Source organism: Cerasicoccus sp. TK19100, from assembly GCF_027257155.1.
GTDB classification, from domain to species: Bacteria; Verrucomicrobiota; Verrucomicrobiia; order Opitutales; family Cerasicoccaceae; genus Cerasicoccus; species Cerasicoccus fimbriatus.
This window is the reverse complement of record NZ_JAPWDU010000006.1, coordinates 344,798-547,430: the sequence shown is the minus strand read 5'-3', so window position 1 is coordinate 547,430 and position 202,633 is coordinate 344,798. Positions and strand designations below refer to the sequence as shown.

The 202,633-nt window shown below is 56.5% G+C and carries 180 protein-coding genes and 9 tRNA genes (1 of these 189 only partly in view); 92 read left to right on the top strand and 97 right to left on the bottom strand.

The window, feature by feature from the left end; translation table 11 throughout:
• The first annotated feature begins 885 nt into the window (after positions 1–885).
• Entirely contained in the window at positions 886–1,344 is a 459-nt protein-coding gene (locus O3S85_RS17385; RefSeq protein WP_269542093.1) for a DUF6985 domain-containing protein, read from the top strand.
• Positions 1,345–1,490: 146 nt separating this feature from the next.
• Positions 1,491–1,964, top strand: a complete 474-nt coding sequence (locus tag O3S85_RS17380) for a hypothetical protein (protein WP_269542092.1) — start codon at positions 1,491–1,493, stop codon at positions 1,962–1,964.
• A gap of 75 nt (positions 1,965–2,039) precedes the next feature.
• Here the strand turns inward: O3S85_RS17380 and O3S85_RS17375 are convergent, their stop codons facing one another.
• Entirely contained in the window at positions 2,040–2,207 is a 168-nt protein-coding gene (locus O3S85_RS17375) for a hypothetical protein (RefSeq protein ID WP_269542091.1), read from the bottom strand.
• Between the two features lie 16 nt (positions 2,208–2,223).
• Between O3S85_RS17375 and O3S85_RS17370 the strand changes: the two genes are divergently transcribed.
• Entirely contained in the window at positions 2,224–2,457 is a 234-nt protein-coding gene (locus O3S85_RS17370; protein WP_269542090.1) for a hypothetical protein, read from the top strand.
• A 21-nt stretch (positions 2,458–2,478) separates the two neighbouring features.
• Here O3S85_RS17370 and O3S85_RS17365 read toward each other — a convergent pair whose 3' ends face one another.
• Both O3S85_RS17365 and O3S85_RS17360 read right to left on the bottom strand, forming a co-directional pair.
• Complete coding sequence (locus O3S85_RS17365; protein WP_269542089.1) at positions 2,479–3,525, bottom strand: LacI family DNA-binding transcriptional regulator; 1,047 nt, start codon at positions 3,523–3,525, stop codon at positions 2,479–2,481.
• A gap of 108 nt (positions 3,526–3,633) precedes the next feature.
• Complete coding sequence (locus O3S85_RS17360) at positions 3,634–4,983, bottom strand: sulfatase family protein (protein WP_269542088.1); 1,350 nt, start codon at positions 4,981–4,983, stop codon at positions 3,634–3,636.
• Positions 4,984–5,093: 110 nt separating this feature from the next.
• Here O3S85_RS17360 and O3S85_RS17355 point away from each other — a divergent pair, with 110 nt between their 5' ends.
• Positions 5,094–6,464, top strand: coding sequence for a GH1 family beta-glucosidase (locus O3S85_RS17355; RefSeq protein WP_269542087.1), 1,371 nt, complete (start codon positions 5,094–5,096; stop codon positions 6,462–6,464).
• Between the two features lie 21 nt (positions 6,465–6,485).
• On the opposite strand, the gene O3S85_RS17350 is transcribed toward O3S85_RS17355, so the two are convergent.
• Entirely contained in the window at positions 6,486–7,103 is a 618-nt protein-coding gene (locus tag O3S85_RS17350; RefSeq protein ID WP_269542086.1) for a PEP-CTERM sorting domain-containing protein, read from the bottom strand.
• A 109-nt stretch (positions 7,104–7,212) separates the two neighbouring features.
• Between O3S85_RS17350 and O3S85_RS17345 the strand changes: the two genes are divergently transcribed.
• A complete protein-coding gene (locus O3S85_RS17345) occupies positions 7,213–8,670 on the top strand; it encodes a sulfatase-like hydrolase/transferase (protein ID WP_269542084.1) in 1,458 nt (485 codons plus the stop codon).
• Between the two features lie 3 nt (positions 8,671–8,673).
• Here O3S85_RS17345 and O3S85_RS17340 read toward each other — a convergent pair whose 3' ends face one another.
• From O3S85_RS17340 to O3S85_RS17280, 13 genes are all read right to left on the bottom strand, one after another.
• On the bottom strand, positions 8,674–9,855 hold the full coding sequence (locus tag O3S85_RS17340; RefSeq protein ID WP_269542082.1) for an aldo/keto reductase: 1,182 nt from the start codon (positions 9,853–9,855) through the stop codon (positions 8,674–8,676).
• Between the two features lie 383 nt (positions 9,856–10,238).
• Positions 10,239–10,544, bottom strand: a complete 306-nt coding sequence (locus O3S85_RS17335) for an HNH endonuclease (protein ID WP_269542080.1) — start codon at positions 10,542–10,544, stop codon at positions 10,239–10,241.
• A gap of 106 nt (positions 10,545–10,650) precedes the next feature.
• Positions 10,651–12,168 (bottom strand): slipin family protein, encoded by a 1,518-nt coding sequence (locus tag O3S85_RS17330; RefSeq protein WP_269542078.1) that lies wholly within the window; start codon positions 12,166–12,168, stop codon positions 10,651–10,653.
• Between the two features lie 504 nt (positions 12,169–12,672).
• A tRNA-Thr gene (locus O3S85_RS17325) sits at positions 12,673–12,750 on the bottom strand.
• A gap of 3 nt (positions 12,751–12,753) precedes the next feature.
• Positions 12,754–12,824: transfer RNA gene (locus O3S85_RS17320), tRNA-Phe, on the bottom strand.
• Between the two features lie 3 nt (positions 12,825–12,827).
• Positions 12,828–12,901 (bottom strand) — tRNA-Asp (locus O3S85_RS17315).
• Between the two features lie 522 nt (positions 12,902–13,423).
• Positions 13,424–13,499 (bottom strand) — tRNA-Cys (locus O3S85_RS17310).
• Positions 13,500–13,542: 43 nt separating this feature from the next.
• Positions 13,543–13,617 (bottom strand) — tRNA-Gln (locus O3S85_RS17305).
• An 86-nt stretch (positions 13,618–13,703) separates the two neighbouring features.
• Positions 13,704–13,781, bottom strand: a tRNA-Glu gene (locus O3S85_RS17300).
• A 195-nt stretch (positions 13,782–13,976) separates the two neighbouring features.
• Positions 13,977–14,065, bottom strand: a tRNA-Tyr gene (locus O3S85_RS17295).
• A gap of 4 nt (positions 14,066–14,069) precedes the next feature.
• A tRNA-Phe gene (locus O3S85_RS17290) sits at positions 14,070–14,144 on the bottom strand.
• Positions 14,145–14,203: 59 nt separating this feature from the next.
• Positions 14,204–14,277: transfer RNA gene (locus tag O3S85_RS17285), tRNA-Trp, on the bottom strand.
• 1,271 nt (positions 14,278–15,548) lie between these two features.
• Positions 15,549–15,698 carry a hypothetical protein gene (locus tag O3S85_RS17280; RefSeq protein WP_269542077.1) on the bottom strand — a complete coding sequence of 50 codons (150 nt, stop codon included), beginning with the start codon at positions 15,696–15,698 and terminating at the stop codon, positions 15,549–15,551.
• Between the two features lie 150 nt (positions 15,699–15,848).
• Here O3S85_RS17280 and O3S85_RS17275 point away from each other — a divergent pair, with 150 nt between their 5' ends.
• The 4 genes from O3S85_RS17275 to folB are packed head-to-tail and all read left to right on the top strand — an operon-like array spanning position 15,849 to position 18,555.
• Positions 15,849–16,619, top strand: coding sequence for an ABC transporter ATP-binding protein (locus O3S85_RS17275; RefSeq protein ID WP_269542076.1), 771 nt, complete (start codon positions 15,849–15,851; stop codon positions 16,617–16,619).
• On the top strand, positions 16,616–17,386 hold the full coding sequence (locus O3S85_RS17270; protein ID WP_269542075.1) for an ABC transporter permease: 771 nt from the start codon (positions 16,616–16,618) through the stop codon (positions 17,384–17,386). Before O3S85_RS17275 ends, O3S85_RS17270 begins: the two co-directional genes overlap by 4 nt.
• The gene (folP, locus tag O3S85_RS17265; protein WP_269542074.1) at positions 17,373–18,203 is read left to right on the top strand and encodes a dihydropteroate synthase; all 831 of its coding nucleotides are present in this window, start codon (positions 17,373–17,375) and stop codon (positions 18,201–18,203) included. Before O3S85_RS17270 ends, folP begins: the two co-directional genes overlap by 14 nt.
• Positions 18,196–18,555, top strand: a complete 360-nt coding sequence (gene folB, locus O3S85_RS17260; protein WP_269542073.1) for a dihydroneopterin aldolase — start codon at positions 18,196–18,198, stop codon at positions 18,553–18,555. Before folP ends, folB begins: the two co-directional genes overlap by 8 nt.
• A gap of 3 nt (positions 18,556–18,558) precedes the next feature.
• On the opposite strand, the gene O3S85_RS17255 is transcribed toward folB, so the two are convergent.
• The 6 genes from O3S85_RS17255 to O3S85_RS17230 are packed head-to-tail and all read right to left on the bottom strand — an operon-like array spanning position 18,559 to position 23,661.
• Positions 18,559–19,896, bottom strand: a complete 1,338-nt coding sequence (locus O3S85_RS17255; RefSeq protein ID WP_269542071.1) for a tetratricopeptide repeat protein — start codon at positions 19,894–19,896, stop codon at positions 18,559–18,561.
• Positions 19,896–20,546, bottom strand: a complete 651-nt coding sequence (locus tag O3S85_RS17250) for an energy transducer TonB (RefSeq protein ID WP_269542068.1) — start codon at positions 20,544–20,546, stop codon at positions 19,896–19,898. Before O3S85_RS17250 ends, O3S85_RS17255 begins: the two co-directional genes overlap by 1 nt.
• A complete protein-coding gene (locus O3S85_RS17245) occupies positions 20,546–20,965 on the bottom strand; it encodes an ExbD/TolR family protein (RefSeq protein WP_269542067.1) in 420 nt (139 codons plus the stop codon). Before O3S85_RS17245 ends, O3S85_RS17250 begins: the two co-directional genes overlap by 1 nt.
• Positions 20,962–21,549 (bottom strand): MotA/TolQ/ExbB proton channel family protein, encoded by a 588-nt coding sequence (locus O3S85_RS17240; protein ID WP_269542066.1) that lies wholly within the window; start codon positions 21,547–21,549, stop codon positions 20,962–20,964. The genes O3S85_RS17245 and O3S85_RS17240 overlap by 4 nt, the downstream gene beginning before the upstream one ends.
• Positions 21,542–22,906: a MotA/TolQ/ExbB proton channel family protein gene (locus O3S85_RS17235; RefSeq protein WP_269542063.1), complete on the bottom strand. Its 1,365-nt coding sequence runs from the start codon at positions 22,904–22,906 to the stop codon at positions 21,542–21,544. Before O3S85_RS17235 ends, O3S85_RS17240 begins: the two co-directional genes overlap by 8 nt.
• A gap of 5 nt (positions 22,907–22,911) precedes the next feature.
• Complete coding sequence (locus tag O3S85_RS17230; protein WP_269542061.1) at positions 22,912–23,661, bottom strand: DUF3450 family protein; 750 nt, start codon at positions 23,659–23,661, stop codon at positions 22,912–22,914.
• A gap of 120 nt (positions 23,662–23,781) precedes the next feature.
• Here O3S85_RS17230 and O3S85_RS17225 point away from each other — a divergent pair, with 120 nt between their 5' ends.
• The gene (locus O3S85_RS17225; RefSeq protein WP_269542058.1) at positions 23,782–24,270 is read left to right on the top strand and encodes a hypothetical protein; all 489 of its coding nucleotides are present in this window, start codon (positions 23,782–23,784) and stop codon (positions 24,268–24,270) included.
• Positions 24,251–25,132 carry a DNA-3-methyladenine glycosylase family protein gene (locus O3S85_RS17220; protein WP_269542056.1) on the top strand — a complete coding sequence of 294 codons (882 nt, stop codon included), beginning with the start codon at positions 24,251–24,253 and terminating at the stop codon, positions 25,130–25,132. The genes O3S85_RS17225 and O3S85_RS17220 overlap by 20 nt, the downstream gene beginning before the upstream one ends.
• Positions 25,133–25,135: 3 nt before the next feature.
• Here the strand turns inward: O3S85_RS17220 and O3S85_RS17215 are convergent, their stop codons facing one another.
• The 7 genes from O3S85_RS17215 to O3S85_RS17185 all read right to left on the bottom strand — a co-directional run bounded on the left by O3S85_RS17215 (position 25,136) and on the right by O3S85_RS17185 (position 31,547).
• Positions 25,136–25,513: a type II toxin-antitoxin system death-on-curing family toxin gene (locus O3S85_RS17215; protein WP_269542053.1), complete on the bottom strand. Its 378-nt coding sequence runs from the start codon at positions 25,511–25,513 to the stop codon at positions 25,136–25,138.
• Positions 25,513–25,698: a hypothetical protein gene (locus O3S85_RS17210; RefSeq protein WP_269542052.1), complete on the bottom strand. Its 186-nt coding sequence runs from the start codon at positions 25,696–25,698 to the stop codon at positions 25,513–25,515. Before O3S85_RS17210 ends, O3S85_RS17215 begins: the two co-directional genes overlap by 1 nt.
• A 114-nt stretch (positions 25,699–25,812) precedes the next feature.
• Positions 25,813–26,244: an ExbD/TolR family protein gene (locus O3S85_RS17205; RefSeq protein WP_269542051.1), complete on the bottom strand. Its 432-nt coding sequence runs from the start codon at positions 26,242–26,244 to the stop codon at positions 25,813–25,815.
• Positions 26,244–26,648, bottom strand: coding sequence for an ExbD/TolR family protein (locus tag O3S85_RS17200; protein WP_269542049.1), 405 nt, complete (start codon positions 26,646–26,648; stop codon positions 26,244–26,246). The genes O3S85_RS17205 and O3S85_RS17200 overlap by 1 nt, the downstream gene beginning before the upstream one ends.
• Positions 26,649–26,669: 21 nt before the next feature.
• A complete protein-coding gene (locus O3S85_RS17195) occupies positions 26,670–27,440 on the bottom strand; it encodes a MotA/TolQ/ExbB proton channel family protein (protein ID WP_269542047.1) in 771 nt (256 codons plus the stop codon).
• 57 nt (positions 27,441–27,497) lie between these two features.
• Complete coding sequence (locus O3S85_RS17190; protein WP_269542045.1) at positions 27,498–28,610, bottom strand: tetratricopeptide repeat protein; 1,113 nt, start codon at positions 28,608–28,610, stop codon at positions 27,498–27,500.
• Complete coding sequence (locus O3S85_RS17185) at positions 28,611–31,547, bottom strand: tetratricopeptide repeat protein (RefSeq protein ID WP_269542043.1); 2,937 nt, start codon at positions 31,545–31,547, stop codon at positions 28,611–28,613. It abuts the gene before it with no gap.
• Positions 31,548–31,880: 333 nt separating this feature from the next.
• On the opposite strand from O3S85_RS17185, the gene thiD reads away from it, so the two are divergent.
• Together thiD and O3S85_RS17175 are read left to right on the top strand one after the other, a co-directional pair.
• Positions 31,881–32,660, top strand: coding sequence for a bifunctional hydroxymethylpyrimidine kinase/phosphomethylpyrimidine kinase (thiD, locus tag O3S85_RS17180; protein WP_269542042.1), 780 nt, complete (start codon positions 31,881–31,883; stop codon positions 32,658–32,660).
• 134 nt (positions 32,661–32,794) lie between these two features.
• Complete coding sequence (locus tag O3S85_RS17175; RefSeq protein ID WP_269542041.1) at positions 32,795–33,268, top strand: prepilin-type N-terminal cleavage/methylation domain-containing protein; 474 nt, start codon at positions 32,795–32,797, stop codon at positions 33,266–33,268.
• Between the two features lie 87 nt (positions 33,269–33,355).
• Here O3S85_RS17175 and O3S85_RS17170 read toward each other — a convergent pair whose 3' ends face one another.
• The 3 genes from O3S85_RS17170 to proS all read right to left on the bottom strand — a co-directional run bounded on the left by O3S85_RS17170 (position 33,356) and on the right by proS (position 36,552).
• Positions 33,356–34,270 carry a LamG-like jellyroll fold domain-containing protein gene (locus tag O3S85_RS17170; protein ID WP_269542040.1) on the bottom strand — a complete coding sequence of 305 codons (915 nt, stop codon included), beginning with the start codon at positions 34,268–34,270 and terminating at the stop codon, positions 33,356–33,358.
• 102 nt (positions 34,271–34,372) lie between these two features.
• Positions 34,373–35,029: a phytanoyl-CoA dioxygenase family protein gene (locus O3S85_RS17165; protein ID WP_269542038.1), complete on the bottom strand. Its 657-nt coding sequence runs from the start codon at positions 35,027–35,029 to the stop codon at positions 34,373–34,375.
• Between the two features lie 11 nt (positions 35,030–35,040).
• Positions 35,041–36,552, bottom strand: coding sequence for a proline--tRNA ligase (gene proS, locus O3S85_RS17160; protein WP_269542037.1), 1,512 nt, complete (start codon positions 36,550–36,552; stop codon positions 35,041–35,043).
• 598 nt (positions 36,553–37,150) lie between these two features.
• Between proS and O3S85_RS17155 the strand changes: the two genes are divergently transcribed.
• The 3 genes from O3S85_RS17155 (at position 37,151) to O3S85_RS17145 (ending at position 38,764) form a co-directional block, all read left to right on the top strand.
• Entirely contained in the window at positions 37,151–37,369 is a 219-nt protein-coding gene (locus tag O3S85_RS17155; RefSeq protein WP_269542036.1) for a hypothetical protein, read from the top strand.
• An 89-nt stretch (positions 37,370–37,458) separates the two neighbouring features.
• Complete coding sequence (locus tag O3S85_RS17150; protein WP_269542034.1) at positions 37,459–37,938, top strand: EVE domain-containing protein; 480 nt, start codon at positions 37,459–37,461, stop codon at positions 37,936–37,938.
• Positions 37,939–38,149: 211 nt separating this feature from the next.
• Positions 38,150–38,764 (top strand): immunity protein Imm33 domain-containing protein, encoded by a 615-nt coding sequence (locus O3S85_RS17145; protein WP_269542033.1) that lies wholly within the window; start codon positions 38,150–38,152, stop codon positions 38,762–38,764.
• Between the two features lie 801 nt (positions 38,765–39,565).
• Here the strand turns inward: O3S85_RS17145 and nadA are convergent.
• Complete coding sequence (gene nadA, locus O3S85_RS17140) at positions 39,566–40,549, bottom strand: quinolinate synthase NadA (protein ID WP_343218964.1); 984 nt, start codon at positions 40,547–40,549, stop codon at positions 39,566–39,568.
• 344 nt (positions 40,550–40,893) lie between these two features.
• On the opposite strand from nadA, the gene O3S85_RS17135 reads away from it, so the two are divergent.
• Positions 40,894–42,267, top strand: a complete 1,374-nt coding sequence (locus O3S85_RS17135) for a class II fumarate hydratase (protein ID WP_269542031.1) — start codon at positions 40,894–40,896, stop codon at positions 42,265–42,267.
• Positions 42,268–42,321: 54 nt separating this feature from the next.
• Here the strand turns inward: O3S85_RS17135 and O3S85_RS17130 are convergent, their stop codons facing one another.
• Both O3S85_RS17130 and O3S85_RS17125 read right to left on the bottom strand, forming a co-directional pair.
• Positions 42,322–43,641, bottom strand: a complete 1,320-nt coding sequence (locus tag O3S85_RS17130; protein WP_269542030.1) for a hypothetical protein — start codon at positions 43,639–43,641, stop codon at positions 42,322–42,324.
• Between the two features lie 38 nt (positions 43,642–43,679).
• Positions 43,680–44,189 carry a DUF4112 domain-containing protein gene (locus O3S85_RS17125; RefSeq protein WP_269542029.1) on the bottom strand — a complete coding sequence of 170 codons (510 nt, stop codon included), beginning with the start codon at positions 44,187–44,189 and terminating at the stop codon, positions 43,680–43,682.
• Positions 44,190–44,430: 241 nt separating this feature from the next.
• On the opposite strand from O3S85_RS17125, the gene rpsA reads away from it, so the two are divergent.
• From rpsA to O3S85_RS17090, 7 genes are all read left to right on the top strand, one after another.
• Positions 44,431–46,092 (top strand): 30S ribosomal protein S1, encoded by a 1,662-nt coding sequence (gene rpsA / locus O3S85_RS17120; protein WP_269542028.1) that lies wholly within the window; start codon positions 44,431–44,433, stop codon positions 46,090–46,092.
• A gap of 567 nt (positions 46,093–46,659) precedes the next feature.
• A complete protein-coding gene (locus tag O3S85_RS17115; protein WP_269542027.1) occupies positions 46,660–47,070 on the top strand; it encodes a hypothetical protein in 411 nt (136 codons plus the stop codon).
• Positions 47,040–52,967 carry an FG-GAP repeat protein gene (locus O3S85_RS17110; RefSeq protein WP_269542026.1) on the top strand — a complete coding sequence of 1,976 codons (5,928 nt, stop codon included), beginning with the start codon at positions 47,040–47,042 and terminating at the stop codon, positions 52,965–52,967. The genes O3S85_RS17115 and O3S85_RS17110 overlap by 31 nt, the downstream gene beginning before the upstream one ends.
• 371 nt (positions 52,968–53,338) lie before the next feature.
• Complete coding sequence (locus O3S85_RS17105) at positions 53,339–54,268, top strand: transporter (RefSeq protein ID WP_269542025.1); 930 nt, start codon at positions 53,339–53,341, stop codon at positions 54,266–54,268.
• Between the two features lie 130 nt (positions 54,269–54,398).
• Entirely contained in the window at positions 54,399–55,193 is a 795-nt protein-coding gene (locus O3S85_RS17100) for a PEP-CTERM sorting domain-containing protein (RefSeq protein WP_269542024.1), read from the top strand.
• A 682-nt stretch (positions 55,194–55,875) separates the two neighbouring features.
• Positions 55,876–58,758 (top strand): InlB B-repeat-containing protein, encoded by a 2,883-nt coding sequence (locus tag O3S85_RS17095; RefSeq protein WP_269542023.1) that lies wholly within the window; start codon positions 55,876–55,878, stop codon positions 58,756–58,758.
• Positions 58,759–58,881: 123 nt separating this feature from the next.
• Positions 58,882–59,862 (top strand): DUF4159 domain-containing protein, encoded by a 981-nt coding sequence (locus O3S85_RS17090; protein WP_269542022.1) that lies wholly within the window; start codon positions 58,882–58,884, stop codon positions 59,860–59,862.
• 87 nt (positions 59,863–59,949) lie between these two features.
• Here the strand turns inward: O3S85_RS17090 and O3S85_RS17085 are convergent, their stop codons facing one another.
• A complete protein-coding gene (locus O3S85_RS17085) occupies positions 59,950–60,468 on the bottom strand; it encodes a YHS domain-containing (seleno)protein (RefSeq protein ID WP_269542021.1) in 519 nt (172 codons plus the stop codon).
• Positions 60,469–60,570: 102 nt separating this feature from the next.
• On the opposite strand from O3S85_RS17085, the gene O3S85_RS17080 reads away from it, so the two are divergent.
• The 10 genes from O3S85_RS17080 to O3S85_RS17035 all read left to right on the top strand — a co-directional run bounded on the left by O3S85_RS17080 (position 60,571) and on the right by O3S85_RS17035 (position 67,234).
• Positions 60,571–60,996 (top strand): hypothetical protein, encoded by a 426-nt coding sequence (locus O3S85_RS17080; protein WP_269542020.1) that lies wholly within the window; start codon positions 60,571–60,573, stop codon positions 60,994–60,996.
• 56 nt (positions 60,997–61,052) lie between these two features.
• Entirely contained in the window at positions 61,053–62,021 is a 969-nt protein-coding gene (locus tag O3S85_RS17075) for a hypothetical protein (RefSeq protein ID WP_269542019.1), read from the top strand.
• Positions 62,022–62,069: 48 nt separating this feature from the next.
• Positions 62,070–62,852 carry a dienelactone hydrolase family protein gene (locus O3S85_RS17070; protein ID WP_269542018.1) on the top strand — a complete coding sequence of 261 codons (783 nt, stop codon included), beginning with the start codon at positions 62,070–62,072 and terminating at the stop codon, positions 62,850–62,852.
• A 284-nt stretch (positions 62,853–63,136) separates the two neighbouring features.
• A complete protein-coding gene (gene ispD, locus O3S85_RS17065; RefSeq protein ID WP_269542017.1) occupies positions 63,137–63,850 on the top strand; it encodes a 2-C-methyl-D-erythritol 4-phosphate cytidylyltransferase in 714 nt (237 codons plus the stop codon).
• The gene (gene ispF, locus O3S85_RS17060) at positions 63,847–64,335 is read left to right on the top strand and encodes a 2-C-methyl-D-erythritol 2,4-cyclodiphosphate synthase (protein WP_269542016.1); all 489 of its coding nucleotides are present in this window, start codon (positions 63,847–63,849) and stop codon (positions 64,333–64,335) included. Before ispD ends, ispF begins: the two co-directional genes overlap by 4 nt.
• Before the next feature lie 7 nt (positions 64,336–64,342).
• Positions 64,343–64,519: a hypothetical protein gene (locus O3S85_RS17055; protein WP_269542015.1), complete on the top strand. Its 177-nt coding sequence runs from the start codon at positions 64,343–64,345 to the stop codon at positions 64,517–64,519.
• A 185-nt stretch (positions 64,520–64,704) separates the two neighbouring features.
• Positions 64,705–65,112, top strand: a complete 408-nt coding sequence (locus O3S85_RS17050) for a DUF2721 domain-containing protein (RefSeq protein ID WP_269542014.1) — start codon at positions 64,705–64,707, stop codon at positions 65,110–65,112.
• A 606-nt stretch (positions 65,113–65,718) separates the two neighbouring features.
• Positions 65,719–66,711 carry a hypothetical protein gene (locus O3S85_RS17045; RefSeq protein WP_269542012.1) on the top strand — a complete coding sequence of 331 codons (993 nt, stop codon included), beginning with the start codon at positions 65,719–65,721 and terminating at the stop codon, positions 66,709–66,711.
• Positions 66,712–66,821: 110 nt separating this feature from the next.
• The gene (locus O3S85_RS17040) at positions 66,822–67,022 is read left to right on the top strand and encodes a type II toxin-antitoxin system HicB family antitoxin (RefSeq protein ID WP_269542011.1); all 201 of its coding nucleotides are present in this window, start codon (positions 66,822–66,824) and stop codon (positions 67,020–67,022) included.
• Positions 67,019–67,234, top strand: a complete 216-nt coding sequence (locus O3S85_RS17035; protein WP_269542010.1) for a type II toxin-antitoxin system HicA family toxin — start codon at positions 67,019–67,021, stop codon at positions 67,232–67,234. Before O3S85_RS17040 ends, O3S85_RS17035 begins: the two co-directional genes overlap by 4 nt.
• Before the next feature lie 34 nt (positions 67,235–67,268).
• Here the strand turns inward: O3S85_RS17035 and O3S85_RS17030 are convergent, their stop codons facing one another.
• The 4 genes from O3S85_RS17030 to O3S85_RS17015 all read right to left on the bottom strand — a co-directional run bounded on the left by O3S85_RS17030 (position 67,269) and on the right by O3S85_RS17015 (position 71,130).
• Positions 67,269–69,170, bottom strand: a complete 1,902-nt coding sequence (locus tag O3S85_RS17030; RefSeq protein ID WP_269542009.1) for a sodium:solute symporter family protein — start codon at positions 69,168–69,170, stop codon at positions 67,269–67,271.
• Positions 69,167–69,475 carry a DUF4212 domain-containing protein gene (locus tag O3S85_RS17025; protein WP_269542008.1) on the bottom strand — a complete coding sequence of 103 codons (309 nt, stop codon included), beginning with the start codon at positions 69,473–69,475 and terminating at the stop codon, positions 69,167–69,169. Before O3S85_RS17025 ends, O3S85_RS17030 begins: the two co-directional genes overlap by 4 nt.
• Positions 69,476–69,552: 77 nt before the next feature.
• Complete coding sequence (locus O3S85_RS17020; RefSeq protein WP_269542007.1) at positions 69,553–70,809, bottom strand: glycosyltransferase; 1,257 nt, start codon at positions 70,807–70,809, stop codon at positions 69,553–69,555.
• Between the two features lie 9 nt (positions 70,810–70,818).
• Positions 70,819–71,130, bottom strand: coding sequence for a tetratricopeptide repeat protein (locus tag O3S85_RS17015; RefSeq protein WP_269542006.1), 312 nt, complete (start codon positions 71,128–71,130; stop codon positions 70,819–70,821).
• A 107-nt stretch (positions 71,131–71,237) separates the two neighbouring features.
• Here O3S85_RS17015 and O3S85_RS17010 point away from each other — a divergent pair, with 107 nt between their 5' ends.
• Both O3S85_RS17010 and O3S85_RS17005 read left to right on the top strand, forming a co-directional pair.
• Positions 71,238–73,160: a SulP family inorganic anion transporter gene (locus O3S85_RS17010; protein WP_269542005.1), complete on the top strand. Its 1,923-nt coding sequence runs from the start codon at positions 71,238–71,240 to the stop codon at positions 73,158–73,160.
• 96 nt (positions 73,161–73,256) lie between these two features.
• Positions 73,257–74,078 (top strand): Fpg/Nei family DNA glycosylase, encoded by an 822-nt coding sequence (locus O3S85_RS17005; RefSeq protein WP_269542004.1) that lies wholly within the window; start codon positions 73,257–73,259, stop codon positions 74,076–74,078.
• A gap of 190 nt (positions 74,079–74,268) precedes the next feature.
• Here O3S85_RS17005 and O3S85_RS17000 read toward each other — a convergent pair whose 3' ends face one another.
• On the bottom strand, positions 74,269–75,588 hold the full coding sequence (locus O3S85_RS17000) for a sulfatase family protein (RefSeq protein WP_269542003.1): 1,320 nt from the start codon (positions 75,586–75,588) through the stop codon (positions 74,269–74,271).
• Between the two features lie 111 nt (positions 75,589–75,699).
• On the opposite strand from O3S85_RS17000, the gene purD reads away from it, so the two are divergent.
• The 10 genes from purD to O3S85_RS16950 all read left to right on the top strand — a co-directional run bounded on the left by purD (position 75,700) and on the right by O3S85_RS16950 (position 85,075).
• Positions 75,700–76,977 (top strand): phosphoribosylamine--glycine ligase, encoded by a 1,278-nt coding sequence (gene purD / locus O3S85_RS16995; protein WP_269542002.1) that lies wholly within the window; start codon positions 75,700–75,702, stop codon positions 76,975–76,977.
• Positions 76,978–77,105: 128 nt separating this feature from the next.
• Entirely contained in the window at positions 77,106–77,906 is an 801-nt protein-coding gene (locus O3S85_RS16990) for a PEP-CTERM sorting domain-containing protein (RefSeq protein ID WP_269542001.1), read from the top strand.
• An 80-nt stretch (positions 77,907–77,986) separates the two neighbouring features.
• A complete protein-coding gene (locus O3S85_RS16985) occupies positions 77,987–78,481 on the top strand; it encodes an arsenate reductase/protein-tyrosine-phosphatase family protein (protein ID WP_269542000.1) in 495 nt (164 codons plus the stop codon).
• 2 nt (positions 78,482–78,483) lie between these two features.
• Positions 78,484–78,930 carry a ribose 5-phosphate isomerase B gene (gene rpiB, locus O3S85_RS16980; protein WP_269541999.1) on the top strand — a complete coding sequence of 149 codons (447 nt, stop codon included), beginning with the start codon at positions 78,484–78,486 and terminating at the stop codon, positions 78,928–78,930.
• 35 nt (positions 78,931–78,965) lie between these two features.
• Complete coding sequence (locus tag O3S85_RS16975; RefSeq protein ID WP_269541998.1) at positions 78,966–80,069, top strand: hypothetical protein; 1,104 nt, start codon at positions 78,966–78,968, stop codon at positions 80,067–80,069.
• Positions 80,070–80,133: 64 nt separating this feature from the next.
• Positions 80,134–80,676, top strand: coding sequence for a hypothetical protein (locus O3S85_RS16970; RefSeq protein ID WP_269541997.1), 543 nt, complete (start codon positions 80,134–80,136; stop codon positions 80,674–80,676).
• 87 nt (positions 80,677–80,763) lie between these two features.
• A complete protein-coding gene (gene glyA, locus O3S85_RS16965; RefSeq protein WP_269541996.1) occupies positions 80,764–82,035 on the top strand; it encodes a serine hydroxymethyltransferase in 1,272 nt (423 codons plus the stop codon).
• 154 nt (positions 82,036–82,189) lie between these two features.
• A complete protein-coding gene (locus O3S85_RS16960) occupies positions 82,190–82,942 on the top strand; it encodes a type II secretion system protein (RefSeq protein ID WP_269541995.1) in 753 nt (250 codons plus the stop codon).
• Between the two features lie 204 nt (positions 82,943–83,146).
• Positions 83,147–84,820, top strand: coding sequence for a putative manganese-dependent inorganic diphosphatase (locus O3S85_RS16955; RefSeq protein WP_269541994.1), 1,674 nt, complete (start codon positions 83,147–83,149; stop codon positions 84,818–84,820).
• 36 nt (positions 84,821–84,856) lie between these two features.
• Positions 84,857–85,075, top strand: a complete 219-nt coding sequence (locus O3S85_RS16950) for a histidine kinase dimerization/phospho-acceptor domain-containing protein (protein WP_269541993.1) — start codon at positions 84,857–84,859, stop codon at positions 85,073–85,075.
• Between the two features lie 203 nt (positions 85,076–85,278).
• On the opposite strand, the gene O3S85_RS16945 is transcribed toward O3S85_RS16950, so the two are convergent.
• The gene (locus O3S85_RS16945; RefSeq protein WP_269541992.1) at positions 85,279–85,965 is read right to left on the bottom strand and encodes a YggS family pyridoxal phosphate-dependent enzyme; all 687 of its coding nucleotides are present in this window, start codon (positions 85,963–85,965) and stop codon (positions 85,279–85,281) included.
• 72 nt (positions 85,966–86,037) lie between these two features.
• Here O3S85_RS16945 and O3S85_RS16940 point away from each other — a divergent pair, with 72 nt between their 5' ends.
• Positions 86,038–86,940 (top strand): LysR family transcriptional regulator, encoded by a 903-nt coding sequence (locus O3S85_RS16940; RefSeq protein WP_269541991.1) that lies wholly within the window; start codon positions 86,038–86,040, stop codon positions 86,938–86,940.
• On the opposite strand, the gene O3S85_RS16935 is transcribed toward O3S85_RS16940, so the two are convergent.
• From O3S85_RS16935 to O3S85_RS16880, 12 genes are all read right to left on the bottom strand, one after another.
• Positions 86,937–87,386 carry a phage holin family protein gene (locus tag O3S85_RS16935; RefSeq protein WP_269541990.1) on the bottom strand — a complete coding sequence of 150 codons (450 nt, stop codon included), beginning with the start codon at positions 87,384–87,386 and terminating at the stop codon, positions 86,937–86,939. The two genes, O3S85_RS16940 and O3S85_RS16935, sit on opposite strands and share 4 nt — an antisense overlap.
• A gap of 3 nt (positions 87,387–87,389) precedes the next feature.
• Positions 87,390–87,932 carry a hypothetical protein gene (locus tag O3S85_RS16930; protein ID WP_269541989.1) on the bottom strand — a complete coding sequence of 181 codons (543 nt, stop codon included), beginning with the start codon at positions 87,930–87,932 and terminating at the stop codon, positions 87,390–87,392.
• An 81-nt stretch (positions 87,933–88,013) separates the two neighbouring features.
• Positions 88,014–89,276 carry a replication-associated recombination protein A gene (locus O3S85_RS16925; protein ID WP_269541987.1) on the bottom strand — a complete coding sequence of 421 codons (1,263 nt, stop codon included), beginning with the start codon at positions 89,274–89,276 and terminating at the stop codon, positions 88,014–88,016.
• 222 nt (positions 89,277–89,498) lie between these two features.
• Positions 89,499–92,102 (bottom strand): PQQ-dependent sugar dehydrogenase, encoded by a 2,604-nt coding sequence (locus tag O3S85_RS16920; RefSeq protein WP_269541985.1) that lies wholly within the window; start codon positions 92,100–92,102, stop codon positions 89,499–89,501.
• A 415-nt stretch (positions 92,103–92,517) separates the two neighbouring features.
• Entirely contained in the window at positions 92,518–92,727 is a 210-nt protein-coding gene (locus O3S85_RS16915; protein ID WP_269541984.1) for a hypothetical protein, read from the bottom strand.
• 14 nt (positions 92,728–92,741) lie between these two features.
• The gene (locus O3S85_RS16910) at positions 92,742–92,900 is read right to left on the bottom strand and encodes a hypothetical protein (protein WP_269541983.1); all 159 of its coding nucleotides are present in this window, start codon (positions 92,898–92,900) and stop codon (positions 92,742–92,744) included.
• Positions 92,882–96,079: a cytochrome c biogenesis protein gene (locus tag O3S85_RS16905; protein WP_269541982.1), complete on the bottom strand. Its 3,198-nt coding sequence runs from the start codon at positions 96,077–96,079 to the stop codon at positions 92,882–92,884. Before O3S85_RS16905 ends, O3S85_RS16910 begins: the two co-directional genes overlap by 19 nt.
• Positions 96,079–96,762: a hypothetical protein gene (locus O3S85_RS16900; RefSeq protein ID WP_269541981.1), complete on the bottom strand. Its 684-nt coding sequence runs from the start codon at positions 96,760–96,762 to the stop codon at positions 96,079–96,081. Before O3S85_RS16900 ends, O3S85_RS16905 begins: the two co-directional genes overlap by 1 nt.
• A gap of 146 nt (positions 96,763–96,908) precedes the next feature.
• Complete coding sequence (locus O3S85_RS16895) at positions 96,909–97,586, bottom strand: HAD family hydrolase (RefSeq protein ID WP_269541980.1); 678 nt, start codon at positions 97,584–97,586, stop codon at positions 96,909–96,911.
• A gap of 62 nt (positions 97,587–97,648) precedes the next feature.
• Entirely contained in the window at positions 97,649–98,452 is an 804-nt protein-coding gene (locus O3S85_RS16890) for a fumarylacetoacetate hydrolase family protein (RefSeq protein WP_269541979.1), read from the bottom strand.
• 286 nt (positions 98,453–98,738) lie between these two features.
• A complete protein-coding gene (locus O3S85_RS16885; RefSeq protein ID WP_269541977.1) occupies positions 98,739–99,332 on the bottom strand; it encodes an HNH endonuclease in 594 nt (197 codons plus the stop codon).
• Between the two features lie 104 nt (positions 99,333–99,436).
• Positions 99,437–99,817 carry a hypothetical protein gene (locus tag O3S85_RS16880; protein ID WP_269541976.1) on the bottom strand — a complete coding sequence of 127 codons (381 nt, stop codon included), beginning with the start codon at positions 99,815–99,817 and terminating at the stop codon, positions 99,437–99,439.
• Positions 99,818–99,899: 82 nt separating this feature from the next.
• On the opposite strand from O3S85_RS16880, the gene O3S85_RS16875 reads away from it, so the two are divergent.
• On the top strand, positions 99,900–101,051 hold the full coding sequence (locus O3S85_RS16875) for a serine hydrolase domain-containing protein (protein WP_269541975.1): 1,152 nt from the start codon (positions 99,900–99,902) through the stop codon (positions 101,049–101,051).
• Positions 101,052–101,267: 216 nt separating this feature from the next.
• On the opposite strand, the gene O3S85_RS16870 is transcribed toward O3S85_RS16875, so the two are convergent.
• The 3 genes from O3S85_RS16870 to O3S85_RS16860 form a co-directional block, all read right to left on the bottom strand.
• Positions 101,268–103,184, bottom strand: coding sequence for an amidophosphoribosyltransferase (locus O3S85_RS16870; protein ID WP_269541974.1), 1,917 nt, complete (start codon positions 103,182–103,184; stop codon positions 101,268–101,270).
• Between the two features lie 163 nt (positions 103,185–103,347).
• The gene (locus tag O3S85_RS16865; RefSeq protein ID WP_269541973.1) at positions 103,348–103,644 is read right to left on the bottom strand and encodes a hypothetical protein; all 297 of its coding nucleotides are present in this window, start codon (positions 103,642–103,644) and stop codon (positions 103,348–103,350) included.
• A 233-nt stretch (positions 103,645–103,877) separates the two neighbouring features.
• Entirely contained in the window at positions 103,878–104,423 is a 546-nt protein-coding gene (locus O3S85_RS16860; protein ID WP_269541970.1) for a hypothetical protein, read from the bottom strand.
• 114 nt (positions 104,424–104,537) lie between these two features.
• Here O3S85_RS16860 and glgB point away from each other — a divergent pair, with 114 nt between their 5' ends.
• Both glgB and O3S85_RS16850 read left to right on the top strand, forming a co-directional pair.
• The gene (glgB, locus tag O3S85_RS16855; RefSeq protein ID WP_269541969.1) at positions 104,538–106,751 is read left to right on the top strand and encodes a 1,4-alpha-glucan branching protein GlgB; all 2,214 of its coding nucleotides are present in this window, start codon (positions 104,538–104,540) and stop codon (positions 106,749–106,751) included.
• Positions 106,748–107,494 carry a hypothetical protein gene (locus tag O3S85_RS16850; protein WP_269541968.1) on the top strand — a complete coding sequence of 249 codons (747 nt, stop codon included), beginning with the start codon at positions 106,748–106,750 and terminating at the stop codon, positions 107,492–107,494. The genes glgB and O3S85_RS16850 overlap by 4 nt, the downstream gene beginning before the upstream one ends.
• Positions 107,495–107,722: 228 nt before the next feature.
• Here the strand turns inward: O3S85_RS16850 and O3S85_RS16845 are convergent, their stop codons facing one another.
• Together O3S85_RS16845 and O3S85_RS16840 are read right to left on the bottom strand one after the other, a co-directional pair.
• Complete coding sequence (locus O3S85_RS16845) at positions 107,723–108,292, bottom strand: PEP-CTERM sorting domain-containing protein (RefSeq protein ID WP_269541967.1); 570 nt, start codon at positions 108,290–108,292, stop codon at positions 107,723–107,725.
• Positions 108,293–108,469: 177 nt separating this feature from the next.
• A complete protein-coding gene (locus tag O3S85_RS16840) occupies positions 108,470–109,483 on the bottom strand; it encodes a DUF6625 family protein (protein WP_269541966.1) in 1,014 nt (337 codons plus the stop codon).
• A 181-nt stretch (positions 109,484–109,664) separates the two neighbouring features.
• Here O3S85_RS16840 and O3S85_RS16835 point away from each other — a divergent pair, with 181 nt between their 5' ends.
• The 5 genes from O3S85_RS16835 (at position 109,665) to O3S85_RS16815 (ending at position 114,923) form a co-directional block, all read left to right on the top strand.
• The gene (locus O3S85_RS16835) at positions 109,665–110,513 is read left to right on the top strand and encodes a hypothetical protein (RefSeq protein ID WP_269541965.1); all 849 of its coding nucleotides are present in this window, start codon (positions 109,665–109,667) and stop codon (positions 110,511–110,513) included.
• A 7-nt stretch (positions 110,514–110,520) separates the two neighbouring features.
• Positions 110,521–111,699, top strand: a complete 1,179-nt coding sequence (locus tag O3S85_RS16830; protein ID WP_269541964.1) for a hypothetical protein — start codon at positions 110,521–110,523, stop codon at positions 111,697–111,699.
• 165 nt (positions 111,700–111,864) lie between these two features.
• Positions 111,865–113,109, top strand: a complete 1,245-nt coding sequence (locus O3S85_RS16825; RefSeq protein ID WP_269541962.1) for a beta-ketoacyl-[acyl-carrier-protein] synthase family protein — start codon at positions 111,865–111,867, stop codon at positions 113,107–113,109.
• Positions 113,110–113,139: 30 nt separating this feature from the next.
• Entirely contained in the window at positions 113,140–113,400 is a 261-nt protein-coding gene (locus O3S85_RS16820) for an acyl carrier protein (RefSeq protein ID WP_269541961.1), read from the top strand.
• Positions 113,401–113,441: 41 nt separating this feature from the next.
• On the top strand, positions 113,442–114,923 hold the full coding sequence (locus O3S85_RS16815) for a phytoene desaturase family protein (RefSeq protein ID WP_269541960.1): 1,482 nt from the start codon (positions 113,442–113,444) through the stop codon (positions 114,921–114,923).
• Here the strand turns inward: O3S85_RS16815 and O3S85_RS16810 are convergent.
• Positions 114,920–115,402, bottom strand: coding sequence for a hypothetical protein (locus tag O3S85_RS16810; RefSeq protein ID WP_269541959.1), 483 nt, complete (start codon positions 115,400–115,402; stop codon positions 114,920–114,922). The two genes, O3S85_RS16815 and O3S85_RS16810, sit on opposite strands and share 4 nt — an antisense overlap.
• 257 nt (positions 115,403–115,659) lie before the next feature.
• On the opposite strand from O3S85_RS16810, the gene smc reads away from it, so the two are divergent.
• The 5 genes from smc (at position 115,660) to O3S85_RS16785 (ending at position 122,511) form a co-directional block, all read left to right on the top strand.
• Positions 115,660–119,409, top strand: coding sequence for a chromosome segregation protein SMC (gene smc / locus O3S85_RS16805; RefSeq protein WP_269541958.1), 3,750 nt, complete (start codon positions 115,660–115,662; stop codon positions 119,407–119,409).
• A 49-nt stretch (positions 119,410–119,458) separates the two neighbouring features.
• The gene (locus tag O3S85_RS16800; protein ID WP_269541957.1) at positions 119,459–120,199 is read left to right on the top strand and encodes a class I SAM-dependent methyltransferase; all 741 of its coding nucleotides are present in this window, start codon (positions 119,459–119,461) and stop codon (positions 120,197–120,199) included.
• Positions 120,200–120,894: 695 nt separating this feature from the next.
• On the top strand, positions 120,895–121,224 hold the full coding sequence (locus O3S85_RS16795) for a hypothetical protein (RefSeq protein ID WP_269541956.1): 330 nt from the start codon (positions 120,895–120,897) through the stop codon (positions 121,222–121,224).
• Between the two features lie 5 nt (positions 121,225–121,229).
• Entirely contained in the window at positions 121,230–121,994 is a 765-nt protein-coding gene (locus O3S85_RS16790; protein ID WP_269541954.1) for a LexA family protein, read from the top strand.
• A 19-nt stretch (positions 121,995–122,013) separates the two neighbouring features.
• Complete coding sequence (locus tag O3S85_RS16785) at positions 122,014–122,511, top strand: DUF6933 domain-containing protein (RefSeq protein ID WP_269541952.1); 498 nt, start codon at positions 122,014–122,016, stop codon at positions 122,509–122,511.
• Positions 122,512–122,536: 25 nt separating this feature from the next.
• On the opposite strand, the gene O3S85_RS16780 is transcribed toward O3S85_RS16785, so the two are convergent.
• Positions 122,537–128,350, bottom strand: coding sequence for an Ig-like domain-containing protein (locus O3S85_RS16780; RefSeq protein WP_269541951.1), 5,814 nt, complete (start codon positions 128,348–128,350; stop codon positions 122,537–122,539).
• Between the two features lie 78 nt (positions 128,351–128,428).
• Between O3S85_RS16780 and O3S85_RS16775 the strand changes: the two genes are divergently transcribed.
• Positions 128,429–129,160, top strand: a complete 732-nt coding sequence (locus O3S85_RS16775) for an RNA polymerase sigma factor (protein WP_269541948.1) — start codon at positions 128,429–128,431, stop codon at positions 129,158–129,160.
• Between the two features lie 10 nt (positions 129,161–129,170).
• Positions 129,171–130,778 carry a serine/threonine-protein kinase gene (locus O3S85_RS16770; RefSeq protein ID WP_269541946.1) on the top strand — a complete coding sequence of 536 codons (1,608 nt, stop codon included), beginning with the start codon at positions 129,171–129,173 and terminating at the stop codon, positions 130,776–130,778.
• Between the two features lie 84 nt (positions 130,779–130,862).
• Here O3S85_RS16770 and O3S85_RS16765 read toward each other — a convergent pair whose 3' ends face one another.
• Entirely contained in the window at positions 130,863–131,966 is a 1,104-nt protein-coding gene (locus O3S85_RS16765; protein WP_269541944.1) for a M20/M25/M40 family metallo-hydrolase, read from the bottom strand.
• 75 nt (positions 131,967–132,041) lie between these two features.
• Entirely contained in the window at positions 132,042–132,302 is a 261-nt protein-coding gene (locus tag O3S85_RS16760; RefSeq protein WP_269541943.1) for a hypothetical protein, read from the bottom strand.
• A gap of 25 nt (positions 132,303–132,327) precedes the next feature.
• Between O3S85_RS16760 and hisA the strand changes: the two genes are divergently transcribed.
• The gene (hisA, locus tag O3S85_RS16755; protein WP_269541942.1) at positions 132,328–133,068 is read left to right on the top strand and encodes a 1-(5-phosphoribosyl)-5-[(5-phosphoribosylamino)methylideneamino]imidazole-4-carboxamide isomerase; all 741 of its coding nucleotides are present in this window, start codon (positions 132,328–132,330) and stop codon (positions 133,066–133,068) included.
• Between the two features lie 96 nt (positions 133,069–133,164).
• On the opposite strand, the gene O3S85_RS16750 is transcribed toward hisA, so the two are convergent.
• The 3 genes from O3S85_RS16750 to O3S85_RS16740 form a co-directional block, all read right to left on the bottom strand.
• Positions 133,165–133,449 (bottom strand): helix-hairpin-helix domain-containing protein, encoded by a 285-nt coding sequence (locus tag O3S85_RS16750; RefSeq protein WP_269541940.1) that lies wholly within the window; start codon positions 133,447–133,449, stop codon positions 133,165–133,167.
• Positions 133,450–133,453: 4 nt separating this feature from the next.
• The gene (locus O3S85_RS16745) at positions 133,454–134,305 is read right to left on the bottom strand and encodes a glycosyltransferase family 25 protein (RefSeq protein WP_269541938.1); all 852 of its coding nucleotides are present in this window, start codon (positions 134,303–134,305) and stop codon (positions 133,454–133,456) included.
• Between the two features lie 196 nt (positions 134,306–134,501).
• Entirely contained in the window at positions 134,502–135,941 is a 1,440-nt protein-coding gene (locus O3S85_RS16740; RefSeq protein WP_269541936.1) for a hypothetical protein, read from the bottom strand.
• Between the two features lie 229 nt (positions 135,942–136,170).
• Here O3S85_RS16740 and dnaK point away from each other — a divergent pair, with 229 nt between their 5' ends.
• The 10 genes from dnaK to O3S85_RS16695 all read left to right on the top strand — a co-directional run bounded on the left by dnaK (position 136,171) and on the right by O3S85_RS16695 (position 146,519).
• Positions 136,171–138,135 (top strand): molecular chaperone DnaK, encoded by a 1,965-nt coding sequence (gene dnaK / locus O3S85_RS16735; protein WP_269541933.1) that lies wholly within the window; start codon positions 136,171–136,173, stop codon positions 138,133–138,135.
• Positions 138,136–138,236: 101 nt separating this feature from the next.
• A complete protein-coding gene (locus O3S85_RS16730; protein ID WP_269541932.1) occupies positions 138,237–138,542 on the top strand; it encodes a hypothetical protein in 306 nt (101 codons plus the stop codon).
• A 22-nt stretch (positions 138,543–138,564) separates the two neighbouring features.
• Positions 138,565–138,876, top strand: a complete 312-nt coding sequence (locus O3S85_RS16725) for a co-chaperone GroES (RefSeq protein ID WP_269541931.1) — start codon at positions 138,565–138,567, stop codon at positions 138,874–138,876.
• 79 nt (positions 138,877–138,955) lie between these two features.
• Positions 138,956–140,605, top strand: a complete 1,650-nt coding sequence (gene groL, locus O3S85_RS16720; protein ID WP_269541929.1) for a chaperonin GroEL — start codon at positions 138,956–138,958, stop codon at positions 140,603–140,605.
• A 395-nt stretch (positions 140,606–141,000) separates the two neighbouring features.
• Positions 141,001–141,189, top strand: coding sequence for a YjzC family protein (locus O3S85_RS21205; RefSeq protein ID WP_343218956.1), 189 nt, complete (start codon positions 141,001–141,003; stop codon positions 141,187–141,189).
• Between the two features lie 527 nt (positions 141,190–141,716).
• Positions 141,717–143,273, top strand: coding sequence for an OpgD/OpgG family glucan biosynthesis protein (locus O3S85_RS16715; RefSeq protein ID WP_269541927.1), 1,557 nt, complete (start codon positions 141,717–141,719; stop codon positions 143,271–143,273).
• Positions 143,230–143,763, top strand: coding sequence for a hypothetical protein (locus O3S85_RS16710; protein ID WP_269541925.1), 534 nt, complete (start codon positions 143,230–143,232; stop codon positions 143,761–143,763). The genes O3S85_RS16715 and O3S85_RS16710 overlap by 44 nt, the downstream gene beginning before the upstream one ends.
• 1 nt (position 143,764) lies before the next feature.
• On the top strand, positions 143,765–145,900 hold the full coding sequence (gene mdoH / locus O3S85_RS16705) for a glucans biosynthesis glucosyltransferase MdoH (RefSeq protein ID WP_269541923.1): 2,136 nt from the start codon (positions 143,765–143,767) through the stop codon (positions 145,898–145,900).
• Between the two features lie 95 nt (positions 145,901–145,995).
• On the top strand, positions 145,996–146,253 hold the full coding sequence (locus O3S85_RS16700) for a type II toxin-antitoxin system RelB/DinJ family antitoxin (RefSeq protein ID WP_269541921.1): 258 nt from the start codon (positions 145,996–145,998) through the stop codon (positions 146,251–146,253).
• Positions 146,253–146,519 carry a type II toxin-antitoxin system YafQ family toxin gene (locus tag O3S85_RS16695; RefSeq protein WP_269541919.1) on the top strand — a complete coding sequence of 89 codons (267 nt, stop codon included), beginning with the start codon at positions 146,253–146,255 and terminating at the stop codon, positions 146,517–146,519. Before O3S85_RS16700 ends, O3S85_RS16695 begins: the two co-directional genes overlap by 1 nt.
• A gap of 75 nt (positions 146,520–146,594) precedes the next feature.
• On the opposite strand, the gene O3S85_RS16690 is transcribed toward O3S85_RS16695, so the two are convergent.
• The 4 genes from O3S85_RS16690 to O3S85_RS16675 form a co-directional block, all read right to left on the bottom strand.
• The gene (locus tag O3S85_RS16690) at positions 146,595–147,134 is read right to left on the bottom strand and encodes a PEP-CTERM sorting domain-containing protein (protein ID WP_269541917.1); all 540 of its coding nucleotides are present in this window, start codon (positions 147,132–147,134) and stop codon (positions 146,595–146,597) included.
• Positions 147,135–147,215: 81 nt separating this feature from the next.
• A complete protein-coding gene (locus O3S85_RS16685) occupies positions 147,216–151,325 on the bottom strand; it encodes a choice-of-anchor I family protein (RefSeq protein ID WP_269541916.1) in 4,110 nt (1,369 codons plus the stop codon).
• Positions 151,326–151,527: 202 nt separating this feature from the next.
• Entirely contained in the window at positions 151,528–152,574 is a 1,047-nt protein-coding gene (locus O3S85_RS16680; RefSeq protein ID WP_269541914.1) for a leucine-rich repeat domain-containing protein, read from the bottom strand.
• A 94-nt stretch (positions 152,575–152,668) separates the two neighbouring features.
• Positions 152,669–154,195 carry an SLC13 family permease gene (locus O3S85_RS16675; RefSeq protein WP_269541912.1) on the bottom strand — a complete coding sequence of 509 codons (1,527 nt, stop codon included), beginning with the start codon at positions 154,193–154,195 and terminating at the stop codon, positions 152,669–152,671.
• A 168-nt stretch (positions 154,196–154,363) separates the two neighbouring features.
• Between O3S85_RS16675 and O3S85_RS16670 the strand changes: the two genes are divergently transcribed.
• Positions 154,364–155,773, top strand: a complete 1,410-nt coding sequence (locus tag O3S85_RS16670) for an SGNH/GDSL hydrolase family protein (protein ID WP_269541910.1) — start codon at positions 154,364–154,366, stop codon at positions 155,771–155,773.
• A 213-nt stretch (positions 155,774–155,986) separates the two neighbouring features.
• Here O3S85_RS16670 and kdsB read toward each other — a convergent pair whose 3' ends face one another.
• On the bottom strand, positions 155,987–156,733 hold the full coding sequence (gene kdsB / locus O3S85_RS16665; RefSeq protein WP_269541908.1) for a 3-deoxy-manno-octulosonate cytidylyltransferase: 747 nt from the start codon (positions 156,731–156,733) through the stop codon (positions 155,987–155,989).
• A 126-nt stretch (positions 156,734–156,859) separates the two neighbouring features.
• Here kdsB and O3S85_RS16660 point away from each other — a divergent pair, with 126 nt between their 5' ends.
• Positions 156,860–157,102 (top strand): hypothetical protein, encoded by a 243-nt coding sequence (locus tag O3S85_RS16660; protein ID WP_269541906.1) that lies wholly within the window; start codon positions 156,860–156,862, stop codon positions 157,100–157,102.
• Here O3S85_RS16660 and O3S85_RS16655 read toward each other — a convergent pair.
• Positions 157,078–158,373 (bottom strand): AMP-binding protein, encoded by a 1,296-nt coding sequence (locus O3S85_RS16655; protein ID WP_269541904.1) that lies wholly within the window; start codon positions 158,371–158,373, stop codon positions 157,078–157,080. The genes O3S85_RS16660 and O3S85_RS16655 overlap by 25 nt on opposite strands.
• The gene (menC, locus tag O3S85_RS16650; RefSeq protein WP_269541901.1) at positions 158,358–159,398 is read right to left on the bottom strand and encodes an o-succinylbenzoate synthase; all 1,041 of its coding nucleotides are present in this window, start codon (positions 159,396–159,398) and stop codon (positions 158,358–158,360) included. Before menC ends, O3S85_RS16655 begins: the two co-directional genes overlap by 16 nt.
• A gap of 73 nt (positions 159,399–159,471) precedes the next feature.
• Here menC and guaB point away from each other — a divergent pair, with 73 nt between their 5' ends.
• The 5 genes from guaB (at position 159,472) to O3S85_RS16630 (ending at position 164,452) form a co-directional block, all read left to right on the top strand.
• The gene (gene guaB / locus O3S85_RS16645) at positions 159,472–161,028 is read left to right on the top strand and encodes an IMP dehydrogenase (protein ID WP_269541900.1); all 1,557 of its coding nucleotides are present in this window, start codon (positions 159,472–159,474) and stop codon (positions 161,026–161,028) included.
• A 153-nt stretch (positions 161,029–161,181) separates the two neighbouring features.
• A complete protein-coding gene (locus O3S85_RS16640; protein ID WP_269541899.1) occupies positions 161,182–161,535 on the top strand; it encodes an arsenate reductase family protein in 354 nt (117 codons plus the stop codon).
• 40 nt (positions 161,536–161,575) lie between these two features.
• Complete coding sequence (locus O3S85_RS21295) at positions 161,576–161,785, top strand: DUF6980 family protein (RefSeq protein WP_425499857.1); 210 nt, start codon at positions 161,576–161,578, stop codon at positions 161,783–161,785.
• 209 nt (positions 161,786–161,994) lie between these two features.
• Positions 161,995–163,353, top strand: a complete 1,359-nt coding sequence (locus O3S85_RS16635) for a DEAD/DEAH box helicase (RefSeq protein ID WP_269541898.1) — start codon at positions 161,995–161,997, stop codon at positions 163,351–163,353.
• A 172-nt stretch (positions 163,354–163,525) separates the two neighbouring features.
• Positions 163,526–164,452 carry a phytoene/squalene synthase family protein gene (locus tag O3S85_RS16630; protein WP_269541897.1) on the top strand — a complete coding sequence of 309 codons (927 nt, stop codon included), beginning with the start codon at positions 163,526–163,528 and terminating at the stop codon, positions 164,450–164,452.
• 181 nt (positions 164,453–164,633) lie between these two features.
• Here the strand turns inward: O3S85_RS16630 and O3S85_RS16625 are convergent, their stop codons facing one another.
• The 5 genes from O3S85_RS16625 to O3S85_RS16605 all read right to left on the bottom strand — a co-directional run bounded on the left by O3S85_RS16625 (position 164,634) and on the right by O3S85_RS16605 (position 169,824).
• Positions 164,634–165,002, bottom strand: a complete 369-nt coding sequence (locus O3S85_RS16625; RefSeq protein WP_269541896.1) for a YdbL family probable chaperone protein — start codon at positions 165,000–165,002, stop codon at positions 164,634–164,636.
• A 19-nt stretch (positions 165,003–165,021) separates the two neighbouring features.
• Positions 165,022–165,243 (bottom strand): hypothetical protein, encoded by a 222-nt coding sequence (locus O3S85_RS16620; RefSeq protein ID WP_269541894.1) that lies wholly within the window; start codon positions 165,241–165,243, stop codon positions 165,022–165,024.
• Between the two features lie 51 nt (positions 165,244–165,294).
• Entirely contained in the window at positions 165,295–166,932 is a 1,638-nt protein-coding gene (locus O3S85_RS16615; protein ID WP_269541892.1) for a translocation/assembly module TamB domain-containing protein, read from the bottom strand.
• Positions 166,933–167,067: 135 nt separating this feature from the next.
• Complete coding sequence (locus tag O3S85_RS16610) at positions 167,068–167,673, bottom strand: DUF3592 domain-containing protein (RefSeq protein WP_269541890.1); 606 nt, start codon at positions 167,671–167,673, stop codon at positions 167,068–167,070.
• A 15-nt stretch (positions 167,674–167,688) separates the two neighbouring features.
• A complete protein-coding gene (locus O3S85_RS16605; protein ID WP_269541888.1) occupies positions 167,689–169,824 on the bottom strand; it encodes an ABC transporter substrate-binding protein in 2,136 nt (711 codons plus the stop codon).
• A gap of 211 nt (positions 169,825–170,035) precedes the next feature.
• Here O3S85_RS16605 and O3S85_RS16600 point away from each other — a divergent pair, with 211 nt between their 5' ends.
• The 3 genes from O3S85_RS16600 (at position 170,036) to O3S85_RS16590 (ending at position 174,595) form a co-directional block, all read left to right on the top strand.
• The gene (locus O3S85_RS16600; protein WP_269541886.1) at positions 170,036–172,543 is read left to right on the top strand and encodes a ribonuclease R family protein; all 2,508 of its coding nucleotides are present in this window, start codon (positions 170,036–170,038) and stop codon (positions 172,541–172,543) included.
• A gap of 620 nt (positions 172,544–173,163) precedes the next feature.
• On the top strand, positions 173,164–173,601 hold the full coding sequence (locus O3S85_RS16595) for a hypothetical protein (protein WP_269541884.1): 438 nt from the start codon (positions 173,164–173,166) through the stop codon (positions 173,599–173,601).
• A 76-nt stretch (positions 173,602–173,677) separates the two neighbouring features.
• Positions 173,678–174,595, top strand: coding sequence for a hypothetical protein (locus tag O3S85_RS16590; protein WP_269541882.1), 918 nt, complete (start codon positions 173,678–173,680; stop codon positions 174,593–174,595).
• A 57-nt stretch (positions 174,596–174,652) separates the two neighbouring features.
• Here the strand turns inward: O3S85_RS16590 and O3S85_RS16585 are convergent, their stop codons facing one another.
• On the bottom strand, positions 174,653–175,840 hold the full coding sequence (locus O3S85_RS16585; protein WP_269541881.1) for a glycoside hydrolase family 16 protein: 1,188 nt from the start codon (positions 175,838–175,840) through the stop codon (positions 174,653–174,655).
• Positions 175,841–176,135: 295 nt separating this feature from the next.
• Here O3S85_RS16585 and O3S85_RS16580 point away from each other — a divergent pair, with 295 nt between their 5' ends.
• Positions 176,136–176,810: a hypothetical protein gene (locus O3S85_RS16580; RefSeq protein ID WP_269541880.1), complete on the top strand. Its 675-nt coding sequence runs from the start codon at positions 176,136–176,138 to the stop codon at positions 176,808–176,810.
• Positions 176,811–176,816: 6 nt separating this feature from the next.
• Here O3S85_RS16580 and O3S85_RS16575 read toward each other — a convergent pair whose 3' ends face one another.
• The 4 genes from O3S85_RS16575 to O3S85_RS16560 all read right to left on the bottom strand — a co-directional run bounded on the left by O3S85_RS16575 (position 176,817) and on the right by O3S85_RS16560 (position 183,852).
• On the bottom strand, positions 176,817–177,671 hold the full coding sequence (locus O3S85_RS16575) for a DUF3313 domain-containing protein (protein ID WP_269541878.1): 855 nt from the start codon (positions 177,669–177,671) through the stop codon (positions 176,817–176,819).
• A 459-nt stretch (positions 177,672–178,130) separates the two neighbouring features.
• Entirely contained in the window at positions 178,131–180,995 is a 2,865-nt protein-coding gene (locus O3S85_RS16570; RefSeq protein ID WP_269541877.1) for a YfbK domain-containing protein, read from the bottom strand.
• 27 nt (positions 180,996–181,022) lie between these two features.
• A complete protein-coding gene (locus tag O3S85_RS16565) occupies positions 181,023–181,562 on the bottom strand; it encodes an RNA polymerase sigma factor (protein WP_269541875.1) in 540 nt (179 codons plus the stop codon).
• Positions 181,563–181,806: 244 nt separating this feature from the next.
• Positions 181,807–183,852 carry a sulfatase gene (locus O3S85_RS16560; protein WP_269541873.1) on the bottom strand — a complete coding sequence of 682 codons (2,046 nt, stop codon included), beginning with the start codon at positions 183,850–183,852 and terminating at the stop codon, positions 181,807–181,809.
• A gap of 154 nt (positions 183,853–184,006) precedes the next feature.
• Here O3S85_RS16560 and O3S85_RS16555 point away from each other — a divergent pair, with 154 nt between their 5' ends.
• The 3 genes from O3S85_RS16555 (at position 184,007) to O3S85_RS16545 (ending at position 186,694) form a co-directional block, all read left to right on the top strand.
• Complete coding sequence (locus O3S85_RS16555; protein ID WP_269541871.1) at positions 184,007–184,549, top strand: DUF5069 domain-containing protein; 543 nt, start codon at positions 184,007–184,009, stop codon at positions 184,547–184,549.
• A 100-nt stretch (positions 184,550–184,649) separates the two neighbouring features.
• Positions 184,650–185,177 (top strand): DUF5069 domain-containing protein, encoded by a 528-nt coding sequence (locus tag O3S85_RS16550; RefSeq protein WP_269541869.1) that lies wholly within the window; start codon positions 184,650–184,652, stop codon positions 185,175–185,177.
• A gap of 107 nt (positions 185,178–185,284) precedes the next feature.
• Positions 185,285–186,694 carry a peptidylprolyl isomerase gene (locus O3S85_RS16545; protein ID WP_269541867.1) on the top strand — a complete coding sequence of 470 codons (1,410 nt, stop codon included), beginning with the start codon at positions 185,285–185,287 and terminating at the stop codon, positions 186,692–186,694.
• Here the strand turns inward: O3S85_RS16545 and O3S85_RS16540 are convergent.
• The 4 genes from O3S85_RS16540 to O3S85_RS16525 form a co-directional block, all read right to left on the bottom strand.
• Positions 186,691–188,859, bottom strand: coding sequence for a DNA polymerase domain-containing protein (locus tag O3S85_RS16540; protein WP_269541865.1), 2,169 nt, complete (start codon positions 188,857–188,859; stop codon positions 186,691–186,693). The two genes, O3S85_RS16545 and O3S85_RS16540, sit on opposite strands and share 4 nt — an antisense overlap.
• 161 nt (positions 188,860–189,020) lie before the next feature.
• On the bottom strand, positions 189,021–189,599 hold the full coding sequence (locus O3S85_RS16535; protein WP_269541863.1) for a hypothetical protein: 579 nt from the start codon (positions 189,597–189,599) through the stop codon (positions 189,021–189,023).
• A gap of 28 nt (positions 189,600–189,627) precedes the next feature.
• A complete protein-coding gene (locus tag O3S85_RS16530) occupies positions 189,628–190,308 on the bottom strand; it encodes a hypothetical protein (protein ID WP_269541862.1) in 681 nt (226 codons plus the stop codon).
• A gap of 73 nt (positions 190,309–190,381) precedes the next feature.
• On the bottom strand, positions 190,382–190,831 hold the full coding sequence (locus O3S85_RS16525) for an SMI1/KNR4 family protein (protein WP_269541860.1): 450 nt from the start codon (positions 190,829–190,831) through the stop codon (positions 190,382–190,384).
• Between the two features lie 605 nt (positions 190,832–191,436).
• Between O3S85_RS16525 and dapF the strand changes: the two genes are divergently transcribed.
• The 4 genes from dapF to trxA all read left to right on the top strand — a co-directional run bounded on the left by dapF (position 191,437) and on the right by trxA (position 194,034).
• Complete coding sequence (gene dapF / locus O3S85_RS16520) at positions 191,437–192,288, top strand: diaminopimelate epimerase (RefSeq protein WP_269541859.1); 852 nt, start codon at positions 191,437–191,439, stop codon at positions 192,286–192,288.
• 50 nt (positions 192,289–192,338) lie between these two features.
• A complete protein-coding gene (locus O3S85_RS16515) occupies positions 192,339–192,587 on the top strand; it encodes a hypothetical protein (protein WP_269541857.1) in 249 nt (82 codons plus the stop codon).
• Positions 192,588–192,707: 120 nt separating this feature from the next.
• Positions 192,708–193,670 carry a hypothetical protein gene (locus O3S85_RS16510; RefSeq protein ID WP_269541856.1) on the top strand — a complete coding sequence of 321 codons (963 nt, stop codon included), beginning with the start codon at positions 192,708–192,710 and terminating at the stop codon, positions 193,668–193,670.
• 31 nt (positions 193,671–193,701) lie between these two features.
• Positions 193,702–194,034 (top strand): thioredoxin, encoded by a 333-nt coding sequence (trxA, locus tag O3S85_RS16505; RefSeq protein WP_269541854.1) that lies wholly within the window; start codon positions 193,702–193,704, stop codon positions 194,032–194,034.
• Positions 194,035–194,229: 195 nt separating this feature from the next.
• On the opposite strand, the gene O3S85_RS16500 is transcribed toward trxA, so the two are convergent.
• The 7 genes from O3S85_RS16500 to ilvE form a co-directional block, all read right to left on the bottom strand.
• Positions 194,230–195,102, bottom strand: a complete 873-nt coding sequence (locus O3S85_RS16500) for a 1,4-dihydroxy-2-naphthoate polyprenyltransferase (RefSeq protein ID WP_269541852.1) — start codon at positions 195,100–195,102, stop codon at positions 194,230–194,232.
• Between the two features lie 17 nt (positions 195,103–195,119).
• Positions 195,120–196,142 carry a prepilin-type N-terminal cleavage/methylation domain-containing protein gene (locus O3S85_RS16495; RefSeq protein WP_269541850.1) on the bottom strand — a complete coding sequence of 341 codons (1,023 nt, stop codon included), beginning with the start codon at positions 196,140–196,142 and terminating at the stop codon, positions 195,120–195,122.
• 2 nt (positions 196,143–196,144) lie between these two features.
• Complete coding sequence (locus O3S85_RS16490) at positions 196,145–196,819, bottom strand: hypothetical protein (RefSeq protein ID WP_269541848.1); 675 nt, start codon at positions 196,817–196,819, stop codon at positions 196,145–196,147.
• A 16-nt stretch (positions 196,820–196,835) separates the two neighbouring features.
• Positions 196,836–197,576: a type II secretion system protein gene (locus O3S85_RS16485; RefSeq protein ID WP_269541846.1), complete on the bottom strand. Its 741-nt coding sequence runs from the start codon at positions 197,574–197,576 to the stop codon at positions 196,836–196,838.
• Position 197,577: 1 nt separating this feature from the next.
• The gene (locus tag O3S85_RS16480) at positions 197,578–198,174 is read right to left on the bottom strand and encodes a type II secretion system protein (RefSeq protein ID WP_269541844.1); all 597 of its coding nucleotides are present in this window, start codon (positions 198,172–198,174) and stop codon (positions 197,578–197,580) included.
• A gap of 4 nt (positions 198,175–198,178) precedes the next feature.
• Positions 198,179–198,793, bottom strand: coding sequence for a prepilin-type N-terminal cleavage/methylation domain-containing protein (locus tag O3S85_RS16475; protein ID WP_269541841.1), 615 nt, complete (start codon positions 198,791–198,793; stop codon positions 198,179–198,181).
• Between the two features lie 115 nt (positions 198,794–198,908).
• Complete coding sequence (ilvE, locus tag O3S85_RS16470; RefSeq protein ID WP_269541839.1) at positions 198,909–199,775, bottom strand: branched-chain-amino-acid transaminase; 867 nt, start codon at positions 199,773–199,775, stop codon at positions 198,909–198,911.
• Positions 199,776–199,913: 138 nt separating this feature from the next.
• Between ilvE and O3S85_RS16465 the strand changes: the two genes are divergently transcribed.
• Complete coding sequence (locus tag O3S85_RS16465; RefSeq protein WP_269541836.1) at positions 199,914–200,363, top strand: hypothetical protein; 450 nt, start codon at positions 199,914–199,916, stop codon at positions 200,361–200,363.
• 81 nt (positions 200,364–200,444) lie between these two features.
• Here O3S85_RS16465 and O3S85_RS16460 read toward each other — a convergent pair whose 3' ends face one another.
• Both O3S85_RS16460 and O3S85_RS16455 read right to left on the bottom strand, forming a co-directional pair.
• Positions 200,445–202,061, bottom strand: a complete 1,617-nt coding sequence (locus O3S85_RS16460; protein ID WP_269541834.1) for a response regulator — start codon at positions 202,059–202,061, stop codon at positions 200,445–200,447.
• 162 nt (positions 202,062–202,223) lie between these two features.
• Positions 202,224–202,633, bottom strand: partial view of an STAS domain-containing protein gene (locus O3S85_RS16455; RefSeq protein WP_269541833.1) — the 3' portion only. 103 nt of this gene lie beyond the right edge of the window; the window shows 410 of its 513 coding nt (coding positions 104–513); its start codon lies beyond the right edge, outside the window — the gene reads right to left on this strand; the stop codon is at positions 202,224–202,226.

Here is a 202,633-nt window from a genome sequence, read left to right as displayed (position 1 = left end):
TTTTCCCATTCAACCAGTATGAATAAGGACAAAAATTGTACAAGCAATTTATGACGAAAACTTCGCTGACAATACACTAGGTCTTGTGTGCAACCTATCAGACTGAGCCCTGAAGGGGCGGCAGCAACCAAGTTGATGAAGCCGTGCTTTCAGCACTCCAATGATGTGTGGATCTTTATTCCTAGGGCTGCGCTTCGTCACTTTGCTCCTCGCTGACCCTAGGCTAATATGAGCCCGCGCCCTTGGCGCTCAGAATGAATGTCAGTTGGCCCTAGCTAACTACCGGCCACCGTTTCCCCAACGCTCTTCGACGATTCCGCCCGGCCCGCATGCCCGACGGAAGCTTCTCCATGCGGCAAGCACGCCAACCGAAGCAACTGGGCCAAAATAGCGTTTCCCTACGCTATGTTTTGCAAAAGCCCTATGCTTCTTTTCCGAAAAGCCTACTGGGTCTTTTTCAAAAAGCCCTATGCTATGTTTTCAAAAAGCAGCATGCTGTGTTTTGAAAAAGCCACTACTGTTGTTTCTACAACACAGCCACTGTTGTTGAGGCAACATAGCCACTGTTGTCGTACCAACAACAGTAGTGGCTTTTTTGAATCTCCCCACCGAGCTTTTCGAAGACCACCGAAACCACCTGCTCAGCCAATCAACACAAACAGAGCTTCGACACAAACTGCGTTGATTGAACAGCACTCTCGTCACCCCCAATCATTGGCAATCCGCCATGAGCACAACCATTAGTCACAGCCAAAATCAGCTGTTCCATAACATGCTGAAATCTTGACGCACGGTGGCATATACCATGAACTTCTCGGGCAAATTGACGAAAGACCAAAAAGCTAACCTCACACACGACACCACCATCTACCTGCTACTAAAACCATGAAGAAAGAACAGTTCACACGTGATGGAAGTTACGGCTTTCAAGTCTATTCGTGGGAAGAAAACATCAAGACCGACATTGGAGAGTTCGGGGTTGAAATCCAGATAATGGATGGGAGTTCGTTGGATCAGCAATTGCTCGATATGATATCCACTCTGATTGAGACTGGAAAAACGAAAACCCTAGCCATTCGAGACCATATTTACGCAAGCTATAAAGCGTTTGCCGATGAACAACCTGAATACCTGGAAGATCTCGATATACCTACAGATCTTACCAAGAATCAAGTCATGGAGCATGTTGACTCGATGAATTTTGTTGTCCTCAAAGATCCTGAAGCGGAAAGAACACTTGATAGCTTCATCCACGTCAGACCGATATGGGATGAAGAGCACACTCTGTATATTCGCTGTGAGATCAATTCACTCACCGTGTTTGACCCGATGTCAGGTGAGTGACCTCAAAGAGCTTAGCATCCAACCCTCACTGACCTGCTGATTTATCACAATTCGCAATATTCTACGCCTTCCCGCCTCATCCCTAGCACCCAGCAAAACCCCAACGCGAAATAACGCTATTTTTCTAAAAGCTAAAGCAAGCATGTATGGAGATTAAACCCAAGTTCTTGCATCGACTTATGTTTGGTGAGTCGTCCCGAAGGAATTATCGTATAGACGAGGATCAAGAGGTATTCGAAGTATTTGAGATAACTTCAAATACGAATCAACTATTGAAAACATTGAGATTTCGCGAGTTGTCTCACCTAGAATACTATGAAGATACAAATGGAAACAGCCGCATTGAATTAGCAACCAATTCTGGCGAAACATTCCTGTTGAGTTTATTCCTTAGAGGTGAAGAAGACGACGGACCAGGAGTCGGCAATAACTGCTTCAAAATCTCAAGCGTCAACGATGAAAACCCTGTTGAGATTGTGGAGATGTTAACCAAGAAGCTTCGGATAAGACTTGGGAAAACAGCGATTGAAATGAAGAACCCAGTTCAATGCACTGCGTGCGGCCAAAAGATTCCCGAAGGTGTCGATAAGTGTATTTATTGCGGTAAGCGATTTGACTGAAACCTTTCGAATCAAACCAAGACAGTTAAGGACTTTCGATGAATTACTTCCCCAGCCTATCGCATCAAATCACCCCTAGCACAGAAACAGCTCTGTAAAAATGCCGACTCCTCCCCCACTTCCCAGCAAAAGCGGGCCGCCACCACTTCCTTCCACACGCGTGCCGCCACCTCTGCCGACAGGGTTGGGGCGCAAGGCGGAGACATGCCGCTCAAATGCGATCACCGTGTCGGTCTTAGGCACCCTGTTATTCTCAGCCGTGGCACTGGTCATTGCCCTGGATGGTAGCAAAACGTGGGATCTGAAACTCTTTGCAGCTTGCATCGCGCTGTTTAGTTGGATCGGGTTGATCGGCCTGATCCTCAGAACGAGACAGTATGCCTGGGCAGCTTATGTAACGTTCGGCGTCATGCTGCTGGGCTTTCCTATCGGCACCATCCTCGGTGTCTACGGAATGAAGTGGATGCAGAACATCTACCCCAAACCCAAGTAACCGCGCAAGACTGGCTTGCGCCTAGCCTTTCGTCATATCTGTCGAGCCACGGATGACGAGCTCGTGCTTGAAGCGCTGGGTCTTGGCTTCGGGGAGCTCGCCTTCTTCGCGGTATTCGAAGAGATAACGGCAGGCTGCGGTGACCATCTCTTCGATCGGGATGCTCATCGTGGTCAAGTCGGCGTGGCTGGAGTAAGGGTCGTTGTCATAACCGGTGACCATGACATCATCCGGCGTGTGCAGGCCAGCGCGATGCAGAAGCGTCATCAAGCGGTTAGCGGAAGAGTCCGACCAGCAGAAGACGACCGGCTTTTGGCCAAGCTTCTTGGACTCCTGAAGGAAGTCGAAGAGCTTGGTCTTCTCCTCGGAATTCTCACCAAAGTCCGATTCCGGAATCAGCAGTGAGTCCTTCTCGGGCAAGTTTTCCGACACAAATTTGGAAAAGGCGCGCTCACGACCGCCCGAGACCTTGGAGCGCTTGACGCTGGAGACCATCGCCATGCGACGGCAGCCGACCTCATCGAACAGGTGCTTGATGATGATCTTCATCGAGGCCTCATCGTTGTCCACGGCTTGGAAGAGCCCGGACATTTTCGGCATCTTGCGGCGGATCAGGCCGACGGCCACGCCGTTCTTGAGCAGTTGCTCAATGTAGTCCTTGTATTGGTTCGGGCAGAAAACGACCAAGCCCTTGCAGCCCAGCGAGTAAACCCCACCGCTGTTGCTCGGATCGATGCGGCGCAAAATGTCCTCCTCGGCAAAGAGCTTGCAGTCGTAGTCGCGGTTGGACGCGATAGCGCGGAAGGTCGAAACAGCGCGGTTGTAGAAGCCGTCGTGCATGCAGCCGGCCTCAGGCAGTACGATGCCGATGGAGCGCGTGGTCATGCGGCGGGCGGCAGAGACGTTGCCGAGCAAGTCGTAGTTTAGCTCGCGTGCAACCTGACGAACTTTCTCACTGGTGGACTCGGAGATATCGCCTTTGTTGTTGAGCACGGAAGATACCGTGTAAATGGAATAACCGGATGCCTGGGCGACGTCGCGGATGGTGGCTCTACGTTTTGTTTTCATGCGCTTGTTAGGTCTAACTAACAGCATAGATTGCCCTAACGAAACAACCGAAAACTTCGTCGATACACCATAAATTCACACACCAAACGCCATCAAGGGCGTGATGTCTCACGGCGCGGTAGACGTTGTTCCCGTCTCATCGATGACGTGCCCCCATTTGGCGCACAAGTCCGGGCCGTATTCAAAGGCATCCCCCTGGCGCACCAGCTCGGCGTGAAGCTGGCGGGCCAACTGCTCGCGAACAGCCGCGTAGGTGTCGTCGTCGATGCGGTTGATTAATTGATACGGGTCCAACTCGTTATCGTAAAGCAACCAGGGACCCTCACGCGTCTCGGCATAAGTATAGCGCTGGGAGCGAAGCCCGCGGTATTCGCGACCGCCCCTGGCGCGCTGAAACTCTCCCGATGGATGGTAGCAGGCCAGCAGCGCAGCATAGTCGGGGTCGACAGGGCCACCTCGCGCGGCCTCGGCAAAGCTTCGGCCCTCCAGTGCGTCATCGAGCGGTAGCCCACAGAGGTCGAGCAGCGTCGGCTGGTGGTCGAGCACATCGATCAACGCATCGGATACGCGGCCTTCGCGCCCCAAGCCGACAGGCCAGCGCATGAGGAAAGGTATCCGCATCGACTCCTCCCAAGGTTTCTGCTTTCGCTCCTGCCCCTGAGAGTGCAACATGTCACCGTGGTCAGCCGTGAAGACGAGGATCGTATTTTCCTCCAACCCGGTCTCTGCCAGCGTCTGCCGCAAGCGGGCAAACTGGTCGTCCAGCGCGGTACAGTGCGCGTAGTAGCCGGCCAAATCCATACGCGCTCTTTCAGCACGATCAGCAGGGATGTTAGGCGGCAAAATAATGTCCTCCGGCCGATACATTCTTCGGTATTTTTCGGGTGCCGAACCGTAGGGGTCATGCGGCGGCCCCCAGGAAAGCATCATCAGGAAGGGCTTGTCGCCGGGCTTTCTTTGGCGCAGGTAGTCGCAGGCCTCGGTGGTTTGGGCTATGGCGTCGTAGCCGTCCCAGAGTTTGCGCTCATCTGAGGCACCCTCGTAGTAGGGTGAGTGGTTATAGTTGTGGGTACATTCTAGCACTTTCCAGTGGTCGAAGCCGCGCTGACGCTCCGGCGGAATGAAGGCTTCGCGACCATGCCCTTCGATGTGCCATTTCCCGATGTAAGATCTGTCATATTCTGACTCGGCAAAACGCTGCGCAATCGACTTACGATCGTGCGGCAGGCAAACGTCGTTCAAAAACACGCCATGGCTGAGCGGCCGTTGGCCACTAATAAGCGTCGCCCGGGCGGGGCAGCAAACGGGCACGCCGGACACCGCCTTACGGAAGTTAACCGCCTCACTGGCAAAGAGATCGAGATGCGGTGTTTTGACATTGGGGTCACCGGCGTAGCCCATTGCTTGGGCGCGCCACTGGTCCGCAAACACGTAGAGCACATTGGGGGGAGTTGGCATATTTTCATTACGTGATAGGTTGCGGCAAAGCACAACCCGAATTTGCGGCTCCATATCCAAAGCGCGCATTGGTCTTGAATTCTCGAAGGAGGTCCCCATTACCTAGCGCCATGAGTTTTAAACCCGACATGGTCTGGGGTGCCGCCACGGCGTCCTATCAAATTGAAGGTGGCTGGGATGCAGACGGCAAGGGCCCGTCCGTCTGGGACCGCATGGCGCGCTGGCCGGGCAAGGTCAAGTTTGGCGACACCGGTAACGTCTCCAGTGATCACTACCATCGCTACCCGGAAGACGTCGCGATCATGAAGGAGATCGGCCTGCAGGCCTACCGCTTTTCGCTCAGCTGGCCGCGCATCATGCCCGAGGGCAAAGGGGCCGTCAATCAGGCTGGGCTGGACTTCTACAGCCGCCTCGTCGACTCCCTGCTGGAGACCGGCATCACGCCTTGGGTAACGCTCTTTCACTGGGACTACCCGCTGCACCTCTTTTATGAAGGCGGCTGGATGAACTCCGCCAGCCCCCAGTGGTTCGAGGACTACACCGAAGTCGTCGTCAAGGCCCTCGGTGACCGGGTGAAGCATTGGATCACCCACAACGAGCCACAGATGTTTATCGGCCTGGGTCACGAAGTCGGCGAACACGCGCCCGGCATGAAGCACCCCCGCTCCGACTTGGCGCGCATGATCCACCACACGCTGCTCGCGCACGGCAAGTCCTGCCGGAAAATCCGCGAGCACGTCGACGGCGCGCAGATCGGCTGGGCAACCGCCAACGGTGCCTTCCAAGTAGCCGACCCGAGCGATGAAGGCGTGGTCGCGCAAGCCAAGGCAGACCTGTTCGACTACACCGAAACCGGCGTCATGGCCTTCCAACCTGCCGTGTGGAATGACCCGGCGTTCTTCGGCAAGTATCCCGAGAACTTCTTGCGCCTCCATGGCCAATCCCTGCCCAAGGGCTGGGAGGAAGACATGGCCGCGATCCAGCACCCGCTCGACTTCTCCGGCTTCAACACCTACAACGCCGCGCGCCACTACTTCCGCAACGAGCAGGGCGAAGTTGCCTTCGAAGAGCCCTGGCACTTCGGCAACGGCTTCCCCCGCACGCACTTCCAATGGGCCATCACGCCCGAGTGCCTTTACTGGACAGCTGTCGCCTTCTACGAGCGCTACCAGGCACCGATCGCAATTCTGGAAAACGGCCTCAGCGGCGCGGACTGGGTCCATACCGACGGCAAGTGCCACGACTACCACCGCATCGACTTCCTGACGCGCTACTTGAGCAACCTGCGCCGTGCCGCCAAGGACGGCGTCGACGTCGCCGCTTATTTCCAGTGGTCCCTGCTCGACAACTTCGAATGGGCCGAGGGATACAATCACCGCTTCGGCCTCGTCCACGTGGACTATGAGACCCTCAAGCGCACGCCCAAGGACTCCGCCTACTGGTACTCTGAAGTGATCAAAAGCAACGGGACGAATTTTTAACGTCCCGTTGCCAGGTTCCAATTACTTACGGCGGCGATAGGCCACTAGGCCAAGAACAGCGGCACCCGCGATCAGCGCGTAGGTTCCGGGCTCCGGCACTGGCGTCACATTAACGCTCATCAGAATCTCGTAAGCGTCCGTGCCGTTAGCGGGATTCATGGTGAGCGTCATGCCGTCAAACGCGTTCAGCTCGCTCACAGTCCACCATGAGCTCATGTTGATCGCTCGTTTATCGGTAAGATCGAAAAACACGAGACTCGAGGTATCCGCGCTCGGCAATGAGGGCTCATTGTCGAAAATATAGGCCAGCATGAAACCACCAGTCGCGCTGGGGCCAATACGCCCCTCGGAAGCAAAGTAGGCAACATCGCCATCGATGGTCGCATCGATCAAACTGGTCTGGTGAAAATCAGTGGGCAGGCCAAAAGATGAGTCCGAGGAAAAGGACCAGTAGGATGAACTCGCGTCGCCCACCGCGGTAATTGTCGCGCCCTCGATAATCTCAGCTGCCTCCAAAGAAGTCTCCACACGATGAATAGGCCCGGTAAGAGTGAGCGTCGTTTGGACAATCGCGTTAACAGATAGAGTCGAAGCGCCAATTGCTGCGCCGACCAATAGTACATATTTGGTAGATGCCATAGGTTATTGTTTTGGTTAAGCGCTATTCCCTATGCAATTAAAATGCCGGTTTGTAATAAATTTGCGCTAGCCACCAAATTTTGTGTGGTTAGCGTAAATATATCTCGTTATGACCCGCATCCAAGACCAGGAGATTAAAAACGTTCTCTTCATCTTCACCGATCAGCAGCGCATGGACCAATGCGGCTGCTACGGCAACCCGCTGACGCGCACGCCGACGTTTGACGCCCTGGCCGAGAGCGGCGTGCGGTTCACCCATGCGATGTCGCCCTCCCCCGTTTGCACGCCGGCGCGGGGGTCGATCCAGACCGGGCGGCTGCCGCACAACCACGGGCAAATCTTCAACCCGGAGTTTAAGCGCAACGGCGGCGAGCGGCACATCTCGGAAGACAACCCGTTCTTTGCGCGTATCTTGAAAGACCGCGGCTACCGTTGCGGGCATGTCGGCAAGTGGCACGTGGGCGGCGACATCGACCCAAACCCGAACCACCCGTGGAACTACGGCTACGACACCGACACGCCTTACTTCTGGGGCTACGGATTTCCGATGCAGAACGAGCATTACCTGGCCTACCTGAAGGAGCTCGGCGTCGACGGCTGGCAGCTCGACCACCAGATCGTCAATCGCCATGGACGCCCGTTTGCCTCGATTCAAAAAGGCCCCAAGGAGGCGGCCATTCCGTTTTACCTCGCCCACGAGACGAAGAAGAAAGTCGACCAATATTGCGCAGGCGATGACCCATTTTTCCTGAGCATTAATTTCTGGGGACCACACGCGCCCTACCATCTGCCCGAGGAAATTTACTACAGTTACAAGGATGTCCACTTTGAACCGGACGATAGCTGGGATCACGGTTTCGAAGGCAAGCCGCACATCCTGGAGCAGCTCAGCCGGCAGTGGGGCTTGGACGCGATCGACCGCGAAATAATGTCCACCCTGCTCGGTCTCGACGCAGCCTACACGACCGCCATTGACGAGGCCTGCGGACACGTGATCGACCGCCTGCGCGAGCACGGCAAGCTGGAGGAAACGCTGATCGTCTTTACCTCTGATCACGGCTCCTACAACGGCACGCACCGCGGGTGGGACAAGGGCATCGGCATGTATGACTGCCTGACGCGCATTCCGATGATCATCTCCAACCCCGCGATCAAGCCCGGCGTTAGCGACCCGTTCGTCAACCTCGTCGACCTGACCGCGACCTTCCTCGACGTGGCGGGCGTCGACGCGAGTGAACACGGTATGGATGGCCAGTCACTGCTGCCGCTCGTGGACCCCGGCGAACATCGCCCGGCCTTCGACGACAAGGAATACTTCATCGCTGCGCACCCCGGTCACATGGTCGACTGGCACCAGCGCATGGTCCGCTCGAAGCGCCATAAATACATTTTCAACTTCGGCGCGAAAGAGGAATTTTACGACCTCGCGAACGACCCACTGGAACTGCACAACCGCATTGACGAGCCGCAGTTTCAAAACGAGATCGACCACATGCGTAATAGCCTGCGGGAGTGGGTGGAGGATAACAACGACACCTACGCTCAGCGCCTGTTTATGAAGCATTAGCGACTAAGCGCTCGACTTCGGCTTGCGCTCTTCGCCCTTAAACATCTCGTGCGCCTCGCGCAGGATGTCGGGGATTTTCTTGGCGAACGGATGGCCATTGAGCGCCTTGATCATCGCTTCGTCCTCAAAACCATCGGCCTTTTGCCCGGCCATCCAATGCCCGCCGTTGCCGATCATGCCGTAGCGGTATTTGCCGTAGCCATCCATATCGAGGCCCTTGGCCAGCGTCCACAAACGCAAGATGTATTGCACATTAACTTCGCCCGGAACTTCCAGATAAGTCGGCAAACCTTCCGTGTAATGTGGCCACCAATCATCACCCAGCTCGGCCTTAATCGCAGCGTCGATACGTGCCTCGATTGGCGAGATGACGGCATCGATGTTATCGTAATGCTCCAGAGCATCGATTTGCGGATCATATTGGTCCGGCTGCGCAACGCCCACGCTGAGCGTGTGGACCTCGGGGCGGCGCAAGCAAAACAGTGAGTTGAAGCCCATCGGCGTCAGCGGCGCACATAGATCGACCAGCTTTTGCGGTGGGTTAAAGAGCTGCCCGCCCTTATCATTGGGGCTAATGATGAACACGCCCATGTCGTGCCTGGTCGCGGCTTCGACAGCGCGCCAGTTCGTCTGGTTAATGAAATACCAGTGTAGGTTCACGTAGTCGAACTCGTCGGTTTCGATGGCCTTGATAATGGTGTCGCACGGCGCGTGGGTAGAGAATCCAATGTGCTTGATGCGGCCTTCCTTTTGCCAGCGACGCGCAACCTCCATGCAGCCACCCGGGCGCACGGTCCAGTCGATGAGGTGCTCCAGGTTAATGCCATGAAAACCAAACAGATCCAGGTAATCGCAGCCTAGGCGGTCGAAGGTGTCGTTGAGGATTTTCTCGAATTCCTTCGGGTCCTCCTGCGGCGCCACCTTGCTCTGCAAAATGTATTTCTCGCGCGGAATGTCTTTCAACAACCACCCCAACTGACGCTCCGAGCTGCCGTAGCCGCGAGCGGTCTCGATGTGGTTGATGCCGAGATCCAACGCGCGGTGGATGCAGCTCGTGATTCGCTCCTGCTCCTCCTTCTTGATTTCGTCACCGGGCACATCATCCCAGCTTTGCTGATAGCGCATGCCACCAGCGGTGATGACGGGCATTTGAAGTTCGGTTCGGCCAAATCGACGGTAGTGCATAACAAGATAAGTTCGGGATAACCCATGACACAGAAGCCCGTGCCGACGCAAAGGTATAATCCCATGGCGCCACTTTTCAACCGCCCCATCGCATTCGCAGTGCTTCAAAGAATCACAACAGTCGAACGGCGCGTGGTGCGGAGAGGATGCGTCACATAAAAATTGATGGGCGACCCGGCCGACCAAAAAGGCCGGGCCACCCTTTTCCCCTTTTCACTATGCCTATTTGGCGAAAGTCAAAACAGCAAACGTGCGTTCTGATACAAATGTCAGTTACGTCGTCATGTAGGGCTCGCGCTTGCGCGACGCCGCCATTGCCTCAGCACCAGCAGGATGCGGCATCGCGCAAGCGCGAGCCCTACAAGATAAGGACGGCGCGCCTCTTACTTATCCGGCTTACGGCCCTTCGGCGATTTCATCGAAAACGTAAAGCCGTCCTGCTTGCGGACCCAGCGGATCCACTTCTCCATGCCCGGTGCGGTCCAGAGTTTTTCCAGCGTGTTGTATTCGTCACGGAGCTCGAGATTCGAAAACAACTTATGGACCTGGTCGCCGCAGTTTCGGCAAACGTCGATCGTATCCACCCCACCCTTGGAGCGCGGCACGAGGTGATGCTTCTCGGCATGCTTGGCCGGAGTCAGTCGTCCGCAGAGAGAGCAGATGATGTCTTCCTTGATTTTCTTCGACATGGCGCGTCGGTTACTTTGTCCGACAAAGTTAATTTTCGTAGCGTACATTTCAAGCATGGCGGTTATTAAAAAAAAGCCCCGGAGTCGTTGGGCCTCCGGGGCCGGATTAGACTAGTTTGACGATGCTCTTGGTGAGCCCCTGCCCATCCCCAACGAAGATTTGCAGGTTCGTCTTTTCAGCGATCTTTTCGACCGTCTCGAGCTCGCGCAGGCGCAGGAGCATCGGGTTGTCTTCGATCATTTTCGCCGTGTTGAGCTGGCTGCGCATGGCGGCCGTTTCCTCACGACGCTTGATGACGTTGGCCTGAGCGGCCTTTTCGGCTTCGATGACCTGGTTCAGGAGTTCCTTCATGTCACCCGGCAGGATGACATCGCGGATCCCCAGCCCCTTGACTTCGAGCCCGTAGCCCGCCGCCTTCTCCTGGATGGACTTCAGCGCGTCGTGCGCGACTGCAGTCTTGTCCGAGAGAAGTTCGTCAAGCGTGCGTCCGCCCACTTCCGCGCGGATGATCAGCTGTAGCTCGCGGTAGAGCGCCTGTTCGGCGTCCTTCACGGTTTCAGCCGCCTTGCGGACATCAACGATGCGGTAGGTCAGCACGGCGTTCAGACGAAGGGTGACCTTGTCTGCCGTCATGATTTCCTGACCGCTCACATCGAGCACTTGCTCACGCAAGTCGTATTGGCGGACACGGACGTTGCCCACATCCTTCCAGAACGCGTAGCGGCCCGGAGAGAGAAGTTCAGAGAACTTCCCGTCCTGGTAAAGCACGCCCTGCTCGGTGTCTGCGATGTCGTAGACCGCGAGCTGGCGAAGCGCCTCCGCGTGCTTGAAGATGACGTCGAGCTCATCGTAGATGAACTGCGGCATCGTCGCATCGACCAGGTTGACGCGGGCCTCGCTGCCTTCCTTCAGGTAAGCGTAGAGGCCCGGGCCAAGGATGCAATGGAAGCGACCGCTGAACCACACCAGCGCACGCTGGGTGTCCTGCACGTCGACGAAGGATGCGACCGCGTCAAGCTGCCCGCCTTCGCGGAGCTTTTCGAGTTCGCTGTCCTGCATCGGCAGCCACGGGAGGGCGAAGGTTTCGCGGCGAACGGTCAAGCCGTTCTTCCAGTAGCCAATCGTTCCCGGGCCGAACACGGTGTGGAAACGGCCATCCACGTAAACGACGCTCCCGAGGTTTTCGGGCGTTTCGTATACGTCAAGGAATCGCTTCGCAACGGACGTCTTCAGGATGACATCGGCTTCGTCGTGGCGGAACAGGATGTTGCGCACATCCATGACTTCCACGCGGACATCGACGATGGTCTTCCAGTAGGCGTAGAGCCCCGGCTCGAGGATACCGTGGAAACGGCCGTCCAACCAAACCAAAGCACGCTGCGTGTCCTTCAGGTCGACGAACACTGCGTGCTCCTGGATGGCGGGAGATTCGCGGAGCTGACGCAGCTGCGTCGCCGGCATTTCGATCCACGGCTTGCCCTGCCAGAGCTTACCGATCGTGACTCGCCAGAGTGGATCGAAGTACCAGGTGCGACCCGGCTTCAGCAGCTTCACGAAACGTCCGTCACGATAGACGAGACCGAAGTGCTCGTACGGAATAGTAACATATTTGATCGGAATCATTTTCGTGTTGGGTTGAGGTTTTGGTTGATGGCGAATTGAGAATGACGAATGACGAAAATTCATTCGCCATCCGCCATTAGCTATTCGCCATTAAATTAAAAGTGGGCCCGCGGAGAGTCGGGCAAAACGATCAGCCACGCGGCGAACTCGCGGGTCCGCGCTTAAGGAAGCCGGTTGGATGGGTTCAACATTGGCGTCTACTTTGCGACGCAGAGTATTTCCGCGAAAGGAGCACCCTCAGGCGCGCCCCAATCGCATCCATACCCGTCGCCGCGCCATAGACGCCGCGGTCTCCCCCAACCAAGCAGCAACCGGTATCCGCGCAAACGCTAGCGGCCGCGGCGCTGGCGACAGAGAGATTATTGCTAATCAATCCGCCGCCGGTCTTTCACGTAATACCCGGGTCTCCCCTTGGGCTTCTTTTGGGCATGCGTTCCTCTCGTACTTGCATTGCTAGCTCCTTAGGCTAGTGGCTTTTTTAGAGTCTTAACCGTGACTTCCTTTTGGAGGATAAGGAGGGATTCGAACCCTCGACCTCTGGTTTACGAGACCAGTGTGCTAACCTGACTGCACTACTTTTCCGATTGCTGTTCGGGAATCGAACCCGAGACAGATGGATTTTCGATCCACTGCTCTACCAACTGAGCTAACAGTTCTCTTGGCGAAGATAAGCGGAATCGAACCGCCGCGCACTCGCTGACTGCGAGCTGCTCTACCACTGAGCTATACCTTCCGTTGCCTATGGTTTTTCTCACATCGTTTAGAATGCCTGAACGGAACGGCGAATCGACAAGCCCGACTCCGGACGCGAAACGCCGCCGTCGACCAATGTGGAAAGTGTTTTATTTCGTGCACTGAGCACGCAGAAATTCATGTGGTCTTTGAATGACCGGGGCTAAGCATAGCCGGCGTTGAATGACACTACGAGATGGGTTTTATAGAGATGGACTGGTCCCGATTCTGATCATGTCTGAGCCCGCTGAAGACGAATCATATCTCGTTTCTTATTCAATGTTCGGCTATGCGATTATTGTGTGAATTAGCTTATCACCTATGCCCGGACAACTTCACGATGAGCGACCGCTCTTTCGCGAAATAACCCGAAACCGGGGATGAGTTTAAGTGCAGTTTATACATCATGGTGGTTTTCATATTTAGCAGTTCAGTATGCTTCATAACCTCAGTATATTCAGTATGAAGCAGGTGGTGAATTACACAATCGCCGCTAGATTATCATGCGGTATGAATCTTGAAGTGGAGGCGCCGCCGGGATTCGAACTCGGTAGAGCGGACTTTGCAGGCCCGCGCCCTCGCCATTGGGGATCAGCGCCGAAATATTGCGGAATTCGGATTGCGGAATTCGGAATTAAATAGTGGCTACGGGAGAAGGGCTTGAACCTCCGATAGCAGATTCAAAATCTGCGGTGTTGCCAGCTACACTATCCCGTAAAAAATGGCGGGCACAGCCGGAATCGAACCGGCGTTTTCGCATAGACAATGCGTTGTCCTAACCACTGGACGATGCAGCCGAAACATGGAAGCGCAGACGGGACTCGAACCCGCATTCAACGATTTGAAAAACCGCTGGCTTTAACCAATTTGCCTACTGCGCCATAAAAATTTGCGCCGCCGTCTGGTTATCTCCGCACCCTGGCAGAGGGCCATTTCCTGGTTTTCCAACACAGACGGCGGCAGGCTAGCTGATAAGCTACTTGCGTTAGTTCCTTGCGATAAGTCTATCGCAGCAGGTCATTTAGGTGAATTACAGAAATGCCCGACGTTTATCATACGCCGAGCCTCTTCAAATATGGTGGACAGGGCTGGACTCGAACCAGCAAGGGTCGGTGACCAACGGGTTTACAGTCCGCCGCCGCTACCAATTACGGGCTACCGGTCCAGATTGGTGGGTTGGCGCGGAATCGAACCACGGCCTCCTAGGCTTCAACCAGGCGTGCAGACCACCTATACCACCGCCCCACTAATTCAGTTCAATACGTGAGAAACGCAGTTTCTCGGTTCCAAGGCACGCCTTGGTTGGCAGGAAGAGAAGGAGTCGAACCTCCGGCTCAAGTTTTGGAGACTCACGTGTTGCCGCTACACCATCTTCCCACTTGGATAAGTGATATATCATGTAAAATTTGACTAATGAAAACATGGGGATTTCTAACATTTAGCCTAACTATGCTAATGTGCGCATTCGTGTACGGCGCTCACTTAAAAAATAAGGCGAATAGCCACCGACCAGCCGATTTAATATTCACGGGCGGCGAATACATTCCGGTCGAATTGCCAAACATTCCAAAAGAACCCTGCCATTGGGATACACCATTATCACAACCAAGCTCGAATCTACTGTTCGATGTTTTCACACCCCCCACAATATGGTGGGACAATAAGAGATTCTCATTTATAACTTTAGGGGGATGCTGTGGTTTTTCCATTCAACAGCTTCCAATTCGAGAACACGCCCATTCACATTAGTAAATTCCTCTCATCTGAATAAGCCGCGCACGCCATTACCAGACGTGCGCGGTCTTAATATTACATATATAAAGCACTGCATGTTTCGCCCCTCTCGCGGTTTCCGGGAATGGCCGGTTGCGCGGTTTGGACGCCTTTTACGAGACGTTTCACCTGACATTGGGCGGCCAGGGCGCCGTTCAACTGTTGCTTTAAAGACAAAAAATGCCCGAGTGCTTTTGGTGGGACGACTCGGGCTTCACTGGTAAAAAGATAACTCATTTCAGTTATTCCTTCATAAACCGTTGGCTGCGTAATTGCAGCCTGGGTGAAGCACCACCCCTCGCCGATTGGCGAATACCTGCCCAAGCTGACTTCGGCTCGCTGGCGATTAAATCGCCGGAGTCTCCGAATCGCTCGAAACAGGATGGTATGTGGTTAAAATATTGCATGACGTAGTTGGCTGGAATGCTCGGAATAAAATCTGAGCGAAAATCATCTGTCAAATAAAAATATTAAAATTTTTTATTTTATATTATTTTAAATCACTAAACAAAGCTCCGCCTGGGCGGCCAAATTGCAGTTTTTGCAAGTCAGCGCCGTCAGTAGCGCACAAAAAAACCCGGGAGCATTGGGTGCTATCCGGGCCAGTCGAAAGTGTGTGTTTTATTGCTTCTATCGCTTATTGCGTAGTCGTAATGTTGATTGCAGCACACGCTGGCCCCGTCCCATCAGGCTATAGCCGACCCATTGCGGATTCTGGATAAAATCCTGATGGGATCCCTCTAAGCAGGATGAAACTGTGAGTCGCGTGATCATTGTTCGTGAAAGATTCTGATAAAAATCCATTAACGCGCTGCGTCAACGGCGAAAATTTATCTTTCCTCCAAGCCTGATTAAAGCCTGATCGGCAATGCTACCTAGTGCTCACCGAGGTTAATTACCGCAACGCCGATCGCCCAGCACAGCACGCCCAAACGACGTGATACCTGCCAAAGAACACTGGCGCAGCGCTTAAGAGCGCCGGAGTGAGCGGCTGGAGTGGTGGATGTATTTATTGCGGTTTTCATAAAAGGATGATGCAGAGAAGCCATTTATTACGTTAACTCAAGTGATTTTTTAATCTTCACCTAAGCGTTGCATAAGGAACGACACATGCTAGGTTTCGCTCGTTACGCCTTGCCGACTGCTAATCAGAACTTTATGCATCCTGTTCGCGAATGACGACTGAGCCACAACTGCGGATTGAAAACGTTAGCAAACGCTATGCCAACGGGAATGCAGTCCTGGAAAATTTCTCCATCGATATCGACAATGAGGATTTCATTGCCTTTATCGGCCCTCGCGGCTGCGGGAAATCCACGATTCTCCGACTGATAGCGGGGCTAACTCCGCTCACCGCTGGCAAAATTTCGTTTGCCGGGGGCGAAAAAGACCCACACCGGGCGTCTTTTATCTTCCAGGAACCAGCGCTGCTGCCCTGGCGATCCGTGGGGAGCAACGTCGGCCTGCCACTCCGGCTCAAGGGCGTCAGCCCGGATTTGGTTCAAGAACGCGTCAAGGACGTCCTCAAGGTGTGGGAAATCAACCACGTTTCCGAACGCTTTCCGCTACAGTTGAGCGCGGGTATGAAAATACGCACCGCCCTGGCCCGAGGACTCGTCACCCAGCCGCGCTGCCTTTTGCTCGATGAGCCCTTTGCCGCGGTCGACGCCATCACCCGCAACAAACTCTCGGTCGACCTCATGAAGGTTCGGCAAAAGCACCACTTTTCCGCGTGCCTGGTCACCCACTCAACGGCAGAGGCAGTCTTCCTGGCAAACCGCGTAGTCGTGCTCGCCGCCAACCCCGGACGCATTGCGGAGGTTATCGACGTCCCCGAACTTTACCCGCGTAAACTGGCCTGGCGTGAAACCGACGCTTTTCAAGAATCCGTGAATCAGGTGCGCAATGCCCTCAACCGCGTGCAGGAGGACGCCAAAAAGGCATGAGCTTAAAATTTATTTTGCCCATTATCGTCGCCGCCCTGGCACTCATCGTATGGACACTGCTCGCGCTGATCGACACCGAGCTGAACTCCTTTCCCGGCCCGCTGGCCACCTTTAACGCGTTGTGGGCCGACCGTGGCGCGTTGTTCGCCGCGCTGGGGGTTGACACCGCAGCGATGGTGCTTGGTTTCCTGCTCGCCGTTACTTTCGGGGTGCTCACCGCGATCGCGCTCATGACCTATCAGGGCCTGCGCCTCGCCTTAGCTCCGTGGATGACGATTGGCCGCATGGCCCCGGTTTTCGCGCTGGCCCCCTTGGTAATCATAAGCCCGCTGCCAAGCTTTCTCGTGTTACTGATCGTGACCACTATTGCGTGCTTTTTCCCCGTCGTGTCGGTCGCGACCCCTGCCCTGCTCGCCACGGACAAGTCGTTACTGGATCTATTTAAGACCTACCGCGCCAGTTACTGGCAGGAGATCACCATGCTGCGCCTGCCGCACGCCTTGCCCCAACTGATGACTGCATTTAAACGTGCGGCGATTTACGCGCCAATGGCCGCGATCACCACGGATTACCTGCAAGGCCTGCTGGCGAGCAAGCCCGGCCTCGGCCGCTTGTTGGGTGAATATTATGTCGCGCAAAACTACGCCGGTGCCACCGCACTTTGCCTACTGGCCGCGGCGCTCGGCGTCGTCATGGCCGGCGCGGTGCATGCCATTTCCGCGTGGACCCTAATGCACTGGCACGACAACGAACATGGGCACGCCTGATCTAAGCACCCGCCGCTGGGCTCCACCCGTGTGGGGTGCGCGCACCTACCTGATGGGCATTCTCAACGTGACGCCCGATTCCTTTTCCGACGGCGGGCAGTATCTCTCGCCAATCGACGCCTTGGCCCAGGCGCAAGCGATGGTCCGTGAAGGCGCAGACATGATCGATGTCGGGGCAGAATCCACCCGACCGGGTGCGGACACTATCCCGGCAAAAGAGGAAATCGCGCGTCTGCTGCCCGTGCTATCGGCGCTAACGGAGACACTGGAAGTCCCCATTTCGGTCGATACCTACAAGGCAGCCGTCGCCCGCAAAGCGCTGGAAGCGGGTGCCCATGTGGTCAACGATATCTGGGGGTTCCAACACGATCCAGCCATGGCCGAAACCGTGGCGGAGTTTGGCGCCGGTGCTGTTCTCATGCACAACGGACGCGGCGCGGAATACACCGGCGACATCGTTAGCGAGGTAAAGCGCTTCCTCGAACAGTCCGTGAATATCGCGACCGGGGCCGGCGTCGATGCCGCCCTCATCGTGCTCGATCCCGGTATCGGCTTTGGTAAAAGCGTTGCCCAAAACCTCGAGCTGATGCGCCGACTCGGCGAACTTCGTTCACTCGGCTTCCCACTACTCCTCGGAGCCTCGCGCAAATCCGTGATCGGCAAAACGCTCGACCTCGACGTGGATCAACGCCTGGAAGGCACGCTTGCGACCAGCGTGGCTGGCGTGCAACAAGGCGCGGACATCATCCGCGTTCACGACCTGCAAGCCAACCAGCGCGCCGTCCGCATGGCTGATGCCATTTACCGCCATGGATAGAATACACCTGCGCGACATGGCCTTTCATGGCTACCACGGCTGCCTGGACCACGAACAGCGCGACGGCCAAACCTTTCGCGTCGACCTCACGCTGCATCTTGACTTACGCCCAGCCGGCCAAAGCGACGCGCTCGAGGACACTGTCAACTACGCCGAAGTCTTCGCCACCGTGCGCGGCATTGTGGAAGACGAACGCTACGACCTTATCGAACGCGTTGCCGAACGTATAGCGCAAGAGGTGTTGACCAGCTATCCATTGGTTCAGGCAATCGACGTCACTGCGCGCAAACCGAACGCCCCGATTATGGGCGATTTTCGCGAAGTCGCAGTCGAGATCAGTCGCGCGCGATAAGTCTCACTCTTGCCCCGCCAGGCGCTGGACATCCTGCAGGTAGCGGGCAACACGCTCTTCGGGGCGCAAAGACTGCGCTCGGCGCAATGCATCGGCGGCAGCGCGCCACTGCGATTGCTTTACGTGAACCCGCGCCAGTTCCAGCCAGGCATCAGCGGCGACTTCGTCAATTTTCACTGCGCGCTCGAGTGTCACTTGCGCCTCAGCAAAATGCCCCAGTTGCAGTTGGGCATCGCCAAGCAGCAGCATCGTTTGCCCGCTCAACGGGTCACGAGCCGCCGCCTCGGAAAGCAGACGCTCGGCTGCTGCAGGCTCGCCGTTGAGCAGCTTTAGCCGCCCTTGCAAACGGAGCAGTTGATTCATACCTTCGCCTGAAAGCCCCTCGCCATACTGCTGATAAACCACCGCCAGCAACGACTCAGATTCTTTAACTGCGCCCTGCTGCGCGAGCAACTCGGCAGCCGACAGCATCTGCGTAAGCGTTGGCTTTTGTTGCTGATTCAGCGAAGCTAAAAATGCCTGAGTCGCACGATGCGGCAAACCAAGCGCCAGGTAAGCGCGCCCCAGTTGAAGGAGCGCCTGTGCATTGGCCAGCTCGTGCAAACGCAGCATCTCCAGATGCACAGCCGTGTTCTCCCAATCTTCGAGCGCAATACTGGCGTTGACCGCAATCCGGCGCGCCTCGGGGTGCTTCGGGTGATCGCGCAAATATTGCTCAGCAACCAGCAAGGCCTCTTTCGCACGATCGAGCTCAATCAGGCATTGCGCCCGCCCCAGTTGCCAGTTCGCGCTTTGCGCAGAGAGAAACGCGGCCCGCTCATAGCCCGGCAAAGCCGTGGCGTAGTCGCCCTCTTGGAAATGACAAAACGCCAACGCACCGATGCACTCGGCGGAATGATCGCCGCGCTCGATCGCCGCGCTCAGCGCCGGGATGGCCTCACGCGTTTGCCCATCTTGGGCCAACATGAGCCCCAAATTTCGCCACGCCCGCACGAAGCCCGGCTGTTTACGCAGGGCCTCGCGGTAAGCATTTTCGGCGGCAGCGAAGTTGCCCGTTTGCAGGTAAAGATTGCCCAGCGTGTAATCAAACGCGGCGCTGGAGTCCGGCGTCATGGCATCGCGTAAACGGCGGGCAGCCTCCGTGAGTTGGCCCGATTCGATCAATGGCAAAATGGATTTAAGCACCTCCTGCTCGGCCGAGGTCACGCTGGGCTCACGCGGGCCGTCGAAGCCATAGCTGCCCAGAAAGCGCGCCTGCATCAGCGGGTCTGACCAGGAAATTTGCAATTGCGCACTCGCTGCCTGCGCCAACAGCACGAAGATGAAAATCGTAAAACGCATTAGAAATGAAGTGGAAATAGATAACTGGCCGTAACCGGCTGATTGTTGTGCATGGGCGGCTCAAAGACGCATTTTTCCGCGAAACGCTTCGCGTATTTTACCAAACGCTGGTCATCAGCATCTTTCACTTCGATGACGCTCACGTGGCCCTTGGGACTGATCAGCACGCTCAGCACTACCCGACCGGACACATTCGCGCGCTGTAATTCATAAGGTTTGGTATTGGGCGGACTTTGCAGAAGCTGTGGCGTGCGGTCGAGGTCAACGACCTCAAAGATAGGCATCTCATTGAGGCCGGACATTTCAACAGGAAAATTCTCAACGTCGGCCAGGCCAGTCACCACACCTCTGATCGCTGGCGAATTCGTTGGCAACCCTTCAAGCTCGATTGGTGCGCCCAGTGGACGCGGAGCAGCGGCCACGGCCTCAGCCGCGTTTTGCATCGCTACGGTCGGCGGCTCGGGGGGTGGCGGCTCGGGCGGCGGCAGGTTAACGGTTCGCACCTGGGCGGGCTCGGGTGACTCCGGTTCTTCAGCCAGCCAATGGCTAAGCGGCACCACCAGGGTAAACAAAGCCCCCGTGGTCAGCACCGCCCCAAAAAAGGAGAATACTTTGCGACGCAAAGTAATCAAGTCGATGGCTTGGCTCATCAAGGCCCCTCCTGCCTGGCGGCGATACTGACTGATGGCGCACCGGCAATGGTCGCTTCATCAATCACGTTTACAAGCACATCAGTTGTCACGGTTTTGTCGGCGATCAGCACGACCGGGCGTGGCGCACGCTGGCTATACCGGCGCACGATCATGCCCACTTCACTCAGTGAGACCGGACGCTCATCGTGAAATATCTGCCCGTGTTCATCAATCGCGATCAGGATGTTTTCCGGGTCCACTTCGCTCGCGGCATTCGCCGTTGGGCGGTCCACTTTCACACCGGTCTCCTTCACAAAGACCGTCGTGACCACGAAGAAGATCAACAGGATAAAAACCATGTCGATCAAGGGCGACAGGTTGATATCCGTCAGTGTCGGCGGCTTAATGCGCGACTGTCGGCGTGCACGCAGACTCATGCGGCCTCCTTTCGCATCGGGCGCAGGCCAATGCTTTCGACGTGCGTGATTGCCGCCGCCCATTCATCCCGACGACGACGGAGCGCGTATAACGCCATGTAGGCAGGGATCGCGATGATGAGCCCCGTTTGGGTGCTGATTAGCGCCTCGTAAAGTCCCGATGCCGCACCCTCAGCGATACCGCCGCTGGATAATGCCAGTTGGCGAAACGTCGCCAGCAGTCCCGTCACCGTACCCAGCAAACCGGCCAATGGCGCGGCGCTGGTGAGAATCGCCAGAAAGGCCATCCGGCGATCCAGGCGCTGCAAAATATGGCGACGCAACGAGTCAAAACCTCGCGCGCTATCAGCAGGTGTTGGCGCGGACAACGGCCGGCTCAGCTCGGGAGGTAGCTTGTCAGCGGTTAAATCATTTTCCGACAGCTTCAGCAAACGCGCCAAAGGCCAGCGGCTCGCATCGCGCCAAAGCTCGAACGCGGTATAATAAATGACCAGCGCGAGCAGCGCCAGAAACGGCATTAGCCAGCCGCCCTTTTCCCATACCGGCCATACTTCCTGCAAAAACCACTGCGACAGATCAGCCATCAGCGCTTTCCTTTTTCGGCTCACCCGGCAGGGCATCAATGAAACGCGTCGCCACACCCTCGAGGTCAGAGGTCAGGCTCTGCGCGCGGCGTGATAAAATCGCGTGGGCGATTAGCGCAGGAATCGCGACGAGCAAACCAAGCTCAGTCGTAACCAGCGCCTCGGAAATGCCGCCAGCCATGGGCCGCGCCTCACCACTGCCGTAAACGCCAATCATTCGAAAAGTCGAAATCATCCCTGTCACCGTGCCCAACAGCCCCAACAACGGTGACACCGCTGCAGTTACCGCGAGCATCGCCAGCCCGCGCTCCCAGCGCATTTGCCAGCGGATGACATGCTCAAGCAACACGTCTTCCAAGACTTCACGTGGCTGCCCCAAGCGATCCAGCGCCGAGCTAAGCAAGGATTTCGCGGGGTCCCTCATCTTGTTGATCTGCTCCTTGGCTTCATCGAGTTTGTTCGCGGCCAGATCACTCAGCACATTTTCAAACTCAGCGTCTCCAGGCAGGCGAACGATACCGATTTCGCCGATTTTATAAAACATAACGAGCAGCGCCAATCCCGCCAGGGTCAAAATGGGCCACACCCAAACGCCTCCCGAGGCCAAGTGGTCGGCGATATCTTCCGACTCCTGCACCAAGAGTAAGGCGCGGCCATTACTAGCATCTAGCGGTAGGCTCGTCGGCTCGCCGGCCATGGCTTTGCTAAGTGAAGTGATGTGGGCTGGGTTATTGAATGCGGCAACTTGCGGCGTCAGCCCCTCTTCATGCATGGAAAACCCGGCGACCGATCCGTTGCTAAAATAGCTCATCGGCCCCCACAGCAAAAATTGACCGGCGGAAATTTGTCCGTTGGGTCCGGCGGCCTCCCCTTGTAATACACGGCCACCGCTTGCCTCCTGCAAACTTTGTAATCCAAAGTTAAGGTAGGCCGGGGCCTGCTTTGCTGCCTGGTCATCATCAATCGGTTCACTGCCGAGCTCTTCCATGAAGGCCTTGGCGTCAGCGGGATGCAGGTTCGTCTGAAGGTAAATGCGGTAGTCTTCCAGCGCCGTTTGCAGCGAGGCAAATTGCTGCTCCAGCTCCACCAACTCAGTGCGGCGTTGCTCGTAGTCCGCCCCCTGCTGCCCGGCAGTTAGTTTCAGCATCTCATAATTACGCCGCTGCTCACGCACCTTGGCTTCGAGCGCGTTGTATTGCTTGAGCAATGCCGCTTTCTCCACCGCGATATCCGCGCGCTGTTTGCGCAGGCGTTCGATGGCCGACTTAAGATCTGCCTGAGCGGCATCCGCAATCTCGTCCGCCCCCAAATATATCGGTGCCAACAACGCCAGTAGGAATAACAGAAAATATCGCATAGCGGCTAATCAACGGTTACCGGTGCTTCCACGTGCACAGACGGCCGACGAGAATAGGCGATGGCGATCATCTCTTCCGCCATGTCGGCCGAAACCGAGTCATGGGTGCGCTTCCAACCGTCGGCCGAGGGCGTTAAGAGACCTCCTTGCGAGCCGTCCGCAGATGTCCAGAACCCACCGGCCAAGCCATAGTATATTTCACTCACCTGCCAACTTTCGCCGCCATCCAGCTCTGCGGTATTCACGAAAACAGTGACTTCCCGATTAAACTGATCCGCCTCGCGAAACAGTTCGATCCAGCGTTGCGCACGCCCAAGCCAAGCCGAGTCATTGGTTACTTTGCGCTGCAAAGTTGGGTAGTTTTTGAACTGAATCTTCAGTGGGTCGGGCCAACTCGCGACCATGGCCTGCGCTTGAGTTTCCCAAGTCGTCATTACCTGCGACAGCTCCTTCAGGTCGTTGCGCAGCGCCTGCTCACGCCGGGCCAATGCCTCGGTCTTAGCCGTTGAGTCGGCGATGGTTGCTTCGACAGCGGCCATCTGCTCGGCCATTTGCGCAGACTCCATTTCCAGCACCGTAATCATATCCTCAAGCACTGCCTGCTCCGCCTGCCAATCGGCGGCTTCGTCACTGATCGACTTTTCCGTGCGCACCCATTCCCGCAACGCCGCATGAGTGCTGCTTTGGGTGTTTTGCGCCCAAGCCGATCCGGCGGCGCTGAGAATGAATCCGCCAATAATGAGCGAACGAGGCATCAAAAGCATCCCCGAAATAAAGGCACCCGCCCCCTCCGGCGCAACGACGAAATAACATTGCTAAGGACCCGTAGAACGGCAGCATGACGAACTATGCGGAGACTGTTCATCGCCCTCACCATGCTTTGCGCCCCCTTGCTTTCGGCGCAGGAAATGCCCGAAGTCGAGATCGACAGCGTGGTCTGGTACTACAAGCCGGAGCATGTTTTTAAGCGTATTGGCGAGTATTTCGACGGCGAAGAACGCTTCGGCCGCAAGATCGTGCTGCGTTCGCAGGAAGGCGAGCGCGAGGGTCTGTATTTCATCGTGCGCATCACAGAATTTGCCGATTCCCTGCCCGATGGGTGTTCGTTTGAGGTCGATATGATTCGCCCGGATAAGCGCGACCCGGTCACGGTGAAGTTCCCCCTGCCCAACAATCGCAAGTCCCATCGCGAGGTGTGGTTAGGCTTTATCGGCGATGACCAACCTGCGGAAAAGGAAGCCCCAGTCGCCTGGCGCATAGCCTTGATTGATCCGCAAGGCAATGTCGTCGCCACTAAGGAAAGCTTCCTCTGGAGCAAGCCGCCGGCCGAGTCACAAGCAGACGTTGCCCAAGCCGCCGAATAAGGTGAACCGCTGGACCGAGTGGCAGCCCGTTCAACCGGCGGTGACCTGCACGCCTGAGGTTTTAGGTGAACTCATAGACGGTGGGCAGGCCTTTCGTTGGAATTTAGTCGAGGGCGTATGGCGCGGAGTGTGGGCAAATTGCCTGGTAGAGCTGATGGTTGTCGATGATCTCGTTCAATGGCGAGCCCCCGAGAGAATTGCCGAGCGTGTCGGCCAGCAGATTCCGAAATACCTCGGCGCGGATGCGACATACGCACCGATCTGGGACGCCTTGCCGCATCGCAGCGACCCGGCATTGGCCAGTGCGATGAAGCGCTGGCCGGGCCTGAGAATTTTGCGCCAGCCATTCGGCGAAACCGTGCTTTGCTTTCTGTGCAGCTCAATGAAGCAGATTCCGAGCATCAAGCTGATCTGCGCCACGCTTGCAGAACGTTTCGGGCGGGAAATCGTCCCCGGCATACACGCCCTGCCCGACTGGGCGACGCTCCATCATGTGAGCGAGACTGAGCTCCGCTCAGCAGGCCTGGGTTATCGTGCCCGGCACATCCATGCGGCCAGCCACTTTCTGGCCGGACAGCCCGGCTGGCTCGAGGTCGTGGAAGCCTTGCCCTACCCGGAGGCCAAGGAGCGCCTGATGCAACTGCCTGGTGTGGGTGCAAAAATCGCCGACTGCGCGTTGCTCTTTGGTGCGGGTCGCCTGGAGGCATTTCCCGTCGATACGTGGATCAACCGCATCATGGCTGAACACTACGGTCTCGATGGCTGGAAAATTGAGCAAGTCGCCCACTTTGGCCGCATCCATTTCGGCGAGTATGCCGGCCTCGCCCAACAGTTTCTTTTTTCAAATGCACGGCGAGGGTGAGCCTTAGCCCAGTAATTCTCTCAGTAAATCAGCCAATTCCTGGCGCGATAATTGCCGATTCGCAATGGCGATCATTGCATCATAAAGTCGATCCGAAATATCTCGATCGGTTTCAATTCCATTCAGATTAAGAAACGTCAAACCTGCCGCAACTGCAGTCCGTTTATTGCCATCAACAAACGCCTGAGCCTGAGCAAGATGAAAGCAATATGCCGCGGCAATTCCGAACACATCTGCTTCCTCATAGACAAAGACCTGCTGCGCCTGGGCAACCGAACCTTCAAATAAAGGACGATCGCGCAGGCCATCCTGGCCTCCATACAGATCTAAAGATCGACGATGCAACCGCTCTACTTGCTCGGTTGTAAGAAAAACCGGCATTACTGAGAAAGCTTACGGAAAAGCTCCGGATGCTGGCTGAAAACTTTCTCACTGATGGCCTGCACCTGGTTGTCCGATGCAAATGCAATCTCTCCGCCATCCTGCTGGCGGATGAAATCCACGACTTTCGCCTGCTCCTCTCGTGGCAAATGTTTGAAATGCTCAATTACCTCAGCCGCATTCATTACAACCATGAAAGCATCGAATTAGTCATTACGCAAGGTTTTGCCCAAAGGCAGTATAAAACAAAAAAAGCACCCCGAAGGGTGCTTTTCGTAAAAGATTTCGTTCGTAAGGTGCTACTCCTGGGAGAACATCACGAATTTCACCTTGGCGGCGGCGCAGGCGTTAAGGACGGCGATCGAGCGCTGGTGGAGCGAATCCGGGTCGGCAACGATGGTGACTGCAGTGCGTTGGCCCACTTGGTCAGCCGCGCCCTTGAGGCGGGACAATGTCGAAACCAACTGCGGCATTTCGATACTCACAGGATTGTCCATCGGTGTGCCATTGAGGCTGACTTCACCACTGGGGGCGATTTCCACAATGTGCTCATCCGGCGGCGTCGCATTCGGATCCGGTTCAGCGATCGCGGGCAGTGTGATGCCCAGATCGGCCTCCTGCGTAAGGTCGGTGGTGACCATGAAGAACGCCAGCAGCAGGAAGACCACGTCAATCATCGGCGTGAGGTCGACCGTGTCCTTTGTGTCCAGGAATGGGATTTTCTTGGCCATTATTTCTGCTCAAAGGTTGCGAAAATAACGTCGAGCACCCCGTTTTCAGCGCAGGTTTTCATGACGTCATTTACGTATTTATGCGGCGTGCGTTCGTCGGCGCGGACGAAGACCTTGAAGCCGGCGATCTCGTTGTTACCGGTGCGGACTCGGTTGCCCAGTTGCTTTAAATCAACCGGCACCATGCCTACGAAGATGTCTCCGCTCTCTTGAACAGAGACTTCCATGCGTGGGCCAATCTCTTCCGGAACAACAGCCTTGTCGGCCTCGGGCAGCTCTACTTCGATCTTTTCCGTAATTTCCGCGGCGACCACCATGAAGAAGACGATGAGCAGGAACACCACGTCAATCATCGGCGTGATGTCGAAGTCCTGATCCTCCATCTGTGGGGCGTGCGTTTTCACAAGCTTATCCTGGTAATTGGATTAGGAAGAGTGACGGCGCAGGCCACGGATCATTTCGAAGAATACGTCGCCCACAAGCTTGGAAACGCTGGAGGCAATCTTACCGTATTTGTTCTTAAAGAAGAAGAAGAAGAACATGGCCGGGATGGCGACGATCAGACCCGAAGCTGTGGTGATCAGAGCCTCAGAAATGTTGTCCGCCAAACCTTGCGGGTTGCCCATACCGGCAGCAGCAATGCCACGGAAGGCCTTAACCATACCGGAAACCGTTCCGAGCAGACCCACCATCGGCGACAGCGTGGCAATCAGCGACAGGTAGTTGATCATCACAAATGGTGCGGCGAGCTCCTCAGTGGAAGATTCTTCCATGGCTTCCTTGATGATTTCCGGGTCGAAATTTTCCGGGTCCACACGGTCAAGACCGGAGTAGATGATGTTCGTCACAACCGACGGGTTTTCATCGCAAATTTGGCGTGCCTTGTCGAACTGGAGGTTGCCCATAACCGGCTTGATCTCCTCGACGAGGTCCGGACGAAGGAAGGTCTTTTCACGGATCACCAGGAAGTTGTAAATGATAAGACCGAATGCGCTAACCGACAGCAAGCCAAGCGGATACATCGCCCAGCCACCAGCCTTGAACATATCCAAGACGTTTTGGCTTTCCGGCGCGGGTGCGGTTTCTGCGGCGGCTTCTTCCGCGGCATCGGCGTCCTGAGCCTGTGCGGTGGTGACACCCGCCACGAGGGCGAAGCCCAGGGTGAGGAAGATGAGGAGTTTACGGATACTTTGCATTGCGATGTTGGTTTTAATTCAGAGTTTTAAGATTTCTGGGGGGCTGCTAAAAGTTAATTATGCGCCGCTGGGCGCTTCTTCCTTCGGGCTCGGCGGCGGCAGACGGATCAACCCCTTCTGTGATTCCTGTGCCCATTTGTTTTCCGGCCAAAAGAGGATGATCTCGTTGTAAACCTCACGGGCGGTGTCTGGGTAATCCAAATTCTCGTAACAAAGCCCTGCCACAAAGATAAGTTCCGGGGCCCATGAGTAGCCGACGTCAACGCCAACGACACCTTGAGCGGCTTCTTCCATGGCAGCTGTATAATTAAGCGAATCCAGCATGATCCGGGCCTTGACCAACTGAGCCAATGAGTAGGCACGGTCATCCGGCTTCAAGTTACCGGCCTTATCCACAAAGATTCCTGCCAACTGGGCACGGCCCAGAGCCACGTTACAATAGGCGCTCCACAAAACCGCAATCTGTGCCTGCTCGGTGCCTTTGGACTGCTGGAGTCGGTCATAAAGAAATTGGGCTTCATCCAGATTGCCCTCTTCGCGTAGCTGCCCTGCAAAGTCCATTACCAGATCCAGCATGGCTTCGTTGTCAGCCTCCATCGGGATACGATTGAGGAGATTGAGAGCTTCGTCTTGCTTACCGAGCTCCACTAGGCGGGTAACGAATTCAAGTGCCCGCACTGAGAAGATCGGCGGTGCCGTGTCCAAGGGAATGCGACGAATCAGCCCGCTGATCTCTTCGTCATGTCCGGGCGCGTTGTTCAACGCGATGAGATATTGGTTAATGATCTCGTGGACATTCATGCTTTCCGCCGGGATATCGAAATACTTGATCACTGCGTATACCGATGGGCGCAGACGAGGGATCGCTTCTTCATACTCGCCACTTTCAATGTTACGGAGCCCCAGGGCGACGTCGTCCGGGTATTGAATCTTCAATTTGAGATTCTCGCTTTTGAGCGGAATCCCGACTTCGCCCTTACGATTGGGAATGCGCAAGATAAGATCACCCCGGTCCAGACCAACCAACGTCAGCACTTCTGTGCTGCTGGGATCGGTCGTCTGGTTGATGACCTGCATCGGCTCATTGCCATATTGACGGAAATAATCTTGGGCCTGCGCAGCGGCGGCACCGAGGAAAAGGAGACAGGCAACTGAAAGTATACGCTTCATTTAGAGGGCCTTCCGTTCTTGCTGGATGGTGGTGTATTCGTCGGTGCTGCGATAGTCAGCGTTGCTGAGGAACTCATCATAGGCTGCGCGCGCTTTGTCCTTCTCACCGAGTTGCACGAGGATACGACCTGCTTTCAAGTAGGCTTTGGCGGCCCAGTCTTTGTAGGCCGGATAGCCGATATAAACTCGCTGATAGGCAGCCAGAGCATGCTTTTGGTCACCTTCCTCTTCGTAGCTCTCGCCGGTTTTGTAAAGGGCTTCAGCGTGAATGGGGCCACGCCATTCGCGGTTGGTGCTGATTTGGCGATACTTTTCACGGGCGCTGGAGTGGTCGCCAAGCTTACGGGCGATATCGCCCTGCTTCATTGCGGCAAACTTCAGGCCTTTTTGGCGTGGGAAGTCAGCCTCCGCCTTCTCGTAGAATGCCTTGGCCTGCTCAAAATTGCCGGCCTCCATTTCAAGGTCACCCAAGGCAAGCAACGCATTGAAAACCTGATCGGAATTTGCGTGGTCCTCAATGACCATCTCGAAAGCCGTGCGAGCAGAGCTTGCGTCGTATTTTTGAATCTGCTGCCCCACCCAGATCAAAGTAACCGGGCTGGCGTAGTAATAATCATCCTCGGTGAAGACGCGGCCTGGGTCGACCTTTACCCCAAGCTTGTCGAGGGAGTATTGCAGGCGCAGCGCCAAGGTTTCTTCTTTGTCTTCACGCGCCTGCTTGTAGAGGCGTGAGAAAGTCTGCTCCGGTGTTTCCTGGGGGAATTCCTGCTTGAGGTTTTCAAACTGGGCCAACCAAGGCTGGATGTCCTCCTGGGTTTGCACCAAGCGTTCGCGGAACTCCTGATCGTAAAGTGAGCGCTTGATTGGCTCAAGAACCAGCGGATTCTCACCAAGGAACACGAAAATAGCCTGACGGTCTTCGGCGATATGATTGCGGTAAGCAGCATCCTCATTCAGCTTGCGCAAGAGATTGAGGTTCTGCTCGATCAGCTCCTGGTTTTTGTAGTAATTCTGCGGATAAACGCGGAGAATTTCGTCCAGGCCGTAAGTGTAGGGATCGTCACCGAACTCACTGATGGCACCGATGTATTCCTTGAGCATCAGGTGCGGCTGCTGATTCAACTCGTAAGCGCGACCGAGCTGATAAATGGCGGCAGTGAGCTCACCTTGGTCTGCATACTTCTCAATGAACTGACGCAGCACTTCCGCCATTTGCTGGTATTCGCCATTGGCCTCCAAGAGCGCGGCCATACGGAAGTAAGAGTTTTGAATAAACTGAATATTGTCGGTATACTTCTCAACGTTGCCGTAGTGCGTCAGCGCAGATTTGATGTTACCCGTGGCTGAATCGATTTCACCGAGGAAGAACTCGACTTCGCCGCGCTGCGAAGTGTTCGGGTATTCGCGGATGTATTGGCTGAAGTCCCGACGGGCGGCATCGAACTCCTCAATGCCCATGGAGCAAATGCCACGGCGGTAGAGAGAGTCTTCCGCATAGGTGCTGCTGGGGTAGTCGAGGAGGATGTCGTTGTAATACTCGAAAGCGTCGCCGTAGTTGTTTTCCAGAATGAGCGCGAGGCCAATCCAGTATTTGAGACCAGGCGTGATCGTGGATGTGGGGTATTGCTTATCCCACTCCATGAACTGGCGCTTCATCTCGTCATATTGTTCCAGACGGGTGTAGGTATCCCCCATCAAGAAGATGACGGACTTGGCGTAGTCCTTATCCGGGCTTTCGGCAACGAATGCCTTAGAAAGGTCAAAGAAGTCCAGGTAGTCATTGTTGCGCTTGTAGTATTCCAGCAGCTTTACAATGACATCATCGCGATATTCCGTGTATTTCGGGTTCCCAAGGTAGTCTTCGCCGAGTTCAACCACTGCGTCCGGCTTGTTGATCTTGGTCGCGCCGGTAAACGCCGCGTAAATATACTGCTCAAGATTTGGATTATCCGGGTAATCTTTGATCAGGTTGCGGTAAGCGTAGAAGGACTCCCAGTCACGGTTCGTCAGCAGGTAGTTGCGGGCAATGCGCACTTTGAGATCGACCGTATAGGGCTTCAGTTTATCCAAGGCCTCGATCTGGGCTTTGGCATTGAAGATGTTCGTTTCGAGCTCAATGGCACGGTCATTATTCTTGTCCTTGACCATCATTCGGAGACGGCTGAGCTGCGCTTCCAAGTCTTCCAAACGGGCATTCTGCCAAGCCTTGATCTGATCAACCGTCAGCACCATGCGATACATGAGCATTGCCTCAGTGTAGCGCTTTTCCTTGGCCAGTTGGTCACCAGCGTCAATCAGGGCGACGTTTAACTGCAGATTGTAACGCGCGGGCGATTCGCCAACGAGGAAACGCAAATACTCCAATGCGACGTCGTAATGCTTCTCTTTAATGTTACCCTCCAGCAAAGCGGCAGCAGCTGAGGCTTGGTCATTCGGATCACGCGTTTCCTTGAGGAACATCTCGAAGTAAGGCAGACCACGCTTCCACTCACGCTTGATGTAAAGGCATTCCGACAGCTTTTCGAGCACCTCCATGCGTTGCTCGTAATTCATGCGACCTTCGAGGGGCTGGCGTAGCAGCTTCTCGTAGATTTCAGCGGCCTTGAGGAAATCCTGAAGCCCCCGGTATGCGTCGGCCTCGTAAAGGTAGCCTTTGACCGCGTTCTCACCGTTGGGAAACTCCTTCTGCATGCGCTGGAGCCACTCAATCGCCTTGGTCAACGCATCCTTACTGTTGTCCGACGAGTATTCGACCAAGTAGCTGATGCCCAGGTAGAAATAGACACCTTCGAGGTTATCCTTTTGCTCACTGCCCTGGAAGCGGTTAACCAGCTCCTCTAAGTAGGGCCTGGCCTCTATGAATTGCTGACGGCTGACCAGATTATCCGCCGCTTGCAGCAGGTTGGACAACGTCATGTTCGCCGCATCCTGCCCCATGGCTTGAGAGCCGAGGCAAATGCTAAGACAAACAATAACGAGTTGAGCAGATCGATGTAAAAATCTCCGCACGATTAATAGAAAACTGGGGTGAAAAACTTGGGTTTGGGCGCTCTATTAAAGAGCTGAAAGAATGAAGAACAAAGAGTTGATGCGTAATGACAAGCTTTTTTCAAGAATGTGCTATTACCGATCGGTTAATATATTAAACAACTTAAGCCAACCTTGGCCGCAAATTTGCGGTATTTCCGTTTTAGCTCGAAGGATTCCTGACTATCACCCTGAATTACCTCTTTGCGCCCCAAAAAATAAAATTTAATCAATTTTTTGATCATGACACAGTCAGTTGCACTTACCATCGCCACCAGCGACAGCGGCTCAGGTGCCGGTATCCAAGCCGATCTGAAGACTTTCACCGCCTGCCAGGTCTATGGCGTCACTGCATTTGCCGCGTTGACCGCGCAGAATCCTGACGGCGTCTCCGCCATCCACGAGCTCCCCGCAGATTTCCTGCGCGCACAGTTGAACCAGCTCGCCAGCTACTTCAACATTTCGGCTGCCAAAACGGGCATGCTTTTTTCCGAACCATTGATCGAAGTATCCGCGCAATTGATTGCGGAGAGAAAGATTCCCACCGTCGTCGATCCCGTCATGGTTTCAACCAGCGGTGCACGCCTCCTTAAAGAAAGTGCTATCGAAGTCCTCAAAAAAGAACTCCTTCCACGCGCAACTCTGATTACCCCCAATCTCGATGAAGCCGCCGTTCTCTTGGGCTGGCGTCCCGAAAACCCATCTCAAATGCGCGACGCCGCCCGCCAACTCAATCAACAGTTCGGCGCGGCAATCTTGCTCAAAGGGGGGCATCTTGAGGGCAATCAGTTGATCGACATCCTGCAACTTCCTGATGGCGAGTCGGTGGAGATCGCCAGCAATCGCATTCCTGGCGTCGACACCCACGGAAGTGGCTGCACGCTCTCGGCGGCCATCGCCGCCTATCTGGCTCAGGGTAAAACACTGATCGAAGCCACCCAAAAGGGACACGCCTACCTACAGCAAGGCATGGAGCGCCCTCTACAGCTTGATAACAAGTGCTTCATTCGCCATTTTCCGTGATATCAATAATCCATTATTAAACTAAAGAATATTATTTGTATCATTTTACTTTACAGCACGAACGTTCATAGCTGAGATGACCATGTCCACAAGGACGGTATATTATAAAAAACTAACAGAACAAGTAAATCGCTATGAACAATCAGCCATCCCCCAAGAACCAATACACCGGGCAAAACGCCGGTTTTACCTTGGTAGAAATCATGATCGTGGTGGTCATCATCGGCACTCTAGCTGCGATCGCCATCCCTGCATTCCAGAAGGTTCGCCAGAGTAGCCAAGGCACGACACTCGGCGAGAACCTGCAGTCATTCCGTGACGCCTTGTATCTTTATGACATGGAAGAAGGCTCTCTGCCGGCCGCCATGGATGCCGACCTCCTCACCTGGATGCCGGAAGCCTGGGGCACGAACCCTCCGATCGAGGGCAGCTATACCTATGCTGGCTCGGGTAGCAATGCCAACATCACTTTCACCGCCTCCGGCACCCTGAACGCAGACATCGCTGGTTCGATCGACTCAAAATTCGACGATGGCAACCTCGCCACAGGCCTGTTCCGTTCCACCGGCAACACCCTCACCATCCACGTCTACGATCCGGACGCATAAGCTTTTTAGCCAGTCATCCGACGCAGAAGAACCAAAAAGCTCCCCACTTATATTGTGGGGAGCTTTTTACTAAAAAATTTCGGCAAGCTAGCTACGCTTGCGGCGAACCATTCCGCGCACAATCAGCAACGCACCGATGCACCCAACGATCCAATAAGTTTGCGGCTCGGGAATCGCGATGGAGTCGTAAACCGCCTGAACTTCACCTGCAGACATCGCATTGTCATACAAGCGCAAGAGCGATATCTCGCCCTCGTAGTTGGAAAAAGTATTCTGCGAATACGGGTTGCCAGCGTCACGCTGCGCACCCCCCATTTGGTCGTAAGAAAAGCGCGCGATGCCGCCAGGATTCGATGAGACTAAGTCAATATCACCATCAAAGGTAAGCGATGCCTGCTGCCCACCATTCACATAGAGTGTACCAGTCGTTTGAATGCCGGAGCCGGGATCATTTTTATCAACGGTCAAAACGACCTGCACAAACTCGCCACTAGTCAGTAAGCTACTCACATCCGAGGTATTCAGCACAATGGTCGGCAGCGAATTCGTGCCGCCCTGCTTCAACAAAGCAAGTATGGAGCCATCGGTATCCAGCGAAAATGACATTCCAAAGAACGGATTGCCAATCTCAAGCAGCGTTTGCCGCGTGCCAATCGGTATGGCATTCGGGCGAATCCACATCTCGTAGCTCGAAGAACTACCCGCAACGGCGTTCCAGTTGGTGCCGGCACTGCCACCGGTAATCGAGCCACCGAAGGCGTAGGCCGCGCTAAAGTAGCTGCTGTTACCACTAACATCGACCGGGCTGGTCGTGCCACCGGTAAATGTCAAATTGACCGAGCCGACTTCGTCGGTCCAAGATCCGTTGCCCGGAAAGTCCAATGATGCGCTGTATTCGTGCACCAAAACCGCATTGGCAGAGCTCGACAGCAAAAAGGCAACAATCGCGCCGCCAAGAATGAATGACTTAGGGGTGAAGTAAGAGGGGGTATTTGAGTACATGCCCACATGCAAATGATTCAACTGACTTAGTCAATAAAGAAATACGCCCGTTAACAGCCTCAATAAGCACTCTTAATTACAAGTTGAGTTAGCCCAATTGCGCTACACGACTCGATGCCAACGCTCCGCCACGGGCGGTCCATCATAATAGACCAGGTGCAACACCCTGCGATGGCGCGGGCTGGTAGCGGGGGAAGACGCATGGAGCAGCAGCGGCTTCATCAGCAGTGCGACACCGGCTTTAGCGGAACACACCCGCTCACCGCAAACCGATACACTGCTCGCAATTTCCGCACCTTTCAAAATGCCTAGGCGGTGGCTTCCGGGCGCAACCCGCAGTGCCCCGTTGTCAGCGCCGCAATCATCCAGATGAACCCTCACCGCCAGCATTGATTCCAACACAGTCAAGGGTGGGCGCGCGAAATCAACACCATCTTTGACGCAGGCTTGGTCATAACCGGCTGCGGTCACCTTTTCAGCGAAAGGAAACAACACATCCTGATGCCAGGGTACTTTCCAGTTCGTCGCGGGAGTTTTATCAAAAGCGATAGCCTGGATTGCGACAGCGGCTCGCGTCAAATAACCTGCATCAGACAAAGCTTCACGCACTTGCTTGGCTGCATTGGCCACCGCCCCAACGTGCAGCAGACAGCGGGACCCCGCGCGCTCAGCGACGAAGACACCTGCGCACAGCTCATCCGTTAACGACGATGGCAATGCCAGCGAAAAACTGCCAAAGCCATCTTCGTCCAAATTCATCTCACGCGGACTTAGTAAGACTTCGCAAAGACCACGCGCTTCGGGCTCGGATTCCCCGTAAAGGGGCAAACGCCGGGCTCGCCGTCGGCCAAGGGCACACAGCGAATCGTCACCTTGTATTCCTTCGCCAGCGCATCTTCATCCTCCGCCGAGCCGCCCCAGTGCGCCATAGCAAAACCGCCATGGATCTCGGGCTTGTCCTTGTTTTCCGGCGTGAAGAACTCGATGAACTCTTCCTTGGAATTGATCTCGCGGGTGTTCTCCTCGCGATGGGCCTTGGCACGGGCCAGAAGGTTGTCCTGAATCTCGTTGAGGCGGTTAACGGCAGTCGCGCAGAATTCGTCGCGGTTGACACCAGCCTTCTCGCCGGTATCGCGGCGGAAGGCAAACACGCTGCCATTGGCCATGTCGCGCGGGCCGACCTCGAGGATGATCGGGGCACCCTTCTTGACCCACTCCCAGCGCTTGTCGCCGCCGCGTAGGTCGCGCTTGTCGATCTCCACCTGGATCGCGCGTCCGGCAAAGAGTTGGCCTTCCAGCTCCTTCTTGATGCCGTCGCAGTATTCGAGGATCGCGTTGGGGTCCTCGGCCTTGTGGAGCACGGGCAAGATGATAACCTGCTTTGGCGCAAGCTTCGGCGGAAGCACGAGGCCGTCGTCGTCGGAATGCGTCATGATCAGGCCGCCCACGAGACGCGTCGACACACCCCAAGAGGTCGTCCAGGCAAACTCTTGCTTACCCTCTTCCGAGAGAAATTGAATGCCGCAACCCTTGGCGAAGTTCTGCCCGAGGAAGTGGCTGGTGCCGGCCTGCAGCGCCTTGCGGTCCTGCATCATGGCCTCGATGGAATACGTGTGGTCGGCACCGGGGAAACGTTCGCCCTCGGTCTTCTCACCCTTGATGACCGGCATGGCCATCCAGTTTTCCGCGAAGTCCGCGTAGACGTCGAGCATCTGGCGCGTCTCAATCATCGCCTCCTCGCTGGTCGCGTGCGCGGTGTGCCCTTCCTGCCAGAGGAACTCCGCCGTGCGCAGAAAGAGTCGCGTGCGCATCTCCCAGCGAACGACGTTAGCCCACTGGTTAATCATGATGGGCAAATCGCGGTAGCTCTGGACCCACTTCGCATAGCTCGCACCGATGATCGTTTCCGATGTCGGCCGAACGATGAGCGGTTCTTCCAGCTCGCCGTCGGGCTTGAGCCCACCCTGCCCGTCATCGACCAGGCGCGAATGGGTGACCACGGCGCATTCCTTGGCGAAGCCGTCGACGTGCTTGGCCTCGCGCTCGAGGAAGCTCTTAGGGATGAACAGCGGGAAGTAGGCGTTGACGTGGCCGGTGTCCTTAAACATGCCGTCCAGCACGCGCTGGATGTTTTCCCAGAGGGTATACCCCCATGGCTTGATGACCATGCACCCGCGCACTGGCGAGTTTTCCGCCATGTCGGCGGCCTTGATCACTTGCTGATACCACTCCGGGTAGTCTTCGACCCGCGTGGGGGTAATGGCTGTCTTCGCTTTGCCCATAAGAACTCGCGAGACAAACCGAAATTTTCGCACATGCAAAGGCCAAATAATCGAAAAAAAACGGAACTTTGTCACCCACCGTGATTCTAAGATGCTAACAATCAGCCATTAACCTTCAATTTGGCATAAACTATTTTTTACGAGGAACTTTTTTAAACTAAGAGTGTCATTTCAATGAGAGTAGTGATATTCATTTGTTAGGTCCCGCAAGGGACGTTTTGGGGTAGAAACTAGCGCCGCCCATCTCATTCGAGGTGGGCGGCCGATTTTTTGTACAGGGTCGGCGTAGGTCGGTCCCATTAGGGGCCGACAAATCCAGCCCAAACAGGTAGCGCAGGCGCGTCTCGCGCCGCACCCCATTGGAGTAGCGTCGGTTCTAATGTAGGGCTCGCGCTTGCGCGACGCCGCATCCGCTCAAGCATGATCGCCGACGACCTATTGCGACATCGCGCAAGCGCGAGCCCTACATCGCATCAACTGTATTTTACCTTCAGCACGGGGTGCGGCGCGAGACGCGCCTGCGCTACCATTCGACTAAGAAAAGAAATTCCCATTCCGCCATTGGCAAAGCCCGACTGTCTGCCTTTAACTATCGGACATGGAACTACAATCCAACGCCAACCGGGGCTACCAGGGCACGCTGCAAGTCACCATCACCGCCGAGCAGTTCCCCGCCCTCACCCGCCTTTGCGCGGGCGACGCTCAATTCCCCAAGCTGATCGCCGAGAACCTCGAGCGTGTCGTCGAGGAATACCTCCACGCCGCCGAGCAACAAGTCACCGCCGCGCAGGGGCAAAATCCGGACAAGCAACCTTAGCCACTTTAACCTTTCTCAGTTGCTTCAATCGTATCCACACCTCGCCACACTTTAATTTTTAATCTTTTTCCTTTAATCTTCTCACCATCATGCCCCGCAAATACTGGCTAATCAAATCCGAGCCCGACGTCTTCTCCATCGAGGACCTCAAGAACTGCCCCAACGGCACCGAGCCCTGGGACGGCATTCGCAACTACCAGGCGCGTAACTTCATGCGCGACGAGTGGCAGGTCGGCGACCAGATCCTTTTCTACCACTCCAACACCACGCCTCCCGGTGTGGTGGGCTTGGCCGAGGTAGCGGGAGAGCCCGAGCCAGACCCCCTCGCCTGGGACAAAAAGAGCAACTACTACGACGAAAAAGCCTCGCCCGAAAACCCGCGCTGGGTCCGCGTGCCCGTCAAATACGTCGACACCTTCCCGCGCACCGTGACCCTCGATGAGCTCAAGTCCGAAGACAAGCTCGCGGAAATGCGCGTCGTCCAACGCGGCAACCGCTTGTCCATTAACCCCGTCACCAAGGCCGAGTTCGAACACATCTGCAAGCTGGCCAAGAAGAAGGCCAAGTAGTGGTAGGATAGCCATTAAAACTCAGTTTAACTACAAAGGACACGAAAAGCACAGAGCTAGAAGGCATCGGAATTCTTTCCCACAGTGACGCAGAGGCGCTGAGGCAGTTATTCCTAAAAGATCCCTGCGCCTCTGCGTCACTGCGGGAGAAATTAACGGCACTCTGGCCATCGTTCGCTTCGTGTCCTTCATGGTGAAAAATGGAACCCAAATGAAAAAACCCACTTTTTCCGCCCCTACGGCGATTAGCCAGATTGCCATGTCGCTCGCTCGTTTTATCGACACGCAGTTCGAGGCGGGGGCCAAGTTTGAGGCCGAGCAATACCTACAGTTTGGCTGGATGCAGTTTAAGATCGAAGACTTCGACGGTGAGCTGCAAATCCTCGCGCCCGCCCCTGGCAAGTCGCCCATCGAATTCCAGCCAGACTGCTCTGACGCGCTCAACCTGATCCTTCGTCAACGCTACGTGTGCGACAGCTTTGGCGTCGAGATGCTGGAGTGCCACTTGGGCTCATCGATCATCTGCATTCGCGATTTCGAGGTGCGCAACAAGCTGTTTATCGACCGCCTAGACGCCCCCAAGGAGCACGCCTCGGGGTGGTTCCTCGGCGCGCAGGACAGCGAACTCAGCCCTAACGAAGCGGAAAATCTTGAGCTGCGCAGCCTCTGGGAAATCGCCTGCCGCTACCCGGACTTCGTCGACTTCTTTCTCCTGCCGCAGCACTGGCAAGTCATCCTCGAAGACGACGGCCCTGTCGTCAGCCGCGCCTACGAAAAAGCCACCGCGAAACCGGGTTCCTACTACGCGGATAAGTATCAGCGTTGAGGCTATGCGTTGAGGCATGGTATGTTATTTAACCATAGAGGACACGGAGGTAAGGAGGCATGACTAGAGTGGATATCAGTAAACTAGAAAGAGTAGCCAAAGTTGCTTGGAAAATCATCCATGTCCTTCTCTTTCTCAGCGTTATCCTATTACTCACCATACCCGATGATTGGAGCGAAGCCATTAAGATCACGCTATGGACCATTACTTATACAACCGGTTTGCCAGTAATTCTGGGCAATGTGTTACTCTATTTAGAGAGAAGAGGTTGGTTAAAATAACGGCCTCGTCGTCTGGCGCGCCTACGAAAAAGCCATGCCAAGCCCGGCTCCTACTACGCAGATAAGTATAGGCGGTGAGGCAATTTAGTCCACCACGTATTGATGTAGGGCTCGCGCTTGCGCGATGCCGCATCCTGCTGGGCGTGAGGCAATGGCGGCATCGCGCGAGCGCGAGCCCTACATCATGACGCTGATAAACTCTGGTTCAGGAAACTGAAAAATTTCTCGAAATTCTGTATTTCTGATATTCCGTAAGAAAATAAAGAAGAGCGCCAAAGACATTCATGAAAACAATGGCCAAAAGCCATTTCTTTCGCTTATCCTCAACTGGTGTGTAACGTTTTGCATGCAAAAATGCATATCCGCAAAATCCGATGATCAATAAGGATGTGGCTAAATTACAGACTATTGCCAACAACTGAAGGTCACCCCTACCACTCATTACGAGTGCCTCTGGAATCATTCCCAGCAAGATGATCACAACGACCAATACAGCTACTGATCGCGACATCCCCACCCCCTACTTCGACCACTCCAGCATGCGCTTAATCGGAGCATAGGCGGCTTGGCGGACTTGCTCGTCCATCTTGATTTCGGGGGACATGTCGCGCAGGCAGTCGCGGAGTTTTTCCACGGTGTTCATCTTCATGTAGCGGCAGTCGTTGCACGCACACGTGTCCGTGGGGCCGGCGACGAAGGTCTTCTCCGGAATCTCGCGCTGGAGGCGGTGGATCATGCCTGTCTCGGTGACGACGATGATCGTGTCCGACGGGTGGCTCTTGCAAAAGCCGACCATCTTTTCGGTCGAGCAAACTTCGTCGGCCAGGTCGCGGACGGCCTCCACGCACTCGGGGTGCGCGACGACGGGCGCGCCGGGGAACTTGAGCTTCACCTTCTCAATGGCGCGGGTGGTGAACAGAACGTGCGCGTAACAGCTCCCGGGCCACAGACGCATCGGGCGGTCAAGCTGCTTGCTGACCCACTGGCCGAGGTTTTGGTCGGGCACGAACAGGATCTCGCGGTCGGCCGGGATGCGGTCGGCGATTTTCATGGCGTTGCCGCTGGTGCAAATGACGTCGCTCAGCGCCTTCACGCCGGCCGAGCAGTTGATGTAGGCCACGGTGTAGAGGCCGGGATTGGCGTCCTGGTAGGCCTTGAGCTTTTCCGGCGGACAGCTGTCCGAGAGCGAGCAACCTGCGTCCATCTCCGGCAGGAGCACGGTTTTGCCGGGGTTGACGATTTTCGCGGTTTCGGCCATGAAGTGCACGCCGCAAAAGACGATCACATCGGCATCAGCCTCCTCGGCCTTGTAGGACAGCCCCAGCGAATCGCCCACGTAATCGGCCACCTGCTGGATAGCGTCGATCTGGTAATTGTGCGCGAGGATGACGGCGTTGCGCTCCTGCTTCAGCTTCAGGATTTCCTCCTGAATAGCCGACAGCGGCGCATCCCCCGTGGGACGCGGTTTAAAGACCAATGGTTCGTAATCAAGGACTGCCATGATCCGGCACAGCGTTGGGATTCGCGCCGTTTTGTCAAACGCGGGGTTAGCCAGGGAGATTTTTAACAGAGGGGCAAATAACCTGAGAAGCGTGATTTTTAACCACGAAGGACGCGAAGCGCACGGAGGCCAACGAGCTGTTGTTAATTTCACGCCAAGACCCAAAGACCCCAAGTTTCTTAGCATACGAAATTATCTTGGGGTCTTTGGGTCTTGGCGTGAGTTTAAACGAGTTGCCACAACGCTTTGTGCGCTTCGTGTCCTTCGTGGTTAAAAATAGCGTTGTCCCAAAACTGTTTCCATCGCCGCGCTTGCGAATTACGGCAGAAAAGACCACATTGTATATTATGCGCATCGAAAAAGACTCAATGGGCGCCATGGAGGTGCCCGAAGACGCACTTTACGGCGCCTCGACGCAGCGCGCGGTGCTGAACTTTCCCATCAGTGGACGGTCGATGCCCGAGGGCTTTATCCGCGGGTTGGGCATCGTCAAAGCCGCCTGCGCGACGGCCAATGAACAGCTCGACCGCCTCTCCAAGGAGAAGGCCGACTACATCCGCCAAGTCTGCGCCGAGGTAGCCGAGGGCAAGCTCAGCGAGCACTTCCCGGTGGACGTTTTTCAGACCGGTAGCGGCACCTCGTCCAACATGAATCTCAACGAAGTCGTCGCCAACCGCGCAGCGCAACTGGCGGGCAAACCCATTGGCGGAAAGGACCCGGTCCATCCGAATGACGACGTCAACCTCGGCCAATCCTCCAACGACATTGTGCCGACGGTGCTCCATGTTTCGCTCGCGGTTTCGATCAAGGAAAACCTCGTGCCCGCACTTAAGCACCTACACCACGCGCTGGACGAAAAGGCCAAGGAATTTGCCGACGTCATCAAAATCGGCCGCACGCACCTGATGGACGCCACCCCTGTCTCGCTCGGGCAGGAGTTTTCCGGCTATGCCCACCAGCTGGCCAAGGCCGTCGTCCGCGCCGAAGAGTGCATCGACCGCCTGGAAGAGCTCGCCATTGGCGGCACCACCGTCGGCACGGGCCTCAATTGCCACCCTGAATTTTCGGGCAAGGTCTGCGCGATCTTGGCGGAGGAAACCGGCATCGGCTTCCGCGAGGCCGAGAACCACTTTGAGGCGCAGGCCGCGCGCGACGACTGCGTGGAAGTCGCCGGGATTTTAACCACGATCGCGGCCAGCCTGACCAAGGTTGCCAACGATATTCGCCTGCTCGGCAGCGGCCCCCGCAGCGGCCTGGGCGAAATTAGCCTGCCGCCGACGCAGCCGGGCTCCAGCATCATGCCAGGCAAGGTCAACCCCGTCATGAGCGAGATGCTCGTGCAGGTCTGCATGTATGTGATGGGCCATAGCAACACTGTCGCCATGGCCGGGCGCGACGGCCACTTCGAGCTCAACGTCACGATCCCGCTCATCGCCCATTGCCTACATGAGAGCGTGACCTGCCTCAGCAACGGCGCCCGCACCTTTGCTGACAAATGCGTGGACGACATCACGCCAAACACCAAAGTCTGCCAGGAGCTGGTCGAGCGCAGCTTGATGCTCGTCACCGCACTGAACCCCTTCATCGGCTACGACAAGGCCGCCCATGTCGCCAAGCGCGCCTTCAAGGAAGGCAAAACGCTCAAGGATATCCTCCTCGACGAGCAGCTCATGGAAGAAGCCCAAATCGATCAGGCACTCGACCCGACACGGATGATTTGAGCCAAAGTTCGTTTTTAGAAATCGAGACTTCGCCTCGTGACTGGTCCCGCAGACTTAACCGGGATTCTGAAGCGCAGCTCGCCGATGGCTCCAAACCCTGCGGTCCAGAAACCACAGAACGCCCACTGTCATGAAGGTCAGGTAAGTTGCGATAATCGCCAGTATCATTAAAATGCGGCGGAAAGCATCCTGAATCAGGCGGACGCGCACTTGCTCTACGTCCGCGATGAAATGCTTCCGTTCCGTGCTGATGACCTCCTCAAACTTGTCCACTTGCGCAATCCAGTCGTTGGTGATCGCGATGCGGGCCTTGTCCAAGCCGTTCATCACCGCAATGCGCTCGTTGGTAAATTGAGCCATGACGGCTTTGCGCTCGCTGCTCAGGCGACCAAGGGCCAGCTCGCTTGTCTCGCGAAACTCACGCAGCGCCACCTCGCGCTCCCGGGAAATCAGGCCGGGCATCTCATCCATCGTCACGCTCACCTGCTCCAACGTTTCGGTGCTGGCGTCCATGAGCCCCGGCATGCGGTCAAAGGTTTCTTGGACATGGTAGTGCTGGCCAGACTGTTCGACGAATAGCTCGGCCTCCCAGCGCATTTGGTTCGGAATCTGGTCGCTGTAGACATCCAGCTTGTGGCTAAGGTCTCCCACGGTCGTGACCATCGCGTCGACCGCGTCACTCATCGACATGCCAAGCTCCAGCGTCATTTCGGTGGACTTATTGGTGATGTTCTCGCGGGAGTCGAAGCTGCCGTTGACCGGGTGATTGTGCGCCCATTCTTCGATCAAATCGTGCGCGCGTTCGAGCTCCGTTCCGTCCGGCGAATTGGTATCGTCCACATCAGCGAAAAACTTGGCCATCCGCTCATTAATTCTCAGCGCGACATCGTAGCCCATTGGCGCGTAGGACTTAAAATCGCGCGCGCCGGGCCCGGTCTCGAAGTAGTCCATCATCTGGTAGCTCAGCGCCCAGGTATCCAGCAGCGCAATCTGAGGATATGTCTCAAACAGCGATTCGCGCAGAGCCGGCACGGTGGCAATCTTCCACTCCAGCGCCGCGCGGCGAACCTCAGGATCGTCCGACTCGGCAATAATCTGGTCCGCCGTATCGACCACCATCCCCGTCATTGGGTTCACGAGCGAGCGGACCCGCAGCCGCAGCTGATGATAAGTCACCCGCATGCCCTCGACTTTTTCATCCTTGGTCTTGCCTCCCATGAGGATGGAGTCTGCGCAGCCAGAAAACATGCCCAGCGAAACGATCAGCAGGGCGAGGACAAACGCAAGGCAGCAGCGACGGCGCGACATAACGCCAAGAAGATCAGCAATTTTCCCGCCAATGACAAGCCCAGTGACGCCTGATGCAATCTGCATTGAGCTTAACGGTCAAATACCGCATTTTGCAGCTCAATTTAGAAGCCCAGCATCGTCAGCGCGGCGTTAATCAGCTCCAGCGAAAACCAGATAATAGCTGCCAACATGGCCACCACGATGACGGCAAAACCGATCACCACGCCATAATCTATTGCCTTTGGACGGCGCTTTTGACCGATATGCTTTTGCAAAATATCATAGTTCCGGCGGTTAGATTTAAACCAAGCTGAAAAAAGGTCCCCCAACACCGGTATCGCGCCAAACACGGTATTGATGACCACATTAACGCCCATTCGCATAAGGGCGATCGTCGGCAAACCCTCTCGCAGACCGGCCCAGAGGATGACGCCCCCCGCTGCGGCACCCGCGCTGTCGCCCCACCCCGGGATGAGGCCTATGATTGGGTCGAGTCCGATACGCCAATCAGTTCCAGGAATGCGGATGCAGTCGTCCATGATGTTGGCCACGACCCGCGAGGCCCGGGACTTCGGCGAGGCCTTTTCGTTGGACTGACTGCTGCGTTGAAGAGATCGTGTCTGCTGTAACATAATGAGGAGTCGGCAAACGAAGCCCACTCAGTCCTATAATTTGCAAGTCACGTGCCAGCCGTTGGATCACACGATTTTGCGTGGCTTTTCGCGCTTGCCTTTTGCCCCGAAAACCTGTGTTTTCTTCACTTTGCGCCAAAGTGGGTTTCCCGCTCAGGCATGAAAGACCAATAAACCAACAACATAACCGTCAACCCGGGTCCAGCGCACGCGCTAGACTCGCTATCCATATACCTACCATATGAGTTCATTAATGGAAGAGCTGCTTGCAGAAAGCAGCTTCGCAAACCTCGCTCCCCACGCCATCGTTAAGGGCAGCATCACCGAAATCCGCGCCAACGAAGTTATCGTCGACATCGGCGGCAAGAGCGAAGGCTCGATCAACGCCAACGAGTTCATGGACATCGGTGAATTGTCCATCGGCGACGAGATCGAAGTCTACGTCGAAAAGGTCGAAGACAAGGAAGGCAACCCCATCCTCTCGTTCGACAAGGCCGAGCAAAAGAAGAACTGGGAAAACATCGTCAACCAGTGCGAAGAAGGCTCCATCGTTCCTGGCCGCGTGAAGGCTAAGGTCAAGGGCGGTCTGATCGTCAACATTGGCGTCGACTCCTTCCTGCCGGCATCGCAGATCGACATCCAGCCCCCGAAGAACCTGGATCAATACCTGCACCAAACCTACGACTTTAAGATCGTTAAGATCAACACCGAGCGCCGCAACATCGTCGTTTCGCGTCGCGAGCTGATCGAAGAGCAGCGCCTCGAAAAGCGCCGCACGCTCCTCGAAGAAGTGAAGCCGGGCGACGTCCGCCGTGGCGCCGTCAAGAACATCACCGACTACGGCGCGTTCATCGACCTCGACGGTCTCGACGGCCTCCTCCACATCACCGACATGAGCTGGGGTCGCATCAGCCACCCGAGCGAAATGCTCAAGGTGGGTGAAGAGATCAACGTCATGATCATCGAAGTGGACCGCGACCGCGAGCGTGTTTCCCTCGGCCTCAAGCAGACCGTTTCCAATCCTTGGGACAACATCGAGCACAAGTACCCGGTCAACGCCAAGGTTGCTGGTAAGGTCGTTAACCTCGTCCCTTACGGCGCATTCGTTGAGCTGGAAGAAGGCGTGGAAGGCCTCGTGCACGTCACCGAGCTGTCCTGGACCAAGCGCATCAACAAGCCGAGCGAAGTGCTCAAGGTGGGCGATCAGATCGAAGCCGTTGTTCTGGGCATCCAGAAGGACGAGCAGAAGATCAGCCTCGGCGTCCGCCAGCTCGAGCCGAATCCCTGGGATATGGCTCGCCACAACTACCCGGCCGGCGCCCGCGTTCGCGGCAAGGTGCGTAACCTCACCAACTACGGCGCATTCGTCGAGCTGGAAGAAGGCATCGACGGTATGGTTCACGTCTCCGACATGTCCTGGACCCGCAAGGTCAACCACCCGAGTGAAGTGGTCAAGAAGGGCGACGAGATCAACGCCATCGTCCTCGACGTCGACAGCGACAACCAGCGCATCTCCCTCGGCATGAAGCAGCTCATGGAAGACCCATGGGACAACATCGAGCAATACTTCAAGATCGGCGACATCGTGCAGGGCAAGGTTTCCAAGCTCACCGGCTACGGTGCGTTCATCGAGCTCGAGCACGGCATCGACGGCCTGGTTCACATCAGCCAGATCGCCGAAGATCACGTGGAGAAGATCAAGGACGTCCTCGACGAAGGTCAGGAAGTTTCCGCCCGCGTTATCAAGATCGACATCGAAGAGCGCCGCGTAGGCCTGTCGATCAAGGCTGCTGCCTACGACAGCGACCAGCTCGCCGCCGAAGTTGCTGCCTTCGACCGCATCCAGGACAGTGGTCAAATGACCTCCTTGGGCGACATCCTCGACGAAGCCACCAAGGGCTAAGCCCACGGTTCGCAACCATCGCATTTCAAACCCCGGTCAGCAATGGCCGGGGTTTTTCTTTGGCTGGGATACAGAGGCTCCCCCGCGTTACCGGATATTCGCCCAGATTCAGTGCCGTTTCGCCGGGAAAGCATTACTATCATTTTCAACAACACAAGGGAATGTCTTGAGGCATCACATTACCATCTGTTGGAACAACACATTAGGATCTCTTGGGGTGACACATTACCATGTGTTGCCCAAACACATTACGATCGTTTTTCGCAACAGATCATAATCGTTTTCCGAGAACGATGGTAATGCTTTTTGAAAAACGATCCCAATGCCTTTTGGACACACTCGTACGGTCGGACCCGGAACGGCTGCGGCAATTTCTCTGCGCAGGTTAGCCCTCGCGTCCAATCAGAGCCATAGGGTGATAAACCGATATCACCCGTACACCGGGAATGCCTGATCCAGGACAATAATTTTGCATAGCAGCCACCTTAATGTGACGCGGACGCATACGTATAATCGTTGACTCGCCTGCCATCGTAAAGATTCTCTAAGCAGCTTCTGATCTATTACATGAGCCACAGCCATATCTCGAACGTCCGCATTTTTTTCATCTGGCTCATGCTTTTGGTATGCGCTGCCGCCCTGCGCGCGGAAACCATCGTCTCCGAGGACTTCTCCTCAGGCTTACCAACCGAGGGCTGGGAGTATTATAAATCATCCTCAACCTACGGTCGCATCCAGGTCGCCAGCGGCCGAATGCGGATGGATGTCACTACCAACAGCAACTACTCGCTCAACGAAGCCATCCTGACAGTCAACTTGGCCGGGGCGACTGCCGCCAGCCTCAGCTTCCAGCAGATCGACACTTTGGACGAAGAACACACCCTCCCCGCTTCCTTCAGCGGGCATGACAATGGCGACGGCGTGGCCATCAGCGCCGATGGGGTAACTTGGTATACTATCTCAACGCGTCGGAGCTGAACGTTAGCAGCCTGACAACTTATAATGTCGACCTGCTCGCAAAACGCGACGCCATCCGCAGTAGCTACGATGCCACCTTTGATTTTACTACAGACTTCAAGATCAAGTTCCAGCAATACGATAACTACGCTTCTTCCACCGATGGTCGGGAATGGGACAACATCGTAATCGACGCCATACTGACCCCAGCCCTCTCCATTGTTGCCGGGACAGAATTTCTGGAAGGCGCGACAAACATCCCCGCCACGCTAAACGTCGACATTGCGCCGGATGCGGATCTAGTGGTTAGCTTGGCTGGCGATTCATTCCTTAGCTTACCTGCCAGCGTCACCATCCTATCCGGTCAGAACTCGGCGGATTTCACTTTCTCCATTGTCGACGATGGCGCTGTTCAGGGAGATCGCAGCGCGTCCATCACCGCCACGGCGACCGACCACACTAGCAGCATCCACAACCTCACCGTCCATGATGATGAGATCACCTACACCGTCACCTTTGTTTTGGGTGACAACGCCACACTGGACAGCGGCGACCTCGTGCAAACCATTACTTGGGGACAGCCGGCAGTAGAGCCGGTTATTACTGTCGATCCTGATTGGGAGTTCCTGGGCTGGGATCAATCATTGTCGCCCATTATCGCCAACACTACGATTGACGCACTTTATTTGCCAATCCACACCGTCACCTTTGAATTAGGTGAGCACGGAACGCGAATTGCTGGCGATCTAGTTCAACGCGTTCTAGCGGGAAGCGCCGTAATCCCACCAGGTGTCTCAGTAGAGAACGGCTGGGCGTTTTCTGGCTGGAATCACAGTCTCAATAATATCTCCGGAGATCTTACCATAACAGCAACCTATGTGGACGCAGCCTTGGCAGGCATACTGGAGTATAAACTAACCGCGAGTGACGCTGCTGCAACTGATTCATTTGGCAGTAGCCTAAGCATCAGCGGCGATACGGCTGTTATTGGAGCTTATCGAAACAAAGATGGGGGTTACGATTCCGGCAGCGCATATATCTTTACCAAACAAAATGGCGTATGGATTGAACAAGCCAAGCTGACGGCAAGTGATGCAGCTGGGGAGGATAATTTCGGCCAGAGTGTGAGCATCAGCGGAGATACGGTTGTCATAGGTGCGTATTACGACGATGATATGGGAAGAAATAGTGGCAGCGCCTATGTATTTATAAGAGAAAACGGCGTATGGTCCGAGCAAGCCAAGCTGACGGCCAGCGATGGCGCTCGAAGCGATTACTTCGGACACAGCGTATGCGTAAGTGGCGATACAGCAATCATCGGGGCTTACTCGGATTATCACGAAGGAATCGATGGAGGGAGCGCCTACATTTTTAATCGGCGAAATGGGGTTTGGCTGGAGCAAACAAAACTAATTGCCAGCGATGCTGCAAATGATGATCGATTCGGTTACGCAGTGAGCATCAGTAGAGATACTGCAGCTGTATCAACAGGTGGTTCAAACAATGCCTATGTCTTTAGGAGAAGCAATGATGTTTGGACGGAACAAGCCAAACTAACCGCTAGCGATAGTGCTTCTGGCGGCGGGCTAGGCGGAAGCGTGAGCATTAGCGATAATACTGTAATTGTCCGGGGACTTGGAGGCGACGGTCCAGTATCGAACAGCGGCAGCGCCTACGTGTTCCACGAGAATGATGGTGTGTGGAGTCAACAAGCCAAACTGATTGCCAGTGATGCTGCAACTGATGATCGTTTCGGATGTAGTGTGAGCATCAGCGGCGACACCGCAATCGTCGGTGCATTCACGGATGATGATGCTGGCATCTCAAGCGGCAGCGCCTATGTTTATCGAAGAAGCAATGGCGTTTGGACTGAACAAGCCAAGCTAAACGCCAGCGATGCTGCAGCGGATGATCGTTTTGGCTCCAGCGTAGGCATAAGTGGCGACGTTGCTCTCGTTGGTGCATACGCAGACGACGATGCGGGAAGCTTCAGCGGCAGCACCTATGCCATTGACATCGCGGTACCACCCGCGACGGTAATCTTTGATTTAGCTGGCAAAGGGATACGCACCGGAGGTGGAGAACTCAACCAACAAATCATCGTGCCTGGCGTCGCGGTAGAACCACTTTTCAATCCGCTTGAGGGCTGGCATTTCACCGGTTGGGATGTCGGTTTCTCGCTTATAACTGAGGACCTCACCGTCACCGCACAATATTTGCCACTACACACGGTTACTTTTGAACTAGATACCATTGGGCAGCGAATAGGTGGCGGGGGGTTGACGCAAAACATCGTCGACGGCCAAAGGGTCATTGCGCCAACAATCGAAGTCGAATCAGGCTGGATTTTTGATGGCTGGGACCATGACCTGACTTCGATCACTGAAGATACAGTCATCACCGCACAATACCTACCTGGACATACGGTAAGCTTTGACCTAGGTGAACACGGCTCCTTAGCTGCCGGCCAGTTGGTGCAGACGGTTCGCGATCTGGGCTCAGCAGTTCCTCCCGATATTTCGGTTACGGATGGCTGGGCATTTCAAGGCTGGGATCAGAGCCTGAACGAAATCAGTGGAGACATCACCATAACCGCGCAGTATTTGGACGCAGAGATTGCGGGCATACTCGAGGATAAATTAACCGCGAATGATGGCGCCAGTGATGATCGCTACGGCAGTAGTGTGTGCATCTCTGGAGACACAGCAATCATTGGGGCGATGCGTGACGACAATACAGTATCCGATAGCGGAAGCGCTTATATCTATATCAGGACTGATGGCATATGGGCTGAGCAAGCCAAACTAACCGCCAGTGATATATCAACTGCTGAGTATTTCGGCAATAGCGTTACCATCAGCGGCGATACGGCAGTCATTGGAGCATACTATCACGTAATCGGAGGATACATTAGTGGGTGCGCCTATGTCTTTACGAGAACCAATGGCGTATGGACCGAACAAGCCAAACTAACCGCCAGTGATGCTGCAGCTGATGATCTTTTCGGATGGTGTGTAAGCATTAGCGGCGACACTGCGATCATCGGAGCATACGCGGATGATGATGCTGGCGAAAACAGTGGCAGTGCTTATGTCTTTACAAGAAGTGGCGACATTTGGACTGAGCAGGCCAAGCTAACCGCCAGTGATGCCGCCACAGACCATTATTTCGGAACCAGTGTTAGCATCAGTGGCAACACGGCAATCGTAGGGGCTCCTGAAGACTTTATTGCAGGAAATGATGGGGGCCAAGCTTATGTCTATACCAAGACGAATGGTGTGTGGATCGAGCAAGCAAAACTAACTGCAAGTGACACCGCACCAGGAGATTATTTTGGGCGCAGCGTGAGCATCAGTGGCGATACCGCGATCATCGGGGCATATAGGGATGACGATGCAGGCGGCAGTAGCGGCAGCGCCTATGTTTTCAAACGCGAGAATGGTGTGTGGATCGAACAAGCCAAACTAACTGCAAGTGACGCCGCATCCATAGATTTTTTTGGTCTCAGTGTGAGCATCAGTGGCGACTCGGCAGTTGTCGGCGCATATGGAAACGCCGATGCCGGAAGCAATAGCGGCAGCGCCTATTACTACACCAGAAGCAATGGAGTGTGGACGGAGCAAGCCAAGCTCACTGCGAGCGATGCCGCTAGTACAGATTATTTCGGGTATAGCGTGGGCATCAGCGGGAATACGGCAATAATCGGAGCGGAACAGGACGATGATTTGGGACCCTCTAGCGGCAGCGCCTACATCTATGATTTGGCCGTTGAGCCAATAACGATAACTTTTGATCTCGATGGAAAAGGACAAAGAACAGGAGGTGGCGAGCTTGTTCAATTGATCTACACTGAAGGGCCAGCAGAAGAACCGATTATCGCTGCTTCTGAAGGTTGGTATTTCGTAGGATGGGACCTAGATTTCTCTTCGGTTAGCAAAAATTTATCCGTCACCGCAGAGTATATACCTATCCATGACGTGACCTTTAATCTGGGTGAACATGGCGCGCTCCTTTCTGGTCAGCTAGTTCAAACGGTGACTGATGGCCACACGGCGATTCCTCCCGAAATTTCTGTGGCCAATGGCTGGGCATTCGCTGGCTGGGATGAAAGCCTCAACGACGTAAATAGCGATAAAATCATTACCGCTACCTACCTGGAAGTAGATCGAGCCGGAACCCTCGAGACAAAATTGACTGCCTACGATGGTACAACTGGAGATTCTTTCGGCGAAAGCGTAAATATCAGTGGCGATACCGCTATAGTAGGAGCCTGGGGCGACGACGATGCAGGCAACAATTCCGGCAGCGCCTATATATTCAGCAAAACCAATGGCGCATGGACCGAGCAAGCTAAGCTCACCGCCAGTAATACATCAGCGGAAGCTTATTTCGGCAGAAGTGTTAGCATCAGTGGCGATACCGCAATAATCGGATCCGCTAAAGGCAGTGACACAAACAATAACTTCGGTTGCGCATATGTTTACACCAGAAGAAATGGTATCTGGACCGAACAAGCGAAGCTAACCGCCAGTAATGCAGAATCCGGTGATTATTTCGGTAGCAGCGTGAGCATTAGTGGCAACACAGCGATTGTTGGTGCAGACTATGGAAGTCACACGCTGTCGGATATCGGCAGTGTATACGTCTATATCAGATCCAATGAAAATTGGACTGAGCAAGCCATGCTCACCGCTAGTGACGCCGCGACATACGACGCTTTCGGTGTTAGTGTGTCCATCAGCGGTGATACGATCATAATCGGAGCATTCAATGACGATGACGCAGGCAACTCTAGTGGTAGCGCCTATATTTTTGTCCGAAACAATGGTATCTGGACCGAACAAGCGAAGCTAACCGCCAGTGATGCTGAGACTGGCGACCTTTTTGGCCGCAGCGTGAGCATCAGTGGCGATACAGTCATTATAGGGGCGGTGAATGGCAACGGCATTGTAAGCGAAAGCGGCAGCGCCTATGTCTTTACCCGAACCAATGACGTATGGACGGAGCAAGCTAAGCTAACCGCCAGTAATGCCGGGCGAGGAGACGCTTTCGGTGTTAGCGTGTCCATCAGCGGAGACAAGGCTATAGTCGGGGCGCTTACTAACGATGACGCAGGAGGCGATAGTGGTAGCAGTTATGTATTTAGCAGAAGTAATGAAGTATGGACCCAGCAAGCTAAGTTAACCGCCAGTGATGCTGAGGTGGGCGACCTTTTTGGCAACAGCGTTAGCATCAGTGGCGATACTGCGATCATTGGGGCAATCTATGGAGGAACAGCTGGCGGCAGTGCTTATATTTATGATCTGGCTGTCCCGCCCGTCGATGTCACGTTCAGCTTGGCCGACAAAGCCCTTCGCACTGGCGGCGGCGAGCTCAGCCAACTCGTCGTCGTCGGAACCGCAGCCAACGCACCTGCCCTCACCCCTAATGCCGGCTGGGTCTTCGATGGCTGGGATACCGACTTTAGCAAGGTGATAACAGATCTGTCCATCAACGGGCTCTTCAGCTATGACGCTACGGACGCCGACGGCGACAACATCCCGGATGGCTGGGAAATTGTCCACCTCGGCGCGATCAACAACACCGATGGCGCGATCGACACGGATGGCGATGGACAATCGGACTATGACGAATTCCTCGCGGGGAGTGATCCAGCAAGCCGCACTGACTACTTCAAAGTCAAGCAGCAGGAGTTTAGTGCGCAGGATCGCCGAATCACGCTGAGCTTTAATTCCAATGACGACCTGGCCAACCGCCGCTACCGCGTGCTCTACAGCCCGGACATGTCCCCCGGCTCATGGATCGAAGTGCCTGGATCAGTGACGGCGCCCAGCAGCGGGAACGAAACTCAAGTCACCTTGGATCTCCCCGGAGAAGGCGCGCTTTATTTCGTCCGTATTGACGCATTCCTTGAATAAGAGGCGTCCTCGACGAAGCCACCAAGGGCTAAGCCCACGGTTCACAACCATCGCATTTCAAACCCCGGTCAGCAATGGCCGGGGTTTTTCTGTGCCCGCTTTTTCATCCAGGACTGAATGAACCAGTCCTTTTAAGGCACATAGCCTTCCCAAGAAGCAATCAAGCCTGAAAGACCCCATTTCCTTTAGCGATCAGCCCTGTCGGCCATGGGCCACCTTTCACATTGCGCAAAAATAATATCAAAAATGCGCTATATAGGAACTAAATCCCAGTGTCCGAAAGACGATTGTTACTATGGCTTAAATAGCCCGCCTGACTACGAACCAACCCAAAACGAATAAAAGAAAACCTAACTCAAGTCTGACTAATAATGCGTAAAATAGCATACTCCAATAAAGTAGCCATGGCTGCCATCTGCGGCCTTTTTGCAACCAACATCTCCAATGCTGAAGAGGCGGCATTCGCGAACACAATTCGCCCAATTACCAACCCAGTTTACTTCGACTCCGCCCTTCCCCAAACACAGATTCACCCAATCTTCCTCTACCAAAACATGCCGAGCTCGATCAGCACCCAACTCGGCGATGTGCCCTTGGGAGGCAATTTCCAACTATACGCGGTACAGGCAGAACTCGCCCTTAACGAGCGCCTCTCACTGGTTGCTGCAAAAGATGGCTATATCGTATTCAACCCCGATAACACCCTCGTCAACGCCAGTGGTTTCGCCAACCTGGCAGCCGGTTTAAAGTACGCATTCATCTACGATCCGGCTGAAGAGTTGGTTGTCAGCGGCCAAGCAATCCTAGAGCTTCCCACTGGTAACACTGACGTGTGGCAAGGCGGCAAATACTACTCGATAACCCCATCGGTTGGCGTGCTGAAATCCTGGGACGACTTTCAGCTAAGTACCGAAACCGGCTTCATCATTTCGACAAATAGCAACGGTAGCAGCTCATTCTTCACCAGCGCACACGCCAGCTATAGCTTCTTCGACATGTTTCACCCTTTGGTCGAAGTGAATTACCTTCAAGTGATTAATCCCGGCAATGGCGCATCACGCTTCAGCCCGCAAGCTGGTGGCGCAGTCCCAGCCATCGTTAACTTCGAGGGCGGTGATCTGGTCAATTTCGGGGCGTCTAACTCCAATGTTTACAGTGCCATTGTCACCGGTGCCATTGGCTTCCGCATCACCCCGATGGAATCGATAGAGCTCGGTGCCGCTTTTGAAATTCCTCTGACCCAAACCAGCCACAACCTGATGCAAAACCGCATCACGCTGGACGCAGTTTGGAAATTCTAAGTATCTTCTTGCCAAGAACCCCGGTCAGCGCTGGCCGGGGTTTTTCATTACTGATCAGGTAAAGACCGATTGCGCAAATTTCCTTTGTCTAAAATTGACGAACCACCCGTTCGAGATCATGATGAACCCTATGAAGCTTTCGATCCCCTTGCTGACTTCAACGCTTTTGCTGGCTGCTGCCACGAGCGCCACCGCAACCGTTCTCGTATTCGACGATTTCGGGACTGACGTGACTGGTGCCCTCAACGGACGCACCCCAACAACCGGGCCCAACGACTGGGTAGGCTATTCCGGCAGCCCGGGCTACGGCTGGCAGATTACCGACGGTGCCGCCGGCTACGGCTCCTTGTCTTCCCTCAATGGCATGGCGGGCATCGAATTGGGCGCAAACTACTTTGACACCAACCCCGGCATCTACGAGCTCACCGTTCACTACACACTCAACTCTACCGTTGGCACCACTTGGATTGGTTTTGGCTTTGCGGAGAACTTTCCCACTTCCAGCAATTCCGGCCTTTACCAAACCGGCACTAGCGAAGGGCAGCCCTGGGCATTCATGCGCAACAATGGCGAGATCAATGTCCGCGCTGGCGGAGCCGCCAGTTCCGACCTCATTTCGCAAGGCGGCTTCGACGTGACAGACTTCGAGTATAAGCTCGTTCTAGACACCACCGTGGCCCAGTGGACCGTGGATGCGTTTTACAACGACACCCAGCTCGACCTCAACGGCGGTGCGATCGGCAGCACCTACACATACACCAGCGGCAACCCGACATCGATTGGCTGGGTAGGTGTCTCCGCCTCAAACAACGTCTCTGGCACGATCCAATCCATCACATTGGAACAAGTCCCCGAGCCCCAAACCTACGCACTGCTCGCCGGTTTGGGCGCGCTGACGCTCGCGGTTTATCGGCGTCGTCGGTAAAACCACGCACTCCGCAACGAACTTCTTTAGCAAACCCCGGTCAACATTGGCCGGGGTTTCTTGTGCTAAATTCGACTTTTGTCAGAGTTCACTTCAATCAACGCTCCAACTTCCCGGCCTTATGTTACTTGATAGATATTGCTCTATGTTCTAGAAGCCTAAGTGACACTGAGCAGACTCGGAATATGGTTGAATGCATTTAAGTCGTTAATTTCTGCCCTGATACAGCATCGGAAATATTGAAAAGCATTACTACACCGTCACCTCGAGCATCATCTCCACAGAGCGAGGTATCCAGAGACTCATATTCCGATCACCGAGTGATAAGTGTTTTTCAACAAGAAGTGCAACGTTTCCCAGTCAATCACCACCAAAAAATATGGGCTCATTTCACCCTGCAAACCGACGTCAAGGTGGGACCAGACATAGAAAAGATAAAATTAAACACAGCCAGTCTTTACTAGTATCGCCAGAATTTTCGATTCGAGATGGCGCAGTCGTGGCTTATCGGGGCAGCCATCAAGCGGAGTAAACACACTTGACTGACAATACTAATATGAGACGGTATGTATTCCCAGATCATCATATAATTATGCACATGCGGTTGATAATTTTTAGCTACCTCCAATTGGTATTTATTTTCGGGCTATCCATATCCGATTCCCTAGCCGAAACCATTTACGTGGAAGACTTTTCAGATGGTATCGACTATGAAAAATGGCGTCACTATGCAGATATTAATGTCGGACGCATACAAATAGTTGATGGACGATTACGCATGGATAGCTACCATACCACTGACTCTCTTAACGAATCAGTACTCACGGTTGATCTATCTAAGGTGATATCTGCCGAATTGAGTTTTCAACAGGCCAATACCGAAGATGTAGAAAACGAACTGCCTATCACCTTCTCAGGTAAATACAAGGGTGATGGTGTATCTATAAGCATAGATGGATCGACATGGTATACAATAATCAGTGGGGCAGAGCTAAAGGTTACCAGCCTCACCTCATACACAATTGATTTAACCGCTAAACGTGAAGAGATTCGCAATACTTACGATCCTAATTTTGATTTCGGAACGAACTTACAAATTAAATTCCAACAGTTTGAATCGTATGGCACTCCCGATAAAGATCGTGATTGGGACAACATTCGTATCGATGCGATCTTGGAAGACCCAATCCTCACGATCGCGATCGACGATATACTCGAAGGCCACGGCATCAACCCAGCAACTATAAGTATCGATATTACGCCACGCGACGATCTCGATGTTATCCTCTCTGCCGACCCACTGCTAAATCTCCCGGCAATGGTTACAATTCCGGCGGGCCAGAAATCGGTCGAGTTTTCTGTCAGTGTTGAAGATGATAATGTCGCGCAAGGCGCTCGAGAAGTTACGATCAGCGCAACCACTGTCGAGCATAGCACCGACACAAAAGTAATTACCATTCATGATGACGAATCACCATACTCCGTCGTCTTCGACTTAGATGATAAAAGTGTGCTGGCAGATGGCGAGTTGACACAGCAAGTAATAGGTCTTGGTAGCGCCATTGAACCTAAATTACTACCCCAAGCAGATTGGCATTTTAATGGATGGGATAAGGACTTTGATGTCGTAACGAGCGACATGACAATTACCGCCGAATATCTGGCAAAGCACAACGTAACTTTCGATCTTGGTGATTATGGGACGCTCGCTGCTGGTGATCTTACTCAAAAGATTCCAGAGGGCGGCACTGCTATTGCGCCTGCACTATCTCTCACCGGAGAAAAGCTCTTTGCCGGATGGGGCCAAGATTACAGCAACATTACAAACAATCTGAGCATCACAGCCAATTATGTGGAACCCACGATGGCAACAATCAGCGAAACGAAGGTGCCCGGTAGCAAGCGCTATATTGCTACTTCAGGTTACTCAGTAAGCATCAGTGGAAACACTTCAATTGTTGGCGCAATCAGGGATGACAATACTGTAGATGTGGTTGGCGGCAGCGTTTACGTCTACGTTAGAAATGTTGTAGACTGGGTCGAGGAAGCCAGGCTTAACGCCAGCGATACTGAAAAAGGTGACAAATTTGGCTACTCGATTGATATCAGTGGAGATACCGCAATCATTGGCGCTCCCGGGCACGATTCCACTGGCTGTGCCTACATTTTTGTGCGTAATAATGGAGTCTGGACAGAACAGGCGAAAATCACCCCCTCGGATCAGCTGGAATGGCAAACTGGCTTTGGTGATTGTGTAGGTATCAGCGGAAATACTGCCGTTATCGGAAGTCTTCTCAATGCTAGCGTATATGTGAGGGATAGCCAAGGGAAATGGACTGAGCAGGCAGTGCTAAATTCCAGTGGCTCAGCGTCATCGTCTTTTGGCCGCGCAGTGGGTATAAATGATGATACCATTATTGTAGGAGCGCCCAGTGGTAAAGGTATTGCTTACGTATTTGTTCGTAAGGATAACATCTGGACCCAGCAGGCAGAATTAATACAAAGCGATCGGGCTGAGTCTAATGGGAATCCGGTAGTCAGCTCCTTTGGCTATTCAGTGAGTATTAGCGGTGACACCGCAGTAATTAGCGCGCCTTGGAAGGATTCTGGCAGCGCCTACATTTATGTCCGTAATGCCGACACTTGGACTGAACAAGCTAAGCTAGAACCAAGCGATGGTATGCTGGATGATCGCTTCGGGCAATCGGTGAGTATCAGCGGCGACATCGTGGTCGTAGGATCGTATCAAGATGGCAATGATAGCGGTAGCGCATATATGTTCATTCGCAACAACGACATCTGGTCAGAAAAAACCAAGCTAATGGCAAGTGACGCTGCAAAGAATGATAATTTTGGTCAATCTGTTAGCATCTGCGGCGATACTACAATCATTGGCTCTCCCAATGATGATGATTACGCAATTTCGAGCGGCAGCGCTTACATCTATGACCTTGTGGTTCAACCATTATTTGTCACCTTCAATCTAAGCAATAAAGCGATTCGCACTGGTGGGGGCGAGATAAACCAGCAGGTCCAGTATGGGGCTGATGCGTACGTTCCGGTTTTTACAACAAACCCAGGCTGGGTATTTGACGGCTGGGATGCAGACTTTGAACGCCTTACATTCGATAAGATTATCAATGGCCTCTTTAGTTATCAATCCATCGATTCAGACAGCGACAACATAATGGATGGATGGGAAATTGTTCATTTAGGATCCACCTCAGTCTCCGACGGGACAACGGATAGCGATGGCGATGGAGTATTGGATTACAGTGAATACGTTGCAGGCAGCAATCCACTCGATCCTCGCAGTTACTTCATGGTCGATGATGAATATATTTCAAATACGAATGGTCAGATAAGTCTTCGCGTTAAGACTAGTCGTGACATCTCCAATCGGAAATATCGAGTGCTCTACAGCCACGATATGAAAAAAGACTCTTGGATTGAACTAACCGAGACAAACATCAGTCCAAGATCCCAAGATTACATCGATGTTAGCTTCACCCCACCTGGCAACGGAACTGAATACTTTATTCGGATTGAAGCATACCTGGAATAAGTGACGACATTCGTTTTTCCTCAGAGAGATTCGGAACTTCAATTGAGTAAATACGTCAAAAGAAAGTTTATCGAAAACAGTCGCGCTCATTCGCGAAATGCGTAGATTAACCGACGTTTGTTCATGCGCAACGCTTTCCAAATCATCGTTATCGCCACCCTGATCCTGGCTGCGCCGCTGATGGCAGTGGTCAAGACACCGAATATGTCCAGCTTTTCGGTGACTCAGCTCGTGCAGGGGCCGCTGCTTCAGCGTAATTACCCGGATGCGCTCCCCACGCTGATTGAGACCATCAACGACTCGACCACGTTCGATATCAGTCTGGACCCGGTTTTCATCGAATCTTTCGCGGACCCCAAGCTGCTACAGCACCCGATATGCTACGTCAACTTCGGCGACCGGCCCGACTGGGAGCTCACCGAGGAAGAAAAAGACAACCTCAAGGGCTTCCTCGACCGTGGCGGTTTTCTCTACATCGACGCCGGGATCAATGCCGACTTTCTTCGCGAATCCAACCCCGCCTACAGCCAGAGCCACAGCTTTGCCGAGTGGCGCGTGAGCCCCGAGATCGAGGCCGTCTTCCGCGACATTTACCCCGGCGAACGCTTTCGCGCCCTGCCCCGCGACCACTCGCTATTCCGCGCGTTTCACGCGGGCCTGCCCGATGCCGCCGTCCTGCCCGAAACCGTGCGCGATTTCGTGGTCAACGAAAAGTGGCCGCAGGGCACTTACTCCGCGATGGGGCTCGACGTCAACGGACGCCTGGCCGTGCTTTGCATGCCAATCCTCGCCATGGGCTGGGGTCAGAACGAAATGGACCAGTGGACCACCTTTATCGGCTTTCGCATTCGCGAAGGAGCCGAAGGTTTGTCCGAGCGCCTGTCCGAGGCGGCTTATACGGGCACACGTTTTGAAGCCATCCGCGAAGATGGCCGCACCGACGTCATCTACACCCAGCAGGAAGCCATGCCCGCCTGGGTGCAAGAGCCTGGCGGCGACTGGCGCGTGTTTCGCTACTATTATACGCCCGAGATCAGCGACTACGCCCACCGCTTTTACACGCAGCTTGGCGTGAATATTTTCGTCTACGCGTTTACTAGGTAATTAGCGTGCGCGGTTGGCTTCAGCCATCCGCATATTGGTTCCACATGCATGTCGGCCTCTAAAGAGACCGACTTACGTTACCGCGACTTACTTCGTCGCGCTCCGCCAATTGTCGTCCGCCGTCTCCACCAGCGCATCTTCATCGCCCTGATTCCAATCCTTGAGCGTGTTGCCCCAGAAGCCGTTGTAGTATAAAAACAACCGGCCATCGACGATCTTGTAGGTCTTGGGGTTGATCTTCACTTTGCTGCCGTCGTCGGCCATCGCCCAGGCACACCAGCCACCGAACGCCGGTTCGTATTTAGCCGGGTCGGCATCAAAGGCAGCCTTGTTTGCCGTATTGGCGAAGCGATACGTCACCCCCCGGTAGTCGGAGCTAAGCTGCTTTTTACCCTCCTTGGGCTCCCCGCTAAAGTAGGCCACCGGGTCATAACCCTCGATGCCGAGTTGCCCCGACTCCAGGTTAAACTCAGCCTGACGCTTTTGCGCGGACCAGGAACTTTGCGCTGGAGAGTTACTTTGCGTTGCAGAGTCGGACTCTGCGTGAGCCATGCTCAGGATAAAGGCCGCAGTCAGGAAAAAGAGAACCGTGCGAAATGCTTTCATGCCCTGCTTCGACGAGGCATGATACGAATCCTGACAAAATTTATTTCCACCAGCATTCATTTTTTGCTGCAAGCATTTCAGCGCTGGTGCGACAGAGACCCCATGAACGCATCCACCTCCGCCCTCTCTAAACCCGCCCTCATCATTAGCTGGATTTGCCAAGTAATTCCCGCCGCCATCCTCCTGCAAACGCTGTACTTTAAATTCACGGGTGCCGCGATTACCGTGTATATATTCGACACGGTAGGGCTAGGTGCCGTTGGGCGCTACGGTTCGGGGGTCGTAGAGCTCATTGCGGGCGTCTGCCTGCTTTGGCCGCGCTTTGCCTGGCTGGGTGCGGTGCTGGCCATTGCCACATTGACCGGGGCCATCGGCGCACACCTCGGCCCACTCGGCATCGCCTTTGACTACCCTGGCGGCCACGAGGACGGCAGCTTGTTTGCGCTTGGATGCATTGCCTGGGTTTCAAGCACCGTCGTGCTATACATCCGCCGCAAGTCGATCCCTTTTCTCGGCGAGAAGTTGTAAAAAAGCTGACGAAATGAACACTTGTCGCCGGACGCAGTCTTAATGAAGACTGACTTATGGCGAGCAATGCCCGTGTAACACTCATTTCCCGACTGGCGATTATCGCCATCCTCTTCACGCTCATGGCGATGATCCTGCGCGGCCCGCTGGACAGCTGGATCAACGACCGCGCGCTGGGGCACATGGACTACGCCAATCAGCAATACCTCGACGAGTCCTTTGACAAGGCCTCGCGCCTGTTCCTAATCCTGACCGGCGTCAAAAGTGTGCTCGCCATCATCGAAGGCAGCGAGCTCGGCGTCGGCTTTGGCCTCGAAGTGGGCGATGTCGTGCAGGGCGTTTACGACTACGTGGACTTTGCGTGGCAAATCGTTTTGTGGGCGACGATGATCATTGTCATGACGCGTATGCTGCTGGAGGTCTCGCAATACCTCGACCAATGGCTGCTGCTGCTCGCGCTCGGGTCGCTGTTGTTTTATTTCATCGCCGCGTGGTTCATGCCTAAGCGCCGCGCCATCGCCCGGGTATTGCGCGACACCGCCTTCTTCGGCGCGATCCTCGCCATCGCCGCTTACTTGATTGCCCCGCTGGCCGTGTGGGGCGGCAGTCAACTTTCCCAGCAAATCACCGAGAGCCGCCTGATCGAAGCCGAGGGCAACCTGGCTCTGGTCAACGCCGAGCTCAACCGCCGCTATGACGAAATAGAGCAAGCCGAGGGGATCATCACCAAGGCTACCAAAATAAAGCAGGCCACTGGCGTGCTGACCCAGTATTTATTGGCGCGCACCACCGAGCTTTTTTGGAACGTCATTACCGTCAGCGCCGCGTATTTGTTCGACACGATTATCTTCCCGCTGGGGCTGTTTCTGGCGATGTTTTGGCTAACGCGCCTGATCGGAAAATACGTTTTCGGCCTGCGACGCGGGCAGATTATGCGCGAGGATATGGACGCACTCATGGGCCGCTACTGGCAGAAGCGCGATCCCGAGCCGCCGCTCAAGGACGCGACCGAGCCGACCAAGTAATGCGCGCGCGGGTTTGAAATTTCCCCAATGCGCATTCAAGGTAACAGCATGAAAACACTACTCGCGCTCACCCTCGCCGCACTGCTCGTCACGCAAGTTGCCTCGGCCGAAATCATCGAAAAGAAAGTGCCCTACACGCTCGACGGCGTGCAGTTCGAGGGCGTGCTCGTTTACGATGACGACATCGATGAACCCGCGCCCGCCGTGCTGATGGTCCCCAACTGGATGGGTGTGACCGACGCCTCCATCGAGAAGGCTAAAAAACTCGCTGACGACGATTACGTCTTTTTCGTGGCCGACATGTATGGCGTCGATGTGCGTCCGCAAAATTCGTCCGAAGCCGGTAAGGCCGCTGGCACGGTCCGCGCCGACCGCGACATGATGCGGGCCCGTGCTCAGAAAGCGCTCAATGTGCTGCTCGCGCAAGAAGCGCCGATCAACAAAAGCCAGACGGCGGCCATTGGCTTTTGCTTCGGTGGCGGCACGGTGCTGGAGCTCGCCCGCAGCGGTGCCGACCTCGACGCGGTTGTCTCCTTCCACGGTGACCTCGCCTCCCCGACGCTCGCGGTCGACTCCGGCAACATCCAAGGCAGCGTACTCGTGCTCCACGGCGCGGACGATCCCTTTGTGCCGCAAAGTGACGTGCAGGCATTCGTTGCCGCGATGATGGAAACCGACGTCGACTGGCAGCTCGTGCAGTTCAGCAACACCGTTCACTCCTTCACCGACCCGCACGCTAACATGCCCGGCAAAGCCGAATACAACGCCCTCTCCGCCAAGCGCGCCTTCGCCTACATGGACGAGCTGTTCGACGAGAAGTTCAGTGATTGAAGAGCAATCCACTAAGGTAGCGGCCAGTGCCTGTCCCGCTAAGCGGTGATCCCCACCGGGCAGGATTTAGGCTGAAAGCAAATTGTTTTCAATAAGCCACCATTTGCGGATAAAGCTCAGCGCGGACCGATTCAATCTATTCGAACTCGCCTCTGGCCGGTAGGGATACCGGCCGCCACCAATACAAATAAATCACGCCTCTGCCAGACCCGCCCCTTTCTCGGTTAAAGAGTTGCCCTTGAGGTGGCCCATGGCATGCTACTGCGTTTTCCTTAAATTACATTATGGCAAACGCAGCGATATTTCTTTGCGCCGGGAGCGGCACGCGAATGCGCGGTCAGGTGTCCGACAAGGTGTTGACCCAGCTTGGTGGGCGGCCGGTCTTCTGGCATTCCATCAAGGCTTTTGCCGACAGCGGGCTCATCGACCACGCCGTCATTGTGTACCGCGACAAAGAGCAGCGCATCGCACTGGCCAAAGCCCTTGGCGAAAGCGATATCGAGCACTGGAACATTGATTGGGTTCCTGGCGGCAAAGAGCGGCAGGACTCCGTTTTCAACGGCCTGAGCGCCGTTTCCCTGCTCGTCGACTACGTGTTCATCCACGACTGCGCCCGCCCGATGATCCGCCCGGACAACATCCAGGCGCTTTACGATGCCGTCGTCCAAGACAAAGCCGCCGTGCTCGCCCACCGCGTTGCCGACACCATCAAGCGCGCCGCTGGCTCCCAGCGCAAGACGACCCGCCGCAACCTCAAAGACGTGCCGCGCTCCAACCTCTGGGCCATGGAGACGCCGCAGGTCTTTCACCGCGAGTCCATCCTTGAGGCTTATCGCCGGTTGCGGCTCGACAACGAATCCGTCACCGACGACACTGCCGCCGTCAGCCGCGAGGGCCACAAAGTCACCTTGGTCGAGAACCCACACCCGAACCCGAAGTTGACGACGCCCGCCGATCTGCCTTACCTCGAGTTCCTCCTTCAACAAAAAGATTCATGAGTTTACCATTTCGCATTGGCCTCGGCTACGACATCCACCGCTTCGCCCTCGCCCGCCGCCTCGTGCTCGGCGGCGTGGAAATTCCGCACGATAAAGGGCTCGACGGCCATTCCGACGCCGACTGCCTGACCCATGCCTTGGCCGACGCCGTGCTCGGCGCCCTCGGCCTCGCCGACATCGGCCACTTTTTCCCGAACGACGATCCGGCCTGCAAAGGCATGGACTCGCAGGACATCCTTCGCCGCGCCGTGGCCGAGGCCGACCAGCGCGGCTACCGCGTGGGCAATGTCGACATCGCCCTCATCGCCGAGGAGCCCAAGATCGCGCCGCATCTCGACAAGATGAAGGCCGTGCTCGCCGAGAGCCTGCAAATAGAGCCCACCGAAGTCGGCCTCAAGGCCACAACCAACGAAAAGATCGGTGACCTCGGTCGCTGCGCCGGCATCGCCGCGCACGCCGTGTGCATGCTGATCAAAAAGGACTAACCCTGCGATGGGCGACGCCGCTAAAATCGTGCTCAGTCTGATCGGCGCGGTGCTGTTGATCCTGCTCTGCGTGGAAATCCTCGGCCCCGACCGCACGACAGCCAGCGCAGTGTTCGCGGTGACGTTCCTCGCCCTGCTCGGCTACGCCGTGATGCGTTTTTTCAAGAAGAAGCCGAAGGCGTAGTGGCGGAAAGTGGTTCCAAAGAAGGAACGCGAACTTCCACGTTCGCTTATAATCAACGACTTTTATAAACGAAATGATAAGAGATAGATAGTATGCGAACGTGGAAGTTGCTTCGCCATCTCCGCTAACGCTCCGTCGCGATCCACTACTCCACTTCCGCCACCATCACCACCGCCGCACCACCCATGATCGAAGTCACCACACCAGCCATTCTCTTCCCGGCGGTATCGCTGCTGATGCTGGCGTACACCAACCGCTTTCTGGCGCTGGCGAAGATCGTGCGTGACCTCGCCGGGCAGCTCATCGAACACGACGACGAATCCCTGCGCCGCCAAATCGACAACCTCGAGCTGCGCCTGACACTGATCAAATGGATGCAGGCTCTGGGCATCCTCTCGCTACTGAGTTGTCTGATGTCGATCCTCGCCGTCCACACCGAGCTGCAAATGCTCGGCGAAGCGCTCTTTGGCCTGAGCATCCTCTTGCTCTTCGCCTCGCTCAGCGTCTGCCTGCGCGAGGTCCTCCTGGCCGGCAACGCCCTAAAAGTCGTCCTCGAAAAATGCCGCCCGGACGGCAAATCACGCAAGCGCTAGCGCGCCCCAGCTTGCCACCCACCACCTCCACCGCAGAGCAATCCCGCTTAGCGGGATCGCCAACCCCATGCAACCGCGAGCCAATCCCCATCGGACGCATCGCCGCGTTTTTTCTGCAATTCGGTGCCCTCTCCGCTTGCCCTGCCGACTGTTTTCTGACAGTATAATCGCAGCAACAGCGCGGTCAAACTAGCCGCCCAAGGGCACATGAAGTATCGCCCACTGCGCGACCAAGCGTCGCCGACTATCACTCGAAGTATCGCCGACAATCCCGGGAAGCGTCGCCGACGCTTCTTCCAAAGCCTACGGGGATAATGCTCTCAAACCCCATCTGTGTTGCGTCACGAAACACCGGTGCTTTGCCTCTCCTTCCACGTAAGGTTCGCGAGTCACTGCTCAGCCGAGTCATGCCGACTCCGCGTTGCGTCACCTAAGATAAAGACACGAACTGACCCATTGAAATTTGTGAATTAGAACTGGCCTGTATCACCCTACAACCTTGACGAACAAGTGGCCTTCAGCCAATTTGGATAGATGATAAGCATCGAATCTCTGCTCAGTTCGCAAGTTTTATGGTGCAACGATTAAGAATGTTGGATTAAAGAGATGAACCAATTCCTCGCGGATAACATCGATCAACTAGATCTCGCACTTGATCAGTTGGCTGTTAACGACCGAAATTTTGATCGCTTCGCTCTGATGTTAATAGACAACGTCGCAGAGCTGACACTTCACAAATACGCACAAGACAAAGCCAGCGAAAATGAGATGTGGGGGCGCATCAGTAAACCGAAGAATGATCCAAAAATATTAGAACGAGCCCTTAGCCAAAATTTCGCTTCTAAGGTCCATGCTGCCTGTAAGTTTGGCATGATTAGTCAAGAATTACACGATTCTGTATTATACCTTCATCAATTCAGGAACACCGCTTACCATAAAGGGCTACGCCACGAGGGTATTTTGCATTCGTTAGCGATTTTCTACTTTCAGTGCGTTTGCCAAGTTCTTACCTCTTTCCAGCCAACATGGTTCTCATGGAGTAGCCGCGACAATATCTCCCATCGAGCTAGAAAGTATATAGGAAAAGACGGACTTAAAAATAGCCGTGAGGTATTCTATAAGGCATACGAAAGACTCTCGTTAGTATCTGAGTCTTTAGATGGTGCGCTGATAGAGGATCTATCACTCGATATGAAATCCACTATTGATTCTACGGATCGATGCATCGATTTCCTAGCAACTGACAGTCCTGAAAAGATGAGCAGGGACGAAGTAGTCGTGAACGCGCAGGCATGGCCATTCGCGTTTTCCGAAGAGGGAAAAAAGTTCGCCATCCGAAATGGTTGTCCGGAGAAGTGTATCGGACCTTATGTTGAGTGGATTGCTCAAAACTACCCTTGGACGATCAAGTCCGATCCTATCAATTCTTGGCGCAGGCGGCACAAATCCCTTACCAAAGAATCTGTAAAACATAAGGCACTAAAGAAGTATTGCGACTTCCTAAAGCAGACCGAAAAGATTCGAGCTGAAATCGATGAATCAGCCGCGCAGTTGGATGCGCATATTCAACATCTCATCGATGTAGCACGTGGAAAATAAATCCAACACAACCAGTAGAGCCAACGTTCCCCAGCGCTCCGTGTGTGACTCGCGGCTCACTTGAAACGTTCTGAATCGACACACCGAAAATATTCCATACGTTCTCCACTATGAAGATCGAATTGGAACAGGAAGACGACGGGCGCTGGATTGCCGAAGTCATGGAGCTTCCGGGCGTAATGGCCTATGGTTCCTCGCAAGAAGAAGCGATTGGCAAGGCTGAGGCGCTCGCGCTGCGCGTCATTGCTGATCGCATCGACCACGGTGAAAAGATCCCCGAACTGGACAGCCTATTCTCGCTGGCGTCATGAGTCAGTGGGGATCGACCAAGGCAAAAAAGGTTTTCAAAGCTCTCATGAAAATCGGGTGGAAGCAGAAGCGAGAAGCTACCGGCTCGCATCGAGTTCTGGTTCGCGAAGGCTGGGAGCCCTACGTTTTTGCATTCCACGATGGCGAGGAAATAGGCCCAAGGATGTTAGCCAGAATTGCGAAACGCACCGGGCTCAAACCTTCGGACTTGTAAATCCGTCACAGGCTGAAGCCCGCCCAGCGGAGCATTAATGCTCCGGGGCGTCTTCGATATTCATGGGGGCTTCGGCGTCTTCGGGTTCGCGGACGGAGTCGATCAGGGCCTGGATTTCCGGGCCGGGCTTTTCGCAGACGAACGACAGCGCGATCGCGACGATGAAGTTGATCACCATGCCGATGGCGCCAATGGCCGCGGGTTGGATGCCGTGATCGCTCAGGCCCCAGAAGGTCCATTGCGCCATGCCGAAGTATTTCACTGCGATGATGTAGAACATCGTGAAGCCCATGCCCGCGATCATGCCGAACACGGCGGGGGTCGTGCTGACGCGCCGGTTAAAGATGCCCAGCAGGATGACCGGGAAGAAGCTCGCCGATGCCAGACCAAACGCAAAGGCGACCACCTCACCCACGAAGCCAGGCGGGTAGATGCCAAAGATGCCCGCCACCACGACGGCCAAGCCGATGAAGGCACGACCCACGGTGAGGCGTTGTTTTTCCGACGCCTTCGGGTTGATGATGCGGTAATATAAGTCGTGCGCGACAGAAGATGAAATCACGAGCAGCAGACCACTAGCCGTGGACAGCGCCGCCGCCAGACCACCGGCCGCAATGAACGCAATAATCCAGTTGGACAGTTCGGCCATTTCGGGCGTGGCGAGCACGATGATGTCCTTATCCGGCCCACTCAGGCCCATGTCGCGGAGGATGGCGCGGCCGTCCTGACCGCGGGGATCGGCGGAGTCCTTGGTGTCGAGGTAGAGCTGGTGGTTTTTGACAATGGTCATCAGCTCGCTGTCGTTAAGCGTGGGCCCTTGCCGGAAGATTTCATTGTCCTCCTTGTTGGAAAAGTGGAGTTTGCCGTCGCCGTCGTCCACCCAGAGGATCAGGCCGGTTTCCTCCCAACTGGTGAACCACTTGGGGATGTCCTGCTCGGTCGCGCCGTTGAGGGTGTTGATCATGTAGTAGCGCGCAAAGCCCGCCAGCGCCGGGGCGCTCAGGTAGAGGCCGGAAATGAACAGCAGCGCCCAGAAGCCGCTCCAGCGCGCGGCGGCGGGAGACTTCACTGTGTAGAAGCGCACGATCACGTGTGGCAGGCCGGCGGTGCCCGCCATCAGCACGAGAGCGACCATGAAGACGTTAGCCTTGTCCCACTTGCCCTGGAAGGGCTCGGTGTAACTGGAAAAGCCGAGCTCTTTGTGCAGGCCGTCAAGCTTGTCGAGCAGCATCATGCCGCCATCGACCAGCTCCGAACCGAGGCCGATCTGCGGGATCGCCTGGCCGGTCAGCTTGAGCGAGATGGCAATCGTCGGCACGAGGAAGGCCGTGATCAGCACCCAGAACTGCGCAACCTGCGTCCAGGTAATGCCCTTCATGCCGCCGAGGGTCGCGTAAACAAACACGATAACCATTCCGATCACGACGCCGATGTTGATATCGACCTCCAGGAAGCGGCTGAAGACGAGGCCCACGCCGCGCATTTGCCCGGCCACATAAGTAAAGCTCACGAACAGCGCGCAGACCACCGCCACAACACGTGCGGGGTTGGAAAGAATGCGCGCCATCATGGTGTCGGGCTTGCCCTTGGCGAAGCTGGTGCCGAAGCGGTCCCCCACGAAATCCGGCACCGTGAAGTGCCCGAACTTGCGCAAGTACGGCGCGATGAGCAGCGCCAAAAGCACGTAACCGCCGGTCCACCCCATCAGGTAAACGCCGCCGGAGTAGCCCATGGTCGAGACCAGGCCAGCCATGGAAATAAACGACGCGGCAGACATCCAGTCGGCCGCCGTCGCCATGCCGTTGGCGGCGGCGGGCACGCCCTGCCCAGCGACGTAAAAGCCCTTGGTGTCGGCCACGCGCGCCCACCAGGCAATGCCCAGATAGAGCGAGAAACTCAGGCCAACGAAAATGTAGGTCCAAACTTGAACGCTCACGCCTGGCCTCCCTTCGCCTTAAACTCGTCCATCTCGCGCTTGTGCTTACGGTCGAGCGCATTCATCGCGATCGCGTAGATGAGGATCAGGAAAACAAAGACAATGATCGAGCCCTGCTGCGCGAACCAGAACCCGAGCGGATAACCCGAGCCGAACAGATGGATGTCGTCCAGCACATCGGCAAACAAAATGCCGCAGCCGAAGCTGACAAAGGCCCAGATAAACAGCAGGCCGAGCGTGATGGTGAGGTTCGCGCGCCAATAACGATTGACGAGCGCTTCTTTGGTAGGGGCGTCTAGAGGCACGCGCGCTTTTATCGGCGCTTAATACGTTCAGCGCAAGCAATATTTATTAGGCACGGGTTTGATGCTAATCGCTGTTGCTAATCACCAGCCAGATAATCCTCAAGGATTTCCACGGCGCGCATCGGGCCGTTTTCGCGGCGAAGTTTCTCCGCCGCCTTCTGCGCATTACTGCGATAGCTGGCGGACGACTCCACCTCGGCAACCCACTCTGCGAGCTGAAACGGCCAGACTTTGCCGCGCCCGATTTTGGCCAAACCGATGCCAGCGCATTCGCGCGCCCAGAAATGCTGGTCCGCAATCTGCGGGATGATGATCTGCGGCCTCCCGGCATGGAGGGCCGATGCCGTCGTCCCCGCGCCACCGTGGTGGATGATCACCGAGGCCCGCGCAAAGAGCATGTCGTGGTTGGCCTGGCCGATGATTTTAATGTCCTGCCGCTCATGGCCCGGCGTCTGCGCAAAGCCAGCCCAGCCGCTTTGCACAATCAGCTTTTTGCCCGCAGGCCATCGCGCCAGTAACGTCTGAAATTCCTCCACCGCACTGTCCCAGGTGACGCTGCCAAAGTTGAGCACGGGCACGAGTTCCCCCTCGCAAAAGGCATCAATCTCGGCGGCCTGCGCGGCGTCGGGCTCCGTTTGATAGCGGAAGTATCCGGCAAAGACAAAGCGCGGATCGAGCGTCTCCCGCGGCGGTCCGAACAAGGCTTGGGACACCGTCACGAGCGCCAGCGGCGCGGGCTCACGAAAGAAGCTCCAGCCCGTCGGGTAGCCGCGCGCCTTGAGTAGATCACCGATCACGCCGTTGAGCGTGCGGCGGACCGAGGCGTCGGCAATGCGCCACCAAGTGTCTCGCCAAAGCCGCCCCATGGCACCCGGCAGGAAGGGAAACTCCAGCCCGGGCAGCGGCGCATTCTCAGTCGTCGGCACCGAATTATGCGCAAAGGTGGCCACGGCAAACTTCGCTCCATTTCGCTCGGCCAGCGGCTGCAGACACGGGTATAAATAAGAGGATACCAGCAGGTCCGCGCCCTTGGTTAGCTTCTCCAGCACGTTAAAATACTCCTCGTAGTGGCCGAGACCGAATTCATAAATGCGCTTCAGTTGCTTGAGCGGCTGCTTGACGCGGGCCAGTTGCTTCATCGCGTCGCGGCCATCGTCGGTGGTCCAGCTCGGCGGAGCTTCGTGGAACGGCACACCAGCGCCCTCAATCAGGCCCTGAAACAAATCCGAGGCCACGAACACCGTGTCGTGCCCGGCATCAAGCAAGGCGCGGCCCAGCGCGATCATTGGCACGATGTCGCCCGTCGAGCCGTGGCTGGTGAGGATAACGCGCATCGGGCGGCGTTAATCGAGGTCCGCCAGAATCGCGCGCAGCTCGGTGGCAGGATCCTCGTGGTTCTGGATTTCCGCCAACTTCAGCGCATCCGCAAGGATCGCCTTCGCAGCGGCGTCATCACCTTTTTCCACGAGACACTTGCCCAGGAGAATCCGTGGCATCATCCAGTCTTCCCGGCTGGCCACACAAAACTGCAGATGTTCCTCGGCCTCGTCATATTGTTTTTCATCAAAGAGCGCCTGTCCCAAACTGTAGCGGAAGAGGCTATTATTTGGGTCCTTGGCGAGTTTCTCTTTAAAAATGTCGGAGCGGTTGTTCATACGCTCAAAGCAAGGGCCTCTGCTCTAAATTCGCAACTCTCAACTGAATAAGCGATAGGAGTTAGAAAAAACTTTTCACTCGATTGATTTGCCGTTTCCATAAAGGCTTGAACCTGAACGTTGACCGAATCAAAGCGACGCTGCGCTGGCTAAAACAGGCGAACCAGTTGGACTTCTTTCCGCTGCGGCATCACCTGCGCGGCTACAACGGCGCATCTGCTGGAGGAGATTTCCGCGCCGGGCTCAACGTCGCGCTGCTCGCGTTTCCGCAAGGCATGGCCTATGCATTGATCGCCGGCCTGCCGATCTCCTACGGGATTTACGGCTCAGCGGTGGCGGCGATTGTGGCGTCGTTTTTTGCCGGCTCGCGGTTCATCACGCTAGGGCCGACTAACGCCACGGCGGTCACCTTTGCCTCGGCCATGGCGGCACTGGCGATCATCGAGCCCGAGGCCCGTGCGGCGACTCTTCCACTGCTGCTACTGATGATCGGCTTCTTCCTTGTGGTGGGTGCCTACATGCGCGTGGCCAACGTGATTCAGTATATTTCGCGAACGGTCGTCACGGGCTACATCACGGCGGCCTCGTTGCTGATCATCGTCGGCCAGGCCAAAAATGCGCTGGGGATTCAGTTCTCGCCGGAAGAAAAAGAAAGCGCCACGACCTTCTTTGAAAAGCTGATCACGACCGTCAAACACCTGCCCGAGCTGCATGTGGAATCGGCTATCCTCAGCGCGATTACGGCGGCGCTTTACCTCGGACTGCAAAAGAAATTTAAGACGCTGCCCAATGTGGCCATCACCATGATTTCCGTGTCCGCCATAGCCGTGATCGCGACCATGGTCACCGACCCGACTTACCAATTTGCCGACACCGCTCAGATTCGCCTGGAGGAAGAAATGGCGGATACCAGCCCCGTCATTGATGAGCACGACAGCGTTCTGTGGTCGGGCGAAGACATTCGCTGGCTCCAGCCGATCGACGCCAGTAACTGGCCTGTCACCGTGCCCAACCTGAACTTCGACGACATCGCGCGGCTGGCCAATGTGGCCCTGGCTATCGCCCTGCTCTGCGTGCTAGAGGGCACCAGCATCGGCAAGAGCCTCGCCGCGCGCTCCGGCGAAAAGCTGGACGGCAATCAGGAAATGTTCTCCATCGGCGCGGCCAACATTGCCTGCGGTTTCTTCGGCGGCATGCCCGCCTCCGGTTCACTGACGCGATCGCAGCTCTCGTGGAGCAGCGGCGGCAAAACCCCCGTCGCCTCCTTGATGAACGGCATCATGGTCGGCGTCGGCGCGTTTGTGCTCGGGCCGTTTATCAAATACATCCCGCAATCGGTGCTCGCGGTGTTGGTTATATTCATCGGCATTGGCCTCTTCAATCGCCACGCGATCAAGATCGTTACCAAAGCAACGCGTAGCGACGCCGCAGTATTTTACACCACCTGCATCGCGGGTCTGCTCGTGCCGCTCGATACCGCCATCTACATGGGCGCGGCACTGAGCATCATCCTCTTCCTCCGCAAGGCGGCGACGCCAGAGCTGTCTGAGTTTGGCTTCGACGACGAGGGCGGCCTCTCCCAAATGCGCGACGACAAACCCAAGAACGCAGAAGTGTCCATCGTCCACGTCGAGGGAGATTTGTTCTTCGGCGCGGCGGAAATTTTCGACGAGCAAATGCGCCGCGTCGCCGAGCGCGACAACTTGAAAATCGTTGTCCTCAAAATGCGTAACGCCCGTCACCTCGACGCCACTTCGACGATGGCCATCGAGGAGCTAGTCGGCTACATGAACGAGCGCGACCGCATCCTGATCCTGAGCGAGTGCCGCGAGGAATGCATGCGCACGCTGACCAACTCCGGCGTCCTGAAAACGCTGAACCCCAAAAATGTCTTCCCCGACAACACCACGAACCCCACCCTCTCGACCGCCATGGCCCTCGGCCGCGCGCAGGAAATTCTCGGGGACCAGGAAGTGGACATCAAAATCTACGTCAACCCGAACAAGCGCAAAAAGGTGGGCGAGGAGTAAATTCAAAATGAAAAATGCAAAATTCAAAAAGACCGAAGCAACTTAGCCGTATATTAATTTTGCATTTTGAATTTATAATTTTGCATTTACCACGACATGCCTGAACTCGCCGAAGTTGAATATTTCCGCCAACAGTGGGATCCCGGCATCGGCGGCAAAATTAAGCTGGTTGAGTGCAACCCCAAGGCGCGTATTTATCGTGAGAATTCAGCCAAGGAAATCACCGAAGCGCTGACCGGTGCCACGCTGCGTGCGTCCTTCGCGCAGGCTAAGCAGATGCTGTTTCAGTTTTCCGGCGGGCGGTGGCTGGGGCTGCATCTCGGCATGACGGGCAAGTTACTTTGCGTTGCAAAGCAACCAGAGCGTGGCAAGTGGGATCACTTCGTTTTGCGTCAGGCCTCGCGCACCTTGGTCTTTCGCGACCCGCGTCAATTTGGCCTGCTAAGGCTGCACATCGGCCAAGAGCCGCCCGCGTGGTGGACTGAGCTGCCGCCCGCGATTTTGTCCGATGCGTTTACGCCAGATGTAATGAATGCGTTTCTTCAGCGGCGAGCGAAGTCACCTCTCAAGGCAGTGCTGCTCATGCAGGAGCGTTTCCCCGGCATTGGCAACTGGATGGCGGACGAAATACTCTGGCGCGCCCAGCTCCATCCGGAGATAAAAAGCGGCAAGCTGACCTCCGAGCAAAAAGAAACTCTGTATCGCAAAGTTCGCGAGGTTTCCGCCGACGCCTTGTGCGCCATTGCGGGTGTCGGCGGCGAGCTGCCCGCGGACTTAAACGTCAACATCCCCGAAAGCTGGCTCTTCTGGCATCGCTGGCGCGACGGCGGCCACTGCCCGAAAGACGACGAAGCTTTGCAACGCAAAGCAATCGGCGGCCGCACGAGTTGCTGGTGCCCGCGGTGCCAACGACCTTAAGCAAAAGGTAGCGCAGAGCGTCTCGTTCTGCAAGGTTTGAGGCAATGAAAGGGACGGTTCGCGAAACGCGCCTTCCGCCAAACCGGCTTTAACGAACTGACATTTCAAACAGCGGTGGCTTGCGGGGCAAGAACGCTCCGTGCTACCTCAAGTCAGATGGATTTTAGCGAACGTGGAAGTTCGCGATCCGTCAGTCTTCGGGCAGCTCGAAGTCGTCGCCGGTTTTGTCGATCCAGTCCTGGAGCAGGGCTTTGAGCTCGCAGCGCTTCTGGTAGTACCACGTGTTGAAGGCCAGGTTGGTTTGCTCGTAGGGATCGTTGTTTAGATCGTACATCAGCCAATGGTTTCGACCGCGGGCGGCGGCGTATTTCCAACCGTCGCGGGTGATCACGCAACGCCAGGCATAGCCGCTTTCTCGGTCGCCGATGAGTTGTAGAAATGCGCTGTCGGGCTCTTTGTGGACACGGTCAGCGTGCTCCTTGCCGGTGCGACGGTGGGAGTAGTCGAAGCCCTCCATCCAGTCCGGCGTTTCGATGCCGCAGATACCGAGCGTCGTCGGAGCAATGTCCACGTGGTTGATCAGGCAGTCTTTCTTGCCGGCTAGGCCGTAGTAATTCATGGGCTGGCCACCGCCGATCAGAAATGGCACGCGGGCCGACTCCTCATAGGGCACGCATTTACCAAAGGCACCTTGGCTGCCCATCTGGTCTCCGTGGTCGGAGAAGAAAATGACGTGCGTGTCGTCGATCATTTCTTCCACACGAAGCGTCTCTATGATGCGGCCGACGTTGTGATCGATGTTTTCGATCTGCGCGTAGTAGCCGGATAAATCGAAGCGTGCCTTGTCTTCTTCTTTCGCGGACACATTGGGGCGCAGCTCCAATTGCTGCGCCTGGTAGCGGCGGTGCTCCGGCGGCGCGAGGCAAGGCACATGCGGTGGCTGGACCGAGACCACCATGAAAAACGGTTTGTCGGAATCCTTGCGCGCCTTGATGCGCTCCAGCGCCATATCGGTGAGGGCGTCGGTCTCGTAATCGATCAGTTTAAAGTGGGGAATTTCTTCATCTCCCTCGTGCCCGTGGAGGTAGAGGTCCCACTGGCTGTTGTTATTTTCGTAGCCGATCCAGGTGTCGAAGCGGAAGCGGTCTTCGCGCGCAACAGTGCGCAGCACAGTGCGCCCTTCACGCTCTTTCATACCCGCCAAGTGCCATTTGCCGAGGTAAATGGTCTCGTAGTCGTGCTCATTGAAAACGTCGGCAATGGTCTGATAGGAAGTCTCCAGCTTGTCCTCGTGGATCTTCACCGAGTGGTTGTGCGCGTAGCGGCCAGTGAGCATGCTTGCGCGAAACGGGCAGCACAACGGGTAGCCGGAAACCGCTTGCGGGAAGGCAGCACCGCAGATGGCCATGTTGTCGAGGTTGGGAGTAAACACGTTGGGATCACCGTTGTAGCCGGTAGCCTGGCCACGCATTTGATCACAAACAAACCATATGACGTTGGGTTTCTTCACGCGATTATTGGGAGGCACCCGGGAAAAAAGATCAAGCACTTAGCAAAAACACCCGGGCAGGATTTTGCTTTCGGGGTTGCGCGGAGGGGCGCCCGTAGTTTTCTTCGGCGCATGAAAGTATTGGTCATCGGTTCTGGCGGCCGCGAGCATTCCCTCGTCATCGCCTGCAAGAAAAGCCCCCTGGTGGACGAAATTATCGCCGCGCCCGGCAATGGCGGCATGTCGCTGGACGCTGATTGCCGCCCGGTCGACGTCAACGATGCCGAGGCCATTGTCGCCCTGGCCAAGGAAGTCGCGGCAGACTTGGTCATCGTCGGCCCCGAGGCACCGCTCGCCGCTGGCGCGGCAGACAAGCTCCGCGAGGCGGGCTTTGACGTTTATGGCCCCAATCTGGACGGTGCCCGCCTGGAGGCCAGCAAGACCTACACTAAGGAATTTTTGATCAATAACAAGATCCCCACGGCTTGGGGCGAGAAATTTAAGGACTTTTCCAAGGCGCTCACCTACCTGCGCAACGCCGAATACCCGCTCGTCATCAAGGCCGACGGCCTCGCGGCCGGCAAAGGCGTGTTGATCGTTGATAACTTCACCGACGCCGAGCAAGTTGCCCACGAAATGCTGATCAAGAACACCTTTGGCGAAGCCGGTCACGAGATCCTCGTGGAGGAGTTCATGGACGGCGAAGAGGCCTCGATCATGCTCATGGTCTCCGGCGAAGACTACGTGATGCTACCCGCCAGCCAAGACCACAAGCGCGCTGGCGAGGGCGACACCGGCCTCAACACCGGAGGCATGGGTGCCTACGCCCCGGCAGCCGTGGTTGACGACGCCGTGGAGCAAAAGGTCCGCGACGAAATCATCGTCCCTACCCTCAAGGCGCTCAAGGAAGACGGCATCGACTATCGCGGCACGCTTTACATCGGCATCATGGTGCTGCCTGATGGCCAGCCCAAGGTGGTCGAGTTCAACGTCCGCTTCGGCGACCCCGAGTGCCAAATTCTCCTACCACTGCTGGAGCAAGACCCCGTGCAGCTAATCCTCGACTGTGCGAAAGGCCAGTTGAAGCCTGAAACCGTCCGCGTGAAGGACGAGTATTCGATGATCGTCGTCATGGCGGCCGGCGGTTACCCGAACGCCTATCACAAGGGCGACGTCATTTCGCTGCCTACCGAACTGCCAGACAACGTGTCCATTGTCCACGCCGGCACCAAGAAAAACGACGCGGGTGAGATCGTTACTGCCGGTGGCCGTGTGCTCGGCGTCGTCGCCAACGCCCCCACCCTCCAACAGGCCAAGGAAGACGTTTACCAAGCGGTGGACAAGGTAACCTGGAAGGACGCCTACTACCGCAAGGACATCGCTTGGCGCCAATTGGCGCGTGAAGCATGAGCTATTCAGCCTAATGCCAATAAGCTTTTACCCTACAAACATGTACATTTTTAATTTATTCTTATATAGATTTTTCAGCCCATAAAGCTGATTGACCGCGCCAAAACAATAGAGACAATAGCCAGGGCATGCTATCACCACACCTCGCTATTCGCTGTATTACAATAAGTTCAGCGTTTTTTGCATACGCGACTGCGGCACATGCCGTTTTCCTCTACCAAGACTCGTTCTCCGGCAGCAGCGCTACGGCACTGAACACCACAGCGCCCGTTGCCAATACCGGTGTAATTCTCGGTGCCAACCACGGAACATCCAACGCCAACTGGAACGCGGACGTTAGTTGGAAAGCCGATGGCTCCAACGCGCTCACGAACGACGGTTCGGCATTTTTGCCATTCACTCCGCAAAATGGCTTCATCTACGACCTGTCATTACAGGTAGATCCAACTGCAGGCGGCAGTGACTGGATGGCTATAGCATTCACCCAGAGTGCTAATGCTTCCCAAAGAATTTTTGACTCTGGCAGCACCGCCTGGATGCTACAACGGGCGGACCGAACTGGCACCGACCCGATTCAAACCTTCACCGGACCAGGCACGGCTGGCGGTCAAAATTACAATCCCGATCCGGATCTTTTTGGCTTCGTTACGCTACACGTCCAATTAGACACCACGCAGCCAAATTGGCGGGCGACTTGGTATGTCGACGAAGTTGGGGCTATCCGCACCACACATACCTATGGGACTAACCCAACGATCAACTACATTGGGTTCGGCAAATTTAATTCTGCCATCGGAACCGTGGACAACCTCAGTTTAACCGTCACCGCCATTCCTGAGCCTAGCGAAATCGCCGCGATCGGGCTGGCCATGCTGGGCGGGTTCCTCTTCTGGCGCCGCCGCGCCAAGCGCCAAACCGTCGCGGAATAAAGGGGACCAGACACCCGGTGCAACTTCGCTAACGTTTTTTCGTGCATGGATCGCGCGGGGCGGTATAAGTTTTATGCCATATGCCCGAGCGCGACCACATCATTGTCGTTTGCACCGCCAACATCTGCCGCAGTCCGATGGGAGAGCGCCTGTTGGCGCATGCTCTGGCCGCAGAGGATGCACCGCTGAATCAGCTAAAAGTCGCCTCGGCCGGGATTTCCGCCTACGATGGCGATCCGGCTTCGCAGAACTCAGTCAAGGCGCTCAAGAGCGTGGGTCTGGACCTGCAGGACCACAGCAGCCAGCAAATCAGCCAGGAACTGCTCGATAAGGCCTTTGCCGTGTTTTGCATGACGCAGACTCACCGCGCGCTGATCGAGGTGCACTTTGAGCACGTGCCGAAGCATTTATATCTGTTTCGGGAACTCATGCCCAAGGATGCCTCCATCGAAATCCCGGACCCCTACGGCCGCAATTTGCCGGAGTATGAGCTCTGCCGCGACTCCATGGTCGAAGCCATCCCGAGCCTGCTGCAATTTCTCCGCGAGCAATATCCTCCCTACTACAATTCCTAGACATGAAAATTTCCATTGGTTCCGATCACGGCGGATTCGAGCTAAAAAGCGCGCTCATCGCCTCCCTGACTGAAGACGGCCACGAAATCGTCGACCGTGGCACGGACAGCACCGCCAGCGTTGACTACCCGGACTTCGGTGAAGCCGTCGCTAAGGACGTCGCCGGCAAGACCGTTGACTACGGTGTGCTCATCTGCACGACCGGCATTGGCATCAGCATCAGCGCGAACAAGGTTCACGGCGTGCGCGCCGCAGTCTGCCACAATGAGGACGCGGCCGAGTTCAGCCGCCGCCACAACGACGCCAACATCATTTGCTTTGGGCAAAAATACGATACGCCCTACATGGCCGCGAAAATGACGCGTATCTTCATCAACACCCCGCAAGAGCCGGGTGAACGCCACGAACGGCGCATTCAGAAGATCGCCGCCATCGAAGCCGAAGATTAATCGGCGCTCATTCTGGACCGATAGAACGAGCCACCATGTTCTTCCGCCGGAAATCCAAGCCGCCCCAAATCATCCCGTTTAACCAGCGGGTCACGGCCTTCTGGCAGTGGTATGCCGCTGAGGCGCAACGTTTCTACGACACCATCGAGGACAAGCGCTGCCCCGAGCTGGCCAAAGAAGTCAGCGCTAAGGTCAACCAGCTACTCCCGGGCATGGCGTGGGTCTTTGGCCCTGGCCCCAAGGAGCAAGGCGGGCATTCGTTTACCCTCTCACCGGAGGGCAACGCCCACAAGCGCCTGCTGAGCGATTACTGGCTGGCGCAGGCACCCAAGCTGCCCGGGTGGACCTTTTACGCCTCGCGCCAACCCTCGCATACGATCAGCGCCGAGACCGGCATTAACATCAAGGACCTCACCATCAAGGCCGGCGAAACCTGGGTTTCCGCCCACCCGCAGCGCGACAACCAGATCATCAACCTGAGCGCCTGGCATCCGTCCTTTGAAGAGCTGCCCGAAAAAGCTGCCTACCAGATCACCTTCATCATGCTCGACGAGGCCCTCGGGGAGGACGCGGTGGAAAACCACATTGGCGAGATCCACATCCGCAACGACCGCCTGGCCAACTCCGTGCCCATGCACGAGCTGCGTGATGAGGTGGAAAAAATCCGCGCAAAGTGGGAAGACGCCGCCCCACACGGCAGCTATCAGGTGTATCAACTGCCCGAGCCCAGCGACCGCTTTCTGCGGGCTGACACCATCGCCGGCAGCACACGCCACATGAAGCTGATCAACGAATACCTCGGCGAAGAAGGCCAAATGGCCGACGACCCCATTGCCGAGCTTGGCGCGGAGTTTGCCTTTGTCTGCTTCCCGAGCACCCACCTGCCCCGCGGTGAAGAGGCCACCAAGCGCGGCGAAATTGAAGATGCCTTGGAACAAGCCCTGCAGCCCGATCAGCGCGGCATCTGCCTCGGCGGCGCTACCGGCATGCTCAATACCTACGTGGACCTGCTGTTGTTCGATCCGGGCCCGGAAACCATTTCTCGCCTCCAGGCCGCTCTCGCCCCCTTCCAACTGAACGGCGACGCCGCGCTGCACCCCTTTTACGGTAATTCGCAGAAACCGCGTTGTCGGCTTTGAAGCGTTACAAACGAAGCCCTCAATTACCATAGCGTGATGGTCTAAGATCGGGGATAATCAGACCATGAAAGACCGCTATCCTGAAAACATTACCATCGAGATCGACCGCGATCGACTACGTCGGTATCTGAATAGTCTCGGGCTTAGCTTCATTTGTTGGCTATTCGTCATGTTTAGTGGCCTGATTGGCCTAAGTCGCGGTACTGAGGGAGTTCGCGACATCGTAGAACCTACCTACTGGAAAATAGCACTGCACTTAGGCGCATCCATCGCATTCTGGATAATGCTTGGGCTGGCGCTAGCCCTGGCCATTTACTTTGTTTTGATCCGCAGATCGGCGGCTCGCCGCGCAGATGAAATCGAGCTGAGCGTGGTGGGGCCATTCCTACACATCAAAGATAATCTGGGCATGCGCTTGGACCGGAAAATTCACTTCCGCGCGATTGTCGACTACTCCGTCGTCAACGGCTGGCTGATGAGGCGTCACGGCATCGACACCCTCAAGCTTACCACCACAAGCGTCAATGCCATCAGCATCCCCGGCGTAAAGAACGCAACCGAAGTCCGCGACATGTTGGCCGAGATCGATGCGGCCCGGGAATTGTGAGGCATTGGCGCAACCCGGAAAGTTATGCAGGAAACCCGGATTTTCCTTTGCGAATGGCGCAAAATGCATCAACTTAGAACTTTGACCATGATTACCGAAGCAACTTCCGCCTTAGACGCCACCCCGCTCGCGCAGCTCGATCCCGATATCTTCGCTGCCATGGAGCAAGAACGCGCCCGTCAGCAGAGCCATATCGAGCTCATCGCCTCGGAAAACTTTACCCTGCCCGCCGTCATTGAAGCCGCTGGCAGCGTGCTGACCAACAAGTACGCCGAGGGCTACCCGGGCAAGCGCTACTACGGCGGCTGCGAGTTCGTCGATGTCGTCGAGCAGATCGCGATCGACCGCGCCAAGGCCCTCTTCGGTGCCGACCACGCCAACGTGCAGCCGCACTCCGGCAGCCAGGCCAATTTCGCCGTCTATGCCGCCACGCTTCAGCCCGGCGACAAGATTTTGACGATGAACCTCTCCGACGGCGGTCACCTGACCCACGGCAACCCGGCCAACTTCTCCGGCAAGCTGTATGACGTCGTCCACTATTTCGTGAGCCCGGAAGACGGCCGCATCGACTACGATGGCCTCGCCGCCCAGGCGGAGAAGGAAAAGCCCAAAATGATCACCGTGGGCGCATCTGCCTACCCGCGCATCATCGACTTCGCGCGCATGGGTGAGATCGCCAAGAGCGTTGGCGCACTCCTGCTGGCCGACATCGCGCACATCGCCGGCCTCGTCGCCGCCGGTGAGCACCCGTCACCGGTTGGCATCGCAGACTTCGTCACCACCACCACGCACAAGACCCTGCGCGGCCCGCGTGGCGGCCTGATCATGTGCAACGAAGAGTTTGCTAAAAAAATCGACAGCGCCGTGTTCCCCGGTGGCCAGGGTGGCCCGCTGATGCACATTATCGCGGCCAAAGCCGTTTGCTTCCAGGAAGCCGCCAAACCGGCCTTCAAGGAATACGCCAAGCAAGTTAAGGCCAACGCCGCCGCGATGGCCAAAGCGTTGACGGAAAAAGGCTATAAACTTACGAGCGATGGCACCGATAATCACTTAATGCTAGTTGATCTTCGCCCATCGCATCCGGACCTGACCGGTAAGGTCGCCCAGATCGCGCTGGACAAGGCCAACATCACCACCAACCGCAACACCGTTCCCGGCGAAACGCGTAGCCCCTTCCAAACCAGTGGGTTACGACTCGGCGCACCCGCCGTCACCTCCCGTGGCATGAAGGAAGCGGAAATGGTGAAGATTGTAGAGGCGATAGACCTGGTCCTCAGCGACCCGGAAAGCGAAGAAAAAATCGCTCAAGCCAAAGCAATCGCATTGGAACTTTCCGAAAAATTTCCCCTCCCCTATTAGATCAAGAAAAGAGCTAAACCCTTGAAAATATCGCACTTTGGCGAGAAAATTTGCTTTTCAGCAGCCAGAAAGTGATATTCATATCATAACCTGAAATATATAATAGGCGCAGGTTTAATCATTTGCGTCTCAATCCTAACCCGACACCCGGAACATGACACTATCTCGTAAAGAAATCAGCCGTAAAGGCTTCACCCTTGTTGAACTCCTCACGGTTATCGCTATTATCGGCATTCTGGCCGCAATTCTGATCCCCGCAGTGGGCAGCGTTCGCACCAAGGCCGACCAAGCCAAGTCCTCCAGCAACATGCGCCAGATCGCGCTTGGCTTTAACAATTTCGCAACCAGCGGCGGTCGCACCAAGTCCATTGCCGATGGCACATTCTCACCACCAACCACCAAGAATGCAGCGAACAGCCCCAAGGCATTCGCCGAAGTTCTGGCCTACAATGTCGACCTGAGTGACGCTTCCCTGTGGTTCCTCGCTTCAGACGAAGACGTTGCCGCGATGGATACAGTTCCTGGCTTCATCGGTGTGCGCACCGACACCGGCGGCTTCACCCGTAACGAAACTTGGGGCAGCATTGGTGATAACGACCCGAGCTACTCCGTAGCAGTCGCACTGAGCCCGAATGCACCGACCTCCACCACCCCGTTGATCTGGACCAAGGGTCTGGACAGCAGCGGTAAGTGGAGCAACACCTCCCCCTGGACCGGTGAAGGTGGTCACATCGCATTCATGGACGGCCACGTGACCTTCTACACGAACATCTCCGACACGGAAAACCAACTGGTTTCCGGCTCGGCCTCCGAGACTCCCGGCACCCCCACCAGCGACATCAGCCAGGCGATCAAGACCACCTCGAACTCCAAGCCATACCCTGCTCCCGGCGGAGGAGGTAGCTAAGCCGAGAATCGAAAGATCCTATTTTTCTCAAGCCGGAGCACCACGCTCCGGCTTTTTTCATGCCCTACGTCAGTAGATTTCAGCCATGACGCGTTTGGTAGAATTCGCGCGTTTTCATTCATTTTCTTCCATTTCTGCCTTTCAGTCTCGCATTCGACAAATAGGTTGGTAATTTGCTAAGTTAACATTACCCGAACGCTTTACATGATCCCCACATACATCATTGGTCACAAAAATCCGGACGCCGACGCGATTTGCTCGGCGATTGCCTACGCCTCGTACAAGGAAGCCACTGGCGAAAAAGGCTATGTTGCGGCCCGCTGTGGCAATTCCAACGCCCGGATCGATGCCATCCTCAAGCGCTTCAACCAACCGCTTCCTCTCTTTATTGGCGATGTGACCCCCCGCGTGCATGACATCATGCGCCGCAAAATTTTCCGCATCGATGACAAGGCCACCTGTGCCGAAGCCCTCGAGATCATCGACGAACACGACATTCGCTCACTGCCGGTTATTGATGAAGCGGGCATGCTCGCCGGGCAGGTTTCCATCTTTTCACTGGGCGAATTTTTCATCCCCAAGCCCAAAGAGCCGCGCAAAATGCGCCACGTATACACCTCGATCGGAAACATCATCTGCGCGCTCAAGGCCGAGGTGCTCAACGTCGTTGACCCCGAGCAAGTCGAAGATCTCTACGTGCGCGTCGGCGCGATGGACATCCGCTCCTTCGGCGTGTTTACCGAGAGCGAAGGCGTCTCCTTCAAGGAAAGCATCGTCGTCGTAGGCGACCGTTATGATATCCAACAGAAGGCCATCCAGAGCGGCGCGCGGCTCGTCGTGATCACCGGCGGCCTCGAAGTGGACAAGGAAGTCGTGGAGTTTGCCACGGATCGCGGCGTCTCCCTGATCGTCAGCGAGGCTGACTCTGCCACCACCTCGTGGATCATTCGAACCGCCACCCTGGTGGCACCGATGATCGATCGCGAAGTGCCCACCTTTTCCGCCGATGAAAAAGTCCTCACGGTGAAGCGCAAAATTGCCACCTTGAGTGCCCCTATTTTCTGCGTTGTTGACGAGAAAAAGAAGCTCATCGGCCTCTTTTCCAAGACTGACTTGCTCAAGCCGGTGCCAACACGCCTGGTGCTGGTTGATCACAACGAGCTAGGCCAGGCCGTCAATGGCGCGGGCGATGTCAACATTGTCGAAGTCATTGACCACCACCGCCTTGCTAACCCAGCTACTGCACAGCCAATCTACTTTCGCAACGAAATCATCGGCTCGACCAGCAGCATCATTGCGAGCATGTTCCGAGCCGCAAACATCACCCCCTCGCCAGAGATCGCGGGCGTTATGATGGCTGGCCTGGTCTCCGACACGCTCAATTTGCAGAGCCCCACTTCCACGCCCAAAGATGCCGAACTGCTGCCTTGGCTGTCTGAAATTTCCGGTGTCAGCGTGGAGGAAATGTGCGACATTGTCTTCAACTCTGGCTCAATTATCCTGACTTCCTCGCCTGATCGCGTCATTGAGACCGACTGCAAGCAGTATGAGCAGGGCGGCATTAAATACTCGGTTTCACAGATTGAGGAGCTCGGCTACGAAAATTTCTGGAAGCACCATGATGCCATTCAGGCTGCCCTGGAGAGCTACCTCGAAAGCCAGGGCTTGGATTTCTCCTGCCTGCTCGTCACCGACATCAATCAGCAAAATTCCCTGCTCGTCACTGCGGGCGACAGCGAAATCATCGCGAGCATCAACTTCACGCATATCGAACATCATCGCACGATTTTCGACCTGCCGAGCATTGTATCGCGAAAGAAGCAGTTGATCCCCTACATCAGCAGCCTGCTGGACAGCATGGGTGTGGAAGCGGTTTGAGTTGCACAACGCGCAATAACACCCATCGTAACCCCCATGAATCTGTCGGATAATGAGGAAAACTCCTTCCGCTCGCTAGTGCATGACCTCAATGGTCAGATATTCCTGATCCGGGGCCACTGCGAGATCCTCAAGCGTACCCAGGACGAATCCCAGACCGAAAAAAGCATCCAGCAGATCCAACAGGGCACCGATAGGCTGGAGAGCATCGTGCGTGATCTGCGCGAGAATCTCGGTTTTCCCAAGGCACCGTAACTTTTCGCTTAAAGGCGAATCATTGGTTCCGATTATACATGTAGTCATACATGGAAACATCTACCCATCATTCGACTAAGGTCCATATCATCGGCGACAGCCCAGAGCTTAGCAAGATTGCGCCTGCAGACTCTGCCGAGGCAATGCGCCGCGTGGCCGAAAATCTCTTGGACACTGCACTGGCCGACCTATGGCGCGACAATTCAGCGCGCTCCAAAAAAAGCGCTGCCAACGCGCAGCATCGTGCTTCCTGAGGCTACAGCCGCCTCTAAGTCGCCACTCATGCCCATCGATAATTCGGGCAAGTTGACGCCGAAACGCGCCTCCAACTGATCCCGCAAATCCCGCAACCGCTCGAAGCATTTTCGGGCGACATCCGGATCATCCGACAGGGGAGCAATGGTCATCAAGCCGTCCACTTGGAGCGACTCCAGACCAAGAACAAGCTCCAGCACCGCCGGAGTTTCCTCACAGCCGAGACCGAACTTCGCCGGATCATCCCCCGCGTTCACCTGTAGCAGAATCGGCAGCACGCGCCCCTGCTCACTGGCAGCGGTGGCTAATTTCTTCGCCAGCTTAGCGCTATCGACGGACTGCACGCGGTGAAATTTCTCCGCGGCTAGTTTTGCCTTGTTGGACTGCAAGTGGCCAATGAGTTCCCACTGCACGCCAGCATCCGTCGTCATCTTGTCCACAGCCTCCTGCACCCGGTTTTCACCGACTGCGGTGTAGCCCGCCCGGCCGGCGTAGAGCGCGGCATCGATGGGGTGAGTCTTCGTCACCGGCAGCACTTTGACTGTCGCCGGGTCCCGTTCGGCACGCGCGCAAGCGGCTAAAACCCGCTCCAGCACGCGTTGATGATTTTCGTAAAACTGCTCGTAGGTAATCACTTCGAAAAGGCGATAAGTTTATCTATTTTTTAGGTTGCAATCCAATTAGCAATTGTGATATTAGGTTTTATTATGCATATTGAAAATCTGAAAATCTTTTCTGATCTCGTTGAAAGTCAGAGTTTTTCGAAGGCTGCTAAATTAAATGGCATTACCCAGTCGGCCGTCAGCCAGCAATTGCGCGCGATGGAAAAGCATTTTAATGCGCTAATCGTGGACCGCAGTCAAAAGCAATTCCATCTCACCCGCGAAGGCGCGAAGCTTTACGAATCGTCCAAGGAGCTGCTCCATCTTTATGAAAAGCTGATGAGCGAGCTGCAGGAGATGAAGAAGGTCATCAGCGGCACCATCCACATCTCCACGATTTATTCGATTGGCCTGCACGAGCTGCCCCCCTACGTGAAAGAGTTTCTGCAAGAGTTTCCCGACGTCAACGTCCGCGTGGAATACCGCCGCGCCAACCTCGTTTACGAAGACATCCTGCACAATGCGGTGGACTTCGGTCTCGTTGCTTATCCGCAAAAAATGCGCCAGCTCGAAACCATCCCCTTCCAAGAAGACCAACTCGTGGTTATTTGTTCGCCAAGCAGCCCGCTGGCCAAGCAAAAATCCGTCGACCTCAAGGAGCTCGAAAACCACAAATTTATCGGCTTCGATCAGGACATCCCAACCCGCAAGGCCACCGATCAACTCTTCCGCGACAACAAGCTCGATATCGATCCCGTCATGGAATTCGACAACATTGAGACCGTTAAGCGCGCCGTGGAAATCGATGCCGGCATCGCGCTCGTGCCCTCGACCACGGTCTTGCAAGAGGTCAAGCAAGGCCTGCTCGCCTCCGTCTCCCTACGCGGCAAGAAGGTGACACGCCCCCTGGCAATCGTCCACCGCAAAGGCCGCGTATTGACTCCGGCGATGAAGAAGTTCGTCAAGCTTCTGACGACCAAGGACCTGATCCACAAACACGTGGACTAAACGTCGATCACGTCATCATCGCGGCGATCCGGACCCTTACCGCCGGATTGGCCGCGATTTACGCGTACGCGCACATTGCGCGGTCCACCGAGCAAAGCCGTGGCCAGCCAGTTGGTGAAGCTCACGACAAATGCGCCCCACAGCGCCGAGCCAAAGCCCGCCACTTCGAAGCCGGGCACAATGCTGCTTGCGAGCCAGAACAGCAAGGCGTTGATCAGAAAGATGCCCAGCCCGAGCGTCAGCACCACAAAGGGCAACGCAAAGAGCAGCAGAATCGGCCGCAAGAAGACATTGAGCACGCTGATCAGCAACACGCCCATGACCAAGGAGCCATCGCTGCGAAAGCTAATGCCGTCACTCGTCCAAGCTGCCAGCAACACGCCTAGCGCAATGAGCACCCAGGATCGCAGCCAGGCCAGCCAATTATTCGCTTTCGGTTCGGCCATGCCTTAGTTTGCCGCTTTCTCTTCCTCGGCAGGTGTCTCCACTTCCACGCTGGTCGGAGTAACCGACGTCAGCTCCAGCTTGTCGCCGCCTAATTGATCTAAAATATGCATGCCGATAAACTCCTTCTCCTCGTAGCTATCCTTGTAGTAGGCATCAGGGTTCACGGTCTTCTTTAAAAACAGACGCACCTGATAGCGATATGGCGGCGAGATAACGCGCGGAGACGTCATCATCAGGCCGCTGGGCTCAAGGGTGATGGTCATGTTGGCGTTGGATTTCCGCACAAAATTTGAATAGTGAACGATCAGCTTATCCACCGGTGGCGGTACCAGAAGACCTTCGGCGTCCATGAAATATGCCTGGAAATTGTTATTCACGATGCGCAAGTTGAGCTGGGCGGCCCCCCACTCCTCTTCATTGATATCCAAGTATAGGCCAAGCTCCGGCTCGAGCTTTTGCCCCTCTGCCACTTGCCCATGCAGCGCTCCGGTCGCCATCAGCAACAACAGCGCCAGACCATATCGAAGGTTTTCTGCAAATTTCATGAACTAATTTCTAAGCCACTAAGGACCAATGCTCAAGCGACAAGTTCCCACACGGGTCAACAGCCCACAGTTAGAGCACTTTCACTCCTGACCTCCCTCACTGCGCTGGATCTCGGCCTTAATGGTCCGCCACTGTGCCAGCCGTTCGCCAATAGCGGTCTCGGCACCGGACTTCTTAGGCCGGTAAAAAGTTTGAGGCTCGATCATGTATTCCTGTCCGGAAACGGCTTCCGGGTAATCGTGGCTATAGCGATACCCCTCGCCCTGCCCAAGCTGCTTATTGAGCTTCGTATGGGCATCGCGGAGCCACATTGGCACGGCTTGCAGAGGCCCGTTGCGGATCGCTTGCTTGGCCGCGCTGATCGCCATCGTGGTCGAGTTGCTCTTGGGCGCGCAGGCCAAAAACACCGTCACGTGAGCAAGGTTCAGCTCACACTCAGGCATGCCGATAAACTCACAAGCCTGAAACGCCGACACCGCCAGCGGCAGCGCACGAGAGTCCGCCATGCCAATATCCTCGCTGGCCAAAATCACGAGCCGCCGGGCAATGAACCGCGGATCTTCGCCGCCGGCCAGCATCTTAGCCAACCAGTAAAGCGCCGCGTCGGGATCGCCCCCGCGCATGCTCTTGATGTAGGCAGAAATCGTGTCGTAGTGCTCGTCCTCGTTGTTGTCGTAACGAATCTGCCGTTCCCGGGCGAAGACCTTTAAATCCTCCGTGGTCGCCTTGCTCCCCATCGGCTTGCTGAGCACCAATGTCTCCAGCGCATTGAGCGCGCGACGGGTATCGCCATCACACAGGCGCGCCAGGCCGATTAACACCTCGTCCGGTGCCGTGCAATGGGTTTTGCCGAGCCCGCGCTCCTCGTCCTCCAGCGCCCGTCGCAGCACCTTGACCACCGCGTCTTCGGGCAGCGGTTCCAGCCGGAATAGATGGCTCCGCGAAAGCAAGGGCGGAATGACATAAAAGCCAGGGTTATGAGTCGTCGCCCCAATCAGGCGCACGTGTCCGGCCTCGACATCGGGCAAGAGCAGGTCTTGCTGCGCCTTGTTGAAACGGTGAATTTCGTCGATGAAAAGTATCGTTCGCTGATCGGGCTGATAGCGGGCCATCCGAAGCACGTCGCGCAGCTCGGCCACGTTCGACAGCACGGCATTTAAACGCACGCAATGGCTACCAGTTTCTTCCGCAATCACCTCGGCCATCGTCGTCTTACCACAGCCCGGGGGACCGTAAAACAGCAGACTGCCGAAGGAATCCGCCTTGATCAACCGCGGCAGCAGGCAATCCTCGCCCAACAAGTGCTCCTGCCCAATAACTTCGGATAAATTCCGCGGCCGCATCCTAACCGCCAGCGGCTGATGCGCCTTTGCTTTCGCCGGAGTCCCCCCAACCTGCGCACCCGTTTTAGGCTCGTCAGATTGAAACAGCGAAGGTTGATCATTACGCGGCATACCAACCACCAACCTGAACCGCCACCGCCCCGCATGCAACCATTCGCTGCGGAATTACTGCCCTTTTCGGGCAAGCACTAGGCCGTAAACTCTCGCGAAACGCCTGCTTTACTAGTCTTCGGTGGAATCTGGAATTCCAGGAAATACAAACCGCAAAAAAAGCGGACTCTCCAACTCGAGATCATGAACCATGGTGGCTCCGCCCTCGGTCGAAAGCAGAGACTGCGGTCCCTGCTCCCAAAGTTGCCAATCAACGAGATCATTCGAAGCTTCAATCAACAGCGGTAAGTTGCGAACAGTTTGATACTGGAGTTGCAACTGATCACCGTCCATCTGGAATGTTGGCTGCCAGGCATCCGCAAATCGGTTCGGATTCGTGCCAGCGAGATGCTCAAATTCATTCGAAAAGCCATCGCCATCAGCATCGACATCTGCAGCGGATTCAGGCGCTGTTAGGCTGAAATAATTCTCAATCCACTCATGGTAGGATTCATATCCGGCTAGCGATAAAATCCAATCACGGATCAGCGCCACGCCCTCATCATCGATTTCGAAAGTCGCCAGAGGGGGCATTCGGGTAAAGCCGTTGCAGGCACAAAGTCGCTGCAGCAGCACAGAGTGGTCGGGGTCCCCCGGAACGATAACGCGGTTGTCCGGATCGCCATTGCCTCCAGCGTCGTTGCCGGGCAAAGCGTTGATCATCCCCGTCCCTCGCAAACTGCGATGCGGGCGCAAATCAATATCCGATATCGCGGCACCACCGGGCTGGTGGCATTGTGCGCAATTGACCGCCAAGTAGCTTCTCGCTCGAAATTCCAAACTCTGCGATTCGTCTGTTTTGGTCGCAAAAGCTGGGATGTATTTGACCTCCTCGCTGTCTGGCCCTCCAGCCAAATACCCCATGGCAGTCAGCCCAGCCAACACGTTTTGGTACTGCCCCGCAAACTCATCGGAGCGGTTTAGCTGCCGTGCATTAAAGCTCAGCGCAAAACCGGATACCGCACTGTGGCACTGCATGCACTCAGACCGGCTGGGAATGCGCCACGTTTGCGTTTTTTCAAACCCGTGCTCATCAACGATATCCAAGGCAATATCCACGCCATCGGCACTCGCTAGGGTGGCTTCGGTTCCCGCCTCGTTCCACTGGTAAGATACACCATAAGCGCCGGCTTCGGTTTTTACCAGAAAGCGCGTTTCGATGCGTTTTCGCGAGTCTGGATTACCCCGCTCCAGTTCCAGTTCGAAGTGCTTGGCCCAAATCGCGCCAGTGGGTGCCGTCCAGCCCTCATCGAGCGAATAGTCAAAGGGCTCCTCACCACTCAACGCAAACCAACGCTGTTTGATGGCATGGTCGGACCAAAAGCTGACATTCGGCTCATACGGGATAACTCCGGCAGCGGGCGTCATATCCTGCAGTGAGGTAAAAGCACCTGTTTCCGAGAGCGTCTCCGGTAAGGCTGCTAACTCATCATTGCGGACCAATTTCATAATCTCGCCACTATCACGAATGCTGACTAAGATCTCACCTGTTTGTGGATGCAGATCAAATTCAGTCAGCGAAGTTTGTTGCGTAAGCAGCTCACGGGAAACCGATTCTCCATTGTAACGCAGCGCCCAAATACGCCCTGAAACGTAGTCCCCAAACACGTAGGCACCCGCTAGTTCAGGATAAAAATCTTCGCGGTAAACCAGCCCACCTATAATCGCACGACCCTCATTGCGTGGATAAACATGGATGGGAGGTGTTTCGACGAAGCCCTCGGGCTGTTGATCGCTCTTAAACCCATCAATCAGGCCTTCCCGGTAGGCCCAGCCGAAATTTTCGCCGCCCCGCGAAATATCAACCTCTTCTTGGGCGTATTGCCCGACATCGCCAATCCATATATTCCCCGAAGTGTCATCGATCCAAAATCGAAACGGATTGCGCAGACCTATTGCGAAATACTCCATGATCACCTCTTCGGCATTCACCGGACTGCCATTAAAGCTGGTGGCACCAACCCAGGGATTGTCCGCCGGAATAGCATAATTGGCTTTCCCAGTCTCAGGATTTAGCACCACGCTCGGGTGACTGTTGGGCTCCAGGTTTCCGGGCAGCCGGTCAACATCAATGCGAAACAAGCCGGCGAAATAGTCCAAATCAAGCCGCTGAGCGACATCGTAGCTGTCATTGGCATCTCCTCCATCTCCATTGGTGAAGTAGAGGTAGCCATCGCTGCCAAAATGCACGTCTCCCGCATTATGGAAAATATCTTTGTCCAGTTGATTAATTAGAATCAATTCGCTGGTCGGATCCGCGACATTCGGATCATCCGCAGAGACTTGAAAACGCGAAAGCCGGTTGTAGCGAATCCGTACACCATCAATGAACTCATGAGGCGTATAATAGACGTAAAAGTAGCCGTTGCTAGCGAAATCCGGGTGAAACGCCACGCCGAGTAATCCAGATTCCCAAGCATTCTGTATATACTTTAAAGAGAGGAATTGCTGTTTTTCGAGCACAGGCGCATTCAAATCCGGGATCACCCACAACATCCCCCCTTTCTCTCCAATAAATACACGATCACTCTCTCCAGGCACTGTGGTAATCGTAATCGGGTCAGAAAAACTCAAACCCGGAAAGGCATTTTCCAAGGAGTAAGCACTTACATTATCAAATGGTAGATCCGTATCTGCTTGCTGAATATTCGCGCTGATCGAGGTAGAGCTCAGCATGCAGAGGATAGCTAGTAAAATTCGTGCCATGTTACTTAAGTGTCAGCGATAGGAATAATTATTCCACAATAAACACAGCAAGTCGTCAATTTTTCTGACCTTTGGCAATATCCAAGGCACACAGCAACTGGGCAAAAAATAGTCCCCGCCCTGCTAAGGGACGGGGACTGGCTGCTACTACTACTACTACTGCTACTACTGACTGAAAGGTTGGTTTTACCCAACACTTATGTCGTCAATAATATATACGACATGTTCCGGAAAATATTAGGGCTTTGCACGTTTTTTTTTATAAAAAATGTCGTTTGTTACAAATTTTGTTTAAAACAGTGGCTAGTTAGCAAAGCAGTGATGTGGTTTCACCAAAAAACCTAGGCAATTTTACCTAGGTTTCTCGTTTTTCCAGTCAAAATTTTTACGGATCGATCTGCGGATCGCCAGTCGGGACGTAACCTTGCTCATACTCGACTTCTTCAAGCTGTTGCTGATTTTCGTAACCCAGTTCAGCTTTCTCATTTTCGTAAATCTGCTTCTCCCGAGGGGTCAGCGGCTTACTCTCGCAGCCAGCGAATAAAAAAGCGCCCAATAAAGAGCTAATGATGAACGTAATATGAATCTTTTTCATAAGATAATGTGTTCTCAGTTACCCGGGGCCTGTGGTTGATATTGTTCGCGCTTTTGTTGCATTTTGAGAACCTCTTCTGATTGGCTATTATCAGTAGTTGCAGATGACGATTCGCAAGCGGTCAAACCAAGGGCGGCGATGACCGTAAGGACGATCAGGATTGTTTTTTCCATCGGCTGTAGCTTGACCAGTATTTCAGCGGAATCAAGCCAATGGCGATGAAGAACAGCTGGCTCACCCAGAAGATCGTTAGCCAAGTGAAGGCCGCGCTCAGGAACCCATAGGAGTGCAGGCCGATGCCGAGCAAATTCGTCCCGAACCAGCTCCACGCCGTCACGATATTGCCCCCCACGGCGAGCACCATGAAGCCGCGCTCTTTGACCAAACCGCCCCAGCGTGCGTGCAGCATCAGCGCACCCCAAAGCACGATGATCAACGCGCCATTTTCCTTCGGGTCCCAGCCCCAAAAACGGCCCCAACTCTGGTCGGCCCAAACGCCGCCCAACATCGTGCCGACAAAACTGAACAGCAGCCCAAAGCAGGTGATGCCGTAGCTCATGCCGTAGAGCGTCTTGGCGGTGGATTTCTCGAGCCCCGGCGTCATCAGTCCGCGCACAATGTAAATCAGCCCCAGCGCGCCGGCCAGGAAGACCGCGCCGTAGCCCGCTGTGATGATCACCACGTGCGTTGCCAGCCAGAAGTTGTCATCGAGCACGGCACGCATCATTTCCAGCGTGTCGCCGGTCAGCGCGAGGTTATGCGCGATGATCAGCGTCACAAAGCCAATCAGCGACGCGACAAAGCTACCCACGCCGTTGCGGTAAATCCGCTCCAGAATCACGCCCAGGATGATCGACACCCAGCCAACGAAAATCGCCGACGAGTAGAGATTCGTCACCGGTGGCCGCCCTTGAATATACATGCGCGCAAAGAGCCCAAAAGTGTGCACCACCAGTGCCAGCACCATCAGCCAAAACGCCGCACGCTGAAGCGGTGCCGACCACTTAAGCCAGCTAACGCAAACCAGGAAGAAAATCATCACGTAGATAATAATCGTATAATAGAACGGCTGCATGACGTTAAACAGCTCTTCGAACTGCACACGGCTGGCGCTGGATTGCAAGGCGAGCTCGGCCTTCATCTCGGCCAGCGTTTGCGCAAATGCCTCGGGCTGCCCTTCGCGGTAGGCAACCCCCAACGCGCCGTAGCCCTTGACCACGTCACTCAGCTCGCCGCTTTGAATCGTCGTAAACATTCCCTCGCCGATGTTTAGCCAGTCGTTGCTCCCGCTGCCCGCCGGCGGCGCGGTCACGCCGAGATCCGCCGTTTGCGCGAGGCGCATGTAATAATCGGCCATCACGATGAAGGGCGTCAGCGCGGCTTCGTCAAACGGCTGACCCTGCTCACGCTGGCGCAACGCTTCGCTGCCGGGGCCGGCGACTTCCTCCCACGCCTGATAATCGGCACCGGGGTCCAGCGAGTGGCCCAGCGCGTTATACATGGTCAAGGCGTTCGTCAGCTTGATCAGCGCCTTGTGGAACGGCGTACGCTGCGTTTCCTCATCGGGGACTTGGCGCGCCATTTCGGCGAGCATCGAAAACTCCGGGCTCAGCTCATTCCACGAGAAATATTTGCGATCCGTTTGCTGCCAGCCATAGAGCGCAAGCACCTCGGCGTTGACGATGCGGAAGACCGGGTAATCGTCGGCCAGCTCCGGCTTGTAAGCCAGATCAAGCAGCCACTCGCTGGCGGTCAGCTTCCGGCCGTCATCCAGGCGGACATTTTGGCGGCCCTGAATAATGCGCAGCGAGTTGATCGCCACGGAGTCCAGCGGCAAGATACGGCCACCGCTCTGCACCGGCAGCTCGGCAAAGCTTTGCACTGCAAAGTCCGACTTCGGCTTCTGGAAAAATCCGGCACCGGTGATCAGCAAACCGATCGCCAGGAAAATACCCGGCACGAGTACGCCGCCACTCGGCGTGGTCGCGTCACTGCTTTCTTTGGCCTTCTTGGCCGACTTGCGGTTGGCGAAAGTCATCAGACTCAGGCCAAACTGCATGGTCATCCCCAGCCCGACCAAGGTGATCGCCAAATACGGCAGCCACCAAGTCGCGTTGCTCACCACTTGCAGGATCGAGGTCGTGTCTTCGTTGGCAAAGCTGGCTTGGAAAAACGTGTAGCCCTCGTAGCGCAGCGGGTTGTTCATGTAGATCAGCGTCGGGCGGTTTTCGCCGGTCTGCGGATTGTTGATGATCACATCACTAGAGAAATTTTTCGGGATGTTGGTACCCGGGTAGCGGTCGTGCTTAAAGTCGATCAGTTGCAGCGTGAACGGGAAATACGTGCGCTCGAAACGCAGACCGAGGTCGTAGCGCTTGCCCTCGTATTCAAAGCCCTGCGCCGGAAACTCCGGCCCGATCCCCGCACTGAGCAACCACGTGCCGAGCGCCTCGCCATTGGGGGCGACGACCTGCACGGCGGCGGCGGCCATGTTCGCCTCATCCTCTTTAAAGGTCGGTGGGTGCTGAATGACGATGCCGTCCATGCGCGGCGCAAAGCCCTGCATATTCAGGTCGGCAGCGTTGACCAATGGCGTGCCGTCCATGCCGATCATCACGACGTTCGGATCGCGCAGCCCCGCGATGGTGCCATTGACCTGGCGGAACTGCTCTTCGCTCATTTTGGGCGCGCCGGGCTGCTCACTTTGTATGACAAAGCTCTGGTAGTCGTTGAGCAAATTATTGCGGATGCCCATGCCCCCGTTTTGGACGGCGGCGATGATGTTCAGCGTAAAGCCGTTGGGCAGCGCGATCGTGTCCTCGTCGAGGGCCAGCTTAAACGGGATGGCGGTGACCGTATCGGAGTCGGCGGCGGACTTATCGATCAGCACGATCTCGGCCGCGCGGAAATCGGTGGAGTAATTGACCGGTGCCCCGCCCTCGTCCATCCGCATTTGGCTTTCCTCCTGCAGCATGCTCGTGGTGAAGCCACTGACGATCAGCAACAGCACGCCGAGGTGCAACACGGCGATGCCGGACTTCTTCCAGCTCGCCTTGAAATAACGGAAATGCGAGCAGCTCAGGTTGATGAGCAACAGCGCCCCGAGTGTGAAACCACCCGGCAGCGGAAACGTGATATGCGCCAGGTCCGGATCGAACTGCTGCGAGGTGAAAACCTTGATCAGCGAGACCACTGGCGACATCACCACCCAACTCTCGAAGTAGAGCTTTTGCGTGTGGTTGATGCCCCACTGGACTTGGTCCAGCGTTCCGAAAAAGACCAGCACGATCGACAGCGCGAGCAGCGCCACCGTCAGCCCAAGGGAACTAAAAAAACGAAATACAGGATTCATCAGGGAGTCTCAGTGGCCGAGAAATCGACCGTTTCCAAAAAGGCGTCAAAGGGCACCAGTTGGCTTTCCACCAGCGCGGAGTCGCCTTGCATTTTAAAGAACCAGGTGGCACCGCCTCGCGGCAAAATGGCACCTAAAATCGATTGGCCATTCTGCCCGACCAAGTGGACGATGTGGCCGTGCCCGCCGGCAAAATCTTTGTGGGTGAGCGCGGGCTGTAGACCGGCGTTATCCACCGCGGGCAAGCCCAACTGCTGGCGCCAGCGGTTGACGTTGGCCAGATCACCGCCGACGTCGCCCGGGAAGACCGTGATGGATACATCCGCCGAGCCACCTGCGCCGACGACGTCCCACGAGCCCTTTCGGACGGAGCCGGGGTCCTTCGCCTGCCAGTCGGCGGGCGCTTGCCAGGCTGGCGTTTGAAAACCGCTCACCTGCGCGACCATGCCAGGGGTCGCAGTCATCGAGCCACCGCCCGCCATGGGGCCGCTCATCATCGGGCCCGTCGCACCGCCAGGGGCTGGTATCGTCGGTGAATCCGCGGGCGCGCCAGCCGCCATCGTTGGGCGCGCGGCCGTTTGCTCCTTGGGGATCGTGTAAGTCTTGACCTCGGGTTTCGGCTTGCAGGCGGTTACCCCCATCGCCGCGATGAGAATAAGAATTACTATTGATAAGCGCTCCATCTAAGCCGCCCAAGGTTTGCCCACCCAGGTCAAAGGTCAAGGCGAACCGGACGAATTCGTCGACGCGCGGACTTTTCATCAGCATGAGTAATCGCAGTAATAATCGCCGCTGCTAGGGGGAACTCTAACTCTATAGGAACGCGGAGCTAGCCAGCAACCTCCTCCACCGCCAAGCCAAAGACTTCCTCGGCGAGGTGGACCATGTCGCGGAAAACGCCATCGGTGGGCGGGTCGTTGGCCTCCAGCTCCTCCACCGAGTGGCTGCCCGTGGCAACGACATAGGTGCGCATGCCACCAGCCTTGCCCGCCAGCACGTCAAACGGCGAATCGCCGATCATGATCGAAGTGGCCGGGTCGGCGTCCATCTGCTCTAGCGCGTATTGGCTAAACTCCGGCTCCGGCTTGCGCCAGGGCGTGTCGTAGGTGCCAATCGTCTTTTTCAAATAGGCATCGTAGCCAAGATGGGCCATAATCTTGCGCGAGCTCGGGCCATGCTTGTTGGTGAACACCGCGCATTGCACGCCCTGCTCGTGCAGCTGATGCAAGAGCGACTCTACGCCCGGCAGCGGATGCAAATCCTCGAGCATGATCTCCTCAAAGCGTTCACGGAAAAGCGTCTCGCCCTCCTCCGCGCGATCGACGCCCACGAGCTTCCCCATGGTGATCCGCACTGAGCCGCCCACCGTCGCGCGCACCTTATCATAGCTGACTGGCGGCAGCCCCATCTTACCCACCGCATACTCGTAGCAGCGGTAAATGCACGTAAAGTGGTCGATCAGCGTGCCGTCCAAATCGAAGAAAACCGTTTTTACATCGGATCGCATGGGAAACCTAAAGCAAGGCCCGCGCCTTAAGGCAAGGCTGGGGAAAATTCGTTACCAGAGCTTTAAACTTCCTCCACCACGACGGGATTCGTCAACTGCCCGATTTTTTCGATTTCCACGGTGCACTCGTCGCCGGGCTGGAGCCAGCGGTAAGGGTCGCGGCCCATGCCAACGCCCGCCGGCGTGCCCGTGAGGATTACGGTGCCGGGGAGCAAAGTCGTGCTGCCGCTGAGGAATTCGATCAGCGTCGGCACGTCGAAGATCATGTCGGCCGTGTTGGAATTTTGCAGTTGCTCGCCATTAATCGTCGTCGAGATTTGCAAGGCGTTGGGGTCGCCGAGTTCGTCGGGCGTGACCAGCACCGGGCCGAGCGGACAAAAGCTGTCGAAGGTTTTGCCACGGCACCACTGGCCGCCACCGCCGTGTTTTTGCCAATCGCGCGCAGAAACGTCGTTCGCGCAGGTATAGCCCAGCACGTAGCGCAGCGCATCGGCCTTTTGAACATTCTTTGCGGCCTTGCCAATGACCACCGCGAGCTCGCACTCGTAGTCGACCTTGGTGCTCTTAAGGTGGCGCGGCAGAACGATCGGCGCGCCGGGGTCGTTCGCGGCGTTGATCCCCTTCATGAAAAGGACCGGGTGCTCCGGTATCTGGGCACCGGTCTCCTCAGCGTGGGCGCGGTAATTCAGACCAATGCAAAAAATACCTGTCGGCGCAACCGGAGCCAGGATGTCGCCACTGACGGCCTCACCGGAGACCTCGAAGTCCCCATAAATGTCGCCCTCTAGCTTGAGGATCGACCCGCCATCTTGCAACGCGCCGTAAACAACGCGATTTCCCTGGGTGCGCACGCGAACGATTTTCATACACTAGACCTAGCGCGATCCGGCGCGCCGGAGCAACGTAATTCAGACAACGACCACAATACAAAAAGGTAGCGCGGATCGTCCCCGATCCGCAAGCAGCGGCAATCAAGATCATCAGTTCGAGCGCGCGCATGGGCGAAACCAGGCATAACTCGAACCTTCGCTCTGCCCCTCAGTCCTTGCGGATCGGGGACGATCCGCGCCACCTTATTCGCGGGCCAACTCCCTGCCCCACCGCCATTTGCCCAATGGGCAAATCAATCGGTCCAGCGGTACGCTGGCTGGGCTATTTGCCGATGAAGTGCTGCCACTCGGGCTCGGGGTCCTGCTCGTCGACGAGGCTTACGAACGGACGCCATTTGGGCCGGGCGGGCTTCTTGAGCAGGCGCATGCCAGCCTGGTGCGGCATCCGGTTCGCCTTCTGCGTATTGCAGCGAATGCAGGAGGTCACGATGTTTTCCCAGGTCGTGCGGCCGCCTTGGTCACGCGGGATGACGTGGTCGAGGTTGAGGTCGCGCTCGTGGTAATTGTGGCCGCAGTATTGGCAGACATGGTCGTCACGCTCAAAGATGTTGCGGCGGTTAAACTTTACTTCCTTGCTGGGCACGCGGTCGTATTCACGCAGCAACATCACCGACGGTATGCGCAGGCGCATTTTGACGGTGTGAATTGCGTCAAACTCCGACTCCGGCGGATTGTCCAGGGAGAACTCGATCCATTGCGCGGCGTCGAGCATTTGGAAGTTGCCGCTGGTGTTGTCCAGCGCTTGCGCATGCTCCTGCATGAGCAATGAAAATGCCCGCCGAACGCCAACGATGTTGACCGGCTGCCAGAGGCGGTTCAAGACCAGCACTCGCTTCGATGGAAAGTTCTCCGACATGGGCTGACCGAGAGTTATTCACAAGTTGTGAACAAGTCAAAGAGAAAAGATTTCAAAAAACGCTTTGCGACGCAAAGTGCGCCAGCAAAAGCGGAAGCCGCAAATTATGCGGCCAGGCTCACCCCGAGCAAGCCCAGAATGAAAATGGCCACAACGAACAATACGATCTGCGCCACCAGCGCCAGCGCGTAGATCTGCACGCCCTTGCCAAAAGTAACGCCGTAGACCCACCCGATGATCGCGCCGTTGATGATCAGGCTGATCAGCATGCCGACGATGTTCCCCACGACGGGCACGATCGAGCCGCCCCCGCCGAGCAAGCCCAGCACGAACCAGCTGATGATCATCGCGATCAGCGCCCGGCCGATGGTGTTCTCCTTTTTCGGAATCCCCGCCCAGCTCGCGCCCAGGCGCAGGCAAAGCGTAATCGCCCACAGGGCGACGAGGAACAGCACAACCATCATGAGCAAACCGAGAATTTCCATAATCCAAGGAATAAATTTTCGCGATCAATTGTCCAAGACAGAATTGCAAAATTAACCAATGGCCCTATCGATCAATTCTACAATGACGCTCACTTCCCTAATTCGGCTCACACCTTTGCTGATCCTTCCCACGCTGGCTCAAGCCGATCTGGCCTCCGATATCTACGACATCGCTGCGGCTCATCAGGATGCCCAGGGCGTGCCCGGCATGATCGTCGGCGTCTGGCAGGGCGATTCAGCGATCACCACCTTTGCGCGTGGCGTGGGCAACCTCGACACCAGTGCGCCAATCACCACCAGTGACCACACCCGCATCGGCAGCGTCACCAAGTCGTTCACCGTCACCCGTCTGCTGCAGTTGGTGGATAACGGGCAGGTCAGTCTGGACGACCCGATCAGCAAATATTTGCCGACCATTGAAAACGGCAGCGCCACGCTACGCCAGCTCGCCAACATGACCAGCGGCATCTACAACTACACGGCAGACGGTGCCTTCGTAAACGAGCTCTTTAATGACCTCACCCGCGAGTGGGCTCCGCAGGAGCTGGTCGATGTCGCCGATCGCAACGGGGCCAACTTCGCCCCCGGCGCACAGTGGCAGTATTCCAACACGAACACCGTCGCCCTGGGCATGGTCATCGAGCAGGTCACGGGCAACACACTCGCACATGAAATCAACACCAACGTCCTGGCCCCGCTCGGCCTGGACAACACCCTTTACCCGGTCACGGTCGACATTCCCGATCCGTTTTCGCGCGGCTACGGCGTGTTCGACTCGGAGGTTGGCTACGAGGACATTACCACGTCCAGCCCGAGCTCATCCGCCGGCTCCGGCGCTATGGTTGCCGACATGGAGGATCTCCGCATCTGGGCCGAGGCCCTCGCCTACGGCACGCTGCTCTCACCCGAGATTCAGGCCGAGCGCCTGCAAATGATCGACCTATCCGGTGGCGGCGACGGCCCCGAGTATGACGCCTACGGCCTCGGCATTGGCGAGATCGACGGCTTCCTGGGCCACACCGGCGACTACCTTGGCTATCAGGCACTGGCCCTTTACGACAAAGACACCGACCAAACCGTCGTCATTTTAACAAACCTGCTCTCCGGCGAGCACATCCCCACGGACATCTTCCGCGACATCGCCCCCCTGCTCATCCCTGAGCCGGCACACTACGCACTGATGTTTGGCGGCGTGCTGCTGGGCGCGTTGGTTTGGCGGCGACGCGGAAGATAGCGGTGGATAGCGGAACGTTAGCGGTGGATAGCAGATCGCGACGGAGCGTTAGCGGAGGCGGATCGCGAATTTCCACATTCGCTTATACACCATCTGAAATTTACGCTCTGGAGTGGCCTTCGATTCGCATGGCTGGATGACGAAACTATTTTAATAGATGGTTTATAAGCGAATGTGGAAATTCGCGATCCGCCATCCGACGTCATCCCTCGCTGGCTAGTAGCTACGCCCTTCCCGCTTTTCGAAGTAGTTGATGAACGCGCGGTTAAGCACGCCATAACCGCCAGGAGTCGGGTAATTGCCGGTGAAATACCAGTCGCCGTGGTTGTTCGGGCAGCTCGCGTGGAGGTTCTCAATGGTCTGGTAAATCACCTTCACTTCGCCGTTCCAGTCGCCATTAGGCGGGGAGACCAACTCGGCGATCTTGGCGGAAATTTGCTCGGGCGTGAAGTGGTCGTAGAGGCGCTTCACGTGGTTGACCATTTGCTCGACGGGCTTGTCGGCCTGGGCGCGGCAGTCGCGGTAAACTTCGTTAATCAACTCCGTCGCGCCAGACTCCTTGAGCAGCGCGATGGTGGCCTGGAAGGCGATAAACTTGCCCATCTCGGACATGTCGATGCCGTAGCAGTCCGGGTAGCGAATCTGCGGTGCCGTGGAGGCAATGACAATCGACTTCGGCTCGGTGCGCGAAAGGATGCGCAGGATGGAGCGCTTGAGCGTGGTGCCGCGAACGATGGAGTCATCAATGCAGACCAAGTGGTCGACGCCGCTTTCGATCTGCCCGTAGGTGATGTCGTAAACGTGCGAGGCCAGCTGGATGCGGTTGGACTCCTGGCTGATGAATGTGCGGATCTTGATGTCCTTATGGGCGATTTTTTCGCCACGCGGCCAGTTGCCCATGATGAGCTCGTCCAGCAGGGCTTCGTTGAACTCACCCTTGGCGTGAGCGGCGAGGAGCTGCCTTTTCACCTGCTCGCGACGCTGCACACGGAGCTCGTCCATGAGGCCATAGTAGGCCGTCTCGGCGGTGTTCGGGATGAAGCTAAACACGCTGTGCCCGAAGTCGCCGTCGATGGCGTCAATGATCTGGCCAGCCAACGCACCACCCAGGGCCTTGCGCTCGCGGTAGATTTCCGGGTCGTTACCACGGGAGAAATAGATGCGCTCAAAGGAGCACGGAGCCGGATCGGGCGCGGGTTCACGGACCTGGCCGATGTGGAGCGAGCCGTTGGCCTTGACCACGACTGCGCTGCCGGGCGCGATCTCCTTCACATCTCCCTCATGCTGGTCAAAGATCGTCATCAGCGCCACGCGCTCGGAGGCGAAGGCGACGACGTCTTCGTTGGCAAAATAGTAAGCCGGGCGGATGCCCAGCGGGTCACGGGTGACAAAGCAGTCGCCGTTGCCGACGAGGCCTGCCAGCGTGTAACCGCCGTCCCAGTCGTGCGAGGCGTCGGCGAGGATATTGACCAGGTCCATGCGCTCGCTGATGATACCCGCAATCTGATCGCTGGGCACACCACTGTCGCGCAACTCGTGGTAAAGGCGCTGGTGCTCTTCGTCGAGATGATAGCCGATCTCTTCGAGGACGGTTTGGGTATCGGTGTTGAAGATCGGATGCGCGCCGCGGGCGATCAGCTTCGCATTGAGGTCTTCAACGTTGGTCATGTTGAAGTTACCTGCGAGCATGAGGTTGCGCGTCGGCCAGGGGCTACGGCGGAAGTATGGCTGGCAGACGCTCTTGTCGTAGCCGCCGGAGGTGCCGTAGCGCAGGTGGCCCATCAGGACCTCTCCGCCGAAGGGAAAGTTCTTCTTAAAGGTCTCGGGGAATTCCGGGAAGATCGTGCTGTTGAGCTGCTTATTGTAGCCCTTCATGATCTTCTTCACCACGTTGGCGATTGGGTTGCGGCCGTTGTCGCGCTCGCGCTCCATGAACTGCTCACCGGGGGGCATGTTCAGCTTCACGCAGCCGATGCCGGCGCCGTCCTGCCCTCGGTTGTGTTGCTTTTCCATCAGCAAAAATAGCTTCTGGAAACCGTAAAGAAGGTCGTCGTATTGGTCGCGATAATAACTCAACGGCTTGAGCAGCCGAACGATCGCAATGCCGCACTCATGCTTAATTTGGTCGCTCATCAGGGAAAGCCTCTGGTAGTAAAGGCCGCAAATCGCAGAAAGCCAGCACGAATTCACGCGCATGTAACAACGTAACGAAACTCGTTTGATCGCCCCGCGCTGGAGCCAGCTTACCGCCTTGGATTCGGGTTTTCAACGGTGGGAAATGGACAGTGAAATTTCTCTATCGGCGGTTATTGCGCTGCTTTAAGTAAAGCGGCAGCAAGGTCTGCTCGATATAGGCGAACGCGGCCTGCAGGCCCTCGTTACGGTAAATGTCGCCAATGCCAGCCTCGACCTTGGTGGGCTCGCCCACGCAACCCAGGAAGTCGTTGGCAGTCATGCGGATAAATTCCTCGGAGCGGTCGGCGGGTTTAATGTCCTCGCGGGCGAGAATCCACTCCCGCGCATAAAGCGCGAGCACGGCGTCTCCCACCCAGGCGCGAGCGCGGAGGTCGGCAATGTCGTCGTTTGGCGGCATAATGGCCGGGATTTAACAAGAAGATCGGGAAGAACGGGAAGCCAAAACCGACGTATTTTTTTTGAACAGAAGAGAGCAAAGCTAGCAAGACGGTGGATTTCACGCAAAGACCCAGAGACCCAAAGTATATAAACAAAAAAATCTTTGGGTCTCTGGGTCTTTGCGTGAGTTTAAAATGTTTGCCCTACGCTTTGCTTTCTTTGCTGCCTTCTGTTAAAAGTACGTCCCTACCCTCAGTCATTCGATCCGGAGTCGGCAAACGTAAGGGAGGGAAAGACCTCTTTCTGCATATCCAGGTCATCGCCGACGACGTCCGTCACCGAGATCACGTAAAGGTAATCGCCGACCAGAAAAAAGCGCGCCTCACCGTCGTAGCCGGGCTTGCCGTCCATGGGCGGGGTTTGAAACATCAGCTTCATACCGGTTTGTCCGCCGTTGGTGACGCTCTCCCACGAAAGCTGTTTGCCAAAGGCGCCGGCGAGAAATTTTCCCTTGGCGTTGCCGAAGATGGTGTCCTTGCCAGCAAAGAAGAGCGCGGCACCGGGCAGGTCGGAGCAGTCGACAGTCACGTTGCCGTCTTCGGGCACATTGACCTTGTAAATTTTGCTGGTGACGTCGCCCACGATCGAGCTGTCGCTCTTGGTGGTGACGGTAGGCTTGCCCGGCATTTTAATGGTGAGTTTGCCATCGTTGACGGACACCGTTTGCCAGTCGCGATCGACGGCGTGAGCGGCAGAAACAAGGAACAGGCAGGCTATGGCGGTGGCAAAGAACTTCATAAGACAGACTATAATCACGAATTACCAAATGATCAATCGTAAAGCCCGCATTGACATGGTATTGTGCATGAATGAAACTTTACATTAACGCCAACCCCACTAAGGATTAATTCCGTGATCATATCCCAGGCCGAACTCGATTCCGTCATTACCGCCCGGCACGATGCGCCCCACGACGTCTTGGGCCTGCACGTCGTTAAGCAAGGCGGCAAGAAAACGCTAATCGCCCGCACCTTTCAGCCCGAGGCTGTCACCTGCGACATCGTCGATGTGCAGACCGATGAACGCTTCCGCCTGAAAAAGCTCTGCCGCGACGGCCTCTTCGAGGGCATAATCGATGGGCGCACCGAGTCCTTCGACTACCGCATCCGCATGGAAAACGCCAATGGCGAGATTTTCCAAATCTGGGACCCCTACTGCTTCCTGCCCACCCTCAGCGAGGACGACGCCTTTCTCTTCGGCCAGGGCAACCATCACCACATTTATCAAAAGCTTGGCTCCCACATTAAACACTACGACGGCGTGCAGGGCACTTCGTTTGCCGTGTGGGCACCCAGCGCCAAGCGCGTCTCCGTAGTCGGCGAGTTTAACCACTGGGACGGCCGACGCCACCCGATGCGACGCCTCGGCAGCTCCGGCGTGTGGGAGCTCTTCCTGCCCGGCATCGGTGTAGGCACGAAATACAAATACGAACTCATCGGTGCCGACGGCAGCCACCGCCTCAAGAGCGACCCCTACGGCGAATATTTTGAATCTCCTCCGCACAACGCCTCCATCGTGTGGGACGTCAACGACTTCGAGTGGAAAGACAACGAGTGGATGAACCAGCGCGCCGGTCGCGACTGGAAGACGCAGCCAATCTCCGTGTATGAAGTCCACCTGGGCTCATGGCGACGCGTGCCGGAGGACGGCAACCGCCCGCTCAACTACCGTGAAATGGCGGCCGATCTGACCCGCTATGTGCTCGAAATGGGCTTCACCCACGTCGAGTTCATGCCGCTGGCCGAGCACCCCTTCGACGGTTCCTGGGGCTACCAGGTAACGGGCTTTTTTGCGCCGACCCACCGTTTTGGTGCGCCGCAGGACTTCATGTATCTCGTCGATTACCTGCACCGCCACGGCATCGGCGTGCTCATCGACTGGGTCCCCGCGCACTTCCCCAAAGACGCCTTTGCCCTGGCGCAGTTTGACGGCACCTGCCTTTACGAACACGAGGACCCGCGCCTCGGCGAGCACATGGACTGGGGCACGCTCATTTTTAACTACAGCCGCCACGAAGTGCGCAACTTCCTGATTGGCAGCGCCTTGGCGTGGTGTGAGCGTTTTCACATCGACGGCCTGCGCGTGGACGCCGTCGCCTCCATGCTTTACCTGGACTACTCCCGCGAGGAGGGCGAATGGATTCCCAACGAATACGGTGGTAACGAAAACATCGGTGCCATCGAATTTCTGCGGCAGGTCAATGACCTCGTCCACCAATACCACCCGGGCGTGCTGATGATCGCCGAAGAATCGACCTCCTTTGGCGGCGTGACTAAGCCCACCAAGGACGGCGGTCTCGGCTTCGACCTCAAGTGGAACATGGGCTGGATGCACGACACCCTCCAATACCTTTCCCACGAGCCCATCCACCGCAAATACCACCATGGCGAGCTGACCTTCGGCATGCTCTACCAGTATTCCGAGCAGTTCATCACGGTGTTCAGCCACGATGAGGTCGTCCACGGCAAGGGCTCCATGATCATCAAGATGGGTGCCGGGTTCGAGATGGCCAAGAAGGCCGCCGACCTGCGCTGCCTTTACACCTGGATGTGGCTCTGGCCCGGCAAAAAGTGCCTCTTCATGGGCTGTGAGTTTGGGCAATCCAGCGAGTGGAAATACGACGGCCAGCTCCAGTGGGAGCTCCTGCAATACATGGACCACGAGGGCGTTAAGCTGCTCGTGCGCGACCTCAACGCGCTCTACCACAAGTATCCCAGCCTCGCCGCGCATGACCTCGACCCCGCTGGCTTTGAGTGGGTCAATGGCGACGGCTACTGGGAAGAGTCCCTCTCGATTTTTCTCCGACGCAGCGGCAAGGCGCAGGATACGTTTGTCGTCATCGCAAACTTCACGCCCGTGCACCGTGATCGCTTCCGCTTCGGCGTCCCCTTCGACGGCCACTGGAAGGAAGTTATCAACAGCAATGCAGACGTTTACGGCGGCGAAGGCTCCGGCAACGGCGGCGGCGTCAACTCCACCCCCGGCGAATACGACGGCCAGGAACACAGCATCGAAGTCGTCCTCCCCGGCCACTCGGTGCTCGTGTTCAAATACGAGGGGAAGTGAGCTCGGCGCAGAAGCTTGCCTGCTGGGCGTTCTTTTGGCTGATATCGGCGACGCTCGCCCATGCCTGGGTGGATTTCCGCGAATGGACTGACCAGCAAGGACGGACCATGCAAGCGCGCTACGTCGAAATGCGCGGTGAAAACGTCTATTTAAAACGCGATGATGGCCGCTACTTCGAATTCCCCCTCGCGGACCTGTCCTCGACCGATCAAATTTACGTCCAAGAACAGCTCAAGGCGGCGAATCCGCAACCCGATGCTAACCAGTGGGCGGAGTTTCGCTACACGAATAAGACAGACACCGGAATCGCAACGCACATCGTTGGTCGCTATCGAGAAGAGGGCAAATATCTCGAGATAGAAATCTCCCGCATGAGCGTTAACATCCCCAAAGGCCTTGTCGACAGCCACCAAGTTAACATGGGCCGCTGCTACCCCATAGTCATCCAGCCGGATAATCGCGATGGACGCGATTGGTGGCGCGGTCGCTCCATCGAAACGCGAGATAGCGACGGCAGCTTGGCATTTGAAGCCGCTGAGTTGATAGATAAGCGTTACTACCAACTGACAACCCCGTCAGACATCCAATCGTTTAAAATCTACGTCTCTCCCTGGGCGCGCAAACCACAAGAGGACAAACTTCTGCTCTGCATGTACGTAAATCCGCACTACGCCCAAGACCGCCACATCCAATACTACTTTCCACTCACCGAAATCGAATTCGCTCCTGAAGTGGCTGAGTAGAAATACGCCCAATCGAACTCAAATAACATGCCCGGCGTTTGGGCAATCACCGCCAAATGATTGGCTAAACAACAGCGTCATGTTTGGGCCGCACATCTGCTGTAATTGAGTCAAGATATCCCCTAGCGTGGACTTCACCACCAGGGCTGCGCGGATGAAAAACATAACCCGGTGTTGTCGAAACACCGGGTTATGCTTTTCCGAAAAAGATGGAGGTCGCTTTTCGGCTTACGCGCGCTTGCGGCGACGGGCAACCATGGCAACAGCCAGCACGCCGAGTCCAAGAATGCCGGCGTAGGTGGCGGGCTCGGGGACCAGCGCGGACGCATACCCCTGGAACACGCCATCAGTCGCATTCGGAGAGGTGCCATTGGTGCCGAGGTAAATGCCGGTTACGCCGTCGATAAACATCGAGTTAGTCAGCCCATGCGGTACATTAAACGTGACTTCGCCACTGCCGGATGCCGCTTCGCCGTCCTGAATGTAATTGACGAAGCGCAATTGCAAAGGCTTGTCATAGACAGCGGAAGGAAAGCCAACGTAAGACGTATTGACGCCATTGGTGTTGCCGATGCGCGCATCACCGGTGATGTCGATGTAAGATGCCTGAACCGGGCCTGTGATATCGATAAAGATGATATAGCCCTCGTTCTCGGGTTGCCCGGCGGGGGCCACCGTCGTGCCCGATAATTCGTAAGCGAGCGTCGTCGGCCCAGTTACGTCAAATTGAATCGAGAGGGATGCTTGCGCAGTAGTGATCGTCGCAGCAGTTAACAAAACCGGTAGTAGCTTTATCATGTGCACCAATAAATATCATTCGTTAAAATACTGGCAAGCCGTTTGTTATGCGATTTGCAGAGATTTCTCGACCAACTCCTAAATTTCTTCCTGCTGCGATATGCTTGCCCACAATTGGCCGCTTACCGACATCGATTCACTCTCGCACAATCAAGATTTCGAATGCCCAAACAATGCCTAAAATTTGGGCATACCCTTCATGCCGATCATTCGCTTAAATTTGGCATGCAGGCTCGGCGGCATCACCCTCTCCAGCACACTGACCACATACCAGGGGAGCGTGAAGGCCAACGTCACGAAAAAGGACTTTAAAAAGCGGACGTAAGCGCCCACACCCCTCAGCGCAAAGCAACCATTGCGATCAATAATTAGCCGTCGGACTTCGTTTGGAAGTGGGGAAAATTGAAAATACTCATGCCGCTTGCTGTGGATAAAGTGGAAGTAGGCAATTTCCTTGAACGAGAAAACATCCACCAGACGACCCTGAGACCAGGAGATGAGAAAACGCGGCCTGCCGGACCACCAGATCATCGCATCTTCGCGGATAATGTCCCGCTCATAGAAGCGCAGATTCTGCCTGGCGTGCTCCGCTTTGACGTGGTCGGAAAAGTCTCCCTCGTCAAACTTCCGGTAGTCCGGGAGCAGGAATTTCTGTTTGTAAATTGTGCACTCGCGAAAGAGCCGGTTGAACCGCGTTTCATTGCGCAGGATGGTGCAGTGCCCGGCCACCAAATGGGTGCACGCGGTCAGGACGTCGTGGCGATTCAGGATATTCGGCGTAAAGAAATCGCCGAGATTGCCCAGAATGATGTCCAAATCCGTGTATCCCCAAAACTCGTAATCGCGCAGGTGCTCGGCGAATATTTCGCCATAGGCCGGCTTGATATCGCAGAGCTTGTAGGCCGAAGATAACGTAAATTCCGGCAGAATGCGCTCTTGGATCAACCGCTCCACTTCATTCTGATCAATGCTGCTTACGATGACATTCGCTGGCAACTCCCGGTCGATTGGGCAGTCGGTAAATATCCGCCAGTGGAATTGCGGATTCTGCTGACAGGAGAGCAGAAAATAGTCAATCCAGCGCGGCCATTGGCCAAAGAAGACGATCACGAAGCACACCCGGGCCTCACCGGGCTGAACACGCGGCTCAGGTGCGGTGCTGGTCAACGTAGCGCAGCGGGAGTCATCCATCAGCGTGCCACCCTAGCCGAAAGCAGCAATCCGTTACAAGCTGGCTTTTACCCAATTTTTAGTGCGGCCGCTTGTATCGTATTTTCTTCATGGCGGCCAAATACGAAAAAACTGTTAAAAGCCCCAGGGCGAACCTAGATACGCTTGCCGCATATTTCTAAATAAATATATGTAGAAACCAATGTTACTACTACGGAAGGCAATGCTACTGCCAGTGCTCGGCATGTGTGCGTTGGGGGAATCGTCGGCAGCGGCCATTGATATTTCCCTGTCGGGTAACGAAGTTACCGTAACCCTGGAGAACCAATCTGATTACTACTACGGCCTCCAGTTCAGCGAGGCACTCGGCGAGTTTGAGACGATCGACATGGCACTGGGCAGCCCAGCACCGGTCTTCGTCATGGACCGCGCGGGCGTCGACGCTGACTGGTTTTTCCGTGGCCTGCCCATCAGCATCTTTGCCCCGCAAGACACCGATGGCGACGGCATGGACGACGTTTACGAGTTGCTCCGCCCCTACCTGAACCCGCTCGACCCCGCCGACGCCCTGGAGGAAAGCCCGCTCTTTGCCGGCATGACCAATCTCGAGGCCTACATCCTACTTTACGGCCTGGACGACGATTTGATCCCGCAGTTTTACTCGCGCGAAGTCAGCCTGATGAATTTCGGCGCGCCCTACTCGGCCTACTACTCACTGTCGCGGGAGTATTCGCTGTTTAACTTTGGCGCGGGCGACCTATCCGTCTTCAGTCGCGAGCAATCTATTTTTAACGGCGGCCAGCCCGCCATCGCCGGATACCCGCAGGTCTATTCGCGCGAAGTGAGCCTGTTTAACGTCAACGAACCGCCTTTTACCACGGAAGCGCTCAGCCACGAGGTATCGATTTTCAATGGCGAACGCCCGGCCATCCTCGGCTACCCGCAAGTCATTTCGCGCGAGGTCAGCATCTATAACGCCGGTGCGCCGTTCTACTCCGTCGAGACCGTCTCGCACGAGGTATCCATTTACAACGACATCCCGGAATCCTAAACCAACCATGAAAGCAACGCTAAGCACTGCTCTACTCTTCACCTGTCTGGCCGGTAGCGCCCAGGCAATCACCGTGCCATCCGACGGCACGGACGGCGCACTCACGCCCACGTCCGACATCGTGATCGACCTCTCCCTGGCCACCAACGCCACCTGGGACACCCCCAACTCCGGCAACGCGGGCAACGGCGTTTACGACTCCGAGCAATGGGCCGTCGTCTTTAAATACACCTCGGTCGACATCCCCGAGGATGTGACCGTGAGCTTCGCCAACCACCCGACCAAGGCACCCGTCGTCTGGCTCGTCGAAGGCGATGTCACCATCAGCGGCACGCTCGACCTGACCGGTGATGACGGCACCACCGACTCCATTGGCCGGCTAACGCCTACCAAGGCGGGCCCCGGCGGTTTCCGCGGCGGTGCCTTCGGCCCCGAGGGCAACGGCTTTGGCTACGGCCCCGGTGGCGCTGGCACTGCCAGCAAGGGCACCTACGGCCAGACTTACGGCAACCCGCAGATCATCCCGCTCATCGGCGGCTCCGGCGGCGGCATGGACGGATTTTATAACTTAACCGGCGGCGGAGGCGGCGGTGCCATCTTGATCGCCACCCCGGGCACAATCACCATTGATGGCCTGATCAATGCCGACGGTGGCGGCTCTCCAAGCGATGGCAGCAGACGCAACAACGGCAGTGGCGGCGCGATTCGCCTGATTGCCGACGAGGTAGCCGGCATTGGCAGCCTCAGCGCGGTCTCTCCGGGCAACTCCGATGGCTACGGCCGCCTTCGCATCGAGGCCAACACCTTGGACACCGGCATCCAGCTCGCGCCGGATACTGTCGCGATTGCCCCGCTGGAGTTTCCCATCATCTGGCCCGCCAGTGACGCCCCCAAGGTCATCGTGACGAGCATCGACGGTGCCGCCGCGCCCAGCGACCCGGAGTCCCCCCTGCAAGCGAGCGCCGACGTGAGCATCGAGAACAACGGCCCAGTCCAGGTGGCGCTGCAAACGGTGGATTTCCCCATTTCCGGCGTCGTGCAAGTCCGTGTGGTACACAAATACGGTGCCGCCAGCTGGGTCGACGCCACTTATGTCTCGGGCGATTTCTCCAGCGCGGTGTGGGTGGCCAATATCACCTTCAGCCCCGGCTTTAGCGCCGTGCAGGCCCGCGCCACCGTGCCTTGATTGCGGCACGAGCACCTTTTTCCCCAAGCGCTGCCAGACCCATCCTGGCAGCGTTTTTTGATCAAATTAGCCACGTTTGCACGCCCTCGACCGACGTAGAGGGCCATTTTTTTCTTTCCGCGGCTCGACTAAGCCGTAAGCCTAGATTGTTTTTCTGAAGCACCCATGGAACGCGACCCCACCCAGCGCATCGTCATCACCGGACTCGGCCTCACCTCGCCGAATGGCAACAGCCTGTCCGAATACCGCGCCAACCTGCTCGCCGGCAAGGCCCGTGTGCAGCGCATCCCTATGCGCTACATGGGCGAGGTTAACGCCGGCGTCTGCGACTACGACCCGCAGAAATACCAAAAGCGCAAGGAAGTCCGCAACGGCACTCGCGCCGGCTCCATCGCCATTTACTGTTCGCGCGAAGCGGTGGCAGACTCCGGCCTCGACTGGGACGACGTCGACAAGGCCCGCGTCGGCGTTTACATCGGCACCACTGAGCACGGTAACGTCGAGACCGAAAACGAGGTCTATAATATTTCGCAGTTCGACTACGACACCAAGTACTGGACGCATCACCACAACCCGCGCACCGTGGCCAACAACCCGGCGGGCGAGGTAACCATGAACATGGGCATCCACGGACCGCACTACACCATTGGCGCGGCTTGCGCGGCGGGCAACGCCGGCCTCATCCAGGGCGCGCAGATGCTCATGCTGGGCGAGGTCGACCTCGCACTGGCGGGCGGCGTCAGCGAGTCCATCCACACATTTGGCATTTTCGCAGGCTTCAAGAGCCAGGGCGCACTTGGCGAACACGAGGACCCCAACATGGCCTCCCGCCCGTTTGACAAATCCCGCAACGGTATCGTCGTCTCCGAAGGCGGCGCGGTGTATGTCCTTGAGCGCCTGAGTGATGCGCAAGCCCGCGGCGCGAATATCATTTGCGAAATCGTCGGCTGGCACATTAATTCCGATGCGACGGACGCCGTGTTGCCCAATCCCGAGCGTCAGGCCCAGTGCATGCGCGCCGCGATCAAACGCGCTGGCATCACCCCGCAGGACATCGATATCGTCAGCACGCACGCCACCGCCACACCGCTCGGCGACATCCAGGAGATCAAGGCCGTGCGCGAGGTATTTGCCGACTGCCCAACGACTTACGTAAACAACACGAAGAGCTTTATCGGGCACGCTATGGGTGCCGCCGGAGCGCTTGAACTGGCAGGCAATTTGCCCAGCTTCAACGACAACCAAGTCCATCCCACGATTAACGTAACCGATCTGGACCCGGAGTGTGCGATGGACAACCTCGTCCTCAACGAGCCAAAATCCGTTGAAAAGGTTGACACAATCCTGAACAACTCTTTCGGTATGCTCGGAATTAATTCTGCCTTGATTGTAAAGCGGTTCGTTGACTGATCCGCTACCATATATTAGTTTATCCATCCAATGACCAAAGACGACGTAAAGCAGATTGTGCTGGACATTATCGCCGAGATTGCGCCCGACGAGGACCTCAGCGACATCAAGCCCGAGGTACGCCTCCGCGACCAGCTCGATCTGGACTCCATGGATTTCCTCGATATCGTGATGGAGCTGCGCAAGCAGCATGGCATCGAAGTGCCGGAAGACGACTATCCCGAGCTGGCCTCGCTCGAGAGTTGCGGAAACTACCTTTTGCCCAAGTTTGAGGCCAAAGCCAGCGCCTAAACGCCGGCTATTCACCGCCCTGCCCGGGCAACCCCGCTTCTATGAATAGTGAGCTAAGTGGCGCGCACTACGATTGCCTCGTGATCGGTGCCGGTATGTCCGGCCTCGCTGCCGCCATACGGCTCGCCATGTTCGACAAGCGCGTCCTCATCGTGGAGCGCCATAATGCGCCGGGCGGCCTGAACTCATTTTACAGCATTGCTGGGCGCAAGTATGACGTGGGCCTCCACGCCATGACCAACTACGCCCCACCCGGGGCCAAGCGCCTGCCGTTGGTCAAAATCCTCCGCCAGCTGCGCCTCGATCGCGACCAGCTGGACCTCTCCGAGCAAAACGGCAGCCGCATCGTCATCCCCGGCTACTCGCTAAAGTTCAGCAACGACTTTGCCCTGTTCGAGAGCGAAGTCGCCCAAATTTTCCCGGAGCAGATCGACGGATTCCGCCGCCTGGTCGAACACCTGAAGGCCTTTAATGAAACCGCGCTCGACATCGAGGAGCAGTCCGCCGTCGCCGTATTACGGGAGTTCATCACGGACGACTCATTGGTCAACATGCTGATGATCCCCGTCTGCTACTACGGCAGTGCGCGGGAGAACGACCTCGATTTCTCGCAGTTCGTCATTCTGTTCAAGGCACTGTTCCTGGAGGGCTTTGCCCGACCGTTCGACGGCGTTCGCGTCATCATCCGCGCCCTCCTGGCCAAATACCGCGAGCTCGGCGGCGAACGCAAAATGAAGTGCGGCGTCCGCGAGATCATTACCGAAAACGGCCACGCCAGCCGCGTCATCCTCGACGACGGATCAGAGATCACCGCCGATAAAATCATCTCCTCCATCGGCTACGCCGAGACACTGCGCCTGTGCAGCGACCAGCCTGGCGACGCCGGGCGCGACAACACCGGTGCCCTCTCGTTCGTGGAGACGATTACCGTGCTCAAAAAGCAGCCGCACTCCCTCGGTTGGAACGACACCATCATCTTTTTCAACAACAGCGAGCACTTCGACTACCGCCGCCCCAAGGACCTCGTCGACGCCCGGAGCGGGGTCATTTGCTTCCCGAACAACTACCGCTACAGCGATGACCGCCAGCTCGAAGAGGGCTTTCTACGCGTCACCGCCCTGGCCAATTACGACCGCTGGGTCAGCCTCAACGACGAGGAATACGTGGACGCCAAAGATCAGTGGTATGAAACGCTGCAACGCCGCGCACTCGACTTTTTGCCGATGCCCCGCGTCCGCGACAAAGAGCACACCACGCCCCCCATGGTCGCCCACAAGGCCCAGGCCCGCCTCGTGCTCAACGAATACACCGTCGCCAAAGACATGTTTACCCCGCTGACGATTACGAAGTTCACCGGTCACCTGAGCGGCGCGGTGTACGGTGCCCCCAACAAGGTAAAAACCGGCCGCACCCACCTGGACAACCTCTTCCTCTGCGGCACCGACCAAGGCTTCTTGGGCATCACCGGTGCCATGCTCAGCGGTATCAGCATGGCGAATTTGCACGTGCTGGGAGCGGGTTAATCGCCCCCTTCAGCAATTTGGCGCGCTTCCTCTAGCTCGCTCTCCAGCCGAGAAATAATCTGCCGGTAGCCTTTACGCTCCTCATGCACTAGAGCCGATATTGGGTAAAAGATTAACGCCCCAATACCACCGCCAAGCAGGATGCCGCGAAGCAGGTTGGCATGCATCGTAGATCGCAGTTTCTCGAATTCATAAGCCCAGACATACGGTCCTATCAGCTCAAGCTCAGACTCTGTAAGTTCCTCAACATTAACCTCTGGTGGCACGTGACGATTCTCAAATGGCAGCAGCTTAATCCCCATATAAGCTAATGCGCCAAACATCAAAATCCCCGTAAAACCGGCGAACCACCATACCCAGTTTCTTCCGAGATACTTCTCGAACCACTTCTCACCGAACTTCGGTTTCAGCATCCAGCAAGCATAGCGCTCTTGCCAGGTAATCTTTTTGCACGGATTGATACCACTTTCGGCTTTCATGCCTTAATTCTGCTTCACATCAGAAGCAAAGTGAAGAGAAACCGACCGACTTACCCCCATTTTATTCCCCGGGCGTTGTTAATAAATAAACGTTGCCGCTCGGAACACGCAGTCTAATTTCGGCAGGCTTAAAAGTCGCTCCAAGCCACTCGGCGACAACCATTCGAAACCTTCGAACCTTCCAACATCCAAACCTTCGAACTTTTCGAACATCCAAACCTTCGAACTTTCCGAACCTTTCGAACGTTCCCACGCCTATGTTCCTCAAAGAAATCGTCATCAATGGATTTAAGAGCTTCGCTGACCGGACCGTCGTCCGGCTCGATCCAGGCGTGACGTGTATTGTAGGCCCCAATGGCTGCGGCAAAAGCAACATCGTCGATGCGTGCCGCTGGGTGCTGGGGGAACAAAGCGCCAAGGCCCTGCGCGGCTCGAAGATGCACGACGTCATCTTTCAGGGCACGGACAAGCGCAAGCCCCTGCCCTCCTGTGAAGTTTCGCTGACTTTTACCGACTGCGAGTCCGAGCTGGGCACGAATTTTAACGAGGTCGAAATCACCCGTAAGGTCGACCGTGATGGCGGCTCGGACTATTTTCTCAACGGCAAACGCTGCCGCCTGAAGGACATCCACAACCTGTTCATGGACACCGGCGTCGGCCGCGCGAGTTACTCCTTCATGATGCAGGGGCAAATCGACCAGATTCTGTCGTCCAACCCGCAGGAGCGCCGCACAATTTTCGAAGAAGCCGCCGGCATCACCAAATACAAAGCCGACCGTAAGGAAGCCCTCAACAAGCTGGCCCTCGTTGACCAGAATTTGGCCCGCGTCACCGACGTCATTGACGAGGTGAGCCGCAAGATCGGCTCACTGAAGCGCCAGGCGTCCAAGGCACTCCGCTACCAGCGCTTCAAGCACCGCCTGACCCACCTCGACCTCGCCTACAACGCCCACTTCTACGCTAAGCGCGGCGCGATTATTGCCGAGCTGTCGGAGAAAGCCAGCGGCCTCCGCGTGATCGTCGAGCAGGCCGATGAAAAGCTCAAGATGGAGGAAGGCTCACTGGAGCGCCGCCGCGGCGAACGCAAGGAGCTGACCACCACCCTGCAGGAGGCGCAACAGACCGTATTTGACCTCCGCAGCGAGAAGGAAAACGCCGAGTCCCAGGCCGAGTTTGCCACCATCCGCGAACGCGACGTCGCCGAACGCATCGAGAACCTGAAGGAGGAAGTCACCGGCCTCGAACGCCAGATCGAAGAGCTCGGTGCCAAGGCCCAAACCGCCGCCGAGAGCAAGGCCGAGGCCCAGGCATTGGTGGATTCCTCTGACGAAATTTTCCGCGGCAAAAACCAGGAATTCGAACGCATCCTGACGGAGCTCAACGGCCACGAGCGCACGCTCAGCCAGGCCAAGCAACAGCTGCTTGTCCGCGAAGGTGCCATCACCCGACTGCGCCAGCAGACGACCACGCTCGAAGTCGACCTCAAGAGTTTTCAGGTCAAGCACGCCGGCCTCGGCGACACCCTCCACGAGCTGAAGGACCAGAAGCAGGTGCTCGAACAGCGCGCGGAAGACATCGCCTCCGCCCAGGCCCGTCGCGAGCAGGAAGCAGCCGAAGCCGCAGAAGGCGTTGAGGCCGCCCGCGCCGAGACCCAGCGTCTGCGTGAGGAGTTCCGCAACCTGCAAAAAGACATTTCCGACTGCGACCGCGAGGTTGCCCGCGGCCAGGCCCAGCTCTCCACGCTGGAGGCGCTGCAACAGCGCTTCGAGGGCTTCTCCGCTGGTGCGAAAGCCATCCTGCAAGGCCAGCTCGGCGAGCTCGCGCCGAAGGATAAATTCCGCCCGCTGTCCGCCGTGGTGGAAGCCGATGACGCTTACACAACCGCGCTCGAAACGCTGCTCTCCAGCTCCGCCGAATCGATTTATTTAGACAACTACGACCTCGCCCTGCCGATCCTCCGCAAGCTCGAAGACGAACGCGTGGGCCGCGCGGTGTTACAGGTCGGCATCCGCACCGACATCTACGAAAACGAGTCGCTGCCCAGCTGGATCATTCCGGCAGAGAAAGTCATCAAGCCGAAGAAAGCGGAGTTTAAAGACCTCGTGCACGACTTTTTCCAGGGCTGTTTCTTCGTCGATACGCTCGACGATTTCCTCGAATACTGGAAGACCAACCCGGGCTTTAACTTCCTGTTTGTCGCGACGAAGAATAACGAACTCGTCGACCACCGAGGCCTCGTTTACGGCGGCTACAACAAGAAGGGCAAGGACGACAGTTTCCTCAAGCGCGAGCAGAATATCCGCAAGTTTAAGGCGCAGATCGAGATCGACAACGAGAAGCTCACGCAGCTCAACGAGCGCGCCCTGCAGCTCAATGCCGACATGGAAACGGCGGAGACCACCGTCGAAGAAAAGCGCGCGCGGCAGAACGAAATTGCCAGCGAACTCTCCAGCCTCAAGGCCGACGCCCGCTCCGTGCAGGCTAACCTGCAAGAGACTTCACAGAACGTCACCCGCCAGGAGCGCCAGCTCGCCGACCTCGAAGAAAGCCGCCTGACCGCTGAAGACCGCCTCAACAAAGCGCGCGAGGAAATGGCCGGTGCCGAGCAAGCCATTGAGGAAGGTAAGGCCGAGATTTCCCAGGCCGAGGAGTCCATCAAGCGCCTCATGAACGAGCGCGACGCCCACAAGGACGGCTTGGCCGAAGTCCGCCTCGACCTTGCCGAGAAGAAGCAGCGCCTCGAACTTTATGAGCAGGGCCTGCGCGATGCCGAGGCACAGCGCAACGAGATCAACACCCGCATCCTCCGCCGCCGGCAAGAGATCGACAACCTCACCGAGCAGCTCGCCTCGCTCAAGGCCGACATCATGGAAAACCGTGAGCGCGCCGCCGAGCTGGACAAAACGCTCGAATCGACCTCGACCAATTTAAACGGCCTGCGCCAGAAATCCGGTGAGCTGGAGCGCCAGATTGCCGAGCTGGAAAACCACTTGGGCCAGGCCCGCTCCCAGCAGCGCGAGCAGGAAACCCAGCTCAACCAATATGATGTGAAGCTCGCTGAAGAGCGTTCGCAGTCCAGCTTTTTGTCAGACAAGATCATGGCGGAATACGACCGCGAGATCGACGACATCGATTGGAAGCAGGAGCTCTGGAAGGCCGATGAGGAATTTGAGACCAAGGTCCAGCTCGACGAGCTCGATGAGGACGACGACGGCGAGCTGCGCCCCAAGGTGAAGAACGACCGCGGCGACCCGACCGAAGAAGACCTCGCCGCGATGGACGAGACCGACTGGCCCGAGCTCGACAAGGAGATTAAATACCTGCGCAGCCGTATCAACAGCCTCGGTGCCGTCAACCTCGTGGCCATCGAGGAATACGCCGACGAGCGCGAGCGCTACGACTTCCTCAAGACGCAAAGCGACGACCTCTGGAACTCCAAGGATGAGCTGCTGAAGGCCATCGACGAGATCAACGAAACCTCGCAAAAGCTCTTCCAGGACACCTTCGAGCAGATCCGCAAAAACTTCATTTTCACGTTCACGAAGCTCTTCAATGGCGGCCAGGCGGACCTCGCCCTCGTCGAGGCCGAGGACGTGCTCGACTCCGGCATCGAGATCACCGCGCGCCCTCCGGGCACCAAGCTGCGCAGCCTTTCGCTGCTCTCCGGTGGCCAGCGCACGATGACCGCCGTGGGCCTCCTGTTCGCGATCTACATGGTCAAGCCCAGCCCCTTCGCCGTGCTGGACGAGCTGGACGCGCCGCTGGACGACGTGAACATCGGCCGCTTCACCAGCATGGTGCAGGAGTTCGTGAAGTATTCGCAGTTCCTCATCGTCACGCACAACAAGCGCACCGTCTCCACAGCCAACGCGATCTACGGCGTCACGATGCAAGAGCGCGGCGTCACGAAGCTCGTCTCCATGCGCTTCAACAAGAAGGGCGGCGACCTCGTCACCGAAGACGACGACACCCCGATCGAGCTCGAGTCCGCCGGCGTGGTGGGCTAAGCCAAGGGAACGCCTCAGCAAGACCAGACTGGCACCTAACTTTCGCTTCATGTCGACCGATTACAACCAGATCGCCAAGCAATACGTGGAAGCCAAGCAGGACCCGTGGCGCTACATGATCGAGGAGCCTTCCTTCATCGGGCAGATTGGCGATGTGACGGGCTTGAAGGTCGTCGACCTCGCATGCGGCTCCGGGCACTACACGCGCAAGGTCATGGCGAGAGGGCCGGCCTCAATGCTGGGCGTGGATATTTCTGAAGAGCAGATCAAGCTCGCGCGCGCCGAAGAGCAACGCCAGCCGCTCGGCATCGATTACCAGGTTGCGGACGCCACCGCGGAGGGCCCGCAGCTCGACTACGATCTCGCCATGAGCGCCTACCTCCTGCCCTACACGCGCACCATCGACGAGCTCGATGCCTACTGCCGCGGCATTGCGCGCCACGTGAAGCCCGGCGGCCGTTTCGTGACGATCACGACGAACAACAATATCTACCACTACCCGCAGGATGTTTATGCGGAATACGGCTCGAAAATCGAACTGGAGGACGAGGCGCAAATCGGCGCCAAGATCGTCTTTGTGTTTCCTTCGAGCGATGGCGAATTCCGCATCGAAAACTATTACATCCCCAACGAGGAATACCGCGCCGCCCTCGAACGCGCCGGCTTTAAAGACGTCCAACTGATCAACCCCATTATCGACGAATCGCGCCTCGGTGAGTTCGCGCCCGGCTATTGGGATACCTTGCTGAAGCATCCCCTCGCGCTGGTGATCGACGCAGTTAGAGCCTAAAATCGTCGCTTTCTGCGCGCGAATGCTTGCGTCCGGGGCGGCGAATGGGCATAATAATTTCCATCATGCGCGCTTTAAAACATCCTCGCAGCCGCATCGCGCCAGACAGCTCTGGCGTCGCAATGAGCCGAGTAGGGCTCACTAAGTATCGGCGACCGTAGGTCCAAGCGTCGCCGACTGTTCAACGAAGCATCGCCGACGCTCAGCCGAAGTGTCGCCGACGCTTCAATAAAAACAGCTACCTGTGTTGCCCTGATATTCGGGCGTATGTTGGTCTAACACACGGGCGTATGTTGAGCACACGCTCGGTCGTAGTTCGGGCATACATGGAACTAGAGCACTTTTCATCTAACTTGGCCGAATCAGGTGGGGAAGAGATTGGAAGCAGCGCAAGGCGGCATTGATTGAGCGGGCTGGAAGCCCGTGATTGATATGCCAACGCCGCGACCTTCCAATCTGGCCCCAAGCCTGTAACCGAGCGTTTTTCCGCGTCAGCTTCGTTGGCTTTTCGCTCACGCACTTCCAGTGCGCTACGCTTAAGCCGCCTTGCTGGACACGAAAAATCACTGCGGCCTGATCGGCCAATTTAGATGAAAAATGCTCTAGAGTAGTTTACGGAACCATCTTGAACCTTGCAGCACCCTTACTTTGAATGGCAGAAAAGTTGAAGCGATCTTCACCCACTCTAATTAGCCATGCCCAAGCCCAAAGAATCTGATTGGAAACACTACTGCGCCATCGTCGACCCGCTGCGTGATCGATACCTAGCCAAGCGTAATGCCGAATTCGCCCGCCAGCTAACGGAGGCGGCAAAAAGCCCGACCGAGTGCTTCTGGAGCACGGTTGAGTCCATGGAGCGTGAGGCGAAAAAACTGGAGAACGCGCTCGGCCAACGTTCGCGTTCCTGCATGACTGAGAACCTCATTGGCATGTGCACCCTCGGCATGCTCACCGAGGAAGACCTGGACGGCTTCAGCGAAGGTCTCGTGAATTACCTCAAGCGCATCATTCACCAATTTAGCTAAAACTGATGATCTCACCCGAGATTGCCGTAGAATTCCTGACCCGCTACAAAGCCCTCCTATCAGAATTTAGCGAGAACCCTGCCTCATTAGAGGAATGGGTCGACGCGCGAGATGAGATGCACGCCCAGTTGCCAACGCTCAATCAAGCGGAATTGGCGGCATTCGAAGACGACGAGATGGTGGCGGCTATCATAAAAGCCGTGCGGGGACAGTTTTGCTATTTGAAAACCTATCGCGACCATGACGCGTTTCTCCACATGGAATCAGGCCAATGCTATGCGGCTCAGTCCCTGACGACTCCTCTGGAGGAAATGCTGGCATACGACAGTCTGGTGGAGACGTGTTTGATCCCATTTGCCGGGCACATGATATGCGATGGCCTGCTCAGGCCAACCTCCGTGCTCCTCGGCAAAAACTACAGCAAATCATTCCGCGCCGATTATCAAAAAGCAAAAAAATCCGGCGCGCTCATCTGGAGCTTGGACGACGCCAAGCAAGCGCCGAAGGCGAAGAAGAAACCCGCTACATCGCAACAAGCTATTTTGACCGACAAGCACGGCCAATACCTCGCCTTCATTTATTATTACATAAAGGTCCAGCGCAAGGCTCCCGCCGAGAAAGACTTGCAGGACTATTTTGAAGTCACCGCGCCTACCGTCCGTGAAATGCTGCAACGGCTGGAAACCGGCGGATACCTCAAGCGCACACCGGGTCAAGCGCGCTCGATTCAACTACTGGTTGATCGAGAGGCGATCCCCGATCTCGACTAATACATTTCAATACCAGCGCATGATCTATCGACTCACTCATAAACTGGCGAAGAAAATTTATGAAAAGCCAGAGAGCACACTGGAACCGAACCCCAACCACTTTTGCGATTGGGCGGCGGACTACTTTACCTCCAATCGAACGGGCTACATTCTGCTCACGCATACTAAGAGCATGCTTTCAGCGGCATTCTACGGCAAGGGCGTGAACGATGATGACGCGTTTATCAAGCAAGCCAATGAAGCGATCCGAGATTGCCTGTACGAGAATGGATTTGAGTTCGTATTCGAGTCTTTGATGGTGCCCAATTTAAGCCCGGTTCATTTCTCAAAAGTGGGCAATCGCCAGCTAAGCGGTATCATGGTGGATCTGGTTCGAAATGCGAAATGGAACTTATCACGGGAAGATCTCACTCCTTTCGACTTGGCGGCGAAGCTGAACGAAATCCCGCAATGCACGCAGAAGAATGCGTTCCCGATCAAAGCGTTCGCCGCGTTACAGGCAAATCCCGATAATTAGCTTCCATCTAGGAAGTGTTTGCCAACTACTCCGGCTCCACATTCAGTCGGTAGAAGCGTGGCGAGGTCCAGTCGGTTGAGTCTTCGAGGTAGACCATGCGGATCGCGCCGGGGTCTTCGCTGACGAAGCCAGGGCCGGTGGGTGCCGCGCCGTTGATCGACTCGGCGAGGGTTTCCCACATCGTGAAGTCGTCGCTGGCCTCGACGGTCCAGCGGTAGCCGCGGGCCATGGCGTTGCGATGCAACTCAATCTGCGGCACACCGCCCACGAGGCTCAGGGTCAAGGGCGCGAGCGGGCGGTCGATCATCTCACCAGTCGTCAGGTAGCCCAGCAAGCCGGGCACTTCCGTTGCGCTGTGTTCGAGTGGTGTCGGAAAGACCTCCGGGTCGGCCAATTGCTCCGGCGTGAACTGCCGCGCCAACCAAACCGCGTAGCTTTCGCCATCCGCCGGATAGTCGGAGTTGCTGCCGAGCAGGCCGTTGAGCGCGGTTGGCGTCAGCGAGCTGAGGTTGCCCCACTGACCGGTCGTGGTCACCGCCGCCAGCATTTCTTCGGTGATGGCCGGGTTCGGACGATGCACGCGGAAGTAATCCACATCGGCCACGACGTCGGGGTTGCCGCCGGTGATGACCGTGCGATTGTGATGATATTCCTCCAGCGTGTTCGCGGTTGCCCAGTCGGTGTAGGTGGTCAGGCCGACTTGGAGAGTTTCCGGCATGTCGTTGCGGACAAAACGATTTTCGATGATCCACGGGCCGTCGCCATGACGGCGCAGCAGCAGGAAGGTCGAACCGCGACGGATGATTTGCAGGGTCGCCTCGTTGTGGCCCACGGGCACGCCGTTTTGCGAGCCATAGAGCGTGGAGCCGCTGTCGATGGTGGTCTTCACTTCGCAGGACCAGCGGCTCGCGTCGGGCGCAAACGTTGGCGAGGTATGGCCCCAGGACAGGAAAATGTAATTTTCCGTGCCGCGATTCCAATCGGTTGTGTAGTGATTCGGCTGCCCTTCACCCGGCGCAGGCCATGGGAGCACAACGTTCGGGCCCGGGTCCGGCGTGGGCGCCGCGCTGCTGATGCCACGAGGCGTCCGCACCATGATCCCCGCCAAGCTATAATTGGACGTTGGCCGCCCCGCGAGCCCGTTGCGGCGGTTGACCTCCAAGCGCATCGTTACCACGAAGTCGCCGGTGATTTCCTTAAAGGCATAAGCGCCCGTCCAATTCTGAAACCAAACACTGGTGTAAGGCATGACGCGCATGTGGCCATCGCGCGAAACATCGACGTCCCACGTTTCGAGTTTATTGGCGCCCTCGCCCCAGCCTTCGACGATGTAATTACGCTGCCAGTTCGCGATGCTCGTCGGGTCGTCAAACTCATCGGACAGCAGCGCGATGTCGTCCGCCATCACATGCACCAGTTGATCCAGCTCGGCCACCAGGTTCGGCAGACTGTCGTCTTCGGCGTGTGCGCTGCCGGCCGGCAGCTCGACGGTGATCGTCCCGTCCTGCGTAAAGCCCGACAAGCGCAAGCGATAATGCACGCCCTCTTCGATTGCGTAAAAGCCGGCCATGGTCGACGCCGCGTTGTCGGTGATGAGCAGGTCTTCGTAATCGAAGCCCGTCACCGGTTCGGAAAATACGATATCGAACTCCGCGTAAGGCAACATCGACTGATTGCCCTGCACACTCGTGATAACTGCCGTCGGATTCGCCGGCTGGACGTTCCCGCTGCCGTCGATCTGCAAGAGGAACTGGACCAGCGCTTCGTAGTCTTCCTCGTCCAGTGCGAGCGCGCTGCGGTGAGTCGCGGCGGCGCGGTCATCAGCCGTGCTGACGGTCATGTCGTCAAAGCCGTTTTCATTGCCAGTGCAGGTCACGACAATCGTGTTCGAGGCGCCAGCAGTCAGCATCACATCTTCCATACGCAGGCGGAACCAGTGGTTCATCGACGACTCAAAACCCAATGGCCGCTGGGCGGTGGCGTTGTAAGCCACGCCGTTCACCGTGGCCGTGACCGTGCCCGGCGATCCATAAAACGAAATCATCCAGCGTAGCTCCAAATCACCCAATCCGCCGGCGCCACCGTCGACATTCTCAAAGGTCACGCTTTGGCCATTACTGATGTAAACCATCTGCCCATGGATGGAGCTGTCTTCATTGATGCGCGGGCCGCCCGGCAGGTAGGCGCCGCCACTGCGCGTTCCGTTTTCGGCCTGGTAGATGTCGCCACCCGCCACGCGGAACACTTCATCGAGCGTGTGCGCGGAGCCATCGTGGAAGTAAGGCGCCGTGGTCCACAGCCCGTTCAACGTCGGCGTATCGATGCCGGTCAAGGCGCCGCCGAGACGTTGGCCCGAGCTCGTGCGCAGCGTGCCGACATCGTGCAAGTTCGCCACGCCCACCGTGCTATCGGTGCGGTCGGCGCCGGTGTGGCAGCTCACGCAATTCAAGTCGTTGAATACTTGCTGCCCGCGCAGCGCCGCTGAGCGCAGCGTGCCATAGGGGTTGCGATACGGGCTGCGCGGCAAGGTTTCATTGCCCAGCGAACTCACGTAAGCCGCGAGCGCGTCGAGCTCGGCGGTGCGCCCGGCATTGGACGCGCCCAGCGATGGATACGGCGACTCGCCCTCCGGCAGCAAGCCTTCGCCGCCGCCAAACTCATTGACGATATCGAGGATGAAATCCTGGATCTCGTCGAAGTTGCCTGTCCAGTGAACATTGCCGTGGCCCATGCCCAAACGACCGCGTAAGTCAGTGGTGTTGCGCAGGCCTTCGCCGCGCTGCGTAAAGTCCCAGGTGCGCCCGTCATGCGAGCCGTCCACGTGGCAACTCGCGCAGGAGATGTAACCTTCCAGACTCATGTCGGGCAGCGAGGTCAAGCCGCTCCCATCCGCCGCATTGTAAAAGAGCTGCTTGCCGAGCAGGACATCCGGCGCCAGCGCCTCGCTGGCAATCTTCGGAATTGCCACGCGATTGGTGGCGCGCGAGCCAAAGCTGAGGAAATCTTCCAAGTCATGCGACGTCACCGTGCGGCCCATGAAGTCCGTGCTGAAGATTCGGCTCGTCACTGGATCGAACACCAGGCCCTGCGGCGCGAGACCGGTGGCGAAGCGGCCCTTCGAAGTTTTCGAGGTCGGCGCGCGGGGGAACTCGCGCACCAGCAAATCGTCGAACACCGCGAAGTGATTGTTGCCCTGCAACGCGACGAAAAAGTAGTCGCCGCGCGGAGAGAAAATAATGCTCGTTGGCGAGTCGCTGTTGTCGATGTCGACACGGTAGTTTTCCGCTGTGCTGATGAACGGTTCGCTGTTGTTCGACAGATTAATGCGGCCCACGATGGAACGCACCGTGTTGTCGGCGTCGAGCGGGTTGTTGGTATTGGCGCCTTGGTCGAAATAAAGACCGCGCTGAGTGTTCGCCTTCACCGCGGTGTAGTAGGCGTAGTCGCCCAAGGGCGAGATCCTGATGCTGCTGAGGTAGTTCGGCACGCCGCGTCCGCCCGATGCGCCATCCGGCGTGCGGTCGCGGTGCAAGTTGATCGTATCGGCAAGCGTCATGGCAGCGGCGTCCACTTCCCAGATTTCGCCGTGGCTTTCCTCGGAGATAAAGCGCGTCACGAACACGCTCGCGCCATCCGCGGTAATCGCCATTGCCCGCGGCATTGGGCCGAGGACGAGGCTGCCGGTTTCGGCGCGCGTCGCGGCATCGTAGCGGCGCAGTTCGCCGGAGCCTTCCAGCGTGACAAATGCGGTGGCGCCATCGGGCGTGATCGCGACCCCCATGGGCGTGTAACCGTAGTCGTAGAAGATTTCGTCAACCGGTGCGCCAGTGGAATCAAGCACCACCACGCAATTGGCGTCGCGGCAGGTCACCCATGCATTGCCGGCGCCATCGATTGCCACATTGCGCGGATCGATGCTGCCGCCCAAACCGAGCAGCGTGTTTAAATTGATCTCTTCCGTGAGCGTGCGCGCATCCGGATCAATAATGCTGACCGAATTATTGTCCGGGTTCACGACCCACAGTTGGTGGAACACATCATCCAGCGCAATGGGCGATGAGTGCGTCGGCATCGTCGCGGGCGCGTTTGGCGCAATCGTCACGGTGCCGGTTTCGGAAACAGTCGACAGTGGCGTGCCGGTGCGCACGTCGCGCACCTGCACCTTGACGCCGTAATGACCGGCGTCCGCATAGACATGGCTGGCGCTGGGTGACGGATCCCAATCGCGCACAGCGCCGCCATCGCCGAACACGAAGCGGTATTCGATGTCGTCCAGATCGGCGTCCGTTGCCGTCGCGGTGAGCGTTACTTCGCTGCCAGGTATCGCGGGCGAAGGCGAGGCGTCGAAGTTCGCGATGACGGGTGATGCGTTGCCGCCCGCGACCCCCAGGCCCGTTGAAAAGGTAAAGGTGTACGGCAGGATGCCGTTGCCCGAAACGTCCTTAATGCCGCCCGCAACGATTTCCACTTCGTAGGTCGTGTCGGGCAGCAGGTATTCGTCGGGCGTGATGGTGAGCACGTCGTCGTAAGAAAAGCTGACAATAGCGTCGACCGGTTCGCCGCCCAGCGGGCGCAGGATCACCGACTCGCCATTGACGATCGTGTAGGACTCCAGCGTCTCGTGAATCAGCAGACTAATCGGCGCGCCGAGCGGGAAATTTGTCTGCCCCGGGCGCGGCACATGGTAGCCCACGTAGGGCGGATTCGTGTCCGGCGCTGAGTCGTGAATCCACACGCCCACACCGTCGGCGCCGCTGACGCTGTAGCCGCCGGTAATGAGCAGGTTACCCACCGGCAGCATGCGCTGGCTGGTGTCGAGCTGCCCGCCAATGCTGCCAGCCGGGCGGTCATTGCCGACTTCATCGAACTCCAGGACCGGCGTAAAGGTGTCCATGTCGATCTTATGTCGGTCGAGAAACACGTAGTTGTCCTGACACTGAATGTAGCCGAGGCCGTTGTTCAGATCCTGCGACGGATCGCCGGAACAGTCGATGGTCGTCACGTGCTGAAGATTGGTCGGGTCACTGAAGTCGACGATGTCCACCAGCCCCGAACGACGTCCGAGCACCAGGTAGTGCTCCCAGGGGGAGACAATATAAGAACCGAGGGCGCCGGACAACTTATCGAGCAGCACCGGCGGCTGCGCCGGCGTTTCGAAGACCGGCGAAATATCGTAGGCCAGGATGCCCATATCGGACTCGTCCGAGGTGATGAGCAGCAGGTTGCCCAGCAGGATCGAGTTTCCCGCGACGCCATGCTGCGCCAGCGCCGGCCATTCGATCAGTTTATCCGTATTGCGGTAAAGAAAACCATTGCCGACCGAGGCCTCGTATTGAATCCAGTTAAACGGCGTGCCCCACGGATAATACATGCGCGAAATGCCGTCGCCTGGCTGCAGGACGGTGTTGTCCAGGTAGACGAAACCAGGCATCGATTGCAGGACGTTCACGCCGTCACTCTGGCGGCGAATCTCCATGCCGAACTGCCCGCCGAGCCAGTCGCCGACCTTAAAATGGCCATGCGTGCCGTGGTCTGCGAAAGGCCCCACGCCCGCGCCGGTTTGCTGAATCGTAAATGTCGAAGGATCGTTAATGTCTGTAAACAACCAGCGACGAGGGTTGCCACCGCCAACTTCATGCGTATAGATGAAGCCATTGTGATACGCAATATTCGTGACACGGTTGAGCCCGATCTGGCGGTACAGGAGCGTGCCCGGCGTGCCCGTGATGTTCGTCGGAAAGGCTGGCGTGACATCTGGAACCTGCGCTCCCACCGTAGCGGCGATGAGTAGCGAAAATGTAAAAGATGTAAAATTAAGAGCAGTTCTGAGTTTCTTCACATATCTATATTGGAATTTCCTGAAGCCCGGTTACGAAAAAACGTACAGAAAATGCGATTTTTAATTTGAGACGCTTAAATGCCCGATAGCGACGCCAACATGCGGAAGTTTCGCACCACGCGCTGGAGCATGGTGCTGCGCGCGCGTGGCGAAGGACCGGAAGCCAGCCGGGCACTGGAAGACTTTTGCCAGGACTACTGGTTTCCCCTTTACGCGTGGTGCCGCCGCAAGGGTTTGCCTGCCTCCGACGCCGAAGACATGGTGCAGGGCTTTTTCCAAAAAGTCATTGAAAAGCGGCTGCTCGATCACGCCGACGCCGAGCGCGGCAAGCTGCGCACCTACCTGCTGACCATCCTCAATCGCCACATCAACGACGAACGGAAGAAAAACCTCGCCGAGCGCCGGGGCGGCGGAAAAGTCATTTCGTTCGACGGAGAGGAAGCGGAGAATTTCTATGTGGACCAGCAGATCGAAGGCGAAAGCGACGAGCACCTCTACGACCGCCAGTGGGCGCTGACGATGCTCAACCACGCGGTCGCCAAACTCGAGCTGAGCTACGCCGACCGCGGCAAGGGTGATCAATTTGAGGCGATGAAGCGCTTTCTCAACGAGGAAGGCAGCGCAGAAGAATACGCCATGGCCGGCGAGCCGCTGAAGATGACTGAGGGCAGTTTTAAAATTGCCGTGCACCGCATGCGCGCCAAATTCCGCGAACTGCTGCGAGCCGAGGTGACCATCGGGCAGCCGGAAGGATTCGACGCCGATGAGGAGATCGAATACCTCGCCCAGGTCCTGCGGAGCCTCCACTAACTTCCCCCGCATGAGTAACCCCGAACGCAAGCGATCGCCGCACGCCCACCTAGCCGGGCTGGACCCCGCCAAGCTCATTGGCCAGGGCGCGGCGCCGGCGCCGACGTTGCCCGAGTTACCGGGCTATGAAATCATTCGCGAAATCGGGCGCGGCGGCATGGGCGTGGTTTTCCTGGCGAACCAACAAAGCCTCGACCGACAAGTCGCGATCAAGCAAGTCATGATCAACGCGGACGCCGACCCGGCGATCCTGGAGCGCCTGGAGCGCGAGGCGCGGATCATGGCGCGGTTGAGCCATCCCAACATTGTGACGGTTCACCACTTCGAGCGGACCAGCGACTACTCGGCAACCATCGTCATGGCGTATGTTGCGGGCGGCAATCTGCGCGATCAGATCGACCAGCACAAGCAAGGCGTCCCGCTCGAGAACGGAATTCAATGGCTGCGGGAAATTGCCCAGGCCCTCTCCGCCGCGCATGCCGCCGGCGTCGCCCATCGCGACATCAAACCGGAAAACGTGCTGCTTTCCCAGGATGGCCATGCGCAGGTGACGGACTTCGGGCTGGCCCTGCCCATGGACCAGCAGACCACGCGGCTGACGCATACCGGCTCCACCGTTGGCACCGTCGACTACATGGCGCCGGAGGTCTTGTATAACGCGGACTGCGATCTGCGCAGCGATCTCTATTCTCTGGGCGTCATCGGCTACGAATTGCTGACTGGCAAGGTTCCACGCGGCAGTTTTGCGCCGCCCCATGAAGCGCGGCCGGATATCCCCAAAGCGACCAGTCAGCTGATCATGGCTGCACTCCGCCCCGACCCAGCCCAGCGGCCGCAATCCGCTGAAGCATTTGCCACGGCGTTGACGGCAAAGTCGGGCCAACCGATTAAGTTCGGTCGTCTAATTGCCCTTGCAGTGATTGCCCTGATCTGCGGTTTGGTGTTTGCGATTTGGTCGAAGCCGAAGGCGCCAACCGTCGAGGCTGCCCCGGCTCAACCAAGCGCCCGAATCACGCCCGAAGCATCAGCCCCAGCACGCTCGATCGAACCCGCGCCAGCGCCTGCCTCGCCTGAAGTCGGACCATGGCAGCCATTGCTCAACAACAACAACCCGGACCAGCGTCTGGTTTCCGGACATTGGCAACTCGGCAACGGCTATGCCGAGAGCAATGGCGACATCGCGATCCTGGCGCTGAGGCAGTCCATGCCCGCCGCCTACGACGTGGAGCTGGAGTTTACCCGGATGTCGGGCCGCTATTCGATTGCGCTTTTCTTCGCCGCCAATGGCAGCGTGGGCTCAGTGGATGTCGATGGCTGGGACGATCATTTGTCCGGCGTGCAAAGCCTCAACGGCGTCGATCTGCGGAATGGGCCAAACTTCATCTTCCCCCTCAACAACGGCACGAAATACACGCTGCTCGTGCAGGTGCGACCTGAAGCCGTTACCGTGTTCATCGATGGTCAGGAATACATCCGCACGCTGATCGAAGGCCGCCGACTGGACGTGGTGTTTCCCTGGGAATGGTCGCCTACCACGGATACCTGCTCGCTCGCCATCGGCTCTTATCAAAGCCCGACGACTTTCGAAGACGTCCGCTGGCGCGCGGTCAGCGAATAAAAAAACGGCTGACTCCACTCAGTGAAGCCAGCCGCGAAAATCATTTGCGCCATGCGCAAATCTAAGAGTGCAGCGGCACGCTGCCTACCAGATGCCGTGTTCGCCCTTCTTGAGGCTTTCGGCGAAAGCGACGAGCAGTTGGACGGTGTATTCGATGTCCTGTAGATCGACGACTTCGCTCGGCGTGTGCATGTAGCGCAGCGGGATCGAAATGATCGATGCGGCCACACCTTCGCGGGCCATCTGAATCGCGCGGGCGTCGGTTGGCGTCGGCTTGGGCTCGGACTCGAGTTGATACGGAATTTTATTCTTCTCGGCAACCTCCACCAGACGCTCGAAAATGAACGGGCTGATGTTCGGACCGCGGCCAATGATTGGGCCCCCACCCTGCACTTGCTTACCGTGCTTGCGCGGATCGCAATCCGGATGGTCGGTGGCGTGGCCGACGTCCACCGCGATGCCGAGGTGCGGGTTCACTTTGTAGGAAGATGTGGTCGCGCCGCGGGTGCCGATTTCTTCCTGCGTCGTCGAAACCGCGACCACCTTGGCCGCCAGCTTTTTCTTAGACTTCGCCAGGCGACGGAGCGTTTCGTTGACCACGTAGCAGCCCGACTTGTCGTCGAACGCGCGCGCCGTGCCGACGGTGCCATGAATCAGCTCAAAGCCCATGTCGTAAACCATCGGGTCGCCGATGGAAATACGCTCCAGCGCCTCGTCCCGGGACTTGGCACCAATGTCGATCCACATGTCGTGAAACTCGGGCACCTTCTTGCGATCCTCCGAAGACATCAGGTGGATGGCGCGCTTACCGGTGACGCCCTTTACGTCGCCGTTTTTCGTCATGATGGTAACGCGGCGACCGGAGATCATGATCGGGTCATGGCCGCCAATCGGGTCAAAATAAACGAAGCCGTTGTCATCGACATATTTCACCATGAGGCCCAGCTCGTCCATGTGGCCGGCGAGCATGAGGACGGGGTCGCCCTCAGGGTTGATCGTCGCGTAGCGGTTGCCAAGGGCATCCTTTTCAAAAATCTCGGCCACGGGCTCGACGTGCTTGGCCAGCACGGCCTGAGCCTCTTGCTCAAATCCGGACGGCGAACGCGCAGTCAGCAGGTCGACCAAAAATTCCGGCGGGGTGAAGGTATCAGTTTTCTTTTTCGTGGTTTTCGCTTTTTTCTTCGGCATGAAATCAGTGCTAATCGAAGTCGCGAACGAAACCAACTGAAAATTTTTAACAGAAAGATCGGACCTTCGACATGCTCAGGTCAGGAAAGAACGGAAAGCTGGCAGGACGTAGTTTTTTGAACAGAAGGAAGCAAAGAGCGCAAAGCCACTCCACTGTTTTTTTCTCACGCCAAGCCCCAAAGACCCAAAGGAATTTCGTATGTGAAGAAACTTGGGGTCTTTGGGGCTTCGCGTGATTTTCATAAGCTGCCTTTCAGCCTTTGCTCCCTTTGCTTCCTTCTGTTCAAAAAAACGTCTATCCGGCAGAATTTTCCCGAAAAGAATAGATTGAGCCACGAGGAAGAGCTCTCATAGTTGTTTTATGACAATTCTCCCCGCAATCGACATCAAGAACGGCCACTGTGTGCGCCTGCTCCAAGGCCTGGCCGATCAAGAGACCGAGTATTACGAGAACCCGGTTGATCCGGCCAAGGAATTCCTGGCCGCCGGCTCCGAATGGGTGCACGTCGTCGACCTCGACGGTGCCTTCACCGGAAAGCCGGCCAACATCGAAGCCGCCAAGCAAATTGCTGCACTCGGCCTGAAGGTGGAGTTCGGTGGCGGCATCCGCTCGATCGAGGACATCCGCAATGCAATCGACGGCGGCGTGTCCCGCGTCGTAGTCGGCACCCGCGCCTGCGAGAGTCTGGACTTCGTTAAGCAAATGGCCAAGGAGTTCGGCGACAAGGTGGCTGTCGGCATCGACGCCCGCGAGGGCAAGGTGGCCGTGCATGGCTGGGTGGACGTCACCGATATGCCTGCGATCAAGCTCGCGCAGGAAGTCGCCGCTGCGGGCATCCAGCACATCATTTACACCGACATCGCCACCGACGGCATGATGCGCGGCCCGAACTACGAAGGCATGAAGGAAATGTGGTCCGCCGTGGACTGCAACGTCATCGCCTCAGGCGGCGTTTCCGACATCCACGATGTCATTCACTACGCCGACCTGGCCCCCCGCTACCCGAACTTTAGCGGCGTCATCATTGGCAAAGCGATCTACGAAAAGGCCATCGACCTGAAAGCCGCGCTGGATATCTCCAAAGCGGTGAAGCGCGGTTAGCGAGATGTGGCACCGGTGCCCTACTCCAGCTTTTATAAATCGTCGATTTAGGCACAGGCAAGATGCCTGTGCTACTTCGTTAGGCACCACGGCTCACTACATCCACACCGTTGGGTAGAGCTTGCTGGCGTCGGGTGGCTGGTTTTCCGCGAAGTAAACGGCCATACGCAGGTAAGCAATGACGTCGTCTCGCAGCTCGGCCTTGGCCTTTTCCATCTCGGCGAGGAGCGACTCCGGTGAGCGCCCTTCCAAGTGGTAAATCTGCGTAACGCCGATGTTCAGCAGCCCGCGTGCGACGTCGATCTTCATCTGCGGGATGCGCATGAAGGGCGACTGCAGTGCCTCGTAGTCTTTTTTCCGTTCGCGATTAGCCTGAGCCATAATGTTATTTTCGAAATGTCCGGTGGATTCGGGTGAAGACGCGCATCAGCAAACCTACGCCACTGGAGCGGGACTCCTCGGTGAAGCTGTCCATTTTGGCACCAGCCCAGATATTTGACGGGCATTCCTCCGCATCGCGCCAAGTTGCGATTCTCGGCTCGATGCCGTAAATGTTCAGTTCGTTCACGGAGGCGTCTCCTAAAATGTCATCGGCCGGCATCGCAATTGGCAGGGCACACTCGACCAGTTTTTTGGCGGACTCCGGGTGAACCAGATAACAGGCAGCGCGGCCGACCACCCCCTCAAACGAGCAAACCGATTTGTAGGACAAGTCCGCCACCGGGCACGGCTTTAAGTCAACTGGTTTGGCGATGTCATGGGCGAGATTGACAACGTCCCAATCAGCAGGAAGCCATTGTTCACGCGTTTCCACAACCCGGCGAAAATCATCATGGAGCCGGATATCGTCCTCCATGATCAGCACCTCGCGGTCCGCTGCCGCTGCCTCACGCCAGGCATTGATGTGCGAGTGCGCGCAGCCGATTTCATTCGGGTGCAGATCTCGGTTCAGTCGCACGAAGGTTTTGGTCCGGGAGTATTGTTTTTGCTGTTCGGGCGTTAGTTGCTTGCCATCCACGGCGGCAAGAAATCGATGCGAAATCCCCATAGCGTCGAGGTGCTCCGCCATCATTTTACGACGATCGGGCGCACGTTCGAGGTTGATCACGACTACCGGAGGAAACTCGCTCATATGACTCGGATACATTGCAAAACAGGGATGATAAAGAAAGCTTAAAGCGGATTTGTGAGTCACGCCGCCCTCAGTGGGCGTGGTTACTCCCTTCCAGATCGACACTGTAAGGCCTTGGTTTCCAGCTCCAGCCGACCGGTAGCCAGCTCATTGCGACGGCGTCTTCATCTGCGGGATCCGCATGAAGGGCGACTGCAGCGCCTCGTAGTCTTTCTTTTTCTCGCGACCTTGGGCTGACATAAGGGGCCAAAGCGAGCCAGAAAACAGCTGTAGCCAAGCTGACCTCAGGCCAAAATAGGCTCTATTGAGCGGGTTCGACTGGCAACGTAAACTGCTTCACACTACCACTGTCGATTTGCAGCGTGTAAGGGCCACCAGTTACGCTTACCTCATCGCTCTCACGCCGAACGACGATTGGTCCATTGCCCGAAGGAGATATTTTAACATAGCGCTCAGGCGAGACGGGGTCGCCATTAACGGTTTCTATATTAACACCTTCTACATCGAACATCACAGACTTCGGCGCAGCAACTTCCATTTCGAACTGGTCATTCGAGATGCTCAGCAGCACAAGTAGAATATTGCTTAGCGATCCCTGATAATCTTGCTGAAACTGACGATAAGGCGTCACATATGAATATGTTGAGGGGACCCAAGTCCGGGGAAAATATTCACGCGCCATCATTCGATAGTAGGCAGTTTCAGACTCAGTGTTGCGGCTGATGATAGCTTTGTAGGCCATGGCGCTACCTTTATCCAAGCTCCGTTTGCGCACGAGATGATCGACAGGAGTAGCAATCCAATACTTCATGTTTGGACTCCAGAGGAAGTATTCATCAACAAATTTAGACTCAACCGTACGGTAGAAAACGATGGACACAGAATGGTTGTCTACTTCGGAACTCGGCATCACGCGCGGTTCAAACCCAGCATATGATTTGCTTGGATTTCCAGTCGCGAGCCAAGACTGGAGATTAGAGACGCCGTCATTGTTTTCATCGGCCGCCAGATCGACATCAGGCATCCTAATATCGGCGTAATCATCATATACGCCCCAATCATTTTTAGAAGGATACTCCCTGAGAATGGAATTACGGATATGGCGAAAATTGGTATACCGCACAACCCCATCGTATGATTGCCAACCAAGAAAATCCGCATTGGTGGGCAATTCGCGGTCATTTAAGACAAGCGCGTACTGCACCGGAGCATAGCCCTTCTTAAAAGGTCCAGCGCGTACCACAGTCTGGCCACTAAGCTGGGTGATCGTGATATCAGCTAAATTCAGATCTTCGCGATAATCCTCTACGGCTTCAAGGTCCCCACGAGCAATTTCCTGGTAAACTTCGGCACCGTATCCCACCGGCAGGATTTCCTCATAAGCGCAAGCAGTCCATTGCCCTGGAGGATTCGAGAAGATTCTCACGCGGGCAGGCTGATACAAATAGTAAGGTTCAATTAGTCCACCAAAATCGATTACCATAATACCAGAGGAACTAGAGGAATTTGGGTCATAATACCCGCCATAATCCCAAACGATCTTAGCGGCCAAGGTGACTTGATTAACAGAGATCATCTGACCTGAGGGATTTGGCCAGTTCAGTCCGTGCCGCCAAATAAGCGAATAAGTGTCTAGCTCAGCCTCGGATATATGCGCATTTTGATCCAAGTCCGCAGGGTGGTAAGCCACCACACTAACCGTGGCAAAAAAGAAGACAAAGACGAAAAATCGAGAAACCATTTTATGTGATAAGACCCACTAGCATGCATGAATACAAGCGGAAATTAGGCCAAAACACAAATATGTCACTGTGCCATGGCGCACATCTGGTGTGACAGGTGTGACAGACTGCGCCACCTAAGGCGGGTGCCCAGTGGGACATTTACGCAGACTATTTTTATATTTCACTGAAGGAAAGCACTTTGCGAACTATTCAGTTTAAAGGCACGGCGATTGCATTAGAAGCGGCATGAGTAAAATTTTAGGCATCGACTTAGGCACGACTAATTCCTGCATGGCCGTCATGGAAGGCGGGGAACCGGTCGTGATCCCAAATAGCGAAGGCGCGCGCACCACACCATCCGTGGTTGCATTTGCAAAGAACGGCGAGCGCCTTGTCGGCCAGGCCGCGAAGCGCCAGGCCATCACCAACCCAAACAACACCATTTTCTCGGCGAAGCGCCTCATTGGTCGCAAGTTCTCCGAAATTCAGGAGGAAGCCAAGCACCTTCCCTACAAGGTAGTGGAAGGCAAGAACGGCGATGCACAGATCGAAGTCACCGTTCAGGGCGAGACCAAGCAATACGCTCCAGAGGAAATTTCTGCCATGATCCTCGGCAAGCTCAAGGCTGACGCCGAAGCTTACCTGGGTGAAACCATTTCCCAGGCCGTGATCACCGTCCCGGCTTACTTTAACAACCCGGAACGTCAGGCCACCAAGGACGCTGGCAAGATCGCCGGCCTCGAAGTGCTCCGCGTCATCAACGAACCGACCGCGGCTGCCCTCGCCTATGGCCTCGACAAGAAGTCCGACGAAACCATCGCCGTGTATGACCTCGGTGGCGGCACGTTCGACATCTCCATTCTGGAAATCGCCGACAGCGTCTTCGAAGTGAAGGCCACCAATGGCGACACCCACCTGGGTGGCGACAACTGGGACAGCGCCCTCATCAACTGGCTCGCAGCCGAGTTCAAAACTCAGAACGACAGCAGCGTCGACCTTCTTTCTGACCCGATGGCCAAGCAGCGCCTGAAGGAAGAAGCCGAGAAGGCCAAGATTGCCCTGTCCTCCAGCCAATCGACCGACATTAACCTGCCGTTTATCACCGCAGACGACACCGGCCCGAAGCACCTAAACGTCACCCTCAGTCGCTCCAAGCTTGAGCAACTGACGGACGACCTTGCCCAGCGCACCATCGCGCCGTTCAAGAAGTGCCTCGAAGACTCCGATGTCTCCATGAGCGAAGTCAACGACCTCGTCCTCGTCGGTGGTATGACCCGTATGCCCAAGATCATCGAGATCGCCAAGGGCCTCGCGGGCAAGGAGCCGCACAAGGGCGTGAACCCGGACGAAGTGGTCGCCATTGGCGCTTCCATCCAAGGCGGCGTTCTTCAGGGCGACGTCAAGGACGTGCTCCTGCTCGACGTGACCCCGCTGACCCTCGCGATTGAAACCGCAGGCGGCGTCGCCACACCGATGATCGAGCGCAACACCACAATTCCGACCAAGAAGTCTCAGGTCTTCTCCACCTATTCTGACAACCAGAACGCGGTGGACATCAAGATACTGCAAGGCGAACGCTCGATGGCGAACGACAACAAGCTTTTGGGCAACTTCCGCCTCGATGGCATCCCGCCCGCACCCCGTGGCGTGCCGCAGATCGAAGTCACTTTCGACATCGACTCCAACGGCATCCTCCACGTGAGCGCTAAGGACAAGGCCACGAACAAGGAGCAGAAGGTTTCCATCACCGGTGGCACCGGTCTCTCCGAGGAAGAAGTCGAAAAGGCCAAGGCCGACGCCGAAGCCCACGCCGAAGAAGACAAGAAACGCAAGGCTGGCGTGGAAGCACGTAACCAGCTCGACGGCCTCGTCTTCCAATGCGAAAAGCAGCTTAAGGAACTTGGCGAAAAGCTCCCGGCTGACAAGAAGGGCCCGATCGAATCCGCCCTTGCCGACGCCAAGAAGGTCCTAGAAAACCAGGAAGCTTCTTCCGACGAACTCAAGGCCGCCCACGACAAGCTTCAGGAAGCCTTCGCCGCTGCCGCTCAGGACATGTATGCCAACATGTCGCCTGAGGAACAGGCCGCTGCCCAACAGGCTGCCGCCGAAGCCGCAGGTGCTGAGTCCACCGCTGGCAACCCAACCGCCGCAGGCAAGGACGACGACGACGTAGTCGACGCCGACTTCGAAGTGGTCGACGACAAAAAGTAGGCGAAAATTAAAGTAAACAGATTAAAAATTAAAGTAACAGGTCACCAATCCATCTGACTGAAACTTTAATTTTTAATCTTTAATTTTTAAACTCCATATCCATGGCTCTAAACCACCTCGTCTTTACCGATCACGGCACCTTCCGGGTAAAGGCTGACAAGATGACGCCGGCCAGCGACATGCTCTCCCTTTACAACGAGGGTAAGCTCGTCGCTTCATTCAACAAAGACCGCGTCATCGGTGTAGGGTTGGAGCGATCCATGCCGGACTATCATGCCGTCAAGCTCACCGTGGTGGGCGAAGCGCATATCGAACCCGAGCAACCTGCTGAAGCACCCGCTGCTCCGGCAGCCCCGGAAAAGCCAGCGGACGATATGGACGATTACCTTCCAAAAAAATCACAATAAATAATCCCATACTCAAAATACTATGGCAACCGCAACCAAAGTGAAAATCAAGCCACTCGGCGACCGTGTACTCATCCAGGCTGTTAAGCTGGACGACGAACAAGTCAAGGGTGGCATCATCATCCCTGATTCCGCCAAGGAAAAGCCGCAAGAAGCCAAGGTCATTGCCTTGGGCACCGGCGGCAAAGACGAAAACGGCAAGGCCCAGCCCTTCAACGTGAAGGTTGGCGACATCGTGATCGTTTCCAAATACGGCGGCACCGAGGTTAAGTTCGAAGACGAGACCTACACGCTCGTTCGCGAAGACGACATCCTCGGCGTCGTTGAAGGCTAATTGCTCTGCATTGCAAAGCAACTTTGCTACACAAAGCATAATCATTCTTAAAACATAAAACGTAAAACTTAGAACCAATATGGCTAAGCAACTCAAATTCGACGAAGCCGCACGCAAGGCGATCCTTGCCGGCGTTCAAAAGCTCTCCGACGCGGTCAGCGTGACCCTCGGACCGAAAGGCCGCAATGTCCTCATCGACAAAAAGTTCGGCTCCCCGACTGTAACCAAGGACGGCGTCTCCGTCGCCAAGGAAATCGAACTGAGCGACCCTTATGAAAACATGGGCGCACAGATGGTTCGCGAAGTGGCTTCCAAGACCAGCGACAACGCTGGTGACGGCACCACCACCGCGACCGTTCTCGCACACGCCATCTACAAGGAAGGCCTCCGCAACGTAGCTGCCGGTGCCAACCCGATCTTCCTCAAGCGCGGTATCGACAAGGCCGTTGAAGCCGCAGTCGCCAAGCTCGCCAAGGACAGCAAGAAGGTTTCCGACCGCGAAGAAGTGAAGCAGGTCGCCACCGTTTCCGCTAACTGGGACACCGAAATCGGCGAAATCATCGCTGACGCCATGGACAAGGTTGGCAAGGACGGCACCATCACCGTGGAAGAAGCCAAGGGCATCGAAACCACCCTCGACGTCGTCGAAGGTATGCAGTTCGACAAGGGCTACCTCAGCCCCTACTTCACCACCAATGCCGAAACGATGGAAGCCATCCTCGAGGACGCTTACATCCTGATCCACGAGAAGAAGATCAGCAGCCTCAACGACCTGCTCCCGATCCTTCAGAAGGTGGCCAAGACCGGCAAGCCGTTCTTCATCATCGCTGAAGACGTCGAAGGCGAAGCCCTCGCAGCGCTTGTGGTTAACAAGCTCCGTGGCACGCTCAACGTTTGCGCCGTTAAGGCTCCTGGCTTCGGCGACCGCCGCAAGGCCATGCTCGAAGACATCGCCATCCTCACCGGTGGCCGCTGCATCACCGAAGACCTCGGCATCAAGCTCGACAGCCTCGAACTCGCCGACCTCGGCCAGGCCAAGCGCATCTCCGTCGACAAGGAAAACACCACCCTCGTTGAAGGTGCCGGCAAGGCTACCGACATCCAGGGCCGCGTGAAGCAGATCCGCCGTCAGATCGAAGAAACCTCTTCCGACTACGACCGCGAAAAGCTGCAAGAGCGCCTCGCCAAGCTTGCTGGCGGCGTAGCCGTCATCAACGTTGGTGCCGCAACCGAGCCGGAAATGAAGGAAAAGAAGGCTCGCGTGGAAGACGCCCTGCACGCAACCCGCGCCGCTGTCGAAGAAGGCATCTCCGCTGGTGGTTCCAAGGCTCTCCTCAACACCGCCAAGGAAATCGAGAAGGCTGCTGAAGCCCTCGAAGGTGACGAGCAAATCGGCGCTTACATCGTTCGCCGTGCAATCGAAGCTCCCCTCCGCAAGCTGTGCTCTAACGCCGGCGTCGAAGGCAGCCTCGTTGTTCAGGAAGTGCTCAAGAGCAACAAGACCACCGGTTACAACGTCGCTACCGGCGTTTACGAAGACCTCATCAAGGCTGGTGTTGTTGACCCGACCAAGGTGACCCGCTCTGCCCTGCAGAACGCCGCTTCGGTTTCCGGCCTGCTCCTCACCACCGAGTGCATGATCACCGACGAACCGGAAGAAAAGGGCTCGGCCCCGGCTCCGGACATGGGTGGCATGGGCGGTATGGGCGGCATGGGCGGCATGATGTAATTGGCCCAATCGCAGCATTAATATCGCTAAATGTTTTCAAGGCACCTCCACATTGGAGGTGCCTTTTATTTAGTCTGTAAAAAGCATTAGACCACTACATTTAGTATATATACAAAAATTCATTAACACTAAATACGCTAAAATTAGAGTAATTCACAATTTATAGTCCAAGAATTTGCGACTAGTGTGAATAACATTTTCTATTTGAAGCATTGACAAAATGAACCTTTTCAACCCAAGATGATGGTCCGCAAAAAACCCGGCATGGAACGAACCATGCCGGGAAAGGAACTCTAAGAGAGCTGATCTTTTTGAGTAGAAAGCAGTTAGCTTGGCTCTCTTAGTGATAAAATCAAGTCAAAATCAGGCATTGCGGGGTCTGAACACTAAAGAAAATGAGCAATAAGCAGTATAAACCTGGCCAGATCGCACCTAGATCTGGCCAATACGAACGTATCGGCTCACGTGGGGGTCGATCTGGTGCAGAGGTCACCGTAACAAAGGGCGAGCCAATGCCGCCGACCCCCAAACGCGGAGAGAGCTATCGACTAGCTGACGCCACCAAACACAAAGGAGGGCGTTAACCATGAGACGATATCGCGGAAATATGAATGGTGAGCGCTATCTCGCCAATATCAACGAGATGGAAGTACACGACCTAGATAGCGAAACTACTCGCTGTCAGATTGATACAATCATCGACCATGGTCATGATCGACCATACAATAGCCTATCAGCCGCTCACAATGACGGCTATGATAATTGCGCACATTGCATCGGAAATTCAAGGCGGTAGTATATCAACGCAACTCTTTCAAAGCCTCCGGCATTTCGCCGGGGGCTTTTTCTGAACCCCCATTTCAGTTACAGCAGAAAAATCAACCATGGCCGCTCGCAATGCACGGCCTTCGATGTATCATTGCGAGCCGGGCATTGCAGATTGCCTGATTCCATTTGTGCCGGTCGTGCAAGAAAAGCATCAGCTTGTTTTAAACAACCGGTAAAAACACCACTAGCATCGCTAATTAACTAACTCTAAATCAGCTACTTAAGTCACAGAAACCTCGTCAGCCCACCAGGTTGGCAGGTGACTTGCAAGGTGCGTATTCGTATGAACAAGCTGTTGTGTGCTATCAGCGCGTCATTGGCCTGCCTGACGTTGCAGGGGTATGATCGTGTTTCCGTGAACTTGGACTTCGTGAGTGATCTTGCGAAGCAGAAGGCCGAGGCTGCCTACGGTGAAGACGCCGAACCGCTCCCACCCGCGCTCAGGAATTTAACCTACGATGACTACCGCAACCTCCGCTTTCGCAACAGCGAGGCGCTGTGGCTTGGGCAGGACTATCGCTACATCATTGAGTTTTTCCACCCGGGCTACATCTACGATCAGCCCGTCCTCGTTTTTGAAACGACGGACACACACGTGCAGGAGATTCCGTTCCAGCGTGGCTTCTTCAACTACGAGGACACCACCCTCTCGCCCAACGAAGCACCGGATAACATCGGCTTCGCTGGCGTGCGCATTCGCTACCCGCTCAACATGCCGCAAGTGCGCGACGACCTGATCGTCTTCCAAGGGGCCTCGTATTTCCGCGCATTGGGCAAGGGTAACAGCTACGGCCTGTCCTCGCGCGCACTCGGTGTCGGCATCGGCAAAGAGGGCGAGCAGTTCCCGCACTTCACCCGCATCTGGCTCAAAAAACCCGCCGATCCCAACGCGGAGAAACTGATCGTATTTGCCCTCCTCGAAGGCGAAAACGTGACTGGTGCCTACGAATTTACGCTGACGCCCGGCGACGAAACCGTGGTGGAAGTCCGCAGCCGCATTTGGCCTCTTGGCGACACCGACCGCCTCAACTTCGCACCACTCACGAGCATGTTCTGCTTTGGCGAAAGCAGTGAGTTTCCCATCGACGACTGGCGCCCCGAGGTCCACGACTCCGATGGCCTACTCATCGCCAACGGCAAGCAGTGGACCTGGCGTCCGCTGAAAAACCCGACCACCATCACCCACCAGTCGTTCCCTGTGGACCAGCTGCGCGGCTTTGGCCTGCTGCAGCGCGACCGCCGCTTTGGCTCCTACGAAGATCTGGAGGCCAACTACGAGAACCGCCCCAGCGTGTGGGTTACCCCCGAAGGCAAATGGCCACAGGGTGAAATTGTCCTCGTCGAGTTGCCCACGCCGGACGAAACCGAGGACAACATCAACGCCTTCTGGAAACCCGCCGAGCCGCCCGCCAATGGCCAGTTTTACGACCTAAACTACCGCATGTCCTGGCGCAGCAGTGAGCCCAACCGCGCCTTGGCCAACGTGCTTGAATCCCGCATCGGCCAAAAGACGCTCGACCCGCAGTCGACCTCCTTCGCCATCGAGTTCTCACCACCCAAAGACTTCAAGCCCGAGCAACTGAGTGAGCTGACCATTGATTTCCAAGCCGACGGCGCACCCGTCAAGACCGAGCCCCAGTTACGCTATAACAAGCCGGAGAACTCCGTCCGCGCTTACTTCGATCTCAGCCGCAATACCCAGACGGCACACCATCTCGCGCTTACCCTCATGCGAAACGGCGAGCCCGTTTCGGAAAAATGGACCTACCTCTGGCAACCCATCAAGGCAAACGAACATGTCGCATCCAACCAGAGAAACCGTCTTTCGGCAGATCAGTGATCGCCTACGCGCCTATGGCGTGGACCACCTTTCGGTACGATACACCGTAACCGACGCCATACTGCGCGAAGCGACGCAACGCGGTGAAGACAATCTGTTGGCCCATGCCAGCGCCGTCTTCAACGAGCACCAAGCCGAGATTGTGGAAACGATTCGCCAGCACGCGGGCTTGCCCAAGAACGCGCAAGGCCGCGCGCAGGCAGTGCTGATCTTGCGCCAGGCCAACGCCAACACGATCTGGCCAGCCGCAGTCGAATCGACCGAAGCACTACGCGCGGAATTTGCGATCCACCCGCTGCCGCCCGCGATTACCACCGGCCCCGCCCTGTCACGCAGCACGCTGGGCGCGCCGCAGATCAATTTTGGCTCCATTGAGGAAACCACCAACAGCACCCTCGCCATGCTCAACCGCTGGCCCAAGCTACGCTTCGCCGGCTTCCTTGGCATCCTGGGTGGCCTGACTGCCTTCATCGTTTTCACCGCCCGCTAGTATGAACCAACAAGACTGGAAACGCATCAGCGAAAGCCGCCGGTTGATCTTTATGTCCGGCGTCGCCGTGACCACGCTACTCGGCGTATTACTTTTTGCCGACCTGCTTTGGCGCGTACCCTACAACAACGCCAAGTGGGTGCTGCTGGCAATCTTCGCCATTCTTTTCGCGAACTTATCCTTTGGCTTCGTGCAGGCCGTCGCGGGCTTCGTGTGCCTGCTCAAGCGCACCGACCAGCTAAAGATTTCCGCGCTGGATAAACTCTACGACGGCCAGCCGCTCACCTCTCGCACCGCCCTGCTCTTTCCCATCTACAATGAGGATCCGCAAAGCGTCGCCGCCAACATCGCCACCACCTACGAGGCGCTGACAAAGGCGGGCGTCATTGAGAATTTTGAGTTCTTCATGCTCAGTGACACCACCGCCTCCAACAACTGGATCGAGGAGGAATCCGCCTGGCTTGAAACCGTGCAAAAGCTCAATGCCCACGGCAAAATCTTTTACCGCAAACGCCGCGACAACCTGAACCAAAAGTCCGGCAACGTTGCCGACTTTTTGCGCCGCTGGGGCAAGCCCTACGACTTCTTTATCTGCTACGATGCCGACAGCCTGATGACCGCCGATACGCTCATTCGTATGACGCGTATCATGGAGCACACGCCCGATCTCGGCATCCTCCAGTCAATGCCCCGACTTTGCAATGCAAAGTCTCTCTTCGCGCGGTTGCAGCAGTTTGGCAACCGGCTCCAGGGCATGATCGGCGGCGCGGGGCTGAACTTCTGGCAACAAAGTGAAGGCAACTACTGGGGGCACAACGCCATCATCCGCACCGACGCCTTCACTCGCTATTGCAACCTCCCTGAGCTACCCGGCGCACGTCCGCTCGGCGGCCGCGTGATGAGCCACGACTTCGTGGAAGCCGCGCTCATGCGCAAGGCCGGGCTGCAAGTTTGGCTGGCCTATGACTTCGAGGGCACCTACGAGGAAATGCCGCCCAGCATCATCGACTTCGCCGTGCGCGACCGCCGTTGGAGCCAGGGCAACTTGCAGCACACCTGGATCATGCTCTTTGGCCGCATCCCGATGGTCAACCGCGTGCACATGCTCAACGGCATCATGAGCTACATTTCCGGCCCGCTCTGGCTCATCTTTCTCGTGCTGACTACCCTGATTTTCTACAGTTGGGAGAACAGTCAGCTCACGATGTTTATCAACGAATCATGGCTACCTTTGACCCCGGAGTCCACCAGCACGCAGGGCCTGATCGTCTTCCTCTTAACCATGGCGCTGATTCTCGTGCCCAAGGTCTTTCCTCTGGTGCTATTTTTAAAATCGCCCGAAGAGCGCCGCAAGTTTGGCGGCATGGCGCGGGCCGCCGCATCGCTACTGTTTGAAGTGACGATGTTTACCATCATCGCGCCGTCGCTGATGCTGTTTCACAGTTCGTTTATCGCGGCGCTGTTCATGGGCCAGCGCGTCAGCTGGAATTCGCAACGCCGCGGGGGTGACGGCATCAGTTGGCGCGAAGCCTTCGCCGTCCAGGGCCCGTGCACGCTAATCGGCGTCATGTGGGGCCTGCTCGCCTGGCACATCGCGCCGTCACTGTTTTGGTGGATGTCCCCCGTGCTCTTTGGCTGGGTGCTGGCACCGTTCATCACCGTCTGGACTAGCCGCGAATCCGTTGGCGATTGGATCGCTAATCGTGGCCTGTTGCTCAGCCCGGAAGACATCGCCCCACCCGCCGAAGTGCAGACGCTTCGCGACAAGCTCGCCATAGCCCCGCGCCTGCCCAAACCAATTCCCGAGCTGGCCGACGACTACGGGCTGATCCGCGTCATCGTCGACCCCTACCTCAACGCCCTGCACCAGCAGTTTCTGCGCGAACGCGATCACCAGCCCGACGATATTCGCGACGACCTCGCGGCCCTGCGTCAGCGGCTCCTCTCGGAAGGTGCCCCCGCCCTCTCCGCCGACGACAAGCTACGCCTGCTTTACGACCTGCCCAGCGTGAGCCTGCTCCACCAGGAACTCTGGGACGCCCCCACTGAGAAAATCGCCAGCTGGTGGCGCCTCGCCCTCAGCCGCTACAACCGCGAAAGTATGTTCCGCGTGGACCTGCAAACACCGGCGGCTTAAGTGACGATAGCGACCGCATCGCGAACCAAGGCCTCGTTCTGAGCTAACTAACGAATGCTATTGACCTGTGTTGCTTTTGTAACACAATGGGCAGCATGAAAACCGCAGCGGTTCACAGTCGCATCGAGCCTGAAATCAAGGAGAAGGCTGAGAGTATTCTGAGCCAACTAGGAGTTACGCCCACGGAGGCGATACGTATGTTTTATACGCAAATAGCTCTCCAGAAAGGCCTACCATTCAGTGTCAAAATTCCAAATAAGGAAACAGAAGCGGCGCTAAGGGACTCCCGAGAAGGTAAAAATCTGGAGCGCTTTAATTCAGTTGATGCATTGGCGCGCAGCTGGGACGACTGATGGAAATCTATCAGACTTCTAGATTTAAAAAAGACGTTAAGCGCCAGAGAAAACGAGGGAAAGATCTATCCAAACTCACCGATCTGATTAGCAAAATAATTTCCGGCGTCCCCTTGGACCCCCGCTACCGAGAACATCCCTTAACTGGAAATTGGCTGGGCTCGATCGATTGCCATATCGAACCCGATTGGCTTCTGATCTATCGGATAGATGGCGAGTCGTTGTTTCTCGAGCGGACTGGTAGCCATAGCGACTTGTTTGGTTGAGCAAAGACTCGCCCTAATAAAAAACCGCCCGGCGTGGTCCGGGCGGCTTGGAAAGGAAACGCGTTTGCGTAGTGCTTAGGCTTGGCGGCGGCGACGCACGTAAGCGAGCGTCAGGACACCAAAGCCGGCGATCAGCGCATAGGTCGTTGGCTCAGGCACATTGACCGGCAACGCGAGCGTGCCAGTGGAGATGTTACCGTTGCTGTCTTCAAACTGCACCGCAATGGCCTTGGAGAGGTCCGGCTGGTAGGCATCATAGGTGATGTCCAGGAACTCGCCGTTCAAGTTGGAGCCAAAGTAATCGATGCCGGTGATCATCCCCATATCAAAGGTGATGAACGGGTCGAGATCATCGAACAGATCAAAGAAGACCAGGCCGCCGGCATTGAACTGCCAGCCCATATCATCGATGGAACCATCGCCGGTGGTCAGCGGATTGGTGTCCGCCGTGCCGGTAGTGACGCCGTTGTCGTTGACGACGATGAAGCCGCTGATGTCGATACCAGCCAAGGGGCCAGTGGTGAAGCTTCCTGCAATCGGATCCAGTGTGATAATCCCGGCCGAGGCCAAAGGCGCGACCAAGGCGGCCGACGCAAGTAACAGGATGTTTTTCATAATGATGGAAACTTTGTTGGGTTAAAAGGTCGGAAGCGGGGCCGACGGATCGGCGTCAACCCCGCGTCAAACAAGGTTGGCTTAGATGCCGGACTCGATGCTGTAGAGCGTGACCGTGCCGCTGATTTCGTTGGCAACCGCGATGGTCGGAACGCCCAGTGGGGAGTCGGACGCCGGGATGAACTCGATGCCTTCCGGGCCGAGGTCGCCTGCTTCTTCGGTGTCTGCGTCAACCATGTAGTTACGGTTGCTGACGTAGGCCACGAACTGAGGCGTGCGCGGGTCGGTGACATTGTAGATCATGATGGCGCTCTGGCGCTCGAGGCCGAGAAACGCGTAGGTCTGGCCGTCGATTTCGGCAACGGTTAATGCTTCCGGCTCCACACCCTTGGCGTCCGAGCGCGACTCGAGGGAGTCGTTGTCGTCGTTGTTGGAGTGGAAGACATTCGGGAAGATCGACGCGGTGAACTCGTCGAGGTCGTTGTTGCCGTTGGCGCTGGTGCCACCAACCTGACGGAAGCGACCGACAACCGGGGCTTCGTAAACCGACATGGACCGGCCACCGAAGACCATCGGCACATCGATGTCGCCATCCTTATCGAGGTCGGATGCCACGAGGTTGATTTCGAGGCGGCCGAGTTGGTCGTTTTCCTGAAGCGGGGCCAGCGTACTAATAACGGCTGGGTCGAAGACGTAGGTGGTTTCACCAGCGTCGCCGATATCCTTGAAGCGGAGCTCTTCGAAGTCGCGGGCGTCACCTTCGTTGGCGGTGAGCAGGTAGCTCATGCCTTCGAATTCGACAAACGCGATCGCGTCGGGCTGGGGCAGACCGTAAAGGCCGGGCTCGAAGGTGACGTTGATCGGCTCGTCGTCTTCGCCTTCGTCGCGGTCGCTGGCATCGAGCGGAATCATACCGTAGTTGATCGTGCCAAGCGGCAGGATATTGCGCACTGCGTAACGCTTGAGGTCGATGATGGCTACCGCGTTGGCTTCTTGCAGGCCAACCCAGGCAGTCTCACCGTCCGGCGAGATGGCCACGTATTCCGGCTCGAGGTCTTGAGCCACGTTCTCGGCGAGGCCGGCGTCAATTTGCGTCAGCAGAACACCGCGTGAGCGGAGAACATCCTCGCGGCGATTCCAGCGATCGAAGGTAACTTCGGTATGGGTTGCCACGGCGAAGCTGCCGCTGAAGTCGATGATCGACACGGAGCCTTCCGGATTGTCAGAGCCAACCATTTCACCTTCGTTGGCCACGACGAGCTGGTTACCATCGGCGGTGAAGGTGAGCATGTCGGGCAGGAAGCCGACGGTGATCGGGCTACCGATCATGGCCAGCGTGCTCGGGTTGTGCAGCGTCACGACACCACGGCCAGCAACACCGGACTCGTCGGACCAGGCAATTGCCACTGCGTCACCAAGGGCACCGGTGAAGGTGTCGACGCTGTTCGGCTCGAAGTTTGGCTGAGGCGCGACAATCGCGTTGATCTGCGGTAGCTCGCCGCTGGACGGATTGCTGGCGTCGAGGACGCGGATCTCTGCGGCGGAGGCGGCGCTGCTAACCACGAAGAGGCGCTGTGTGCCTGCGTGGTAAGCGACGATTTCGGCACCGGCTTCATCAAAGAGACCGGAATTAAAGGTGGCCACCGGAGTCAGGCGCAGAGCACCGGCCGGAGCAACCGGGATGTCGTTGCCGACGGAGTCGTAACGCTCATCGAGGTTCTGGATGCGGGCGTCCTGAGTCGGGTCCATTTCCGGCTGGCTGTAGGCGAGGCCTGCCGTGCCGAAGTTGCTGGTCAGGTATTCCTGAAGGGCTTCGACTTCACCGATCTCAAGGTCGACGAGGTCACTCTGCAGATCGGCGAAGGGATAACCGTCACCACCGCCAGCGAGGAAGTTAAGGGTAACCATCTTGAACTCTTCCGTGGCAGCGCTGTCCACGAAGGCACCGTCGTCATAGATGACGCGGGTTACGCGACCGTTGAGGCCCATCAGTGCGATGGAGCGGATCATGGCCGGCGTGTCGATGCCGGCGTCATACTCGCCGTTATCGTTGCTATCGATCACCGGATAGTAGGAGAACTGCATGCCGCTGATCTGTGGGAAGCGGCCTTCGGTGCGGCCAGCGAAGCTGCGGGAAACCGCATACTCGAGCACCTCAAGGAGGTCCTGACCGGAGAGTGTGAAGGTCACCAAGCCGTTGTTGAAACGCAGCACGTTGGCGACGTCCAGCTCGGAGATTGCGCCAACCGGCTTGCTTGCTGCCGGGTTGCCTTGCGGCGGAAGGAGCTCGCCGGTGATGCCGTCAACCACGCCAATCGGGGTGCGGATGCCGCCACCGTTCTTGAAGGAGATGACGACTTCCGGATCGCTTTGTAGCGCCTTCCAAAGATTGGCGTCAGCGGTGAGGTTACCGAGGTTGGTTTCCTGCGTGCGGACGAGCTCGCGGTCACCCACCAGGTATTCAGCGGTGTAGCCGTAGATGTTGCCATCTTGCGCCAGCACGATGCCTTCGACTTCGTCGACGAGTGCCTTCACGAGACCACCACGTGTGCCAGCAGCGAAGGGAGCGGTGAGGTCACCCCAGAGGTTTTGCACCATGGCGTCGGTCGATGCAACCGGGCCGTTGATGCTGTCATCGAGGTCATTAACCACGACCAAGCCGTCGGTGTCGAACGGCACGTTCAAGCGGCCAAGGTAGCTGTATTCGCCGTCGGTGCTGACGATCAGTGTGGTGTCACCGTTGATGTCCGTGACTTGAACCGGGTAAACATCGTCGGCCACATCACCGGGGCGAAGCGTGTCGTTGGCGTCGGCCAGAAGCGTGTCCGAACCACCGGCGATAATCACGTCGACATCCGTCAGACGGGTGGCGAGGTCCTCTTCCAACGCGATTTGCTGAAGGTGGGTCACGAGGATGACCTTGTTCACGTCGTCAGCGGTTTCTGCGATGCCGTCGAGGCCGAGCAGCACCTGGTCAATGACGGGCTGAAGCTGCGTGGCAAGCAAGGCCATGTCGTTGTCATTAACACCAACCACAACCGTGCCGGACGGCGAAGAAATGACATTCAGGCGCTGAGTCGTCGCGCCGACGATGCCGACGTTCTGACCGTTCACGGAGAAGATCGCGGCTTTGCCAATCTTGGTGGAGTTGTATTGGCTTTGCGGGAACTTGTTCAGGTCTGCCGGATCGAAGGCGAAGGCGTTGCCGTCGAGGATGTCGCTCGTTACGATGCCGCTCAAGTCGGCGTCACCGGAGAAGTCGAGGTTGGCCGAAAGATACGGGAAGGTCGTGCCGGGCCATTCGATTTCCGGGCCCACGATGTTGGACGGATCGTCGATGCGGTCGTTGTCGAATTCTTCTTCGATCAGGTCGCGCAGGGTCTCGGAGCCGAGGTCGAACTCGTGGTTACCGATGGCGGATGCATCGAAGCCAACGATGTTCATGATCGTGATATCGATTGCACCATTGCGGGTTTCGATTTCGCTGCCTTCGACACCGTCAGTCAGGGAAATGCCAAAGAGGGACTCGTAGGCGTCGCGCAGGTCGTCCTCAAGTGAGAAGTCACTGGAGGCACTAAAGAACGGACCGGGGATAATGTTGTCACCCGCGGAAAGGATCATCGTGCCGTCGGCGCTACCGGGGTTTTCTTCGAAGTGCTGGGCAAGCGCCGCGAAGTTCGGCGCACGGCCGATAGCGTCGATGCCACCTTCGAGGTCGGAAGCGTGCAGGACTTGCAGCGTGTAAGAGGTCGCGCCAACACGCGGAGTCTTAACCGGTGCGCCAGTCGAGCCCGTCTTGGCGGACTTGCTGCCTGCGGAGTAAGCGAGCGTTGTGTAGCCGCTGGTGATAGAGACGGCACCCGTGGAGTGAACCACGATCTTGCCGCCGGCGGGCAGCGAGGAACCTTCACCGAACGTGAAGCCCGGCTTGTCGTCACTCAGGGTGATGATGATCGTGGTTTCTTCGATCTGGAAGTCGCCCTGAACGCCGGAGGAGATGCCCTCCAAGGCGATTGTCAGGCCGGAGAGATCATAGGCTTCTCCAGTGTCGTTGACAAAAACGGTCATTCCGTCTTCGGCGCTAATGGTGAGCGTCGAAGCAGAATCCGCGGCTTGCGCATACATCGGTGGCATCGCGCCCAGGGCTGCCAGAGACAGGCCTGAAAATAGTGCAGTCGAGAGGATTTTCATGCTGTTAGGATTTACGTTCAAAAAAAGTCGGTCTGACTTTTCGCCGTATTCAAAGGGCTCCTAAACAGCCACGGTCAACGCCCAACGCGCGTGACGCAGTTAAGATTCGGTGACGCAATGTTAAGGGATTGTGAAGTCCCTCTATCCATCAGGGATTGCGGTCGATTGTCACAAATTACGACTTAGAAACGAGGCCGTAACACTACTGAGATACCGTAACCTGCACGTTGAAAAACAGTGGCTCACCGTGGTAATCGACGGTCGCGGTGCGGAAGCCTGAAGTGTCCATCGGACTAACCGAAACGCCAGTATCGCCCCATCGAATTAAATCCGATGAAATCATCGGTTGATAACTTACACCATCCTGACCCGCATAATAGGTGAACTCGAAAACATTGCTGTCGGTGTCCAGAAAGCTGTCGAAAAACAACGGCTTGCCCGGGGCCTGGTTGAACGCATAACTCAATGCCGGCGGTTGCGGTGCCGCGTCTGGATTCTCCAGTAAGCCCGCTGCATCGAGGTGATCCGTCAACAGCCAGGTGGCAACGCGGCCGGACTGGCCGAGGTTTACTGTGCTGATCGTAGAGCCTGTCGCGTACTCCCAAGTCGGACTCGCAAAGCCGATCGCGTCGTCAAAAAAATAAGCCGTGGTTGCGGCACCCAGCGAGTCGCTGCTCAAGGTGGGCGCATCCCCCAGGAAATAGACGGCGGCCAGTCCGCTATTGCCCGCAAAAACATCGGGGTCCACGAATTGCAAACTGTCGGGCAAAGCCACGCGCACCAGAGCGCAATCCGCGAAAGCCGACTCAAACAGCAACGAAACGCCTTCTGCCATCTTTACCTCACTCAGGCTCGTGCAACCACGAAAAGCAGCCTCCCCTACTTCCATGACTCCAGCCGGGATGGCGATATTGGTCAAGGACGTGCAGTTTTGAAAAGCCTCATCGCGAATGAACAGCAGGCTCTCCGGCAATTGAATTTGTACGATGTTCGTCTGGCCCGAGAATGCGGCCAAAGCGATCTCTGTCACCGCCTGTCCGTTGATCATTGCGGGGATCACCACACTGCCGTCGGCCCCATCGTAGCCCGTGATAATCGCCTCGCCAAATTGCGTTTCATAAAGGAAGTCGCCAAAGCGAGCCGCGCTTAGCGAAGCCGCCGAAGCGCAAAGAGTCACGACGGCAAAGCCAGCCGCCCGAAGATACATTGACGCGATCATCCCTTGCCAATCGCAGGTCAGACGAAGCACTGGCAAACTCAAAAAAGAAACGATTCCGTGTCAGAATTGTGGCAGTTGGGTGAACCCGCCCGCCTTGCTTACTTTGCATTGCAAAGTAACACACTTATTTCACCCACTCAGGCAGCTCGCCGATGACGATGCCAAAGACCGGCACCAGAATAAAATATACGAGCGTCGTAACCAGGAACACACCCATCACATTGAGCGCAAAACCGCTCTTCATCATATCGGGGATCGTCAACCGGCCCGAGCCAAACACAATCGCATTCGGCGGTGTCGCCACCGGAAGCATGAACGCGCATGAGGCCGAAATCGCCGCCGGAGCCAGCAGCAGCAGCGGACTTTCGCCGAGGCCAATCGCCACCCCACCAAGGACCGGCATCAGCAGGTTGGTCGTGGCGGTGTTCGAGGTCAGCTCGGTCAGGAAGGTCACCAGCAGGCACAGGCCAAAGATCAGCACGATGACCGGCATGCCCTGCAGGAAACTCACCTGATCGATCGTCCATGCGCTCAGTCCGGATTCCTTAAAACCAGCCGCCAGCGACAGACCGCCGCCAAACAAAACCAGCACGCCCCAGGGCAGCTTGGCTGCGGCTTCCCAAGTCAGGACGAACTCACATTTTTTCAAATCAACCGGAATGCAGAACAGCGCGATAGCGCCCGCCATGGCGATGGTGGAGTCCGAGACGAAGCTGATGTGCTCATATATTTCAGGGGGCAGCAAATCGTTCAAAAAGCCGCGCACGATCCAAGCAACCGCCGTTAATACGAAGACGATCAGGGTGTAGCGCTCGCCCTTGCTCAGGCCGCCGAGCTTGGCGAGCTCGTCTTTGATGATGCCATCGCTATTGGGCAGCTCCAGGCCCTTCATTGAGTTGGCGACCTTCGTCAGCCAAAGCCAGGTGAGTGGGATGAAAATGATCACCAGCGGGCCGCCAACCATCAGCCATTTGCCGAAGGTAATCTCGTAGCCGTAAGTTGACTGCAGGTAGTTCGCGAGCACGGTGTTCGGCGGGGTGCCGATGATCGTTGCGATGCCGCCAATCGAGGCCGCGTAAGCGATGCCGAGCATCAGGTTAATGCCAAAGGCGTTCATGGCTTTCTCGGGGACGTCGATTTTGAGCGCGGCAATTTCCTCTGTCGCCTGCGAAATGATCGCTACGCCAATGGGCATCATCATCACGGCGGTCGCGGTGTTGGAAACGAAGGCGGAAAGCACCGCCGTCGCCACCATGAAACCCAGCACCAGACGACTTGGCGAAAAGCCGATGAGCTTAATAATCAGCAGTGCGATCCGCCGGTGCAGGTTCCAGCGCTGCATCGCAATGGCGATCATGAAGCCGCCCATGAAGAGGAAAATCAAGTGGTTGGCAAAGGGCGCGGTGGCGTCCGCAGCAGACATAATCTTGAGCGTCGGGAAAAGCGCAATCGGCAGCAAACTCGTCGCCGGAATTGGGATGGCCTCCGTCACCCACCAGATCGCCATCAGCGCAGCAATCGCGGCCACCTTTTGCCCGTCGGCGCTCATGCCTTCGGGAGTAGGTATCAGGAGCAAAATGAAAAATGCAAGAGGCCCGGCAATCAGGCCGAGTCGGCGCCGCAAACTGGCGGAGTCAGTAGTATCAGACATGAAGGAGAATCGCTTTTGGGGAAAGAAATAAGCAAATGGCGAATAAGACAAAATCAATGCTAATTCATGACGAGTCAAGAGGCGGTTCATCCATTAAAATTAACAATCTCTTGATTGATCAAAGAATTTCGACTTGCTTGATTACACGAATCATCTAACGCTGGCTGCATGAGAATCCCCCTCCTCGTTTCACGCCCCTGCGCCTTGGGCTTCGCCCTGCTGGCAATCGCTGGCCCGCTACTCGGCGCATTGCCGGAGGTTACGCCCGGCAGTAAACCTTTCACGATCAAGGTCAGCGCGGGCACGGTGGAAATTGACGGCCAGAGCGTCTCCGTCCAGCCGACTACCGTTACCCTTGCCCCGCAGAAGTCGGAAAATAAATCGGTCACTGCCATGACCCCGGACAACTACAATCCCGCATGGGATAACTGGCTGCCCTGGCCCGGGCAAAACCCGAAGAAGAATAAAAACGGCGCGATCACCTACGCCCCGCGTTCCGACGAAAACGGCGTGCTCATCCTCGGCCAGCCCTATCGACAATACCCGCTGGACAGCATCGTCGTGACGTCTGAGGACGGGGCGAAAACCTTCGTGCAGGGTGAGGATTACCGTGTTTTTGAGCTGAGCGGCCAGGTCGCTAATCTCGATAACGGCCTTGGCCAACCCGGCGTGGGCAAGGTCAAGGTCCGCTACCAAGAGGTGCTGCAACGCCTGGACCTGATCCAAGTCGACACCCAAGGCAAGGTAAGCGTCAAGGAGGGCAAGTCGCGCTTTGTCTGCCCGTATCTGCCCGAGCCCAACCAAGGTTGCGCGCCGCTGGCCGGGGTTTACCTGGCCCCCTGGCAATCGGCCAACGAGCCGCTGAACGCGGAGTTCATTTTACCCATCGACGCCCAGGACCCCGTGGCACCGGTCAACCCGGACGCCGTCGCCCAGACCCGTGCCAAACTGGAAAAGGGAGAACCGGTTTCCATCGCCTACATGGGCGACAGCCTGACCCTCGGTGCCGAGGCTGGCCAATGGTGGAGCGACGACACCAAGCACTGGCGCGGGCGTTTCCAGCACACGCTGAAAGCCCGCTACCCAGACGCCGACATCAGCGAGATCAAGGCCTGGCAAGGCGGCAAAGGCACGGAGTTTGGCCTGCAAGCGCTCAAGCAAACCGTGCTGCCCGCCAAGCCGGACCTACTCATCATCATGATGGGCATCAACGACGCCGACGGCCCGTCCGACGGCAGCCGCGCCAAGGTGGATCATCAACTATACAAGCAGCACATCGAGGACATCGTCTTGGCAGCGCGTCAGGCCGACATCGAAGTCATTTTGATGACCAGCATGCAGCCCTACCCGATGAAGCCTGGTGGCCACGCCGACCGTTGGCCGGACTACGTCTCCGCGCAGCACGAGCTCGCCACCAAGCACGGCGTTGGGCTGGCCGACACCTACGCCGAATGGCTCAACCTCCAGCATCGCGGCATCCCGCCCTACTCTCAGCTTCACAATTGGAACAACCACCCTGGCGAGTTCGGCCACGGCGTCATGGCCGACGTCCCCCTGCGCTTTTTCCCGGGCAACTGACGCCACCCTAGCATTCTATTAAGAATTAAAAAAACTCCCCTCCTTGCCAAGGAGGGGAGGCACGGCTTCACAAGCCGGGCAGGGGTGGTCCATTTCCTCCATGGCCAACGCTTGAACCACCCCGTCAGCGCAAGCGCAGACACCACTCCTTGCCAAGGAGGGGAGCTAAGGGCTTGTAACAAAAATCAGCAGCGGAATGCCAACCCTGTCATTCTATTGCCCAAACATCTTCCGGGCGCGTTCAAGGTCCTCCATCGTGTCGACGCCGATTGAGCGATATTCCGTCTCGACCACCGTGATCGCGAAACCGTGCTCCAAAAAGCGCAACTGTTCCAGCTTTTCGGAGGTTTCCAAGTCGCCGGTTTCGAGCGATGAATACTGCTCCAGCGCCTTGCGGGTGTAACCATAAACGCCGATATGCGCCCAGAATTTCCGCGCTGACAGCCACTCGCTTTGCGGGACGTCGCGCACAAAGGGAATCGTCGTGCGTGAAAAAAGCAGCGCCCGCGCTTCACGACCACGAGCAACCTTGACCACGTTGGGATTGAACAGCTCAGCCTCATCGGTGATCGGTCGCACGGCGGTGACAACATCGCCACCGGCATTGCGACGAGTTTCGACGAGCGCATCCAGCAGTTCGGGCTCCATGAAAGGCTCATCGCCCTGTAGGTTGATGATAAAGTCACCAGCAAGTTCGTCCAACAGGCAAGCCGCGCGGGCGGTGCCATTGGGGCATTCTTTGGGGGTCATTTTCACGGTGGCTCCCCACTCCTGCGCGAGGGTGAGCACGACCTCGGAATCCGTCGCAATGACGACCTCGTTGGGCGTTTTCATGGCCATGGCCCGCTCCCAAACACACTGCAACATGGGTTTACCCCCCAGTTCGAGCAAAACCTTGCCCGGCAGGCGACTGGACTCCAATCGGGCCGGAATAACGACGCTGATGCTTTCTTTTGGCATTAAATTAATAGGAAATTGGCTTTAGAAAGGCACATTTAGTGCCGATTCTTAGATGATAGGAGTTTCTTAAGGCCTTGACTTAGACTCAAGCCTAAGACGTTCTTAGCGCCTTTATATTTCCCGCGAATGAACCAAGTCATCCCGATTATCATCTGGTCGATCAAAGTGGCCATCCCTACGATCCTATTTCTGATCGGGGTTCAACTCCTTATTGTGAGCCACAGCAAGTGGGAGACCATCGTTGGCAAGGTCGTAGGCGTGAATGATTTGGAAATCTCCAAAACTGGATTCGTCGTGCTCAAGGTATTTGCCCTAATGTTTGTCGCGGCGGCCGTGGGCATTGCCTACGTGCTCTTCATTAAAGAGTAAATGGCCGGCCAGTCCGGTTTCCCGTGTTCGGTTTGAGGAATTGCCTCAACGCAGATCCACTGCTTTGGCCGCATTTCGGGCATGAGCTCCTCCTTCGCCTTGGCAACCAGCTCGGCCACGCTGCTTGAAGAAACCACGACCGCAGTCACCGCCTCACCCCACTCGCGGTGCGGCGCGCCAAACACGAGCGCGGCGTCAATTTCCGGCCATGAGCCCAGGCGTTTTTCGAGCAGATCGGCGTCTACCTTGCGCCCACCGGTGACGATAAACCGCCCCGCCCGGCCCAACACTTTCAGTTGGCCATCAAGCAACTCGCCGCGATCACCCGTCTCCCAGAAATCATCCACGCGCATCGCCTGCCCCCAATAACCGCGAAACAGCGCCTCGCCCCGCAGGCGAATCAACCCATCGGCGACGTCCACGCGCCAGTGCGGCAATACATCCCCCACCGCAGGGTCACTCCCTGGCGACACTTGATTGAGCGCCACCGTGGCGGCGGCCTCGGTCAGCCCGTAAGCTGTGTAAAGGGGGATACCCGCTTCGAAGGCGTCTCTCAATAGCTCCGGCGCGCTGGGGCCTCCGCCGACGAGCACCGCACGGCATTGGGACAACCAATGCCCGCCCTGGTCCAACGCACGCCTGAGCTGCGCCCCGACCACCGAGCAATGCGCGGAGCCCAAGTCAAACCCCGGCGGCGGTGTCTCCTCCAAGCGCGCATCGCACAACCAAAGCCGCCCACCGGTCAGGGCCGTCCGCAGCGCCAGCATTAGCCCGCCAATGTGACACACCGGTAGTGGGCAAATGGCATTCAGCGCGCCGCCACTCCAATGCGCCTGATAGCCCCGGACCGAGGCCATGAGCGTTGCCAGCGTATGCACGGCAAACTTGATGCGCCCGCCGGTACCACCAGTCGGTATCAATATACTGCCGGGCTCCGGCTCACCGAAATTGCCGTGAAAAGTCCGCTCAGCCGCTGCGCTGTTTGACCACACAATGGCACTGGGCGGAATCAAGGCCTCGGCCTGACGCCATTCATGCGCGCCCCAAGCCGGACTCGCCAAAAAGACAGCCCGCCCCTGCTCGATGGCCGCAAAAGCCGAGGCCAAAAAACGCACGCGGTCCGCATCGCCGATCACCACCGGACCGGCAGTGATGTTGCCCAGCCTTTTCGCGGCGGCGGCATAGGCCTCGGCAAAATGTGATTGCTGCTCAGGGCAAGCCAGCCATGGCCGTGTAACCAGTTCCTGCAATCGGCTCAGAGCTTGTCCCATACCTCGTGCTCCAGGCCATTGGGCCAGTCGGCGTTGCACAGTTCCCAGCCGATGCGCAGCGGGCAAAGGCCGTCTTCTTCCAAGGCGGAGCTTGCGTCGAGCCCCGCCGGTGCCAGCGGTGGCCAGTCCAGCGCGGCGAGTTCCCAAACGGCCTTTAAGCCGATCGCCGTCTCGAAACCCGTGGAATACACCACCCGGTTGCGCGGGTGCCCGGTCCGCCAGCGTAAATACTCCCCGCGGGAGCCCAAGAGCGACGGTTTCACGATCAGCACCGCCTGCGGAAACTGCCCGGCAAGGCGGATCAGCGACTCCACCCCGGCTATCGATTCATCCAGCGCAATGGGCACATCCATGCCCTTCGCGCGGTCAAACATCTCCTGCTCCCGGCCTACGGGCAGCGGCTGCTCAATGTAATCCACGACGTGACGATGCGCCGTGCACCAGCTCAGCCACGCAGCGTAGTCATCGTCACCCAGGCCGCAATTGGCGTCAAAGCGCAGGCGTACACCACGGGGCAAACTGGCCATTAATTGGTTCGCCAAGGCCAGCTCGTCGGCGCAGGGCAGCACACCGATCTTCCATTTGTAGGCACGGCGTCCCGAGGCCAATTGCCGCGAAAGCGTTCCGACGGCAGCCTCGCCCGCGGGCAGTAGACCCGCAATCGGCACACGCACGCCGGGTAAAGTCGGGTCGACCAGTTGCGTGACTGCGCACTCGAAGGCCCAGCGAACCGTGGGCTCGGCGACCTCCTTAATAATCGTCGGCTGCACAACCTTGCCAATGCGATCCAGCCCCAGCGCCTCCGGGAGCGGCTGGTTGGCCAGTTGACGCGCCAGCTCGGGGGAAAACCACGGAATAGGCGCGATCTCGCCATAGCCGGTGCGACCGTTTTCCATGGATAAGCGGATCACCACGCCCTCGCGCTCCGGCCACTCTCCGTGCGCTGTTTTGAGCGCTTTTCGAAACCGGCGACGATAGCCACGGTACTCGAATTGGAGATGCTGATCAGGCGACAAAGGGGTCATGGAGAATAATGAAGCTTTTCACTTGCCGAGGTTAGGCGCCAGCCCATAATTCCCAACGGCAATACACATTGCCATGAGCGAATCCATCGACCAAGCATTTTACAAGAGCGCCGAACAATTTTTTATCGCCAATTCTGGCATCGCGCTCACGTATGACGACGTAACCCTGGCCACCCGCCACTCAGCCGTTTTGCCGCGCAACACGGTCACTGAGGTGGAGCTTTCCCACGGCCTGCATTTGTCCCTGCCCATCATATCGTCGGACATGGACACCGTCACCGAAGCCACCATGGCCATCGCCATGGCCTCCAACGGCGGCCTCGGGCTCATCCACTACAACATGAGCGAGCGCGAGCAGATCAAGCAGGTAGCCCGCGTTAAAAATAACATCCATGGCCTGATTCAGGACCCGATCAAGATCGGCCCCGACGCCTACATTGCCGACGTCCTCGAAATCATCGAGGAAAAGGGCTATAAGTTCAGCACCTTCCCCGTTGTCGAAGACAGCGGCAAGCTCCTCGGCCTTCTGCCCGGACGTGTCGTCAAGGAACGCTACCGCGACCGCAAAGTCATCGAGGCCATGACGCCTCGCGGTGATGTTTACACCATCTCGACCAAGACCATCGAAGATGACCCCATCGCGGCGGCGGATAAGTTTTTCAACGACCATCTGGGCATTCACAAGCTGCTCGTCGTCGATGAGCAGGACCGCCTCCACGGCCTGTTCACACTGAGCGACATCGAGCGCATCAACGACGAACAACGCGCCAACGTCAAACCGGCGCGCGACAAGGAATTCCGCCTCGTGTGCGGTGCCGCCGTATCCGCCCCGCGCACCAGCGAGGGCGACCTCGACCGCGACCGCATCATCGGCCACGTCGGTGCCCTCGTTAATGAAGGCCTCGACGCCGTGGCGATCTCCACTGCCCACGGCCACAGCGAAGGCGTCGGCCAGGCCATCCGCCTGATCCGAAGCGAATTCAAGGACCTGACGATCATCGCGGGCAACGTCACCAGCGCCGAAGGCGTGGGCTTCCTCGCTGAGGCAGGTGCCAACGCGATCAAGGTCGGCCAGGGCCCGGGCTCCATTTGCACGACGCGCATCGTCGCCGGCGTCGGCATTCCCCAGCTCACCGCGCTCTACGTGTGCAGCCAGGCCGCCAAGAAATATGGCGTGAAGATTCTCGCCGACGGCGGTATCACCAAGAGCGGCGACATCGTTAAGGCCCTCACCCTTGCAGACGCCGTCATGTGCGGCAGCCTGCTCGCCGGTTGCCGCGAGGCACCGGGGCAGATCCTCGAAATCGACGGCAAACTTTACAAACAATACCGCGGCATGGGCAGCCTCGAAGCCATGAAGGCCGGTAGCGCCGCCCGCTACGGCCACGCCAGCAAAGACAGGAACCGCAAGATCGCGGCCGAGGGCATTGAAGCACTTAAGGAAGTATCCGGTAGCGTTGACGCCGTGCTCGACCAGCTAACCGGCGGCCTCCAAAGCGGCATGGGCTACCTCGGCGCAAACAACCTCGCCGAGCACAAGGAACGCGCCCGCTACATCCGCGTCTCCCCCGCCGGCCAACGCGAAAGCGCCCCCCACGACGTCGTCGAAGTCAAAACCACCAAGGAGTAGGCGGATCCAAAAAAGGAACGCGAATTTCCACATTCGCATCACGCGCTGATGGTGACTGGAACCATGTATGATAGATAGTAGGCGAATGTGGAAATTCGCGTTCCGCCAAGCATCCGCCACTCCGCCACCATTTAAAACCCAACCCCCTTCTCCATGCTCAAATTCTACGAATACGACAAGTGCTCCACCTGCCGCAAGGCGCGCAAGTGGCTGGACGAACATGGCGTTACCTACGAGCGCCTGCCGATCCGCGAGACACCGCCCTCCCCTGCCGAGCTGCAGACCATGCTCGATGCCTACAATGGCGAGATCAAGAAGCTGCTCAACACCAGCAGTGGCGACTACCGCACCAGCGGCATCAAAGACGAGCTCTCCGACCTGACGAACGATCAAGCCTTTGCCCGGCTTCAGCAGACCGGTAACCTCGTCAAACGCCCGTTCCTCATCGGCGACGGCGTGACACTGGTCGGCTTTAAGGAAACCGAGTGGGTGGCGCAAGTCGGGTAGATGGGAGATTAAAAATTAAAGGAAAAAGATTAAAGTGAAGATGGCTCACTGCTGTGATGAGATGGATGCTGCGGTAAGCCACAACTGTAGTGAGCATCCTAATCCCTACGATTGTCCTGATCGGACGATTATACATTTAGAGCGACAGAACGCTTATGGGCTAATCATGCACGACGGCGGGTCGTCCTATGTTGAAATTGCTTTCTGCCCGTTTTGTGGAGCGCAATTGCCGATTAAAAATCGTAAATAGACCAAACATTTCGCTTGCCAAGGGCGCACGAATGCCCATTGTCGCGACCCAAGCTACCCGGGATTGTCCCGAAAAACGGCCGCCTCAGGCGGCGTTTGGCTCCTGAACCGGTCTCCGTCGATGAGTGATTGTTTCAGATTCACATCACTTCATCGAGAGCGCCCGCCACTTTAATTCCGGCTTCACAGCCTGCGGGCATACAGACCTATATGAGCGAAATGCCTTCCTTCGAGGCTCTGCCACTGGCGGAGCCCCTGCAACGCGCTTTGCGCGAAAAGCAATATACCACGCCGTCACCGATCCAAGCACAGGCTATCCCGCCGCTGCTGGAAGGACGTGACCTGCTTGGCTCCGCGCAAACCGGCACCGGTAAAACGGCCGCCTTCGCGCTGCCGATTCTGCACCAACTGCACGAGAACCCACAGCGCCTGATCAAGAAGCAATTCCGTGCACTGATCCTGTGCCCAACCCGTGAACTCGCCGTGCAAGTCGGCAAGAGTTTTGAAACCTACGGTCAGCACCTGCGCCTGTCGACGGCTCTCGTCTATGGTGGCGTTGGCGCGGCTCCGCAGATCAAAGCGCTGCGCCGCGGCGTGGACATTCTGGTGGCCACTCCGGGCCGCCTGCTCGACCTTTATGAGCAGGGCCATTTCAACTTCGATGGCGTAGAGTTCTTCGTGCTAGACGAAGCCGACCGCATGCTCGACATGGGCTTCATTCACGACATCAAGAAGATCATCTATAAGCTCCCAGTGGAGCGCCAGTCGTTGTTCTTCTCGGCCACGTTCTCCAAGAACGTCACCGATCTGGCCAACGAGATTCTCGACAACCCGGCCGAAGTCCGCATCGCACCGGAAAAGCAAACGGCCGACGCCGTTGACCACCGCATGTGCTTCGTCGACAAGGACGACAAGATGCTCCTGCTCGAAAGCTTGCTCGACGAGCAGCGCGAAAAGCCGGGCGACCACTTGACCCTCGTCTTCAGCCGCACCAAGCACGGTGCCGACCGTCTGGCCAAGCATCTGACCCGCGCCGGTCACAAGTCGGAGGCCATCCACGGCAACAAGTCACAAGGTGCCCGCCAACGCGCACTGGAAAACTTCCGCCGCGGCAAAGTCGGCATCCTCGTGGCAACCGACGTCGCCGCTCGCGGCATCGACGTGAAGAACATCACCATGGTCGTGAACTTCGATTTGCCCGACGAACCCGAAGCCTACGTACACCGCATCGGTCGCACAGCCCGTGGCGGTGCCGAGGGTGTGGCCCTCTCCTTCTGCACGAGCAACGACATGAACGAACTTCGTGCCGTAGAGCGTCTCATCAAGCAGCAGATCATGACGCATGACGCACATCCCTTCCACCAGCCCAAGGTTGAGTCCCGCCGCGAAAGCGGCGGCAAGCCCGGCCAAGGCAAGCGCTTCCAGCGCAAGGGCAAGGGCGGCTTCAGCGGCGGTGGCGGCGGCTTCCGTGGCAAAAGCGGCGGTGGTTTCCGCGGCAATGGCGGCCCACGCGGCAAGCGTAACTTCCATGCCAAGCGCGGCCCACGCAGCGCGGCAGCCAATGGCTAATTAGCCAAAGCACCCATTTTCCAATAGCCCGCTCAATTGAGCGGGCTATTTTATTGGGTAAGGACGGTTGCCACGGCCCTCCGGTTTCATTCAGTTGGACAATCTATTTTCATTATGCACAGTAACGGACGGTTGAGAGCAACCGCCCCTGCCTTATCGATTTCCTCTACGCATGCTAAAACCGCTAGGCGAAGCCATTACCCGCAAACTGCCGACCGACTGGGAGACGCCCCGGCCGGAAGTTGGCTGGAGCCGCAAGCCGGAGCTCGCGGCATCATTGGCCGCGTGCAAGGAATCCACCCGCGAGCACGCCACGAGCTTCTTCTTCGCGTCCTTTCCCCTACCCGCCGAAAAGAAATGCGCCGCCTATGCAGTGTATGCATTCTGCCGCTGGGTGGACGACGTGATCGACGAAACGCCTCCCGCCGAGCAGCCAGATCTCGCCGCATTGCAAGCCGAGCTGGATAAGATGCTTGCCGGAAAAAGTAACCTGCCCTTCGCGCACGCCTTTGCCGAGGTCACACGCCAATACGCCGTGCCGACGAGCTTTTACGTCGATCTCATGGAAGGCTGCTGCTGGGACCGCAAGCCGGTGGAGTTCGTCGACTGGGCCGAGCTGGAACTTTACTGCTACCACGTGGCATCCGTCGTCGGCCTGATCATGAGCCGCATCTTTGGCCTCAAGGACATCGAAGGCGTGCCGCGCGCGATCGAAATGGGCATCGCGATGCAGCTCACGAACATCCTGCGCGACGTCGCCGAAGACTTTGCCCGCAACCGTATTTACCTGCCCCGCGAAGAGCTGGAACAGTTTGATCTAAGCCGGGATTTTCTTGCCGCGCCAGACGCCAACGATCCACGTTGGCAAAAGTTCATGCGTTGGCAAATTGACCGCGCGCGCGCCTACTACCGCGCTGGCGAAACCGGATTGCCCTACCTCGACGGCGACGGCTCACGCTTTTGCGTGAAGCTAATGAGCCGCGTTTATGGCGGCATCCTTGGTGCCATTGAGCGCAAGCATAGCGACGTCTTTGCTGGCCGATGCTATGTGCCTACGCCACGCAAATTGTCGATCGCGCTGCGTTCACTGGCGAGTTAGGCGACGTCATCAAGTCGTTGCCTCACGATGTAGGGCTCGCGCTTGCGCGATGCCGCCATTGCCCCATAGCCAGCAGGTTGCGGCGTCGCGCAAGCGCGAGCCCTACATTCGAATGTATTCCCGACATGCATGGCTAACCCGTTCAATGAAGCGGCATGTCAGCAGATTCCGACACACTCAATTACTTCTTATACCACGCGCCTTTGGCGTCCTGGAGCCACAAGCCGTTGGCGGCACCTTTGGATATTTGCGCGGCCCGCTGCTGGCCGACTTTATCCACCGTCACACCGGCATTTTTAGCGATGGCCGCATAGACGGTTTTACGGTCGGCGTTTTCCGCGGCAATGAGCTTCGTTTGGTCGGGGCTCAGTGATCCACGCGCTTCGACGTAACCCTGGTTATTCTCACCGATCAGGCCCTGTGACCAGAGCGATTCAATCTGTGGTTGGCGCTCCTGCATCGACTTTTTAATCGCGCCAAGGTCGGCCGCTTGTGCGGTGATGGCGAAGAGGAGGGAAAGGAAAAATCCAAGAATTGCTTGCTGTTTCATGACTGAAAAATCGTTGGGGTTATTGACCGCGGGCGTCTTCGGAAGCGTCCTCCGTGATGAGCGATGACTGCTGGTCCAGATCGCCGAAGAAGTCGTCCAGCTCACGTTCCACTTTCAGGTTCACATCGACGGTAATGTGGATCGGATCGATCTTGTGATGCGTTTCGACTTTGTGCTCCGTCTGGATGCACCCGCAAAGAACGAACGAAAATATCGCCGCCAGAAAATGTGGTTTAAGCATACGTTGAATGATAACCCATGCATGCGTGGCGTCAACTACGGTGACCTCAAATTACATACGCTGCTGGATTTTTAACACGAGATTGATCGTCTCGATCACGTCCCCGGTTACGGGGACATCGAGCACAACGGGCACCGCTGTGCCCTTTACCTCGCCCTCGCCTTCGAGGGAAATAGTCACCTTTGCCGGAGCACTCCGCTGGGTCTCAGTCACGTCCAGGCGAAACTTGGTCATCTTTAAATCCCGCATGGCGAGCTCCGTCAAAACCGTGGCACCGTTGGGCTGTTTCAGTAGCGTGAGGACGTCTTTGCCCTGGGCGAACTCAACGGGGTTCAAGTTCGGGTCCTGCGTAACCCAGCCCTGTTTGTAAAATTGAAAACGGCCGGTCGTGCCAGGCTTCATCTCCAGGTATCCCGGCAACAGCCCTTCAATCTCAGTGCCAAAACGCAAGCCCAGCTCACCCGAAACCGTGCCAATGATCCGCCCATCGAAATCCGGCATCAGCGCAGCCAACTCTTCCAGATTCACCGCATCGAAGCGCACTTTGATCACCAGGGAACGCGGTGGCAACGGACTGCCGGTGATGGTAATCGTCAAGCGGCCATCGAAGGCTTTCGCTTCCAGCGTCGCGTCGAGTTCCGGTGCGCGCGCCGGTTGATAAGTAAAAGTCAGGCGGCCTTCGTTGGCGGATAATTCCCCTTGGCTAAACTGATCAAAGCTAAGCGTCTGCGGCGCAAACACGCCGAGCGGTTGCAGCGATATCGGGTCCAGGGCACCACGCAGACCCTCGATCCGCCCGGCACCCGCGCTCCAGGACAAGCTCGCCGGGCTGAGCGACATGCGTGCGCTGAGGGACTCGCCTAGCTGGCCGTAAACGGCAGCCTCCGCTGCGTCGGATTGCAACTCGGCACCCGCGACCGATACCGTCAAAGGCAAGGCCTTGGCTGAGGCGCGCACGGATTGCGGTTGGCCGTTGCCGACCGTTGCGGTAAGTGAGGCGTCGCCCGCCAGCGTCAGGTCTTTCATCACCTCGGGCAAGGCGAGCCCCAGGCTTGGCGCTTGCTTTAGCCAATGGGTCAATGCCTCCAGCGACCAACTGGCTTTTACCGATCCACTTTGCGATGCAAAGTTCGCAACCCCACTCAGGTCGAGCGGCTTGCCCTCGCCTTCCAAGCTCAGATCAAAACTCGTGCGCGGCGCAAAGTTGACATCCGCCGACGCCGCAAACTGCTGTCGCCAGTTGCCCTTTTTCAAGGTGATGTCGGCCCCCTGCACCAGCACCTGCATCAGCGGAAAATGCTCCGGCAATTGCATTGGCGCAGAACCGCCCGCCCCCTTGCCCGCTTGGCCGAGTAGCGCATCCAGATCGACAAACAGATTCGAGTGGCGAATGGTGACCGTGTCCACGCTTTGCCGTCGTAGTTGGCCCACGGCGTAGTCGACCTCGATCTCGGTGTCCGTAAGCTTGAGGCCAGGTGCCTTGATTTCCTGGATGTCAATCAACGAGGCGTTCAGGCCAACCTCACGCATGTCTACCTTCGCAGACTCCAGTGGTGCCTCCGCCAGGATCGGCGGCAGGATCGCATTCACCGCCGACGTGACCCACCAGCGAAAGGTAAACAACACCACCGCCGCCAGCAAGCCAACCGACAGCGCGATCAGCCAGATGACTCGCAGAACACGACGCATCCCACTAAGCTATGCGAAATGCCTCGCAAATCAAGCCCACCGAAGTGTCGATGGTTTACGTCATTCAAATAGACGACCGGCGAAGAAGAGTATTCACCAGACGCAGCCAGCGTGATTGCTTGGTAAGACTCAACGTTAACTAGGCTGGCGTTCAGTTATCCCAGCCTGCTGAATCGTCCGAAAAATAAACATGCCACCAAACAGCGCCGGCACCAGCGTAATGGCATAGAGCAACCAACTGGAGCTGACTTTGCCCCTAGTAATGGCGCTCTCAGACGCGTTCGCCGGATCATACAGTATCTCGATCGTTTTACCCTTCGGATATTGCTTCACAAGCTCATCTACCGCCGCTTCAGAACTCTCATACATACCCACCGTGTAGCGGTCTCCGATGTAGGCGATGCCATCCACAGTATAGTCGTAAGCAACCTTAAAATGGTAGCTAACTTCGGTCCGATAGCTGTCCCCTGACTTTACTTTGCGCGTGGTCTTCTGCTTGGTGCTGTCCACCACCGTTGCCGGAATAGTTTTCCAATGCGCAGACTCGTACCAGAGCTGTTGCTGCTCCAGACCCACCTTCAAAATGAAGGCCGCCGCATACAGCAACACCGCGCCGATGATAAACGGTTTCCACTCTCCGCGACGCACCGCCACGAGGATGGCCGCCAATGCAAGAATGCCCGTAACGATGACTGGGATAGACATTTCCACAGCATGGCGTGCCACGCCGCCGCGCTTCAAGGATATATGTCCCCGCTAACGCGCCGCCAACAGGTAACGCCCCAGAATGCGACGCGACATCACCGGATGATGCGGCTCCAGCGCGACCACCGGTTGCTCAAAAGCATCGGTCGGCATTTGGCGTTTGTCAGCAATGATAAAGCTACAATCGGCTGCGTCATGCGCATCGTGCAACTGGAGGCCCAAGCTGGCAAGGTTGCCCCGCACCGCTTGTGCCCAGGCCGAGTCATCCAGCGCGACGCCGACTTGCTGGCCAGCCAGCTCCTCGAAGCCAAGCTCCTTGAACAGGCCCTTTTTCTTGGAAGAGGTCAACGGGAGCGTTAATTCAAACAACGCGCCGTGACCGGTATTGGTGGCGATCACGTCGCCACCCATTGCCTTCGCCATGCGTTTAACAATGGCTAGCCCCAACCCGGCACCTTCTTTGTGCCGCTGCTTAACGTCGCGCACGAAAGGCTCAAAAATACTATCCAACATGTCCGGCGGGATGCCGGGCCCGGAGTCTTCCACCTTGAAGCGCACCATGCCATCGCCATCGGCCAAGACCGTCAGCGTGACCTCGCCCGCTTCCGTAAACTTGATCGCGTTGCCCATCAGGTTGAGCAGGATTTGCCGCAGCTTTTCCGGGTCGCCCACCATATCGCCCGCCAAAGGGGCCTGGATGACACTGAGCAGGATCAGGCCCTTGCCGCGCGCACTGGACTCCAGTAGCTCCATCAACGGGTCGGTCACGTCGTCAATGAGGAAATCAATTGCCGCAATCGCGATGCGCCCCGATTCGATTTGGTCGATCCGCAGTAGCTCGTCCACCATCCGCAGCAGCGACTTCCCGGCGGAGCGAATCGCCATCAGGCTACCGCGTCGCTCGATGTCTTTTTCATCATCCAGTAGCAGTTCGGAGAAGCCCAGAATGCAGTTCAACGGCGTGCGCAAGTCATGGCTCACCTGTGCCACGAATTGACGCTTGGCACGGTTGGCCCGCTCCGCCGCATCCTTGGCCTCAATCAGTTGCAGACTGGTGCGCTCATGCTCCTTCACCTCGTTGCGTAAACGCCGGTTGAGCCGCCACAAAGGAAACAACACGCAGAAGGCAATTACCGCCAGCAGTACCGCCGCGCCCGAGCTGATGTAATACCAGGTCAGGTCCGGCTTCAGGTTTTTCCGATACAGAAAGCCATCCAGCGAGATCGCATCACGGAGCATGCCCAGCTCAATAAAGGTATCGCGAATGTGCTCCCAGCGCCCTTCATACATGTATCCGATCGGAATCAGCTCCGGGTGCATCAGGTCGGCCATGCCCTGCGCTTCGAAGAGCAACGCCTCGCGAGAGGACTTGGTGGGCCACTTTTCAAGGATCAGGTCCACGGCTTCCTCCGGATTCGCCATGGCATCCTGCCAGCCCTTCAACGTGGCCGCGTAAAAACGTTCCACCAGTTTGGGGCGTTCCTCGATCATCGACTTTGTCGTAAACAGACAGTCGCCATAAAAATCCACTCCGCCCGAACGCGGGCTGAAATAAAAATAGTCAATCCCGGCCTCCTTCAAAAAGTAAGGCTCAGTCGTCGAGTAGGCCGACATCGCATCGACCTCACCGGAGATCAGCTCCTCCACCCCGGAGGTGTGCTGAAGATACTTCAGCGAGTCCGCCGGCACACGCTCGCGCTTGAGGTAGGCGTAAATTTCGCTGGCCTGCGGCTCGATCATGACCCGTTTGCCCACGAGGTCCGACACGTCACCGAGGCCGGATTCCTTCGTGGTCAAAATCATATATGGCGAGTGCTGGAAGATCACGCCCAGCACTACCACCGGCTTGCCCTCGGCAAAAGCCAGCAGCACCTCCGGCGTGCCGATGCCGAAGTCTGCCCGCCCTTGCAGCACCACGTCCTCCGGGTCCACGTGGGAGCCGCCCTCGATTAGCTCCACGTCCAAGCCGACATCGCGATAATAGCCCTTTTCCAAGGCCGTGTAAAAACCCGCAAACTGAAACTGATGCAGCCATTTGAGCTGCACGGTTACTTTTTCCAGCCGCTTTTCTTCATGCGGGCCATCATCGTGCGCGAGCAGCGCTGGCGAACACAACAAGCACACCAAGGTCGTCACTAAAAACGACCCCCGCCAAACGATTAGGCATTTATCTATCAAAAAACGCATGCTTTACCCTATTATCAATCGGCCACAATGGTAGATACTCAAGTAAATTCTACCATCGCCTATCATCGCACTCAACCCGAAAACCCCACATGATGAAGAGCCGCCACCCGGCATACTTATTCCCCGCGCACTGTCCAGGTATGGCCTGAAAAACATTCCCTAATCCAGTTTACAGCGGGCCAATCACGACTATGGTTAAGAACAACCACCTATGGCTCTAGAAGAATCGATTATCGAATTACTGGGGAAAAAAGATTATTCCCCGCTACGCCAGGACGAACTGTCTGACGCCCTCCTGCTCCGCAAAACCGAGCGCAAGCAACTGCGCCGAACCCTGCATAAACTGCTCGACGAAGGCGTCATTGCCCGCGTCAAGAAAGACCGCTTTGTCCTCCCCAAAGACGCCGACCTCGTCGCCGGCGACATCAGTTTCCGCCAGAGCGGCTCCGCCCGCGTCTTCCCCGAGCAAAAGCCCGGGCAGGCCACCCGTGAGCCCCTGGAGATAAAAGCCGAAGACACCGGCCTGGCCATGCACGGCGACAAGGTCCTCGTCCGCGTGGATGACTTTGAAAAACGCTTCCACGGACGCGACCGCGGCAACCGCCGCCGCAGCCAGTTTGACAACATGCAGTTTGGCCGCGTTATCCGCATTTTGCAGCGCAAGCGAGAGACCTTTCCCGGCACCCTGAAACGCTCCCGCATGTTCTGGTATGTCATCCCGGACGACCCGCGCATCATCCAGGACATCCTCGTGCCGCCGCCCGAACAGGCAACTTTTCTGCCGCGCCCCAAGGAGGACGACAAGGTCATTGTGCGCATGCTCGAATGGCGTCAGCGCCACCTCAACCCCGAGGGCGAAATCATCGAAGTGCTCGGCCAGACCCACGAGCCGGGTGCCGAGTTCAAGGCGTTGCTGCACAAGTTTGACCTCTCCCCGGAGTTCCCGCAGGCCGTCAGCGAGCAGGTGCTCGAAGTCTCGCCCAAGGTCACCAACAGCGACATCGGCAACCGCTTTGATGCGCGCAAGATCTTTACCTTCACCATCGACCCGGACGACGCCAAGGACTTCGACGACGCCCTTTCCATCGAGTATAAAAAAGGCGGTGGCCTGAAGATCGGTGTGCACATTGCCGACGTCTCCGCCTACGTGAAGCACAACACGCCGCTCGACCGCGAGGCCCAGAAGCGCGGCAACTCCACCTACCTCGTCGGCTGCGTGATCCCCATGCTCCCGCACGCGCTCTCCAACGGCATTTGCTCGCTCGTCGAGGCCGAGGACCGCCTCGTGAAAACGGTCTGGCTGGACTTCGACGCCAAGGGCGCTCTGCGCAAAAAGTCGTTCTCCAATTCCGTCATCCGCTCCAACAAGCGCCTCACCTACGCCCAGGCCCTGGCGCTGCTCAAGCAAAGCGACTTGGAGAAAATCCGCGCCACGCCCCTGCCCGCCGCGCACCAAACCGGCTCCACCGGCCGCGCGCTCAACGAGCTGCAAGACAACGAGCTGGAAGACCTGCAAAAGGGCGTCCGCGCCCTGTGGAAAGTTGCCTCCAATCTGCGCCGCGATCGCTTTAAAAAAGGCAGCCTCGAGCTCGATATGCCCGAGGTGAAAATCTACGTCGATGAGGACGGCTACGCGGACAAAATCGTCCAGCACGAATACGACGAGAGCCACCAGCTCATCGAGGAATACATGCTCCTGGCCAACGAAGTCGTCGCCAAAGAGTTATCCCACGCGCAGCTGCCTTACCTGTCCCGCGTTCACGACGAGCCCGAGCCCGAGAAGCTTGATGAGCTCCGCCAGCAAATGGCCATCGCGGGCATCAAATGCGGCGACCTCACCAAGCGCAGCGAAGTCACCAAGCTGCTCAAAGCGATCAAAGATCATCCGCAGGGCTACACGCTGCGCATTAGCTTTTTGCGCAGTCTCAAGCAGGCCTGCTACCGCGCCGAAGCCGACGGCCACTACGGCCTGGCCAAGCAATTTTACGCGCATTTCACCTCGCCGATCCGCCGCTACTCGGACCTGATCGTGCACCGCATTTTTGACTTTCACCTGGTCAAATCCGGCAACGACAGCGCCCCCTCGCGCCCGCCCAAAATCTACGCCAAGAACGAGCTCGACCGCCTCGGCGAGCACGTCTCGATCACCGAGCGCAACAGCCAGGAAGCCGAGCGCGAGTCGAACAAGATCAAGCTCCTCGAATACTTCGAGCGCGAGGCCGAGCGCCCCGAGAAAAACGAGTTCGACGCCGTCATTACCGACGCCCGCAACCACGGCCTCTTCATCGAGCTCACGCAAACGATGGCCTTCGGCATGGTCCACATTTCCACCTTGCAGGACGACATTTACCACGTCGTCGACGGCGGCCAAGCCTTGCTCGGTCGCAAGCAGCAAAAGCGCTACAGCGTCGGCGACAACGTCAAGGTGGTGATCGAACGCATCGACCGCTTCAAGCGCCAGATGGACTTCCGCCTCACCGACCAAATCGAGGACAAGCCCCGCCGCGGCGGCCGCGGTGGCCCACCCCGGGGCCGCAGCCAAGGCAGCCGCAGCTCAAGCAGCCGTAGCCAAAGCAGTCGGGGCCAAGGCGGCCGCAGCCAGGGCAGTAAAAGTAGCTCCAGCGGCAAGAGCAGTCAGGCAGGTAAGCGCAACCCTAGCGGCAAAAGCAGTCCCGGTGGCAAAAGCGGCGGCCGCGGCCAGCGCAAGCGCAACAAGTAGCCGCGCCTCGCCCACCCCCTGCTCGCTCCCACCAACGCAGCACCGGGCCACGGAAACACTCCAGCCAACCGAAGCAACGGAGGCAACCATAGCAACGGAGGCAACCATAGCAACGGCACCAACTGAAGCCATGGTGCCAACGGAAGCAACCGAGCCAAAATAGCGTTTCCCTACGCTGTGTTTTGCAAAAGCCCTATGCTTCTTTTCCGAAAAGCCTACTGGGGCTTTTTCAAAAAGCCCTATGCTATGTTTTCAAAAAGCAGCATGCTGTGTTTTGAAAAAGCCACTACTGTTGTTTCCCCAACACAACCACTGTTGTTGCGTCAACATAGCCACTATTGTCAGAGCAACAACAGTGGCTATGTTTTTAATTCTCCGCAGTAGGCAATTTCCGTTGACCAGCACGGCGTCGGTTTATGTTCCATGAGCTGCTACTCAATCATTACCATCAAGTCACGAACCGAAGAACCAAACAAAACCAAGATAAACCAGCTCATAACAAGTTCAAACCTTGACCAACATGACCTTTACAGCCACTCTCGCGCTACGAAACACACCCTGCATGCAGCCAGTTCGTAAGTTTAGAGGTGTGATCGATAATACTGTTCAGAAATAAAATTATGAAACTCACATTACAACTCGAAGACTTGCAGGATGCACTAAAGCTCGGTGCGATCTCTCCGATCGTTGAAGAAGCTCAAAAAACAGTCCATATCAAACGGGGAACTGTTGAAGTCGTGGAATACGGAACAAAAATCGGAATATATAATGACCTCGGAAAGCTAAATCAGTTCTTCGTCTCGCTTGGTGACGTAGACACTATAAGAACTGATTTTATCATGCGCATGGAAGCCTTCAACCTAGTTGGCGATATGTTAGCCAGCAGCCCAACCTCAACGACTTTCACAACAGGAACGAAGAAAAATGGGTATAAGAGAATATTTATCGATGAGATCGAAAAGCGGAAGGCAATACTCTTTGATAGCACTGATGAGTTCATTGAGTTTGGGCTATCCAGCGAGACCAAGTGCAAGATCGAATACCTAGAAAGCAAATAATCTGAACCAGTCGATTGTCTCAATTCCTTTCGCGCTCCGCGCTTCAGTCTTGAGACATCTCTAGGTTGTGCAAAAAATGAAAGCTAAAGTCTTTATTAGTTGCGGCCAGGCATCAGCCGATGAACGAAAGGTCTCAGAAGAAGTTGCCTCTTGGCTGCAATCTGAAGGCTATGAGCCATATGTCGCGATCAAGGTTCAAAGCATATGCGATTTAAACGCCGGAATCATCGGAGAACTTAAGAGTTCGGATATTTATCTCTTTATCAATTTCCAGAGAGAAAAAGTTATTGGAGCTTCGGGAGAATTCAACCGAGGTTCAGTTTACACGAACCAAGAGTTGGCAGTTGCTTACGCTCTCGGATTCGAAAAACTCTTGGTAATCAATCAGAAGACGACAAAAAAGGAGGGTGTCCTTGATTTCATTGTATGCAATACGCCTGAGTTTGAGCGTCCTGACGAGGTGCTTGGAATCGTAAAGCAAGCAATTGTTGATGCTCGATGGAGCAGTAGTTATTCTCGTCACCTCCGACTGGAAAAGGTCGAATGGGGACCAAATGTGCGCTATGGTGATCACACCGGAAATCGCTTGGTCCGAGTATTATATGCGAAGATCAAGAATCCAAGAAGTGATATTGGAGCATCCGATGCAAGCGTTCGCTTGGCGCATATCAAAAATATTTCAGACGGCTCATCAACGGAGTCGCCAGATAGAAGTCCTTTAAAGGTTACTGGATCAGGCAGCTCATACGCTCAAGCAATTTTCCCTGTTTCTGAAGGAAGCGTCGATCTCTTGGCGGTGAACCTTGAAAACCAATGCGAAGTATTTCTCAATAGCCATCTCGACGTTGTGCCTCGAATGCCGATTATTAGGGGCATTGGAAGTTATGAACTAACATTTGAAGCATTTGCCTTTGGGTTTCCGATTAGGCTATTCCGAATTAAAGTGGAATTAACCGGCAGTATTGATTCAACAACTGCTGTTATCGTAGTATAAAATTACAATAAAACGCTTCTGGACAACGTCCCAAATGCGCAGGAAATACGAATCGCGCTACTTTTTCAGCGGGTAGAACTTCACCCAGTCGATGTGGTAGTCTGCGTCTTCCTGGGTGGGGCCGTGGATCCACTTGGGCATCGTCCAGGAGTTGAAGAACATCTCGTAGCCCTCGTTGGCGTAGACCTCCTTGGTGTATTTCCACTCGTGCAGGAACTTGCCGTCGATGTGCCAGATGATGCGGTCGGGCAGCACGTCGAAGCCCCACTCGTGGTAGTCGTCCGAGGGGTTGAAATCCAGGGTCGGGTTGATGCTGAGGTAATTGTCAAAACCCTTGGCATGGATCGCGAGGTGGACCGCGCCCTTGTCCTTGCCAAAGGTGTAAGAGAGCAGCTCGATATCGATCTCGAAGCCGGTGCCGTCGTTGTCTGGTTTCTCGGTGGTCAGATCGTCCCAATCCTTCGTGAACATGCTATTGAGCGCGCCGGGAACATCGGTGGGCTTCAGGCGAGCCACCCAGCGACCATAGCCGAATTCACGCGCACTCTGCAGGGAGCCGCCCAAGTAAGGAGGGCCGCCCTTGAGGATCGTTTGCACGAGGTTTCCGGAATCGTCGACGTAGCAGCGCTCGGGGCTCATCAGGGTGCCGTTTTGTTCCCAGCTCGCTACGCGCCAAGCGCTTTTGTTCGGCCAGCCGGGGTCAAAGTTATCGACAAACGACGGCTCGTCGGCAAAGCCACCTTCGGCCAAGGTCGCCACGGGCGGTGCGGTATTCATGTAAAACGGCTTCACTTCGGCGGTGATCTTCTCGTACTCCATCGCCTCATGGCCGGTGCCTTGTTTCGCTTTTGGCGTGAGCGTGACGATGCCCGATACGGTCTTGTTTTTCCACTCGCCATCGGGTGACAAATACAGGGCCAGGCTCACACTTTTCAGGTTGGGCTTGGTCTTCGATATGGTGACGTTGAACTCGAATGACTTTGGTGCCGTAACATCCTCATTGATATTGAGCAGTTGCAGGAAGCCGCCGAATGCACCGCTGTCCTTCAGCCAGTTCGCATTCATGACGAGCTTCGTCGGCCCGTCCACTTTCAGCACGTCGACCTTGACCGGGAATGCGACGCCTTGCTCATATTCCGTTGGCGCGGTGACCTTTGCCCAGTCACCAAGGGTTATTGTTTGCTCCGCTTGTACTCCTGAAACGAGCAACAACAATAGGGTAAGGAATCCGAGGTAACATTTCATACGACTCAGCTTCAACGCGCCAAGAAGTGAAGTCAAGAACCTCAATCATTCTAATGATCGACATAAAGATGCACTAATCCGTTATATTCTATATTTCGCTTGATTGCCGGAATGGCATCCCAGCCGTTCAGCAAAACGCTATGCATTTAGAAAAACCACGAAGGAGATTGCCGCCGAACGCTTACGCTAATTACTGTGGGTAATATGCGTAAAGCAGTCGCCTGCCTGTTATAATGATCCTGCAAGTGCTTGCCATCAGGACAAAAATCACTAAATAAAATTCAAACTATTGCTAATGAAAACTCTCATCGTGACATCCCTTATTGCTGCAGCCGCGGCCAGCAGCCAAGCAGCCTTAATTGCACAGTATACCTTTGCGGGCGCATCGCCGTTGGCGACTAATGTTGACGCCAACGTTACCGCGAATCCTTTCCTCGTGACGAATGGCGCGATTTCCGGAACGACTAACGCAGCCTATATCCCTACCAGCAACACTGCCTCCACGCAAAATGCTGCTTTGGACGGCCCTTCCTACTTCAACATGCATGTCGAAGCGGCACCGGGATACACGCTCAACCTGGAATCCATCGTTTTCGACTACGGCTCTTATGCCAACGGTGCCTCCTTCAATTACAGTGTCTACCTGCAGTCCGACCCCTTGGGTCTAGGAAGTGGATCTAGCGTGATTTTCACCAATTCGCTGGCGTCCGGTAGCGGCACGATCATGAACACTGACCAGCTTGTGTCGCTCGCTGGCTCAGAATACCAGGACATCACCGCCATCACTTTGCGCTGGTCGTACTCCGACTCCATCAATGTGAGTGGCTCGAACGTTCGCTTGGACAACGTTCGCCTGAATGGCACTGTCACTGCGATTCCTGAGCCTTCGCAGGCCATCGCATTCCTAGGCCTCACCAGTCTGGTAGCTCTACTTTACGTTCGACGCCGTCGTTCTAAGCGCGAGCAATAAACGCCACTATTCTTTAGCTCCATGCGCCTGGCTCACGCGGGCAGCAAAGCGCTGCGCCCAGGTGTCGATGGCTTGCGCGATGTCGCCCCATTTGTTGAGACTTTGGCGGACATCCAGCTTCTTGCCCGCGAGCGTGTCGATCACGGCAGCAACAGGCTCGCCGGTGGCGGAGTCGATCGCCTCGGCTTCAATCGAGATCGTGCCCACGCCCATATTTGCTTCGCCCGTCGCGGACTTTACGCCATCCACGATCCGCGCATAGGGAAAGAACGAGCCAGCATACTTTACCGGATTGCCGGGGACCACGTTGACGATGGCAATGCGCAGCACGGCAACGCCCTCGCCTCCCTCGGTTACCACGGAAAAGCCCTGCGCTTCGAGGGCCTTGGTCAGCTCGTAGCGGAAGTAGTCGGTGAGCTTCTTAAGATCGTCCGGGCTAACCGCTTGAAACTGCGCATCCTTGGCCGGGTAAACCACGATGGGGGCAATGGCGAATTTCTCATAGGCGGCCAACGGTGCGGGCTTGTCGGTCCAGACCCAGGCACCGGTGTCCGGGTCTTCTTTGAAGCCCTCGTAGCTGGGCAAAAAGCCGGACTTCGTCATCGGCGCGGCGCGGGTGGGCGTTAGCTCGGAAATGCCGTCTTGGATCGGTGCCTTGACCGCGCCCACGATTGCCTCGGCCGGCCCCGGTTGGTCGTCCGAATCGGTGTCCAGCGGCGCAGTCGATGACAGTCGCGAACTGCTGTCGGTGATGTTCTCCGTGCGTTCATTCAGGCGGTCCTGAATATTAGAGAGAATGCCGGCACCCGCGATCAGCGGGGCCAGCACGAACAAGGCAATGGCAGTCGTTGGGCTTTTCATTTTTAAAACCCATATCACAAGCCGTCGATGGCGCAAGTTCGCGAATCTCCCGCATCGGATTTTGGCTAGCCTGCCAACTTTTACCGCCCCGATTTAAAATATAGTCCGTCGCCATTAGCTCCAACCGATGTTCGCGAAGAACATTTCACTCTGATTGAGTTGATCGAAAACCAAAGGGCATTGAGCGCCAACGGCGCGAGTTCATACTAGCCTAGGGTCAGCGCAAGTCGCAACGCGACAGAAGCGCAGCCCTAGGAACCAAGCGAAACGAATAATTCGAACCCTGAAAGGGTGGCCTCAACACCCGTCAATGAAGCCGTGCTTTCAGCACTCAAAGATTTTAGGTCATTCATTCTTCCTGGGGCTGCGTTCAGAGCATCGCTCTTCACTGACCCCAGGCTATTATGAAACCGCGCCGTTGGCGCTTCGATAGTCATTGTAAGTTGCCCCCCTGCCCGCTCACTCCGCAGCCTGTTGCGCCGAGAGTTCCTGGGCGGCTTTCGCGAGCTCGACAAATTCCGCACGATGGCCTCCGGGATCGGTGCCAATGGTCTGGCGGGCGCGCTCGATGAGGCCGGCCCAATTGGCATTACCCGCGTGCGGTGAGTCGCGCAGCAGCAGGCCAAACTCCACGACGGACGAGGCGAACTGCAAATCACTGCTCACGGCCAGGGCCTCCGACGGGCCGTCCACCACGGTGCTAAGCAAGGTCGACGTATCTCCATCGGGCTGTTTGTAGCGCAGCTTGACGGTTAGCCATTCGTCGCCAAAGACGTTCTCTGATTCGCTGGCAACCGGCGCTTCCTGGTATTTCAGCGCGTCGACAGAGTCCTGCGGTAAGGCCGGGCTATCCACGCCGACGGGGACGATTTCGTAGAGCGCGGTAACGGTGTGTCCGGCACCGATCTCGCCCGCGTCCTTGGTGTCGTCGTTGAAATCCTTGGCGGCGAGCATGCGGTTTTCGTAGCCGATGAGGCGGTAGGCCGCGACGTTGGCCGGGTTGAACTCGACCTGGATTTTTACGTCCTTGGCAATGGTGAGCATCGTGCCCGCGAGGTCCTGGCCGAACACTTTGCGCGCTTCGCGGATGGTGTCGATGTAGGCGTAGTTGCCGTTGCCGGCGTTGGATAGCGACTCCATCATGTCGTCCTTCAAGTTACCCATGCCAAAGCCGCAGATGGAAAGGAAGACGCCGCTCTTAGCCTTGTCTTCGATGAGCCGGGTCAGCTGGCCGCGGTCGCTCACGCCGACGTTGAAGTCGCCGTCGGTGCACAGAATAACGCGATTATTGCCGCCCTCGATAAACTTCTCCTGCGCGACTTGATACGCCAGCTCAATGCCCTCCCCCCCGTTGGTCGAACCGCCGGCTTTCAGGTTGGCCAGCGCGTGCTGAATCGTCTCCTGGTTGTCCGCCGTGGTCGATGGCAACGCGAGGCCGCTGCTGCCCGCGTAGACGACAATCGCCACACGGTCTCGCCGGTCGAGGCGCTGAGTCAACCCCGTGAGCGCCTGCTTGACCAGGCCGAGTTTGTTGGCGTTGTTCATCGAGCCGGACACGTCGATCAGGAAAACCAGATTGCTCGACGGACGCTCCTCCCACGGCATTTCGTAGCCCTTCAGGCCAATGCGCACGAGGTAGTGTTGCGGGCTCCAAGGCGCGGGCGCGACCTCGGTCGTGACCGAAAACGGATGCCCTTCCCCGGCGGGAATTGGGTAGTCGTAGTCGAAGTAATTGATCATCTCCTCAATGCGCACGGCGTCCGGTGGAGGCAGTTGCCCACCCCGCAGCATGCGGCGGACGTTCGCGTAGCTGGCCGTATCCACATCGATGGAAAAGGTCGACAGCGGCTCCACCCCCGGCGAGGTGAATTCATTGTCCTTAATGAGATCGTAGCCTTCGCGGTTCCATTGCTGTTCGCCCGGAATCACCGCTTGAACTTCCTCCAGTCGACTTGGTAATACTCTGTTTCGCCTTTTGGTTTGTACCTCACCTGGCCCCGGCGCGGCATAAACAAAACCAGTCAAGTTGGTGCCTTGTTGATCGGACCAGTCACGCCGGGCATCATTTGTCGCATCATAGGCAAAGAGCGCGCCTTGTTCATTGGCTGTCGCTCCGGGGGGAGTCGATGCCTTTTTATCTACTCCAACATCACCGGAAATTCTACTAAGATTGGAACCCTCAGCAGGCATGATTTGTGGTCTAGACCACGAACGCGACACCTCCTTAAGCATGGCCTCTCTTGAGTCTGCGTTAGGCGGAGGTGGTTTTGGTGCCGGAATATTCTGTGCAACAGGCTTCTTGATTCCATTGACTGTCGCACCGGGCATTGCCACATCGGCCAGCGCAATTGGGCCCTCGGAAGAGGCTTGATTCACTATCCGTGCGCCAGCGCTGGTCAATGCGACTTTCGCTTTCTCGGTTTGAAGCTGCCCTTGTAATTCCGCGTAAGCAGATTCAGCCTCGACCAAACTTTGTTGCTTGGCTCCCAGCTCTTCGGAACTAAACCCAAGACGCTTGAACTTGTTGCGGTAAACACTCACGTCGGCCCGCAATTCTTCGACTTTCAAGCGCTGCTGATCGGCGCGAGCACGCAGGTCTTCGACTGCCCGCATACTGGTTTCGATATTTAACTTTATACTGTAATTTAGGTATTCGTCGGCCAGGAGATTCGCAAGTGTCGCTGCCAATTGTTCATCCGGATGGCGGACGTTGATATCGATAAGATATGACTCACGCTGAGTATCAAGCGATGTGCGCTTCATGATCTCAGTAGCCGCTGAAGCAACCCAGCCGTCACTTAACAGATCGTTCCCCGAAAGCTGTTTCAACTGCTCTAGGGTGAGTCGGTGCGCTACGTTTTCGGCCAACTTTTCACTGCCAAGAATGTTTAACTGGGCGTTGAAGTTCTCGGACGCAACTAACACTGGCTCATCCAACCTGTCGGGGCGCTCGATTTGAATAGTCACCGTCGCCGTCGGCTCCGGTTCGCGCAGAGTCCACCAGCTACCAATCGCCACCAGTCCCATCAGGACAAGCGTAGCGGCGATGGCCATGACGGGAGAGCTGCGCAGGAAGAGCATGACGCGGTTGGGCGGCGTTGGCTTGGCGCGTTCGAGGATCGCTTTTTCGTCAACGGCGGTTGCGGAGTCGGCTTCAGCGCCAAAGGCGGATTCGAGCAGCTTGGCCGTCTGGCGGATTTCCTCTACGGCAGCTTGGAAATCCGGGTCGTCACGATGTTCGCGGACAAAGTTTTCCGCGTCGGCATCGAGCGGTTCACCTAAGGCGTAGGCGGTGAGACGTGGGTCGTTTGGATCAAAATTCACGGTGATCAAAAAGTTGAAGGTGTGCGATTAACCGAGCAGGTCGGATTCAGTGCGGAGGCGTTGGCGCAGGCTCGCCATGGCGGTGTGGACGAGGTAGCCGACGTTGGTCACGGAGAGGTCCAGCACGTCGGCAATTTCCCGGTAAGAAAGCTGGGCCTGGAACTTGAGGCGCAGCACTTCGCGTTGGTTAGGCGGCAGCTGGTCCATGTGGGCAAAGACCGCCGCGGCGCTGTCGGCGATTTCGGTGGTCTCGACCGGTGAGGCGGTCTCGGCCTGCCCGGGGTGGGTTTCGGGTAGATCGGCACCAGTCTTCATCCGACCCTCCTTACGAAACTGGTCAATGACGCGCGACCGGCAGACCTTGAATAGCCAGGGGCCCAGGCGGTCATCGGGTTCAATTGGCTCGGCGCGCTCAGCGAGCCGGAGAAAGGTGTCCTGGACAGCGTCCTGGGAGCGGTGCACGCATCCACAGAGCGAATACGCGTAGCGCGAAAGCGGTTTGGAATAAATTTCAATAGCCCGCGTAAGCTGCGGGCGGGTGGCGGCGGATAGTGAGTCATCTCCCATCTGAGTTTGATTGTGTCTTTCACTCGGCTCAGGTGAAGCCGATTTAAAAGGGATACGATCCAGCTCAGGTTTTCTTAGGAGAAATTTTCAGAAAAATGCTCACCGCAAAACAAAGCCCCGAAAACAGGCCTCCAAATAGATTGCGATGCGTTCAAAATCGACGCGAGCCAACACTCCATGAAGCCATAACTCGACCATTCACCAGAGCTGATGTCGAGCCACCGAGGTTGAAAACGCTAGACACCTATTCCAAACTGGCATTCAGCCGCACAAAAGATTGCCCATTGAGTTGTGTGCTGCTGCGCCAGGTGTGGAGCCAGTGCGTCGCGTCCAATGGGGTCACTTCGTAGGTGTGCGCTGCCGGGGCCCAGCCTGCGCGAGTGCCAAGACTGCGGCTTGCCTCAAAGTCGATCACGAGGTCGGCCGGGAAGATTTCGTGGCTCATGACCATTTCCAGAACAAGCTGGTTCTGCTCCACTCGCGCTTGCTGTCGCAATGGCGAACCGGCAGAGGGATCGCTCGATGCCAGGTATTCCAAGATGAGTGGCACGCCGTCGCCATCGGTATCGTCATCGGGCAGAAACTGCGTCAACGCACGCTCACCGCACCAGGCAAGAAAGGTATTGGGCTGCGGCGAGACGCCATCGAATGGATCGGTGTCGTAAAGATCGATTTCCAGGCCGTCCTGTATCAAGTCCCCGTCGCTATCGGCGGTGTAGAGGGCGTTGTTCAGCGCGTTGCCCGGTGAGGCATGCAAGCGATGGCAACCGGGCGTTTCCGCGGGCTGCCTCATCTTCTGTGCAAGGCGGTAAACGAGTAATTCGTTGGCGGAGTCTTCGGCGATGTTGATCGTTTCCAGCGGGTCGTTTTCCAGATCAAAAAGCTCGCGCAAGGTGACCTCGCCGTCGTTGCCCAGCCACTCGATGTAGCGGTGCGTGCGGGTGCGGTAGCTGTAACCGTAGGGGCCGTTGCGATAGGTCGTAATTGCGCCAAAGCGAAGGTCGGCCGTTGGATCGGCCAGGATCGGCGTGAGGCTTTTTCCGCGCTGGGGTAACGTTGCGCGGCCGTGCACCGTTTGCAGCTCGGCAGGCAGTGGCTGCTCTGGCAGCGGCAGCCCCGCCAGCTCGCAAAGCGTCGGGTAGATATCGAGCATCGTCACCGGGCTGTCGCTGACGATCCCCGGCGTGAGGGCACCCGGTGCCTTCAGGATAAACGGAAACCGCGCCGCCTGCTCGAACGGCGTATGCTTGCCCCACTTCAGGTGGTCGCCGAGGTGGAAGCCGTGATCACCGATCACGATGACGATCGTGTCGTCGGCCACGCCCTGTGCATCGAGTTCGTCGAGCAGCCGTCCGATCTGGTGATCCACGAACGACGTGCACGCATAGTAGCCATGCAACAGCTCCTTCTGGTTCGCCTCGGAAAGCTGGTGCGGCTCGTAGGGGCCATCCCACGCAAAGGGCTCGGCGAAGCCCTCGGCATCGGTGTTGAGCGCGTAGTAATTCTCCAGCTCGTGCACGTTGTCATAAGCCGCCCAGACGCGGTTCTCCCCACGCGTCTGCACGGGATCGATCTGGAAATCGTCGCGTTCGTAAAGGTCCCAATAAGCCGTGGGCGCGAGAAATGGCAGGTGCGGCCGCGCAAAGCCCACGCCAATAAAAAACGGCTTACCCGTCTCGTTGTATTGCGTGGCGAGCGAGTCAATCAAATCCACCGCCAGGCCACCGCGCACGCCGTCGGCAAACTTGCTTTCATCGCCGTCTTTGGCTTCCGCCGCCAGCGGCCAGCGCCGTCCGTTGCGATCCGTAATCTGCGTCGAGCCGATTTTACCGCCGCCGTAATTAAAGGGCAACGACCACGACAACGCGTCTTCAACCGTCGCTGTGCCATCACCCACCGTGCGGTGATCATGCCATTTGCCAACGGCAACGGTCTCATAGCCATGCTCGCGGAAATGCTGCGGCAAAAACACGGCATCGGGCAGCGTGTCACGGATCAGCTCAAAGCCGGTCACACCGTTTTCCTCCGGCATGAGGCCGGTCGTCATACTCGCGCGCGAGGCCCCGCAAACCGGCCATTGGCAATGCGCGCTGTTAAAGACAATGCCTTCGTCGGCCAGGCGGTCGAAATTCGGCGTCACGGCCAAGTCATCACCGTAGCAGCCCAGCGTCGGCTTGAGGTCATCCACGATGATGAAAAGCACGTTGGGCGGCGAGGCACACACCAACCCGCTGGCGGCCAAGCAAAGCAAAGCACAGAACCAGCGATTAACAAAGAAACGAAAAAGCATGGGCATTCACGGGGAACACCCACCCTGCCGCAAGCCGGGTCCCGCCTCAACCGCTCCGGCCCGAAACCATATCCAAGGCGCGCGGCAGCAGACGTAACCACATCTTGACGCCTGATCGGTTGCAATTTTCGCCAAAAGCCATCCTATTACCGGCATGAAGCATTACAACTACCAGCAGACGCTTGAGCAAATCTGGCAAAAAGCCGTCGACCAATACAAGGCAGGTCAACGCGGCTCGGACACCTATTTTACCGCCGAGGAAACCCAGTGGCTTCGCGACAACGGCATCACCCCACAGGAAATTTACGACTTCGCCGAGGACTACTCCCGTGGCGGCGACCCCGACTTCCTGACCTTCGCGCTCGTCACCGATGTGCGCCGCTCCTACTTCCTCAAGGTCATGAATGGCGAATACACCGGCAAGACCATCGACCCGTCCGAATACCCGGCCAAGACTGACGAAGTCGACGGCATCGTCTGGCTGCCCCGACTCATTGCTAAGGCCAAGGCTAAGCTCCGCGGCGAACTGGACCTCGACACCATGTACGGCTGCGGCGGCGACCGGAAATTCTTCCAGACCCACGACATCGCGCCGTCTGATTTCCTCCGCTACGTGGAGCAGCATATGGACGACGACCAAGCCGTAGTCGACTGGGTCAAGGCGCGCTCGGCCGAACTCAACGCGGCCTCGGTTTAAGCGCCACGACCCTGGTTCATTTTATAAGCCCGACTGGATGCAGTCGGGCTTTACTCTATCTACCTTGCAAGGTATCCTGCCAATCCACGACAAAAGCCCCATGAGCAACTATCAATACCACCAAACCCTGCACAAACTCTGGCAAAAAGCCGTTGATCAATACGCAGCGGGCCAGCGAGATTCGGCGACCTACTTTACCCGAGAGGAAGCCCAGTGGCTCGCGGACAACGGCGTGACCCCGCAGGAAATTTACGACTTTGCCGAAGACTATAATTCCGTCGGCGATCCAGACTTTAACACCTTCGCCATGATCACCGATGTGCGCCGGTCGTATTTCAAAAATCAGCTCAAGGGCCAGCGCAGCGGCAAGCAGATTGACCCCGCCGAACTCCCCGCCAAAGACGCTGAAGCCGATGGATTTGTCTGGCTGCCGCGCATCATCGCCAAAGCCCGCGCGAAGCTCAAGGGCGAGCTCGACAACGACACCATGTACAGCTGCGGCGGCGACCGGAAATTCCTCCAACGCCACGACATCCACCCTGCGCAGTTTTTAAAAGTGGTAGCCGATCACTTCGACGACGACTCCGCCATCGTGGCCTGGGTAAAGCGGCACACGGGCAAGGCGTAGGCCGCCGGGAATATTTGAGTGCGATCCCTCCTCTATTGAGTAACAGCGAGAACTCATGAATTCAAGATTGCCCGACACGGGGTAAATCTGGTTCGCTATTCAATCACATGTTCCATTACAAGAGACCTCTCATTCTCTCTATCCTGACGCTGGCCGCACTGCCAACCGGCGCGCTGCACGCAGCCAAGGTGCTGCCCGTGCTAAACGATTATTTCCAGACTTACCCGTTGTACGCCAGCAACCCGAACGCCACCATCGACCTCAACGAATTATTCAGCACAGAGGAAATTGCAGATCAGGCCGTGCGATTTACCTCCATTTTCAGCATCGGCGAAAACCCGCTGGTCATCGATATGGCATTGTTTAACAGCACACCGGAAAGCCGCGACAACTTCCTGACCTACGTCAACAGCGGTGCCTACGATAACCAGATCATCCACCGCCGGCCAACGTCGGATTTCGTCGCGCAGGGTGGCGGCTTTGTCTACAACTCCACCGATGTTCGCATCGACTCCGTTACCACCAACGACCCCGTCGTCAACGAATTCGGCATCTCCAACACGCGCTGGACCGTGGCCATGGCGAAAGTTGGTGGCGATCCCGACAGCGCCACCAGCCAGTGGTTCATCAACATCAACCAGAACTCGGCCAACCTCGACTTCCAAAACGGCGGCTTCACCGTTTTTGCCCGCGTGCTGCAATCCGCGCAGGACGATACCAGCGCGCTGACCTCGACCGCCAATTTCCCAGTCTACGACGTACGCAACATCCTCGGCAGTCCCTTCGGCGAAATGCCGCTCATTAACTATGATGGCGAAAATTTGACCCCCAACAATTTAAACCTGTTAACCACAGCGACATTAGTGGATGTCGCCCCCGCCGACGCCGGCGAATCCACCGACCTGACTTTCACGCTCGACAGCAATTCCGACCCCGACGCGATCCAAGCGAGCATCAATGGCTCGGAGGAGCTAATCCTCTCTGCGCCAGCCGATCAGTTTGGCGATTCCACCATCACCATCACCGCCACCGACAGCGTCGGCAACGAAGTCACCCATCAATTCGTCGTGGTCGTGGAAAATGACTTCGCCTACTGGCGCGTCCAAAACTTCTCCGGCCCCGACGCCACTAACGACAACATCAGCGGCCCTTACGCCGATCCAAACAACGATGGCTATACGAACCTGGAAGACTATTCGGTTAGCGCAATCGTTCAGGGTAACAGAGGGCCGCAATCGATCGACACTTTTCAATTAAACGAAACCGATGGCGCGCCGACCTTTACCTTTGAATTTCGCAACGACCTCGGTGACTTGACATACGACTTCCAATACAGCCCCGACTTGGGCGTAACGCCTTGGACAACCATCCCCTATAGCGTGACCAATCGCATCACCGATGGCGTCCTGGATACAATCACGATCAAGCTCGATGACTCGGGCGTCACAGACAGCAGCAACGCCTTTTACCGCCGCGTTCTCAACCACACGCCGAATCCGGTTCCCAGCACACCCTAAAACAACTCAGACTGCCGCGCGTCCTTGCCGCCTTCCAGATAGCTTTGGTAGCGCTTACGCCAGTCGTCGATTTTGCGCAGATAGTAGTCGGTGTCCACGGGGGCTTTCTCCGCATCGTATTCATCAATACCACGCGCGACTTGCCAGTCCGGGTTCTTCTTTTTCTCGCCGGTGGTTATGTAATACGTGACGGACTCGCCCATGCGCGGCATCGGGTCCATGCGCAAGGCAACCTCCAGCGAGGCGCGGCGAGACTTGCCCCCCTGCTCCACCGCCTTCTTGTAGGCCTCGGGGTTTTGCGAAAGAAACTCTCGCTTGGCCAAGCGCTTGACGGAGATCTTGCCCGCCGCGAGGTCCGCGCGAATCTCGGTTTCCAGTGCTTCGGGCGTGTCTTCGGTCGCGCCGAGGGATGAGTAAATCAGCCGCTTAGTCAGGTCCTTTAAAATCGGTTCCATGCCGCGTGAGCGCAAGGCGCTGCCGGCGATACTGACCTTCTCGCCGTCGTAGAGCGCGTAGTTCTTGGCCTTGTAGCAGAACATCGCCTGGTAGCTGCCGTCGTATTCCAGCTCAATGCCATCGGGCAGCACCGAACATACTTTGCGAAGCAAAGCTTCCGGGTCGCCAAAGTCTTTTTCCGACGACACATAGATGCCGTCCGTGTCCGCCTCCAGCACCAGGCAATCGAGGCGCTCGAACTCCGCGATCAGCTTTTGCAGGAGCTCGCGGCCCTGCTTGGTAACCTCCGCTGCCAGGTCGCCATCGGCAAAGCGCGCCCCGGCAAACCCGAGGTAGCCGTAGAAGGAATTGATAAGGATTTTATAGCTCGCCTGCCGCGCGTTGTACTCCTGCTGGAGCACGGGATCGGCCTCCTCGCGCGCCAGCTTTTTGTAGCGCAAGCGGTAGTCCTTCAGCTCAGTGAGCAGCGGGATAAAGACGCCCAGCGAGTCGTTCTCCGGGTTGCGGCCGATATGCAGCAGCAGGCTCGGATACAGCGAAGCCACGTCGAAATGCATCACGTGATGAAAGACTCCCTCGACAAAACTTTTGCTAAAAGCACCAACGTAGGGCTTCACCTCGGGCGGGGCTGGGATCGCGTGATTAGCGTGGTAATATTTGTCGAGAAACAGCAGGTCGACCTTCGAGCCCGTGCCCCGCAGACAGGCCTCCTGCAACGCCATGGGGAATACCTGCACCTGCGCCACGTAGGTCGGCAAAAGTAGCTCGGCAATGCCCTTGGTCTCGCGGAGGTCGTCCTTCAAATACGCGCGGAACGTCTCGCGATCCTCGGTGAACATCACCTGGATTTTCTCCGGCGAGATGTAGGTGCGCTCGTCAGCCTCGGTGGTCACCTTCAGGTAGCGCGCGGCGGCCTTGAGCGTGTAGCTGGGCAAGTCCCGCGTAGTCACGTCAAATAGTTGAATGGCCAGGAACGTGTCGAACACCGTGCGCCCCGGGATGTCGCAACGCGGGAAATCAATCCACCGTTCAGCAATGCGAATGCGGCTGCTGCGGAAGCTCGCGTTTTGCCCAAACCGACCCCAGGCACAGGGGACCTTCATGCGCTTGCAGCGCGTTTTCAGAAAGTCCAAGTCGAACTTGAAAATGTTGTGCCCTTCGATGACGTCCGGGTCCAGCTCGGCCAGCGTAACGTTGAGCGACTCCAGCAGCGCTCGCTCGCCGTCGTCGTCCATGGTCTCGATTTCCAGCAGGCGCACTTCGTCGCCAAAGCGCAGCCCAATGGCGATGACGCGGTCTTTCTTCTTGCGCGCGTCGGGGAACGAGCCTGGGTCTTCGCTGTGCGTTTCAATGTCCAGCTGCACACGGCGCACCTGCTGGAAGGTTAACCCCTGAAACAACCGCCGCCCGCTGGCGAGCAGGTATTGATGCTCGATTGGGCGCAGCCACTCCATGGCCGCCTCGGTCTTGTGCGCCTTGGAGAAGTCTGCCAGTTCGCCCGGCTTGGCAAAAGACTTGCGCCAGGCAAACGCACCCTCCCCGTCCAGATCCTCCGCCCCCGGCAAATCCGCCGACAACCACATGAATGGCTCAAATGCCTCGGCTTGAAACGTGCGCGGCTGCTCGCCGTCCACTGCGGCGACATGGGCTTGCCCATCCGCGTCCAACCAGACGCCGGCGATGGGGAGGTCTTCTGAAGTATTACTCACGCTCCACAGGCAAGCGTATACCTGCACATACGTCTAGCATATAAAGTCGGTTTGGCGGGCGGGCTTTCACGATGTTTCGTCCGAACTGTGAGAGCTATCGCAGAGAGGCGGCAGTCTGGGAGTTGATAGCTCCCCTGCCTAGCTCGACTTGCTATGCTTTTTTATCTTGGTAATACCTGATTGCCCAGGAGGAAATAGATAGCCGGTAGAAAGAACTTAGGATCAGAGGCATTGCAGCCTATTTCACTCTCAGTATTTCCGGCCCCGCGAACTTCTTCGCCATTGAAAAATGCTTTGAACTCATAAAGTTCACTTGTCCCAATCTTGTATTGAGCAACTACCTGTATGTCAGTAAGGCCATGGTTTTTGAGCTGTTCCAGATACCTCTCTCTCTCGCCGTCGCTCTCAAAATCAGTCAGCACCTTGCCTTCCTGAATCGCAGGGAAGAGGAAAAGCCAACCAGCATAGGCAAACAGCAAGAGATCGTCCGGAATTTTCTCAACATCATCACCTAAAAAAGACCAAGTAACCGGGTTGACAAATCCTCTTCCACTAAAGCCATTGGGCATCTGATACCTGAATAATTGAATCTTGGTTTTGCCATAGTTCATCAGGGAGACGTGATACTCTTTGATGTGCGATATCTCAGAAGGAACCTCTCCGAATTCATTCGGGTGAGCCAGCCACTTGCGTAGCTCCTCTTTTTCTTTCTCAAACTTATTTCCGAATAATTTGAACATTTTTATCTTTATTGAACGATGAGGAGTCTCAAGGAGTGAGCGACGCAGGAGCGAGCGGAGTTGAGACCTCCGACTGGTTGGGATTGAGCAGTGCAAAGGCTTCAAATGGTAGATTGATGGGGAGTGAGCCAAAGCGGAGAGACTTTATGTTTCCTGAAAATGGGTTCTGAGTAGCAATGCCATCGACTAGCGTAAGAGTGCATGCTGACTGGTCTTCTTTTACAGATATCTCGTAGCTATTTGATGATACAAACAAAAATCTTCCAGAATCGAAGTTAACGAAAAATATCCTCCTTTTTTCGTCTAAGGCTGGTCTGAAAATGTGGAATCCAGGAAGATAGACTATAAGTGATTCGCTTCTATGGTAAAGGGCGTCGATTGTCGTTGGCAGCAACTCAAGTGTCTTGGTCCCTAAATTTACTTTTTTTTCTGGGTCGCCTGTTACCTCGCTATAAATGATTTGGTTGGCAGAGTGTAGCATCCACTGCTTACCATCATACTTTGCCGATTGAGCATAGATTTCATCGGTGACCCTAAACTCGTTATTGAGGACGCATACCCTGACGCATTTAATTTCTTCCTTTTTTTCTGTTTCTAGGAACGAGATTAACGCGTTCGAATCATGGATATAGATAGTCTGAAAGATATTTTCTGCGCCGTATGTTAAGCTCGCGGCAACAAAAAGCGCAAGTATGATGGCAGATTTCATTTTTCCCAACGGTGAGGGTATGTGGCGAAAATGCGCCAGCATTTTTCGTCACATATCCCGATTTGTTAGCTTTCTATTCTTCGTCAGGGACAAATGCGTTGATGAATAGGTCAAGATTATCAGATATGAATTCCTCATTCTTGTGAAAGAGTTCTTCATCGTGAGGTAGGCCAAGCTGGGCCATTCCAACATGGTCTTCTTCGTGATCCCAGAAATAAATCTTCCCGAAACGCGCACCATGTATGCCAATGCAATATTGATTTCCAAACGAATCCGATCCAATCGCCATCAGGTCTTGCGAGATTCTTTCATCATAAATATCTTTCATTCTAGGAAGTTCAGATATTTCGTAAATATACAACTGAGTGAAATGTAGCTCTGGAATGTAGCAATCAGGCTCATAGACTCCATTAGTCTTTGCGTAGAATGTAAGTAATTCTGGTGGTGCCGAACTTGGAAATAAGGCTACGAGCTGTTCAAGCTCATTGCGCGACGCTGGTTTTCCTGTTTCGTGAAATTCCATGCTCTAGCTAACAGTATTTTTTATGCGACGCGAACGTTCACATAACGGCGTGGAGTGGCGCGCAGGAAGTGCCAAATAGGTTGTGGGTAGCTAGGTCTGTGGTGATCAGGCATTAGAAGAAGCCTAGGTGTAATGTCCAACCAGTAAACGGTAAAGTACTTTTAAACGGAACCTGGTAAACGTGACAAGCACAAAAGCATAAAAATTTGTTCATTGTTACGATTCTGAAACCACGGCTTTGCAATCGAATTATCAGCCCCTCGCAATCGAATTATCAGCCCTTGGTAATCGGATTATCACGCCTTTAGGATTACATTAGAAAGGCTTGGTGATCGGATCTTAAAGCCCTTACAATTGGATTACTAAGGCTTGGTAATTGTCTCCTAACCCCGTAGTAATCGAATTACCAAGGCCTCGGTATTTGATTCCCACGCCGTGTCCATTGGCTGGCTTTGGGTCTTCGGGTCTTGGCGTGGACATCCGGCGTCCCATTACCCTTCGTTCCCTCCGTATTCTTCGTGGTAAATACCGCGCATGGCCCCACCGAACGAAAGCGCCTTGACAGCGAATTTCTCAAGTTCTGAATAACACACTTTTTGCGCACAATGAAATTTCACAAATACCACGCCCTCGGCAACGACTACCTTGTCCTCGACCCCGCGGACGGCGAGCTACCCACGCCGCAGCAAACCGTCGCCATCTGCCACCGTAATTTCGGGCTCGGCTCGGACGGCATTCTCTACGGCCCCCTGCCCACCGAAAAGGCGGACTTCGGCCTGCAAATCTGGAACCCCGACGGCTCCGAAGCGGAAAAGAGCGGCAACGGCCTGCGCATTTTCGCAAAATACCTTTTCGACCAGGGCAAAGTCACCGACCAGCCTTTCACCGTCGATACTCTCGGCGGCGTGGTGACCGTCGAAATCCACGATGGCGGTGCCTCGATCGAGGTCGAAATGGGCAAAGTTTCCTTCCACAGCGACGTGATTCCCGTCAACGGCCCGTCCCGCGAAGTCCTCAACGAAGACGTCGAGATCAACGGCCAGACCTATCAATTTTACGCCGCCACGATCGGCAACCCACACGTCGTCCTGCCGCTGGAAAGCCACAGTAAAAAGCTGGCCTGCGAGCTCGGCCCGGTCCTGGAAAACATGACCAGCCGCTTCCCCAACCGCACCAACGTGCAGCTGCTCAAAGTCCTGGACCGCAACAACATCCAGATCGAAATCTGGGAGCGCGGTGCGGGCTACACCCTGGCCTCCGGCTCGTCGAGCAGCGCCGCGGCCGCCGTCGCCCACAAAATGGGAGCCTGCGATGACCGCATCCTGGTGCACTGCCCGGGCGGCGATATCCAGATCAACATCGGCGAGGACTACGCCGTGACCATGACCGGCCCCGCAACCCGCGTGGGCGAGTTCTTCATGGACGAAGCCGTGGCCGACCAAGTCATTCCCGGTTAATCCCTTGCGCTACCTCGCCATTTCGGCATACTATTAGCAACGAATCACCCATGAGACCGAATTCACAACCGAAAGCCAAGGCGGCGCTACTCGGCGTTGGCCTCGATAATCAGGACGGCCACAAGCGCATCACCAAGGCGGAGAAGTTTGCCGTGGTCGGCGGATCCGAGGAGACTCACGAACGCATGACTGAGACCCTCATCAAGACCTGTGAGGATCTCAAGCGTCGTGGCCGCGAGCTGGAAGACGCTGCGCCCAAGGAAGTGGCGGAATTATTGCATAAAAATACGCCGCGCTAAGCCCAGGGTGCGAAGATTGGGATTGCGGCCCGCCGAAAATCCCTAAAAAGTTGATGTTTGCAGCATTTATGCGCTTTCCAAGCGCTTGACATACCCAACTCACTTTGAAATCGTTGAACTATGAGTGACTCCAACCCGGACAAGCCTACCCCACAATCAGAATCTGAAAAAGAGCGTATAGCCAAGATCGCCGCGAGCCTTCCCGGTGAAATCGTCTCTCACGATGCGGCCTTCCCCAAGAAGCGTCAGCGTCCCAAGGCCCGTCTCCCCGAAACGGTTCGCCAAAAGATTGAAACCGACGTTTCCGAGGAAGCCGCCAAGGACAAGGCTGCCGACGCGCCGAAAGCACCCGCCGAAAAGCCCAAGTTTAAGGTAACCCGCTCGCCTTTCGCACCCCGCATCGACCAAACCGCCAAGCCCGCGGACACTTGGGGCGACGAAGAGGAAACCGCCAAGGCCGAAAAGAAGCCCGAAGTGGCGAAAAAGGCCGAGCCGGAAGTCGCCAAAAAGCCTGAGCCAGTTGAAAAGACGACTGAGCCCGAGGTTAAGAAGTTTGAGCCCAAGCCCATCCCGCGCCCGACTCCAACCAAGATGGACATCTCCCGCGCGCCGATAAAGGCAGAGGCCAAGGCCGAGCCCGCCAAGGAAGAGCCCAAGGAGGCCCCGAAGCCGGCAGTCCAACCCGCAGCCAAGGAAGCACCCAAGCCGGCGGCGAAGGAAGAGCCCAAGCCAGTCGCCAAACCAGCCGAGGAAAAGCCCGCCATCCAGCAGGCCAAGCCAGCAGCCAAACAACCATTGCCCACACCGGTCGCCAAGGCCGCACCATCCAAGCTTCCTCAGCCCGTCGCCAAGAAGGACGATGGCGCACCGGCCAAGCTGCCCGTCCCTTCCGCCAAGCCCGCTGGCTCCGCCCCGCGCACGGCACCGCGCCCAAAGGCCGCTCCGGCCCCCGGCCGCCAGGCTCAGCAGCCCGTGGAAGAAGAAAGCTCCGGCATGAATATTGTGTGGGTCGCGTTTGACGCAGTCGCCGCAGTGGCTTCACTCGTGTTTGCCGCTCTCGTATTTATGAACATGGGCGGGTAAGGATTCCGGATCAACCACGACCAAGATTCACATGGCAACATCAGAAAAAATTAAAGAACTCGACTCAAGCAGCTTCGACAGCGAAGTCCTGGAAGCCAGCACTCCCGTGCTCGTAGACTTCTGGGCACCGTGGTGCGGCCCTTGCAAAATGCTGGCACCCATCCTCGATGAGCTCGCCGGAGAACTCGACGGCAAGATCAAGATATGCAAGGTCGACGTGGAAGAAAACACCGACCTTGCCGCCAAGTATGGCGTCAATCGCCTGCCCACCATGCTCGTTTACAAGGACGGTGCGGTGGCAGACCAGATCATTGGCATGACCAGCAAGGCCGAACTTAGCGACCGCCTTGCGAAGCTCGCTTAAGCGCGATCATACGTCACATTTTCCAATCCCGCAGCGCCCAGCGTTGCGGGATTTTTTTTTGGGGGGGCCCAGCCAGCTGTAATTTAAAACAGGAAGATCGGGAAGAACGGAAAGTTGGGAGAGAGCTCAGTTGCGACTCTATGGCTTCCCGTTCTTCCCGATCTTCCTGTTAAATATAATCGAATTAAAATCGGGCTACAGCACGAGCCCGATCGAAACGAGGCCGCTGTAGAAAAGCAGCAGCTTTGCCGTTTGCGCCAGGACGAGCTGGAAGTCGGCCCGGGTGCGGCTTCGCTTAAGCAGCACGCATAAAAATATCGCAAAGGGCGTCATGATCAGCGGCATAAACAGTGTCACCCCAAAGCCAGTGAGAGCCAAGCTTGCCGGGATGCCAAAAGCCAAGAGGACGCTAGCGCAGTATTGGGTCCAAGCCACCGGGCGACCAAAGCGAACCACCAAAGTGCGCTTTCCAGCGACGCGGTCGGTATCGACATCGCGGTAATTATTCACCACGAGCAGATTCGTCGACAACGCCCCAACCCCGGCTCCCAGCAGCCAAGCCACCGTCGAAAAGCTGCCAGCCTGCACGTAATAAGTGAAACCAACCGCCACGAGCCCGAAGAATATAAACACGAAGACGTCGCCCAAGCCATTGTAGCCCAACGGGTAAGGACCACCCGTATAGGCCACGGCGCAAACAATGCTCAGCAGGCCAATGGCCACCAGCCACCAACCGCCCCAAAACACCAAGGCCAGCCCCACGCAAAACGCCAGCACCAGCACAAGAATCGTGGCGGTGCGCATCGCCGCAGGAGAAATCAAACCAGCCGCCACCGCGCGGGTGGGCCCAATGCGCTCCTCGGTGTCCGCGCCCTGCACGAAGTCGAAGTAGTCGTTGGCAAAATTGGTGCCGATCTGGATCAACAAGGCGAAAAATAGGCAGATCACTGCCGGCGCGGTTTCAAACACGCCGTCATGCGCCGCCAAGGCTGCGCCAACCAATACTGGAGCAATCGCGGCGGGCAACGTCTTAGGCCGCGCCGCCAATATCCAGGCGCCGATCTTCATCGCAAATGTGCTGCCGCTTACAGCGGCTTAGCCATGATCTGTACTCGGCGCGTGTAAGTCTGACCATACTGGGCAACCAAGTCATGCCAGCCACCCACATCGATCGATCCGCTCATTTTATCGACGTCGTGCATGATGCTCATGCCCTCGGGCGAGATAACCGTCAGCGAGATATCGACAAATTCCAGAGTGCCGGATTCACCGGGCTTTTGGTCAATGATCAAACGGTCGGTGTATATGAAATCTAACGGGGTTCCGCTTGCGTCTCCCGTGTTGGTGATCGCACGATAGTCCAGCCGTCCCGTGGTTGAATCGATAGTGGAATACCAGAAGATCACGCTCAGATCGACAATACCGGCGGCGAGAAAATTCTCCATCTCCAGAATCAGCGAATCGACGCCGGGGCTTGAGCCCTTGGGGACCTTTAAGCCGGTCTCATCGATATAGCCGAACTTGTTAGCATCCATCATATCATAAAGCTTCAGCGGCTCCCCCGGAGTATCACTGGTTTGCGACATGATATCGGTGAACGTCGATTCCGAATCGACGACAAAGCGGTAGAGTCCGAACATCGGAAAATCAGTTGGAACGCTTGTGCCCTTGGTCACCGGATCCTGATAAACCATACGGTAGGCCACCGCACAAATGTCGCCATACACCGTGTTGGTGGCATAGCTATTGACACCGCCACTACCACTGTAGCGCGGACGGTCTTCCACGCGGGCGAGAAAGTAAAGCTCCGGCATTTCGGGAATTGCGTCCGTGTATTCCAAACCGCCCTTTTTCGGTGGTTTATACCTAACCTGCACCCAGCAGAAATCACGATTACGCAGTACCATTGTGCCCAAATCGGTTTCGAGCACATCCAGCGCAATACGCGCCTCATAATTGGATGTCAGCTGGCCGGTGGACTTATTCCAGACCGACAGCACATTGGTCGTGAGGCTGAGCACGATCAGGATGACCACCGTCATGATGCCGGTGGCGGCAAGAATTTCGATGAGGGTAAAACCGCGCGCTTGTTTAGCGTGTTTCTTCATATTTATCGGAGCTTGGCGGTTGTGTAGGAAAAGAGGGGTTTCGTGTTGTTCACCAAACCTTGCAGAGAGAAGCCATTCGCATCCGCAGTTTTTTCCTTGGCAGCGGTTACTTGTGCAGGGTCCACGGAGAAGATCGAAACGAGAATCGGGAAATAGCCCTGAGAGTTGATGAAGTCGTCACTGTCGAAATTGTAGGGATTCGAGCCGCTTTGCATGCCTTTTTCCAGAGCAACCACATACGCAGTGCCTCCCTCAACAACGCCGTCATTGTAATCATCCTCAAACTCCTTGACGTCTGCTGAATAAACCAATTGCGGCGGAGTCCCGTCGTATACTGTTCGTTTATTCCAAAAGTATAGCAACTTGGGCTCACGCTCATCAGTGCCGGAGCCGGAGCCTAGATGATTCTTGGCAAAAAGACGAAATTTGTCGGGGTCGGCTTGGTCAATACCCAGCTTATTGTAAATCTCGTCACTCATCAGGGCGGCATTGAGACGGGTGCGCACGCCGTTGGCCTCATTACTATCTACCACATCGCGCACCGATGACATCGTCGGCCCAAAGAGACCGAGCAACGCGAGGATCGACACCGCTATGACGCCGACAGCGAGAATGACCTCGGTCAGGGAAAAACCGGTTGAGTAACGCTTGGAGGGGTAAGTAGAACGATTCTTCATAGTCAGATTAATTCGATTAATTCTGATTCTTCTCGATTTGATCGTATTCATCAAGGTTAAGCACGCCACCAATTCGGCGAATAACAAAGCCCTTAGCCAGATAAGGATTATTCACGGTAACCTCGGCGTTGCCACTCGAGTCCAATCCGTAACTACCCGCAGTAAAGACTACCGAGCGACCAGCGAAATTTGTGGGAGGTCCTTGGGCGACATCCTGGTCGCTACGGGCAGCACCACTGTTGTCGAAGGCATAGTAATACCAATTGTTCGCCGAATCATTGGTGTTTGGGTATGCCAAAGACATCGTAGTTGGCGCAGCGGGATCGCTTTCCATGATATCGGATGAGGTATAATCGGTGCCAGCCTTCATCAACGAGCCGGCAGCGCCATCGGGCACGTAGAAAACATTTTGCGGCAGATAAACACCTGCATTGGCCGGGACCCATGCATTTGTGTCTTCATCCCAGTAAACCACGCCCATGTAGCGGAGGAATTTCTTTTCGCGATCCGTGTCTGTACCGTTGGGTTGGTCGGCGAAAATAATGACCCGGGCCTCGGTCCGGCGCATAGACGCCACGGTCCGCGCCGCCTGAAACATGCCCATTGCCGAGCTTTGGCCCGACTTCATATTGACGCCAGAATTGTTGGGCACACTTACGCCAATGATAGCTGCCATCACCGCAACAATCGCGATAACAGCCAGAAGTTCCACCAGGGAGAACCCATTACGGCGCATGGTTGCTTTGCTTACAGTCATGCTATTTCCAGGTTGCCACGTTTTCAAATTCACCGTTCTGTTCCGTGGTCCAAATCGCGACACGGGCGCGCAGCTTGCTGGCGCTGTCTTCAACCTCGATATCCGAGGGGAGCGATGCACCACTCATGTCGATAATGCCGTCGCCATCGTGATCCACCATGATGTTGATGTTGGTGTTTCCAAAAGCGTCGGCAAGGTTATCGTTTTCATCAAATTCCGAGGCACCAAACGAGTAGAAGCCGATAGCTTTTCGGTTCACGGTGCGGTCAGTCAGCTTATCACCATTGGGCTTGCGACCGCTCAAAGCACTGATGAATTCATCGTGCTTGGTCGCCGAGCCACCGATATTTTCGGCTGTGGCACTGTTCAAATTCAATGTAGTGCCCCGGGGGAAGTAGCCATACTCATTTTTGTAGGCCTCAAGTGCGGTCGCCCATCCACTGAATTGAGCCTTGGACTTGGCCTTCAGCGCGTTCTTCTTGGCACCACCGACCACCGGGATCAGGATGCCCGCAAGAATACCAATGATGGCAACAACGGTGAGCAACTCAACCAGAGTAAAGCCACGACGATTCTTAGGGGTGTAATGTTTTCTCATGAGATTAAAATTCGACTCCGTAAACGAGATTATCGAGATTGTAGGCGTTGGCACCGCCTTCTTCAAAATATGAGCTGCGGATGTCCCCTCTTGCCAGGTTGCTGCTACCCGAGGCCGTTTGACCATCAGGGCCGACGGACATCAGGATAAAGGTCGGATAGGACCAGGAGTTTCCGTTACTCGAATTTCGGTAATAGTAGCGATACGGCTGCCCCCACGGATCAATGATATACTTCTCGCTGTTTGATCCGGCCGTGGTGAAAGCACCCGAGTCAATAAATGGAACGCCGTCAGCATTTTCATACGTTACCGTGCCATTGCCAGTCGCCTTCATGCGAAGGGCACCCGTCAGGTGTTTGTAAAGCTCCGTACCATCGGTATCCGCGCCGATCCAAGGGTAGTCGCCGTATTTGAGCTTATACGCTTCCAAGGCGCTGCCCAGCGTTTGCAGCTCGGCCTCGGCCTTGGTATTAGCCTGCTTGACGGCGACACCGCGAGACAAGCCAAAGACAATCGCGGACAGGATAGCGATGATCGCAATGACCACCAACAATTCCACCAAAGTGAAACCGTGGCGCTGCTTTGAAGTTTCCTGGGTAATGGGGTGGGAAGTAAGCATGCTTGGAAATTAGTAAAATTGCGGCTCTTGGGCCCTGCTGTCAAATAAAGACGCAATCAGATATATCTATCACCCGGGCATGTTTTTTGCACGGGAGGGGCTGAGGGCGGCGCACCTAAATGCGCACGCCATCCTGGGAAACGCGGCCGTGGAAAGCCTCCAGCACGCGCTTGGTCAGGGCCCCCGGTTTGCCGTCGCCAATCGGGCGACCGTCAATCTCCACCACGGGCACCACTTCTGCGGCCGTTCCGGAGAGGAAGCATTCTTTGGCAATCCAGAGATCGTAACGCGTCAGATTGGTCTCAACCACCTCAATACCAATGTCTTTCGCGATTTCAAGAACCGCCTGGCGGGTAATACCCGTCAGCGAACCGGCATTGACCGGCGGGGTGAAAATCTTGCCCCCCTGCACGATGAAGACGTTGTCCCCGGTGCACTCGGCCACGTAGCCCTGATCGTTGAGCATGAAAGCCTCGACGTAGCCCAGGTTGCCGGCCTCGATTTTGGCGAGAATGTTGTTCAGGTAGTTCAGGCTCTTGATCATCGGCGGCAGCGCAGCCGGGCTGTTGCGACGCGTCGCCACGGTGATGACCTTCAGGCCGTCGGTGTAAAACTCCTTGGGATACAGCTGGATCTGGTCAGCGATGATGATCAACTGCGGGTTCGCACAGCTCTTGGGTGACAGACCCAATGAACCAACGCCGCGAGAAACGATCAGGCGGATGTAGCCGTTGGTGAGGTTATTTACCCGGCAGGATTCGCAAACGGCTTCCGCGATCTCGGCGCGGGTCCAAGGCATCTCAAGCATGATGGCGCGCGCGGAAAACTCCAAACGCTCCAGGTGCTCATCGAGCTTGTAGACGTTGCCATTGTAGAGGCGGATACCCTCAAAAATCCCGTCACCGTAGAGGAAACCGTGATCAAAAACCGAGACCTTGGCGTCCGCCTGGTCTACAAAATCGCCATTCATGTAAACTTTCATCGCAAAAGAGGGCAGTTGGTATCGCTTCTGCAACAGTTTGTCTAGAATATCCTCTTCAAGAATGTAGAATTTGAGTCGTAATTTAAAGAATTCGCCTTGCTTGGAATAAGTAAGGTCCCTTAACTGTCTGATTTGTATATGAAGTTCGCATCAATAGTCGCCATTGGCATGGTGACCACGCTGACACAACCGGCGTGGGCCCAAGACGTGTCGCTGGAGTCAGCAGACATCGCCGAAATCGCGGTGGACTATGATCCGAACAAGCAATTGCAGGACTTTTTCGAGGCGCTGCCACCGGAGTTACAGGAGCGCATCACTAAATACCGCGAAAAAGCGATGCTCGTCGCCGAAGAAGTGGCGGAATACAACGAGCGCCCCAAAAGCGGCCTCCCCCCCTCCTCCTTCAAGTCGGCCCAACGCAAGCGGATGAAGATCGAATCCCAGATGGCTGGCCTACGCCTGGAACAAAAGGCGATTGCCAAAGATTACTACGATCTGCTCGCCACCGGCTGGAGCCCGCCCAACAATTCTAACATCATCCGCCTGATGGTCGCTGAAGCCAGTGACACTCAGGAGGTCGCGGGTTAGCTGAAGAAAAGTCCCGACTAATCGTCACCAACTCGCTAGAGCTCACATAACTGACGCCCGAGTGGTCGGATCGGAGAATCTTTACCGGTAATTAACCGTGGCGTGGTAATGCTCCAGCAATTGCTGGACCTTGGCAATTAACTCGTGCTTTTGGTAAGGCTTAGCCAAGTGAGCATCCGCGCCGACATTGATAACGCGGTCCTGATCCTCCTCCATCGCATAGGCGGTCAACACCAGGATAGGAATCGTTTTCTCCTGGTCCTTCCTGGAAGCGCGAATCTTCCGAATTGCCGCCAGGCCGTCCATTTTGGGCATGCGCACGTCCATGATGATCAGATCGAAGTCGTTTTCATCAAAAGCTTCCAGCGCCTCCAGACCATTGGTCACAGCCGTTACTTCCACCGAATCTTGTAACAGCATTTTACGCAGGATGTGGCGACTGGAAGCATTATCCTCGGCCACTAGGATCTGGAGTTTGTCTTTACCGGGTAGCGCCGTGAGCTTTTTACTCCGGCGCAGCTTGGCCTGCTGCGTCACATGCACGGAATTGGGGGAACCGAGGCGCACCAGCGCAGTGAACGTCGACCCGACGCCGACTTCACTGTCCACGGTCAAACCACCACCCATCTTTCGGGCCAGCTCATTGGAAATCGCCAGCCCGAGACCCGAGCCGCCGCGCTCATCATTGATTTCGCCATGCACCTGGCTAAATGATTCAAAAATCTCAAAAACTTTATCCTGCTGTATTCCGATACCGGTATCGCGCACCACCAGACTCAGGCATACGGTATCGTTCTCCACCTCTTCAACGTGCAGGGTTACGTTGATTTGCCCCTCATCGGTGAATTTGATGGCATTGGCCAGGAGGTTACTGCAAATCTGCGACAAGCGCACCGGATCACCATAGACGTGTGTTGGCATGTCGTCGGCAAAGTCATATTGAAGTTTCAGATTTTTCACGTCGGCCTTCACGCGCAGCAGCTCTACGATATTGGCGATGGTCGCTGCCGGATCAAACGGAACATTTCGCAATTCTAATTTACCCGCTTCGATTTTGGCCAGGTCGAGAATGTCATTAATAATCGTCAGGAGATTCTCCCCGGATTGCTGAGCGATGCCGATCTCCGTGTCAAAACGCTGTTTCATCTCGGGGTCATCGCCCAGCAGTTCGATTGAGCCCAGCAGACCGTTGAGCGGCGTACGAATTTCGTGCGACATATTGGCCAAAAATTGAGATTTCATCCGGCTCGCCGCCTCTGCCTGGGCCAATTTCTTGGCCTCTTCCTGCAGCTCATGTTTCGTTTTTCGCAACTCTTGCGGATTGGGCAGCTTTAGCGCCTCAGGGATTAGCTTAAAGAGCACCGCCGCGCTCGCCATTGACACAATCCCCGTGATCAGCAGGACAACCCCCTCGGCCACATACACCGGCTTCCAGATAGTCAGGATCGCCATCGCATGAGTCGCGGCACAGCATAAGATGAACAGCGCAAAGAGCAGAAAGACGTTCTTGTAAATCAAATCCCGCCGACGACGCACGAAGTAAAATAGACCAAAAGGAATCGAACAATAGGCGACGACCACCATACCATTGGCAACCACATGCAACCACAATATCCACGGATCCCACATATAGCAGTGCCCGTGCGGCATAAACGCCGTGCTGCAGAAGTCCTCCCACCAACTGCCAATGCTTCCCATAGAAAGACCCTAGCAGATCATAAGCTGAAGGCGAGCTTACATGGTCTTTACACGCTATTTACCAGCGCATTTTTCACCCTATGAGAAATTATCAACAAATATACTGATGCATAGCCCCTAGACAATGTATCAGCATGAGACTTAATTCCTCAGTGTAATCATTTACGGGGTATCTTTATCGACTTGCAGCCTCAGGAAAGAGAGCACGTCTTGAAATTTTTTCTGGTTGCTACTATCGGCTTCCACGAGGCACTCATGAGCCTTGAGCACCATCTCGGCGTTATCCTTTTCTGATTGGCTCGCATTCTTGAGCGAATCAGACTGGTTAAAGGCCATGTCGAAATCACCGGTTTCCACATTCATGATGCGGTGCAGGCCAAGATTACGGACTAGCTCCAGGTTCCGCTGGCTCAGGCGCACCAAGGTGAAATCCCCAGGAGGCGTCAGCTTGCGAAACTCCAATGCGGCACCCGCCATAATGCCGAGGAAGGTACTGTCCATCCCCGTGCAATCCTGGAAATCAATCACCACGCTGCGCTTCCCCATCTCGGCCACACGGTCGAAAAAATCGC

Bases quoted from the DNA above. Each gene is read 5' to 3' on its own strand.
- O3S85_RS17385 (WP_269542093.1), top strand. From the start codon at position 886: ATGAAGAAAGAACAGTTCACACGTGATGGAAGTTACGGCTTTCAAGTC.
- O3S85_RS17380 (WP_269542092.1), top strand. From the start codon at position 1,491: ATGGAGATTAAACCCAAGTTCTTGCATCGACTTATGTTTGGTGAGTCG.
- O3S85_RS17365 (WP_269542089.1), bottom strand. From the start codon at position 3,525: ATGAAAACAAAACGTAGAGCCACCATCCGCGACGTCGCCCAGGCATCC.
- O3S85_RS17360 (WP_269542088.1), bottom strand. From the start codon at position 4,983: ATGCCAACTCCCCCCAATGTGCTCTACGTGTTTGCGGACCAGTGGCGC.
- O3S85_RS17355 (WP_269542087.1), top strand. From the start codon at position 5,094: ATGAGTTTTAAACCCGACATGGTCTGGGGTGCCGCCACGGCGTCCTAT.
- O3S85_RS17350 (WP_269542086.1), bottom strand. From the start codon at position 7,103: ATGGCATCTACCAAATATGTACTATTGGTCGGCGCAGCAATTGGCGCT.
- O3S85_RS17345 (WP_269542084.1), top strand. From the start codon at position 7,213: ATGACCCGCATCCAAGACCAGGAGATTAAAAACGTTCTCTTCATCTTC.
- O3S85_RS17340 (WP_269542082.1), bottom strand. From the start codon at position 9,855: ATGCACTACCGTCGATTTGGCCGAACCGAACTTCAAATGCCCGTCATC.
- O3S85_RS17335 (WP_269542080.1), bottom strand. From the start codon at position 10,544: ATGTCGAAGAAAATCAAGGAAGACATCATCTGCTCTCTCTGCGGACGA.
- O3S85_RS17330 (WP_269542078.1), bottom strand. From the start codon at position 12,168: ATGATTCCGATCAAATATGTTACTATTCCGTACGAGCACTTCGGTCTC.
- O3S85_RS17280 (WP_269542077.1), bottom strand. From the start codon at position 15,698: ATGAAAACCGCAATAAATACATCCACCACTCCAGCCGCTCACTCCGGC.
- O3S85_RS17275 (WP_269542076.1), top strand. From the start codon at position 15,849: ATGACGACTGAGCCACAACTGCGGATTGAAAACGTTAGCAAACGCTAT.
- O3S85_RS17270 (WP_269542075.1), top strand. From the start codon at position 16,616: ATGAGCTTAAAATTTATTTTGCCCATTATCGTCGCCGCCCTGGCACTC.
- folP (WP_269542074.1), top strand. From the start codon at position 17,373: ATGGGCACGCCTGATCTAAGCACCCGCCGCTGGGCTCCACCCGTGTGG.
- folB (WP_269542073.1), top strand. From the start codon at position 18,196: ATGGATAGAATACACCTGCGCGACATGGCCTTTCATGGCTACCACGGC.
- O3S85_RS17255 (WP_269542071.1), bottom strand. From the start codon at position 19,896: ATGCGTTTTACGATTTTCATCTTCGTGCTGTTGGCGCAGGCAGCGAGT.
- O3S85_RS17250 (WP_269542068.1), bottom strand. From the start codon at position 20,546: ATGAGCCAAGCCATCGACTTGATTACTTTGCGTCGCAAAGTATTCTCC.
- O3S85_RS17245 (WP_269542067.1), bottom strand. From the start codon at position 20,965: ATGAGTCTGCGTGCACGCCGACAGTCGCGCATTAAGCCGCCGACACTG.
- O3S85_RS17240 (WP_269542066.1), bottom strand. From the start codon at position 21,549: ATGGCTGATCTGTCGCAGTGGTTTTTGCAGGAAGTATGGCCGGTATGG.
- O3S85_RS17235 (WP_269542063.1), bottom strand. From the start codon at position 22,906: ATGCGATATTTTCTGTTATTCCTACTGGCGTTGTTGGCACCGATATAT.
- O3S85_RS17230 (WP_269542061.1), bottom strand. From the start codon at position 23,661: ATGCCTCGTTCGCTCATTATTGGCGGATTCATTCTCAGCGCCGCCGGA.
- O3S85_RS17225 (WP_269542058.1), top strand. From the start codon at position 23,782: ATGCTTTGCGCCCCCTTGCTTTCGGCGCAGGAAATGCCCGAAGTCGAG.
- O3S85_RS17215 (WP_269542053.1), bottom strand. From the start codon at position 25,513: ATGCCGGTTTTTCTTACAACCGAGCAAGTAGAGCGGTTGCATCGTCGA.
- O3S85_RS17210 (WP_269542052.1), bottom strand. From the start codon at position 25,698: ATGAATGCGGCTGAGGTAATTGAGCATTTCAAACATTTGCCACGAGAG.
- O3S85_RS17205 (WP_269542051.1), bottom strand. From the start codon at position 26,244: ATGGCCAAGAAAATCCCATTCCTGGACACAAAGGACACGGTCGACCTC.
- O3S85_RS17195 (WP_269542047.1), bottom strand. From the start codon at position 27,440: ATGCAAAGTATCCGTAAACTCCTCATCTTCCTCACCCTGGGCTTCGCC.
- O3S85_RS17190 (WP_269542045.1), bottom strand. From the start codon at position 28,610: ATGAAGCGTATACTTTCAGTTGCCTGTCTCCTTTTCCTCGGTGCCGCC.
- O3S85_RS17185 (WP_269542043.1), bottom strand. From the start codon at position 31,547: ATGGGGCAGGATGCGGCGAACATGACGTTGTCCAACCTGCTGCAAGCG.
- thiD (WP_269542042.1), top strand. From the start codon at position 31,881: ATGACACAGTCAGTTGCACTTACCATCGCCACCAGCGACAGCGGCTCA.
- O3S85_RS17175 (WP_269542041.1), top strand. From the start codon at position 32,795: ATGAACAATCAGCCATCCCCCAAGAACCAATACACCGGGCAAAACGCC.
- O3S85_RS17170 (WP_269542040.1), bottom strand. From the start codon at position 34,270: ATGTACTCAAATACCCCCTCTTACTTCACCCCTAAGTCATTCATTCTT.
- O3S85_RS17165 (WP_269542038.1), bottom strand. From the start codon at position 35,029: ATGAATTTGGACGAAGATGGCTTTGGCAGTTTTTCGCTGGCATTGCCA.
- proS (WP_269542037.1), bottom strand. From the start codon at position 36,552: ATGGGCAAAGCGAAGACAGCCATTACCCCCACGCGGGTCGAAGACTAC.
- O3S85_RS17155 (WP_269542036.1), top strand. From the start codon at position 37,151: ATGGAACTACAATCCAACGCCAACCGGGGCTACCAGGGCACGCTGCAA.
- O3S85_RS17150 (WP_269542034.1), top strand. From the start codon at position 37,459: ATGCCCCGCAAATACTGGCTAATCAAATCCGAGCCCGACGTCTTCTCC.
- O3S85_RS17145 (WP_269542033.1), top strand. From the start codon at position 38,150: ATGAAAAAACCCACTTTTTCCGCCCCTACGGCGATTAGCCAGATTGCC.
- O3S85_RS17135 (WP_269542031.1), top strand. From the start codon at position 40,894: ATGCGCATCGAAAAAGACTCAATGGGCGCCATGGAGGTGCCCGAAGAC.
- O3S85_RS17130 (WP_269542030.1), bottom strand. From the start codon at position 43,641: ATGCAGATTGCATCAGGCGTCACTGGGCTTGTCATTGGCGGGAAAATT.
- O3S85_RS17125 (WP_269542029.1), bottom strand. From the start codon at position 44,189: ATGTTACAGCAGACACGATCTCTTCAACGCAGCAGTCAGTCCAACGAA.
- rpsA (WP_269542028.1), top strand. From the start codon at position 44,431: ATGAGTTCATTAATGGAAGAGCTGCTTGCAGAAAGCAGCTTCGCAAAC.
- O3S85_RS17115 (WP_269542027.1), top strand. From the start codon at position 46,660: ATGAGCCACAGCCATATCTCGAACGTCCGCATTTTTTTCATCTGGCTC.
- O3S85_RS17105 (WP_269542025.1), top strand. From the start codon at position 53,339: ATGCGTAAAATAGCATACTCCAATAAAGTAGCCATGGCTGCCATCTGC.
- O3S85_RS17100 (WP_269542024.1), top strand. From the start codon at position 54,399: ATGAAGCTTTCGATCCCCTTGCTGACTTCAACGCTTTTGCTGGCTGCT.
- O3S85_RS17090 (WP_269542022.1), top strand. From the start codon at position 58,882: ATGCGCAACGCTTTCCAAATCATCGTTATCGCCACCCTGATCCTGGCT.
- O3S85_RS17085 (WP_269542021.1), bottom strand. From the start codon at position 60,468: ATGAAAGCATTTCGCACGGTTCTCTTTTTCCTGACTGCGGCCTTTATC.
- O3S85_RS17080 (WP_269542020.1), top strand. From the start codon at position 60,571: ATGAACGCATCCACCTCCGCCCTCTCTAAACCCGCCCTCATCATTAGC.
- O3S85_RS17075 (WP_269542019.1), top strand. From the start codon at position 61,053: ATGGCGAGCAATGCCCGTGTAACACTCATTTCCCGACTGGCGATTATC.
- O3S85_RS17070 (WP_269542018.1), top strand. From the start codon at position 62,070: ATGAAAACACTACTCGCGCTCACCCTCGCCGCACTGCTCGTCACGCAA.
- ispD (WP_269542017.1), top strand. From the start codon at position 63,137: ATGGCAAACGCAGCGATATTTCTTTGCGCCGGGAGCGGCACGCGAATG.
- ispF (WP_269542016.1), top strand. From the start codon at position 63,847: ATGAGTTTACCATTTCGCATTGGCCTCGGCTACGACATCCACCGCTTC.
- O3S85_RS17055 (WP_269542015.1), top strand. From the start codon at position 64,343: ATGGGCGACGCCGCTAAAATCGTGCTCAGTCTGATCGGCGCGGTGCTG.
- O3S85_RS17050 (WP_269542014.1), top strand. From the start codon at position 64,705: ATGATCGAAGTCACCACACCAGCCATTCTCTTCCCGGCGGTATCGCTG.
- O3S85_RS17045 (WP_269542012.1), top strand. From the start codon at position 65,719: ATGAACCAATTCCTCGCGGATAACATCGATCAACTAGATCTCGCACTT.
- O3S85_RS17040 (WP_269542011.1), top strand. From the start codon at position 66,822: ATGAAGATCGAATTGGAACAGGAAGACGACGGGCGCTGGATTGCCGAA.
- O3S85_RS17035 (WP_269542010.1), top strand. From the start codon at position 67,019: ATGAGTCAGTGGGGATCGACCAAGGCAAAAAAGGTTTTCAAAGCTCTC.
- O3S85_RS17020 (WP_269542007.1), bottom strand. From the start codon at position 70,809: ATGCGCGTTATCCTCACCAGCCACGGCTCGACGGGCGACATCGTGCCA.
- O3S85_RS17015 (WP_269542006.1), bottom strand. From the start codon at position 71,130: ATGAACAACCGCTCCGACATTTTTAAAGAGAAACTCGCCAAGGACCCA.
- O3S85_RS17005 (WP_269542004.1), top strand. From the start codon at position 73,257: ATGCCTGAACTCGCCGAAGTTGAATATTTCCGCCAACAGTGGGATCCC.
- purD (WP_269542002.1), top strand. From the start codon at position 75,700: ATGAAAGTATTGGTCATCGGTTCTGGCGGCCGCGAGCATTCCCTCGTC.
- O3S85_RS16990 (WP_269542001.1), top strand. From the start codon at position 77,106: ATGCTATCACCACACCTCGCTATTCGCTGTATTACAATAAGTTCAGCG.
- O3S85_RS16985 (WP_269542000.1), top strand. From the start codon at position 77,987: ATGCCCGAGCGCGACCACATCATTGTCGTTTGCACCGCCAACATCTGC.
- rpiB (WP_269541999.1), top strand. From the start codon at position 78,484: ATGAAAATTTCCATTGGTTCCGATCACGGCGGATTCGAGCTAAAAAGC.
- O3S85_RS16975 (WP_269541998.1), top strand. From the start codon at position 78,966: ATGTTCTTCCGCCGGAAATCCAAGCCGCCCCAAATCATCCCGTTTAAC.
- O3S85_RS16970 (WP_269541997.1), top strand. From the start codon at position 80,134: ATGAAAGACCGCTATCCTGAAAACATTACCATCGAGATCGACCGCGAT.
- glyA (WP_269541996.1), top strand. From the start codon at position 80,764: ATGATTACCGAAGCAACTTCCGCCTTAGACGCCACCCCGCTCGCGCAG.
- O3S85_RS16960 (WP_269541995.1), top strand. From the start codon at position 82,190: ATGACACTATCTCGTAAAGAAATCAGCCGTAAAGGCTTCACCCTTGTT.
- O3S85_RS16955 (WP_269541994.1), top strand. From the start codon at position 83,147: ATGATCCCCACATACATCATTGGTCACAAAAATCCGGACGCCGACGCG.
- O3S85_RS16950 (WP_269541993.1), top strand. From the start codon at position 84,857: ATGAATCTGTCGGATAATGAGGAAAACTCCTTCCGCTCGCTAGTGCAT.
- O3S85_RS16940 (WP_269541991.1), top strand. From the start codon at position 86,038: ATGCATATTGAAAATCTGAAAATCTTTTCTGATCTCGTTGAAAGTCAG.
- O3S85_RS16935 (WP_269541990.1), bottom strand. From the start codon at position 87,386: ATGGCCGAACCGAAAGCGAATAATTGGCTGGCCTGGCTGCGATCCTGG.
- O3S85_RS16930 (WP_269541989.1), bottom strand. From the start codon at position 87,932: ATGAAATTTGCAGAAAACCTTCGATATGGTCTGGCGCTGTTGTTGCTG.
- O3S85_RS16925 (WP_269541987.1), bottom strand. From the start codon at position 89,276: ATGCGGCCGCGGAATTTATCCGAAGTTATTGGGCAGGAGCACTTGTTG.
- O3S85_RS16920 (WP_269541985.1), bottom strand. From the start codon at position 92,102: ATGCTGAGCTCTACCTCGATCAGCGCGAATATTCAGCAAGCAGATACG.
- O3S85_RS16915 (WP_269541984.1), bottom strand. From the start codon at position 92,727: ATGAAAAAGATTCATATTACGTTCATCATTAGCTCTTTATTGGGCGCT.
- O3S85_RS16910 (WP_269541983.1), bottom strand. From the start codon at position 92,900: ATGGAAAAAACAATCCTGATCGTCCTTACGGTCATCGCCGCCCTTGGT.
- O3S85_RS16905 (WP_269541982.1), bottom strand. From the start codon at position 96,079: ATGAATCCTGTATTTCGTTTTTTTAGTTCCCTTGGGCTGACGGTGGCG.
- O3S85_RS16900 (WP_269541981.1), bottom strand. From the start codon at position 96,762: ATGGAGCGCTTATCAATAGTAATTCTTATTCTCATCGCGGCGATGGGG.
- O3S85_RS16895 (WP_269541980.1), bottom strand. From the start codon at position 97,586: ATGCGATCCGATGTAAAAACGGTTTTCTTCGATTTGGACGGCACGCTG.
- O3S85_RS16890 (WP_269541979.1), bottom strand. From the start codon at position 98,452: ATGAAAATCGTTCGCGTGCGCACCCAGGGAAATCGCGTTGTTTACGGC.
- O3S85_RS16885 (WP_269541977.1), bottom strand. From the start codon at position 99,332: ATGTCGGAGAACTTTCCATCGAAGCGAGTGCTGGTCTTGAACCGCCTC.
- O3S85_RS16880 (WP_269541976.1), bottom strand. From the start codon at position 99,817: ATGGAAATTCTCGGTTTGCTCATGATGGTTGTGCTGTTCCTCGTCGCC.
- O3S85_RS16875 (WP_269541975.1), top strand. From the start codon at position 99,900: ATGACGCTCACTTCCCTAATTCGGCTCACACCTTTGCTGATCCTTCCC.
- O3S85_RS16870 (WP_269541974.1), bottom strand. From the start codon at position 103,184: ATGAGCGACCAAATTAAGCATGAGTGCGGCATTGCGATCGTTCGGCTG.
- O3S85_RS16865 (WP_269541973.1), bottom strand. From the start codon at position 103,644: ATGCCGCCAAACGACGACATTGCCGACCTCCGCGCTCGCGCCTGGGTG.
- O3S85_RS16860 (WP_269541970.1), bottom strand. From the start codon at position 104,423: ATGAAGTTCTTTGCCACCGCCATAGCCTGCCTGTTCCTTGTTTCTGCC.
- O3S85_RS16845 (WP_269541967.1), bottom strand. From the start codon at position 108,292: ATGATAAAGCTACTACCGGTTTTGTTAACTGCTGCGACGATCACTACT.
- O3S85_RS16840 (WP_269541966.1), bottom strand. From the start codon at position 109,483: ATGGATGACTCCCGCTGCGCTACGTTGACCAGCACCGCACCTGAGCCG.
- O3S85_RS16835 (WP_269541965.1), top strand. From the start codon at position 109,665: ATGTTACTACTACGGAAGGCAATGCTACTGCCAGTGCTCGGCATGTGT.
- O3S85_RS16830 (WP_269541964.1), top strand. From the start codon at position 110,521: ATGAAAGCAACGCTAAGCACTGCTCTACTCTTCACCTGTCTGGCCGGT.
- O3S85_RS16825 (WP_269541962.1), top strand. From the start codon at position 111,865: ATGGAACGCGACCCCACCCAGCGCATCGTCATCACCGGACTCGGCCTC.
- O3S85_RS16820 (WP_269541961.1), top strand. From the start codon at position 113,140: ATGACCAAAGACGACGTAAAGCAGATTGTGCTGGACATTATCGCCGAG.
- O3S85_RS16815 (WP_269541960.1), top strand. From the start codon at position 113,442: ATGAATAGTGAGCTAAGTGGCGCGCACTACGATTGCCTCGTGATCGGT.
- O3S85_RS16810 (WP_269541959.1), bottom strand. From the start codon at position 115,402: ATGAAAGCCGAAAGTGGTATCAATCCGTGCAAAAAGATTACCTGGCAA.
- smc (WP_269541958.1), top strand. From the start codon at position 115,660: ATGTTCCTCAAAGAAATCGTCATCAATGGATTTAAGAGCTTCGCTGAC.
- O3S85_RS16800 (WP_269541957.1), top strand. From the start codon at position 119,459: ATGTCGACCGATTACAACCAGATCGCCAAGCAATACGTGGAAGCCAAG.
- O3S85_RS16795 (WP_269541956.1), top strand. From the start codon at position 120,895: ATGCCCAAGCCCAAAGAATCTGATTGGAAACACTACTGCGCCATCGTC.
- O3S85_RS16790 (WP_269541954.1), top strand. From the start codon at position 121,230: ATGATCTCACCCGAGATTGCCGTAGAATTCCTGACCCGCTACAAAGCC.
- O3S85_RS16785 (WP_269541952.1), top strand. From the start codon at position 122,014: ATGATCTATCGACTCACTCATAAACTGGCGAAGAAAATTTATGAAAAG.
- O3S85_RS16775 (WP_269541948.1), top strand. From the start codon at position 128,429: ATGCCCGATAGCGACGCCAACATGCGGAAGTTTCGCACCACGCGCTGG.
- O3S85_RS16770 (WP_269541946.1), top strand. From the start codon at position 129,171: ATGAGTAACCCCGAACGCAAGCGATCGCCGCACGCCCACCTAGCCGGG.
- O3S85_RS16765 (WP_269541944.1), bottom strand. From the start codon at position 131,966: ATGCCGAAGAAAAAAGCGAAAACCACGAAAAAGAAAACTGATACCTTC.
- hisA (WP_269541942.1), top strand. From the start codon at position 132,328: ATGACAATTCTCCCCGCAATCGACATCAAGAACGGCCACTGTGTGCGC.
- O3S85_RS16750 (WP_269541940.1), bottom strand. From the start codon at position 133,449: ATGGCTCAGGCTAATCGCGAACGGAAAAAAGACTACGAGGCACTGCAG.
- O3S85_RS16740 (WP_269541936.1), bottom strand. From the start codon at position 135,941: ATGGTTTCTCGATTTTTCGTCTTTGTCTTCTTTTTTGCCACGGTTAGT.
- dnaK (WP_269541933.1), top strand. From the start codon at position 136,171: ATGAGTAAAATTTTAGGCATCGACTTAGGCACGACTAATTCCTGCATG.
- O3S85_RS16730 (WP_269541932.1), top strand. From the start codon at position 138,237: ATGGCTCTAAACCACCTCGTCTTTACCGATCACGGCACCTTCCGGGTA.
- O3S85_RS16725 (WP_269541931.1), top strand. From the start codon at position 138,565: ATGGCAACCGCAACCAAAGTGAAAATCAAGCCACTCGGCGACCGTGTA.
- groL (WP_269541929.1), top strand. From the start codon at position 138,956: ATGGCTAAGCAACTCAAATTCGACGAAGCCGCACGCAAGGCGATCCTT.
- O3S85_RS21205 (WP_343218956.1), top strand. From the start codon at position 141,001: ATGAGCAATAAGCAGTATAAACCTGGCCAGATCGCACCTAGATCTGGC.
- O3S85_RS16715 (WP_269541927.1), top strand. From the start codon at position 141,717: ATGAACAAGCTGTTGTGTGCTATCAGCGCGTCATTGGCCTGCCTGACG.
- O3S85_RS16710 (WP_269541925.1), top strand. From the start codon at position 143,230: ATGTCGCATCCAACCAGAGAAACCGTCTTTCGGCAGATCAGTGATCGC.
- mdoH (WP_269541923.1), top strand. From the start codon at position 143,765: ATGAACCAACAAGACTGGAAACGCATCAGCGAAAGCCGCCGGTTGATC.
- O3S85_RS16700 (WP_269541921.1), top strand. From the start codon at position 145,996: ATGAAAACCGCAGCGGTTCACAGTCGCATCGAGCCTGAAATCAAGGAG.
- O3S85_RS16695 (WP_269541919.1), top strand. From the start codon at position 146,253: ATGGAAATCTATCAGACTTCTAGATTTAAAAAAGACGTTAAGCGCCAG.
- O3S85_RS16690 (WP_269541917.1), bottom strand. From the start codon at position 147,134: ATGAAAAACATCCTGTTACTTGCGTCGGCCGCCTTGGTCGCGCCTTTG.
- O3S85_RS16685 (WP_269541916.1), bottom strand. From the start codon at position 151,325: ATGAAAATCCTCTCGACTGCACTATTTTCAGGCCTGTCTCTGGCAGCC.
- O3S85_RS16675 (WP_269541912.1), bottom strand. From the start codon at position 154,195: ATGTCTGATACTACTGACTCCGCCAGTTTGCGGCGCCGACTCGGCCTG.
- O3S85_RS16670 (WP_269541910.1), top strand. From the start codon at position 154,364: ATGAGAATCCCCCTCCTCGTTTCACGCCCCTGCGCCTTGGGCTTCGCC.
- kdsB (WP_269541908.1), bottom strand. From the start codon at position 156,733: ATGCCAAAAGAAAGCATCAGCGTCGTTATTCCGGCCCGATTGGAGTCC.
- O3S85_RS16660 (WP_269541906.1), top strand. From the start codon at position 156,860: ATGAACCAAGTCATCCCGATTATCATCTGGTCGATCAAAGTGGCCATC.
- O3S85_RS16655 (WP_269541904.1), bottom strand. From the start codon at position 158,373: ATGGGACAAGCTCTGAGCCGATTGCAGGAACTGGTTACACGGCCATGG.
- menC (WP_269541901.1), bottom strand. From the start codon at position 159,398: ATGACCCCTTTGTCGCCTGATCAGCATCTCCAATTCGAGTACCGTGGC.
- guaB (WP_269541900.1), top strand. From the start codon at position 159,472: ATGAGCGAATCCATCGACCAAGCATTTTACAAGAGCGCCGAACAATTT.
- O3S85_RS16640 (WP_269541899.1), top strand. From the start codon at position 161,182: ATGCTCAAATTCTACGAATACGACAAGTGCTCCACCTGCCGCAAGGCG.
- O3S85_RS21295 (WP_425499857.1), top strand. From the start codon at position 161,576: ATGGCTCACTGCTGTGATGAGATGGATGCTGCGGTAAGCCACAACTGT.
- O3S85_RS16635 (WP_269541898.1), top strand. From the start codon at position 161,995: ATGAGCGAAATGCCTTCCTTCGAGGCTCTGCCACTGGCGGAGCCCCTG.
- O3S85_RS16630 (WP_269541897.1), top strand. From the start codon at position 163,526: ATGCTAAAACCGCTAGGCGAAGCCATTACCCGCAAACTGCCGACCGAC.
- O3S85_RS16625 (WP_269541896.1), bottom strand. From the start codon at position 165,002: ATGAAACAGCAAGCAATTCTTGGATTTTTCCTTTCCCTCCTCTTCGCC.
- O3S85_RS16620 (WP_269541894.1), bottom strand. From the start codon at position 165,243: ATGCTTAAACCACATTTTCTGGCGGCGATATTTTCGTTCGTTCTTTGC.
- O3S85_RS16615 (WP_269541892.1), bottom strand. From the start codon at position 166,932: ATGCGTCGTGTTCTGCGAGTCATCTGGCTGATCGCGCTGTCGGTTGGC.
- O3S85_RS16605 (WP_269541888.1), bottom strand. From the start codon at position 169,824: ATGCGTTTTTTGATAGATAAATGCCTAATCGTTTGGCGGGGGTCGTTT.
- O3S85_RS16600 (WP_269541886.1), top strand. From the start codon at position 170,036: ATGGCTCTAGAAGAATCGATTATCGAATTACTGGGGAAAAAAGATTAT.
- O3S85_RS16595 (WP_269541884.1), top strand. From the start codon at position 173,164: ATGAAACTCACATTACAACTCGAAGACTTGCAGGATGCACTAAAGCTC.
- O3S85_RS16590 (WP_269541882.1), top strand. From the start codon at position 173,678: ATGAAAGCTAAAGTCTTTATTAGTTGCGGCCAGGCATCAGCCGATGAA.
- O3S85_RS16585 (WP_269541881.1), bottom strand. From the start codon at position 175,840: ATGAAATGTTACCTCGGATTCCTTACCCTATTGTTGTTGCTCGTTTCA.
- O3S85_RS16580 (WP_269541880.1), top strand. From the start codon at position 176,136: ATGAAAACTCTCATCGTGACATCCCTTATTGCTGCAGCCGCGGCCAGC.
- O3S85_RS16575 (WP_269541878.1), bottom strand. From the start codon at position 177,671: ATGAAAAGCCCAACGACTGCCATTGCCTTGTTCGTGCTGGCCCCGCTG.
- O3S85_RS16565 (WP_269541875.1), bottom strand. From the start codon at position 181,562: ATGGGAGATGACTCACTATCCGCCGCCACCCGCCCGCAGCTTACGCGG.
- O3S85_RS16560 (WP_269541873.1), bottom strand. From the start codon at position 183,852: ATGCTTTTTCGTTTCTTTGTTAATCGCTGGTTCTGTGCTTTGCTTTGC.
- O3S85_RS16555 (WP_269541871.1), top strand. From the start codon at position 184,007: ATGAAGCATTACAACTACCAGCAGACGCTTGAGCAAATCTGGCAAAAA.
- O3S85_RS16550 (WP_269541869.1), top strand. From the start codon at position 184,650: ATGAGCAACTATCAATACCACCAAACCCTGCACAAACTCTGGCAAAAA.
- O3S85_RS16545 (WP_269541867.1), top strand. From the start codon at position 185,285: ATGTTCCATTACAAGAGACCTCTCATTCTCTCTATCCTGACGCTGGCC.
- O3S85_RS16535 (WP_269541863.1), bottom strand. From the start codon at position 189,599: ATGTTCAAATTATTCGGAAATAAGTTTGAGAAAGAAAAAGAGGAGCTA.
- O3S85_RS16530 (WP_269541862.1), bottom strand. From the start codon at position 190,308: ATGAAATCTGCCATCATACTTGCGCTTTTTGTTGCCGCGAGCTTAACA.
- O3S85_RS16525 (WP_269541860.1), bottom strand. From the start codon at position 190,831: ATGGAATTTCACGAAACAGGAAAACCAGCGTCGCGCAATGAGCTTGAA.
- dapF (WP_269541859.1), top strand. From the start codon at position 191,437: ATGAAATTTCACAAATACCACGCCCTCGGCAACGACTACCTTGTCCTC.
- O3S85_RS16515 (WP_269541857.1), top strand. From the start codon at position 192,339: ATGAGACCGAATTCACAACCGAAAGCCAAGGCGGCGCTACTCGGCGTT.
- O3S85_RS16510 (WP_269541856.1), top strand. From the start codon at position 192,708: ATGAGTGACTCCAACCCGGACAAGCCTACCCCACAATCAGAATCTGAA.
- trxA (WP_269541854.1), top strand. From the start codon at position 193,702: ATGGCAACATCAGAAAAAATTAAAGAACTCGACTCAAGCAGCTTCGAC.
- O3S85_RS16500 (WP_269541852.1), bottom strand. From the start codon at position 195,102: ATGAAGATCGGCGCCTGGATATTGGCGGCGCGGCCTAAGACGTTGCCC.
- O3S85_RS16495 (WP_269541850.1), bottom strand. From the start codon at position 196,142: ATGAAGAAACACGCTAAACAAGCGCGCGGTTTTACCCTCATCGAAATT.
- O3S85_RS16490 (WP_269541848.1), bottom strand. From the start codon at position 196,819: ATGAAGAATCGTTCTACTTACCCCTCCAAGCGTTACTCAACCGGTTTT.
- O3S85_RS16485 (WP_269541846.1), bottom strand. From the start codon at position 197,576: ATGACTGTAAGCAAAGCAACCATGCGCCGTAATGGGTTCTCCCTGGTG.
- O3S85_RS16480 (WP_269541844.1), bottom strand. From the start codon at position 198,174: ATGAGAAAACATTACACCCCTAAGAATCGTCGTGGCTTTACTCTGGTT.
- O3S85_RS16475 (WP_269541841.1), bottom strand. From the start codon at position 198,793: ATGCTTACTTCCCACCCCATTACCCAGGAAACTTCAAAGCAGCGCCAC.
- ilvE (WP_269541839.1), bottom strand. From the start codon at position 199,775: ATGAAAGTTTACATGAATGGCGATTTTGTAGACCAGGCGGACGCCAAG.
- O3S85_RS16465 (WP_269541836.1), top strand. From the start codon at position 199,914: ATGAAGTTCGCATCAATAGTCGCCATTGGCATGGTGACCACGCTGACA.
- O3S85_RS16460 (WP_269541834.1), bottom strand. From the start codon at position 202,061: ATGGGAAGCATTGGCAGTTGGTGGGAGGACTTCTGCAGCACGGCGTTT.